The organism is Bradyrhizobium sp. AZCC 1721 (assembly GCF_036924715.1).
Taxonomy (GTDB): Bacteria; Pseudomonadota; Alphaproteobacteria; order Rhizobiales; family Xanthobacteraceae; genus Bradyrhizobium.
On the sequence record NZ_JAZHSB010000001.1, the window covers coordinates 3,093,108 to 3,315,760 of the forward strand.

The 222,653-nt window shown below is 62.2% G+C and carries 211 protein-coding genes and 15 pseudogenes (1 of these 226 only partly in view); 130 read left to right on the forward strand and 96 right to left on the reverse strand.

Annotated elements, in window-relative coordinates:
• A protein-coding gene (locus V1273_RS14575; protein WP_334382578.1) for an IlvD/Edd family dehydratase crosses the window boundary here: on the reverse strand, window positions 1-1,564 show its 5' portion. It extends 257 nt beyond the left edge of the window; only the first 1,564 of its 1,821 coding nucleotides appear in the window; it begins with the start codon at window positions 1,562-1,564; its stop codon lies off the left edge, out of view.
• Between the two features lie 159 nt (window positions 1,565-1,723).
• Window positions 1,724-2,782 carry a LacI family DNA-binding transcriptional regulator gene (locus V1273_RS14580; protein WP_334368300.1) on the reverse strand — a complete coding sequence of 353 codons (1,059 nt, stop codon included), beginning with the start codon at window positions 2,780-2,782 and terminating at the stop codon, window positions 1,724-1,726.
• 193 nt (window positions 2,783-2,975) lie between these two features.
• Here V1273_RS14580 and V1273_RS14585 point away from each other — a divergent pair, with 193 nt between their 5' ends.
• From V1273_RS14585 to V1273_RS14650, 14 genes are all read left to right on the forward strand, one after another.
• A complete protein-coding gene (locus tag V1273_RS14585) occupies window positions 2,976-4,043 on the forward strand; it encodes an ABC transporter ATP-binding protein (protein ID WP_334368301.1) in 1,068 nt (355 codons plus the stop codon).
• Window positions 4,044-4,098: 55 nt separating this feature from the next.
• Window positions 4,099-5,418: an ABC transporter substrate-binding protein gene (locus tag V1273_RS14590; RefSeq protein ID WP_334410038.1), complete on the forward strand. Its 1,320-nt coding sequence runs from the start codon at window positions 4,099-4,101 to the stop codon at window positions 5,416-5,418.
• A gap of 122 nt (window positions 5,419-5,540) precedes the next feature.
• On the forward strand, window positions 5,541-6,500 hold the full coding sequence (locus V1273_RS14595; RefSeq protein WP_334368303.1) for a carbohydrate ABC transporter permease: 960 nt from the start codon (window positions 5,541-5,543) through the stop codon (window positions 6,498-6,500).
• Window positions 6,493-7,428, forward strand: coding sequence for a carbohydrate ABC transporter permease (locus V1273_RS14600; protein WP_213249784.1), 936 nt, complete (start codon window positions 6,493-6,495; stop codon window positions 7,426-7,428). Before V1273_RS14595 ends, V1273_RS14600 begins: the two co-directional genes overlap by 8 nt.
• A gap of 188 nt (window positions 7,429-7,616) precedes the next feature.
• Complete coding sequence (gene denD, locus V1273_RS14605) at window positions 7,617-8,600, forward strand: D-erythronate dehydrogenase (RefSeq protein WP_334410039.1); 984 nt, start codon at window positions 7,617-7,619, stop codon at window positions 8,598-8,600.
• Between the two features lie 33 nt (window positions 8,601-8,633).
• Window positions 8,634-9,587 (forward strand): sugar kinase, encoded by a 954-nt coding sequence (locus V1273_RS14610; RefSeq protein WP_334410040.1) that lies wholly within the window; start codon window positions 8,634-8,636, stop codon window positions 9,585-9,587.
• Window positions 9,584-10,234 (forward strand): bifunctional 4-hydroxy-2-oxoglutarate aldolase/2-dehydro-3-deoxy-phosphogluconate aldolase, encoded by a 651-nt coding sequence (gene eda / locus V1273_RS14615; RefSeq protein WP_334410041.1) that lies wholly within the window; start codon window positions 9,584-9,586, stop codon window positions 10,232-10,234. Before V1273_RS14610 ends, eda begins: the two co-directional genes overlap by 4 nt.
• Window positions 10,235-10,290: 56 nt before the next feature.
• On the forward strand, window positions 10,291-11,460 hold the full coding sequence (locus V1273_RS14620) for an acetyl-CoA acetyltransferase (protein ID WP_334368307.1): 1,170 nt from the start codon (window positions 10,291-10,293) through the stop codon (window positions 11,458-11,460).
• A gap of 160 nt (window positions 11,461-11,620) precedes the next feature.
• Entirely contained in the window at window positions 11,621-11,821 is a 201-nt protein-coding gene (locus V1273_RS14625; RefSeq protein ID WP_065745194.1) for a hypothetical protein, read from the forward strand.
• A gap of 261 nt (window positions 11,822-12,082) precedes the next feature.
• Window positions 12,083-13,285, forward strand: coding sequence for a CaiB/BaiF CoA transferase family protein (locus V1273_RS14630; RefSeq protein ID WP_334382570.1), 1,203 nt, complete (start codon window positions 12,083-12,085; stop codon window positions 13,283-13,285).
• Between the two features lie 9 nt (window positions 13,286-13,294).
• Window positions 13,295-14,461 (forward strand): acyl-CoA dehydrogenase family protein, encoded by a 1,167-nt coding sequence (locus tag V1273_RS14635; RefSeq protein ID WP_334382569.1) that lies wholly within the window; start codon window positions 13,295-13,297, stop codon window positions 14,459-14,461.
• Between the two features lie 172 nt (window positions 14,462-14,633).
• Window positions 14,634-15,770 (forward strand): thiolase family protein, encoded by a 1,137-nt coding sequence (locus V1273_RS14640; protein WP_334410042.1) that lies wholly within the window; start codon window positions 14,634-14,636, stop codon window positions 15,768-15,770.
• On the forward strand, window positions 15,767-16,126 hold the full coding sequence (locus V1273_RS14645; protein ID WP_334382567.1) for a Zn-ribbon domain-containing OB-fold protein: 360 nt from the start codon (window positions 15,767-15,769) through the stop codon (window positions 16,124-16,126). The genes V1273_RS14640 and V1273_RS14645 overlap by 4 nt, the downstream gene beginning before the upstream one ends.
• Before the next feature lie 524 nt (window positions 16,127-16,650).
• A complete protein-coding gene (locus tag V1273_RS14650; protein WP_213285960.1) occupies window positions 16,651-17,178 on the forward strand; it encodes a carboxymuconolactone decarboxylase family protein in 528 nt (175 codons plus the stop codon).
• A gap of 29 nt (window positions 17,179-17,207) precedes the next feature.
• On the opposite strand, the gene V1273_RS14655 is transcribed toward V1273_RS14650, so the two are convergent.
• Complete coding sequence (locus V1273_RS14655; protein WP_334410043.1) at window positions 17,208-18,464, reverse strand: Hsp70 family protein; 1,257 nt, start codon at window positions 18,462-18,464, stop codon at window positions 17,208-17,210.
• 225 nt (window positions 18,465-18,689) lie between these two features.
• Here V1273_RS14655 and V1273_RS14660 point away from each other — a divergent pair, with 225 nt between their 5' ends.
• On the forward strand, window positions 18,690-21,023 hold the full coding sequence (locus V1273_RS14660; protein WP_334410044.1) for a Tex family protein: 2,334 nt from the start codon (window positions 18,690-18,692) through the stop codon (window positions 21,021-21,023).
• A 163-nt stretch (window positions 21,024-21,186) separates the two neighbouring features.
• Here V1273_RS14660 and glsA read toward each other — a convergent pair whose 3' ends face one another.
• The 4 genes from glsA to V1273_RS14680 form a co-directional block, all read right to left on the reverse strand.
• Window positions 21,187-23,046, reverse strand: coding sequence for a glutaminase A (glsA, locus tag V1273_RS14665; protein WP_334410045.1), 1,860 nt, complete (start codon window positions 23,044-23,046; stop codon window positions 21,187-21,189).
• A 22-nt stretch (window positions 23,047-23,068) separates the two neighbouring features.
• Window positions 23,069-25,132 carry a TRAP transporter permease gene (locus tag V1273_RS14670; protein WP_334410046.1) on the reverse strand — a complete coding sequence of 688 codons (2,064 nt, stop codon included), beginning with the start codon at window positions 25,130-25,132 and terminating at the stop codon, window positions 23,069-23,071.
• Window positions 25,133-25,182: 50 nt separating this feature from the next.
• On the reverse strand, window positions 25,183-26,346 hold the full coding sequence (locus V1273_RS14675) for a TAXI family TRAP transporter solute-binding subunit (protein WP_334368316.1): 1,164 nt from the start codon (window positions 26,344-26,346) through the stop codon (window positions 25,183-25,185).
• Window positions 26,347-26,507: 161 nt separating this feature from the next.
• On the reverse strand, window positions 26,508-26,729 hold the full coding sequence (locus V1273_RS14680; protein ID WP_057846297.1) for an acetyl-CoA carboxylase biotin carboxyl carrier protein subunit: 222 nt from the start codon (window positions 26,727-26,729) through the stop codon (window positions 26,508-26,510).
• Window positions 26,730-26,869: 140 nt separating this feature from the next.
• On the opposite strand from V1273_RS14680, the gene V1273_RS14685 reads away from it, so the two are divergent.
• On the forward strand, window positions 26,870-27,847 hold the full coding sequence (locus V1273_RS14685; RefSeq protein ID WP_334410047.1) for an IclR family transcriptional regulator: 978 nt from the start codon (window positions 26,870-26,872) through the stop codon (window positions 27,845-27,847).
• Window positions 27,777-29,336 (forward strand): acyl-CoA carboxylase subunit beta, encoded by a 1,560-nt coding sequence (locus V1273_RS14690; RefSeq protein WP_334410048.1) that lies wholly within the window; start codon window positions 27,777-27,779, stop codon window positions 29,334-29,336. The genes V1273_RS14685 and V1273_RS14690 overlap by 71 nt, the downstream gene beginning before the upstream one ends.
• 116 nt (window positions 29,337-29,452) lie before the next feature.
• On the opposite strand, the pseudogene V1273_RS14695 reads toward V1273_RS14690, so the two are convergent.
• From V1273_RS14695 to V1273_RS14710, 4 genes and pseudogenes are all read right to left on the reverse strand, one after another.
• Window positions 29,453-30,734, reverse strand: a pseudogene (locus tag V1273_RS14695) (MFS transporter).
• 252 nt (window positions 30,735-30,986) lie between these two features.
• Complete coding sequence (locus V1273_RS14700) at window positions 30,987-31,172, reverse strand: hypothetical protein (RefSeq protein ID WP_334368320.1); 186 nt, start codon at window positions 31,170-31,172, stop codon at window positions 30,987-30,989.
• A complete protein-coding gene (locus tag V1273_RS14705) occupies window positions 31,169-32,860 on the reverse strand; it encodes an FAD-dependent monooxygenase (RefSeq protein ID WP_334410049.1) in 1,692 nt (563 codons plus the stop codon). The genes V1273_RS14700 and V1273_RS14705 overlap by 4 nt, the downstream gene beginning before the upstream one ends.
• 12 nt (window positions 32,861-32,872) lie before the next feature.
• Complete coding sequence (locus V1273_RS14710) at window positions 32,873-33,643, reverse strand: enoyl-CoA hydratase (RefSeq protein WP_334410050.1); 771 nt, start codon at window positions 33,641-33,643, stop codon at window positions 32,873-32,875.
• Between the two features lie 135 nt (window positions 33,644-33,778).
• Here V1273_RS14710 and V1273_RS14715 point away from each other — a divergent pair, with 135 nt between their 5' ends.
• Together V1273_RS14715 and V1273_RS14720 are read left to right on the forward strand one after the other, a co-directional pair.
• Complete coding sequence (locus V1273_RS14715) at window positions 33,779-34,315, forward strand: PaaI family thioesterase (protein WP_334410051.1); 537 nt, start codon at window positions 33,779-33,781, stop codon at window positions 34,313-34,315.
• A gap of 62 nt (window positions 34,316-34,377) precedes the next feature.
• Window positions 34,378-34,992: a TetR/AcrR family transcriptional regulator gene (locus V1273_RS14720; protein ID WP_334410052.1), complete on the forward strand. Its 615-nt coding sequence runs from the start codon at window positions 34,378-34,380 to the stop codon at window positions 34,990-34,992.
• A gap of 153 nt (window positions 34,993-35,145) precedes the next feature.
• Here the strand turns inward: V1273_RS14720 and V1273_RS14725 are convergent, their stop codons facing one another.
• Entirely contained in the window at window positions 35,146-36,060 is a 915-nt protein-coding gene (locus tag V1273_RS14725) for a LysR family transcriptional regulator (RefSeq protein ID WP_334410053.1), read from the reverse strand.
• A gap of 103 nt (window positions 36,061-36,163) precedes the next feature.
• Here V1273_RS14725 and V1273_RS14730 point away from each other — a divergent pair, with 103 nt between their 5' ends.
• The 8 genes from V1273_RS14730 (at window position 36,164) to V1273_RS14765 (ending at window position 45,647) form a co-directional block, all read left to right on the forward strand.
• Complete coding sequence (locus tag V1273_RS14730; protein WP_334410054.1) at window positions 36,164-37,660, forward strand: CoA-acylating methylmalonate-semialdehyde dehydrogenase; 1,497 nt, start codon at window positions 36,164-36,166, stop codon at window positions 37,658-37,660.
• A gap of 155 nt (window positions 37,661-37,815) precedes the next feature.
• The gene (locus V1273_RS14735) at window positions 37,816-38,961 is read left to right on the forward strand and encodes an isobutyryl-CoA dehydrogenase (protein ID WP_334410056.1); all 1,146 of its coding nucleotides are present in this window, start codon (window positions 37,816-37,818) and stop codon (window positions 38,959-38,961) included.
• Window positions 38,958-40,031: an enoyl-CoA hydratase/isomerase family protein gene (locus V1273_RS14740; protein ID WP_334410057.1), complete on the forward strand. Its 1,074-nt coding sequence runs from the start codon at window positions 38,958-38,960 to the stop codon at window positions 40,029-40,031. The genes V1273_RS14735 and V1273_RS14740 overlap by 4 nt, the downstream gene beginning before the upstream one ends.
• 32 nt (window positions 40,032-40,063) lie before the next feature.
• Complete coding sequence (gene mmsB / locus V1273_RS14745) at window positions 40,064-40,951, forward strand: 3-hydroxyisobutyrate dehydrogenase (protein WP_334368331.1); 888 nt, start codon at window positions 40,064-40,066, stop codon at window positions 40,949-40,951.
• 10 nt (window positions 40,952-40,961) lie between these two features.
• Window positions 40,962-42,692, forward strand: a complete 1,731-nt coding sequence (locus V1273_RS14750) for an AMP-binding protein (RefSeq protein WP_334410058.1) — start codon at window positions 40,962-40,964, stop codon at window positions 42,690-42,692.
• Window positions 42,693-42,695: 3 nt separating this feature from the next.
• The gene (locus V1273_RS14755; RefSeq protein WP_028346616.1) at window positions 42,696-43,175 is read left to right on the forward strand and encodes a MaoC family dehydratase; all 480 of its coding nucleotides are present in this window, start codon (window positions 42,696-42,698) and stop codon (window positions 43,173-43,175) included.
• Between the two features lie 172 nt (window positions 43,176-43,347).
• Window positions 43,348-44,265: an SDR family NAD(P)-dependent oxidoreductase gene (locus V1273_RS14760; RefSeq protein ID WP_334410059.1), complete on the forward strand. Its 918-nt coding sequence runs from the start codon at window positions 43,348-43,350 to the stop codon at window positions 44,263-44,265.
• Between the two features lie 146 nt (window positions 44,266-44,411).
• Window positions 44,412-45,647: a TIGR03862 family flavoprotein gene (locus V1273_RS14765; protein WP_334412214.1), complete on the forward strand. Its 1,236-nt coding sequence runs from the start codon at window positions 44,412-44,414 to the stop codon at window positions 45,645-45,647.
• A gap of 109 nt (window positions 45,648-45,756) precedes the next feature.
• Here V1273_RS14765 and V1273_RS14770 read toward each other — a convergent pair whose 3' ends face one another.
• From V1273_RS14770 to V1273_RS14780, 3 genes are all read right to left on the reverse strand, one after another.
• Window positions 45,757-46,839 carry a D-TA family PLP-dependent enzyme gene (locus tag V1273_RS14770; RefSeq protein ID WP_334382548.1) on the reverse strand — a complete coding sequence of 361 codons (1,083 nt, stop codon included), beginning with the start codon at window positions 46,837-46,839 and terminating at the stop codon, window positions 45,757-45,759.
• Window positions 46,840-46,969: 130 nt separating this feature from the next.
• The gene (locus V1273_RS14775) at window positions 46,970-48,784 is read right to left on the reverse strand and encodes an ABC-F family ATP-binding cassette domain-containing protein (RefSeq protein WP_334410061.1); all 1,815 of its coding nucleotides are present in this window, start codon (window positions 48,782-48,784) and stop codon (window positions 46,970-46,972) included.
• A gap of 3 nt (window positions 48,785-48,787) precedes the next feature.
• On the reverse strand, window positions 48,788-49,282 hold the full coding sequence (locus tag V1273_RS14780) for a YaiI/YqxD family protein (RefSeq protein ID WP_334410062.1): 495 nt from the start codon (window positions 49,280-49,282) through the stop codon (window positions 48,788-48,790).
• A gap of 151 nt (window positions 49,283-49,433) precedes the next feature.
• On the opposite strand from V1273_RS14780, the gene V1273_RS14785 reads away from it, so the two are divergent.
• On the forward strand, window positions 49,434-50,228 hold the full coding sequence (locus V1273_RS14785) for a hypothetical protein (protein WP_334410063.1): 795 nt from the start codon (window positions 49,434-49,436) through the stop codon (window positions 50,226-50,228).
• 145 nt (window positions 50,229-50,373) lie between these two features.
• Here V1273_RS14785 and V1273_RS14790 read toward each other — a convergent pair whose 3' ends face one another.
• The gene (locus V1273_RS14790) at window positions 50,374-52,749 is read right to left on the reverse strand and encodes a xanthine dehydrogenase family protein molybdopterin-binding subunit (protein ID WP_334410064.1); all 2,376 of its coding nucleotides are present in this window, start codon (window positions 52,747-52,749) and stop codon (window positions 50,374-50,376) included.
• A gap of 220 nt (window positions 52,750-52,969) precedes the next feature.
• Here V1273_RS14790 and V1273_RS14795 point away from each other — a divergent pair, with 220 nt between their 5' ends.
• Window positions 52,970-54,013 carry a Ppx/GppA phosphatase family protein gene (locus V1273_RS14795; protein ID WP_334410065.1) on the forward strand — a complete coding sequence of 348 codons (1,044 nt, stop codon included), beginning with the start codon at window positions 52,970-52,972 and terminating at the stop codon, window positions 54,011-54,013.
• Between the two features lie 86 nt (window positions 54,014-54,099).
• Here the strand turns inward: V1273_RS14795 and V1273_RS14800 are convergent, their stop codons facing one another.
• Window positions 54,100-54,729: a phasin family protein gene (locus V1273_RS14800; protein WP_334368341.1), complete on the reverse strand. Its 630-nt coding sequence runs from the start codon at window positions 54,727-54,729 to the stop codon at window positions 54,100-54,102.
• A gap of 529 nt (window positions 54,730-55,258) precedes the next feature.
• Here V1273_RS14800 and V1273_RS14805 point away from each other — a divergent pair.
• Both V1273_RS14805 and V1273_RS14810 read left to right on the forward strand, forming a co-directional pair.
• The gene (locus V1273_RS14805; RefSeq protein WP_057846319.1) at window positions 55,259-55,942 is read left to right on the forward strand and encodes an RlmE family RNA methyltransferase; all 684 of its coding nucleotides are present in this window, start codon (window positions 55,259-55,261) and stop codon (window positions 55,940-55,942) included.
• Window positions 55,943-56,167: 225 nt separating this feature from the next.
• On the forward strand, window positions 56,168-56,998 hold the full coding sequence (locus V1273_RS14810; protein ID WP_334369259.1) for a Crp/Fnr family transcriptional regulator: 831 nt from the start codon (window positions 56,168-56,170) through the stop codon (window positions 56,996-56,998).
• 120 nt (window positions 56,999-57,118) lie between these two features.
• On the opposite strand, the gene V1273_RS14815 is transcribed toward V1273_RS14810, so the two are convergent.
• Window positions 57,119-58,597, reverse strand: a complete 1,479-nt coding sequence (locus V1273_RS14815; protein WP_334410066.1) for a DHA2 family efflux MFS transporter permease subunit — start codon at window positions 58,595-58,597, stop codon at window positions 57,119-57,121.
• 137 nt (window positions 58,598-58,734) lie between these two features.
• Here V1273_RS14815 and V1273_RS14820 point away from each other — a divergent pair, with 137 nt between their 5' ends.
• The 4 genes and pseudogenes from V1273_RS14820 (at window position 58,735) to V1273_RS14835 (ending at window position 62,344) form a co-directional block, all read left to right on the forward strand.
• Entirely contained in the window at window positions 58,735-58,983 is a 249-nt protein-coding gene (locus tag V1273_RS14820; protein ID WP_028346604.1) for a hypothetical protein, read from the forward strand.
• Between the two features lie 222 nt (window positions 58,984-59,205).
• The gene (gene guaB / locus V1273_RS14825; RefSeq protein WP_334410068.1) at window positions 59,206-60,696 is read left to right on the forward strand and encodes an IMP dehydrogenase; all 1,491 of its coding nucleotides are present in this window, start codon (window positions 59,206-59,208) and stop codon (window positions 60,694-60,696) included.
• Window positions 60,697-60,937: 241 nt separating this feature from the next.
• Window positions 60,938-61,961: pseudogene (locus tag V1273_RS14830) on the forward strand (NADP-dependent oxidoreductase).
• Between the two features lie 116 nt (window positions 61,962-62,077).
• Window positions 62,078-62,344 (forward strand): hypothetical protein, encoded by a 267-nt coding sequence (locus tag V1273_RS14835; protein WP_334368345.1) that lies wholly within the window; start codon window positions 62,078-62,080, stop codon window positions 62,342-62,344.
• A gap of 3 nt (window positions 62,345-62,347) precedes the next feature.
• On the opposite strand, the gene V1273_RS14840 is transcribed toward V1273_RS14835, so the two are convergent.
• The 3 genes from V1273_RS14840 to V1273_RS14850 all read right to left on the reverse strand — a co-directional run bounded on the left by V1273_RS14840 (window position 62,348) and on the right by V1273_RS14850 (window position 65,039).
• Entirely contained in the window at window positions 62,348-63,181 is an 834-nt protein-coding gene (locus tag V1273_RS14840) for a metallophosphoesterase family protein (protein ID WP_334410069.1), read from the reverse strand.
• A 76-nt stretch (window positions 63,182-63,257) separates the two neighbouring features.
• On the reverse strand, window positions 63,258-64,226 hold the full coding sequence (locus V1273_RS14845) for a dienelactone hydrolase family protein (protein ID WP_334410071.1): 969 nt from the start codon (window positions 64,224-64,226) through the stop codon (window positions 63,258-63,260).
• A gap of 120 nt (window positions 64,227-64,346) precedes the next feature.
• Window positions 64,347-65,039: an acriflavin resistance protein gene (locus V1273_RS14850; protein ID WP_334410072.1), complete on the reverse strand. Its 693-nt coding sequence runs from the start codon at window positions 65,037-65,039 to the stop codon at window positions 64,347-64,349.
• Between the two features lie 176 nt (window positions 65,040-65,215).
• Between V1273_RS14850 and V1273_RS14855 the strand changes: the two genes are divergently transcribed.
• Together V1273_RS14855 and V1273_RS14860 are read left to right on the forward strand one after the other, a co-directional pair.
• On the forward strand, window positions 65,216-65,638 hold the full coding sequence (locus tag V1273_RS14855) for an MAPEG family protein (RefSeq protein WP_334410073.1): 423 nt from the start codon (window positions 65,216-65,218) through the stop codon (window positions 65,636-65,638).
• 10 nt (window positions 65,639-65,648) lie between these two features.
• On the forward strand, window positions 65,649-66,947 hold the full coding sequence (locus V1273_RS14860) for an RsmB/NOP family class I SAM-dependent RNA methyltransferase (protein ID WP_334410074.1): 1,299 nt from the start codon (window positions 65,649-65,651) through the stop codon (window positions 66,945-66,947).
• 108 nt (window positions 66,948-67,055) lie between these two features.
• Here the strand turns inward: V1273_RS14860 and V1273_RS14865 are convergent, their stop codons facing one another.
• Complete coding sequence (locus V1273_RS14865; protein WP_334375926.1) at window positions 67,056-67,388, reverse strand: DHCW motif cupin fold protein; 333 nt, start codon at window positions 67,386-67,388, stop codon at window positions 67,056-67,058.
• A 299-nt stretch (window positions 67,389-67,687) separates the two neighbouring features.
• Between V1273_RS14865 and guaA the strand changes: the two genes are divergently transcribed.
• From guaA to V1273_RS14885, 4 genes are all read left to right on the forward strand, one after another.
• Window positions 67,688-69,283: a glutamine-hydrolyzing GMP synthase gene (gene guaA / locus V1273_RS14870; protein ID WP_334410075.1), complete on the forward strand. Its 1,596-nt coding sequence runs from the start codon at window positions 67,688-67,690 to the stop codon at window positions 69,281-69,283.
• A gap of 123 nt (window positions 69,284-69,406) precedes the next feature.
• Entirely contained in the window at window positions 69,407-70,198 is a 792-nt protein-coding gene (locus V1273_RS14875; protein WP_334410076.1) for a hypothetical protein, read from the forward strand.
• Between the two features lie 190 nt (window positions 70,199-70,388).
• Window positions 70,389-72,323 carry a DUF6602 domain-containing protein gene (locus V1273_RS14880; protein WP_334410078.1) on the forward strand — a complete coding sequence of 645 codons (1,935 nt, stop codon included), beginning with the start codon at window positions 70,389-70,391 and terminating at the stop codon, window positions 72,321-72,323.
• Between the two features lie 149 nt (window positions 72,324-72,472).
• The gene (locus tag V1273_RS14885; RefSeq protein WP_334410079.1) at window positions 72,473-73,732 is read left to right on the forward strand and encodes a serine hydrolase domain-containing protein; all 1,260 of its coding nucleotides are present in this window, start codon (window positions 72,473-72,475) and stop codon (window positions 73,730-73,732) included.
• Window positions 73,733-73,891: 159 nt separating this feature from the next.
• On the opposite strand, the gene V1273_RS14890 is transcribed toward V1273_RS14885, so the two are convergent.
• A complete protein-coding gene (locus tag V1273_RS14890; protein ID WP_334410080.1) occupies window positions 73,892-74,350 on the reverse strand; it encodes a DUF3237 domain-containing protein in 459 nt (152 codons plus the stop codon).
• A gap of 261 nt (window positions 74,351-74,611) precedes the next feature.
• On the opposite strand from V1273_RS14890, the gene V1273_RS14895 reads away from it, so the two are divergent.
• Complete coding sequence (locus V1273_RS14895; RefSeq protein WP_334410081.1) at window positions 74,612-75,082, forward strand: hypothetical protein; 471 nt, start codon at window positions 74,612-74,614, stop codon at window positions 75,080-75,082.
• A 186-nt stretch (window positions 75,083-75,268) separates the two neighbouring features.
• Complete coding sequence (locus tag V1273_RS14900; RefSeq protein ID WP_334410083.1) at window positions 75,269-75,904, forward strand: class I SAM-dependent methyltransferase; 636 nt, start codon at window positions 75,269-75,271, stop codon at window positions 75,902-75,904.
• Window positions 75,905-75,964: 60 nt separating this feature from the next.
• Here V1273_RS14900 and V1273_RS14905 read toward each other — a convergent pair whose 3' ends face one another.
• The gene (locus V1273_RS14905; RefSeq protein WP_334410084.1) at window positions 75,965-76,855 is read right to left on the reverse strand and encodes an AraC family transcriptional regulator; all 891 of its coding nucleotides are present in this window, start codon (window positions 76,853-76,855) and stop codon (window positions 75,965-75,967) included.
• 139 nt (window positions 76,856-76,994) lie between these two features.
• Here V1273_RS14905 and V1273_RS14910 point away from each other — a divergent pair, with 139 nt between their 5' ends.
• Window positions 76,995-77,750 carry an SDR family oxidoreductase gene (locus tag V1273_RS14910; RefSeq protein ID WP_334368362.1) on the forward strand — a complete coding sequence of 252 codons (756 nt, stop codon included), beginning with the start codon at window positions 76,995-76,997 and terminating at the stop codon, window positions 77,748-77,750.
• 153 nt (window positions 77,751-77,903) lie between these two features.
• Here V1273_RS14910 and V1273_RS14915 read toward each other — a convergent pair whose 3' ends face one another.
• The 4 genes from V1273_RS14915 to V1273_RS14930 all read right to left on the reverse strand — a co-directional run bounded on the left by V1273_RS14915 (window position 77,904) and on the right by V1273_RS14930 (window position 80,476).
• Window positions 77,904-78,308 carry a PIN domain-containing protein gene (locus V1273_RS14915; protein WP_334368363.1) on the reverse strand — a complete coding sequence of 135 codons (405 nt, stop codon included), beginning with the start codon at window positions 78,306-78,308 and terminating at the stop codon, window positions 77,904-77,906.
• A complete protein-coding gene (locus V1273_RS14920; RefSeq protein WP_334410085.1) occupies window positions 78,298-78,528 on the reverse strand; it encodes an AbrB/MazE/SpoVT family DNA-binding domain-containing protein in 231 nt (76 codons plus the stop codon). Before V1273_RS14920 ends, V1273_RS14915 begins: the two co-directional genes overlap by 11 nt.
• A gap of 198 nt (window positions 78,529-78,726) precedes the next feature.
• Window positions 78,727-79,899, reverse strand: coding sequence for a trans-sulfuration enzyme family protein (locus V1273_RS14925; RefSeq protein ID WP_334410086.1), 1,173 nt, complete (start codon window positions 79,897-79,899; stop codon window positions 78,727-78,729).
• Window positions 79,900-80,125: 226 nt separating this feature from the next.
• A complete protein-coding gene (locus tag V1273_RS14930) occupies window positions 80,126-80,476 on the reverse strand; it encodes a hypothetical protein (RefSeq protein ID WP_334368365.1) in 351 nt (116 codons plus the stop codon).
• A 195-nt stretch (window positions 80,477-80,671) separates the two neighbouring features.
• Between V1273_RS14930 and V1273_RS14935 the strand changes: the two are divergent.
• Together V1273_RS14935 and V1273_RS14940 are read left to right on the forward strand one after the other, a co-directional pair.
• Window positions 80,672-81,146 (forward strand): annotated as a pseudogene (locus V1273_RS14935) (VOC family protein).
• Between the two features lie 226 nt (window positions 81,147-81,372).
• Window positions 81,373-84,678, forward strand: a complete 3,306-nt coding sequence (locus tag V1273_RS14940) for a DEAD/DEAH box helicase (protein ID WP_334368366.1) — start codon at window positions 81,373-81,375, stop codon at window positions 84,676-84,678.
• Between the two features lie 21 nt (window positions 84,679-84,699).
• Here V1273_RS14940 and V1273_RS14945 read toward each other — a convergent pair whose 3' ends face one another.
• The 3 genes from V1273_RS14945 to V1273_RS14955 all read right to left on the reverse strand — a co-directional run bounded on the left by V1273_RS14945 (window position 84,700) and on the right by V1273_RS14955 (window position 86,143).
• On the reverse strand, window positions 84,700-85,092 hold the full coding sequence (locus V1273_RS14945) for a VOC family protein (RefSeq protein ID WP_334382528.1): 393 nt from the start codon (window positions 85,090-85,092) through the stop codon (window positions 84,700-84,702).
• Between the two features lie 137 nt (window positions 85,093-85,229).
• Window positions 85,230-85,706, reverse strand: coding sequence for an RES family NAD+ phosphorylase (locus V1273_RS14950; protein ID WP_334410087.1), 477 nt, complete (start codon window positions 85,704-85,706; stop codon window positions 85,230-85,232).
• Between the two features lie 2 nt (window positions 85,707-85,708).
• A complete protein-coding gene (locus tag V1273_RS14955; protein ID WP_334368369.1) occupies window positions 85,709-86,143 on the reverse strand; it encodes an antitoxin Xre/MbcA/ParS toxin-binding domain-containing protein in 435 nt (144 codons plus the stop codon).
• A gap of 323 nt (window positions 86,144-86,466) precedes the next feature.
• Here V1273_RS14955 and V1273_RS14960 point away from each other — a divergent pair, with 323 nt between their 5' ends.
• Window positions 86,467-87,678 carry an MFS transporter gene (locus tag V1273_RS14960; RefSeq protein ID WP_334410089.1) on the forward strand — a complete coding sequence of 404 codons (1,212 nt, stop codon included), beginning with the start codon at window positions 86,467-86,469 and terminating at the stop codon, window positions 87,676-87,678.
• 45 nt (window positions 87,679-87,723) lie between these two features.
• Here the strand turns inward: V1273_RS14960 and V1273_RS14965 are convergent, their stop codons facing one another.
• From V1273_RS14965 to V1273_RS14975, 3 genes are read right to left on the reverse strand one after another with little or no spacing between them, the layout of a single operon-like run.
• Window positions 87,724-88,221, reverse strand: coding sequence for a peptide deformylase (locus V1273_RS14965; protein WP_334410090.1), 498 nt, complete (start codon window positions 88,219-88,221; stop codon window positions 87,724-87,726).
• A 45-nt stretch (window positions 88,222-88,266) separates the two neighbouring features.
• Complete coding sequence (locus tag V1273_RS14970) at window positions 88,267-88,968, reverse strand: class I SAM-dependent methyltransferase (RefSeq protein ID WP_334382524.1); 702 nt, start codon at window positions 88,966-88,968, stop codon at window positions 88,267-88,269.
• Window positions 88,958-89,422 (reverse strand): Rrf2 family transcriptional regulator, encoded by a 465-nt coding sequence (locus V1273_RS14975; protein ID WP_334368373.1) that lies wholly within the window; start codon window positions 89,420-89,422, stop codon window positions 88,958-88,960. The genes V1273_RS14970 and V1273_RS14975 overlap by 11 nt, the downstream gene beginning before the upstream one ends.
• A gap of 167 nt (window positions 89,423-89,589) precedes the next feature.
• Here V1273_RS14975 and V1273_RS14980 point away from each other — a divergent pair, with 167 nt between their 5' ends.
• Window positions 89,590-90,048, forward strand: coding sequence for a RidA family protein (locus tag V1273_RS14980; RefSeq protein WP_334382523.1), 459 nt, complete (start codon window positions 89,590-89,592; stop codon window positions 90,046-90,048).
• Window positions 90,049-90,056: 8 nt separating this feature from the next.
• Window positions 90,057-90,953, forward strand: a complete 897-nt coding sequence (locus V1273_RS14985; RefSeq protein ID WP_334410091.1) for an alpha/beta fold hydrolase — start codon at window positions 90,057-90,059, stop codon at window positions 90,951-90,953.
• Window positions 90,954-91,070: 117 nt separating this feature from the next.
• Here the strand turns inward: V1273_RS14985 and V1273_RS14990 are convergent, their stop codons facing one another.
• Both V1273_RS14990 and V1273_RS14995 read right to left on the reverse strand, forming a co-directional pair.
• Entirely contained in the window at window positions 91,071-91,568 is a 498-nt protein-coding gene (locus V1273_RS14990; protein ID WP_334382521.1) for a cupin domain-containing protein, read from the reverse strand.
• An 81-nt stretch (window positions 91,569-91,649) separates the two neighbouring features.
• Window positions 91,650-92,336: a VOC family protein gene (locus V1273_RS14995; protein ID WP_334382520.1), complete on the reverse strand. Its 687-nt coding sequence runs from the start codon at window positions 92,334-92,336 to the stop codon at window positions 91,650-91,652.
• A 184-nt stretch (window positions 92,337-92,520) separates the two neighbouring features.
• Between V1273_RS14995 and V1273_RS15000 the strand changes: the two genes are divergently transcribed.
• Genes V1273_RS15000 through V1273_RS15010 form a run of 3 tightly spaced genes read left to right on the forward strand, consistent with a single transcriptional unit; the run spans window position 92,521 to window position 94,803 of the window.
• On the forward strand, window positions 92,521-93,045 hold the full coding sequence (locus tag V1273_RS15000) for a MarR family winged helix-turn-helix transcriptional regulator (protein ID WP_334410092.1): 525 nt from the start codon (window positions 92,521-92,523) through the stop codon (window positions 93,043-93,045).
• Window positions 93,046-93,100: 55 nt separating this feature from the next.
• Entirely contained in the window at window positions 93,101-94,078 is a 978-nt protein-coding gene (locus V1273_RS15005; protein WP_334410093.1) for an SDR family oxidoreductase, read from the forward strand.
• A 32-nt stretch (window positions 94,079-94,110) separates the two neighbouring features.
• The gene (locus V1273_RS15010) at window positions 94,111-94,803 is read left to right on the forward strand and encodes a GNAT family N-acetyltransferase (protein WP_334410094.1); all 693 of its coding nucleotides are present in this window, start codon (window positions 94,111-94,113) and stop codon (window positions 94,801-94,803) included.
• Window positions 94,804-94,838: 35 nt separating this feature from the next.
• Here V1273_RS15010 and V1273_RS15015 read toward each other — a convergent pair whose 3' ends face one another.
• Window positions 94,839-95,294 carry an SRPBCC family protein gene (locus V1273_RS15015; RefSeq protein ID WP_334368381.1) on the reverse strand — a complete coding sequence of 152 codons (456 nt, stop codon included), beginning with the start codon at window positions 95,292-95,294 and terminating at the stop codon, window positions 94,839-94,841.
• Between the two features lie 117 nt (window positions 95,295-95,411).
• Here V1273_RS15015 and V1273_RS15020 point away from each other — a divergent pair, with 117 nt between their 5' ends.
• The 4 genes from V1273_RS15020 (at window position 95,412) to V1273_RS15035 (ending at window position 98,290) form a co-directional block, all read left to right on the forward strand.
• On the forward strand, window positions 95,412-96,500 hold the full coding sequence (locus V1273_RS15020) for an adenylate/guanylate cyclase domain-containing protein (RefSeq protein WP_334410095.1): 1,089 nt from the start codon (window positions 95,412-95,414) through the stop codon (window positions 96,498-96,500).
• 71 nt (window positions 96,501-96,571) lie between these two features.
• Window positions 96,572-96,949, forward strand: coding sequence for an ArsR/SmtB family transcription factor (locus tag V1273_RS15025; protein ID WP_334368383.1), 378 nt, complete (start codon window positions 96,572-96,574; stop codon window positions 96,947-96,949).
• 4 nt (window positions 96,950-96,953) lie between these two features.
• On the forward strand, window positions 96,954-97,487 hold the full coding sequence (locus tag V1273_RS15030) for an SRPBCC family protein (protein WP_334368384.1): 534 nt from the start codon (window positions 96,954-96,956) through the stop codon (window positions 97,485-97,487).
• Between the two features lie 53 nt (window positions 97,488-97,540).
• Complete coding sequence (locus tag V1273_RS15035) at window positions 97,541-98,290, forward strand: DUF899 domain-containing protein (protein ID WP_334410096.1); 750 nt, start codon at window positions 97,541-97,543, stop codon at window positions 98,288-98,290.
• Between the two features lie 10 nt (window positions 98,291-98,300).
• Here the strand turns inward: V1273_RS15035 and V1273_RS34035 are convergent, their stop codons facing one another.
• From V1273_RS34035 to V1273_RS15055, 4 genes and pseudogenes are all read right to left on the reverse strand, one after another.
• Entirely contained in the window at window positions 98,301-98,612 is a 312-nt protein-coding gene (locus V1273_RS34035) for a hypothetical protein (protein WP_442894091.1), read from the reverse strand.
• Window positions 98,596-99,212: pseudogene (locus V1273_RS15045) on the reverse strand (IS5 family transposase). Before V1273_RS15045 ends, V1273_RS34035 begins: the two are co-directional and overlap by 17 nt.
• A 186-nt stretch (window positions 99,213-99,398) precedes the next feature.
• Window positions 99,399-100,250, reverse strand: a complete 852-nt coding sequence (locus V1273_RS15050; protein WP_334382514.1) for a dienelactone hydrolase family protein — start codon at window positions 100,248-100,250, stop codon at window positions 99,399-99,401.
• Between the two features lie 277 nt (window positions 100,251-100,527).
• Complete coding sequence (locus V1273_RS15055; RefSeq protein WP_334410098.1) at window positions 100,528-101,616, reverse strand: hypothetical protein; 1,089 nt, start codon at window positions 101,614-101,616, stop codon at window positions 100,528-100,530.
• A gap of 136 nt (window positions 101,617-101,752) precedes the next feature.
• Here V1273_RS15055 and pdxR point away from each other — a divergent pair, with 136 nt between their 5' ends.
• The 4 genes from pdxR (at window position 101,753) to V1273_RS15075 (ending at window position 105,614) form a co-directional block, all read left to right on the forward strand.
• Window positions 101,753-103,249, forward strand: coding sequence for a MocR-like pyridoxine biosynthesis transcription factor PdxR (pdxR, locus tag V1273_RS15060; protein ID WP_334410099.1), 1,497 nt, complete (start codon window positions 101,753-101,755; stop codon window positions 103,247-103,249).
• A 558-nt stretch (window positions 103,250-103,807) separates the two neighbouring features.
• Window positions 103,808-104,500 (forward strand): hypothetical protein, encoded by a 693-nt coding sequence (locus V1273_RS15065; protein WP_334382511.1) that lies wholly within the window; start codon window positions 103,808-103,810, stop codon window positions 104,498-104,500.
• Between the two features lie 155 nt (window positions 104,501-104,655).
• On the forward strand, window positions 104,656-105,054 hold the full coding sequence (locus V1273_RS15070) for a thioesterase family protein (RefSeq protein ID WP_334382510.1): 399 nt from the start codon (window positions 104,656-104,658) through the stop codon (window positions 105,052-105,054).
• Between the two features lie 122 nt (window positions 105,055-105,176).
• Window positions 105,177-105,614: a hypothetical protein gene (locus V1273_RS15075; protein ID WP_334368392.1), complete on the forward strand. Its 438-nt coding sequence runs from the start codon at window positions 105,177-105,179 to the stop codon at window positions 105,612-105,614.
• Between the two features lie 178 nt (window positions 105,615-105,792).
• On the opposite strand, the gene V1273_RS15080 is transcribed toward V1273_RS15075, so the two are convergent.
• Window positions 105,793-106,359 carry a putative glycolipid-binding domain-containing protein gene (locus tag V1273_RS15080; protein ID WP_334368393.1) on the reverse strand — a complete coding sequence of 189 codons (567 nt, stop codon included), beginning with the start codon at window positions 106,357-106,359 and terminating at the stop codon, window positions 105,793-105,795.
• 36 nt (window positions 106,360-106,395) lie between these two features.
• Between V1273_RS15080 and V1273_RS15085 the strand changes: the two genes are divergently transcribed.
• From V1273_RS15085 to V1273_RS34040, 4 genes and pseudogenes are all read left to right on the forward strand, one after another.
• Window positions 106,396-106,707 (forward strand): hypothetical protein, encoded by a 312-nt coding sequence (locus tag V1273_RS15085; protein ID WP_334368394.1) that lies wholly within the window; start codon window positions 106,396-106,398, stop codon window positions 106,705-106,707.
• Window positions 106,708-107,196: 489 nt separating this feature from the next.
• Entirely contained in the window at window positions 107,197-107,547 is a 351-nt protein-coding gene (locus tag V1273_RS15090) for a Lin0512 family protein (RefSeq protein ID WP_334368395.1), read from the forward strand.
• Window positions 107,548-107,616: 69 nt separating this feature from the next.
• Window positions 107,617-109,338, forward strand: a complete 1,722-nt coding sequence (gene ilvD, locus V1273_RS15095) for a dihydroxy-acid dehydratase (RefSeq protein ID WP_334368396.1) — start codon at window positions 107,617-107,619, stop codon at window positions 109,336-109,338.
• Window positions 109,339-109,415: 77 nt separating this feature from the next.
• A pseudogene (locus tag V1273_RS34040) lies at window positions 109,416-109,868 on the forward strand (2'-5' RNA ligase family protein); the annotation flags it as partial.
• A 132-nt stretch (window positions 109,869-110,000) separates the two neighbouring features.
• On the opposite strand, the gene V1273_RS15100 reads toward V1273_RS34040, so the two are convergent.
• From V1273_RS15100 to V1273_RS15110, 3 genes are all read right to left on the reverse strand, one after another.
• On the reverse strand, window positions 110,001-110,636 hold the full coding sequence (locus V1273_RS15100) for an HAD hydrolase-like protein (protein WP_334410100.1): 636 nt from the start codon (window positions 110,634-110,636) through the stop codon (window positions 110,001-110,003).
• A gap of 74 nt (window positions 110,637-110,710) precedes the next feature.
• On the reverse strand, window positions 110,711-110,905 hold the full coding sequence (locus tag V1273_RS15105) for a hypothetical protein (RefSeq protein WP_334410101.1): 195 nt from the start codon (window positions 110,903-110,905) through the stop codon (window positions 110,711-110,713).
• Between the two features lie 16 nt (window positions 110,906-110,921).
• Window positions 110,922-111,230 (reverse strand): hypothetical protein, encoded by a 309-nt coding sequence (locus V1273_RS15110; protein ID WP_334382504.1) that lies wholly within the window; start codon window positions 111,228-111,230, stop codon window positions 110,922-110,924.
• On the opposite strand from V1273_RS15110, the gene V1273_RS15115 reads away from it, so the two are divergent.
• From V1273_RS15115 to V1273_RS15125, 3 genes are all read left to right on the forward strand, one after another.
• Window positions 111,216-112,775 (forward strand): hypothetical protein, encoded by a 1,560-nt coding sequence (locus tag V1273_RS15115; RefSeq protein ID WP_334382503.1) that lies wholly within the window; start codon window positions 111,216-111,218, stop codon window positions 112,773-112,775. The genes V1273_RS15110 and V1273_RS15115 overlap by 15 nt on opposite strands.
• Before the next feature lie 294 nt (window positions 112,776-113,069).
• On the forward strand, window positions 113,070-113,465 hold the full coding sequence (locus V1273_RS15120; RefSeq protein ID WP_334410103.1) for a hypothetical protein: 396 nt from the start codon (window positions 113,070-113,072) through the stop codon (window positions 113,463-113,465).
• Between the two features lie 4 nt (window positions 113,466-113,469).
• A complete protein-coding gene (locus V1273_RS15125) occupies window positions 113,470-114,546 on the forward strand; it encodes a hypothetical protein (RefSeq protein WP_334410104.1) in 1,077 nt (358 codons plus the stop codon).
• Window positions 114,547-114,578: 32 nt separating this feature from the next.
• Here the strand turns inward: V1273_RS15125 and V1273_RS15130 are convergent, their stop codons facing one another.
• Window positions 114,579-115,451, reverse strand: a complete 873-nt coding sequence (locus tag V1273_RS15130; protein ID WP_334410105.1) for an SDR family oxidoreductase — start codon at window positions 115,449-115,451, stop codon at window positions 114,579-114,581.
• A gap of 78 nt (window positions 115,452-115,529) precedes the next feature.
• Here V1273_RS15130 and V1273_RS15135 point away from each other — a divergent pair, with 78 nt between their 5' ends.
• Entirely contained in the window at window positions 115,530-116,234 is a 705-nt protein-coding gene (locus tag V1273_RS15135; protein WP_334382500.1) for a glutathione S-transferase family protein, read from the forward strand.
• Here V1273_RS15135 and V1273_RS15140 read toward each other — a convergent pair.
• Together V1273_RS15140 and V1273_RS15145 are read right to left on the reverse strand one after the other, a co-directional pair.
• The gene (locus V1273_RS15140; protein WP_334382499.1) at window positions 116,231-116,788 is read right to left on the reverse strand and encodes a disulfide bond formation protein B; all 558 of its coding nucleotides are present in this window, start codon (window positions 116,786-116,788) and stop codon (window positions 116,231-116,233) included. The genes V1273_RS15135 and V1273_RS15140 overlap by 4 nt on opposite strands.
• Before the next feature lie 7 nt (window positions 116,789-116,795).
• Complete coding sequence (locus V1273_RS15145; protein ID WP_198027979.1) at window positions 116,796-116,954, reverse strand: DUF5993 family protein; 159 nt, start codon at window positions 116,952-116,954, stop codon at window positions 116,796-116,798.
• A gap of 110 nt (window positions 116,955-117,064) precedes the next feature.
• Between V1273_RS15145 and V1273_RS15150 the strand changes: the two genes are divergently transcribed.
• Window positions 117,065-117,436 (forward strand): ArsC family reductase, encoded by a 372-nt coding sequence (locus tag V1273_RS15150; RefSeq protein WP_334382498.1) that lies wholly within the window; start codon window positions 117,065-117,067, stop codon window positions 117,434-117,436.
• Here the strand turns inward: V1273_RS15150 and V1273_RS15155 are convergent.
• Entirely contained in the window at window positions 117,433-118,035 is a 603-nt protein-coding gene (locus tag V1273_RS15155) for a PAS domain-containing protein (protein ID WP_334368408.1), read from the reverse strand. The two genes, V1273_RS15150 and V1273_RS15155, sit on opposite strands and share 4 nt — an antisense overlap.
• A 372-nt stretch (window positions 118,036-118,407) precedes the next feature.
• Between V1273_RS15155 and V1273_RS15160 the strand changes: the two genes are divergently transcribed.
• The 7 genes from V1273_RS15160 (at window position 118,408) to V1273_RS15190 (ending at window position 124,917) form a co-directional block, all read left to right on the forward strand.
• On the forward strand, window positions 118,408-119,163 hold the full coding sequence (locus tag V1273_RS15160; protein WP_334368409.1) for an ABC transporter ATP-binding protein: 756 nt from the start codon (window positions 118,408-118,410) through the stop codon (window positions 119,161-119,163).
• Window positions 119,156-119,899: an ABC transporter ATP-binding protein gene (locus tag V1273_RS15165; protein WP_334368411.1), complete on the forward strand. Its 744-nt coding sequence runs from the start codon at window positions 119,156-119,158 to the stop codon at window positions 119,897-119,899. Before V1273_RS15160 ends, V1273_RS15165 begins: the two co-directional genes overlap by 8 nt.
• Window positions 119,900-119,936: 37 nt before the next feature.
• Window positions 119,937-121,154, forward strand: coding sequence for an ABC transporter substrate-binding protein (locus V1273_RS15170; protein ID WP_334368412.1), 1,218 nt, complete (start codon window positions 119,937-119,939; stop codon window positions 121,152-121,154).
• 87 nt (window positions 121,155-121,241) lie between these two features.
• A complete protein-coding gene (locus tag V1273_RS15175) occupies window positions 121,242-122,129 on the forward strand; it encodes a branched-chain amino acid ABC transporter permease (protein WP_334368413.1) in 888 nt (295 codons plus the stop codon).
• Between the two features lies 1 nt (window position 122,130).
• Window positions 122,131-123,099, forward strand: coding sequence for a branched-chain amino acid ABC transporter permease (locus V1273_RS15180; protein ID WP_334368414.1), 969 nt, complete (start codon window positions 122,131-122,133; stop codon window positions 123,097-123,099).
• Between the two features lie 153 nt (window positions 123,100-123,252).
• Entirely contained in the window at window positions 123,253-123,897 is a 645-nt protein-coding gene (locus tag V1273_RS15185) for a DUF47 domain-containing protein (RefSeq protein WP_334368415.1), read from the forward strand.
• A gap of 15 nt (window positions 123,898-123,912) precedes the next feature.
• Complete coding sequence (locus tag V1273_RS15190; RefSeq protein WP_334368416.1) at window positions 123,913-124,917, forward strand: inorganic phosphate transporter; 1,005 nt, start codon at window positions 123,913-123,915, stop codon at window positions 124,915-124,917.
• Here the strand turns inward: V1273_RS15190 and sugE are convergent.
• The gene (gene sugE, locus V1273_RS15195; protein ID WP_028346535.1) at window positions 124,909-125,232 is read right to left on the reverse strand and encodes a quaternary ammonium compound efflux SMR transporter SugE; all 324 of its coding nucleotides are present in this window, start codon (window positions 125,230-125,232) and stop codon (window positions 124,909-124,911) included. The two genes, V1273_RS15190 and sugE, sit on opposite strands and share 9 nt — an antisense overlap.
• Window positions 125,233-125,387: 155 nt before the next feature.
• Between sugE and V1273_RS15200 the strand changes: the two genes are divergently transcribed.
• The 8 genes from V1273_RS15200 (at window position 125,388) to V1273_RS15235 (ending at window position 132,383) form a co-directional block, all read left to right on the forward strand.
• Window positions 125,388-127,007: a peptide chain release factor 3 gene (locus tag V1273_RS15200; RefSeq protein ID WP_334368417.1), complete on the forward strand. Its 1,620-nt coding sequence runs from the start codon at window positions 125,388-125,390 to the stop codon at window positions 127,005-127,007.
• 261 nt (window positions 127,008-127,268) lie between these two features.
• Window positions 127,269-127,793, forward strand: a complete 525-nt coding sequence (locus tag V1273_RS15205; protein WP_334410106.1) for an enoyl-CoA hydratase-related protein — start codon at window positions 127,269-127,271, stop codon at window positions 127,791-127,793.
• On the forward strand, window positions 127,675-127,992 hold the full coding sequence (locus V1273_RS15210; protein ID WP_334410107.1) for a hypothetical protein: 318 nt from the start codon (window positions 127,675-127,677) through the stop codon (window positions 127,990-127,992). The genes V1273_RS15205 and V1273_RS15210 overlap by 119 nt, the downstream gene beginning before the upstream one ends.
• A 59-nt stretch (window positions 127,993-128,051) precedes the next feature.
• The gene (locus V1273_RS15215; RefSeq protein WP_334410109.1) at window positions 128,052-128,609 is read left to right on the forward strand and encodes a TetR/AcrR family transcriptional regulator; all 558 of its coding nucleotides are present in this window, start codon (window positions 128,052-128,054) and stop codon (window positions 128,607-128,609) included.
• A gap of 72 nt (window positions 128,610-128,681) precedes the next feature.
• Complete coding sequence (locus tag V1273_RS15220) at window positions 128,682-129,284, forward strand: hypothetical protein (RefSeq protein ID WP_334368420.1); 603 nt, start codon at window positions 128,682-128,684, stop codon at window positions 129,282-129,284.
• 84 nt (window positions 129,285-129,368) lie between these two features.
• The gene (locus V1273_RS15225; protein ID WP_334368421.1) at window positions 129,369-129,953 is read left to right on the forward strand and encodes an NnrU family protein; all 585 of its coding nucleotides are present in this window, start codon (window positions 129,369-129,371) and stop codon (window positions 129,951-129,953) included.
• Between the two features lies 1 nt (window position 129,954).
• Window positions 129,955-130,776, forward strand: coding sequence for a 3-methyl-2-oxobutanoate hydroxymethyltransferase (panB, locus tag V1273_RS15230; RefSeq protein WP_334410110.1), 822 nt, complete (start codon window positions 129,955-129,957; stop codon window positions 130,774-130,776).
• An 11-nt stretch (window positions 130,777-130,787) separates the two neighbouring features.
• The gene (locus V1273_RS15235; protein WP_334368423.1) at window positions 130,788-132,383 is read left to right on the forward strand and encodes a class I adenylate-forming enzyme family protein; all 1,596 of its coding nucleotides are present in this window, start codon (window positions 130,788-130,790) and stop codon (window positions 132,381-132,383) included.
• Here V1273_RS15235 and V1273_RS15240 read toward each other — a convergent pair.
• Window positions 132,380-133,240, reverse strand: coding sequence for a hypothetical protein (locus V1273_RS15240; RefSeq protein ID WP_334368424.1), 861 nt, complete (start codon window positions 133,238-133,240; stop codon window positions 132,380-132,382). The two genes, V1273_RS15235 and V1273_RS15240, sit on opposite strands and share 4 nt — an antisense overlap.
• A gap of 239 nt (window positions 133,241-133,479) precedes the next feature.
• Between V1273_RS15240 and V1273_RS15245 the strand changes: the two genes are divergently transcribed.
• The 6 genes from V1273_RS15245 (at window position 133,480) to V1273_RS15270 (ending at window position 138,959) form a co-directional block, all read left to right on the forward strand.
• The gene (locus V1273_RS15245) at window positions 133,480-134,133 is read left to right on the forward strand and encodes a tetratricopeptide repeat protein (protein ID WP_334410111.1); all 654 of its coding nucleotides are present in this window, start codon (window positions 133,480-133,482) and stop codon (window positions 134,131-134,133) included.
• A 29-nt stretch (window positions 134,134-134,162) separates the two neighbouring features.
• Entirely contained in the window at window positions 134,163-134,684 is a 522-nt protein-coding gene (locus V1273_RS15250; RefSeq protein WP_334410112.1) for a hypothetical protein, read from the forward strand.
• A 55-nt stretch (window positions 134,685-134,739) separates the two neighbouring features.
• The gene (der, locus tag V1273_RS15255; protein ID WP_065745089.1) at window positions 134,740-136,122 is read left to right on the forward strand and encodes a ribosome biogenesis GTPase Der; all 1,383 of its coding nucleotides are present in this window, start codon (window positions 134,740-134,742) and stop codon (window positions 136,120-136,122) included.
• 135 nt (window positions 136,123-136,257) lie between these two features.
• A complete protein-coding gene (locus tag V1273_RS15260; protein ID WP_334410113.1) occupies window positions 136,258-137,256 on the forward strand; it encodes a hypothetical protein in 999 nt (332 codons plus the stop codon).
• Window positions 137,257-137,272: 16 nt separating this feature from the next.
• Window positions 137,273-137,629, forward strand: a complete 357-nt coding sequence (locus tag V1273_RS15265; protein ID WP_334410115.1) for a hypothetical protein — start codon at window positions 137,273-137,275, stop codon at window positions 137,627-137,629.
• Between the two features lie 106 nt (window positions 137,630-137,735).
• Window positions 137,736-138,959 (forward strand): TCR/Tet family MFS transporter, encoded by a 1,224-nt coding sequence (locus tag V1273_RS15270; protein WP_334410116.1) that lies wholly within the window; start codon window positions 137,736-137,738, stop codon window positions 138,957-138,959.
• An 82-nt stretch (window positions 138,960-139,041) separates the two neighbouring features.
• Here V1273_RS15270 and V1273_RS15275 read toward each other — a convergent pair whose 3' ends face one another.
• From V1273_RS15275 to radA, 5 genes are all read right to left on the reverse strand, one after another.
• A complete protein-coding gene (locus V1273_RS15275) occupies window positions 139,042-140,268 on the reverse strand; it encodes an ABC transporter substrate-binding protein (RefSeq protein WP_334410117.1) in 1,227 nt (408 codons plus the stop codon).
• A 394-nt stretch (window positions 140,269-140,662) separates the two neighbouring features.
• The gene (locus V1273_RS15280) at window positions 140,663-141,403 is read right to left on the reverse strand and encodes an SDR family NAD(P)-dependent oxidoreductase (protein WP_334410118.1); all 741 of its coding nucleotides are present in this window, start codon (window positions 141,401-141,403) and stop codon (window positions 140,663-140,665) included.
• Window positions 141,404-141,560: 157 nt separating this feature from the next.
• The gene (gene purF, locus V1273_RS15285; RefSeq protein ID WP_334369261.1) at window positions 141,561-143,066 is read right to left on the reverse strand and encodes an amidophosphoribosyltransferase; all 1,506 of its coding nucleotides are present in this window, start codon (window positions 143,064-143,066) and stop codon (window positions 141,561-141,563) included.
• Between the two features lie 31 nt (window positions 143,067-143,097).
• Entirely contained in the window at window positions 143,098-143,727 is a 630-nt protein-coding gene (locus V1273_RS15290; protein WP_028346521.1) for a CvpA family protein, read from the reverse strand.
• A 165-nt stretch (window positions 143,728-143,892) separates the two neighbouring features.
• On the reverse strand, window positions 143,893-145,356 hold the full coding sequence (radA, locus tag V1273_RS15295; protein WP_065729777.1) for a DNA repair protein RadA: 1,464 nt from the start codon (window positions 145,354-145,356) through the stop codon (window positions 143,893-143,895).
• A 209-nt stretch (window positions 145,357-145,565) separates the two neighbouring features.
• Between radA and V1273_RS15300 the strand changes: the two genes are divergently transcribed.
• Window positions 145,566-146,318, forward strand: a complete 753-nt coding sequence (locus tag V1273_RS15300; RefSeq protein ID WP_334382488.1) for a DUF5131 family protein — start codon at window positions 145,566-145,568, stop codon at window positions 146,316-146,318.
• A 2-nt stretch (window positions 146,319-146,320) separates the two neighbouring features.
• On the opposite strand, the gene V1273_RS15305 is transcribed toward V1273_RS15300, so the two are convergent.
• From V1273_RS15305 to V1273_RS15325, 5 genes are all read right to left on the reverse strand, one after another.
• Window positions 146,321-147,148: a three-Cys-motif partner protein TcmP gene (locus V1273_RS15305; RefSeq protein ID WP_334382487.1), complete on the reverse strand. Its 828-nt coding sequence runs from the start codon at window positions 147,146-147,148 to the stop codon at window positions 146,321-146,323.
• A gap of 332 nt (window positions 147,149-147,480) precedes the next feature.
• Complete coding sequence (locus V1273_RS15310) at window positions 147,481-148,875, reverse strand: adenylate/guanylate cyclase domain-containing protein (protein ID WP_334412215.1); 1,395 nt, start codon at window positions 148,873-148,875, stop codon at window positions 147,481-147,483.
• Window positions 148,876-149,106: 231 nt separating this feature from the next.
• On the reverse strand, window positions 149,107-149,991 hold the full coding sequence (locus V1273_RS15315; protein ID WP_334382486.1) for a prohibitin family protein: 885 nt from the start codon (window positions 149,989-149,991) through the stop codon (window positions 149,107-149,109).
• 132 nt (window positions 149,992-150,123) lie between these two features.
• The gene (locus V1273_RS15320) at window positions 150,124-150,846 is read right to left on the reverse strand and encodes a sulfite exporter TauE/SafE family protein (RefSeq protein ID WP_334410119.1); all 723 of its coding nucleotides are present in this window, start codon (window positions 150,844-150,846) and stop codon (window positions 150,124-150,126) included.
• 145 nt (window positions 150,847-150,991) lie between these two features.
• Entirely contained in the window at window positions 150,992-151,720 is a 729-nt protein-coding gene (locus V1273_RS15325) for an adenylate/guanylate cyclase domain-containing protein (protein ID WP_334369263.1), read from the reverse strand.
• A 156-nt stretch (window positions 151,721-151,876) separates the two neighbouring features.
• Between V1273_RS15325 and V1273_RS15330 the strand changes: the two genes are divergently transcribed.
• Complete coding sequence (locus tag V1273_RS15330; protein WP_334368438.1) at window positions 151,877-152,326, forward strand: cupin domain-containing protein; 450 nt, start codon at window positions 151,877-151,879, stop codon at window positions 152,324-152,326.
• Window positions 152,327-152,378: 52 nt separating this feature from the next.
• On the opposite strand, the gene V1273_RS15335 is transcribed toward V1273_RS15330, so the two are convergent.
• Window positions 152,379-153,146 (reverse strand): exodeoxyribonuclease III, encoded by a 768-nt coding sequence (locus V1273_RS15335; RefSeq protein ID WP_334410120.1) that lies wholly within the window; start codon window positions 153,144-153,146, stop codon window positions 152,379-152,381.
• 48 nt (window positions 153,147-153,194) lie between these two features.
• On the opposite strand from V1273_RS15335, the gene V1273_RS15340 reads away from it, so the two are divergent.
• Window positions 153,195-153,413 (forward strand): cysteine rich repeat-containing protein, encoded by a 219-nt coding sequence (locus V1273_RS15340; protein WP_334368440.1) that lies wholly within the window; start codon window positions 153,195-153,197, stop codon window positions 153,411-153,413.
• 36 nt (window positions 153,414-153,449) lie between these two features.
• Here V1273_RS15340 and alr read toward each other — a convergent pair whose 3' ends face one another.
• Both alr and V1273_RS15350 read right to left on the reverse strand, forming a co-directional pair.
• Window positions 153,450-154,670 (reverse strand): alanine racemase, encoded by a 1,221-nt coding sequence (gene alr / locus V1273_RS15345; protein WP_334410122.1) that lies wholly within the window; start codon window positions 154,668-154,670, stop codon window positions 153,450-153,452.
• Between the two features lie 48 nt (window positions 154,671-154,718).
• Window positions 154,719-156,219, reverse strand: a pseudogene (locus tag V1273_RS15350) (replicative DNA helicase).
• 577 nt (window positions 156,220-156,796) lie between these two features.
• Between V1273_RS15350 and V1273_RS15355 the strand changes: the two are divergent.
• Entirely contained in the window at window positions 156,797-157,003 is a 207-nt protein-coding gene (locus V1273_RS15355; protein ID WP_334410123.1) for a transcriptional regulator, read from the forward strand.
• Window positions 157,004-157,021: 18 nt separating this feature from the next.
• On the opposite strand, the gene V1273_RS15360 is transcribed toward V1273_RS15355, so the two are convergent.
• Complete coding sequence (locus tag V1273_RS15360) at window positions 157,022-158,272, reverse strand: cyclopropane-fatty-acyl-phospholipid synthase family protein (RefSeq protein ID WP_334410124.1); 1,251 nt, start codon at window positions 158,270-158,272, stop codon at window positions 157,022-157,024.
• 256 nt (window positions 158,273-158,528) lie between these two features.
• Here V1273_RS15360 and V1273_RS15365 point away from each other — a divergent pair, with 256 nt between their 5' ends.
• From V1273_RS15365 to V1273_RS15375, 3 genes are all read left to right on the forward strand, one after another.
• Window positions 158,529-159,623, forward strand: a complete 1,095-nt coding sequence (locus V1273_RS15365) for a hypothetical protein (RefSeq protein WP_334410125.1) — start codon at window positions 158,529-158,531, stop codon at window positions 159,621-159,623.
• Window positions 159,624-159,718: 95 nt separating this feature from the next.
• Window positions 159,719-160,324, forward strand: a complete 606-nt coding sequence (locus V1273_RS15370) for a TetR/AcrR family transcriptional regulator (protein WP_334410126.1) — start codon at window positions 159,719-159,721, stop codon at window positions 160,322-160,324.
• A complete protein-coding gene (locus V1273_RS15375; RefSeq protein WP_334368448.1) occupies window positions 160,321-160,785 on the forward strand; it encodes a PaaI family thioesterase in 465 nt (154 codons plus the stop codon). Before V1273_RS15370 ends, V1273_RS15375 begins: the two co-directional genes overlap by 4 nt.
• 46 nt (window positions 160,786-160,831) lie before the next feature.
• On the opposite strand, the gene rplI is transcribed toward V1273_RS15375, so the two are convergent.
• The 6 genes from rplI to rpsF form a co-directional block, all read right to left on the reverse strand.
• Window positions 160,832-161,431: a 50S ribosomal protein L9 gene (gene rplI / locus V1273_RS15380; RefSeq protein WP_334410127.1), complete on the reverse strand. Its 600-nt coding sequence runs from the start codon at window positions 161,429-161,431 to the stop codon at window positions 160,832-160,834.
• Window positions 161,432-161,481: 50 nt separating this feature from the next.
• Window positions 161,482-162,453, reverse strand: coding sequence for a hypothetical protein (locus tag V1273_RS15385; protein WP_334410128.1), 972 nt, complete (start codon window positions 162,451-162,453; stop codon window positions 161,482-161,484).
• 354 nt (window positions 162,454-162,807) lie between these two features.
• Window positions 162,808-164,694, reverse strand: coding sequence for a TRAP transporter permease (locus tag V1273_RS15390; RefSeq protein ID WP_334410129.1), 1,887 nt, complete (start codon window positions 164,692-164,694; stop codon window positions 162,808-162,810).
• 10 nt (window positions 164,695-164,704) lie between these two features.
• A complete protein-coding gene (locus tag V1273_RS15395) occupies window positions 164,705-165,691 on the reverse strand; it encodes a TAXI family TRAP transporter solute-binding subunit (protein ID WP_334368452.1) in 987 nt (328 codons plus the stop codon).
• A gap of 427 nt (window positions 165,692-166,118) precedes the next feature.
• Window positions 166,119-166,358: a 30S ribosomal protein S18 gene (gene rpsR, locus V1273_RS15400; RefSeq protein ID WP_002711478.1), complete on the reverse strand. Its 240-nt coding sequence runs from the start codon at window positions 166,356-166,358 to the stop codon at window positions 166,119-166,121.
• A 5-nt stretch (window positions 166,359-166,363) separates the two neighbouring features.
• On the reverse strand, window positions 166,364-166,834 hold the full coding sequence (gene rpsF / locus V1273_RS15405) for a 30S ribosomal protein S6 (protein ID WP_028346501.1): 471 nt from the start codon (window positions 166,832-166,834) through the stop codon (window positions 166,364-166,366).
• Between the two features lie 339 nt (window positions 166,835-167,173).
• On the opposite strand from rpsF, the gene V1273_RS15410 reads away from it, so the two are divergent.
• The 10 genes and pseudogenes from V1273_RS15410 (at window position 167,174) to gmk (ending at window position 176,396) form a co-directional block, all read left to right on the forward strand.
• On the forward strand, window positions 167,174-167,881 hold the full coding sequence (locus V1273_RS15410) for a TetR/AcrR family transcriptional regulator C-terminal domain-containing protein (RefSeq protein WP_334410130.1): 708 nt from the start codon (window positions 167,174-167,176) through the stop codon (window positions 167,879-167,881).
• Window positions 167,878-168,904, forward strand: a pseudogene (locus V1273_RS15415) (fatty acid desaturase family protein). The gene V1273_RS15410 and the pseudogene V1273_RS15415 overlap by 4 nt, the downstream one beginning before the upstream one ends.
• Window positions 168,905-168,957: 53 nt before the next feature.
• Complete coding sequence (locus V1273_RS15420; protein ID WP_334410131.1) at window positions 168,958-169,584, forward strand: LysE family translocator; 627 nt, start codon at window positions 168,958-168,960, stop codon at window positions 169,582-169,584.
• 111 nt (window positions 169,585-169,695) lie between these two features.
• Window positions 169,696-170,649, forward strand: coding sequence for an ACP S-malonyltransferase (fabD, locus tag V1273_RS15425; RefSeq protein WP_334382472.1), 954 nt, complete (start codon window positions 169,696-169,698; stop codon window positions 170,647-170,649).
• A gap of 22 nt (window positions 170,650-170,671) precedes the next feature.
• Window positions 170,672-171,409 carry a 3-oxoacyl-[acyl-carrier-protein] reductase gene (gene fabG / locus V1273_RS15430; RefSeq protein ID WP_334382471.1) on the forward strand — a complete coding sequence of 246 codons (738 nt, stop codon included), beginning with the start codon at window positions 170,672-170,674 and terminating at the stop codon, window positions 171,407-171,409.
• A 303-nt stretch (window positions 171,410-171,712) separates the two neighbouring features.
• Window positions 171,713-171,952 (forward strand): acyl carrier protein, encoded by a 240-nt coding sequence (locus tag V1273_RS15435; RefSeq protein WP_008969609.1) that lies wholly within the window; start codon window positions 171,713-171,715, stop codon window positions 171,950-171,952.
• Between the two features lie 96 nt (window positions 171,953-172,048).
• Window positions 172,049-173,314: a beta-ketoacyl-ACP synthase II gene (gene fabF / locus V1273_RS15440; protein WP_334368460.1), complete on the forward strand. Its 1,266-nt coding sequence runs from the start codon at window positions 172,049-172,051 to the stop codon at window positions 173,312-173,314.
• 126 nt (window positions 173,315-173,440) lie between these two features.
• On the forward strand, window positions 173,441-174,724 hold the full coding sequence (mltG, locus tag V1273_RS15445) for an endolytic transglycosylase MltG (RefSeq protein WP_334368461.1): 1,284 nt from the start codon (window positions 173,441-173,443) through the stop codon (window positions 174,722-174,724).
• A gap of 127 nt (window positions 174,725-174,851) precedes the next feature.
• On the forward strand, window positions 174,852-175,739 hold the full coding sequence (locus V1273_RS15450) for a YicC/YloC family endoribonuclease (RefSeq protein ID WP_334410132.1): 888 nt from the start codon (window positions 174,852-174,854) through the stop codon (window positions 175,737-175,739).
• Window positions 175,740-175,742: 3 nt separating this feature from the next.
• Window positions 175,743-176,396 (forward strand): guanylate kinase, encoded by a 654-nt coding sequence (gene gmk / locus V1273_RS15455; protein ID WP_334410133.1) that lies wholly within the window; start codon window positions 175,743-175,745, stop codon window positions 176,394-176,396.
• Window positions 176,397-176,409: 13 nt separating this feature from the next.
• On the opposite strand, the gene V1273_RS15460 is transcribed toward gmk, so the two are convergent.
• The 3 genes from V1273_RS15460 to V1273_RS15470 all read right to left on the reverse strand — a co-directional run bounded on the left by V1273_RS15460 (window position 176,410) and on the right by V1273_RS15470 (window position 180,817).
• Window positions 176,410-177,540, reverse strand: a complete 1,131-nt coding sequence (locus tag V1273_RS15460; RefSeq protein WP_334410135.1) for a hypothetical protein — start codon at window positions 177,538-177,540, stop codon at window positions 176,410-176,412.
• 1,000 nt (window positions 177,541-178,540) lie between these two features.
• On the reverse strand, window positions 178,541-178,894 hold the full coding sequence (locus tag V1273_RS15465; protein ID WP_334368465.1) for a hypothetical protein: 354 nt from the start codon (window positions 178,892-178,894) through the stop codon (window positions 178,541-178,543).
• Window positions 178,895-179,071: 177 nt separating this feature from the next.
• Window positions 179,072-180,817: an adenylate/guanylate cyclase domain-containing protein gene (locus tag V1273_RS15470; protein WP_334368466.1), complete on the reverse strand. Its 1,746-nt coding sequence runs from the start codon at window positions 180,815-180,817 to the stop codon at window positions 179,072-179,074.
• A gap of 266 nt (window positions 180,818-181,083) precedes the next feature.
• On the opposite strand from V1273_RS15470, the gene V1273_RS15475 reads away from it, so the two are divergent.
• Window positions 181,084-182,064 carry a Bug family tripartite tricarboxylate transporter substrate binding protein gene (locus V1273_RS15475; RefSeq protein WP_442894092.1) on the forward strand — a complete coding sequence of 327 codons (981 nt, stop codon included), beginning with the start codon at window positions 181,084-181,086 and terminating at the stop codon, window positions 182,062-182,064.
• A gap of 135 nt (window positions 182,065-182,199) precedes the next feature.
• Here V1273_RS15475 and V1273_RS15480 read toward each other — a convergent pair whose 3' ends face one another.
• From V1273_RS15480 to V1273_RS15495, 4 genes and pseudogenes are all read right to left on the reverse strand, one after another.
• Window positions 182,200-184,071 carry an adenylate/guanylate cyclase domain-containing protein gene (locus V1273_RS15480; RefSeq protein ID WP_334410137.1) on the reverse strand — a complete coding sequence of 624 codons (1,872 nt, stop codon included), beginning with the start codon at window positions 184,069-184,071 and terminating at the stop codon, window positions 182,200-182,202.
• Window positions 184,072-184,220: 149 nt separating this feature from the next.
• Window positions 184,221-184,735, reverse strand: a pseudogene (locus V1273_RS15485) (transposase); the annotation flags it as partial.
• 274 nt (window positions 184,736-185,009) lie between these two features.
• Window positions 185,010-185,363: pseudogene (locus tag V1273_RS15490) on the reverse strand (hypothetical protein).
• Window positions 185,364-185,925: 562 nt separating this feature from the next.
• Window positions 185,926-186,465: an RBBP9/YdeN family alpha/beta hydrolase gene (locus tag V1273_RS15495; RefSeq protein ID WP_334410138.1), complete on the reverse strand. Its 540-nt coding sequence runs from the start codon at window positions 186,463-186,465 to the stop codon at window positions 185,926-185,928.
• A 108-nt stretch (window positions 186,466-186,573) separates the two neighbouring features.
• Here V1273_RS15495 and V1273_RS15500 point away from each other — a divergent pair, with 108 nt between their 5' ends.
• On the forward strand, window positions 186,574-187,050 hold the full coding sequence (locus tag V1273_RS15500) for an Lrp/AsnC family transcriptional regulator (RefSeq protein WP_334368472.1): 477 nt from the start codon (window positions 186,574-186,576) through the stop codon (window positions 187,048-187,050).
• A 294-nt stretch (window positions 187,051-187,344) separates the two neighbouring features.
• On the opposite strand, the gene V1273_RS15505 is transcribed toward V1273_RS15500, so the two are convergent.
• Window positions 187,345-187,926, reverse strand: a complete 582-nt coding sequence (locus tag V1273_RS15505; RefSeq protein ID WP_334410139.1) for a hypothetical protein — start codon at window positions 187,924-187,926, stop codon at window positions 187,345-187,347.
• Between the two features lie 484 nt (window positions 187,927-188,410).
• Between V1273_RS15505 and V1273_RS15510 the strand changes: the two genes are divergently transcribed.
• The 3 genes and pseudogenes from V1273_RS15510 to V1273_RS15520 all read left to right on the forward strand — a co-directional run bounded on the left by V1273_RS15510 (window position 188,411) and on the right by V1273_RS15520 (window position 191,014).
• Window positions 188,411-189,103 (forward strand): response regulator transcription factor, encoded by a 693-nt coding sequence (locus tag V1273_RS15510; RefSeq protein WP_028346485.1) that lies wholly within the window; start codon window positions 188,411-188,413, stop codon window positions 189,101-189,103.
• A gap of 430 nt (window positions 189,104-189,533) precedes the next feature.
• A pseudogene (locus V1273_RS15515) lies at window positions 189,534-190,481 on the forward strand (ATP-binding protein); the annotation flags it as partial.
• A 179-nt stretch (window positions 190,482-190,660) separates the two neighbouring features.
• Window positions 190,661-191,014: a hypothetical protein gene (locus tag V1273_RS15520; protein WP_334368475.1), complete on the forward strand. Its 354-nt coding sequence runs from the start codon at window positions 190,661-190,663 to the stop codon at window positions 191,012-191,014.
• Between the two features lie 219 nt (window positions 191,015-191,233).
• Here V1273_RS15520 and V1273_RS15525 read toward each other — a convergent pair whose 3' ends face one another.
• A complete protein-coding gene (locus V1273_RS15525; RefSeq protein ID WP_334368476.1) occupies window positions 191,234-191,455 on the reverse strand; it encodes a hypothetical protein in 222 nt (73 codons plus the stop codon).
• A gap of 723 nt (window positions 191,456-192,178) precedes the next feature.
• On the opposite strand from V1273_RS15525, the gene V1273_RS15530 reads away from it, so the two are divergent.
• Window positions 192,179-193,207 carry a fatty acid desaturase gene (locus tag V1273_RS15530; RefSeq protein ID WP_334369264.1) on the forward strand — a complete coding sequence of 343 codons (1,029 nt, stop codon included), beginning with the start codon at window positions 192,179-192,181 and terminating at the stop codon, window positions 193,205-193,207.
• 3 nt (window positions 193,208-193,210) lie between these two features.
• Here the strand turns inward: V1273_RS15530 and V1273_RS15535 are convergent, their stop codons facing one another.
• Window positions 193,211-193,630, reverse strand: coding sequence for a LysR substrate-binding domain-containing protein (locus tag V1273_RS15535; protein WP_334410140.1), 420 nt, complete (start codon window positions 193,628-193,630; stop codon window positions 193,211-193,213).
• 12 nt (window positions 193,631-193,642) lie between these two features.
• Between V1273_RS15535 and V1273_RS15540 the strand changes: the two are divergent.
• Window positions 193,643-193,786, forward strand: a pseudogene (locus V1273_RS15540) (carboxymuconolactone decarboxylase family protein); the annotation flags it as partial.
• A 176-nt stretch (window positions 193,787-193,962) separates the two neighbouring features.
• Window positions 193,963-194,175, forward strand: a complete 213-nt coding sequence (locus V1273_RS15545; RefSeq protein ID WP_065729736.1) for a hypothetical protein — start codon at window positions 193,963-193,965, stop codon at window positions 194,173-194,175.
• 12 nt (window positions 194,176-194,187) lie between these two features.
• On the opposite strand, the gene V1273_RS15550 is transcribed toward V1273_RS15545, so the two are convergent.
• The 7 genes from V1273_RS15550 to lptF form a co-directional block, all read right to left on the reverse strand.
• Window positions 194,188-195,246, reverse strand: a complete 1,059-nt coding sequence (locus V1273_RS15550) for an alcohol dehydrogenase (RefSeq protein WP_334410141.1) — start codon at window positions 195,244-195,246, stop codon at window positions 194,188-194,190.
• 34 nt (window positions 195,247-195,280) lie between these two features.
• Window positions 195,281-196,138 (reverse strand): 16S rRNA (adenine(1518)-N(6)/adenine(1519)-N(6))-dimethyltransferase RsmA, encoded by an 858-nt coding sequence (gene rsmA / locus V1273_RS15555; protein WP_334410142.1) that lies wholly within the window; start codon window positions 196,136-196,138, stop codon window positions 195,281-195,283.
• The gene (gene pdxA / locus V1273_RS15560) at window positions 196,135-197,139 is read right to left on the reverse strand and encodes a 4-hydroxythreonine-4-phosphate dehydrogenase PdxA (RefSeq protein ID WP_334410143.1); all 1,005 of its coding nucleotides are present in this window, start codon (window positions 197,137-197,139) and stop codon (window positions 196,135-196,137) included. The genes rsmA and pdxA overlap by 4 nt, the downstream gene beginning before the upstream one ends.
• A 3-nt stretch (window positions 197,140-197,142) precedes the next feature.
• On the reverse strand, window positions 197,143-198,084 hold the full coding sequence (locus V1273_RS15565) for a SurA N-terminal domain-containing protein (protein WP_334368482.1): 942 nt from the start codon (window positions 198,082-198,084) through the stop codon (window positions 197,143-197,145).
• Between the two features lie 72 nt (window positions 198,085-198,156).
• Window positions 198,157-200,553, reverse strand: coding sequence for an LPS-assembly protein LptD (locus V1273_RS15570; protein WP_334412216.1), 2,397 nt, complete (start codon window positions 200,551-200,553; stop codon window positions 198,157-198,159).
• Between the two features lie 98 nt (window positions 200,554-200,651).
• The gene (gene lptG / locus V1273_RS15575) at window positions 200,652-201,749 is read right to left on the reverse strand and encodes an LPS export ABC transporter permease LptG (protein ID WP_334368483.1); all 1,098 of its coding nucleotides are present in this window, start codon (window positions 201,747-201,749) and stop codon (window positions 200,652-200,654) included.
• Window positions 201,746-202,915: an LPS export ABC transporter permease LptF gene (gene lptF / locus V1273_RS15580; RefSeq protein WP_334382454.1), complete on the reverse strand. Its 1,170-nt coding sequence runs from the start codon at window positions 202,913-202,915 to the stop codon at window positions 201,746-201,748. The genes lptG and lptF overlap by 4 nt, the downstream gene beginning before the upstream one ends.
• Before the next feature lie 349 nt (window positions 202,916-203,264).
• Between lptF and V1273_RS15585 the strand changes: the two genes are divergently transcribed.
• From V1273_RS15585 to V1273_RS15595, 3 genes are all read left to right on the forward strand, one after another.
• The gene (locus V1273_RS15585; RefSeq protein WP_334410144.1) at window positions 203,265-204,767 is read left to right on the forward strand and encodes a leucyl aminopeptidase; all 1,503 of its coding nucleotides are present in this window, start codon (window positions 203,265-203,267) and stop codon (window positions 204,765-204,767) included.
• A gap of 14 nt (window positions 204,768-204,781) precedes the next feature.
• Entirely contained in the window at window positions 204,782-205,234 is a 453-nt protein-coding gene (locus tag V1273_RS15590; RefSeq protein ID WP_334382452.1) for a DNA polymerase III subunit chi, read from the forward strand.
• Window positions 205,235-205,357: 123 nt separating this feature from the next.
• Window positions 205,358-205,897 carry a hypothetical protein gene (locus V1273_RS15595; RefSeq protein WP_334410145.1) on the forward strand — a complete coding sequence of 180 codons (540 nt, stop codon included), beginning with the start codon at window positions 205,358-205,360 and terminating at the stop codon, window positions 205,895-205,897.
• A 186-nt stretch (window positions 205,898-206,083) separates the two neighbouring features.
• Here the strand turns inward: V1273_RS15595 and V1273_RS15600 are convergent, their stop codons facing one another.
• The 4 genes and pseudogenes from V1273_RS15600 to V1273_RS15615 all read right to left on the reverse strand — a co-directional run bounded on the left by V1273_RS15600 (window position 206,084) and on the right by V1273_RS15615 (window position 209,372).
• Window positions 206,084-206,695 carry a hypothetical protein gene (locus tag V1273_RS15600; RefSeq protein WP_334410146.1) on the reverse strand — a complete coding sequence of 204 codons (612 nt, stop codon included), beginning with the start codon at window positions 206,693-206,695 and terminating at the stop codon, window positions 206,084-206,086.
• Between the two features lie 82 nt (window positions 206,696-206,777).
• A pseudogene (locus V1273_RS15605) lies at window positions 206,778-208,641 on the reverse strand (ABC-F family ATP-binding cassette domain-containing protein).
• 69 nt (window positions 208,642-208,710) lie between these two features.
• On the reverse strand, window positions 208,711-208,884 hold the full coding sequence (locus tag V1273_RS15610; RefSeq protein WP_334368488.1) for a hypothetical protein: 174 nt from the start codon (window positions 208,882-208,884) through the stop codon (window positions 208,711-208,713).
• A gap of 212 nt (window positions 208,885-209,096) precedes the next feature.
• Window positions 209,097-209,372 carry a sulfur globule protein precursor gene (locus V1273_RS15615; protein ID WP_334368489.1) on the reverse strand — a complete coding sequence of 92 codons (276 nt, stop codon included), beginning with the start codon at window positions 209,370-209,372 and terminating at the stop codon, window positions 209,097-209,099.
• Between the two features lie 328 nt (window positions 209,373-209,700).
• Between V1273_RS15615 and ndk the strand changes: the two genes are divergently transcribed.
• From ndk to V1273_RS15645, 6 genes are all read left to right on the forward strand, one after another.
• Window positions 209,701-210,123, forward strand: a complete 423-nt coding sequence (ndk, locus tag V1273_RS15620; RefSeq protein ID WP_334410147.1) for a nucleoside-diphosphate kinase — start codon at window positions 209,701-209,703, stop codon at window positions 210,121-210,123.
• A 63-nt stretch (window positions 210,124-210,186) separates the two neighbouring features.
• Window positions 210,187-211,023, forward strand: coding sequence for a TerC family protein (locus tag V1273_RS15625; protein ID WP_334410148.1), 837 nt, complete (start codon window positions 210,187-210,189; stop codon window positions 211,021-211,023).
• 272 nt (window positions 211,024-211,295) lie between these two features.
• Window positions 211,296-213,644: a xanthine dehydrogenase family protein molybdopterin-binding subunit gene (locus V1273_RS15630; protein ID WP_334410149.1), complete on the forward strand. Its 2,349-nt coding sequence runs from the start codon at window positions 211,296-211,298 to the stop codon at window positions 213,642-213,644.
• 116 nt (window positions 213,645-213,760) lie between these two features.
• Window positions 213,761-214,075, forward strand: a complete 315-nt coding sequence (locus V1273_RS15635) for an ArsR/SmtB family transcription factor (RefSeq protein WP_028346460.1) — start codon at window positions 213,761-213,763, stop codon at window positions 214,073-214,075.
• A 2-nt stretch (window positions 214,076-214,077) separates the two neighbouring features.
• Window positions 214,078-214,542, forward strand: coding sequence for an SRPBCC family protein (locus V1273_RS15640; RefSeq protein ID WP_334410150.1), 465 nt, complete (start codon window positions 214,078-214,080; stop codon window positions 214,540-214,542).
• Between the two features lie 35 nt (window positions 214,543-214,577).
• On the forward strand, window positions 214,578-214,994 hold the full coding sequence (locus V1273_RS15645; protein WP_334368497.1) for a GFA family protein: 417 nt from the start codon (window positions 214,578-214,580) through the stop codon (window positions 214,992-214,994).
• Between the two features lie 41 nt (window positions 214,995-215,035).
• Here the strand turns inward: V1273_RS15645 and V1273_RS15650 are convergent, their stop codons facing one another.
• Window positions 215,036-215,992, reverse strand: coding sequence for a LysR family transcriptional regulator (locus tag V1273_RS15650; RefSeq protein WP_334410152.1), 957 nt, complete (start codon window positions 215,990-215,992; stop codon window positions 215,036-215,038).
• A 123-nt stretch (window positions 215,993-216,115) separates the two neighbouring features.
• Between V1273_RS15650 and V1273_RS15655 the strand changes: the two genes are divergently transcribed.
• The 3 genes from V1273_RS15655 (at window position 216,116) to V1273_RS15665 (ending at window position 219,360) form a co-directional block, all read left to right on the forward strand.
• Window positions 216,116-217,072 carry a hydroxymethylglutaryl-CoA lyase gene (locus tag V1273_RS15655; RefSeq protein ID WP_334410153.1) on the forward strand — a complete coding sequence of 319 codons (957 nt, stop codon included), beginning with the start codon at window positions 216,116-216,118 and terminating at the stop codon, window positions 217,070-217,072.
• Window positions 217,069-218,286: a CaiB/BaiF CoA transferase family protein gene (locus V1273_RS15660; RefSeq protein ID WP_334410154.1), complete on the forward strand. Its 1,218-nt coding sequence runs from the start codon at window positions 217,069-217,071 to the stop codon at window positions 218,284-218,286. Before V1273_RS15655 ends, V1273_RS15660 begins: the two co-directional genes overlap by 4 nt.
• 81 nt (window positions 218,287-218,367) lie before the next feature.
• Window positions 218,368-219,360: a Bug family tripartite tricarboxylate transporter substrate binding protein gene (locus V1273_RS15665; protein WP_334410155.1), complete on the forward strand. Its 993-nt coding sequence runs from the start codon at window positions 218,368-218,370 to the stop codon at window positions 219,358-219,360.
• Between the two features lie 189 nt (window positions 219,361-219,549).
• Here the strand turns inward: V1273_RS15665 and V1273_RS15670 are convergent, their stop codons facing one another.
• Both V1273_RS15670 and V1273_RS34045 read right to left on the reverse strand, forming a co-directional pair.
• Window positions 219,550-220,260, reverse strand: a complete 711-nt coding sequence (locus tag V1273_RS15670; protein ID WP_442894093.1) for a hypothetical protein — start codon at window positions 220,258-220,260, stop codon at window positions 219,550-219,552.
• A 16-nt stretch (window positions 220,261-220,276) separates the two neighbouring features.
• Window positions 220,277-220,597, reverse strand: a pseudogene (locus V1273_RS34045) (hypothetical protein); the annotation flags it as partial.
• Window positions 220,598-221,229: 632 nt separating this feature from the next.
• Here V1273_RS34045 and V1273_RS15675 point away from each other — a divergent pair.
• Both V1273_RS15675 and V1273_RS15680 read left to right on the forward strand, forming a co-directional pair.
• Entirely contained in the window at window positions 221,230-221,640 is a 411-nt protein-coding gene (locus tag V1273_RS15675) for a DUF1127 domain-containing protein (protein WP_334368505.1), read from the forward strand.
• Window positions 221,641-221,853: 213 nt separating this feature from the next.
• Window positions 221,854-221,952: pseudogene (locus V1273_RS15680) on the forward strand (IS5/IS1182 family transposase); the annotation flags it as partial.
• On the opposite strand, the gene V1273_RS15685 reads toward V1273_RS15680, so the two are convergent.
• Entirely contained in the window at window positions 221,953-222,423 is a 471-nt protein-coding gene (locus tag V1273_RS15685; RefSeq protein WP_334412320.1) for a hypothetical protein, read from the reverse strand. It lies immediately after the preceding pseudogene.
• A gap of 86 nt (window positions 222,424-222,509) precedes the next feature.
• On the opposite strand from V1273_RS15685, the pseudogene V1273_RS34050 reads away from it, so the two are divergent.
• A pseudogene (locus tag V1273_RS34050) lies at window positions 222,510-222,611 on the forward strand (DUF6894 family protein); the annotation flags it as partial.
• Window positions 222,612-222,653: the final 42 nt, after the last annotated feature.

Genomic DNA, 222,653 nt, shown 5'->3' on the forward strand with positions numbered 1-222,653 from the left:
TCGCCAGGCCGCCGTCGGCGGCGGCCTCGGGCGATGCGTTGAGGATCGAGGGCGAACCCGAGGTGCCGGACTGCCTTCCGTCGCCGATGCAGGGCAGGGAAAGAATGCCGCGTTTGATCAGCGCCGCCGGCGGCTGCATGTTGACGACCTCGGCGCCGCCGGGATAGCCGATCGGCCCGGCGCCGCGGATGAACAGGACGCAGTGCTCGTCTATATCGAGTGAGGGGTCGTCGATCCGGTGGTGATAGTCTTCCGGGCCTTCGAACACGATGGCGCGGCCCTCGAACGCATTCGGGTCTTTCGGATTGATCAAATAGCGGTCGCGGAATTCCTTTGAAATCACGCTGGTCTTCATGATTGCGGAATCGAACAGGTTGCCGCGCAGCACCAGGAAGCCTGCATCCTTCACCAGCGGCTTGTCGTAGCTCCAGATCACGTCGCCGTCGGGCTTTGGCGCCTCGCGGCAGTTGTCGCCGATGGTGCGGCCGTTGACCGTGACGGCGTCTTCGTGGATGCGCTTGTGCGCCATCAATTCGCGCACCACCGCCGGCACGCCGCCGGCGCGATGGTATTCCTCGCCGAGATAGAAGCCGGCCGGCTGCATGTTCACCAAGAGCGGGATGTCATGGCCGTGCTTCTGCCAGTCGTCGATCGAGAGCTCGACACCGATATGCCGCGCCAGCGCGTTGATATGGATCGGCGCGTTGGTCGAGCCGCCGATCGCCGAATTCACCGCGATGCAGTTCTCGAACGCCTTGCGGGTCAGGATGTCGGAGGGCTTGAGATCCTCCCAGACCATTTCGACGATCCGTTTGCCCGTCTCGTAGGCGATCTGGCCGCGCTCGCGATGCGGCGCCGGGATCGCCGCGCAGCCCGGCAGCGACATGCCAAGCGCTTCCGCCAGCGAGTTCATGGTCGAGGCGGTGCCCATGGTGTTGCAATGGCCGACCGAGGGGGTCGAGGAGGCCACGAGCTCGATGAACCCGTTGTAGTCGATCTCGCCCGCGGCAAGCATCTCGCGGGCTTTCCAAACGATGGTGCCTGAACCGGTGCGCTCGCCGTTGTGCCAGCCGTTCAGCATCGGGCCGCCCGAGAGCACGATCGCGGGTAGATTGACGGTCGCCGCCGCCATCAGGCAGGCCGGCGTGGTCTTGTCGCAGCCGGTGGTCAGCACCACGCCGTCAAGCGGATAGCCGAACAGGATTTCGACCAGGCCGAGATAGGCCAGGTTGCGGTCGAGCGCCGCCGTCGGCCGCTTGCCGGTCTCCTGGATCGGATGCGTCGGGAATTCCATGGCGATGCCGCCGGCGGCCCGAATGCCCTCGCGTACGCGATGCGCCAGTTCGAGATGGTGGCGGTTGCACGGGGAGAGGTCGTTGCCGGTCTGGGCGATGCCGATGATCGGCTTGCCGGATTGCAATTCCTCCCGGGTCAGGCCGTAATTGAGGTAGCGCTCAAGATAGAGCGCCGTCATTCCCGGATTATGCGGATTATCGAACCACTCGAGGGAACGTAGTCTTCGGCTCTTGCCATTGGTGGCAGTCTTGTTGTCGTTCTTTTTCATTGGTTCCTCCCGCACTGCAAGCTCATGGGCGGCTAAAATCACGGCGGCGATTGCACCATGCTGAAAATTTCATCCGCTGCAACGCGCTTCGCCCGTGTCCTACTGGGCAACCGATCTTAGTTCGGGCCAAAAGATAGCGCTACCATTTTCTATCCGCGCTCAATCTATGCCCACAGACCCGGCCATCACGGTGCTTTGTCGCATTGAGCTTTCACGGACCACCAACTGAAAGCCGAGGTCGAGCACCGGCGTCTGGGGGCGACGGCCTTCGATCGCGTCGATCACCATGGTGACGGCGTGCCGGCCCATTTCATAGCGATTGGTTCGCACGCTGGTGAGCGAGGGGACCGCGGCGGCGGTGAATTCCAGGTCGTTGAAGCCGACAATGGCCAGGTCACGGGGAATCGATATCTGCCGACGCTGGCATTCGAAGAGAACGCCGAGCGCGAGGTCGTCATTGACGCAGAAGACCGCGTCGATATCGGGCGTCTGGGCAAGGAGGTCGGCGAACAGTGTTCCGCCAAGCGTGACGGTTGTGGGTACGGAAGTGGTGACGATGAGGTTCGGGTCGAACAGCGAGGCCGCTTTCATGGCATCACGATACCCTTCGAACCGCCGCTGCACGCGGGGGTCCATTCGCGCACCGAGAAATCCGATGCGGCGGCGTCCCTGCTCGAGGATGTGCGAAATCGCCGCAGAAGCTGCATCGTAGTGCGAAAAGCCGACCATCATGTCGACAGGACTGTCGCCGATCTCCATGATCTGCGTGACCGGGCAATTCATCGACTCCAGGATCGTGCGCGATTCCGCGGTTTGGTTGATGCCGGTGACGATCAATCCCGCAGGCTTCTGCGCCCGAAACAGGCGCAGCAGCTTTTCCTCCTGCAGGATGCTGTAGCGCGTGTTGGCAAGTTGAATGGTGTAGCGGCTACCTTCGGAGGAATCGTAGATGCCGCGCAACACATCGGCGAACACGTTGTTGGTGAGAGAAGGAATGACGACGCCGATGACTTCGGTACGGTGCGAAGCGAGGGCGCGCGCAGCGAGATTGGGTACGTAACCCAGTTCCTTCACGGCGCTGTCGACGCGTTCCCGCTTGCTAAGCGACAGCGCTTCGGGGTTCCTGAAAAAACGTGATGCCGTGATTGGACTGACGCCAGCGAGCTTTGCGACCTCGGTGAGGCGGATTTTGCCAGACTTTGTCTGTTTTCGTCCCATCTTGCGCTCATATCACAACAAATTAGACGTTTGAACAATTATTGACAGCGCTACCATCGGATTGCTAAAAGCCGCCAAACTGCGGATGATAATGACCGTTGAATTCGACTTCCGGCATTAGAGTCGAAAAGACAGCATGGCGTCGTCGCCCGTCTGTGGCGCCACAAAACAGAAAATGAGGGGAGAGAGTTCGATGTCGTCGGTACAGATTCGCGACGTGCGCAAGTCGTTCGGAAACTTTGAAGTTTTGCACGGCGTGTCGATTCCGATCGAGGATGGTGAGTTCGTCGTGCTCGTCGGCCCCTCCGGCTGTGGCAAGTCGACCTTGCTGCGGATGCTCGCAGGCCTCGAAAACATCACCTCCGGCACGATTTCGATCGGCGATCGCGTGGTCAACAATGTCCAGCCCAAAGAGCGCGACATTGCCATGGTGTTCCAGAACTACGCGCTCTATCCGCACATGACGGTCGCTGACAATATGGGCTTTTCGCTCAAGCTGCGCGGCGCCAAGCCCGAGGAAATCTCGACTGGCGTCAAGCGCGCCGCGGAAATCCTGGCGCTGACCCCGCTGCTCGATCGCTATCCCCGGCAATTGTCGGGCGGCCAGCGCCAGCGCGTCGCCATGGGCCGCGCCATCGTGCGCGATCCGCAAGTGTTCCTGTTCGATGAGCCCTTGTCCAACCTCGACGCCAAGCTGCGCGTGGCGATGCGCACCGAGATCAAGGAACTGCACCAGCGGCTCAAGACCACGACGGTCTACGTTACCCACGACCAGATCGAGGCCATGACCATGGCCGACAAGATCGTGGTGATGCATGACGGTATCGTCGAGCAGATGGGCACCCCGCTCGAACTCTACGACACCCCGGCCAACCAGTTCGTCGCGGGCTTCATCGGCTCGCCGGCAATGAATTTCCTTAAAGGCAAGGTGAAGTCGAACGGCGTCGCCGGTTTCGAAGGCCCGAACGGCGTCAAGCTGCCGCTGACGACGGCGCCCGCCAATTCGGACGGCCAGCCGGCGGTTTACGGCGTGCGGCCCGAGCATTTCACCATCGCCGATGATGGCGCCGAAGCCGAGATCGTCGTGGTCGAGCCGACCGGTTCGGAAACCCAGGTCTTCGCCAAGCTCGGCGGAGAGCAGGTGGTCGCCGTGTTCCGCGAGCGGCATCAATTCAGTCCGGGCGACAAGGTCCGGCTCAAGCCGGATCCGGCGCTCGTGCATCTATTCGACGAGGCGACCGGCAAGCGACTGAATGGCTGAGCATTAACCAAATGGGCTGAGCAATAACGAAAAATATTCAAAGGGAGGATGGACTATGAATGACTTTACTCGCCGCTCGCTGCTTCAAGGCGGCACCGCGCTGGCAGCCGCGGGCGCGCTGACCGGACCCGCACTGCTCGATTTCGCCAAGGCCTGGGCGCAGGCTTCGCCCTGGAAGGCGGAGCAGGGCGCCAAGCTCACGGTGATGCGCTGGAAGCGCTTCGTGCCGGCGGAGGACGAGGCCTTCAACGCCATGGTGGCCGCGTTCAAAGCCGCGACCGGCACCGAAATGAACGTGTTCTCGGAGTCGTTCGAGGACGTGCAGCCGAAGGCATCCGTTGCCGCCAACACCGGCTCGGGCCTCGACCTCGCCTGGGGTCTGCACACGCTGCCGCAATTGTTCCCAACCAAGGTCCTGAAGCTGAACGATGTTGCCGATTACCTCGGCAAGAAATATGGCGGCTGGACCGATGCGGCGCAGAAGACCTGCATGCTCGGTAATGACTGGCTTGGCATTCCTGTCGCCACTGTTGGCGGCTACATGACCTACCGCAAGTCGGCGACTGACAAGGCCGGCTTCAAGGAATTCCCCAAGGATTTCCCGAGCTTCCTCGAGATGTGCAAGGCGCTGAAGGCGAACAACATGCCGGCCGGCTTTGCGCTTGGGCACGCCTCCGGCGACGCCAACGCCTGGCTGCACTGGATCCTCTGGGGCCATAACGCCTGGACTGTCGACAAGAGCGACAAGGTGAGCATCAATTCGCCAGAAACGGTCAAGGCTCTGGAGTACTGCAAGGCGCTGTCGGACACGTTCATCCCGGGGGTTGCGTCGTGGAACGACTCCTCGAACAACAAGGCGTTCCTGGCTGGCGAACTCTATGTCACCTCCAATGGCATCTCGATCTACGTCGCGGCCAAGGACGATGCTAGCAAGAAGGATCTCGCCGAAGACACCTACCATGCCCTGTGGCCGGTGGGTCCGATTGGCAAGCCGACCGAGTTGCAGCTCGCGGTTCCGATCCTGGCGTTCAACTTCACCAAATATCCGAATGCGGCGAAGGCGTTCGTAGCCTTCATGCTGGAGAAGGAAAACTTCGAGAAGTGGCTCTCCGGAGCGCGCGGCTATCTGACCCACACGCTGAACGCCTATGACTCGGCGCCGGTCTGGACCGCGGATCCGAAGAACGCGGTGTTTGCTCAGGCCAGCAAGCGCGCGCTGCCGGCCTCCGGCATCGGTACGCCCGGCGAGAAGGCGGCAACCGCGATTGCCGATTTCATCGTGGTCGACATGTTCGCCAACTACTGCACCGGCGCCAAGGATGCCAAGACGGCGATCGCGGAAGCCGAACGGCAATTGAAGCGCATCTATCGCTGACAAAACCGGAGCGGGCGGCGAACGTCGCCGTCCGCTCTGTCAATACAGGCGTGATCCGGAAAGGTGAGGACGGCTTTCCGGCAAGTCACGCGCAGCAAGAAGCCGTAATCGGGACATCAGGCATGGCTGACATCGCAATCGCGCCACGACGCGCCAAGACGGAGATCCGCGAGGCCAGTGCGTGGGACCAGCTCAAGCACAACCGTAACTGGCTGGGCTTCTGGTTCATGGTGCCCGCGCTGGCCTTCCTGATCTTCTTTCTGGCCTATCCGCTTGGCCTTGGTATCTGGCTCTCATTCACGGATACACGTATTGGCCGGGTAGGGCAGTTTGTCGGGACCGAGAACTACGAATGGCTGTGGGATGACGCGATCTTCTGGCTTTCGGTATTCAACACGCTTCTCTACACGTTTATCGCGAGCGCCATCAAATTCGGAATAGGGCTCTATCTGGCCCTGCTGTTGAACGAGAACATGCCGTTCAAGGCGATGCTGCGCGCGTTGGTGCTGATTCCCTTCATCGTGCCGACAGTACTATCGGCGCTGGCATTCTGGTGGATCTTCGATTCTCAATTCTCGATCATCTCGTGGTCGTTGAAGCAGATGGGCCTGATCACCCAGAACATCAATTTCCTCGGCGACACGACCTGGGCCCGCATTTGCGTAATCTTCGCCAATATCTGGCGCGGCGTGCCGTTCGTCGCGATCACGCTGCTCGCGGGCCTGCAGACCGTGCAGCCGTCGCTCTATGAGGCCGCGACGCTCGATGGCGCGTCGCGCTGGCAGATGTTCCGCTTCATCACCTATCCGCTGTTGACGCCGATCATCGCCGTCGTGATGACGTTCTCGGTGCTGTTCACCTTCACCGACTTCCAGTTGATCTGGGCGATGACGCGGGGCGGCCCGGTCAATGCCACGCATCTGATGGCGACCCTGTCGTACCAGCGCGCGATCATCGCGGGTCAGTTGGGCGAGGGCGCGGCGATCTCGAGCGCGATGATCCCGTTCCTCCTCGCCGCCATCATGGTGTCTTGGTTCGGCCTGCAGCGCCGCAAGTGGCAGCAAGGGGAAAACAATGACTGATCTCCCCACCTCACGGATCGATCTCAAGGCCGTCCTGCATGGCTCGGCGCCAACGATCGCGAAGGACGATCACAGCGAAGGCATGAGCTATCTGCAGTCGGTGCCGCGCCGGCTGGTGACGCTCTATCTGCCGTTGTCGATCATCGTCATCGTGCTGCTGTTCCCGTTCTACTGGATGGGGCTGACGGCGATCAAACCGGACGAGCAGTTGCTCGATCTCGACAAGTACAACCCGTTCTGGACCTGGAATCCGACCTTCAAGCACTTTTACAAGCTCCTGTTCGAAAGCCACTATCCGATGTGGCTCTGGAACACGATGTATGTCGCGGTCTGCGCCACCATCCTGTCGATCATCGCGAGCGTGCTCGCGGCCTATGCCATCGTCCGGCTACGCTACAAGGGCGCCAATATGGTCGGCGGCCTGATCTTCCTGGCCTATCTGGTGCCGCCGTCGATCCTGTTCATTCCGCTGGCCACCGTCGTATTCCAGTACGGCCTGTTCGACTCGCCGATGGCGTTGATCCTGACCTATCCGACCATCCTGATCCCGTTCTCGACCTGGCTGCTGATGGGCTACTTCAAGACCATCCCGTTCGAGCTGGAGGAATGCGCGCTGATCGATGGTGCCAGCCGTTGGCAGATCCTGATCAAGATCGTGCTGCCGCTGGCGATTCCCGGGCTGATCTCGGCGTTCATCTTCTGCTTCACGCTGTGCTGGAACGAGTTCATCTATGCGCTGACGTTCCTGCAATCGACCTCCAACAAGACGGTGCCGGTCGCAATCGTCAACGAATTCGTCGATGGCGACATCTATCGCTGGGGCTCGCTGATGGCGGGTGCGCTGGCGGGCTCCTTGCCGCTCGTCATCCTTTATGCCTTCTTCGTCGAGCACTATGTGTCGGCCATGACGGGAGCCGTGAAAGAGTGAGCGCGTAAGGTCCGCATCAAGAAATAGCAAAACTATCGCTGTCGTCCCTGCGAAAGCAGGGACCCATAACAACCAGCGGCAATTGTTGAGACGAAGCCGTCAACCATGCCATCTTGATTGCATCGGCCGCGGCGTAGGGGTCCCGGCTCAAGACCGGGACGACCAGGTATGAAGAGGGAGTAGGGGTCTTGCACATTTTGATTCTCGGCGCCGCCGGCATGGTGGGCCGCAAGCTGACCGAACGGTTGCTGCGCGACGGTCGCCTCGGCAAGCACGACATCACCCGAATGACGCTGCAGGACGTGGTGGCGCCCACCAAGCCCAACGCGTCGATCCCGATTCAAGTCGCGGCTTCCGATTTTGCCGATCCCGGCGCGGCGGAGCCGCTGATCGCCCACCGACCAGACGTGATCTTTCATCTCGCCGCGATCGTTTCCGGCGAGGCCGAGGCCGAATTCGACAAGGGCTACCGGATCAATCTCGACGGCACGCGATACCTGATCGATGCCATCCGCCACGCCGGCGGCGGCTACAAGCCGCGGCTGGTGTTCACGTCCTCGATCGCAGTGTTCGGCGCGCCTTTCCCGGAAAAGATCGGCGACGAATTCTTCCATACCCCGCTGACGAGCTACGGCACGCAGAAGTCGATCTGCGAACTCTTGATCAACGATTACACCCGCAAGGGCCTGCTCGACGGCATCTCGATCCGCCTGCCGACGATCTGCGTGCGGCCGGGCAAACCGAACAAGGCGGCCTCCGGCTTCTTCTCCAACATCATTCGCGAGCCGCTCGCCGGCGAGGAGGCCGTGTTGCCGGTCTCCGAAGACGTGCGGCACTGGCACGCCTCGCCGAAATCGGCGGTGGGCTTTCTGGTCCACGCCGGCACCATGGATCTCGACGCGATGGGGCCGCGGCGTAACCTCAGCATGCCCGGCATGTCGGTGACGGTCGGCGAACAGATCGCAGCACTCGATCGCGTCGCCGGCAAGAACGTCACCGCGCGCATCAAGCGCGTGCCCGATCCGACCATCATCAGTATCGTCTCTGGTTGGCCGCGGGACTTTTCCACCGACCGCGCATTGAAGCTCGGCTTCACCACCGCGGAAAAGACGTTCGACGACATTATCCGGATCCATATCGAGGATGAGCTCGGCGGCGAGTTCGCGGCCTGAGTTGATTGCACGCCAGTTCACGCGAATGCGGTCATGAGCAAGGTAGCCTGCATCGGCGAGTGTATGGTCGAGCTGAAACAGGCCGAAGGGGCTGAGGCTGGCCTGTATTCGCGCGGCTACGGCGGCGATACGCTCAATACCGCCGTCTATCTCGCGCGCCTCGGCGCCGGCGCCGACTACATCACCGCGCTCGGCGACGATAGCCTTAGCGATGAGATGATAGCAGGCTGGGCCGCGGAGGGGGTCGGGACGGAGCGCGTGGTTCGGCTGCCCGGCAAACTGCCGGGTCTCTACATGATCGAGACCGACGACAAGGGCGAACGCCGGTTCTTTCACTGGCGCGACAGCGCCGCCGCGCGCAGCCTGATGGATTTGCCGGAGACGCCGGATATCCTTGATGCGCTCGCTGGCTATGACGTGATCTATCTCTCGGCGATCACGCTGTCGCTATATGGTGCGGAGGGGCGGACGCGGCTGTTTGCGGCTCTCAACCGCGCGCGCGACAATGGGGCGCGTTTCGCTTTCGATACCAATTTCCGCGCCCGCGGCTGGCCCGATCTCGACGTCGCCCGCGCCGTTTTTCAGGAGGCCTTTGCCACAGCCGATATCGTGCTGGCCTCCACGGAGGATTTGCTGCCGCTCTATCCGGGGGTGACCAACGAAGCCTTGCTGGCGCGGATTCCGGGCGCCGAGGTGGTATTGAAGCTTTCGGAGCCGGCGAGCATCGTGCGTCTGGAAGGCGTGCCTTATCCGATCAAGGCCAAGCCGGTGGAGGCGCCCGTCGTCGATACCACAGCGGCCGGCGACAGCTTCGCTGCGGCGTATGTGGCCGCGCGCCTTGTGGGCACGGATCCGCTTGAAGCTGCACGGGCCGGGCATCGTCTGGCCGGCGTTGTGGTATGTCATCCCGGCGCGATCATTCCGCGTGCGGAGATGCCGTCCGGCCTCATCCCGAACCATGTTCATTCTCGCAAGGCATCTCCATGACCGCAGCCGCACGGCAGGAACAACTCGCCACGATCTTCAAGTCCGCGATCGTGATCCCGGTGCTCACCATCGAGCGGTTCGAGGACGCGGTGCCGCTGGCGCGCGCGCTGGTTGCGGGCGGGGTACGTGTGCTGGAAGTCACCTTGCGGACGCCGGTCGCCGCAGACGCCGCCAAGGCCATGATCGCCGAGGTGCCGGACGCCATCGTCGGTATCGGCACGATCCTGAACGCCGACGACTTGGCGCGGGCGCGCGCGCTCGGGGCCAAATTCGGTATCAGCCCGGGCGCGACGCCGGAGCTGTTGAAAGCCGCCGCCGCGAGCGACCTGCCATTTGCCCCGGGGATCGCGACCGCTTCCGAGCTGATGCGGGCGCTGGCGGCCGGCTTCGACATCGTTAAATTCTTCCCAGCGGAACAGTCCGGCGGTATCAAGGCACTTCGGGCGCTGGCCGGGCCGTTTCCGAATATCCGGGTCTGCCCGACCGGCGGCATCGGAGAGGCCAATGCCGCAACCTGGCTGGCTGAGCCGAATGTGGTGGCGGTGGGCGGTTCCTGGCTTTGTCCGGTGGCGGACATCCGGTCCGGGAACTGGGCCGGCATAACCGCCATGTGCGCGCGGACCATGAAAACGCTGAAACCGGCGTGAAGTCTGTTCCCCGATAGGCTACATAAAGCCTTGAGAACGAAATAGGGAGAACGACCATGACAGCCAGCATCGTCGGATGGGCGCACACGCCATTCGGCAAGTTCGACGCGGAAACCGTCGAGAGCCTCGTGGTCAAGGTTGCGACCGATGCGCTTGCCGACGCCGGCATAGCGGCCGAAGACGTCGACGAGATCGTGCTCGGGCATTTCAACGCGGGCTTCTCACCGCAGGATTTTACCGCCTCGCTGGTGCTGCAAGCCGACCCGAAACTGCGCTTCAAGCCGGCTACACGGGTCGAAAATGCCTGCGCCACCGGCTCGGCGGCGGTGCACCAGGGTATCCGGGCGATCGCCTCGGGCGCCGCGAGGATCGTGCTGGTGGTCGGTGTCGAGCAGATGACGCGGACGCCGTCGGCCGATATCGGACGCTACCTCCTGAAGGCGTCCTATCTGCCCGAGGATGGCGACACCGTCGGCGGCTTTGCCGGCGTGTTCGGCAAGATCGCGCAAAGCTATTTCCAGAAGTATGGCGACCAGTCGGACGCACTGGCGATGATCGCGGCCAAGAACCACAAGAACGGCGTCGCCAACCCCTATGCGCAGATGCGCAAGGATTTTGGCTTCGAGTTCTGCCGCGCCGAGAGCGAGAAGAACCCCTATGTCGCCGGTCCCCTGAAGCGCACCGACTGCTCGCTGGTGTCGGACGGCGCGGCAGCGTTGGTGCTGACGGATTCCGAAACCGCCAAGACGATGGGCAAGGCGGTGAATTTCCGTGCCACCGCGCACGCGCAGGATTTTCTGCCGATGTCCAAACGCGACATCCTGCAGTTCGAAGGTTGCACGGTGGCCTGGCAGCGCGCGCTGGCGCAGGCCGGCGTTCAACTCTCGGATCTCTCTTTTGTCGAAACCCACGACTGCTTCACCGTCGCCGAACTGATCGAATATGAAGCGATGGGCCTGACGCCGCGCGGGCAGGGCGCCCGCGCGATTTTGGAGGGCTGGACCCAGAAAGACGGCAAGCTGCCGGTCAATCCCTCCGGCGGCCTGAAAGCCAAGGGCCACCCGATCGGCGCCACCGGTGTCTCCATGCACGTGATGAGCGCGATGCAGCTCGTCGGCCAGGCGCCCGAAGGCATGCAGCTCAATAATCCAAAACTTGCCGGCATCTTCAATATGGGCGGCGCGGCGGTGGCGAACTACGTCTCCGTGCTGGAGCCCGCGAAGTAGCCGCGAACGTGCTATCGTAGGGTGGGCAAAGGCGTGCTTGCGCCGTGCCCACCATGAGTGCCGAGAGGTGAGACTGGTGGGCACGCGGAGCCTGTCATCGGGCGCGCATTCGCGCGACCCGGTGGCTTTGCCCACCCAACAGTTTTCCGGAGCGTGCATTATGAGCAACGAAAGTTCGATGTCAGAGGCAGAACTGAACAACCGGATCAGGATTCTGGAAGACAACATCCGCCAGTTGATCGAACAGGCTGCCGCGGCCTCCGGCGAACGGAACGAAGCGCGCATCGCCGACCGGCTCAGTCAGCAGAATGAAGAGCTGGAACGGCTGACCCGGGAACGCGACGCCAGGTCGAAAAAGTAACCTCCAACCAGCACTACTTTCGTCGTCCCTGCGGACGCAGGGACCCATAACCACAGTGGGAGGCTGGAGGCACCCCTGTTACGGCGAAAGTAACTAAAGCTTTCCGCAATCACCGCCTACACGGCGTATGGGTCCCTGCGTTCGCAGGGACGACATCCATTGTTGGTGTCCCGTGCATACGTCCATACGCCGGGCGCGCTTGATCTTCCCAATCCGCTGCCGTTACTTGGCCGGAACGACAATTCGGGAGCAGGCTGATCCATGGGACCATTGGATGGCATCAAGGTCATCGACATGACGACCGTGCTGATGGGGCCCTATGCCACCCAGATGCTCGGCGATTACGGCGCCGACGTCATCAAGGTGGAATCGCTCGACGGCGACGTGACGCGGCAGATCGGGCCGACCCGTCATCCCGGCATGGGGCCAGTATTCCTCAACACCAACCGCAGCAAGCGCTCGATCTGCCTCGATTTGAAGAAGCCCGCCGGGCGTGACGCCGTGCTGCGGCTGATCAAATCCGCCGACGTGCTGGTCTACAATGTGCGCCCGCAGGCGATGGCGCGGCTGAACCTCGGCTACGACGTGGTCGCGAAAATCAATCCGCGCCTGATCTACGCCGGCGTGTTCGGCTTCGGCCAGGATGGGCCCTATGCAGCAAAACCCGCCTATGACGACCTGATCCAGGGCGCGACTGCACTGCCGGCGCTGATGGCGCAAACGGCAGACGGTGTGCCGCGCTATGTGCCCAATGCGCTGGTCGACCGTATCGTCGGGCTCACCGCGGTGGGCGCGATTTGCGCCAGTCTCGTCGATCGTAACCGGACCGGGCGCGGCCAGCGCGTCGATATTCCGATGTTCGAAACCATGGCCGGTTTCGTGATGGGCGACCACATGGGCGGGCTCACCTATGAGCCGCCGCTCGACAAGGGCGGCTATGCCCGGCACCTGTCGCCGGATCGCCGGCCTTACAAGACCTCCGACGGCTATATCTGCGTCATCGTCTACAACGACAAGCAGTGGCAGAACTTCTTCGATGCCACCGGGCGCGACGACCTTCGCGTCCATCCGAAATTTGCGACCTTCGCCGGCCGCGCCGCCAATATCGACGCTGTCTATGCCGAGCTGGCGCGGATCCTCGAGACCAAAACCACCGCCGAATGGTCGGCTATCCTGGAGAAGGCCGACGTGCCGGTCATGCCGATGCATGATCTCGAGAGCCTGCTCGGCGATCCCCACATCGTCGCGACCGATTTCTTCCCGGTCGTCGATCATCCAACCGAGGGTCGCATCCGCAACATGAGGCCATCGGCACGATTTTCCGAAACGCCGGTTGAGACGAAACGGCTGGCGCCGCGCCTCAGCGAGCACAGCGCGGAAATCCTCAGCGAAGCGGGTTTCTCGGCGGACGAAATTGCCGCTTTGGTGCGCGAGGGTGTCACCAAGGCCGTGCCAAACACATAGGACGGACACATGGATTTCGCGCTATCCGCCAACCAGGAATCGATCCGCGACGCGGTCGGCAAAATCTGTTCGCGCTTCGACGATGCCTATTGGCTGAAGAAGGACAAGGAAGGCGGCTACCCCGCCGACTTCCACCGCGCGCTGGCGGATGCCGGCTGGCTCGGCATCTGTATCCCTGAGGAATATGGCGGGTCGGGGTTAGGCATCACTGACGCTGCAATCATGATGCGGACGATTGCGGAATCCGGGGCCGGCATGTCGGGTGCGTCCGCCGTGCACATGAACGTGTTCGGGCTCAATCCCGTCGTCGTGTTCGGCACTAAGGAGCAATGTACGCGCATGCTGCCGCCGATCATCGACGGCCGCGACAAGTCCTGCTTCGCGGTGACCGAGCCCAACACCGGGCTCAACACCACGCAGTTGAAAACCCGTGCGGTGCGCAAGGGCGACAAGTATGTCGTCAACGGCCAGAAGGTCTGGATTTCAACGGCACAAGTCGCCAACAAGATCCTGCTGCTGGCGCGCACCACGCCGCTGGAAGAGGTGAAGAACCCGACCCACGGTTTAAGCCTGTTCTATACGGATTTCGACAAGCAGCGCGTCACCGTGCACGAGATCGAAAAGATGGGCCGCAAGCCTGTCGATTCCAACGAACTGTTCTTCGAGAATTTTGAAATTCCGGTCGATGACCGCCTCGGCGAGGAAGGCCGTGGCTTCGAATATATCCTGCACGGCATGAACCCCGAGCGCATCCTGATCGCGGCGGAAGCGGTGGGCCTGGGGCAGGTCGCGCTGTCGCGGGCCGCGGCCTATGCGAAGAACCGTATCGTGTTCAATCGTCCGATCGGCATGAACCAGGGCATCCAGCACCCCTTAGCGAAGAACTGGATGGAACTGGAGGCCGCGTGGCTGATGGTGCTCTCGGCCGGCTGGCAATACGACCAGGGCATGCAGTGCGGTCCGGCCGCCAACGCCGCGAAATATCTCGCCGCCGAAGCCGGCTTCCACGCCTGCGAGCAGGCGGTGATGACGCACGGCGGTTTCGGTTACGCCAAGGAATATCACGTCGAGCGCTATTTGCGGGAATCCCTGATCCCGCGCATCGCGCCGATCAGCCCGCAGCTCATTCTCAGTTTTATTGCCGAGAAGGTGCTGGGGCTGCCGAAGTCGTATTGAGGACGACATCATGCCGTCATTGCGAGGAGCTCGCGACAAAATTGCAGAGCAATTTTGCGCCGAAGCGACGAAGCAATCCATCTATCCCCGCACGGAGAAGTGGATTGCTTCGCTTCGCTCGCAATGACGATCTATGCATGCCGAGCGCGTTGCGTTCGAGCGGGGTGACAGGATGAGCTTCATCACCGGCGTCGGACTGACGTCCTATGGCAAGCACGAAGGCTCGTCCTCGCTCGATCTCATGAGCCAGGCGGCCGAGCTTGCCATTGCCGACGCCGGGCTGAAGCGATCCGAGCTCGACGGCATTCTTTGTGGCTACTCGACAGTGTCGCCGCATATCATGCTCGCAACCGTGTTCGCCGAGCATTTTGGAATCCAGCCATCCTACGCACATGCCGTGCAGGTCGGCGGCGCCACCGGCCTCGCCATGACCATGCTGGCGCACCATCTGGTCGATGCTGGTGTCGCAAGGCACATGCTTGTGGTCGGCGGCGAAAACCGTCTCACCGGCCAGAGCCGCGATGCCTCGATCCAGGCGCTGGCGCAGGTCGGCCACCCCGATTACGAGGTGCCGCTGGGGCCGACCATCCCGGCCTATTACGGCCTCGTCGCCTCGCGCTACATGCACGAATACGGCGTCACCGAGGAAGATCTCGCCGAGTTCGCGGTTCTGATGCGCGCCCACGCCCTGACCCATCCCGGTGCCCAGTTCCACGAACAAATCACCGTGGCCGACGTAATGGCCTCAAAGCCGGTGGCGATGCCGCTGAAGTTGCTGGATTGCTGCCCGGTGTCGGATGGCGGCGCGGCGTTCGTCGTCAGCCGCGAGCGCACCGGCTCGACCGGCATTCGCGTGCGTGGCTGCGCGCAGGCGCATACCCATCAGCACGTCACGGCCATGCCCGCTCTAAGCGAACTCGGTGCCGAAATCGCTGTCGCCAAGGCCAAGGCCGCGTCCGGTCTCGCGATCTCGGACGTGCGTTACGCCGCGGTCTACGACAGCTTCACCATCACGCTGGCGATGCTGCTGGAGGATCTCGGCCTTGCCCGGCGCGGCGAGGCGGCCGCGCGGGTGCGGGCAGGGCATTTTGGCCGCAACGGCGCCATGCCGCTCAATACCCATGGCGGTCTCTTGAGCTACGGCCATTGCGGCGTCGGTGGCGCGATGGCCCATCTCGTCGAGACGCATCTGCAGATGACCGGGCGTGCCGGCCCCCGGCAGGTTCGCGATGCCTCGATCGCGCTGTTGCATGGCGATGGCGGCGTGCTGTCGTCACACGTCAGCATGTTCCTGGAGCGGGTGCGATGAGCGAAAAACTCGCCGACTGGACCAAGGGCGCCGAGGCCATCGTCTATCAATCCTGCGGCGCTTGCGGGAAGGCGCAGTATTTTCACCGCAGCTTCTGCGCCGCCTGTGGCGCACCTGATCCGGTCGAGAAGCGCGCCAGCGGGAGAGCGATGGTCTATGCGACGTCGCTGGTCTGCCGCGCCGCGACGCCGGAAACCCGCGCCCACGTTCCCTACAATATCGTGCTGGTCGATGCGGCCGAGGGCTTTCGCATGATGGCCCATGGCGCCAATGATCTTGCGATCGGCGACAAAGTTACGGCGAGCTATCGGCTGTTTGCGGGAAGGTTGGTCCCGTATTTCGAGAAAACGAGGTGACTGTCAGGCGCAATGCTCACGCAACGAAGCAACCCAGAATTACGCGGAACGGGTGAAAAATCTGAGTGCTTCGACGCGTCAACATTCAGTGCCAGTAGAACACAACGCTGGCGATGACGAGCATCGCTGTTACCGCCAGCATCTGCGCAAGCGCTTCCGAGGCCGCCTTCCTGGTGGCTTCCTTCATGCCTAACTCCCTAGACTTGGGCATGAGTCATCCTTGCCCGTGAAGGCCTGATGAGCTCAGTCTGGTTTTACTCGGAACACCCCGCGACGAGTATTCGCTCTTTTGAGTCCCCACTCAGCGAATATCGACAGTCCCGAGAATCGACCAGCATTGAGGCGGCAATTTGGCTCGCTCGCAGCCGGTTTGTGCACGAGAAAGGGAGTTTTTTGGAGCGTGTTTGACGGCTTGAGCGTAGGCCCCACCTGCGACAGCAACGTTTCGACGGTTGATCGGCTCCCTGCTGCAGTGCATGATCTCTCTGTCAGCAAATCAGAAAATCCAAAGCCCAAGGTGACGAATGGCCCGCATCGAATATAGCGATCCTGCCAAGCACAACGATCGCACCCGCGAACTGCTCGGCAAAAACCGCAATGCGAACATCTTCCGGATGATGGCGCACTCGCCGAGCTACCTCGAACAATACTGCCGGCTGGGCGGGGCCATCAGGCACAAGGGCGAACTGGACCCGATCGTGCGCGAGCTCGCCATCACCCGCACCGGCATCCTGTGCGAGGCGCCTTACGAGATCGTCGCCCATAAGCGAATTGGGAAGAACGTCGGCGTGACCGACGAGCAGAACGAGGCGCTGGAAAACTGGGAAGCGGCGACCTGCTTCAACGACGTGCAGCGCGCCGCGCTCGCCTTCACCGACGAGATCGTTAGGCGTCACAAGCCGACGGACGCAACTTTCAACGCGATTGCCGCCAAGCTGACGCCGGCCGCATTGGTCGAACTGCAGCTTTCGGTCGGCTTCTACATCATGACGTCGAAGTTTCTGGAAACCTTTGCCATCGACATGCAGCCGGTGACGGAAGTGGTGGGGTGAGCAGCGGCTGGGTCCGCGAACCGCTGATCTCAATTCGCAGGGCCGTATCGCCGTAGCGCCTCCAGCGTCAGTCCTTTGCCGACGGCGCCAAAGATGTCTCCTTCGACGACGCGGGCCGACGGCACGGCTTGGGTGATCGCCTTGTGGACATGGGCGAGTTTTACCGAGCCGCCGGTCAGGAACACGGAGTCGATGTCTTCAGCGGCCAGTCCCGCCTGAACGAAGCAGTTCCTGATGCGCGCCGCGATGCGGTCGGCCAACTGCCTGGTATGGCTGACGAGATCGGAGCGGCCGATGTTGGCACTGAGCCCGGGGACAACCCACTCCAGCGGAATGTCCGCCCGCCGCTTCTCGGACAGGGCGATCTTGGCATCCTCGATTTCCATTGCAAGCGTATGGCCGCGCTGCTCGTAGACCACGCGGATCAGCCGGTCGAGAAGTTCCGGCTCGGCCGCCTGCTGCCGTACCTGGCGGATATCGGCCATCACGCGCGGCTCATACATGCGGTTGATGTTCGACCAGGTGGCGAGGTCGTGAAAATAACTCGAGGGCACGTCGAGCCCGGCGCGCTTCATGGCGCTGCGGAATCCGAACAGCGGCATCACCACGCCGAGACTGAGCTGACGGTCGAAATCGGTGCCACCGATGCGGACGCCATCATTGGCGAGAATATCGGCTGTACGATCAGCCTTGCCGTGGCGTTCGGGACCCAGCCGCACGATCGAAAAGTCCGATGTGCCGCCGCCGATATCGGCGATCAATGCCAGTTCCTCGGAAGTGATTTGCCGCTCATAGTCCAGCGCCGCCGCGATCGGTTCGAATTGAAACGTGACCTCCTCGAAACCGATCCCCTGCGCAATCGATCGCAGGGTTTGTTCCGCTTTGCGATCGGCGTCTGGCGCATTATCGACGAAATGCACGGGACGGCCATGGACGACATGGCGCAGTTGGCGGCCCGTAGCCTGTTCCGCGCGACGTTTGACCGCGCCGAGGTAATAAGCAATCACATCGCGAAAGCTGACCCGCGCTCGGCCTAGCCGGGTGGTTTCCTCGATCAGCGAGGTGCCGAGCACGGATTTGAGGCTGCGCATCAGGCGGCCGGCCGTGCCTTCGACATAGGCTTCCATGGCCCTGCGGCCGATCAGAACGCCGCCATCCGCCTCATAGAAGATCGCGCTGGGAATCGTGCTGTGCGCCGCTTCCAGCGCCATCAGAACCGGCGCCCGGCCTTCCATGGTGCCGAGCGTCGTGTTCGACGTTCCGAAATCAAGACCGCAGATCGACATGGGAGCTCCGGGAGGGAGCGCCCGTTTACACATTACCAGGCCATCAATCCACCCCTATCTCGGCATGTTTTCCCTTGCGAATCCCGCGTGCCGTTGTTGATCGATGGGCCGATCCACAGATCAATTTCTTTCGTGCGGCGGGTTGAAAAATCGATCCGAGATGGTCCATAAGCGGCGTCCCCGCGGCCGGTCCTCCCGCCGCAATCGGCTTTGGAAAGAGGTCGCGTGGCAAATATCAATCGACAGATTGCGCAAGAGCTTGGTGTTCGCGAGGAGCAGATCGCGGCGACGGTCGAACTGCTGGACGGCGGCGCCACGGTGCCGTTCGTGGCGCGCTACCGCAAGGAAATCACCGGCGGGCTCGATGACGCGCAGTTGCGCACGCTGGAGGAGCGCCTGACTTACTTGCGCGAGCTCGAAGCGCGTCGGGTGGCGATCCTTGATTCGATCCGCGAGCAGGGCAAGCTCGATGCCGCGCTGGAAGCACAGATTATGGCGGCCGACACCAAGGGCCGCCTGGAAGATATCTACCTGCCCTTCAAGCCGAAGCGCCGCACCAAGGCCGAGATTGCCAAGGAAGCCGGACTCGAGCCGCTGTCCGAGCTGTTGCTGACCCAGCCGCAGAACGACCCAACGGTTGTAGCGGCGGGCTTCGTCGACGCCGAAAAGCAGGTGGCGGACGTCGCAGCCGCCCTCGAAGGCGCCCGCGCCATTCTGGTGGAGCGATTCGCCGAAGACGCCGACCTGATCGGACGGCTGCGCGAGGAGATGTGGACCAGCGCGCTGATGATCTCCACCGTGCGCAAGGGCAAGAAGCTCGAAGGCGAGAAGTTCAAGGACTATTTCGATTTCAACCAGTCGCTGCACAAGCTGCCTTCGCACCGCATCCTTGCGCTGTTCCGCGGCGAGAAGGAAGAGATTCTGGAGCTGCAGATGCAGCCCGAGGCGAATGTGCCCGAGGCCGGCGTCCCCAGCGCCTATGAACTGAAGATCATGCAGCGCTTTGGCATCACCGATCAGAAGCGCCCGGGCGACCGCTGGCTGGTGGAGACCGCGCGCTGGGCGTGGCGCACCAAGATCCAGGTGCATCTCAATATCGACTTGCGGATGCGGCTATGGACTGCGGCCGAAACCGAGGGCGTGCGCGTGTTCGCCTCGAATTTGCGCGACCTGCTGCTGGCGGCACCCGCCGGTGCCCGCGTTACGATGGGGCTGGATCCCGGCTACCGCTCCGGCGTCAAGACCGCCATCGTCGATGCGACGGGGAAGGTGGTGGCGACCACGACGATCTATCCGCACGAGCCGCAGCGGCAATGGGATGCGGCACTGGCGACGCTCGGAAAACTCGCGGTCGCGCACCGCGTCGAGCTGATCGCGATCGGCAACGGCACCGCCTCGCGCGAGACAGACAAGTTGGCGACCGAGCTCGTCAAGCTGCTGCCGGATCTCAAGATGTCGAAGATCGTGGTGTCGGAGGCCGGCGCATCGGTCTACTCCGCCTCGGCCTTTGCATCGGAAGAGCTGCCGGAGCTCGACGTCACCTTGCGCGGCGCGGTGTCGATCGCGCGGCGCCTGCAGGACCCGCTCGCCGAACTCGTCAAGATCGACCCGAAGGCAATTGGCGTCGGCCAGTATCAGCACGACCTCGGCGAGGCCAAGCTGGCGCGTTCGCTCGATGCCGTGGTCGAAGACTGCGTCAACGCCGTCGGCGTCGATGCCAATACCGCTTCCGCGCCGCTGCTGGCGCGGGTGTCGGGCATCGGTGCGGGGCTCGCGCAAAGCATCGTGCAGCATCGCGACGCCAACGGGCCGTTCAAGTCGCGCAAGGAGCTCAAGGAAGTGCCGCGGCTCGGACCCAAGGCGTTCGAGCAATGCGCCGGCTTCCTGCGCATCAACAATGGCGAAGACCCGCTGGATTCCTCCGGCGTGCATCCCGAAGCCTATCCAGTCGTGCGCCGGATTCTCGCCGCGACCAAGAGCGACATCAAGGCGCTGATCGGCAATGCCGATGTCGTGCGACAGTTGAAGCCGCAGGCCTTTGTCGACGAAACCTTCGGCCTGCCGACGGTCACTGACATCCTGCGCGAATTGGAAAAGCCCGGCCGCGACCCGCGCCCGGCATTCAAGGCCGCGGTGTTCAAGGAGGGTGTCGAGGAGATCAAGGATCTCAAGCGCGGCATGATCCTGGAAGGCACGGTGACGAACGTTGCGGCGTTCGGCGCCTTCGTCGACATCGGCGTCCACCAGGACGGGTTGGTGCACATCTCGGCGATGTCGAAAAATTTCATCAAGGACCCGCGCGAGGTGGTGAAGCCGGGCGACATCGTCAAGGTCAAGGTGCTGGAAGTCGAGGTTGCCCGCAAGCGCATCGCGCTGACGTTGCGGCTCGACGACGAAATCGGCGACAAGGGCCCCAAGCTGTCGGACAGCAAGATGCGCGAGTATTCCAAGGCGTCGATGACGTCGTCGTCGCCGCGCAAGCCGCAGGAGCAGGGCGGCGCGCTCGCCGAAGCGCTGCGCCGCGCCGCCGAAAAGAACGGGCGGGGCAAAGCGGGGTAGGCACCGTGGCTTCATCCTTCGAGACGCATCGCGTCGCGATGCTCCTCAGGATGAGGTCTGGCAGTGTCGTATCCGGGATACGAATCTAAGACCCTCATGGTGAGGAGCCCGGCAGCGCCGGGCGTCTCGAACCATGCGGCCGTGACCGTGCCCCAAATCTAGTCTACCCCGACGTCAGCAGGTCCAGCTTGGCGTTGGCGAGGATCAGGCGATCGGCCAGCAATTGCGCAAGGTTGCGCATGATGCGCTCGCCGGCGCGCGGATGCTGTTTCCGGAAGCGCTCGAAATCGCTGAGTGAAACTTCATACGCGGTCGCAGCCATGTCGGCCAGCACGTCGGCGGAACGCTGCGGCTCCAGCAGCGCCATTTCGCCAAAGGGCATGCCTGTCGTCAATGTCGCCAGCCTCACGCCGTCGGGCAGGGTGACGTGGACTGCGCCGCTCCGCAAGAAGAACAGCGATGCGGCGAGATCGCCGGCGGAGATGATCTTCTCGCCGGTTTGACAGGTCCGGATTGACGTGCGCGAGGCGAGATCGGTCAATTCCTCCTCCGTCAGCCCCGCCAGCAGCGATTGCTCGGAGAGTTCGGTCGCCTCGAAGAAGTCGATGGCGCCGCCGTAGCGATAGACGAGCTGGTCTTCCGCCCATTCGATGGCGGCGTCGAGCAGGTAATAGTTGCGGATATTGGTGAGACCTTCGGTCCATTCCGCAATCGCTTTCCAGTCCGGCGACGAGCGCCTGATGCCGGACAGAACCACCGTGACGTGGTGCGCGGCGAGCTCGCGGAATTCCTCGGCGAGCAGGCGGGCGCCGGCGCGGGTCATGGCGGTGACGCGGCGCAGGTCGAAAATGACCAATTGCGGGCGGGGCCTGGCCGCAAGCTGGCGCGAGACGTAGTCGACGTTGGAAAACGACAGCGTCCCGACCAGCTCGATGACACGGACATCCTGGTGGTGCGCGGCGAGGATGTTCTGCTCCTGCGCGCGCCGCACGCGCCGCGAGGGGCTGTTGCCGATGTCGTAATCGGCGATGATGCTGGTCCGCGCGTCGTCGCTGCGATTAAGCATGTGCAGATCGTAATGCGACGACAGCGCCTCGCAGACCTTGATGCCGCGCACGCTGTTGCCGTGCTTGTCGAGTTTTGGCGAATAGCTGCCAAGCCCGAGCCGCGCCGGGAGCGCCGCGAGGATGCCGCCGCCAACTCCGCTCTTGGCGGGGATGCCGATCCGGTAGATCCACTCTCCCGCATAATCGTACATGCCGGAGCTCGTCATCACCGAAAGCGTACGCGAGATGGCATATGGCGTCATCACCTGCTCGCCGGTCACCGGATTGATGCCGCGGTTGGCCAGCGTCGCTGCCATCACCGCGATATCACGCGCCGTCACCAGGATGGCGCATTGCCGGAAATAGACCTCCAGCACGGCGGCCACGTTCTCCTTGATCACCGCGTTGGTGCGCAGGAGGTAGCCGATCGCCCGGTTGCGGTCGCCGGTCGCGCTTTCGGAAGCATAGACGGCATCGTCGACGTCGAGCTCGCGCCCGGCAAACCGGCCCAACGCCTGTCTGATGTATTCGAATGCCGCATCGCCCTTGGCCTCGTGGATCAGACCGGAGCAGGAGATCGCGCCGGCGTTTACCATCGGGTTGAAGGGATGGTTCTCGGCGTTGAGGCGGATCGAGTTGAAGGGATCGCCCGACGGCTCGACGCCGATGACGCTCTCGACCCGTGCCGCCCCCAAGGTGTCGAGCGCCAGCGCGAACACGAAGGGCTTTGACATCGACTGAATGGTGAAGGGGACCTGCGTGTCGCCGACTTCGTAGACAGGGCCGTCGAGGGTGGCGAGGCTGATGCCAAAATGGGCAGGGTCCGCCTTGCCGAGCTCAGGGATGTAGTCGGCGACCGCGCCACTAGTTTCGTCAGCGAATTCGGCGTGGCACGCGCGCAGGAACCGCAGCAAGGGCGGCTTCGAGCTGGTCCAGGTCGCGGGGCCTGCCGTGAACGGAAGAGGCAATGGTTTCATCGCCTCTTCTTGTGCAACGCAATCAGGGTGCGCGCAACTGGTCCGACACCAGAGTCTGGCGCCGTATCAGCACGAGCGCGATCAGAACGGTCGGGATCAGGATCGCCACTCCAAGAGAGGTGATCTGCCATTGTGAGAGCGGCATGATCCCACCGCCCGGCGTCGCCACCACGAAGCCACCAATTACGAACAACATCCGCAGCGGCCATTCCAACGCGCCGGCGGCTCTGAGATCGCCGACAAAGACCTGATAGCCCTGAATGCCGCCGCAGATGAACAGCGTGCCGAAGCCCGCCAGCGCCATCAGTCCGAGCCCTTCGAGATACGGGCTTGGTCCCTGCAGCACCAGTGCCGGGTTCAACACGAAGAAGAACGGGATGAAATAGATGATGCTGCCGACCCACATCGATTCCCACCCCGTCTTCATTGCTGGCGAGCCGGCGATGCCGGCCGCGGCAAAGGAGGCGATGGCGACCGGCGGCGTGATCGAGGACAGCATACCCCAATAGAAGATGAACATGTGCACGGCCATGCGGTTGAGGCCGAGTTTTTCCAGCGCAGGCGCCACCAGGATGGCGAGGAAGATGTAGCAGGCCGTCGTCGTCAGCCCGAGTCCGAGCACGAGGCTGGTGAAGGCGCACATCACGAGCAGCAGGAGCGCGTTGTCGCCGGCGATCCGCAACAGGTCGTTGGCGAGGCTCGAGACCACGCCGGTCATCGAGAACGCGCCGATCAAGAGCCCGCATCCGGCAAGGATGCCGACCAGCTCGACGAATGTGCGGCCGTTGACCTCGAGGAACTTGCTGATCGTCGCAAGCGTCCAGCGGGTTTCCTTGGAGAAGAGCTGGTTCAGCACCAAAAGAAGCGCAGTGGCGTAGAACGGTGCGTGGCTCTCACGCTTGAAGTAGAGCAGCATCACGATCAGCAGCGCGATGACGAAAACGTAGTACCAGCCGTCCTTGATCGTGTCCCATACCTTCGGCAGCTCGGCGCGCGGAATGCCCTTCAACCCGTGGCGGGCGGCATAGGAATCGACCTGCATGAAGAGGCCGATGTAGTAGAGGGTCGCCGGAATGATCGCAGCAAGCGCGACGTCCGCGTAGCTGACGTTGAGGAACTGCGCGATGACGAACGCGGTCGCGCCCATCACCGGCGGTGCCAGCACGGCGCCGGTCGAGGCGCAGGCCTCGATCGCAGCGGCATAGGAGGCGCGGAAGCCGCTCTTCTTCATGACGGGAATGGTCATGGTGCCGGCGGTCAGCACGTTGGAGATGATCGAGCCCGACATCATGCCGAGCAGGCCGCTAGCAAAGATGCAGACCTTGGCGGCGCCGCCGCGGAAGGTGCCACACATCGCAAACGACAGGTTGATGAAGAATTTCCCGGCGCCCGTCATCATCAGGGCCGTGCCGAACACCAGAAAGCCGATCACGGTATCTGCGAAGGCCTGAATCGGGATGCCGAGCAGGCTTTCGCCCGAAAGCACGTGATACGCCGTCGCTTGTTCGAGCGTCGATTGGGTGCCGCGAAACGGCCCCAGCCACGTCGCATCGGCGAACAGGGGGTACACCGTAAACGGCAGCACGCTCAGCAGCAGGCTCCAGCCGCCGGTGCGCCGCAACGCCTCCATCAGCACGACCCACATGATGACGCCGGCGACGATCACGTAGGTAGGCGCGCCGCCGAATTCCCAACCGGCTTCTGCCGCCTTGCGGACGCTGCGCATCAGGAGGATTGCGCAGGCGAAACTGGCGACAAACAGCAGGATGTCATACCATGGAATTCGATCGAGCGGCGCGCTCCCGGTCCCCGGAAAGATCAGGAACGTGAACGGCAGCATCAGCGCGATCAGGAGATAGAAATACTCGGTGTTGAGCTGGGTGTAGCCGAGGAAGAAGCGCAGGGAGAATTGCTGGTTGATGCACAGCAGGATGGTTACCGCGGTTGCAACCACCAGCGTCCAGCGCCACGCCCCGCGCAATGTCCGCACCCGCGTGAGTTCGGCTTCCTGCATGTTGGCATGCGGGTCGTCGAACTCAATTCGTTTTGCAGACGCGGCTACGCTATCACTCGCAGCAGGTGACATCATTCCCCCTAGACGGTATTCGCCTTAGACCCCAGGCGAGTAAGGCAGCGCTATTCAAAGCCGTTGGGCATGTTCGCCTTTGCCAGCGCCGCGGCGCGCGCCTTCATCCAGCCTTCGAGAAACGCCTTGTCATCCGATGGCGGGCTGGACTTGCCGTAGTCCGTCCATGCGGCGGCCAGCACTTGCTGGCGCTTCAGCAATTCCTTGTTGTAGGCTTCCTGCGCGTCGGTCCATTGACCGGCTTCCTTCAGCGCCCTGGCGGCGCCCGGATGCACCGGAACCACCCAGTTCTTGGTCTGGCGGTCGGCCGCAAGACCGGCCGCGCCCGGCGCGGAATCCTTATAGGCGTCGTAACCCGTGATCATCGCCTTGGTGATGGCATAGACCTCGTCGGCGGGCAGCGTCCCGTATGCCATGAAAATCGGGTAGGGATAGTTGCCGAGCTCGATCGGCTTGTCCTTGGAGATGCCGGCGCCGCAGGTCGCGACGTGCGGGAAGAAGAACGAGCCGACCTTTTTCACGCGCTCCCAGCCGGCCTTGTCGTTATGAGGCAAGGGCGGCCAGATGATGCCGCGCGGTGATGTCTCGAGTTCCTTCGCCGGGCCGGTGATGGTGGTGGCGAAAGCAGCGTCGACGTCGTTGTTGATCATGCCCTTCCACATCGCGCCGTAGCTCGAGAACTCGACGACCTTGACGTCGCTTTGCTTGAGGTCGCCGAAAGCCAGGATGGCGAGCGCGTTCTGATTCAGCGCCGGCGAACCCACCACAAAGCCCACGCGCTTGCCCTTGAGCTGCTTGATCTCGGTCACACCGGAATCCTTGGCGACGCCGAGTGTGGCGGCGTTGCAATCGACCGTGGACAGCACGAGCTGCAGGGGCTGGGGGCCCCATTCCTTGGTACCGAACTCGAACACGCCTTCCTGGGCGAAATAGGTGCCGGAACCCATCGCGGACATGGCCGCGCGCTTGGCGCGCAGCGGCGCCAGTCGCGCCACGTCATTGCCGGCGGGCAGCACGCGAACATCGGTGCCGTATTTGTCCTTCATCATCTTGCCGACGCCGACGGCGATGTTGAAGCCCGCGGTGCCGGTGTCATAGGCGGTGACCACCATGGTCGGCGGCAGTTTGACGTCTTCCGCATGAGCCGCCGGCAAGGTCAGCCATGAGATGCCTGCAAGGGCGAGTGGCGCGAGCGCCTTCAAGCGGTAGATCATAATTTTCCCCTCAGATTGTTTCGCTATGCGAAAATTCTCTCGTTAGCGTCGATCATGTCATCGGCGGCTGGCGATGGCAACGTCACGTGCGTACACGTCAATACCAGAGCTGGACAGATTGTCGCGGAACTCGTTCCAAAAAAGTTTATGCCGTGATCCGGTTAAGCTTCGATGATCGCGACAACCTGTCCTTCGGCGATAACGTCGTCGAGTTTGACCAGGATGGCTTTGATCTTTCCGGCCGTCGTCGACGTGACCGGAATTTCCATCTTCATGGCTTCGACGAAAGCGATCTCGTCGCCGTCGCCGACATTGCCACCAGTTGCGACGGGAAGCGCGCACACGCGTCCGGCGACTTCGGTGACAATCTTGATCTCTGGCATTTCCGCTCTCCCGGGACCGTCTGACGGACAGGCTGTCCTCGTGAACGGCTTTTTGTTGTGGCCGCAGATTGCCTGAGGTAGTTTGTTCTGCAAGTGGAATTTTGTTCCGCAGGGCGGAATTAGGCCATGGAGCCATAACAATGGGAAGACGCTCGGAAAGGCTTAGCAAACAGGGAATGCTCGCCAGCGATCTGGCGGGCGAGGGTGACGTGATCCAGGTGGTGTCGCGGGCGTTCGACGTCTTGCGCTGCTTCGAGGGTCATGAAGCGAGACTAGGCAATCTGGAAATTTCCAGCCGCTGTGGTCTGCCGCGGTCGACGGTATCGCGGCTCACTCACACGCTGACGCGGATGGGCCAACTCGTCTATCTACCGCGCGACCAGAAATACCGCATCGGTCCAAGCGCGGTGGCGATGAGCACCTCGATGATGAGGGGGTTGCAGCTTCGCAATCTGATCAGGCTGCGTCTGCAGGACGTCGCCGATCAATTGCCAGGCACCGTCGGCTTCGTGATTCCCGATCGCTATCACCTCGTCTATCTCGAATTCGCGCGCGCGGCGAACGCGCTCGGCCTGCACGAAGGCACCGGCAGCCGCATCTCGATGACGAGCACCGCGGCCGGCTTTGCCTACACCGCAGCGCTCGACACCGACGTCGGCGATGCCCTGATCGCCGAAATGGAGCGCGAGATCCCGGAAAATGCGGCGCAGTTGAAGCCGCGCATCGAAGACAACCGCCGCCACCTGCGCGAACAGGGCTATGTCGTGGGCTGCGGCACCTGGAGCCCGCATATCAACGGGTGCGCGGTGCCGGTGTGGTCGCCGCAATATCAAACCTTTGTCGTCGTGACGATCGGCCTTCTCGCCGCGATGTTCGACGAGGAGCGGTTGCACCGGGAAGTGGCGCCGCAGATGCTCGAACTCGGCGTCGCGATCGGCGGCCTGCTGGAAGGCGCCGAGGGCGACATCTTCGCCAACCGGATCGAAAGAAAGCCGCTTCCGGTGCCGGCCCATAATAACAACAAGATCATCAAGACGGAGGATACGAATGAACTGGAAGCCGGAGCTCGACGAGCTCGCTCGGCGCGAAGCGTTCGCGCGCGAGATGGGAGGCGTTGACAAGGTCAAGCGCCAGCATGACCAGGGCCGGCTCACGGTTCGTGAGCGCATCGACAAACTGATCGACAAGAATTCCTTCCATGAGATCGGCGCGATTTCCGGCATCGCCGAATACGACGAAAACAGCGAACTCAAGCACCTGACGCCGGCAAACTGCGTGTTCGGCCGCGGCAGGGTCGACGGCCGCACCGTGGTTGTCGTCGGCGACGATTTCACCGTGCGCGGCGGCTCGGCCGACGCCTCGATCTCGGCCAAGCCGCTGATGGCCGAGGAGATGGCGCACGATTTCCGCCTGCCGATTATCCGCGTCATCGAAGGCTCGGGCGGCGGCGGCTCGGTGAAGACGATCGAGACGCGTGGCGCTGCGAATCTGCCCGGCGGGGTCGGCGGCACGCGCTGGTATTGGTTCACGACGGCGAACATGGCGCGGGTGCCCGTGGTCGCGCTCGGGCTCGGTTCGGTCGCAGGCCTTGGCGCGGCGCGGCTTGCCGCTAGCCACTATTCCGTCATGACCCGAAATTCCGCGATGTTCGTCGCAGGCCCGCCGGTCGTAAAACGCCTCGGCCAGGACCTGACGAAGCAGGAGCTTGGCGGCGCCGAGATCCAGACCCGCGCCGGCGGCGTCGATGATGCCGTCGATACCGAGGAAGAGGCGTTCGAACGCGCCAGGCGTTTTCTGTCCTATCTGCCGTCCTCGGTATACGACCTGCCGCCGACCACGGCCTGCAGCGACGATCCCGAACGCGCGGAAGAATCGCTGTTGAACGCGGTGCCGCGCAATCGCCGCCAGGTCTACAAGATGCGCCCGATCATCGACGCCGTTGTCGACAAGGGCTCGTTCTTCGAAGTGAACGCCAATTTCGGTCGCCCGATCGTCACGGGCCTTGCCCGGTTCGAGGGCCGCGCGGTGCTACTGCTCGCCAGCGATCCTTTCCACTATGGCGGGTCGTGGACGGCGGAAGCCTGCCAGAAGGTGGTTCGCTGGGTCGATTTCGCCGAGACTTTCCATCTGCCGGTGGTTTACCTAATGGATTGCCCGGGCTTCATGATCGGGCTCGAGGCCGAGAAGTCGGCGACCATCCGCCACGGCGTGCGGGCGATGGCGGCGGTCAACCAGTCGACCGTGCCTTGGTGCACCATCATCGTGCGCAACGCGTTCGGCGTCGCCGGCGTCGTGCACCAGCCGGCCAACCGCTATTCGATGCGCTATGCCTGGCCGTCGGCCTATTGGGGCTCGTTGCCGCTCGAAGGCGGCATCGAGGCCGCCTACCGCGCCGATATCGACGGGTCGGATGATCCGGCCGCGAAATTGAAAGAGATCGAGGATCGCCTCAACAAGCTGCGCTCGCCGTTCCGCTCTGCCGAGAAATTCTGGGTCGAGGAGGTGATCGACCCGCGCAAGACGCGTTCGCTGCTGTGCGAGTTCGCGCGATTGGCAGAGCCGATTCGCAACGTGGGCCCGCCAACGAATATGTCGACGCGGCCGTGATGGGATGTCATTCGGGGGCGATGCGCAGCATCGAACTATGGTGCGCAATTGCGCACCTGAGAATCTCGAGATTCTGGGTCTGGTGCTAACGCACCATCCCGGAATGACGTGTTCTCTCACGCCACCGCCGCCTTCGGCCGCGAGATCGCGAGCACAATCAGCGCCGCCACCACGCAGAGCGCGCCGGCAACGAAGAACGCCGGCAGGTAGGTCTGCAGCACCGTCCGCGACAGGCCCGCACCGAAGGCGGCTACGCCGGCTCCGAGTTGATGACCGGCAAAAATCCAGCCAAACACCAAATTGGCGCGTTCGGGGCCGAACCGCTGGGTGGTGAGCCGCACCGTCGGCGGCACGGTTGCAATCCAGTCGAGCCCGTAGAACATCGCAAACAGCGAAAGGCCGTAGAGCGTAAAATCGGAGAACGGCAGGAACAGCAGCGACAGGCCGCGCAGTCCGTAATACCAGAACAACAGCCAGCGATTGTCGTAGCGGTCCGACAACCAGCCGGAGGCGATGGTGCCGACGAAATCGAATATGCCCATCGCAGCCAGCAGACTCGCCGCCTGCACCTGCGGGATGCCGAAATCGAGGCACATCGGAATCAGGTGAACCTGGACCAGACCGTTGGTAGAGGCGCCGCAGATGAAGAAGGTGGCGAACAGGATCCAGAACACCCCCCGACTTCGAGGCATCGCGCAGCGTGCCGAGCGCCGCCGCCATGATCGGGATGTTGTTTGGGGGAGGGGCCGGCAGCGGCTCGGTGCCTTCGTCGCCGAATGGCCTTAAGCCCACATCGCTCGGCCGGTCACGCATGATCATCAGCACGGCGAAGGCCGCGACGCCGAGCGTCACGCACACCAGGCCCAGCGCGATCCGCCAACCATACGTATCGGTCAGGCTCGCCAGCAGCGGCAGGAAGGCGAGCTGTCCGGTGGCGACGCTCGCGGTGAGAATGCCGACGACGAGACCGCGCCGCGCCACGAACCAGCGTGCAGCAATCGTGGCGCCCAGCACCAGCGCCGTCATGCCGGTGCCGAGTCCGATCATCACGCCCCACAGCAGCATGAGCTGCCAGACCTGTGTCATCGCCAGCGACGCCGCCAGGCCGGAGACGACGATCAGCAGCGCCAGCAGCGTCACGTTGCGCAGCCCGTAGCGGTTCATGAGCGCTGCGGCAAAGGGCGCCATCAGCCCGAACAGGATGAAGCGGATCGACAGCGCGGAAGAAATCTCCGCCGTCGTCCAGCCAAATTCCTTCTGCAACGGCACGATGAAGACGCCGGGCGCGCCGACCGTGCCGGCGGAGATCAGGCCGGTGAGGAAGGTCACGGCGACCATCACCCAGCCGTAATGGATATTGCGGCGGGCCAGGGCGGCTGAAAGCCAGTTCGAGATCATTGGTCCTCGGGGAATTCCAGTGGGAAGGTCTGCTTAGGTCGGCTTGACGCATTCTGACGTGACGGCATTCTGACTTGAATGTCGTACTTCCCTCATTTCAGGACATGATGACGCCAGGGCGATCCACGCAAGCCGCGATTGAATTATAGGCATAATATTATACGCGGCAGAAATCGCAACCAGGCAATCCAATCAAAAATCTCACCATTCGCATGAGAGAAATTGATCGATCGCAGGCCGCGAACCGGCCGGCTATTCCAGTCCGTCGAGGGCGGCCTCGATGGCCTTTTTGAAGGCCGCGATGTCGCCGAGTTCGTGGCCGAGCACGAGCGCAAGCCGGGTCAGGAATAGCGCTTCACGCTCGGGCCCGGCCTGGTCGATCGCTAGCGCCAGCGTCTCATAAGCGGTCTCGAAGTCCTCGAACGGCATGGCGCTCATGGCGTCTCGCTTCCCAGGCAAAGGCTTGCGGTTTTCAGGATCTCGTCGGGAGCCGCGGCCTTCCATCGCCCGGCAATGTGCAGGTCGGGCCGCAGCAGATAGAGCGTGCCAGGACTAGCGGCGAACAGACGGGCGATTTCGGCGTCCTGGTCCGCAATGGCCTTCGTTTCAGAGGCCGAGCCGCGCGACGTAACCAGCACGGCAGCGAAGCGCTTATCGATCCGGCCGAGTTGCGCCAACAGCGCCGCCTGTTCGGCAACCGGCGGCCCCTCGCAGAACAGGATCGCGGTCATGCCGTTGCCGGCGCGGTCCAGCAGGTAGCTGCCGTCGGCCAGTCTCGCGTTCGGCGCGGCGCTGCCGCAACGAGGGCCGCCGGCAAATTCGGTGTCGCGCTCGGCGTAAAGCGTCAGCGGGCTGTCCGAATAGGTGTAGGGCTGCATCTGGCGCGGATTGGCGAGCCCGCGGGGAAATTCGTGCTTCAAACTGAGCGACAAGGCCGCCTCGCGCGCCAGCCGCCAGCCGCGCGTCGGCGGCGTCATGAAACGCGTGCTCTTGGTGGCATTGGCGAAGACGTCGAGCGTGGCGCCGCGCCGCTCCGGCGAAAAGCTGTCGAGCAGCCGCTCATCCGCCTCGCCATGGAGCACGAGCGCCAGCTTCCAGCCGATGTTCTCGGCATCCGCCAGACCATTGTTCAGCCCGCGCACGCCGAAGATCGGCACAATATGAGCGGCATCGCCGATAAAGAAGACGCGGCCGTGCTTGTAATCGTCAAGGCACAAGGTGTTGGCGGAGTAGACGCTCCACCATTCCAGATCCCATGCATTTGTGTGGCCGATATCCGCAAGGATCGCACCGACCCGGGCGCGGAGGTTTTCCTCCTTGAGCGCTTCCTGTTCGTTCTCGCCTTCACGGAGCTGGTAATCTACGCGCCAGATATCGTCCGGCTGCTTGTGGATCAGCACCGTCCCGCCGGGATTGCCGCTTGGTTCGAAAAAAGCCCGGCGCTCGGTCGGAAAATCGTGGTCCATGCGGATGTCCGCGATCACGTAGCGGCCTTCGTAATTGTCGCCCTTCAATCGCAAGCCAAGCATCGACCGGATTGGCGAGCGCGCCCCGTCGGCGGCCAGCACATAGTCGGCATCGAGCCGATAGTCGCCCGCCGGCGATGAAATCCGAACCGAGACACCGTCATTGTGCCGCTCGATGGCCGACAGTTCGCTCTGCCAGCGCATGTCGACCAGATCGCAGGCCGCAACCGCATCATGCAGGAATTTCTCGATGTACTGCTGCTGCAGATTGTACATCGGTAGATATTTTTCGCCCGGCGGTTGCGGCATCTCCAGCCGAAAAATCTGCTCGCCGCGATAGTAGCTGCGACCGAACCGCCAGCCGAGCGCCTTTTCGACGAACGGCCCGACCGCGCCGATCCGCTCCAGGATATGCATGCTCGGCCGCGCAACGCAGATGGCGCGGCTGCCGTCATTAAAAGTGTCCTTGCGGTCGATCAGCACGCTCTTGATCCCGTAGCGCCCCAGCACCAGCGCCGCGGTCATGCCGATCGGGCCGGCGCCAACGATCAGCACCGGATGCCGCGTCGCCTCGCCGTCAAGTTCGGGAACGCGCCGCGCCGCAAAGCGGGGATAGCCGAAATAGAGCGATTCCAGCGGTCCCTTGCCGGCAGGCCTCATGCGTCCCTCCGTCTATTTCTTGCGGTCGAGAAATCCCTGCATCAGCCGCTGCGGCTCTCCGGTCAGGAACGATTGTCCGAATACGCCGACACTTAAGTTGACGGATTCGGTCAACGGCAGTTCCTCCCATTGCCGCAGCAACTCCTTCTGCGAACGCAGCGCTCCGGGCCCGCATTCGAGCAGCGCCTTCACCGTATGCTCGACCGCGGCATCGAGCCCGCCCTCCTTGGCGACCACATCGACCAGGCCCCAGGCGAGCGCGGTGGGCGCGTCGATATTTTCCGCCGTCATGACCAGCCAGCGGGCGCGGCCCCAGCCGATCAGCCGCGGCAGCAGCGCAGCGTGGATCACCGAGGGGATGCCGACGCGCACTTCCGGCATGCCGAATTTGGCATCGTGGGCCGCAATCCGGAAATCGCAGGCGGCGGCGACTTCCAACCCGCCACCGAGGCACCAGCCGGGAAGCCGCGCGATCACCGGCACCGGAAAGTGGCGCACTGCCTCGCAGAGGTCGCGCAACCGGGTGATGAAGGCTTCAGCGGATTTCTGGTCGAGCTTCGCCATCTCCTTGATATCGGCGCCGCCGATCATGCTCTTCTCGCTCTGGCCGGCGAGGATGACCGCGCGAATGGTGTTGTCGCCGGCGAGCCGCTCGAACCCTTCGCGCACGCCGTCGGTGACGGCGGAGGAGAGGATGTTGAGAGGGCCCGCATTGCAGATCGCGAGGCGAACGACGCCTCTATCGTCGCGGTCGATGCCGCAATGAGGATTGAGCATTTCCATTCTGCTTTTCCGGGCTTGTTCTGGTCGTTGCCATCACTTCCGGGACATTGCGCCGGCTTGTCAAGGGCGGGCGAGGGGCATTGCGCGACCGCTCGCACCGATATAGAATTATGATCGTCATCTAAAGGAGCCGCCATGACTATGACCGAGACTGTCGATCTGTTTTCGTTCGATATGCGCAGGCATCGGGTGGTGGAATGGCAGGCGCCGGGGCCGATTGCCCGGGCGGCATCCGGAATGTCCGGGCTCGAGACCATGTGCGCGATCCGCGACGGCATCCTGCCACCGCCGCCGATGGCGCGGCTGATCGGTTTCGAGATGCGCCTCGCCGAGCCCGGCCGGATCGTGATGGAACTGGATCCGGATGAAAGCCTCGAAAACACCATCGGACTGCTCCACGGCGCGACGGCCGCGGCGCTCCTGGATACTGCCATGGGTTGTGCCATAACCACCATGCAGCCGGCGGGGCAGACCTCCGTCACGCTGGACCTCAAGCTGACCTATCTGCGGCCATTGTCGGTGCGGTCGGGCGCGATCTCGGCGGAAGGCAAAGTGATAAAGGTCGGCCGCCAGACCAGCTATGCCGAAGGCTTCGTCCGCGACCGTGCGGGCAATCTTGCAGTGCACGCGACCGGAACGTTCACGATGATCGGCGTTGAAAAGGCGAATTAGATGCAGCTTTTCCTGCTCATAACTGTTATTATATGACCAGGGACATTTAATGGGATGCGTTGATGCGTTATTCGAAAGAGCACAAGCAGGAGACCCACGTACGGATCGTGAAAAAAGCCTCGGTGCGGCTTCGCGAAAAGGGTGCGCATGGCATCGGCGTCGCCGACTTGATGAAGGAAGCGGGCCTGACCCACGGCGGCTTCTACGCGCATTTCGATTCCCGCGAGGCGCTCGTCATCGAGGCTTTTGCCTATGCGATGGACCGCTCGGTTGAGCATTGGCGAAAAATCGCCGCTGAAACGCCGCCGGAGAAGCGGTTGTCGACGATCATCGATTCCTACGTCTCGACGGTTCATCGCGACGATCCCGGCCGCGGTTGCGCCGTTACGACGTTAGGTGCCGAGATCGTCCGGGAAAGCGCGAAGACGCGCAAGGCCTTTGCCGCCAAGCTGGAGCAGTTGATCGATATGATCGCCGACCAGATTCCCGACGTGCCGCGCAAGACGGCCCGCAGGCAGGCGATGGGCACGCTGGCGACGATGATGGGTACGCTGGTGATGTCGCGCGTTGCCGGCAGCGGCGAACTGTCCGACGAAATTCTCGTCGCCGGCCGCGAGGCGGCGCTGACGCGCGCCGAGGCGAAGCCGGCCGCGAAGAAGACGCGGAAGGTGAATTAGGCGGCGGCCTCTCCACGTCGTCCCTGCGCACGTAGGGACCCATACCCCGCGGCCCTTGGAAGCGGCACAAGGGGAGACGGCTTTTGTCGTCATTCACATCGGTGGTTATGGGTCCCTGCGTTCGCAGGGACGACGACGGTTGGTGCCAGGCCGTCACCGCCCGCCAAACAGCACGCGCTCGCTTTCCACTGTCTCGTGGATGTAATCGGCCACCGCCCTGATCCGCGCCAGGTCCTTGCTGTCGGCGTGCATCAGCATCCAGAACGTGCGCGAGATCCTGACCTCGTCGGGCAGCACTGCGCGCAGTTCGGCATGCGCCTTCGCCATGAAATGCGGCAGCACCGCAATACCAAAGCCGGCAATGGTGGCGTTGAGCTGCGCGATCAGATTGGCGCTGCGAAACTTGGCCGAGATCTTCGGCGAAACCTGGGGCAGGTAATCCAGCTCGGGCGTGAACAGCAGTTCCTCGATGTAGCCGACGAAGCGATGCCCTGGCAGGTCGCCGCGGGAAGTGATTTTCGGTGCCCGGTCGAGATAGGCCGGCGCGGCATAGAGCCCGAGGCTGTAGTCAAGCAGCTTGCGCCCGACGATCCGGCCCTCCTTGGGCATGGAGAGGCTGATCGCGATGTCGGCCTCGCGCTTCGACAGGCTGAACAGCCGCGCGGTGGCGACGAGCTGCAGGTCGAGATCGGGATACCTCTCGGTGAATTTCAGAAGCCGCGCCGCCAGGAAATGGCTGCCGAACCCGTCGGGGGCGCCGATCCGGACCGTGCCGGTGAGCTGGGCGCGCGATCCGCCGACCGCCTCCTGGTTGGCGACGATGGTGGATTCCATCGCTTCGGCACTGTCGGCCACGCGCTGGCCGGCTTCGGTCAGGAGGTAGCCGGTCTTGCGGCGGTTGAACAGTTTTGCGGAGAGATGCCGTTCCAGCCGGTCGACACGGCGAATGACGGTGGCATGATCGACCGATAGCTGCTTGGCGGCAGCGGAAACCGAGCCGCCGCGCACGATCGCCAGCACGAAACGGAAGTCATCCCAGTCGATCGTCTTGGTGCCTTGATCCAGCATTTCCGCACATCTATGGTGCAATATATCGGACTTGTATCCAAAGAAATGCAGGTCAAAAAGGGGCTCGAAAGCGATCCCAGACGGGACCTTAGGGAGATCATTCATGCGCTCAATCGGACACTTTATCGGCGGCAAAGAGGTCAAGGGAACTTCCGGCCGGACGGCCGACGTGTTTGAGCCGATGACCGGCGACGTCCAGGCCAAGGTGGCGCTGGCCTCAAGAGCGGAAGTCCGCGCGGCTGTCGAGAACGCCGCGCTTGCCCAGCCCGAATGGGCCAACACCAATCCGCAGCGCCGCGCACGGGTGATGATGAAGTTCGTCGAACTGGTACAGCGCGACTATGACAAGCTAGCTGAATTGCTGGCGCGCGAGCACGGCAAGACCGTTCCCGACGCCAAGGGCGACATCCAGCGCGGCCTCGAAGTCGCGGAATTCGCCTGCGGCATTCCGCATTTGATGAAGGGCGAATACACCGAAGGCGCCGGCCCCGGCATCGACATCTACTCCCTGCGCCAGCCGCTGGGCGTCGTCGCCGGCATCACGCCGTTCAATTTCCCGGCGATGATCCCGATGTGGAAGTTCGCGCCCGCGATCGCCTGCGGCAACGCCTTTATCCTGAAGCCTTCGGAGCGCGATCCCGGCGTGCCGATGCGGCTGGCCGAATTGATGATGGAGGCGGGGCTGCCGCCTGGCATCCTCAACGTCGTCAACGGCGACAAGGAAGCCGTCGACGCCATTCTCGACGACCCCGATATCAAGGCGATCGGCTTCGTCGGCTCGACGCCGATCGCGCAATACATCTATGAGCGCGCCGCCCAGACTGGCAAGCGCTGCCAGTGTTTTGGCGGCGCCAAGAACCACGCCATCGTGATGCCCGATGCCGACATGGATCAGACGGTCGACGCGCTGATCGGGGCCGGTTACGGCTCGGCCGGCGAGCGCTGCATGGCGGTCTCCGTCGCTGTTCCCGTCGGCAAGACCACCGCCGATCGCCTGATGGAAAAGCTGATCCCGCGCGTGGAGTCGCTCAAGATTGGCACCTCGGTCGATCCGTCCGCCGATTACGGCCCGCTGGTGACGCGCGAGGCGGTCGAGAAGGTGAAGAACTACATCGATATCGGCATCAAGGAAGGCGCCACGCTCGCCGTCGACGGCCGCGGCTTCAAGATGCAGGGCTATGAAAAGGGCTTTTATCTCGGCGGCTCGCTGTTCGACAACGTCACCAAGGATATGCGGATCTACAAGGAAGAGATCTTTGGCCCGGTGCTCTCGGTGGTGCGCGCCCATGACTACAAGGAAGCCCTCGCACTGCCGTCCGAACATGATTACGGCAACGGCGTTGCGATCTTCACCCGCGATGGTGACGCGGCGCGTGACTTTGCGGCACGCGTCAATGTCGGCATGGTCGGCATCAACGTGCCGATCCCGGTGCCGATCGCCTACTACACCTTCGGCGGCTGGAAGAAGTCCGGCTTCGGCGATCTCAACCAGCACGGTCCGGACTCGGTCCGCTTCTACACCAAGACCAAGACGGTGACCTCGCGCTGGCCGTCCGGCGTCAAGGAAGGCGCGGAGTTCTCGATTCCGTTGATGAAGTAGTCTTGTGCTCGGGCGCCGTCATTGCCTGCGACAAACGCGAAGCGTTTGCGCAAGGGAGCGCAGCGACGAAGCAATCCATTCTGTGTTTGCGGCGGGATGGATTGCTTCGCTGCGCTCGCAATGACGATGGGTGAGTTTCAAGGATAACCGGCAAGATGCAATTTGCTCTCAACGAGGATCAGGCCGCGGTTCGCGACATGGCGCGGGCGTTTGCGGCCGAGAAAATCGCGCCGCATGCGCTGCGCTGGGACGAAGAGAAGCATTTTCCTGTTGACGTGATGCGCGAGGCCGCAGGCCTCGGCATGGGCGGCATCTACATCAAGGACGATGTCGGTGGCTCCGCGATGACCCGCTTCGACGCGGCGCTGATCTTCGAGGCGCTGGCGACCGGCTGCCCGACGGTGTCGGCCTTCATCTCGATCCACAACATGGCGTCCTGGATGATCGATGCCTATGGCAATGACAGCCAGCGGCAAAAGTGGTTGCCAAAGCTCTGCACCATGGAGCTGCTGGCAAGCTATTGCCTGACGGAACCGGGCTCCGGCTCGGACGCTGCGGCGCTGCGCACCCGCGCGGTGCGCGACGGCGATCATTACGTGCTCAACGGCCAGAAACAGTTCATCTCCGGCGCCGGTGGCGGCGATCTCTACGTCGTGATGGTACGGACCGGCGGCGACGGGCCGGGCGGCATCTCCACGCTGATCATTCCGGCTGATACGCCCGGCGTCTCGTTCGGCGCCAACGAGCGCAAGATGGGCTGGAACGCGCAGCCCACGCGCGCGGTGATGTTTGAGAACGCCCGCGTGCCGGTCGAGAACCGGCTGGGCGAGGAGGGCATCGGCTTCAAGATCGCGATGGCCGGGCTCGACGGCGGCCGCCTCAATATCGCGGCGTGCTCGCTCGGCGGCGCGCAGAGCGCGCTCGACAAGTCGCTGGCCTACATGAAGGAGCGGAAAGCCTTCGGCAAACGGCTCGATGAATTCCAGGCGCTGCAGTTCCGCCTCGCCGACATGGCGACCGAGCTGGAAGCGGCGCGGACCTTTGTCTGGCGCGCGGCCGCCGCGCTCGACCGCAAGGATCCCGACGCCACCATGCTGTGCGCGATGGCAAAACGTTTTGGCACCGACGTCGGCTTCGAGGTCGCCAACCAGGCGCTGCAACTGCATGGCGGCTACGGCTACTTGAGCGAATACGGCATCGAAAAAATCGTGCGCGACCTGCGCGTGCACCAGATCCTGGAAGGCACCAACGAAATCATGCGGCTGATCGTGTCGCGCAAGCTGATCGAGGGCGCGCGATGACGGATGCGGCCATTGCAGACGGCGACCTGGTCGCGCGCAAGGAAGGTTCGGCCGGCATTCTCCGATTGAACCGGCCGAAGGCGATCAATGCTGTGACGTTGGAGATGTTCCACGACATCGACAAGGCGCTCGATGCCTTCGAGGCGGATCCTGATATTGCGGTGATCGTTCTGGAAGGTGCCGGCGAGCGCGGGCTGTGCGCCGGCGGCGACATCCGCGCGCTCTGGGAAAGCTCCAAGGTCAAGGGCGATCTCGGCAAGATCCTGTGGCGGGATGAATACATCCTCAATGCCCGCATCAAGAAGTTCCCGAAGCCCTATGTCGCCTTCATGGATGGCATCGTGATGGGCGGCGGCGTCGGGCTGTCGGCGCATTCGAGCCATCGCGTCGTCACCGAGAAGACGAAACTCGCGATGCCCGAGGTCGGCCTCGGCTTCTTCCCTGACGTCGGCGGCACCTGGCTGTTGTCGCATTCGCCGGGCGAGATCGGCACCTATTTTGGATTGACCGGGCAGACCATGAACGGTCCGGATGCCATCCATGCAAGATTTGCCGATGCGGTGGTGCCGTCGGCAAAACTGCCGGCCTTGCGTGAGGCATTGACGAAGGTGGCGTTGGGCACGACGGCGGCTGACATTAGGAAGCTGATCGACGGCTTCTCGACTGGAGAAACGGCCGGGCCGGTCGCCGCGCAGCAGGTGAAGATCGATGCGTTGTTCTCCCACGACCGCATGGAAGACATCATCGCGGCGCTGCAGCGTGATGGCTCGGACTTCGCGCAGGCGACGCTGAGGACGCTGAACGAAAAGTCGCCGCGCGGCATGGTGGTGACGCTCAAGCTGCTGCGGCTGGCGCGCAGCGCGCGCTCGCTGGAGGAATGCCTAGTGCGGGAATATCGCGCCGCGCTGGAAGTGTTCGCGAGCGACGATTTCCGCGAGGGCGTGCGCGCCGCCGTCATCGACAAGGACCGCAATCCGAAATGGTCGCCGCCGAGAATCGAGGAGGTGACGCCGGAAATGGTCGCGCCTTATTTCGCCGAGATCGGCGCTGACGAACTCAGATTTCCTTGATCAGAACAAGAAAGCTTAGCGGAGGATTCGAGATGGCAAATATCGCATTCATTGGCCTCGGCAATATGGGCGGCCCGATGGCGGCCAATCTGGTCAAGGCGGGCCACAAGGTAACCGCGTTCGATCTGGTCGAAGCCTCGCGCGATCAGGCCAAGGCCGACGGCGCCGTGATCGCCGAGAGTTCGGTTGCTTCCGTCAAGGGCGCCGATGTCGTTATCTCCATGCTGCCGGCGGGCAAACATGTGCTGTCGGTCTGGAACGAAGTGGTCCCTGTCATGACCAAGGGCACGCTGATTATCGATTGCTCGACCATCGACGTCGAAAGCGCCAAGCAGGCGCATGCGCTGGCGGCGAAGCACGGCATGCTCTCGGTCGATGCGCCGGTCTCAGGCGGAACCGGCGGCGCCAAGGGCGCGACGCTGACTTTCATGTGTGGCGGCGAGGAAAAGGCGTTTGCTGCGGCGAAACCGGTGTTGGAGAACATGGGCAAGAAGATCGTCCATTGCGGCATCGGCGGTGCAGGGCAGGCGGCCAAGATCTGCAACAACATGATCTTGGGGATTTCCATGATCGGCGTCGGCGAAGCCTTTGCGCTCGCCGAAAAGTTGGGCCTGTCGCATCAGGCGCTGTTCGATGTCGCCTCGACCTCATCGGGGCAATGCTGGGCGCTGACGTCCTATTGCCCCGTGCCCGGCCCGGTGCCGACTTCGCCCGCTAACAACGATTATAAGCCGGGATTCGCGTCGGCCCTGATGGTGAAGGATCTGACACTGGCGCAGGATGCGGCCAAGGCTGCGGGCGCGGCGACGCCGCTCGGCAAGCACGCGCAGGAGATCTACAAGGCTTTTGATGCCGCCGGCCATGGCGGGGTGGATTTTTCCGGTATTATCCAGCACGTTCGGAGCCTCGCTGCGAAATAACGGAGACCTAATGACGACCTTCCAGGAAGCGCGCGCCTTTCTGCTCAAGCACCGCACCGATTACGATGTGGCGTTGAAGGGATTTCGCTGGCCGGACCCCGTTCCATTCAACTGGGCGCTCGACTGGTTCGACGCGGAGCTCGCGCGCAATCCTGACAGCCGGGATCGCCCGGCGCTCTGGATCGTCGATCCCGGCGACAAGGAAACAAAGCTCACGTTCGCCGCGCTGTCGCGCCGCTCCAATCAGGTCGCAAACTTCCTGCGGGCGCAGGGGCTGAAACGCGGCGATCACTTGTTGTTGCTGCTCGGCAATGTCGTGCCGCTGTGGGAGACCATGCTGGCGGCGATGAAGCTCGGTGTCGTCGTTATCCCCGCCACCACGCTGCTCACCCCGGACGAACTGCGCGATCGGCTCGAGCGTGGCAGGGCGCGGGCGGTGGTTGCCTCGCAGGATCAGGTCGCGAAATTTGCGGGCCTTGGCGGCGACGGACTGGTGCGCGTCGTGGTAGGCGCGACATCGAAGCACGATGGTTGGCTGCCCTTTGAACAGGCTGCCAGCGCCTCGGACGACTTTACACCTGACGGCCCGACCAATGTCGACGATCCGATGCTGCTTTATTTCACCTCGGGCACGACGGCAAAGCCCAAGCTGGTGCGGCACAGCCAGCGCAGCTATCCGGTCGGCCACCTCTCGACGATGTTCTGGCTCGGCCTGCAGCCGGGCGACGTGCACTTGAACATTTCCTCGCCAGGCTGGGCCAAGCATGCCTGGAGTTGCTTCTTCGCGCCGTGGAATGCGGGAGCCACCGTGTTCGTGGTCAACCAGCCGCGCTTCGACGCCAAGGCCCTGCTCACCACGATCGGCCGCTGCGGCGTCACTACGCTCTGCGCGCCGCCGACGGTGTGGCGGCTGTTCATTCAGGAGAAGCTCGCGGATTTCAAGGTAAGCCTGCGCGAGGTCTGCGGCGCCGGCGAGCCGCTCAATCCCGAAGTGATCGACCAGGTGAAGGCGGCGTGGGGGCTGACGATCCGCGACGGCTATGGCCAGACCGAGACTGCGGCGCTCGCCGGCAACTCGCCGGGCCAGAAGGTGAAGGTCGGCTCGATGGGCCGTCCGTTGCCGGGCTACCGCGTGCGGATCACCGACAATGACGGCCAGGTCACCAAAGAGGGTGAGGTGACGCTGGTGCTCGGCGCCGACCGTCCCGCAGGCCTGATGCAGGGCTATCAGGGCGAGGACGGCAAATTGAGCGGGGCGGACGGCGATCTCTACCGCTCGGGCGACGTGGTGTTTGCCGACGACGAGGACTATCTCACCTTCGTCGGCCGCTCCGACGACGTCTTCAAATCATCCGACTACCGCATCAGCCCGTTCGAGCTGGAGAGCGTGCTGCTGGAACATGAATGGGTAGCTGAAGCTGCGGTTGTCCCAAGTCCCGATCCGATCCGGCTCGCGATCCCGAAGGCCTATGTGCTGCTGGTTTCGGGCGTGGAACGGACGCCGGCGACCGCCTTGTCGATCTTTAGGCATCTGCACACCCGGCTCGCGCCGTTCAAGCGTATTCGCAAGATCGAACTGGTAAAGGAGCTGCCGAAGACGATTTCCGGAAAAATCCGTCGCGTGCAGTTGCGCCGGCTCGAGCATGATAATAACCGCAGCGATGCGTTGCGCGGCGCCGAGTTCCGCGAAGAAGAATTCCCGGAGCTGCAGAAAGTGCGGACCGCCGGGTTGGAGAGCTAGCGAATGAATGAAGTCTGGAAGAAGCCGCCGGTCTCGTTTGAGGCCTATCAGGCCATGGTCGGCAAGGAGATCGGCGTGTCGTCGTGGCACTTGATCGACCAGAGCCGGATCAACCTCTATGCCGACGTGATCGAGGACCATCAGTTCATTCATGTCGACCCGGAACGGGCAAAGAAGGAAACCGCGTTCGGCAATACCATCGCGCATGGCTTTCTCACCATGTCCTTGATGAGCATCATGTCGTATGAGGTGATGCCGGTCATCGAAGGCACGGCAATGGGCGTGAACTACGGTTTCGACAAGCTGCGCTTCCTTTCGCCGGTCCGCGCCGGCTCGCGGGTCCGCGGCCGCTTCACGCTTGTTGAAGCCAAGCTGCGCAAGCCGAAGGAATTACAGTCGCGCACTAACGTTACCGTCGAGATCGAGGGCGAGGACAAGCCGGCGTTGGTCGCCGATTGGATCGGGCTGATCTATTTCAACTAGGTTTTGCCCGTCATGGCCGGGCAAAACCGCGAAGCGCGTCTTCAAACCAGTTGACCCGGCAATCCATCGCTGATCAAAAACCCTTCAATTTGATGGATGCCCGGGTCACCCCCGATCAAGTCGGGGGCAGGCCCCCGGGCATGACGGGCAGGAACAATCGGGATCAATACTCATGGCAATCAGGTTTGACGGACGCGTCGCAATCGTCACGGGCGCGGGCAATGGTCTGGGGCGGGCGCATGCGCTGGGGCTGGCGAGCCGCGGCGCCAAGGTGGTGGTCAACGATTTCGGCGGCGCGCGGGACGGCACCGGCGGCTCGCTATCGCCGGCCGAATCCGTGGTCGAGGAAATCCGCAAAGCCGGCGGCACGGCGATGGCCGACGGCGCCGACGTCTCGAAGTTCGGACAAGTCACCGCGATGGTCGAGCGGGCTACCAAGGAGTGGGGCAGTGTCGATCTGCTGTGTGCCAATGCCGGCATTCTCCGCGACAAGTCGTTTGGAAAAATGGACGTCGCCGACTTTGCCAAGGTGCTCGACGTCCACCTCGTCGGCACGTTTTACTGCTGCAAGGCGGTGTGGGATGGCATGCGCGAGCGCAACTACGGCCGGATCGTGCTGACCACCTCGTCGTCGGGCCTGTTCGGCAATTTCGGCCAGGCCAATTACGGCGCGGCGAAAGCCGGCATGGTCGGCCTGATGAACGTGCTGGCCGAGGAGGGCCGCAAGAACAACATTCGCGTCAACACGATCTCGCCGACCGCGGCCACCCGAATGACGGAAGAACTGCTGCCGCCGCAGGCGCTGGCGCTGATGAAACCCGAAGCGATCACGCCCGCGGTGGAATATCTGCTCAGTGAGGATGCGCCGACCCGCACCATCATGGGCGCGGGCGCGGGTTCGTTTGCGGTGATCAAGATCGTCGAGACCGAAGGCGTCAACCTAGCCCAGTCCGACTGGACGCCTGACGCCATCGCGGCGCATTTCGCCGAGATCGACGATGTGTCGAAGGCGAAGGCGCTGCAGGGCGCATTCGAGCAGACGCAGAAGTACGTCGCCCAGGCCGCGGCGAGGGCAGGGATTAAGCTGTAGCTCACCGTCCCTCCGCCGTCATGGCCAGGCTTGACCCGGCCATCCACGTCTTTGTTGCCGCATCAAGGTCAAGACGTGGATGCCCGGGACAGGCCCCGGGCATGACGATTGTTATTGTGGCAGCCAATCTGGCCTACACTCTCGCTATGTCTTCGCACTCCAAAAGCGCCGCCGTCATCGGCGCCGGCCCCACCGGGCTAATGGCCGCCGAAGTGCTGGCGCAAGGCGGCGCCAGCATCACCGTCTATGACGCGATGCCGTCGGCGGGGCGCAAATTCCTGATGGCGGGGCGCGGAGGGCTCAACCTTACGCACAGCGAGCCGTTGCCGCAGTTCCTCGCCCGCTACCGCGAGGCGATGCCGCACCTGAAAATCGCCATCGAAGCGTTTCCGCCGCAGGCGTTGTGCGACTGGAGCGAGGCATTGGGGCAGGAAACATTTATCGGCTCCAGCGGCCGGGTCTTTCCAAAGGCCTTCAAGGCGTCGCCGTTGCTGAGGGCCTGGCTGCGGCGACTGGACTCGATGGGCGCAAGACTGGCGCTGCGTCACCGCTGGACCGGCTGGGATGAGCAGGGCCGCCTGCGCTTCGAAACGCCTGGTGGACCGCTCGCCGTCGAGTCTTGCGCAACCGTGCTGGCGCTCGGGGGCGCGAGCTGGCCGCGGCTTGGTTCCGATGGCACGTGGACGGAAACGCTCGCTGCAGAGGGCGTGAAGATATCGCCGCTGCGGCCGGCCAATTCCGGCTTCACCGTCGCCTGGTCGGGCATTTTCCGCGACCGCTTTGAAGGCCAGCCGCTCAAGGGTGTGGCGCTGACCTTTGGAGCGCACACTCAGCGTGGCGAGGCTATCGTCACCCGCACCGGCATCGAGGGCGGCGCGATCTATGCGCTTTCGGCTGAGCTGCGCGAGGCCATTATGATTTCAGGGCAGGCGACCCTGCACATCGCGCTTCGGCCTGATCTTGAGCAAACAGAGCTGATCGCGCGGCTGTCGGAACCAAGGGGCAAGCAATCCCTGTCCAACTTCCTGCGCAAGGCCGTGGGTTTGTCGCCGGTTGCGATCGGCTTGCTGCAGGAAGCCGCCAAGGCATCCGGCGCTTCGCTGGCGTCGATGTCGCCGGCCGATCTAGCTCACCTCATCAATGCCGTCCCGATCGAACTCAACGGCATCGCGCCAATCGCGCGCGCGATCTCGACGGCGGGCGGAATAGTGTTCGACGAACTCGATGCTGATTTCATGATCCGCCGTTTGCCCGGCGTGTTCGTGGCCGGCGAAATGCTCGATTGGGAAGCCCCGACCGGCGGCTATCTCTTGCAGGCGTCGTTCGCGACGGGGGTGGCGGCAGGGAGAGGGGCGTTGACGTGGCTGGAGCGCAAAATCTAACCCCGTCATTGCGAGCGAAGCGAAGCAATCCATCTCGCCGCAAGCGGAGGAATGGATTGCTTCGTCGCTTTGCTCCTCGCAATGACGGCTGTGGCGTCGACGGCACTCCCTACCGCAACTTCCCCCTTGCCGCAACAGGCAGCGTGCCGATGATCTCGTCGCCGCGCACCATCACCACCTCGTCCATCATGTTGACGACGACGCAGACATGATTGGGTACGATCCGGACGACGTCGCCGACATTCGGCCGCGTGTTGCTGCGGGCCAGGTCGAGGAAGCCGTGCTCTTCCGCGAAGCGCGCGATCTTCGCCTCGGGGTGCTCAAGGATCAACCCGTAGCCGTCGAGACCGCCGCCGGGATCCGATGTCAGCGTCTTCGAGCCGGCGTCCAGAATGCCGCGGTCCGGTCCGGCGCGGCTCACGACTGTGGAATAGATGTTCAGCGCGCAATCGTCCCATTCGGCGACGCCAGCCGCGACCTGCATGCGGTCGTTGTAGATATAGGTGCCGGGCCGATGCTCGGTCGCGCCCTTCAGCTTGCCGAGATTTTTCAGATTGGGCGAGCCGCCGGTCGAAACCATCGTCGCATCGAGCCCATGCGCGCGGACGCCCGCCAGGGCCTCATCGAAAAACTTTTGTGCTTCCACCCAGCCGGTCTCGGTCGGGTACAGCATGAAGCCCGCAAATTGCAGGCCCTTCGAGCCCGCAATCTCGCGCGCCAGCGCAATAGCTTCCGCCGGCGTTTCGACGCCGGCGCGCTTGCGCCCCGTATCGCACTCGACCACGACTGACAGCGGTCGGCCCGAAGCTGCGGCGGCCTGCGGCAGGCCGGCGATCACGGTCGAATTGTCGGCAGCGACCGTCATGTTGGCCTTGGCCTGCAGCGCCGCGAGCCGGGCCATCTTCTCCTCGCCGATCAGATTGTAGCTGATCAGGATGTCGTCGATGCCTGCATCCGCCATCACTTCGGCCTCGCCGAGCTTCTGGCAGGTGATGCCCTTGGCGCCGGCCGAGACCTGCATCTGCGCGAGCAGCGGGCTCTTGTGGGTCTTGATATGCGGCCGGTTGGCGACGCCGGCGGTATCGCAGGCGACCTGGATGCGGGCGATATTGCGCTCGACGCGGTCCATGTCGATGACCGCACAGGGCGTGCCGTATTCGCGGGCGATTTTTGCGGCGAGGGGCGTTGTCATGCGGTCGATTCCAATTCGTTGTTGCCGTCATTGCGAGCGAAGCGAAGCAATCCATTTCTCCGCACACGAGGAAGGATGGATTGCTTCGTCGCTTCGCTCCTCGCAATGACGGAAGGATACCATGCGGCTTCTACGCTTGCTCAATCTCTTCCCGCAAAACTTCCAGCTCCAGCCACCGGTCTTCGGCGGCGGCCAGTTCTTCCTGCGCTTTTGCAATCGCCGATGACGCCGCATCGAATTTCCTGCGATCCTTGGCGTAGAGGTCGGGATCGTCAAGCAGCTTCTGCTGCTTTGCGATCTCGGCCTGCAATTTCGCGATCGTTTTCGGCAGCGTTTCCAGCGCGTGCTTTTCGTTGAAGTTCAGCCGGCGTTTGGGGGCGGCGGAAGGGGCGGTAGCTCTGGTCTCCTTCTTTTCCTCAATCGGCGCCGGTCCATTGACAGATTCCCGCGACAAATCCTCGCCGCGCTGCGCCAGCATGTCGGTGTAGCCGCCGGCATACTCGATCCAGCGGCCATTGCCTTCCGGCACGATCACCGACGTCACCACGCGATCGAGGAAGTCGCGGTCGTGGCTGATCAGGATCACCGTGCCCTCGTAATCGCCAAGCATCTCCTCGAGCACGTCGAGCGTTTCGAGATCGAGGTCGTTGGTCGGCTCGTCCAGTACCAAGAGGTTCGACGGCTTTGCCAGCGCTCGCGCCAACATCAGCCGGCCGCGCTCGCCGCCGGAAAGCACCTCCAGCGGCGTGCGCATTTGTTCTTGCGCGAAGAGAAAGTCCTTCATGTAGCTGACCACGTGTTTCGGCTTGCCGCCGACCATGACATGGTCGCCGCGGCCGCCGGTCAGCGCTTCCGCCAGCGTCGATTTCGGATCGAGGCTTTCGCGGTGCTGGTCCAGCGTCGCCATTTCGAGATTGGCGCCGAGTCGGATCGTGCCGCTATCGGGGGGATCGTTGCCGATCAAAAGATGAACGAGCGTGGTTTTGCCGGCGCCGTTCGGGCCGACGATGCCGATGCGGTCACCGCGCTGGACCCGAATTGAGAAGCCGTCGACGATCTTGCGGTCGCCATAGGCCTTGGCGATGTTCTTCGCCTCGATGACCAGCCGGCCAGATTTTTCAGCTTCGGCGGCCGCGAGGTTGGCATTGCCGGCAGTACCGCGATAATTGCGCCGCTGGTCGCGCAGCGCGTGCAGGTTACCGAGCCGCTTGACGTTGCGCTTGCGGCGGCCGGAGACGCCATAGCGCAGCCAGTGTTCCTCGTTGACGATCTTGCGGTCGAGCTTGTGCTGCTCGCGCTCTTCTTCCGCCAGCACCTCGTCGCGCCAGGCTTCGAATGCGGAGAAGCCGCGGTCGATCTGCCGGATCTGGCCGCGGTCGAGCCAGGCGGTCGAGCGCGACAGGTTGGAAAGGAACCGGCGATCGTGACTGATGAGGACAAGCGCGCAGCGGCGGCTTTCCAGTTCGCGTTCGAGCCATTCGATGGTGGGAAGGTCGAGATGGTTGGTCGGCTCGTCCAGCAGCAGGATATCGGGCGAGGGCGCCAGCACCCGCGCCAGCGCGGCGCGGCGGGCTTCGCCGCCCGAGATATGCGCGGGGTCTTCGTCGCCGGAGAGCCCGAGCTGCTCGACGAGATAGCGTGCCTGGTAGTGATCGTCGCCGGGGCCGAGGCCGGCCTCGACATAGGCCAGCGTGGTCTTGTGGTCGCCGAAATCAGGCTCCTGCGGCAGATAGCGGATGGTGGCGCCGGGCTGCACGAAGCGGCTGCCGCCGTCGGGCTCGACCAGTCCGGCGGCGATTTTCAGCAGCGTCGATTTGCCGGAGCCGTTGCGTCCGATCAGGCAGACGCGCTCGCCCGACGACACCGACAATTCCACGCCCGACAACAGCGGCGTGCCGCCAAACGTCAGCCTTATATCTTTCAACTGGATCAGCGGCGGCGCCATCGTTCAACCCTGGTTCGGCGCAGGCTGCTGCGCCTGCTGGCGCTGGATGCGGCGGATGGTCTGGTCGAGCGCCGACAGAAACGTCGAGCGGTCGCGCGGTGCAAAGGACCTTGGACCGCTGGTCACTTCGCCGGATGAGCGCAGGTCGGTCATCAGATTGCGCACCGCAAGCGTCATCCCGATCGATGCTTCCGTGAACGGCTTGCCGTTCGGCGCGATCACTTCGGCACCGGCCTTCACGCAACGGCTAGCGAGCGGGATATCCGATGTGATGACGATGTCGCCGCGGCCGGCGCGCTCCGCGATCCAGTCGTCGGCGGCGTCCATGCCGGAACCGGCGGCAATGCGCTCGATCAGCGGATCCTGCGGCACGCGGATGAAATTTCCCGCAACGACGCTGACCGGCAGGCCGTGGCGGATCGCGACGCGATAGATCTCGTCCTTCACCGGGCAGGCGTCGGCATCGACATAGATGCGGGTTTGGTTCACGTCAGGCATATCAGTTCGACAGCGGTTCTTTTGCCCGCGCGTGGTAACCTATTCGATGCCGGAATGCGAGGAAAACGGGGGCCGGGAACACGCTTGCGTCGGCACATTCTTTGCGTACCATAACCGGCGGAAAAACAACCAAAAACAACAGGAAACCGGCATGCCCATCGAGCCGTATCGCGTCCAGGCCTACAACACCGCCAAACAATCCGAAAACAAGATGCATGATGACACCGTGGCGAAGCGGTTCGGATTTTCGGGTGGGCTGGTCCCCGGCGTCGACGTGATGGCCTACATGATGCACCAACCGGTGACGAAATGGGGCCGCGCATTTCTGGAACGCGGATTGATCGAGGCGCGTTTCGTCAAGCCGGTTTATGACGGCGAACTCGCGGAGCTGACGGCGGAAGAAAGCGACGGCGTGCTGTCGATCGAGGTGCAGAGCCGCGGCGCGCTTTGTGCCACCGGCACGGCGTCGTTGCCGGTCTCCGCGCCGGCTGTTTCGATCGCAGACTACAGGGAAGTCGCGGCGGTCGCGGAGCGCAAGCCGGTCAACGCGTCTTCCTATGAAGTCGGCAAATGGCTCGGCGCCACTCCGCGCGACTGGGCAGGCGAAGCGGCCGCGGGATATCTCGCCGACATCAGGGAAACCGATACGATCTACGCCAGGGAGGGCCTGGGTCATCCCGGCCTGCTGCAGCGGGTGATGAATCGCGTGCTGGTCGACAATGCCATCCTGGGGCCGTGGATTCATGTCGGCAGCCGCATGCAGCTTTTGTCGGCCGCGAGAGCCGGCGATGTCATCACCGCGCGTGCGAAGGTGGTCGGCAATTACGACAAGAAGGGCCATCGCTTCGTCGAGCTCGACGCGCTGGTCGTCGGCAACGGCAACACGCCGCTGGCGCATTGCCACCACATCGCGATCTACCAGCCGCGCGAGCAGGCGGCGGCGTAGGGCAGCGCGGTCTCACCTGTCATTCCCCGCGTAGGAATCCAGTACGCCGCGGCTTCTCGCCTCTACAACGAGCGTCTCTGGAATACTGGGCGGATTCGCCCGGTCAAGCCGGGCGATGACAGGGGTGTATGCGGTAGCTCTTGAGCTACGCCGCCTGCTTCGCCTTCGCATCCTGAATCGCCCGCCACACCCGTTCCGGCGTCAAGGGCATGTCGATATGCGTGATGCCGTAATCCGACAGCGCGTCGACCACCGCGTTGACGACGCAGACGAGGCTGCCGGCGCAGCCGGCTTCGCCGCAACCCTTGGTGCCCAGCGGATTGGATTTTGCCGGCGAGGGGTGGTCGCCGATCTCCATCGGCGGAATGTCCTCGGCCCGCGGCAGCGCGTAATCCATGAACGAGCCGGTGATCGGCTGGCCGCTTGCATCGTAGCTGACCTGCTCCATCAGCGCCTGCCCGATGCCCTGCGCGACGCCGCCATGCAACTGGCCGGCGACGATCATCGGATTGACCACGGTGCCGAAATCGTTGACCGCAAAATAGCGCACGATTTGCACGACGCCGGTCTCGGGATCGATTTCCACTTCCGCGACATGGCAGCCGTTGGGGAAGGTGGACGGCGTATCCTTGGTGGCATGGTCGACGTCGAGCGACAGCGGCACGCCTTCGGGCATCTTGCCCTCGCGCAGGCGCTTCGCCAAATCCATGATGCCGATCGAGCGGTCGGTGCCGGCGATGGTGAAGCGGCCATTGGCGAATTCGATGTCGCCTTCGGATGCCTCCATCAGATGCGCGGCCGCCTGCTTGCCCTTTGCAATCACGAGCGCGGAGGCTTCCACGATCGCCTGGCCGGTCGCCGTGATCGAGCGCGAGCCGCCGGTGCCGTTGCCGAAGCGGACGAGATCGCTGTCGTTCTGCTCGATGGTGATCTTCTCGAAGGGGACGCCGAGCTGCGCAGACAGCACTTGGGCGAACGGCGCGGCGTGACCCTGGCCGTAATCGAGCGTGCCGGTGGTCAGCTTCACCGACCCGTCAGGCTCAAAGGTGATCTTGCCGAGTTCGCCGCTCGGCGGCGCGGTGACTTCCAGATACGACCCAACGGCGATGCCGCGCAGCTTGCCGCTCTTCCGGCTCTCCTTCTTGCGCTTGGTAAAATTGGCGTGGTCGGAAATCTCCAGTGCCTTGTTGAAGACGCCGGCGAAGTCGCCGCTGTCATAGGTGACGCCCGAAGCTGCTGCGAACGGCAGTTGCGTCGGTTTGATGAAGTTGCGCTTGCGCAGCGTCAGCCGGTTGATGCCCATCTCGTCGGCGGCGCGGTCGATCAGCCGCTCCATGTAGTAGTTCGCCTCGGGCCGGCCGGCGCCGCGATAGGCGCCCATCAAGGTGGTGTTGGTCAACACCGTCTTGATGTCGACGCCGAGCAGCGGGGTGCGGTAGACGCTGGCGAGGTTCTTGCCGGTGTTGAGCGACAGCGGCCCCGGCGCGACGCCCGTGATATAGGCGCCGAGATTGCCGTAACCGGAAAGCCGCACCGCCAGAAACTTGCCGTCGGCATCGAGCGCCAGTTCGGCGTGGATGAGCTGCGCGCGGCCGTGGCTGTCGGAGAGGAAGCTGGTCGAGCGTTCGTCGGTCCATTTTACCGGACGGCCCAGCGCCTTCGCCGCATGCAGGATGCAGGTATATTCGGGATAGCTGACGTTCTTCATGCCGAAGGAGCCGCCGACATTGGCGGTCAGGATGCGCACCTTGTCGTTGGGCACGTTGAGGATTTTTGCCAGCATCACCTTGTTGCCGGAAACGCCCTGCGTCGGCACCTGCAGCGTGAAGCGTTCGGCGGCCTTGTCGTAGGCGGCCAGCGCGACGCGCGGCTCCATCGACACCACGGCAACGCGGGTGTTGACGATGTCGAGCCTGGTTACATGGGCGGCGGCAGCGAACGCGGCGTCGATCTTGGCGGCATCGCCATAGTGATAATCCAGCGCGACGTTGTTCGGGATGTGATCGTAAAGCTGCGGCGCGCCGGGCTTTGCGGCTTCCGCCGCATCGGTCACGGCGGGCAGCGGCTCGATGTCGAGCTCTATGGCCTCCGCCGCATCGCGCGCCTGCGCCAGCGTTTCCGCGACCACGAAAGCGACGGGGTCGCCGACAAAACGCACCTTGTCGGTCGGCAGCGCCGGGCGGTTGGTCTGCAACAGCGGCGAACCGTCGCGGCTCTTCAACGGCAGGCCGCAGGTGAAGGGGCCGTAGCCGGCGGTCTCGAGATCCTTGCCGGTCCAGACGCCGAGCACGCCCGGCATCGCCTTGGCGGCGGCCGTGCCGATCCCCCTGATGATTCCGTGGGCATGGCTGGAGCGCACCATCCAGCAATAGGCCTGGCCGGGCAGGGTGAAATCGTCGGTGTATTTGCCCCGGCCGCGCACCAGCGTGTCGTCTTCCTTGCGGCGCACCGGCTGCCCCACACCGTATTTTTGCAGTGCGATAGCGTTGTCCAGGGAGGAGGCCGACGTGTGATCTTGCATCGAAAACACCTGAAATTCTTGGGATTCTCTTGGATTTCTTGCTGGATTCTTGGTTCCGCGGGTTCCCGCTCAGATAACGTACCGTGTAATCCCGGACAACGCCTGATTGGGCATAGTCCTATGTGATGGGTTGTTGCGTAGCCCCTTGGCGCTGCTAAAGTTTCCGTGAACGGTGATTTTCTTCGGCGGCCCAGACGCGGCCTGCGGAAAGACAGTTTTGATGAACCACGATACGCGGCTGCGCGAAGCCCTTGAGGCCTGCGCCAGCCCGGCAGGGGCGGTTGCGGCGGCCACGGCAAACGGTGTCTATGCCGCACTCGACCTTGGCACCAACAATTGCCGCCTTTTGATCGCCCACCCGGCCGGCGACGGTTTTCGCGTGGTGGATTCGTTTTCACGGATCATCCGGCTTGGCGAGGGCATTTCCGCCACCGGTTCCATCAGCGAGGCGGCGATCGAGCGCGCCATCGCGGCGCTCAGCATCTGCAGCGACAAGATCCGCTACCGCAAGGCCAAGCGCCTGCGGTTGATCGCAACCGAAGCCTGCCGAGCCGCCGCCAATGCCGACAGCTTTCGTGCCCGGGTCGCGAGCGAGACTGGCATCCGCCTCGAGGTGATCGATCGCGAGACCGAAGCAACCCTGGCCGTGATCGGCTGCTCGCCGCTGCTCGACGCCAAAGGGCGGGGCGCGATCCTGTTCGACATTGGCGGCGGGTCGACCGAGCTGGTGCGGATCGAGCGCGATCCGGAAGAGCAGAACGCGGTGCCGCGCATCAAAGCGTGGATGTCGGTCCCGCTCGGCGTCGTCACGCTGGCGGAGCATTTCGGCGGACGTGACGTCACGGCGGAATCCTATGCAAGGATGGTGCGCGAAGTCGCGCACTATGTGGCGCCGTTTGCGGTCGAGCACGGCAACGATCTGCGCGACATGCATATGCTGGGCACCTCAGGCACCGTGACGACGCTTGCCGGCATCCATCTCAACCTGCCGCGCTACGACCGCCGGCGCATCGATGGCATCTGGATGAACGGTCCCGACGTTACGGCGGTGATCCAGCGGTTGCTCGGTATGAGTTATCAGGAACGGGCCAACAATAATTGCATCAGCGTCGAGCGCGCCGATCTGGTGCTGGCCGGCTGCGCCATTCTCGACGCGATCCGCGACGCCTTCCCATTGCCTCGGCTCCGCGTCGCCGACCGGGGCCTGCGCGAGGGCATGCTGGTGGAGATGATGCGCGAGGACGGCGCGCTGCGGCCGTGCTGATGTGTGGGTCCCGGGCTATGCCCGCAAACTGGAAGAGCGGCTGAAAGCGGCCGCTCTTCCCTCAAGGCTGAGCAATAGGGCCCGCACTAGGCTGCGCGCCGTACCTCTTCCATATTCTGCTTAATCTGCTTTCCGGCATCGTCGGCCAATTTGAGCGACATATCGGCTATCCGCCGGCTGCTCTCCAGAACAGATCCCACGGTCTCACGTACCAGGTCCGTCTGAACGGCTGCAACCTCCTGAGGAGTTCGGCAGGCCCACAATTCATTCATGCGGTCCATGTTCGTCTCGACTTGATGCCGAACCAACTGCAGGTATTCCTGCGAAATGCCGCCCATCACTTTGGCAGCAGTCGTGCCGGTAGATAGGATGGTTTGCGCGTTGCGGGCCGATCGTTCGGCTGCCTGTTGCACTCCGTCTCCCGACAGACCGAGCGATCGACCAAGTTGCTCCGTGGACCGCCCCATCAGGGTCGTCGCCATATCCAGGCCGAAGCGCCAAGTGTTCTGTAACGTCTCGGCGTTTTGCTGGAATAGGGTAGCACCTGCCCGGACCACTTCCTCTCCGGCTTCAGCCGCAGCATGTCCGATCCGCGTCGTCTGCTCGGCTGCAGCTTGTCCAAAGCGGCTGGTCTGTTCGGCAGTCTTCTCGCCGGCGCGGCGGGCGGCGTCTTCCATGCCTTGGGTAGACTTTTCCTCTTGGCGTGGGTTGGCCATCTTAGTTCTCCGCTGATTGCAGGTTGATGACTCCCCCAGCTCCGACCCGAGCAACGCAATCGCTGTGCGACCGTTCCAAGCCTTCCGATCTTTTCCGCACACCTCGCTTACTTCGCAACGACTGCTTAGGAACGTCGGCAAACATGTCGCGGTTATGCCGCAGACTGGCTCTTCACCCGCCGCAATTCGGATCGCTAGGCACGGCACAAGGCTCAGCGAATGTCCACTGCCCCGAAGCTATCTTAGGGGGTCGTCCTTGTTCTGGTGATTGGGAATATAGTGTCTCGGTCACGGCCGAACGGAGGTACCCACCGATCGGCAGTTTCATCGACCGCGATGGCGTGCGGCTGCATTACCTCGAACGGGATGACCCGGCAGCTCGGTGCGTCGCGCTGTTCCATGGCAACGGGGGCCGGCGCTAGGATGGTGGGTCCGGCGGCCCATCATCCTCGCTTCAATGCGCATCCACTTCCGTGCTACTGATTCCAGGCTCCGGGTCCGGACTGGCATTTTCAAGACAAGTATCGATATGGCGAAAGACACCACCGGACGGCTGCACGTCACGGTCAAAAGCGCGGGCAAGCGCAAGCTGTCGTCAAAGCTCTGGCTGGAGCGGCAGCTCAACGATCCCTATGTGGCAAAGGCCAAGCGGGAGGGCTATCGCTCGCGGGCGGCCTATAAGCTGATCGAAATCGACGACAAATATCGGTTTCTCAAGCCCGGCAATGCCGTGGTCGATCTCGGCGCGGCCCCCGGCGGCTGGAGCCAGATCGCGGCCAAGCGTGTCGGCGCGATCAATGGCAAGGGCAAAGTGGTGGCGATCGATCTGCTGGAAATGCCGGAAATTCCCGGCGTCGATTTCGCGCAGCTCGACTTTCTGGCGGAGGACGCACCCGAAAAGCTGATCGCAATGATGGGCGGGCGCGCCGATGTTGTGATGTCCGACATGGCGGCCAACACCACCGGCCACCGCAAGACCGACCAGCTCCGCATCATCGGCCTCGTCGAGACGGCCGCGGCCTTTGCCGCTGAGGTGCTCAATCCCGGCGGGACGTTCCTGGCAAAAGTCTTTCAAAGCGGCGCCGATGCCGAACTCGTCGGCCAATTGAAGCGCGACTTTTCCAGCGTGCGTCACGTCAAGCCGGCCTCGAGCCGGCAGGACTCCTCGGAGCGCTACGTGCTGGCGATGGGCTTTCGAGGGCACCGCAACTAGCGCAACCTGCGCGGCGCGGGGACTGGACGGCGTCTCCGACGGTTGCAGTCCTGGGCCGGATCACGCGTCGAATCCCTGGAACTTTCTCCCGTAGCGGCGTATTTCAATACTCAGTATTTGTATTCAGTACTCAGGCGCGGTCTGTTTATCGCATGCAGCCCGAAACGCCACCGGGAATTTTGTGCAAGCGAGCCGCGCCTCCGTCTGGGAAGGAGTATTCCCGTGATGGAGCAGAGGGCCAGAGTCGGTAATCGATTGTTAGCTGCGTTGCCGCCGGCAGACCTCGATTTGCTTGTGCGTCATTTCCGACTGGTTACCCTCGAACGTGACGCCGTACTGGTGCGGTCGGGCGATCCAATAGAACGGATTCATTTCCCGCTTAGCGGCCTGATCGCTTTTGTGATGGATATGCCGAGCGGACAAACCGTTGCGACCGCCGTCGTTGGCAATGAAGGAGCCGTGGGCGTCCTGACGACGCTGGGGCCTTCCCGCTCTCCGATGACGGCGGTGGTGCGGGTGGCGGGGACCGCGCTGCAGATTTCGCCGGCACAGTTTCAGGCGGCGCTTGAACGCAGCAGCGCCTTGAGGGGAACGGTTCAAATCCACACCAGGGCGTTAATGGTCCAATTCCAACACGTCGCAGCCTGCAATGCGCTGCACTCGGTGACGGCCCGCCTGGCAAGATGGTTGCTGCAACTCCACGATCGTGCCGACGGCGACATCCTGCCGCTGACGCAACAGACGCTTTCGGAACTGCTCGGTGTGCGCCGCCCGACGGTGACGCATGTCGTATGCAAGCTGCGCGACTCGGGTGGAATCCGATCCAATCGGCGCAGCTCGATTGAGATTGACAGGAAGCGGCTCGAAGCGGCGACATGCGAGTGCTACCAGCTCATGCGCCGTAGAATCGATCGCATCTTCCTGACGGAAGACATGAAAGCGCCGCCGCTTGGCGCCGAAGCTTCCCTGTCTGTCAACGCGGACGAAGTGCGGCAGCGCACTCCGACGCGGGGAGTGACCGGCCCGACGGCCAAGGGGTCATTGAGGGGGCATTGAGAGGTCATTGAGAGGTCGTTGACCGGATTGCCGGGACTCAGCGGCTCGACGGGCGCAGGATGTTCGGCGCGGCACGGAGACGGGAAAATCCGGCATTTGGGTGTGAAAATGCGCCGCGAGTTACCCCAGTCGCTGATCCCGAGCGTCCTCGGTGCCTTCGCTGGCGGCCTTCCTAGTCGCTGCCTTTTCCGCACCCTTGCGGCTGGAGATCTCGACGACCTTGCGCCCTGAAATCTCGTGGCCGGCGTCGTCAGGCATCTGCCGGAAGAAGTAGGCCGACGCCGCCGAGATGATCGCAACCACGAGGAACGCGGGCGGGAATACGCCGGCATTCAGCTCTGTGACATGCTGGTACAGCATGGTCGATTCGACCGAGAACGCGCCCACGGCGACGCCTGCCGATATCGCCAATTGCTGGTTGACGCTGACGAGCGTGGTGGCTCGGCTCATCTGCGCCGGCTCGACCTCGGCATAGGCGACGGTGTTGATCGCAGTGAACTGCAGCGAGCGGAAGAAGCCGCCGACCACCAGGATGATGAAGATCAGCAACAGCGGCGTCGTCACCGTGAACAATGCGCAGGCCGCGAGAAAGACTGCGCTGATGACGGCGTTGACCGTCATCATGTAGCGGAAGCCGAAGGCGCGAATGATGCGCGCCGCCAGCGTCTTCATCCCCATGGCGCCGACGGCCGAGGCAAACGTCACCAGGCCGGACTGGAACGGCGTCAGCCCAAAACCCTCCTGCATCAACAGCGGCAGCAGGAACGGCAGCGCGCCGATGCCGAGCCGGAACAGGAAGCCGCCGATAATGCTGGCGCGCATGGTGGACAGCCGCAGCAGCGAGAAATCGAGCACCGGCGAGCCGGTTCGTTTCGCGTGCATGACATAGAGAGTCATCGAGATGGTGCCGATCGCGACCAGGCCGGCGATAATCGGCCAGGGCAACAAATTGAGACCTGCGACCGAGAGACCGAAGGCGATGCCGGCTAGCCCAATCCCGGCCAGCACCAGCCCATAGAGATCGAAGCGCTCGGGATCCTCGCTCTTGATCGGGTCGATGTACTTCATCGCCATGAAGATGCCGAGCAGCCCGATCGGAATGTTGATCAGAAATATCCAGTGCCAGGAGAAGTAGGTGGTAATGAAGCCGCCGAGCGGGGGGCCGATCACCGGCCCGACCAGCGCCGGCACCGTTACCCACGTCATCGCATTGACGAGCGCGCTCTTGTCGATCGAGCGCAACAGCACCAGCCGCCCGACCGGCGTCATCATAGCCCCGCCCATGCCCTGCAGAATGCGGGCAATGACGAAATGGGTGATGTTCTGCGACAGCGCGCACCCGATCGACCCGATCATGAACACCCCGATGGCGATCGAGAACACCATGCGCGCACCGAAGCGATCGGCGGTCCAGCCGCTGGCCGGAATGAACACGGCGAGCGAGAGCAAATAGGACGTGATCGCCAGCTTCAGCGTCAGCGGGCTGGTGCCGATGTCAGCCGCGATCGCCGGCAGCGAGGTCGCAATCACCGTCGAGTCCATGTTCTCCATGAACAGCGCGGTGGCGACGATCAGCGGGATCAGGCGTTGCTTATCCATCGGGATCGGGGACTGGAGAGAGAGGCAGGCGAGGGCGCTGTATCATCCCGCCGTCACACAAGCCATTGCGAAACCGGGCAAACCACCTAAATCCTGCGTGACGCTGGTATGCACCGCGCCAGCCGCTGGAGGTCATGATGATCTACGTTCTCGCCGCGCTGTTGCCGCCGCTCGGGCTGCTCCTGAACGGGCAGCCGTTTTCGGCGATCTTCAACCTGGTCCTGATCGTGTTTTGCCTGGTTTTCGGGCTGATCTTCCACGTCCTGCTCTTGGTGCCGTCGGCGCATGCGCTGATCGCGGTTCACATGAAGCGGGAGGATCGCCGGCACCGCGAGGTGGTGGAGGCGATCCGCCAGCACGGGCCGCCGCCGGGCTATCGGCCGTAAGGCCTTCCCGTAAGCTCTTGCCCTAAGCCCTTGGGATTGCGGCGTTTCCCGAAAAGTCTGTGCATAGCCGTCAAACGCTTTGATTCGGCGTGCTGCCATGCTATCGACCACCGTCAACCCCACCGATGGGCTTCGATTCGACGGCGATGCCGGTAGCATCGGCGAAGGCGGCGTTCATCCATAGAACTGATCGCGGCGGCGAGCCGCCGAAAGGAGTTGGCAATGGCGCAGGGACTTCAGGGTATCCGTGAAGCCTTCACGTTCGACGATGTGCTTCTGAAGCCCGGTCTCTCGGATATCTTGCCCTCGGAGGCTGATATCCGCTCCTACGTGACCCGCGCGATTCCGCTGAACATTCCGATTATCGCGTCGGCGATGGATACGGTCACCGAAGCGCGCATGGCGATCGCGATGGCGCAATCCGGCGGCGTCGGCGTCATCCACCGCAACTTCGATCCGGAGGGGCAGGCCGCGCAGGTGCGGCAGGTCAAGAAGTATGAATCCGGAATGGTGGTCAATCCGCTGACCATCGGTCCCGATGCGATGCTGTCGGACGCGCTGGCGCTGATGAAGGACCATGGCTTTTCCGGCATTCCCGTCGTCACCGGCGCCGGCAAGAATTCGCCCGGCAAGCTGATCGGCATTCTCACCAACCGCGACGTCCGCTTTGCGACCAATCCCAAACAAAAAGTCTCGGAGCTGATGACGCACGAGAACCTCGTCACGGTTCGCGAGGATGTCAGCCAGGACGAAGCGAAGCGGATGCTGCACACGCACCGCATCGAGAAATTGCTCGTTGTCGACGACCAGTACCGCTGCGTCGGGCTGATCACCGTCAAGGACATGGAAAAGGCGGTTGCGCATCCGCTCGCCTGCAAGGACGAGCATGGCCGCCTGCGTGTGGCTGCCGCGACCACGGTCGGCGAGGGTGGCTTTGAGCGCACCGAGCGGCTGATCGATGCCGGCGTCGACCTGATCGTGGTCGATACCGCACACGGCCATTCTTCGCGGGTGCTCGACGCGGTCAATCGCATCAAGCGGCTTTCCAACGCGGTGCAGGTGATTGCCGGCAACATCGCAACGAAAGAGGGCGCGCAGGCGCTGATCGACGCGGGCGCTGACGCGATCAAGGTCGGCATCGGCCCGGGCTCGATCTGCACGACGCGCATCGTCGCCGGCGTCGGCGTGCCGCAGCTCACCGCGATCATGGATGCGGTGGAAGCGGCGAAGAAGGCCAACGTTTCAGTGATTGCCGATGGCGGCATCAAATATTCCGGCGATCTGGCCAAAGCGCTCGCCGCCGGCGCCGACATCGCCATGGTCGGCTCGCTGCTCGCCGGCACCGACGAGACGCCCGGCGAAGTGTTTCTGTGGCAGGGCCGCTCCTACAAGGCCTATCGCGGCATGGGTTCGGTCGGCGCGATGGCGCGCGGCTCGGCCGACCGCTATTTCCAGCAGGACATCAAGGACACGCTGAAACTGGTGCCCGAGGGCATCGAGGGCCAGGTGCCCTACAAGGGCCCGGTCGCCAATGTCATGCACCAGCTCGCCGGCGGCCTGCGCGCCGCGATGGGCTATGTCGGCGCACGCAATCTCGCCGAATTCCACGAAAAGGCGCAGTTCGTCCGCATCACCGGCGCGGGCCTGCGCGAAAGCCACGTCCACGACGTGACGATCACGCGGGAGAGCCCGAATTATCCGGGCGGGGCGTAGTTCTCCTCCGTCATTCCGGGATGGTCCGAAGGACCAGACCCGGAGTCTCGAGATTCTCAGGTGCGCAATTGCGCACCATAGTTCGCTTCGCGCCCCGGAATGACGGCGTTTGGAACGGGAGCGCCACTCTCCACCGTCATTGCGAGCGCAGCGAAGCAATCCATTTCACAGCTTGCGGAGCTGTGGATTGCTTCGCTACGCTCGCAATGACGAACAACAATAACATTTGGAGGAAACCGTCATGTCCCAAGCCAAACGCATCGTTCTCGCCTCGCGCCCCGTCGGCGAACCAAAGCCCTCCGACTTCCGCCTTGAGGATTGCCCCATCCCCACGCCGGGCGCTGGCGAGGTGCTCCTTCGCACCATCTGGCTGTCGCTCGATCCCTACATGCGCGGGCGCATGAGTGACGGGCCGTCCTATGCCCAGCCGGTGCCGATCGGCGGCGTGATGGAAGCAGGCACCGTCAGCGAAGTGATCGCCTCGAACAATCCCGGCTTCGCCAAGGGCGACATCGTGCTCTCGCGCGCCGGCTGGCAGACGCATGCGGTCTCCGACGGCAAGGGTCTTGCAAAAATCGATCCGAAAATCGCGCCGATCTCGACCGCGGTCGGCGTGCTCGGCATGCCCGGCATGACGGCGTATACGGGCCTGCTCGACATCGGCAAGCCGCAGGCAGGCGAAACCGTCGTCGTCGCCGGCCGCTTCCGGCGCGGTCGGCTCGGCGGTCGGCCAGATCGCGAAGATCAAGGGCGCCCGCGCGGTCGGCATTGCCGGCGGCAAGGACAAATGCGCTTACGTCAAGAATGAACTCGGCTTCGACGATTGCCTCGATCACCGCGACCCTGATCTCGCGGCCAAGCTGAAGGATGCTTGCCCAAAAGGCATCGACGTCTATTTCGAAAATGTCGGCGGCGCGGTGTTCGAAGCGGTGTTCCCGCTGCTCAATGCGTTTGCGCGCATTCCGGTCTGCGGCCTGATCGCACATTACAACGACACGCAGGCGGTGGCGCCGAAATGGGCGCCGTCCCTGATGCGCGCGGTATTGACCAAGCGCCTGACCATCCGCGGTTTCATCGTCAGCGATTTCGCCGCGCGCCACGGCGACTTCCTGCGCGACATGTCGGGGTGGGTGCGCGAGGGCAAAGTCAAGCACAAGGAGTTCGTCACCGAAGGGCTCGAGAGCGCGCCGACTGCGTTCATGGGCCTTCTGAAGGGCGCCAATTTCGGTAAGCAGTTGGTGCGCGTCGGGCCGGACAAGATTTGAAGCCGGCGCGCCTGAGTTCTGGGAACCCTCAGGAACAAGCTCACGCCTACTTGAGGCGGGCGGCGGAACGTCCCTTCGCAACTGTCGTTGGCCCTGACATCTGATGGAGAAGCCAAATGACGAACTTCAAGAAACTATCGCTCGGCCTGGTTGCCGCCACGATGCTGGCCACTCCTGCGATGGCTCAAGTGGTCTATCAGGAGCCCGGCGTGACAGGCTATAGCTATCCGAACTCAGCCTACGTCACAGGAGGCTATGGCGTCAGGACCACCACGCCCCCGGGGTACTACTACGGTAACCGGTTTCACCCGGCCCCACGCGTGGGCGCATTTGCGTCACAGCCCTGGACCGATGGCTCCTACTACATTGAGCGGGAGTACTGAGGTCTAGGGGTTCCTGCCGATCAGTGAATCCAGATCGACATCGGTTTGCTCCGGCGCCTTGATGTGCCGGACTTCAAGGGCGTCGGGCTGGAAGCGATACTCTACCAGCCCGACTTCCTTGATGCCGATGACCGGCTGAATTCGTTCGGGAAGAATGAAGCCTGTCGACGGCGCCCAGACGTGGCGCGTGTGACGATAGGTGAAGTCGCGACGCTGATGGACGTGCCCTGAGGCGACCAGCCGCAGATCGACCTTCGAAAACATTTCGATCAAGCTTCTGCGCCGCGGTTGCGGCACATAGCGGATAGCCGTGTCGAGAGTCTCGGGGTCGTCAGGTGCGTTCAAAAACAGCGGCTTGTGCAGGAACAGCGCGATCGGCTTGCCGTTCACACGCCCGAGTTCTGAAGCCAGCCAGCCGAACTGCTCCGCCTCGCTCTCGATCCCGGTATTCATGATCAGCGAGTTCAATCCGATGAAGCACCAGCCGGCCGCATCGAAGCGCCAGCGGTCTTCGCCGATCACGGAAAGATAGTTCTGCCGTTCGTTTTCTGTCGCCAGATCCTTCGGCGCAGGGGCGACTTCCGTCGGGTTGTCGCCGACGTCGTGATTGCCCGGCAAATGCCGGCACGGCACCGGCAGCAAGTCATGCAATTCGCTGGCAAATTGGAGATCGTCTCGGCTGGTTGGCGCATCGAAGGCCAAATCGCCGGTGTTGACGACGAGGTCCGGCCGGGTCGCATCGATGTGCTCGCTGACGCGGTGAAAATTGTCGGTGAGTTTTTGCAGACGGCGGGCGAGGTGGGTATCGGAAATTTGCGTCAGGCGAAATTCGGACATGCAGTATTCCTTTTAGCCCGATCCTAGCCGGACCTGACGTCGGAAGGATGACGATTTTTCGGGATGGCAACGATGCTCACCCCAACGTCCTTCGCCAGAACGCGAGCATATCCGCCTTGAACAGTTCGGCGTCTCCGTCGCGGCTTCCGATCTTCGCGCCCTTGTGGCCATAGCCGGCCTTCAGCGCATAGATCATCAGGTCGCGGTCGGTGAGCTTGCTCTCCGCGACGCCCTGAAGCGGATGGATGAAGGCGCCGTCATTGGCGATATAGGCCGTCGGCGCGGCGGGGGAGACGGATGCTTCAGCGACGTTCTCGATCCCGGTGCCGCGGTCAAAACTGTGCTGCGCGCCGCCGATCAGCCGCATCGTCGCCTTGCCGCCGGAGAGGCGGATGGCCTGGCAATGGCCCTGCACCTGCATCGGCGAGCACCATTCATCGGCATCGCCCATGATGACGCGGATTTCGGTTTCGTCGACGGACGGATCGAGGAACTGATGACCGCTCCAGGGATAGGCGGCGAGCACGCTTCGAAAACCGGCGCCGGCGCCGACCACCGCGTCGGCAAAGCGACGCGTCGCTGCCGTCAGCACGGCCGAGCCGCCGCGGCTGTGGCCCTGCGCGCCGATCCGGGATGCGTCGATCTCCGGATGGGCTGACAGCACCATCCAGGCCGCCAGCACGTCATAGGCGCTGGCGGCAAAGGAGAATTGGGTCTGGTTGGCGACCGTCGAGGTCACGTTGCGCGCGCCGAAACTGTCGAGGACAAACGCTGCAAAGCCGTCGCCGACCACCGTTTCGGCGTGCGCCAGGTGCGAGGGCGCAACGCCGAGGCTGCCCGGCACCACCATCACCAGCGGAAGTTTTCCGTTACGTTTGCGCGTATCCGAGGCCGGCAGGAACAGCTTGCCGTCGACCACAAGTCTGGGCAGCTCGGCTGCATTGCTGATGACGTGGAAGTAATTGACCGGATTGGCGGTGAGAATATCGATATTCTGTCCCTTGGCGCCGCCAGCGAAGACAATTTCCTGATCGCGAAATCGCAAAGTTGCACTCCTCCCGCGGCCGCTCTTTTTTGGCGACCGTCAGGGATACAGTAGAGCGCTGGTTGTTGACGTCAAAGTAAATGTGCCCAGCGGTCCGCCATCTGCATATCTCAACGGGCGTCACAGCACGCGGTAGCGGATCGCGAAGGCGTCGTGAATCTCTGATGTCACCGTGTCGCCATTGGCGGGGACGATGCCGTCGGCCAGATGCCACGGCCCGAACTGCTCCGAATGCGAGGGGCTTGCCGGCAGCCGCAGGCGGAACGTGCTTTGGGCCCGGCCGGGCAGATTTAGCACCATCATGCGCTCGGTGGTGCGGTAATCCAGCGTCACGGTCCCGCGCAGGATGCTGCGGCCGTCGGGCGCGGAGGCCAGCGCGCCCTCGACCTTCGCCAGTTTCTGGTTCCGGTCAGTGAGCAGCTCGATCTGGATGTCTGCGGCGGTCGTCAACGTCGCCTTCGGCAGGCGGATTTCAAATTCCACCGCGGGCTTTGCCGGATTGAGGCCGAGATAGGCCTGCGCCGCGTGCCTGATGTCCGAGATCGCGAAGGCGAGCAAGACCAGCCCCGCGCAAGCGGCAAGCCCGTGTTTGAGCAGATCGTGGCGGCTGCGGTGGCCGCTGTGGAAATAGACGGAGAGCATGATCGCGACCGCCAGCGCCGCGGCGATACCGGCCAAGGCCGACATGACGATGCCAAGGCCGCCGTCGGGGCCGTCGCTGAATCCGACGGCCCGGAGCAGGGAGGTCACGGAATCGCCGGGCAACTCGGCGGCGCGGCCGGCGCCGGTCAGGATTGGGGAGGTGATGTTCATCGCCTGCTCGCGGATTGCTTCAAGGTCGGTTCGAGACCAGAACCATCGGAATTCTCGATAGTTGGTCGTCTGGGCTCTCTTTGTGGTTCAAGCGAGCCCGGTTAAGTGGATTTGTCAGGTGAGCGGCGTCTCGTTATTGCTTTAAGGACCTCAGGCAGGCTTCGGGGGAGATTCTCATGTCGGTTCAAATGGTTTTGCTGCCGGTCTTCGTTCTGATCGGGCTCACATTCTTCCTGATGCTCTGGATGGTGACGGCCCGCACCAAGGCGGTGAAGGCCCGCGAAACCAGCCTGAAGGACATCGCGGCAGGCCAGCCGAAATATCCGGCCCGCGTCGCCCAGATCGGCAATTGCTTCTCAAATCAGTTCGAAGTACCCCTGCTGTTCTACCTCCTGATCGCGCTGGCGCTGCCGCTGCGCCGGGCCGATCTCTTCATCGTGCTGATGTCCTGGGTGTTCGTGGTGACACGATTTGCCCATGCCGGCATTTTCGTCACCTCGAACAACATCCAGCAGCGCAGCCTGGCGTGGTTTGCCGGCGCGCTGGTGCTGCTCGTGATGTGGATCTATTTCGCGCTGAAGCTTCTGCTTCTGATCTAGAAAGCCCTGAATGACCCCCGCTGCCCGCCTTTCCGCCGCCATCGAACTGATCGACACCATCGACGCGCAGCGCGTTCCCGCGGCAAAGGCGCTGAAGGAGTGGGGCACCGCGCATCGCTATGCCGGCTCGGGCGATCGCGCGGCGATTTCGGGCCTGATCTGGGACGTGTTGCGGCAGCGGGCATCGAGCGCCTGGCTGATGGACGCCGACACGCCGCGGGCGCGCGTGCTCGGCATGCTGAAGCTCGAGCGCAAGCTCGATGTGGAGGCGATATCGGCTCTCTGCGACGGCGGGCGCTTTGCGCCGGAACCACTGACCGAGGCCGAACGATCAGCGCTCACGTCGCGGACCCTCGACGACGCGCCGCCGCACATCGCCGGCGACTATCCGGAATGGCTGGATGCGCATCTGGCCGCCGTGTTCGGCGACGACCGCGTGGCGGAGGCAACCGCAATGGCGAGCCGCGCGCCGCTCGATCTGCGCGTCAATACGCTCAAAGCCAAGCGCGAAAAAGTGCTGGCCTCGCTCGGCCATCTCGGAGCTACGCCGACGCCGTGGTCGCCGATCGGCCTCCGCATCGAACTCGGCGCCGACGCCCGCAATCCCGGCATTCATGCCGAAGAGGATTTCATCAAGGGCGCGATCGAGGTGCAGGACGAGGGCTCGCAGCTTGCGGCGCTGTTCACCGCTGCCAAGCCCGGCGAGCAGGTGATCGATCTCTGCGCCGGCGCCGGCGGCAAGACGCTGGCGCTGGCCGCGATGATGCAAGGCAAGGGGCGATTGATCGCAACCGACCGCGACAAGCGCCAGCTCGCCCCGATCTACGAGCGCCTCTCACGCGCCGGCGTTCACAACGCCGAGATTCGCGCGCCGAAGGGCGACACTGATCCATTGGCCGACATCAAGGCATCCGCCGATCTCGTGCTGATCGACGCGCCCTGCACCGGCACCGGAACCTGGCGCCGCAATCCCGACGCCAAATGGCGGATGCGCCCCGGCGCGCTGGAGGTTCGCTTGAAGGACCAGGCCGAAGTGCTTGATCGCGCAAGCCGCCTGGTCAAGCCCGGCGGCCGGATCGCCTATGTCACCTGCTCGGTGCTGCCAAGCGAAAACGGCGAACAAGTCCGCGCCTTCGTGGCACGTCATCCCGAGTTTTCGATTCAGCCACCGAACGAGACAGCGAGCGTGCTGTGGGACAGAGCGGAAGATTTTGAGAAGGCTGCGCTACGATCGCCGGAGGGATGGCTGATGACGCCGCGAAGGATAGGCACGGATGGATTTTTCGTCTCGGTGCTGAAGAAGGCGTGACGCTCTTTCCGCGTCATTGCGAGCGAAAGCTAAGCAATCCATAGCGCGGCGTAAAGAAGGATGGATTGCTTCGTCGCTTCGCTCCTCGCAATGACGGGGGAGAGATCTTCAATCCACAATGAACAGCTTCGCGCCCGTCTTCGTCGACGAGCGATGAGCGGCGTCGCCGAAATCCGACACTTGGTAGCTCATGCCCGCGCGAAGCTTGAACGTCCGCCCGTCGCGCAGTTCGGTATCGAGCTCGCCTTCCAGCACGTAGAGCACGTGCCCGCGGTCGCACCAGTGATCGGCGAAATAGCCCGGTGAATACTCGACCATCCGCACGCGGAGATCACCGATGTTGAGCGTGCGCCACAGCGCTTCGCCTGAAACGCCCGGATGCGTGGTCGCGGCGACCTGACTCCAGTCAGTGACGGTGAAGGGCAGGGTGGGAATTTTCATGGGGGAAGTCCTGCGATCGTTCATAAGAGGCCCCGTCATTCCGGGGCGATGCGAAGCATCGAACTATGGTGCGCAATTGCGCATCTGAGAATCTCGAGGTTCCACAATGTGCAATTGTACATTGGGGTTCGCGCTTTGCGCGCCCCGGAACGATAGCGCGTCAATACGGACTCCCGGCAACCGACGCAGATTAGGTCAATAATACTTACCTAATATCGATTTGTCCATGCCCGAGAAAGAATGTGGGTCAGCCCGTTGCCGCGGTTGCGAGGCCGCGCCCCGTCGCGTAATTCCTGTCCATGACAGCAGCACAGAAAGCCCGCGAGTCGACGCCCTCGGTGGCCTCGGCGCATGACAAGATTCTGATTGTCGACTTCGGCAGTCAGGTGACGCAACTGATCGCCCGCCGGGTGCGCGAGGAGGGCGTCTATTCCGAAATCGTGCCGTTCCAGAAGGCCGAATTAGCCTTCAAGGAGATGAAGCCGAAGGCTGTGATCCTCTCCGGCGGGCCGGAGTCAGTGCACGAAAAAGGCTCGCCGCGCGCGCCGCAACTGATCTTCGATTCCGGCGTCCCCGTGCTCGGCATCTGCTACGGCCAGATGACGCTCGCCGCCCAGCTCGGCGGCGAGGTCGAGGGCGGCCACCACCGCGAATTCGGCCGCGCCGATGTCGAGGTGAAGACGGCGAGCAGATTGTTCGACGACACCTGGTCGATGGGCGAACGCCATCCGGTGTGGATGAGCCATGGCGACCGCATTACCAAAATGCCGCCGGGCTTTACGGTGGCCGCCGTCTCGCCGAACGCGCCGTTCGCGGTGATCCAGGACGAGAAGCGCAAATATTACGGCCTGATGTTCCACCCTGAAGTGGTGCATACGCCTGATGGCGCCAAGCTGCTGCGCAATTTCGTCCGCAAGGTCGCAGGATTCACCGGCGACTGGACCATGCGCGCCTTCCGCGAGGAAGCGATCGAGAAAATCCGCGCCCAGGTCGGCAAGGGCAGGGTGATCTGCGGCCTGTCCGGCGGGGTCGATTCCGCGGTCGCCGCGGTGCTGATCCACGAGGCGATCGGCGACCAGCTCACCTGCGTGTTCGTTGACCACGGCCTGCTGCGGCTGAACGAAGCCGAAACGGTCGTCGACCTGTTCCGCCATCACTACAATATCCCGCTGGTGCACGTTGATGCTTCAAAGCTTTTCCTCGGCGAGCTCAAAGGCGTCGGTGATCCCGAGGCGAAGCGCAAGACGATCGGCCGCCTGTTCATCGACGTGTTCGAGCAGGAAGCCAAGAAAATCGGCGGCGCCGAATTTCTGGCGCAGGGCACGCTCTATCCCGACGTGATCGAAAGCGTCTCCTTCACCGGCGGCCCTTCGGTGACCATCAAGTCGCACCACAATGTCGGCGGCTTGCCTGATCGCATGAACATGAAGCTGGTCGAGCCGTTGCGCGAACTGTTCAAGGACGAAGTCCGCGTCTTGGGCCGTGAACTCGGCCTGCCCGAAATCTTCGTCGGCCGGCATCCATTCCCGGGCCCCGGCCTCGCGATCCGCTGTCCCGGCGACATCACGAAAGAAAAGCTCGACATCCTCCGCAACGCCGACGCCGTCTACATCGACCAGATCCGCAAAGCCGGCCTCTACGACAAGATCTGGCAAGCCTTTGCCGTGCTGTTGCCGGTGAAAACGGTCGGTGTGATGGGCGATGGCCGCACCTACGAATATGTCGTGGGCTTACGCGCGGTGACCTCCACCGACGGCATGACCGCGGACTTCTATCCCTTCGACATGAGCTTCCTCGGCGCCACCGCGACGCGGATCATCAACGAGGTGAAGGGGGTGAATAGGGTGGTGTATGACGTGACGAGCAAGCCGCCGGGGACGATTGAGTGGGAGTGAGGATTGATAGTCGGTCGCGGTGGCGAGCTTCTGTTAATACTACTTCGCTCAAAGATTCATCGAGCGCCAAGCTAATGCGGACTTATGTAGATCAGCTTGGTCATGGTGGAACGGGAGAAGTTGATGCAGGCCGCGCGTGCGATCGAAATCCTAGAGCGGCAACGGCAAGCAGCACAAGGGCTTCGTGGAAAACGGCGCGCAAGTCCTGAATTTCATAAATGGCGGCGCGATACCGAGATCGCCATCGAGCGAGCATTTATGCCTGGCAGCCGCAACATCAATGACTTCAAAAGCATCCGCTACACTTTAAGCGCTTTCTCGTCAGGTACGGAAGACTACGTATTCCAGCAAGCGTATGAGCGCGGCCTTGCCCGAGCTGACGCGATCCTCGCTTCGATGATTGATGAAATTCGTGACTATGCGCCGGATGATGTTGAAGGCGATGCCGGCGCGCCTGATCAACTGAACTTGATTGAGCGATTGTGCCTGCGCTTTCACGCCGCGGCGCGTACACTCCAGCATCGTTACGACAAACGCCCAACTCTTGAGATTAACGACGAATACGACGTGCAGGACCTACTGCACGCATTCCTCCGGCTACACTTCGACGATATTCGGCCTGAGGAGTGGACGCCGAGCTACGCGGGGCGCTCATCGCGCGTCGATTTCCTGCTCAAGGCGGAGCGGATCGTCGTCGAGGTAAAGAAGACGCGTGCATCAATGAAGGCCGGTGAACTCGGTGAGCAACTTATCATCGACCGAGCGCGCTACGAGCAGCACCCCGACTGCGATACGCTCGTGTGCTTTGTCTATGATCCAGAAGGGCGTGTCGGAAATCCGACGGGTATTGAACGTGATCTCGAGAATCACCCCGGTGGGATTAAGGTACGAGTAATCGTTGCGCCGAAGTCATGAGCTAGGGCCGTAGGGTGGATTAGCGAAGCGTAATCCGCCATGTTGTTGAGTGAGTTCGGCCGGTTACGCTATCGCTAATCCGCGCTGATACCTTGTGTTGCCAAGAATCTCCTCTCACGCATAGCTTGCATCTCGGGTTGTTACACTAATAATTGTTCTGATCGAAATCCTATCTAACGGATGCATGTTAGTGAGCGATATTTCCGACGAGATCTATCAAGCCGCTAGAGCGGTACTGGAAGCCGATCCGAAGAATGCCCGAGCTAGATTGAAGGAGACGCTGCAGCGTTTCATCCGTTCCAATTTTGCGGTTTGCTCTGGATCGATTGTAGATGAATCGGGCAATCGGAGTTCCTGCTTTTCAATCATCGTATGTCGGGTTGATAGTACCTTTCAACCAGGCGACCAAAAAGATGTTCCTGCCGATCGAGTGGCCGCTGTTGTCGAGTTCGTAGAAGAAATCGATTTGACTACGTTCCAGCAAGCCTATGCGCGAATCTCAAAGGTAAAACAGCTGGCAAAGACGCCTGTTCTTCGGGGCGAAACACGGACGAACATTACTCTTGGCATCGTCTTCGCTCTGCGAACAAGAATTTCGCTCGATTCCTTGGCTGACGAGCTGTTTCGACTCAATGCGGCAACGCCGCATCGTGCTTGGATCGATATGCTGGTGGTTGCCCCTCATGGAGTTCTAAATTATGCGGTACAGTTTCCTGGAGAATTACTGAGCGGGGACTTTCTGCCGCCGGCCGAGGGTGCCTTCAGACCACCAGCGCCACCTGCGATTTACGTCACCATCGTAATGCGGCCAACAGGTCCTTTGGCGATAAATAAGCTAGTCGCATTCTTGGTTGGGCATCTTGTTTTCTTTGCGCCTGACGTCGCCAATACGCTGCCCAATGGGCAAGATATATTGGTTGGCCAACCATCTGACGCGATTACCACTCGCGGATTTCAGCCAAATGTTCGTGGTGAATTCGTCCCTGTCCCGGAAGACGGATACAGCGGACAGTTCATACCGAGAAATCCGATTTTGCTCGAAGACGCGCGCGGCGAAGTTCTAGTCGCGATTAATTTCTTCAAATGGCAAGAGGGAGGCGTTATTCTCTCTACTGGGAAACTTCCCCTTGAGGGACTCTTGTTCTTTCTGCCAAACGTGAAGCCCGAATTTTTGAGGGTGATGAGGAGGCCGACCCATCAGATATCGCCGGTTCTGCCGATTTCAGAGATTGAATTCCGCCGATGGCTGGCAAACATCCAGCGACAATCCGATCTAAAAATTAGCAACCGAGCAGACGGCATTGTGATGCAGAAGTATATGGATGAGGGGACAAGCACTCCATTTATTGCTCGATGCACGCTCGGATTGCTCCGCGTTCGCGCGAATATCTTCAAAGAGGAATCTGCCCGCCTCGCTTTCGATCGCATATTTCAAAGCTCTCTGGCGTCTATTATGGCGGCCCGAACCGCGCGTAATGATCTTTCGAGGCATTGGATCAATCATCAAGAAGGAATCGCGTCGGGAGAGTTAGCCAAAATAGAGGGGCGCAACATTCGTGTGCTGGAAAATATCAACAAGGACCTCTCCACAAAATTCGAAACGTTTCTGAATGCAGGTGCGCGATCAATCAAGACAGGGGTCCAGAGCCTTTGCTCGAATCTCGGAATAGATATCGGATTCCTTTTCAAAAAGACTAATGCGTTTCATACGGGAGTTGAGCGCTTGAAGGCGGTTGATCCTCATCTCGCGGAGTACCTCGTCCATAGTCGGGCATGGACTGAGCGCCTTATCCTGCTTAGAAACAACCTCGAACATGAGGTTTGGGAATTTCCCCGAGTGACATATGCGCTTGAGAGCGGCAGGGTCGCCGCGAAGGAACCAAGCCTATCTGGCGAAGCTATAACGGTCACAGTCGCGACGCTCTTTGATCGCATTGCGTGTTTCTTCGAAGAAATGATCGCTCACGGTCTGCAGCGAAATTTGCCGGCAGGCATATCTATAACCGAGATACCTTTGCAGCAACGAACACGCGAAGCACCAGAGAGGTTTCGCATTACAGTGACGAAGGGCGGGGAACTCCCCTGGAAGATTACCTACCACCAAGAGCATTTTGAAGATGTCTGACTACGAATCGACTACTAGCTAATCGCTAAGCCACGTGACGTGCCTCTCCGCGACCGCTCGCAGTGGCGGTCACCCCAGCGCAAACGTGGGATGTGCGGTGCGTGACCGCATGGTACGACGTCGGGATCACCTCTCTGGAGTGATCCTCGATGTCCACCGCGACCGCCCCAAGCCAACAGCCCCAAACCGCCGCCCAGACCGATCCGCAAACGCTCGGCTGGATGCAGGGCTTCCCCCCGCCGCCGGATAAAGCCATCACCTTCCAGAACGGATCGTTCCGCAGTTTCCCCGAATTGCGCTGGGCCTGGAGCAACATCCGCCAACTGGTGCCGACCGTGAACGTCTGGCGCGGCGCGGGGCCCGCGTCCGTGTTGCCGCGCGAGGAGCATGATATCGGCGCGTCCGCTTCGGTCACGATGGACGGGCGGCCGATGACGTTTGCGCGCATGCTTGAGGAAACCTATGCCGATGGCGTCGCCGTGCTGCACCGGGGCAGGTTGATCTACGAGCGCTATTTCGGTGCGCTGAAGCCGCACAAGCCGCATATCGCGATGTCGGTCACAAAATCGTTCACCGGCACGCTCGCCGGCATTCTGGTCGTGGAGGGCAAGATCGATCCGCAAGCGCCGATCACGGACTATGTGCCGGAGCTCAAGGCCAGCGCGTTCGGCGATGCGCGCGTGCACGAGGCGATGGATATGACCACGGGCCTCGAATACACCGAGGTCTATACCGACAAGAATTCCGGCGTGTTCGGGCTCAGGCGGGCGAACGGCATGGCGCCGATCGAGCCGGGCTACGAGGGCGCGACCAATATTTTCGATTTCCTGTGTGCGCAGCGCAAGCAGGGCGAGCACGGCAAGGCCTTCGCCTACAAGACCGTCAATTCAGACGTGCTGGCCTGGATCTGCCGGCGGGCGAGCGGCATGACGTTGTCCGATCTGCTCTCGGAGCGGATCTGGATTCCGATGGGTGCGGAAGAGGACGCGCATTATCACGTCGACCGCATCGGCACCGAAAGCGGCGGCGGCGGGCTTTCGACGACACTGCGCGATCTGGCCCGCTTCGGCGAGACGATCCGCAATCACGGTCGCTTCAACGGCCGCCAGATCGTGCCGTCTCAAGTCGTCGAAGACATCGCGCGCGGCGGCGATCCCGAAAAGTTCAAGCCGGCCGGCTACACCACATTGCCCGGCGCGTCGTACCGGAACCAGTGGTGGGTGACACATAACGCGCACGGTGCCTTCATGGCGCGCGGCGTTCACGGGCAGGGCATCTATATCGATCCGAAAGCCGAGATGGTGATCGCCCGCTATGCCTCACACCCGGCCGCCGGCAACGCCGCCAACGACCCGGTGACGCTGCCGGCTTACATGGCGCTGGCGAAGGATTTGATGGCGGGAGGCTGACGCCGTTGGCGCTCACGTCGATCCGCGCGTGGATCGCGCTCTGCGGTGCCTTCAATCGCTTCATTGACATCCTGCAATGCGATATCGAGCAGGACGCTGCCGGAAGCTCGTAAGCGCGGCCCGATGGCAGGCTCCGGCGTAATCTGGCGCATTCAGCAATCACGTGACGCGGTAAATGCGGTACTCGATCTGGTTTTTTCCGGTGAGACGGCCCTCGGCCAAAAATACATGCTGGTTGAGCCAGGCATAATTCGGTGCGCCGGTATCGAAGCGCATCGCCATCCGCATGTAGTGATCTTCAAAGCGCGTGGCGGTGGCCGCTTCAGCGGCGTTGGTGAATGCGTCATTCATCTGCACGAGGCCGGTGTAGTGCAGCAGAATAACCGCGTCATCGTCCGTGATGAATTGCACGCGGACATCGGGCCGGCCAAAGCCATCCGCGCCCGGCCGGTACCAGTCACCGCCCGGCATCGCGATCCGCGCATTGATACGCGGACCTTCCAGCGTGCCCTCGCTCATCTCCCAGTAGATGTGCTCGCCAAGGGGCGAGCCTTGCGTCGCCGGCATCGGACCGCGCACGCGCAGACGATAGGTCATCTCGAATTCAAGACCAGCCATTGGATCGGCCTTTTCAGCAACATCGGTCAACGGCGGCGCCGGCGCGCCGTTCCCGGTGAAGGACTGCCTGGCTGGCCGGGATCACCAAGGATTTTTTGGTTCCAGACATGCTCGCGATCAAGACGCGCTTCATGCACTTCCTGGCACTACGCCCGATCGGCAGGGATCCATCTTTCGACATCGGCTTTCCGGCCCTATCTGCTCCTCGTCGCGGAGGGGAGTACGCTAGACATCACGGTGACAGCCGAAAAGGAGCAACGCATGAGCGCGACAGCACTGGCCGTGCAGGGTCACCGGCTGATTCAGATCGGCGTGGCCCTGTTCCTCTTCACGAGCTTCCAGGGATTTGCGGTGCCGTATTTCGCCGCACCCAATCTCGGCCGTTCGGTTCACACGCTCAGCGGATTTACCGGAGTGTTGCTTGTGGCCGTGGGTCTGGTCTGGCCGAAGCTGAAACTCACATCGGTGCCGTCACGGCTGGCATTCTGGTTTCTCATCTATTCCGCGCTTGCAACGATCGCCGGTTTCGTGATCGCGGCTCTTTCGGGAGCCGGCGGTTCGATCATTCCGATCGCGGCGGCCGGCGCTCGTGGGAGCGACGCTCAGGAGATGCTGATCCAACTCGTCATGTACCCAGCCGCCCCGACGGGAATCATATCCTTTGCGCTGATCCTCTGGGGTCTTCGCGGCAGCGGGGTTCATGAGAACTCAGTAGCTCGCAGGGTGGATTAGCCCAACGGGTCCGCGCAAAGCGCGGCCCGATGACAGGCTCCGGCGTAATCCACCGCATTGTCACATCGTGACGAACGCGTGAACGGCGGGTTACGCTTTCGCGAACCCACCCCGCCGACCTGCGCCGCCGTTAGCATTTCCATTTCCTGCACATATGCTAGAAGCCGCAGCGCAGGGGGAGCCGCCATGTTTCGTGTTGCAAATGATGCTCGGTTCTGGGATCGCGCTGCGCGCAAATATGCCGCCGACCCGATCGCCGATATGGCGGGCTATGAGCGCACGCTGGAGCGGACGCGACATTATCTCAAGGGGGACGAAGCGGCATTCGAGTTCGGATGCGGAACGGGAACGACGGCGCTAAAGCTCGCGCCATCGGTCGGGCGCATTGTGGCGACCGACTTATCGGGCGAAATGATCGCGATCGCGCGCGAGAAGGCGAAGGCCGAGGGCTGCAGCAACGCCACGTTCGAAGTGGTGCGGCCCGAGGCGGCGCCGTGGCCGGACGGGACTTTCGATATCGCTTTCGGCTTCAACGTTCTGCATCTGGTGGCTGAGCGCGAAGCGGCGCTCCGAAGCGTCCATCGGCTGCTGCGGCCCGGCGGGATCTTCATTTCCAAGACGCCGTGCCTGAAGGAAATGAATCCGCTATTGCGCATTGCGCTGCCCCTGATGCAACTCGTCGGCAAGGCGCCCTATGTGGCGTTCCTGTCCGCGGAGGACCTGGAGCGCGAAATTTCGGCAGCGGGATTTGAAATCATCGAGCGCGCCCGCCATGCCTCGCGTGGCAAGGACGGGCGGCCGTTCGTTGTGGCAAGGAAGTAATTGTCGATAGCCACACGGTGTGCTCATCGTGACGAACTGGTGAACAGTGCGCAGGGTGAATCAGGCGGCCTGGACATTCCCTCTCGCTGCCTTGGTCTCCCGGCCCGGCGGCAAGCCGAACAGGCGGCCGTATTCCCGGGTGAACTGCGACACGCTCTCGTAGCCGACCGCAAAGGCCGCGCTGCTCGCGGCCATCCCTTCAGATAACATCAGGCGTCGCGCCTCGATCAGGCGCAATTGTTTCTGGAACTGCAGCGGCGAAAGCGACGTCACGGCCCGAAAATGCTGATGGAAGGACGACGGGCTCATCCCGGAAACGGCCGCCAGTTGCTCGACCCGTAGTGGCTGGGCGAACTTGGCCCGAAGCATTGCGACCGCGCGCGCCACTCGCTGCACGTGACCGTCCGGCCAGCCAAGACGCCGGATCGCCTCTCCGTGGCGGCCGGTCAGAAGCCAGTAATGCATCTCACGTATCAACTGTGCGCGCAGCACTGGAACGGACGCCGGGCGCTCAATCAGGCGCATCAGCCGAAGGGCCGCGTCGGTGACCTCGGCATCGGTCGGCTCCCAGCGCACGGGCGCGCCGTCGGCGGTCGGCACGGCTTTCATCTCCACGGCGAGATCTGCGATCACCGCCGGGTCGAGGTCCAACACGAGCGCGAAGTAGGGCGAGGCGATGCTCGCCCGCTTGACCTGGCTCACCGTTGGAACGTCAGCTGTGACCAGCAAAGAGTCACCCGCGCTGAACGTGAAGGCCCGATTGCCCATCGTCACGTGCTTGGTTCCCTGCAGCACGAGACAGACGAGCGGTCGGGAGATCGCGTAGTCGAGGCCGCTGGGTGCAGTCGCACGAATGGCCGTCAGACCGGCAATGGGAGTCCGGGCAATCCCGGCCGGATCGGCATTGGCCTGTGCATAGCGGCGAACAGCCTTGAGGAGAGTGTCGGTCATGCGGCCATCCTATCGCGCCCGGATTGACGCGTAAATTCGATCTGGAGGATTAGGCAAGGATCGTCGAGGTTCCGGCAACTAAGGCTGGCTCGCGTGCGCCATATCGGCGTGGTCACGCATGCAAAAAGGAGTCTGACCAATGACCAAGATCGTCCTCATTACCGGTGCAAGCCGCGGGCTCGGCCGGAACACGGCGCTCAACATCGCCCGCAAGGGCAGCGATGTCATCATCACCTATCAAAGCCGGCAGCAAGACGCCGAAGCCGTTGTCGCCGAGATCGCGGCGATCGGCCGCAAGGCGATTGCCCTGCAGCTCGACGTCAGCGATGTCTCTACTTTCGCCTCGTTCGCCGATCGGCTGCGGACGATGCTTCGGAAAACCTGGCAGCGCGACAGATTCGATCACCTCGTGAACAATGCCGGCCATGGCGACATGGCGTCGATCGCCGAGACGACCGAGACGCAGTTCGACAGACTGGTCAACGTTCACTTCAAGGGCGTGTTCTTTCTCACCCAGGCGCTGCTGCCGCTGATCGCCGATGGCGGCCGGATCGTGAATCTTTCCACCGGCCTGACCCGCGTGTCCTTCCCCGGCTTCTCTGCCTATGCGGCGGCGAAAGGTGCGGTGGAAGTGCTCAGCGTTTACATGGCGAAGGAGCTCGGCAGCCGCGGCATTGCGGTCAACACGGTGGCACCGGGCGCGATCGAAACCGACTTCCTCGGCGGCGCCGTCCGCGATACGCCGGATCTCAACAAGACCTTCGCGGGCATGACCAGCCTCGGCCGTGTCGGCCAGCCCGATGACATCGGCCCGATGATCGCGAGCCTGCTCCGCGAGGACAATCGTTGGATCAACGCCCAGCGGATCGAAGTCTCCGGCGGCCAGGTCATCTGACCGATACGCCTGAGCGCGTTGACGCTAATGTTGGTGCGGTGCGCGCAAGCGCCCCCGACCGGACCTCCGACGTCGGTTGGATTAGAAAAGCGTACGTGATGACAGATGGTGGGCGCGGCGCGATAGCGCCTTTGCCCACCCTGCGGCTGCTAGCTAAGCACCCCGAAATGGATTGATGATGCGCAGGCCTTCGTCCAGCGCCATCCCGTCCTGCAAGTCCTCGGACCAGAGTGTATCGCAACCGGCGTGAACCGCCGAAGCGGCTATCATCGCGTCATAAATGGAAAGGCCGTATCGCTCGGCGAGGCGGAGTCCGGTTTCGTAGGTCTCGACGGTGAGGGGATGGACAGTCAGCAGGCCGCGCAACATATTCAGGAACGCGTGCGTCTCGTCCCACGACATGCGCATCTTGCGGCGCGCAACGTTGGTAAGTTCGTTGAGAACCTGCACGCTGATCGAGCCGCCATCGGCAATCGTGGCCTCCGCCCGATCGGCCTTGGCGGCATCGCCGGATGCGAGGTAGACGAGGACATTGGTGTCGAAAAAACTAACGGGCATTCGCCTCGTCTCTGTCGAACTTGAAATCGGCAGGGAGACGGCCGCGGAAGGCGCGAAGGCGTTTCAACAGCTCGTCGCGGCCTGGCTTGCGCGCCACACCGAACTGTCGTTCGGCAGTCACGTGGATCTCGATTTCATCGCCTTCCCTGAGCCCAAGCGCTTCAACCACGACGGCGGGAAGGCGAACCGCGAGACTATTTCCCCATTTGGCGACCTGCATGCGATCTCTCTGTCTGCTGGATATACATCATACAATATGTATATCCAATGATGACGAAGGTCAAGGAGGCAGCTCGAAAGACGGAATCGCCGAGCCTGTCATCGGGCCTCCTTTCGCGCGATCTGTTGCCCTCGCAATGATGAAGTTGGATTAACTAGGGAATAGCCTTCGCTATTACGCCACGAGCTTCTCCGTGGTTCACAGCGGATCCGCTGACAATCTCTGCAAGAGCCTTTCGACGTCTGCATGGAGGTCCTGTTCCGCCTCTAGCCCGATGCTGAAGCGCAAAACCAAATCGTCGTGGGGCCAGGGCGTGACGCTGCGATGCTGTATGACGGGCATCGGTGCCACAAGGCTGCGCGTTCCTCCCCAGGAAGCTCCGATCGAGAATATACGCAGCGTATCGAGAGCTTGAGGCACGCGGGCTGCCATACCTCGCCGAAAGATCACGCTGAACACACCGCTCGCGCCTCGGAAGTCGCGCTTCCAGAGGGTGTGGCCCGGCGATTGCGGCAGCGGCGGGAAGAGCACCGCCTCGACCAACGGCTGTGAGGCGAGCCACGAGGCAATGTCAGTCGCCACCCGGGAGCTGTAGGATAGCCTGACGGCCAGCGTTTCCATGCCTCGAAGCACGAGGGAGGCGTCGTCGGGCGAGGCGCCTATGCCATAGCGGCCAAGGGTTGAACGCATCGTCTCGACGAATTTCTCGTCGCGCACCGTGATAGACCCCATGAAGACGTCGGAATGGCCGGCGACGTATTTTGTGAGCGCTTCGGTGACGATGTCCGCGCCAAGATCGAGCGGCTTCAGGTTGAGCGGTGTTGCCCAGGTATTGTCGCATCCGACCAGCGCGCCCGCCGCATGGCTCAGTTCGGCAAGGCGCGGTAAGTCCGTTACCTCCATAGTCGTAGACCCCGGCTGCTCGCACCAGACCATCTTCGCACCGCCGCGGAGCTTGCCGGCAAGGTCCTCCGGCGACGTCGGATCGAAGAAGATGGTGTCAATGCCAAACTTTCGGAGGTCGCGATCAGCAAAGTCGCGCGTGGCAGGGTACACGTTGTCGGCCATAAGCAGGCGGTCTCCGGCCGACAACAATGCGAGCAATGCGAAGGCGTTTGACGCTTGCCCGGAGGGGGTGAGGAAGGTGCGGACACCGTTCTCGAGAGCCGTCAATTTCTGCTCGAGTTCTCGCGTCGTCGGGGTGCCATACAGGCCATAGCTATAGCCGTCTGGCGCCCGCTTGCCGCGATTCCGGTACGCTTCGGCGGAGTCGAAGACGATGGTGGAGGCGCGATACGTCGGCACGGCGAGACTCGCAAAGCCGTGCGTACTGACCTTCATGGACTGGACTACGAGGGTCTGGTCATTCATGGGAATTTCTCCGTAATGGCGAGGCATGCGACGAGGCGCACGGCAGGAGCAGGCCCGGGCATGTAGGCATAAGAGCGTTCTCCAGCGAAAGCCTGAACCAGAATCTAAAGCCCGGCTCTGATTCGATCAGAACCGGGCTCTGGTCTCATTGGTACGCACAACATTTGCGCGCCGCCGTCAGCCCGAGGCTGCATTGCGGAGCAGCGTCCACACAGATGCTCTCAAACTATTGCCGAGGCGTGGTGAACTGCGGACATCGATGGACGTAATCCCAGGGAATATCGTACACGCACGTGAAGCGGATATCGTCCGATGTTTTGAGTGGCGGAGTCTCCACGATGACCGGTCGGTCGACCTCATTCGACAGACCATAGACAACGCCGCCGGCCGGCCAGAAACCGCTTACGCCCCGGTGATGATGGTGATGGTGCCCCGATTTGGGGAATGCCGGGAAAGCCGGACGCGACGGCGCAACGCCTGCGCCGCGCGCCACGCCCGGATCGGCAAATGCCTCGCCCGCGGCAAGGACAAGCGCGACTGCACTGAGAGACGCGATAAACGTCGTTCTATAGGTCATGGCACTCACCCATCGTAGGTTACTGAGCAGCATTGCCAAAACGCTAAGCTGAGCCTTTCGTGCCCGCAAAGCCATAATTAATTATTGGTTAAGGCGTAAGCTTAATGGGGGGAGGCTCGCTTCGCCGGTGGCGTGAATGCCCGGGCGCTACCCTCGAAGCCAGTCGACGGCGTGAGTTATTGATAGGAGATTGCGATGGCCGAGCTCGTAACATGCCTGTGGTTCGATCAGGGCAGAGCGCGAGAGGCGGCGGAGTTTTACGCCGCTACGTTTCCCGATAGCCGTGTCGGCGCAGGCCATGCATACGCCAAGCCGGGCGTGGGGCAGGGCGACGAACTGACGGTCGAGTTCACCGTGCTCGGCCGGCGCTTCCTGGGGCTCAACGGCGGACCCAACTACACGCCGAACGAGGCGGTGAGCTTCATGGTCCAGACCGATAGCCAGCAGGATACCGACCGCTATTGGAATGCCATCATCGCCAATGGCGGGCGAGGAAAGGCCTTGCGGTTGGTGCAAGGACCGTTGGGGTTTTTCCTGGCAGATCGCGCCCAAGCGGTTGCTCGAGCTTTTCAACGGATCCGATCGCGATGCCGCCAGGCGTGCGATGGACAGTATGATGACGATGAAGAAGATCGACATCGCGGAGATCGAACGGGCGGCGGCGGGGTGATAGCTGCAAGAAATCGCGAGCACTTTCAAATTCCGGACGGCGGCCCGGCAAATCGGCCGACTGGTGGTTCTTCTGGTGGGATTGACAAGTAAACCAAGGGGTGTGAACCGGGCCGTGTATGACGTTGAACCGCCGGGGACGATCGAGTGCGACTAGGGCTATGAGCTTGCTCACGTCGGATCATCCTCTTATGTAGCCAATCGCTTATGTCGTGGAATTTCATTGCGTGCTTTCGAATCTGCTTAAGCGCAAGGACTTGTATGACTACTTCAGCCGTTCGGCTTTTGAGAAGGCGCACGTCTATCAAGCGCAAGGCCGCGTCAAGGGACTGGAGGTCAGCGAAGACCTGACGCACCTTCGTGCCAAGGTGCGAGGGAGCGGATCGAACGAATATCGCGTCGATATTCAACTTGAATTCAGTGACGATCGGCTCACTGACCTCGACGGCGAATGTAGCTGTCCGATGTCCTTCAATTGCAAGCATGTGGCAGCAACCCTGCTCGAAGCCACCAGCGGTAAGCCGTCATCGGTCGGTTCGACGGCGACCGAGCAAGCTGCGGCAACCCTGCCGCCCGTGCTGGGCTATGAAGTCGTTAGCTGGCTTGAGAATATCGGAAACGCGGTGCGCGGCGACGATTATCCCGCTGAACTGAACCAGCGGCTGCTTTATCGTCTGCATCCCGCCCACGAGGGCGTACAGACCCCACTTCTGGCCGTATCGCTGCTCTCGGTCAGGGTGCTGAAAGGCGGCGATTTCGGCGGCAACTACTCCCAACCCAGCGTGTCCGATTTTGCATCCGAGCGGGCACCGAAATATTACCGCGACAGCGACATCGATATTTTAAGTCAAATTTCGGCTACGTCCCGAGGAGTTTACTACAGCCAACGGCCGCTTTCGGGCGAGCTATTGCAGCGGATCGTCGCGACGGGTCGTGCCTATTGGCTCGACCATAAGCGACAGCCGCTGCGATGGGGAGACAAGCGCGAGGGTCGGATCGAATGGCGCCAGGCCAGCAAGCGCGGTATTGCTCCCTGCCTTCTCGTGCCGGGAACGATTGCGCTCAATGCCGAGCCGCCGGTCTATGTGGATGAGTCCGCCGGGACCATCGGACCGGTAGAGCTGAGCTTGCCGCCTCGGCTTGCCCGCCAGCTCTTGTCGGCGCCGGAGATTCCGCGCGCCCAGGTTATGGAAGTGTCGCGGCGTCTCGGCCAGCGTCTGCCGGAACGTCATCACGGCCTGTTGCCGGCGACGCCGGCGGCCGCGATGCAGATCGACGAGCAACCGGTCCCGGTATTGCGGCTGCAACAGGGTCGGATGAGCGAGGTCTCCTTCTACTACCGCGAGGCGCGAGCAAACAGTGGCCAGGTCGCGGTCGCTCATCTCGGCTTCCGCTACGGCCCGATCGAGATCGATCTATCGGAACGGGCGAGCCGGGTGGAAGCATTTCACGCCGGACAGGTCTACGCGATCAAGCGCCGTCAGCCGAAGGAGAAAGAGGCCCGCAGACGCCTGACCGATCTCGGGTTCGTCGAGGCGAGGGCGAAGTTTCCCTTTCTCGATTCCCGCCATGGCCGTGACCTGACACTCGACGAGCCCTATGACTGGCTCGACTTTCTCAACCTCGAGGCGGCTGAGCTGCGAGCGCAGGGTTTCGAGATCCATATCGATGACGACTTTCCCCATCGGCTGGCGGCATCGGGCGACTTCGATGCGGAGCTGAATTCCAGCGGTATCGACTGGTTCGAACTGGCGCTCGGAATCGAAATCGACGGCGAGCGTCGCGACCTTGCGCCGATGGTAGCTGCGCTGGTTTCTGCGCCTGACTTCACCGCCGATCGGATCAAGCAACTCGCCGAGAGCGGCGATCATTTCTATCTGCCGCTTGCCGACGGCCGCCATGTTTCATTGGCCGCCGATCGCTTTCTTCCGCTGATATTGGCGCTGCATGGTCTGAACCTGAGCGGGATTTCCCCAGACGGTTCGGGAAAGCTGAAGCTGTCACGGGCAGACGTGGCGCCGCTGCTCGGGGTTGAGAACGACAAATTCGTCTTCCGGGGCGCTGACAATCTTCGTCGTCTCGCCGGTCTGGTTCAAGCCCATGGCTTGAGCGATCCGCGCCTGCCGGAAAGCTTTCGCGCCGGACTTCGGCCCTATCAGGCGCAAGGCGTGGCCTGGCTCGATCTGCTCCGCGAAAGCGATCTAGGCGGCGTGCTGGCCGACGATATGGGGCTCGGCAAGACCGTGCAGATCCTGGCCCTTCTTGCGCTGGAAAAGGCGCGCGGGGCTCTCACACAACCGGCTCTGATCGTCGCACCGACCAGCCTGATGACCAACTGGTTCAACGAAGCGCAGAAATTCGCGCCTGACCTGAAAGTCCTGGTGCTGCATGGTCCCGATCGCAAGCACAGCTTTGCGGCCATTCCCGAGCATGATGTGGTGCTGACCACCTATCCGCTGATCGCGCGCGACCGGGAGGTCCTGTTGTCTCGCGATTGGCACATGGCGGTGCTGGACGAAGCGCAAACGATCAAGAATCCCGACGCTGCGACCACCCGATGGCTGCGCGACGTCAAGGCGCGGCACCGCTTCTGTCTGACGGGGACGCCGATGGAAAATCATCTTGGCGAACTCTGGTCGATCATGAGTTTCGCCAACCCCGGTTTTCTCGGCGACAAGGCCGGCTTTTCCCGTCAGTGGCGGACCCCGATCGAGAAGCGCGCCGACAAGGTCCGTGCGGCCGCGCTGGCCCGGCGGGTCAGGCCGTTTCTGCTGCGCCGGACCAAGGCGGAGGTGGCGGCGGAGCTGCCTGCCAAGAGCGAAATCGTCGAGCGGATCGTCCTGGAGGGGAGCCAGCGCGATCTCTACGATGCGATCCGCCTGTCGATGTCAGAAAAGGTTCGCAAGGCAATCCAGCAGCGCGGCCTGGCCAAAAGCCACATCGTCGTGCTCGAAGCGTTGCTGAGAATGCGGCAGGTCTGTTGCGATCCCTCGCTGCTGAAGCTCGACGACAGTGTCGCGCGGCCGTCGGCCAAGCTCGACCGATTGATGGAAATGGTGCTGGAGCTGCTGAGCGAGGGCCGGAAGATCATCGTCTTCTCGCAATTTACCTCCATGCTCGACCTGGTTCGAAAACGCCTGGACGCGGAACGCGTGCGCTATGGCGTGTTGACTGGAGAGACCAAGGACCGCAAGCACGCGATCGACGGTTTTCAGAACGGGACGAACGACGTTTTCCTGGTCAGCCTTAGGGCCGGCGGCGTCGGCCTCAACCTGACGGCGGCGGATACCGTGATCATCTTTGACCCCTGGTGGAATCCCGCCGTCGAGGAACAGGCGATCGATCGTGCCCACCGCATGGGGCAGGATAAGGCGGTTTTCGTCTACCGGCTGGTGGCTGCCGGCACCGTCGAAGAGAAAATGGAAGAGCTCAAGGAACGGAAGCGTGCCTTGGCCGATAGCCTGTTCGATTGCGACGGACGGATCGCATCAGCGCTCACGGAAGAGGACGTGCGGGCATTGTTCGAGGATTGAGCACGTGGGCGGAAGGCGCCGTCAGGGATTCCAGCCGCCGCTGCCGTACTCGCGGGTAATAACTTCAAGAAGATGCCCGTTCTTCTCCTGGAAGTAGATGCCACGCCCACCGTCGTGGTGGTTGATCTTGCCCGGTTGCGTCCGTCCAGGGTCGGCCCAGTAGGGAAGCTGCCGTTCCCGGACTCGGCCGAGGATCTCGTCAAACTCGCTTTCGCTGGTCAGAAATGCATAGTGCTGCGGAGTAACGTCGCCGTCGACATCCATGTAGTCGAGATTGGCGCCGTTTTCGGTGGTGACCATATAAAACGGTCCCCACTTTCGCGGGGCGGGGAGACCGAGCATCTCGGCCAGGAAGGTTGCCGACGCCTTGCTATCGTGGGTCGAAAGAATCGTATGATTGAAGTGGATGGCCATGGCGATCTCCCAGGCTGGAACAGCTTCATCGTTCTGCGGCGTGGAGCTGGTTAACTGGGGCGCAGGTTGTATCGTTCCATTGACGAAACCGATGGCAAGCAGGGTGAATAGCGCAGGGTATTCGCCGATCGGACTAGCTACCTCCCATAAAGCCGCACATCCCACCACACCGGCTCGGGTAGGGTGTGCGTGATGTTCTTGGCATCGGGATGAGCCGGGTTGATCAGAAAGTTGCGCTCCAGCCGCGCCGGGATTGAGGGGACGATCAGGAGCGCCGAACGCTTCTCCTCGTACCATTTCTGGCAGAAGCTCTTGCAGATCGTTTCGTTGCGTGAATCCCAGCCGGGATGCGCCGCAGCTTGGAAAACTTCATACGACACGCCGTTTGGTATCGTGATCTCGATGAAGTGCTGGTTGGCGGGCATCACCAGATTGGCGTGCACCAGCTTCTCGAGCATGGCGGTGGAATAGTGCTCGGATGCGTAGATCATCGGGCTGGTACGCGTATTCCACCGGCCCGGGTAGAGGCGCGATCCCTCGGCATCGTACACGGGGTAGGCGCCGTCCGGATCCCCGATGCGATAGCATGTCAGGACACGATCGCTCTTCGGCACGCCTAGACGCCGCCGCTATAGGCTGTACGCCCGAGCAGGTTGACGACGGCGTCCGCCCCGGGGCCGGTTGCCAAGGCCAGTTCGAGCGGGGTCTTGTCTTCAAGCATAGGGTGTGGCCGGTTGAGAAAATCGCGCACCTTGGCCTCGTCGCGAAACACTTCGAGGCCGAAGGCGAACACTTTTGCGACACGCGCGAGCCGGTCGCTCTCTTCGGTCGTCAGATGCTGCTTTTCCTTGCGCCGCCGTTCCAGCGTCGGCTTCGGCACCACGCGATAGGTGAAGTGACGGACGTCCTGCGGGGACACGCGGCCGGCGAATTTATCCAACGCCGATACCGGCAGGCCCTTCTCCACGGAACGGGCGAGGGTAAGCGTCGTCTCTGTGTTCTTCGGCTTGACGCCGAGCAGACCGGCCAGGATCGCGGTTTGATGGCTCACGGGAACCTCTAAATCAGGTGAGACAAAAATATACCTCAGATGAGACATAGTCAAGGGCGATATCATTCGTCGTGATCCTGGGATTGACGGCGACTCGAACTCGCGGACGTCTTCTTCGACGTTGCGAGATGCTCATCGCTGAGAAGCTTGGGCTCGATAAGTCCTTGCACTGGGACCGGTGGCTCCACAGGCTGGTTGGCGTCGTCTACCCGCAGAACGAACCTACCTCGCTCGCAAAAAAGTGAGCTGCGGCAGCCTTCGGCCTGTCGGCTCCGGCCCATTCCGTTCGTCTTCCAGCCGAAGAGGCTGTCAGGAGATCAGGAATGACCAATTCTCGCTATCGCTGGGTGATCGTCGCTGCCGGGGGCCTGCTTGGCTGTGTCGCGATCGGGGGCATGTTTTCGCTGCCGGTGTTTTTGCAGCCGATCGCGCGGGATACCGGCTGGTCGGTGACGGGCGTATCCAGCGCGATGACGATCGGCTTCCTCGCGATGGCCTTCACCAGCATGATCTGGGGCAACTTGTCCGACCGGCTGGGGCCACTGCCGGTGGTGCTGACCGGTTCGGTCGTGCTCGCGGCAAGCCTGGGACTGGCGAGCCTTGCGACCTCACTGGTCGTGTTTCAATTCGTCTTCGGGCTGATGGTCGGCGGCGCCACGGCTGCGATCTTCGCGCCGATGATGGCTTGCGTGACCGGCTGGTTCGATACCCATCGCAGCCTTGCGGTCTCGCTGGTCTCGGCAGGCATGGGGATGGCGCCGATGACCATGTCGCCGCTCGCCGCCTGGCTGGTCTCGAATCATGACTGGCGCACCTCGATGCAGATCGTGGCGCTCGTCGTCGCCGCGATCATGATCCCGGTTTCGTTGCTGGTGCGCCGCGCGCCGGCGCTTGAGAGCGGGGCGTCCGCGCCATCGAGCGCGCCGGCGGAACCGGAGATGACGCTGGCGCAGGCGCTGCGCTCGCCGCAATTCATCATCCTGCTGCTGACGAATTTCTTCTGCTGCGCCACCCATTCGGGCCCGATCATCCATACCGTGAGCTACGCCATCAGTTGCGGCATCCCGATGATCGCCGCCGTCACCATCTACAGCATCGAGGGCCTGGCGGGGATGGGCGGCCGTATCGCCTTCGGCCTGCTCGGCGATCGTTTTGGCGCCAAGCGCGTGCTCGTCTTTGGCTTGCTGGCGCAGGCGTTCGGCGCACTCGGTTATGTCTTCGTGCGCGATCTCGCCGCGTTCTATGCGGTTGCCGCGCTGTTCGGCTTCCTCTATGCCGGCACCATGCCGCTCTATGCCGTGCTTGTGCGCGAAAACTTTCCGTTGCGGATGATGGGCACCGTGATCGGCGGCACCGCGATGGCCGGCAGCCTCGGCATGGCGACGGGACCCTTGGCCGGCGGTTTGATCTACGACACGTTTGCCAGCTACGCTTGGCTCTATATCGGCTCGTGGATCATGGGGCTCGGCGCATTCCTGATCATGATGACGTTCAGGCCGATGATGGTGGCACGCGCTGCGCCGGTGCCAGCGTAAAGGCAGGGCAGGGCGGAATAGCAGAGCATTCCGCCCAATCTATCTTCAGCCCCGCGAGAGCTTCTCGAAACGCTTGATCAACCGCTCGCGCTTCAGGCGGGATAGTCGCTGAATCCAGAACAGGCCATTGAGCTGATCGATCTCATGCTGGTGGCAGACGGCGCGCAGCCCCTCGGATTCCTCGGTGTGTTCATTGCCGTCGACGTCGTGATAGCTGATCCGAACGCGCGCATGACGCCGCACTTCGTCATTAACCCCCGGCATCGAGACGCTGCCTTCCTGATGCATGATCATTTCAGGCGAGGCCCAGATGATCTCGGGATTGATATAGGTGCGCGCGCCATTGATGGGGTCGAGGTCGAGCACCACGACCCGCAGGGAGACGCCGACATGCGGCGCGGTGATGCCGATGCCGGGCGCGACATGCATCGTCTCGAGCAGGTCTCTGGCCAGGTCGCGCAGCGCGTCGTCGAACACGGTCACCGGCTGCGCCGGGAGCGCAAGCCGGGGGTCGGGATATCTGACAATCGGACGGATGGTCATGATTTGTTGCTGGACGGCTGAATCAGGATGCCTGACTACCACGCTTCACGCATACGCAATCCAGCCGCGCCAGGTAAAGGCGGCGTAGAACAACTCCACATCCCGGAATCCGGCCTCACGCAGAATTTGTGCGTCCTGCTCCGGACTGAGCACGGGCAAGCGCGCCTCGACCGCCGCACGCGCCGTGTTGGCCTGGTTCGGATCGGCGCCGGAGGCGATCGCATAGGCGGCATAGCGCGATAGCCATCGCGCGCGCTCGCTGTCCTGTTGCGGAAAACTGGAATGGGCGGCCACGAACGGCGCTCCGGGCCTCAGGCGGCGGTGGATTTCCCAGGCCGTCCGCCGCCGTTCGTCGACATCCAGGAAATGCAGCGTGAGCAGACAGGTGGCGGCATCGAACGGCCCATCTGGCGCATCGTCGATATAACCCTCTTGCAACTGCACGCGCGCATTGAATGGCCCCAGCGTCTGCTCGGCCAGCTTCAGCATTTCGGAGGCCGGATCGACGCCAACGAACCTCCAGCGCGGTTCTGCCGCCGCCAACGCCGTCAACTCCAGGCCGCCACCCGCGCCGAGCACCAGCACCCGTGCGTCTTGCTCAGCCTGTTCCGCCAGCAGGATGCGGGTCATGCGGTGAAGGTCCGCAAAGCCGGGCACGAAGCGCGGCGGTCCATCCGCATAGCGCGCGACCGCGTCGGGATCGGAGAAGTGGGCCAACAAGGCGTTGGCGGCCGCGTCATGATGCATGGGCGATCTCCAGACGATGACGGTTGCGCCGGTCGCCCAGGCGCTTCTGAAAATCGGCGCTCAACATTGCAAGCGTCACATCCTTAAGACGTGAGAGCAACAGCGCCTCCGCCTCGTCGAACGCCCGGTCGAGCGCAGCATTCACGGCCTGTTCGACAAGACAGCCCGGGGCTTCTGTTCTGTTTCCCATGGCGAACAGCGAAGGTTGGCCGAGCGCCTGATAGACATCCCGCAGCGATACTGTCGCGAGGTCGCGGGCGAGGGTCCACCCGCCGCCATGGCCTTTCTCCGATCGCACATAGCCCTGATCGCGCAGTCCGGACATGATCCGCCGGATCACCACGGGATTGGTGTCCATGGCCCGTGCGAGCACGTCGGAAGTCACCGGCTCCTTCCGCTCGGCCATGTGCAGCAGCACGTGGAGCACGCCTGAAAGTCTACTGTCTCGTTTCATGTAACTATTGATATTGCATGATACGTGGCAGGTCAAGCCGCCTCTGTCATCCCGCTTCGCGCAGCGAGAACGTGGACCCATATACGCAGTCTTGAGGCGAACCATTTTCGTAGTGTCGGGTTCTAGATCGGACCGATCGGGGCGGGGCTCGTCTGCAGGAGACAGCGATGCAGCTCGTCACGCACAAGAAGATGAAGGGCGGCCGGCTGATGCCCTGGGGAAAGGGCACGGTCGTCACCGGCGCAAAGGGCTATGTCTTTCTGGCCGGTAACACAGCCACCACTGAAAATTATGATCCCGAGAACGCCAAGGGCGGTGCGGCCGGTGACGCCGCAACACAGTGGCGCTTGATTCTCGCTAACATCAAAGCGGATCTGGAAGAGCTCGGCAGTTCGCTCGATCACCTCGTCAGGATCACCCAGTACGTCAAGGGACCGTTTCCGGACGGTGGCGTCCTCAGCTCTCCCAATTTTCGCCTCGACGTGATGGACGAATTCTTCGCCGAGCATTGCCCGAAGCATTGCAGCTATAATAACCCGCCGCCATCAGAGGTGATCGGGGTCGCAGCGCTGGCGCATCCCGACCTCGTCGTCGAGATCGTCGCCGTCGCCGCACTGCCGGGCTGAGCGTTGCGATGTTCGAGGGCTTTACGTCGGTCGAAATCGACACCGGTGCAGCGCGGCTCTTCGCGCGCCGGGCAGGCTCCGGGCCGTCGATTCTCCTGTTGCACGGCTTTCCCGAGACCCACCTGATGTGGCGGGACATCGCGCCACACCTGGCTGCGACACACACCGTCGTCTGCGCCGATCTGCGGGGCTATGGGCAAAGCGGATGCCCCGAAAGCACGCCCGACCACGCGGCCTACTCGAAGCGGGCGCTCGCGGCGGACATGCTGGCGCTGATGGATCGGCTCGGCTATTCGCGCTTTTCGGTCATCGGTCATGACAGGGGAGGTCGGGTCGCGCAGCGCTTGGCGCTGGATGCGCCTGACAAGGTCGATGCGCTGGCCGTGCTCGATATCATTCCGGTGTCCGAGGCGTGGGATCGGGCCGATGATCGGTTGGCGCTTGGGTTCTGGCCATGGGCGCTGCTGGCGCAGCCATCGCCGCTTCCAGAAACCATCCTCACCCGTTGCGGCGATGTCATCGTCGCAGACGCCGCGGCGAACTGGGGCTCCGCGAACGCAATTCCCAAGGACGTGCAGCAGGAATATGCCGCAATGCTGCGGGATGCCGCGCACGCGCACGCCATTTGCGAGGAATATCGCGCGGCCGCCTCGATCGATCGTGATCACGACCGGCTGGACCAGGAGGCGGGACGGAAAATCACCTGTCCCACGCTCGCCCTGTGGAGTGCGGCAGGCGCGCTCGCGACGTGGTACGAAAGCGAGGGAGGGCCGCTGGCAATCTGGCGGCGCTGGTCTGCGGCTGTGAAAGGACAGCCGGTCGACGGCGGTCATTTCTTTCCGGAAGAAAGACCGAAGGAGACGGCCGAGGCGCTGTCTATGTTCCTACGCAAGCCAAAAGGCTGAGGGCCGCCAACGATGTCAATTTGGATGGCTTACAGCGTGATCAGCAAGACGGCAGGGAGACGATCGGAGTGGAGCAGGGCGAGGCTGTGCGTCCGGCAGCCCCGGCCGATCACTGTCTCAATGGGCAGCCCTGTCGGCGTGCTGCTCCACGAACGTCGCCAGCGGTTGGCCGGGCTCGACGAGATAGGTCGACAGCATCCGCCCGGTCTCCGGACCGAGGTCGCGCGCATTGTGCGGCGTCCGCGGCGGAATGAGGAAGCCATCGCCGGCGCGCAGGATGACGGTGGGGCGCCCCTGCACCTTCATCTCGACATTGCCGGCGACGATGTAGCCGACCTCCTCGCCGGGATGAACGTGCCATCCGGATTCGACGCCTGCAGGAATCTCCGTCTCTACCTGCACGATCTCGCGGCCTGGGATCGATGACGGCGCGCGCTGGATGATACGCCGGACAAGCTTGCCGGCCAGATCATCGCGTCGCTCGGATGAAGTTGCGGTTCGATCACCCGCGGCGCTCTGTGTGGTCTGAGCCGATGCCGTTCCGGCCGAAAGCGTCACGGCCAGCGCGAGCGCAGGAAGCGAAATGAATGAGAGGCCTTTGGATAGCAAACGCATGGTGAATCTCCTTGTTGGGTTGGCGTCCTCACCGGCGGCGAACGCGTTGAGCAAGCCACCGCCGATGACAGCTTCGCCTGCTCATGCCGCCTGCTGCTGGCCGCTCTGTTCGCGGACGATGTATTCGGCGTACCAGTCCGGCCAGTTCTCATCGTGCTGGCCGCCGTTGCGCTTCTCGTATTCGCCATGGGCAGCCGCCGCACGGCGCAGTGCGCTCGCGAGATCAGCCGACGAATTGAAGGCCGTCGCATTAGCGTCGACGCGCCCGGGCAATCGCGCGGTGACTTCCTGCAGCAGCCAGCCATTGCCGTCGGGATCGCTGAACGAGGCATAGGAGCGATAGCTGCCGCGTTCCGGATCCGGGCCGCTCAGCCGGACCCGCCCGAACAGATAGGGCTCGTCCGAGCCGACATGCACGTTGCCGCCGGCGTGAAACGCTTCACTGACCGCAACACCTCGGCCGAGCAACTCGTTGCGAGCGGCCTCGATGTCCGAAACGATCAGATAGAGGCCCTGCGCGGAGCCGGGCGCGGCAGGGGTGACGTTCTTGCCGAAAATGACCGAGGCGTTGGAGCCGGGCGGCGTGAACTGGATTACGCGATAATCGTCAGGGCCGGCGAAATCGGCGTCGAGCCGCCAGCCGAGGTTTGCATAAAACTGCTTGGCTCGTTCAACGTCGGAAACCGGGATGACGATGACTTCGAGCTTCAGGTCGACCGCCGAAGCGGCCTTGGAAGTGGTGCTGGTGCGTTCCTTGAGATCTGACATGGTTCTCTCCTCGATGTTGTGGTGGCGGGAATATTCCGGCGCGCACCGTGGTTGTAGCGTGTACGAAAAGATCGTATGCGATATAAAACGTTTCGGGCCCGCTATGTCAACCCTTCCGATTTAATCGGATACGATATATATGGATGCGAGACTTCACATGTTCGTGTCGGAAAGGACGACCTCCATGAAACTGAGCGACGGGCCCCGGACCGGCTCCAGGGACAATTCGAGAGACAATTCAAAGGCCAGCCAGAAACCGAGGCCGGCCGCAGGCGAGCGGCGGCTTGGCGATTTCCTGTGTTTTGCGATCTATTCGGCCAACCTTGCCTTCGGGCGGGCCTACAAAAAGGGCCTCGATGAACTCGGCCTGACCTACCCGCAATGGATTGCGATCGTGGCGTTGTGGGAGCAGGACGGCCAGACCGTGAGCGAGCTTGGAGAAAAGATGTTCCTGGAGTCCAACACGCTGACGCCGATCCTGAAAAAGCTGGAGCAGATGGGCTATCTGCGCCGCCAGCGTGATCCCGCGGACGAGCGGCAGGTGCGCATCAGCCTGACCGAGGCTGGCGGCCGGCTGCGCGAGAAGGGCATACACATGAATCTCGTGGCCTCTACCGGACTGAAGCCCGACGAGTTCGCGCGGCTGCAGGAAAACGTCGTCACGCTCCGCGACAATCTGATCGAGGCGACGGCAGAGAAAGCGGAATGATGCGCGCAGGCGCCTCGATGCAATCGGACCGCAGCGGCGCGTAAGGTGAGGGAAGATGAGCATGGTCTCACATGAAGGCGCGCTCGCCGGACGTGTCGCCGTGGTGGCGGGCGCGACGCGCGGCGCCGGCCGCGGCATTGCCGCCGCGCTGGGAGAGGCGGGTGCGACGGTGATCTGCACGGGGCGCAGCAGCGCTCGCGCCGGTGCTCCAACGCGATCCGATTATGACCGGTCGGAGACGATCGAGGAGACGGCCGAGCTCGTGACCGGCCTCGGCGGCAAAGGCGTCGCCATCGCCGTTGATCATCTCGAACCTTTGCAGGTCGCGGAACTGGCCGAGCGTATCCGCGCCGAGCATGGCCACATCGACGTGCTGGTGAACGACATCTGGGGCGCCGAACGGCTGAAGGGCGGGCCCGCCGAATGGAATACGCCGATCTGGAAGCTCGACCTGCAAAAGGGATTGCGGATTCTGCGGCTCGGCATCGAGACGCATCTGGTGACATCGCATTATCTGCTGCCGCTGCTGATCGCGAAAGCAGGCGGCCTGCTCGTCGAAGTCACCGACGGCACCGCCGATTACAATGCGCAGCATTACCGGATCTCGGTGTTCTACGATCTCGTCAAGCAGAGCGTGAACCGTCTCGCCTACTCGCAAGGACACGAACTCGCACCGCACGGGGCCACGGCGGTTGCGATCACACCTGGATGGCTGCGCTCCGAGATGATGCTGGAGAATTTCGGCGTCACCGAAACGACCTGGCGCGAGGCGCTGGCGGAGCGGGGAGGCGGCAGGCACCAGGCGCCGCCCGATTTCGCGCTGTCGGAATCGCCGCGTTATGTCGGCCGCGCTGTGGCTGCGCTCGCAGCCGATCCCGATCGCGGCAGGTGGAATCAGAGATCGGTCAGCTCCGGCGAACTCGCCCGCCACTATGGCTTTACGGATGTAGACGGCTCACAGCCCGACATTTGGCGCTACACTGCTGAAGTCAGCGAAGGTGGCAAGATCGCAGACCTCGACGATTACCGGTAGCGCAATGCAATTGAGCGAATGAAGGCAGCCCGATGTCCGTTCGACCTGACCATCCCCTCGACTATCCGATCTGGACGGCGCTCACGACCACGCAGCAGGCATTGGCCGATGGCGATGCCCGCGCGCGGCGCTATCCGACCGAGATCACGCCCTTCGCAGCGATGGCGGACATGTCGCCTGAAAGCTTTGCAGCGCTCGCCGGGCTGATGTCGCCGCAGGACATCGCCGTGCTGTTCACGCCGGATCCCGTGAACCCGCCCGCCGAATTCAAGATCGCGCTGGCGGACACCGGTGAACAGATGATTGGAACGCCGGTTGAAACACCAGCCAATGGCGTCGATATCGTCACGCTCGGTGTCGACGACGTTCCCGCGATGATCGAACTCACCGAGCTCACCAAGCCGGGCCCGTTCAGCGCGCGAACCCATGAGCTCGGCACCTTTCTCGGCATCCGCGTCGACGGCCAGCTTGTCGCGATGGCCGGCGAGCGGATGAAGCCCGCTCAATATACCGAGATCACCGCCGTCTGCGTGCATCCGTCGCATCGCGGCCGCGGCTACGGACAGATGCTGCTATCCGCCATCTCGCGCCAGATTGTGTCTCGCGGCGAAATTCCGCTCCTGCACGTCTTCACCAACAATCATTCGGCCATCGCGCTCTACCGGCGGCAGGGGATGGAAATCCGGCGCCGTCTCCACGTGACGGTGTTGAAGAAACAGGACTGATCGTCCAGCGATGCACGCCTTGACCGACGCCATCCTTACGCGTTGCGTGTGCCACTCGGTCCGCGGTCCGGTCCAGGGTCCTGGCCGGCGGCTACCTTGGTCAGCCTGTCGAGATAATGCGCCCAACCCTTGGAATGGGCGTCGCGGGTTGCCTCGCTGGGCAGGCCGCTATGGGTCATGCGCAACAGCGTGCCGCCGTCCCGTTCGATCAGATCGATCTCGATCAGGCTCGATCCCGGCGGCACTTCCTCATTGCCTTCCCAGCCAAAGCTGTAGGCGAGGCGGTGAACCGGCACGACCTCGCGGAACGCGCCGCGTGCCGTGGAGCTGCCGACGCCTTTCAGGAGGTACATGCCGCCCGGATGCATCTCCGTCACTGCCTCGCTGCCCATCCATTGCACGATCTTCTCGGGGTCCGTCAGGAAGGCGAACACGCTGGCGCGGGGTGCGGCGATGTGGGTCTCGCGCTGGAGCACAAACGATTCAGTCATCGAAAACCTCGTGGGTCGTTGGCAGGACGCGCTGATACAACCAGCGGGTGCCTAAGGCGAGTGCCTAAGTTAAGCGCCGTGGGTGACAATGCAACATCGCTGCCGCATGATCGATCCATGCAACTGAGTTCGACGCTGACATGGCTGGTCGATGCAGCCAGCGCTTCGCCGGGCGCCGACCCGTTCCTGGCCGAACTCGGCACCCGCCTGATCGGGGACGGCGTGCCGCTCGCCGGCGGAGCGCTGACGCTCGCCGTGCCGCATCCGATCGTCGCCCGCCGGACCTGGCTATGGCGCGCCGAGAATGGGGCGGTGATCGAAGCCGTGGGGTTCGCTCCGGCGGGATTCGGAGCGGCGGGGAATTTGTCCGGCGACGCCGGCCGGAGCTGGTTGGTCGGGCTCGCAGGCGGAGCGGTGCATGAAGATAATGTGAGCCCGGGATCGGACGGGCCGATTCTTGGCTGGATCGGACCGCGGCCGTTCACGCAACCGGAGTCTGATCGCCTGCGCGATGCCGCCCGCTTCGCTGCAGCGCCGCTCGCCGCGCTTTCGGCGCGCGCGACCGTGACCGCTGCGCTCGAAGCCTATCTCGGCAAGCGGAGCGCGGCGCGCGTGCTGACGGGGCCGCTGCGGCGCGAGGTCGGTGAGACGATCCGGGCCGCGCTGCTGTTTGCCGACTTACGCAGCTTCACGGCACTGTCCGAGGCCGAGCCTCCCGCGGCGGTGATTGCCGCGCTCGGCACCTGGTTCGATTGCATTGCCGGTGCTGTCCATGCCTTCGGCGGCGAGGTGTTGAAATTCATCGGCGACGGCGTGCTGGCGATCTTTCCGGTCACCGGTCCATCTCCCCGCGATGCCTGCAACGCGGCGCTCCGGGCCGTCGCTTCCGCGCAGGCCGGAATGGCGCATCTCGGCGACGCACGGAGAGAGCAGGGGCTGCCGCCGCTGTCGTTCGGCGTGGCATTGCATCTCGGTGAAATTCTGTGGGGCAACGTCGGTGCGGCCGACCGGCTGGATTTCACGGCGATCGGTCCCGCGGTCAATCTGGTGAGCCGGCTGGAAGGGCTTTGTCGGCCGCTCGGCCGAACGGTGCTGATATCAAGCGCACTCGCCGCCGAAACCACCACAAAACTGATCCCGCTGGGAACGCACGCGCTGCGCGGCATTGCGGCTCCCTGCGCCGTGTACACCGTGCCGGACGGCTAGGCCCAAATCTCATCACGAAAACGTTAAACCGATTGGTTGACAATTAGCGTCGCGCGACTATGTTAAACCACATGGTTGAACGTAGTGCCCATCTCGACGCCGTTTTTCACGCCCTCGCGGATCCAACGCGGCGGGCGATGCTTGGTCGTCTGGCGGAACGGGAACTGACGATCGGGGAACTGGCGACGCCGTTTCACATGAGCTTCGCCGGCGCCTCGAAACACGTGCGGGTGCTGGAGAGCGCTGGTCTCGTCAAACGCACGATCCGCGGTCGTTCCCATCTCTGCCGCCTCGAGGCGGCGCGGCTCGCGGAAGCCGATGCATGGCTGAAGCGTTACGAGCGTTTCTGGACCGCAAAGCTCGACAGGCTGGAAGCTCTGCTGCGCGAAGAGGACCGGGCGAAAGCAAAATCCAAATCAAAATCCAAATCAAAATCGGTGACGGAGTAGAGCGATGAATTCAACGACAAAGCCCGACGCGTACGGCAGCCTGCCCGAGCCCACGACGCTGAAAATCCAGCGGCTGCTGCCCGGCCCGATCGAGCGCATCTGGGCCTATCTCACCGACAGCGAGTTGCGCCGCAAATGGATGGCGGCCGGCGATATGGGGACAAAGGTCGGCGCGCCCTTCGAACTTGTCTGGCGAAACGACGAATTGACGGATCCGCCCGGCAAGGCCCCGGCCGGCTTCGGCGGCGAGCATCGCATGCAGAGCCGGATTACCGAATTCGATCCACCCCGAAAATTGTCGATCACCTGGAACAGTACCGGTGACGTCACGTTCGAACTGGAGCCCAAAGGCAAGGGCGTGCTGCTCACGGTCACCCATCGGCGCTTCCCCGACCGCGCCACGCTGCTCAAGCATATGGCCGGTTGGCACATGCATCTCGATGTTCTGGTCGCCCGTGCGAGCGGAGAGGAGCCGGCGCCGTTCTGGGATGGCTGGAGCGGCCTCATGAAGGAATACGACGCGCGTCTGCCGGCCTGACGCTGCAAGTCGAAGCTCAAGTGACAAACGTCCCAACAAACAGGAGGTTAGCCATGCAGATTCACACCGTTTCGGCACAGGAATGGGAAGCGGCCCGCCAGCAATTGCTCGTGAAGGAAAAGGCCACGACCCGCGCCCGTGACGCGCTCGCCGCCGAACGCCGGCGAATGCCGTGGTTGGCCGTGGAGAAGGAGTACAGGTTCGAGGGGCCCAACGGCCAGGCGAGCTTGCGCGACTTGTTCGAGGGCCGTCATCAGTTGATCCTCTACCGCGCCTTCTTCGAGCCCGGCGTGTTCGGCTGGCCCGACCATGCCTGCCGCGGCTGTTCGATGGTGGCCGACCAGGTCGCCCATGTTGCCCATCTCAACGCCCGCGATACCACGCTCGTGTTTGCCTCGCGCGCGCCGCAGCCGGACATCGCGCGCCTGAAGAAGCGAATGGGATGGGAGTTGATCCCCTGGTACACCATCACCGACAGCTTCGACACCGACTTCGACGTCGGCGAATGGCACGGCACCAACGTGTTCTTCCGCGACGGCAACAAGATCTACCGCACCTACTTCATCAACAACCGCGGCGACGAGCAGATGGGAGGCACCTGGAATTACCTCGACATCACGCCGCTCGGCCGCCAGGAGGTCTGGGAGGATTCGCCCGAAGGATATCCTCAGACTCCGACCTACAAATGGTGGAATTGGCACGACAGCTACATCGAAGGCGCAGCGCCCGACAAGAGGTGGGTCGAGGTGTCGGACGCCGGAGAGGCCGCGTTCCGCAAGCAGAGCGCAGGCACAAAGGGATGAGCGAGGCCTCTCACAGCAACGCGCCCTGCGCGGCGAGCTGTGATGACGAAGGCGCCGCGGTCGCGCTTGCGATAGTTAGATGGCAATCGCTTGCGGCCGCGCCGACCTTCGCAATCATGGCGCTGCTTACCGCCGTGGTTGGCGGTGGCCCGCTGGATCCGCTTTGCTCGGCTGCAAACGCATTGCCGGTAGGCGGCATGGTGCCGATGTACTTGCTGATGAGCGCCTTCCATTCGGCGCCCTGGCTGAAGCTGATTTCGCGCCGATGAAGCCGGCAGCGCGACGTCGTCGTCGGGTGTGCGAAATTAGGGCGTGGACTCATTACGCGCAGCTAGCCATAGCCGGATGGATGCGAGCTGGACGAAGGCAAGATAGTTGACGGCAAGCTTATCGTAGCGTGTAGCAACCCGACGACATTGCTTGATCCGATTGAAGAACCGTTCGACTTTGTTGCGGGCGCGGTAGAGATAAGGGCTGAAGCAGATTGTCATGAGCCTCACCAGGTGTCAGTGCCAGCCGTACAGGCAGGCCATTACCATCGACGAGCGCATGGATCTTGCTGGTCAATCCGCCCCGTGACCGACCCATCGACTGTCTCCGGTTTCGGGTGATGCACGCTGCATGCTGATGCACGCGGACAATGGAGGTGTCGAGCATCTGGACGGCGGCATCATGGGCGGCCTGCCAGGGCGTTCATAATTCGGGTCCACACGCCCGCTCGTCGCCAGCGAACGAAGCGGTTGTAGCAGGTCGTGTACGGACCAAAATTGTCCGGCAAATCGCGCCATGGCGCTCCAGAGCGCAAGACCCAGAAGATGCCATTGAGGACACGACGATCATTCACCCGCGGCACGCCGCGCGGCTTGTTCGGTAGCATCGGCTTGATTGCAGCCCACTGTTTGTCGGTGAGTTCGTAACGCATGATTCGCCCCCACGATAAGGGGCTTGAATCACGGCATGACAGTCCGGCTCAATGTGGCCCGCCAAGGAGCGAGTCGGACGCTATGCACCCGAAAGCGGACCTATTATGCTCACCCGAGCTTTGTCGTTCTTGACCCAAACCGGACGCTGCTCCATACGAATGCCGGCGCGCTCGCTTCACGGTAACTCAACGGGAAAATTGAGCAGCGAGGAAACCCCGCATCTCCTGGACTGACTGGGCGGCCGCAGAGGGATCATATTTGAGCCAGTGCCCGAAATATTCCCTGCCGTTGGCGAAGGCCGGAAAATCAAAAGCGTGATAGGCGCCGGGGTAGACGACCAGTTTAACGGGCGCTCCTCTGTCGGCCCGCCGCTTCATCCAAAGTTCGCAGTCTCTCGCTGGCGTCCAGTCATCGAGTTCGCCAATCAGGATCAATGTAGGAACGATGAGTTCCTCTGAAGCAACGCCGCAAAACGGGTAATAGGCCACGGTGGCCTTGAACTTTAGACCCCGAGGGACGTCAAAGATTTCCGCCTGATGGTTCGACGCCAACTGCAGAGCGACCACTCCACCCTGCGAATATCCAACGACCGCGATACGTTGAGAATCGACGAAGGGAAGATTGGAAAGATAGGATAGAGCGCCTAAAGCATCACCTTGGCGGGCAAACAACAGGCCCGGCGTCGCTTGGGAGCAGGTGTTCTTGATGCCACGGGTCGAAAAGCTATCCAACACAAGGGACACATAGCCCCGAGCGTTGTACTTTCGGGCGTCTTCCGAAAGTTCATCGCATCCGTGGAGATATACAATGGCGGCAAATGGGCCATCGCCCTCAGGTTTCGACAGGTAACCTTCAATCGTTTCGGACGCAGCTTTCGGCCTTTCGCCGCGCTCGCGCGCTAAGCGCTTCTGCAGTTCGCCGAGGTGAACGGGAGCACTTTCGAGCCTGATCAATTCTCCTGCAAAGGTGATGGCGTTGGTGCAAAGGCATGCAAGGAATACTGTTAGACCGAAACATGCTTTGGCTCGTGGACCCATTTTCCTTCCTCCGTCTTCGTAAACGGGGTCATCGTAGCAGGGGCATGTCCGCCCATCCACAGCGCAAGTCTAAGAACTGCACGTGCACCTATGGCCCTTAGCCGAAGATCGCATTGGTCGTCTTCATGTCGGGGTAGACCGGACATTGCTCAGCGCGACCTTCAGCGCCGGCTTTTGACCCATTGCGGACTTCACCCCCGACCTGACTGGCGGGAGCGGGGCCTCGGGCAAGACAATGACACCTGATGCCCAGGCATATTGCGCGCGATCTGAGATCTCACGGTGTTATCCATGGACTAACGTGCAGCCCGCACATCGACAAGATTATCGTCGCGGCAACGGCGGCGCCGACCCCGATGATTGGCCAGGCAACCGAGCTGGCCGTTGTGATCGAAACGCCATGGGACAGGAGCGCACCTCTTAAGCCGCAGGCCAGATGAATGAATAGCGCCCAAACCGCCAGCGAGTAGTGCGGGATGAGCCTCACATTCCAGGCATCGTGCAGCAGACCGGTCGGCGCGCCGGACGCAAAGAGAAAATCGGTGTCGACCTTCATCACCATGCGTCCCAAGACGAAGACGGCAATTATATGTGACACGATGTACAGAGCCAGATACATGCCGGCTGTCGTTTGCAGAGTTGCGAATAGGTCCGCCTTGACACGCATGCGCACCCCCCACAGGGCAAGTCCGCTCGCGATCTGAAAGATGAACAGGGTGACGAGCAATGGCTGGACAGTGTCTGTGCGGTAGACATGCCGCAATGTCTGCAACACCATCTTGTGCACATCGATGTTCCATATCGCCGTTAGATGGTTGGCGATGTGTGGTGCCAGGAAGATCGCCAGAATGATAACGGCGGATATTCCATGAGCCGTCCGAAGCGCCGGCGATAGCACACGGTGAGATTCGCGCTCTGCTGCTTCGTTCGCCTGGCTGCGGGTGAAGATCAGAATTGCCGCAGCGATCCATATTATCGCCCACAAGACATAATCACCGTTGGTGACGCCGGCGATGTAAAAGGCAACACCGATGAGCGTGAACAGTGGCGGACTGGCGACGGCCAGGTGAGCCGTGATGCGTCCGACACGCGACAGCGATCGATCGGCACTCCAACCGAGCTGATAGGCGATGACGAACCCAACAACGGGAACGCCATAGCAGAGGATCAGGGAACCGCCGACAGTGACCGCACCCAACAGCCATTCGCCCGGTTCGTGAGCACTGCCAACGAGACCGAAGCTCCGATTCAACGCCAACAGCGCCACCGGGTAAGAGAGTGCGGCGACAGCAGGTATGGTGCACACGTATGGGCGCCACCGCCCCTGAAGCGGCGCAATGACATGATCGTGGGCGCTGAGAACCATCGGACCTCCTCGATTCTCGCCGGTGCAAGGGAACTCGGTCGAGGGCTGCCTTCTTGAATACGAAATGCGCACAAGTGGATTTCGTCCGTGGACCATTTTTGAGTTTTTTCATGGTCCATTTTGACCTGGAGGCATCATGTCGAAGCGGTCGCGCTCACAAGATGTCGCACTCGGGGCGTGCCCACACGGCCAAGCCACATTTCGTTGGCTTACCGAACAACTCGGTGCGGCCATGCTGGATGGAAGGTTGACTGCCGGCACGCCATTACCGTCCTCGCGCGACCTTGCGCGCCAATACGGTATCGCGCGCGGAACGGTGGTTAGGGCCTTCAGGCAGCTACAGGCCGAAGGCTTCATCTCAAGCAAGGTCGGCGCCGGCACCTTTGTCTCGGCGAGAGTGCCCGATCAACGGAGCTTCGAAGCGCACAAGCCGGTGATCGCAGAAACCGGAAAGCCGAAACTCGGCTTCTCTGCGCGCGGTCAAACGATGACTACCACGTGCTTTCCGCTGAAACCGATTGCAAGAGTCGGTGTTGCTTTCCGTGCTTATCAACCCGATCTCGAGGCGTTCCCGCTCGCCCTCTGGTCGCGGATTGCAGCTCGCCGGCAACGCCTCGCCCGCAAGGAGCTGCTCGGGGTTGGAGATCCTCTCGGTTATCGGCCGCTCCGAGAAGCGGTGGCCGCCTATCTCGGTTCGGCACGCGGTGTCGTCTGCGATGCCGATCAGGTCGTTATCGTTTCAAGCGTTCAGCAGGCGCTCGACTTGGCATCACGCTTATTGCTCAACACCAATGACCCGGTGTGGATCGAGGATCCCGGATTTCCCGGGGCGCGCCTCGTCCTCGAAGCGGCGGAGTTGAAGCCCGTTCCAGTTCCAGTTGATTCTCGTGGGATAGATGTCGCAGCCGGCCAGCGCCTGTGTTCCGCTGCGCGGATGGCGTATGTCACGCCGGCGCATCAAGTACCTCTCGGCAGTCGCCTCTCTCTGGAACGCCGGTTGACTCTGCTGGAATGGGCGCATCGACAAGGATCCTGGATTTTCGAGGACGATTACGACGGCGAATTCCGTTACGACGGCAGCCCATTCGCTGCACTCAAAAGCTTGGACAGGTATGGGGTCGTTCTCTACTCGGGATCTTTCAGTAAGATGCTCTTTCCCGCATTGCGCTTGGCTTACTTGGTGGTCCCACCGGCGCTCGTCGACGGCTTCGCGGCTGCCCGATCGATTGTGGACCGTTTTCCCCCGACTTTCGGACAAGCCGTGCTGTGTGATTTTATCGTTGAAGGCCACTTTGCAAGGCACCTCCGGTCTATGCGCGAGCTTTATGGCTCTCGCCTGATGGCGCTGCGAGAAGGCGTCCGCCGGCTTTCCGGAATCCTTAAGCTCGCACCCGAATCCGCAGGATTGGAGATTGTTGCGTGGTTGCCCTCGGAGATCGATGATCGGGCTGCTGTCAATGCTGCTGCGGAGCGCAGCGTCGAGGTGCGGGCGCTTTCAAGCTACATTGTCAAGCGATCCGCCCCGAACGGGCTCGTTCTTGGCTTTGCGGCTGTCGACGTCACCCGCATCGACGTGGGGCTAGGTCAACTTGCCGAAGCCTTGGGTAAGGTCGCGAAGCGTCAGCTGGCCTGAACGAATTGCCCAAGCTCTTAGCGCGGGTCATGGGACAACTAGGGCCGCTCTTGGCCCTTAGGCGAAGTGGCGGCACGTTGCATTGAGGCCCGCTCATGTATGTGTAGCGGACTCGATTTGCTCACGGTGAGTTGCCCAGCTGACCGATGATTCATTCCAATCCGAAGCGCGGCTAGAGCGGGGTCTTCCTTGCATCATTCGATCTGCTTGCGAACCTTTGGTTGTAGGTCTAGCGTTACGGGCCGTGAGGCGGATCTTTACGCTGGGTGATGTGCCCTCTCGTGCGATCGCGTGTCGCAGAAAGAAGGTGATCATGCAGCAAGCGGGGGAGCCGGTTTCGACGGCTGGCGTTCGAGCGCCGATGACGCCCATGCGCGATTTAGCGCGCCACTTCTGATCGCAACAACTTCGGTGCGCCTGATTTTGTAGCGCAGGTTGCGTATCCGTTCACGGTCACTGATTAGCTAACGGTCCAGAACGAACGCGCCGAATTGCGTTTTGGCGAGTCGGTTGTCGGCCGCACAAGGACTAAGTCGTAAGAGAGCAAGGGAGGGACCAATGAAACACCGACTCCTGGGGTTGTTGTTCGCATGCGCCTTGACCGCTCCCAGCTGGGCGGAAGAGGCGGATAAACCCATAATAGTGCCGGTGACGAAGGCACCTTTCCACTTGTTCACGTTCCAGGACGACCACATGTCACTTGAAAGTGTGACGTTACCTCCGGGCTTTTCGACAGGTTACCATTCGCACGATCAGGATCTGGTTTTCGTCATCACGGCCGGCGCAAAGATAAAGAATCAAGTTCTCGGCAAAGAGCCGGTCGAAATAGAACTCAAGTTAGGGGCTGTCGGTTTTTCTTCCTACACAAAGACCCCAGGCGTGCATCAAGTCATCAATCTTGAAAGGGACCGTGCGATGCGGCTTCTTGCGGTTGGGATCGTCTATCCTGAACCGGGGCGTTACACTGTCTCGACACGACCTGCAAAATACGAAGTGGCGCTGGATAACAATCGTGCTCGGGCTTGGCGGCTCAAGCTAAGTCCAGGTGAAAACGCTCCCACAATTCAGCAAACGGCTCCAGGCGCAAGGATCGTCGTTACTGGTGGTACGGTGACAGAAAAAAGACCCGGGAAGCCGGATCAGCCACTGGTGCTGAATAATCATGACTTCATGGTGATACCTGTCGAAGAGCGCGGCATTGAAAACAATGGAAATAGCGCAGTCGAGCTGGTGGAGATCGAGCTCAAATAACACTCTAGCTTGCTTGCGGGCTGCTCTAAGCCGACAATGGTCGTTTCAGGGAAGTCGGCTTGTGGCCCGACTCTGATCTAGCCAGATGTCCGCGTTTGTGCTGCTGTTGGGGGCGAAGCGGTCGACGCGTCCATATAGAGTTCTAGGACGAATGAATGCGGCAGATTCCGTTGGGAGCCAGAGGAACGTCGACGTTGCGGGTGCAACCCGAACATCTTGCCGACCGATTCAAGGACGCCATATTGCCGCAAGTGCTTGCGACACCCGTGATGATCTTGATCATGGAAAACGCCGCGCTCAATGCCATAAGACCGTTTTTGGATCCAGGTGAAAGCGCGGTCGGTACTGCAGTAGATGTACAACACTTCGCCGCCACGCCTGTAGGCCACGAGGTGTGCGCGACGGCCGAGGTAATCAATGTCGAGGGGAAGCGAGTTGACTTCAAGGTGTCGGCAAGCGATGGCATAGAGGAGATCGGCAGCGGAACCCACCAGCGAATCGTGATCGATCTTCGTCCGTTCAACGAGCGCCTTGCCAAAAAGAAGAGCTACTAACGAAACGGTCGGCCTGACATTGCGGCCAGCTCTTGATACGCGTGCCGGACCTGCTCGTGAGGAAGCGGTACGCCTTGCGATCGGAAAGGGACAAATCGGGTGCGACAGAATGCGAGACTAGCGTGACTTCTCAGTGGCAGTATCAGGTTAGGTTCGATGTAAACGATTCCGCTACGGCGGAATCGGTACGCCGAAAACTCCGTGTTCCGGCACTGGCGCCGCTGTTCGATATCATCGCCGAGCATCGCGCTGCGCTGAAATGCCAGTTCGACGCCTTTGCGGAGTATGTCGTCGCAGCAGAAGAGCACGGCGTCGAAAATTATCCGCTCTACCAGTGGACGAAGGCGACGATCGAGAATCCGGCGAAGAAGGAAAAGTATTTGAGATCATTTACAGTCTACGTGGACGACCGGGAGGTCTATGCCGAGGAGATTGCTGACGCGCTGGAGGCGGACTTGCAACCGCTCGCCACTAGCGGGCTCATCACGCGAATATCCAAGTACGATACCAATCCCGCCAACAATCCTCAGCCGCCGCAGCGCCCCCGCGAGCGGAGCTAGTCCATCCGCGAGAGCGAGCTGAATGCCCGTTCCTGGCCCTTCTGCGACATCGGGCTATGTCCGCTATTCCGCCGCTGTTGAGGGTTGAGCGGAGATCAGTCAGTCGCTTAATGAGTACACGCCCTAGTCAGCTCGGCATGGGTGGCTTTTTGGTCAGCGATTTATCGCGACGCCTTCGTCAGATAGGTGTCACGCGTTCGAAAAGGTGCTGATAGCGAAGCACTAGACCCCGATTATCCACCTCGAGCTCCGCCTCAAAGCCTGCCGAGACTCCGAGATCCACGTAACGCACCCGATCCGGACCGAGACGGTCGTATCGTTGACGGGAGCGCTGTATCGTCATGGCCGCACCGTCCACGAAACAGGTATCGAGTGTGCGACTCTGTCGGGCTCCGGCGGGTGTCCGGCGGATAGGGAAGGTGTTGCAGAAGGGGGTGACCGAAAGGTCGGGCTCTTCCGCACCGTCGAGATCGGGACGTTGTTGGCCGTTAACGCACCACCCGCCATCGGTCCGATCAAGGGTGAGGTGAGTGTGGCCGCCCGGGCCCCATCGGTCTACGTCCAGCGATTGAGTTCGCCAGTCAGGCGTCAGTCTCCATCGGTGGTCGAGGCGAAAGCCGCCGTCCTCCACGCAGATCACGGTCGATTCTGCCAAGACCGCGTCAGCGGAAATATGGAGCATCAATCGCTCCAGCCCGGTGACGTCCGTTCGGCGCCAGAATAGAATTTCGGAGTCGCCTTGCAAGATTGATCCTCGAATGGACCCAGACTGAAAACGATTTTGGCCGATATCGGTTCCTGCACGAATTATGCTGACATCCGATGGGGCAAATCACTTCTGATTTTCAGAAATCAGGTCAAGCCCTGGAATCAAAAATATTCCGCTTCGCGCCAGACCCAAATCACCGGTAAAACTCCGGCCATCCCGTCCCGAAGAAGAGGGGCGTTGGCCATCGTCACGAACGTTGGGACGGGTTGCGGTGGACGCGGCAGCGTCGGGCGCGTGGATGTGGTCGCAGGGCGGCTTTGCCGTGAGCGAACACAGCGCGCAGGACGTACGGCGCTTAAACGCTTCCGCCAGTACTTCGGCTGACAAGCACTTGGCCGGTCGAAGTCTCTGGCAGAGGAAGCTGCGTACGGCAAAACCGTGTGGTCCTGGCACCCGTGGCTGGTGTTAAGCCGGCGGAGGTTCTTCGAAACCCGACCGGGTTCGATGAATCGCTAATCTGTCGGCGATGGAGGCAAAAGGAATTCGTCTCCAGGGAGAGCGCGGCATAAGCCCTAAACCCATCGCGCAGGGAATGCCGGGATGCTCCGGCTGTACCTGTATGCTCGTGTGCGCATTTCTTAAGTGCATTTGCACACGAGACCGCGGGTGCAGCAAGCACCCGGCATTCCCTGCGCCCTCTCATTTCGGGGCGCCGAGATTTCCCGCAATATCTCGGGCGAAATCGCGCCGCGAGATGCATGCGCATGTCCGTCGCGCATTTCTGCGCCGCCGCTTGACGCCGTGGCCGTAAGCGAGGATTGAGAGAGGGCTTCGCCGAAAACGACCACGCGATAAACGACAAGAGGAAACCCGATGGCACGCGTTCGCTGTATTACCGAAATGGGCATGGGCGTCGACGTTCACGGACGCGATGCGACCAAAGCCGCCAACCGCGCCGTCTCGGACGCTATCCGCCACTCCAGCCTCGGCTTTTTCCGGATGCTGGGAAAGACCGCCAACGATATGTTCGTGGAGGTTACCGTCGCGGTTCCAGACCCGAGCGGGGTCGATACTGCAGCCGTTGCAAAGGAACTGCCTTACGGCACGGTGAACGTGACGGCGGTAAAGGGCGGGCTGGAAATTCCTGCCGAGAGCGGAAGCGACTCCATCATCATTGCCAACGCTGCTGTGATTGTCAGTTTTGACGACGGCAAGACGGGCTAATTCGTTTTCAGTGTCAATCAAGCCGGACGCCAACGTCCGTGCAGTCAATCAGAAGACCTGGAGCGCCCGATGACAACGCAAGACAGCAGCACCTATTGGAAGCGATCGCGGGTCGAGTTGCGTGCTGCCGGATTCGATCCGGACCGCGCCGCGGAGACCAGTGCGGTGGTGACCATTGCCAGCGCCTGGACCAACGCCCATCGCTGCAACAACCGTGTTCGCGCCATCACCGATCTCCTGGTGGAAATCCTTGCCGAGCGCGGCGGGCAGGGGCTGGTCGTCGGCGCGCCGGCAGTATCGGACGCGTTGACGCAGGGCACGCCGACGGCGGGCTATAGCCTCGCATCGCGCGATGTCGTTGCCGACTGTTTTGAGATCGGTCATTACGCGCACCATGGCGATGCGATGATCGTGATCTCCGGCTGCGACAAGACGGGAGCTGCCGCGCTGATGCCGCTGGCGCGGACGAATGCTTTCGGCCTTGTGCTCTATCCCGGCACCAGCACGCCGGGCCGCGTTTCGTTCGGCGCATGGGCGAGCAAAGGCAACAATCTGACGATCATGGATTACGCCGAGGCGCGCGCCGCCAATGAGTCCGGCCGCCTCTCCGGCGAGGAACTGCTGGAAGTCGAGCGCAACGTGATGCCGGGCAGCGGCACCTGTGGCGCGATGTTTACGGCCAACACCATGAGCACGATCGCGGAATCGATCGGCATGATGCTGCCGCGCGGCGCCTCGCATCCCGCTGACTATGATGCCGGCAGCGATATTCACGCCGATGTCCGCGCGCAGGCCCGCGCCTCGGTCGACGCGCTGTACCGGCTGATGCAGGCGGGCATCCGGCCACGCGACATCATGACCGCGCGCGCCTTCGAAAATGCGATCACGACCGTCTATGCGATGGGCGGCTCGACCAACATGTACCTGCATCTGCTCGCGGTCGCGCGCGAGGCCCAGGTGCCGATCACGATCGAGCGCATCCAGCAAGTCGGCGAGCGCGTCCCGCTGCTCGCCAATTTGCAGCCGCACGGCCCGTTCGCGATGAGCAGCCTGCATGCGATCGGCGGCGTTCCAGTCGTCATGAAGGAGCTGCTTAGCGCGGGCCTTTTGCACGGCGACGTCATGACGGTGACCGGCAAGACGCTGGCAGAAAATCTCGCCGATGTTCCGACGCTGGAGCAGATGCCGCCGCAGGGGATCGTTTTTCCGGTGTCGAAACCGATCGCGCCGGCGAACAATCACATCAGCGTCCTGAAGGGCAATCTCGCACCGGAGAGCTGCCTGCTCAAATTATCGGGCAAGACCCTCGAGAAGGGGCAATTTCGCGGCACCGCGCGCGTATTCGAGTCCGAGGCCGATACGATGGCCGCGATCCGCGCCGGCGAGATCGTGCCGGGCAACGTCATCGTCGTGCGCAATGTCGGCCCGGTGGGCGGGCCCGGTATGCCGGAAATGGTAATGCTGACCATTCAGTTGCAGGGACAGGGTCTCGGTGAGGATGTCGCGCTGATCACCGACGGCCGTTTTTCCGGCGTCTCGCACGGCATCCTGATCGGCCACGTCTCGCCGGAAGCCGCGCGGGGCGGCCCGATCGCTGCGGTGCGCGACGGTGACACCATTGTCATCGACCCAGGCGCCCGCACCGTGAATCTCGAAGTGTCAGCGGAAGAGATCGCCCGCCGCATGGCCGACTGGCGCGTCCCGGCCTCGTTGGCCGCGGTGCGACCGGGATCGGTGCACGACAAGTACATACGCCTGGTGTCGTCGGCGCATTACGGGTGTGTGTTATGAGGCTGCGGGAACTTGCCTGAACCAGTTGTACTGGGGCCTTGCCACAATCTTATGTTCATGATTTGTTCTGCGTTATCATGGACGGTTTTGCAAGCTCTAGTAGTGGCCAAATATTCCTCGCGGCTCTTCCCGACGCGGGCACAGCAGCGCGAATTCACCGGCTGGCGGGCGTGCTCAAGCGCGCCCATTGCTTCAACGGCAAGCTCATCGCGCCAGACCGGCTGCACATTTCGCTATTTTCGCTGGGTGGGTTGCCGGACCGCCAGCTTTGCGCCGCCTGCGAGGCGGCCACGGAATTGCGGACCGAACCGTTCGAGGTCTCGTTCGATCGCACGGCAAGTTTCGGCGGGGGGCCGGGCAATCGTCCGTTTGTCCTGATTGGCGAGAAGGGATTGTGCCGGTTGCAGTCGTTTCGGCAAATGCTTGGTGTCGCGATGGCGCGCAGAGGATTGAGGCGGCTCGCCAATACGAATTTCACGCCGCATGTAACGTTGCTATATGACGCGCGCAGCGTGGATGAGTATCCGATCGAACCGGTTGTCTGGACTGTGACGGGAGTTGGTGCTCGTGCACAGCCAGAGGGGCCATCGGCATGTCGCGCGATGGCGCCTGTGCGGATGATGGCCATCGGCCGCGAAAAACAGTGGAAGCTCCGAGCGGCGTTATTTCGCCGCCGCAAGCCTCTGGGTCATCTCCTCGATCGAGTTGAAGAAATGCGTCGGCCCCGCCGCTTGCAGGGCGGCGGGGATGGCATAGCCCCACGCCACCGCGCCCGAATCCATGCCGGCCGCCTTGGCGGCTTCGATGTCGCGGATCTCGTCGCCGATGCAGATCGTTTCCGCGGACCTTGCTTCCAGCCGTCGCGCGACCCGTCGAAACTTCCAGTGCTTTCCGAACACTGCGGCGCCACAGTCAAAGCGGCTGATCAGGGCGGTGGCGGGACCGAGCACCTGCCGGACGGATGCCTCGCTGTCGGAACTGACGACCGCGGTCTTGACACCAATGCGCTGAAGGTCGGCGAGCATCTCCGGGATGCCGGCAAACAGCGACGTCTCGTTCGCCGCCGTAAGCTTGCGCTTTCGCAGGTCGTTCACAATGGCCGGAAGCTGCCACGTCGACACGCCCAGCCTCGCCATGATTTCCCGCGCGGACAGCCCGCGCATTCCTTCCAGCTCCTCCGGGGTGACCGGCTTGAGATTGAAACGCGCGATCACGTCCTGAAAGGAGGCACGAAACCAGTCGATCGTATCGGCAAGCGTGCCGTCAAAGTCGAAGATGGCGAGGCGATAGCGTGTCATTGCAAGGCTCTCGTTGGAAATAGCTTCCGCGTTCAACGCTGAATACGCCAGGTTCGCGGCTTTCCCGTATAGCTTTACCGGCGCAACTCCAGCTCAGTGCAACCACGGTGCAGCGCATGGTGATTGGATCTGCCAATGAAGTTGTATTGCAAAAGTAAGAAATCAGTCGTTGCATCAATATGGCGAGAGTGCGATGATAGGGCATTGCGCGAGGCCGCTTTGCGATCGGCCTTTAATTGATATTTGATTTCATATGCGGTGATAATCATGGAGTCCGTGTATCCATCACCTTCCGCGCGCAAGCTGCGCGTATATGCCTTCGATCCGCAAGCGGCGAATACGTTGGGCTCGGTCGGATATGCCTACGCAACCATCGCACTGCCGTGGGAAGAAGCCTGGGAAGACAAGCTTGAGATCGGTCCGGTCAACGAGTATCTCGAAGTCATTGATATCGATCCGGCAAGCGGCCAGTTCTACCAGCCGGTCGATCTCAACGACCCTCATCTTCTGGCGCAGGATGGGCTGACGCCATCCGAAGGCAATCCGCAATTCCATCAGCAGATGGTTTTTGCGGTGGCGATGAAGGTCATTCATCTTTTCGAGCGAGCGCTCGGGCGCAAGGTGATCTGGTCGCCGCGCTGGAACAACAAGCCGGGAAAGCAGGGAAGATACGAGGCGGTGAAAAAGCTGCGTATCTATCCGCACGCCCTTCGGGAAGCGAACGCATATTACAGCAGGGAAAAGCGGGCTCTGTTGTTTGGATATTTTCGAAGCTCCAACGCTTCGGCCGGCGCCACTTGGATATTCACCGCGTTGTCGCACGATATTATCGCGCATGAAACCACGCATGCCGTGCTCGACGGCCTGCATCGTAGGTACGCGGAAGCGACCAGCCTGGACAGTCTCGCTTTTCACGAAGCCTTCGCCGACATTGTGGCACTGTTCTCCCACTTTACGCTCACCGAAGCGGTCTATGCGCATATACAGGAAGGTGGAGCACTGGACCGCATGACGCTTCTCAGCGGCCTCGCACAGCAGTTTGCCGCGGGCACTTCGGGGCATCCATCGCTCCGACAATATGTCGGCTCCGAACCTGATCCGGACCACCTCGCGCAAACCACTGAATGCCACGAGCGCGGCGCTATTCTGGTCGCCGCGGTGTTTGACGCCTTCCTCACAATCTTCGGAAAGCGCACCGAAGATCTGCTCCGGATCGGCGGGATCAAACGGGGCGAGAACAAGCGGCTCGACGCCGATCTCACCGCGCGTCTGACGAGGGAGGCCGCCAAGACCGCAGATCATGTGCTTCGCATGTGCATGCGCGCGCTTGATTACATGCCACCTGTCGATGTGAGATTTGGCGAGTTCCTTCGCGGCATAGTCACCGCCGACAACGATCTGGTGCCGGTAGATACCTATAATTATCGCATCGCCTTCGCAGAGGCGTTCCGCCGCCGTGGCATTATGGTCGAAGATTGTCTCTCCATGTCGCCGGAAAATCTGTTGTGGGAAAGTCCGGAGCAGATGCTGGGAAAGAATCCCCTGGATATCGCCGACATCGAGGCAATCGGGCTTGACCTCCGTTCCTATTATGGGCGGGACAAGATCATCGAAATTTCCGAGAAGAATCGTTTCAAGATATGGGATTGGCTGGTTGAGCCTGATCCCCGCAAGCCCTCGGTGGATCGTGACTGGGAAAAGGCACTGGGCGTCTACTTCATGCAGCCAGAGCGCCTGCGCCTGAACAGTATCGACTGGGGACAGGGCCCGAAGGTCGAAGTCCACAGCGTGCGCGCCACGCGCCGAAGTGGTCCCGATGGGCAGGATGTGCGCCAGCTTGTCGTCGAGGTGACGCAGCGACGACGCGGCTATCTTGATCCGGACGAACAGAAGAAGGCGGATAGGGGGCCGCCGCGAAAAAAGGCGGACTTCATCTTCCGGGGCGGCGCGACGTTGATCATCGATCTCAGGGACAACCGTCTGCGTTACGTGATCCGCAAGCGCATTGATGACGAGGAGCGGCTCTGCGAGCAGCGCGAACTGTTGGCGCGGCCCGATGGTTTTGGCTTCACTTATCTGTCCGATGAATCCGGAAGCGGTCGTCGCGAACCGTTTGCGATGGTTCATCGTGGCCAATAGGGGGCGTCAGTGGCAAGGAGAGCAAAAGCCGCGAAGCGGAAATCAGTCGGCACCGCGAAGAAGAATGCGAGGGTAGGACGCAGTACCAGGTCTGCGGCTGGTGCCGCCGGCGCCAGCAGAAAACGGGGAGCCAGCAAGACGGCCAAGACTGCGAAGTCCGTCACGAAGAAAGCCGGGGGCAAGAAAAAGGTGTCTGACCCGCCTACAAACCGCACGCCGCGACCTCCAAGTCCCGGGCCAGGGAATACCTCCTCATCGGCCAACGGTACGGTTTCGATCCGAATGTATCGCGGGATGCTCGGCGACTTCTTTTTTGTAAAGCACGTCGTTGGGGCAGACACCTTCAAGATGTTGATCGATTGTGGTGTGCTCCAGTGCATCGGCACTAAAGCCAGCAAGCCGACAACCTCGCTTGGCAAGGAGCGGATTATTGCCGGCGCTGCCGATTTCATGAAGGATTGCGGCGGTGCACTCGACCTGGTGGTCGCGACCCACGAGCACTACGACCATCTCTCGGGTTTCATTCTGGCTAACGATACGTTCAGGTCGCTCAAAATCGCTAAGGTCTGGATGGCGTGGACGGAGGATCGCACTGACGAGGTCGCGAACGGCTACCGGAAACAAGAAGAACAAGGCGCTGTCTGCGCTAGCGGCACTGGCGCGAAGCCCAGCACTTGCCGCGACCAGTGATGAAATGAAGACGGTCACCAACCTGCTGCAATTCTATGGCGGGCTCGACAGCGTTGGGGACGGCGCGATGGGCGTGGCGGCGAAAAAGCGTGACGATCTCGCCGGCAATGCAAGCTGCGAGGCGGTGCTGGAATGGTTGAGGGACAGAGCCGGGCCCGGCAACGTCGTCTTTCTGAAGCCGGGCGATGTCGTGCGTTGGGGAGTGCACGATGCGTTCCGCGCCTATGTGCTTGGGCCGCCGCGTGACGATGCAAAGAAGTTGCGTCAGCTTGATCCGTCCGCGGGTGTGGCACGGGAGGTTTATCTCGCACGGGGCGAAGATGTTGAAACGGTGGTTGGGCTGGCTGTGGTCCACGGCGATAACGGCGGCCGGGTGCGCCTCGAGGATCAGCCCTTCGTGCCGCTGCACTGGTGTCCGTACGGAGCCAACGGCAAAAAGTTAAAGGCGAGGGCGCCGAAGCAGAAGCCCAACATTCGAATCGCCGGAATCTATGCGAAAGGCGATGCGAAGTACCGTCGCATCGACGATGATTGGCTGGGTAGCGTCGAAAGCCTGGCGCTGAAGATCGATGGTGACGTGAACAACACTTCGCTCGCGCTGGGACTCGAACTGGACAAGCGCGTGCTGCTTTTCCCAGGCGACGCGCAAGTCGGTAACTGGCTTTCCTGGGGTGATCAAACCTACCCGGCAAATGATACGGCGAGCGGACCCAGGCTTAAGATAGAGGATATCCTGGCGCGCACGATTCTCTACAAGGTCGGGCATCACGCGAGCCACAACGCTACACTGCGCGAACGCGGTCTGGAGCTGATGACGGATCCGCGGCTGTGCGCAATGATCCCTGTGGTGGAGGAGACCGCGCACGAACAGGTAACCAAGAACTCGCCTCATGGCTGGTCCATGCCTTACGGTGATCTCTACAAGCGGCTCAACGAGTTGACCGACGGTAGGATTCTTCGCGGCGACGGTGAGACTGCCGCTGAGAAGAACAAGTTCGGGGCTTCAATTTTCCATCTTAGCTACGGAACCAATTTCAAACCGAATGATCCGCTCTGGGTGGAACTTGCTCTTGATTTGTAGCGACGGCCCGGCATCAGTCCGTACGGAGAGGTTTATCCATCTTCGCCGCCGAAATACGCCGGCTTGCCGGAGGTCCAGGTTTCGCCCCAGAGCTGACCGCCGCCGTCCACGGTCAGCGTTTCGCCGGTGACGAATTGGGCCGAAGGACCAGCGAGAAAGACAGTGGCTTCGGCGATGTCCCAGGGCGAGCCTGCGCGCATCATCGGGTTCGAGCGCGGGTAGGTGGCGCGGGCCTCCGGCGAATACACGTTCCAGCCTTCGGTTTCGATCGCGCCCGGCGCCACGCAATTGACCCGGATGTTCAGCGGCGCCCATTCGACTGCGACGGCGCGCGACAGCCCGATGACGCCGCTCCGTGCAGCAATCGTGTGTGCGATGCCGTAGAGCCCATGCGTCGTCACAACCACGATGTTGACGATGCTGCCGGGATGCTTGTGGTCGCGCCAGCGTTGCGCGGCGGCCTGCATCATGTACCAGGTGCCGTTCAGATTGGTGTTGATGACGGCGTTCCAGCCCTTCACCGAAAAATCGATCGCGGCTTGGGGAAATTGCCCTCCGGCGCTGTTGATGAGGCAGTCGAGGCGGCCTTGCGCGACCCAGATCGTGTCGAACAGGGCGCTGACCGCGTCGGGCTCCCTGATGTCGGCGACATGCGCGGATGCTTTGAGGCCTCGGCCCGTCAATTGGGTGACGAGCGCGTCGAGCTTGCCGCCGTCGCGCCCGACCACGGCGACATGCGCGCCCAGCCGCGCAAGCAGCCAGGCGATCGCCCGCCCGATGCCGCCGGCGCCGCCCGTTACGACGGCGACTTGATCCTTCAGTGCATCGGCCGCGAACAGGGTCGGGCGAGCCGCAAGCTCCTCATCAGTCAGGCCGAGCTTCGCCGGAGACGGTTGATCGGTCATGAACGGCGCGAACCCTTGTTATATGCGGCATCGGCCGTACATTAGCCACGCAACGACAACCATGCAAAACGAGTTTTGATGTCCGATCTTTCCGCCTTCCGGATCACCAAACGCTGGCCCGCCAAACATCCCGACCGCCTTCAGCTCTATTCGCTGCCGACTCCAAACGGCGTGAAGGTTTCGATCATGCTCGAAGAGATTGGCTTGCCCTACGAGGTGCATCTGGTCGACTTCAACAAGGACGACCAGAAGACGCCGGAATTCCTGTCGCTGAATCCGAACGGCAAGATACCGGCCATCCTCGATCCGGATGGTCCCGGCGGCAGACCGCTGCCGCTGTTCGAGTCCGGCGCGATCCTGCAATATCTCGCCGAGAAGACCGGCAAGCTTCTGCCGGCCGATCCGGCGCGGCGATACCAGACCATCCAGTGGCTGCACTTCCAGATGGGCGGCATCGGCCCGATGTTTGGCCAAGTCGGATTCTTCCATAAGTTCGCCGGCAAGGAATATGAGGACAGGCGGCCGCTCGAGCGTTACGTCGCCGAGTCGAGACGCCTCCTTGAGGTAGTGGAGACGCATCTCGCCGGACGGCAATGGATCATGGACGACGAGTACACCATCGCCGACATTTCCATGCTCGGCTGGATGCGCAACCTGATCGGCTTCTACGGTGCGCGCGATCTCGTTGCGTTCGATACGCTGAAGCAGGTGCCGGCATGGCTGCAACGCGGGCTCGCCCGGCCGGCGGTGCAGCGCGGGCTCGACATACCCAAGCGGCCTTAAGCGGCGTGCTTGAGCAGTTCGTACACCACCGGGTTATCGGCGCAGGCGCCGAAGCCGCATTCGAGCAGCGTGGTCACCACATTGGCCGCCGTGAGTGCGATCACGAGCCATACCGCGGTTTGCCCGAAGGCGCCGCCGGTGGCCGGCAGCACGGCGCGGTCTTCCTCGAACTGGCGGTCGAACAGCAGGATCGCCGCAAGCAGGACGATGGCCGTAATGAAGCCGATCAGCGCCCAAGTATAATAGTGATAGCCGAGCAACGCCGAACCGTAGCCGGCGTCGCCGGGCATGATATGCAGCAGCACCTGCCGGGTCGACGCGACGGCGCCTGCCACCGCCGCCAGCAGCGACATCGCATAATGGCTGGGACGGGGGCCGAAGCGGATATTGAGGATCGGGCCGACGGCGAGAGCCGCGAACAGGATGCGCTGCAGCAGGCAGAGCGGGCAGGGCAGCTCATGAAGAATGAACTGCGCCGCATAGGCCGCCGCAAGCACCAGCGCCACCGCGTAGAGGCTGAGTGCATTCAACGTAATGGCACGCGTCTGGGTCATGCGTCCCTCAGAACGACAATTTCAGCGTATCGGTCGCGTGGTGCAGATAGGTGGCGATGCACGCGATCAGCACGGCTCCGAACAGGCCAAGCGCGAGCGGACGCCGACCGCGCCAGGCGATCAGCATCACGATGACTATGGCCAGAAACAATACGGTGAATTCCATCGGCTGGTCCCGGCGCGGAATGATGCTTCAGTCTATGATAGATTCGCCGATCTGCTTAATTCTAATCCGGTCCGGCGGGACCAATAACGACATTCCGGAATGCAACGACAATGCCCATCACCATCTACGGCATCAAGAACTGCGATACGATGAAGAAGGCGCGCGCCTGGCTCGACGATCACGGCGTGGCCTACGACTTTCACGATTACAAGCTTGCCGGCATCGGCAAGGACAAGCTCAAGCAATGGTCCGACAATGTTGGCTGGGAAATACTGCTCAACCGCGCCGGCACGACGTTCAAGAAGTTGCCCGACAGCGACAAGGAAGGCCTCAACGAGCGCAAGGCGTTGGCGCTGATGCTGGCGCAGCCCTCGATGATCAAGCGGCCGGTGCTCGATCTCGGCGGCAAATTGCTGGTCGGGTTCAAGCCGGATATCTATGCGAGCGAGGTCGCGTCGAAGCCGCGCGGGGGGAAGGCCTAATCGAATTCGAGTTCATCGCCGGATGGAATGCGGCCTGGCGCGCGATGGAAGAGATCGCGGTCGATGATGGCGCGAAGCTTCGGCACCGGCAGTTGGTCGTTTCCGCGCATCAGATTCTTGATCTCGAAGCCGCCATCCTCGCTGATGGTTTTCAGCGAAGCGATGACATGGGTGACGCTGCCGTCATCCGAGAACGGCAGCAACAGCCGCTCATAGGCGACGATTCGCCCGTAGATGTCGTCGATATTGGCGATGGTATAGGCAGGAAGACGGCGCGCGATGCATTCATGATAGACGGGCATCACGATCGGAGCGAGCCTTGCGCCGAGATACTCGTCGAGATAGCGGCCCTTGCCGGTATTCCCATAAGCCGTCGACATCCGCGTGCCGTCGCTCTGGATGGTCAGGCGCGGCGGCTGGGTGCTGGTATCGACGGTGTAGAGTACCAGGTCGGGAAGTTCGTCCTCGATCCGCGCCGGCTGGTATTCCGCCATGCGCGGTATCGATTGGTCGCGGGCGTAAAGCCGCAGCCAGGTGTTCAGCAGGTCGCGCTGCTTGATGGATTTGATGACCGACGGTCCGGCGCTTTCAAATTTCAAGGCGGCAATTCCTGCGCGATCCAAATCGCGAGATGATGCGCCCCGAGGGGAAATATTGTGTGAAAGCGCGCCCGATTGCAGCAAAACACCGTTAACGATGGCTTGCCGGCGCGAGGTTGCGGTTGAGCGTGGCTCGTGGCCCGGCCGAGCGGCGCCGGCGCGCTATTCGACTTATGGCGCATCCGGAACCGCAAGCGCACGGTCGGGCGTGGCAGCATTCCGCCTTGCCTAATCCATCGCGTTGACGGCATATTCCGGCCGGAGGCGGCGGGCTCGGGACGGTTTCCAGGACGTCCAGGAGAGCCTGCCCGAACAGGAAAAAACTGGCCGCGCGCGGGCGAACTCGCGGAGACGGCTGAGGGGGAAATTTGTTTGGCTGATGAGTTCATTCTCGAAACCCACGGATTGACCAAGGAATTCGCGGGTTTCTTCGCCGTTCGCGATGTCGCCCTCAAGGTACGGCGCGGCAGCATTCACGCGTTGATCGGGCCGAATGGCGCCGGCAAGACGACGTGCTTCAACTTGTTGACCAAGTTTCTGAGGCCGTCTGCAGGGCAGATCCTGTACAAGGGGCAGGACATCACCGCGATGGCGCCGGCCGATGTGGCCCGCCTCGGGCTAGTGCGTTCGTTCCAGATTTCGGCGGTGTTTCCGCACCTGACGGCGCTGGAAAACGTTCGTGTCGCGCTACAGCGCCAGCATGGAAGCTCGTTCGATTTCTGGCGCTCCAAGCGCGTGCTCGACCGATTCAACGGCCGCGCCCTCGACTTGCTGAACGACGTGGGCTTGAGCGAGTTCGCCAATACACCGGCGGTCGAGATGCCCTATGGACGCAAGCGCGCGCTGGAGATTGCGACGACGCTGGCGCTCGACCCGGAAATGATGCTGCTCGATGAGCCTATGGCGGGCATGGGTCATGAAGACATCGACAAGATCGCAGCCCTAATCAAGCGTATCTCGGCGAGGCACACCATCCTGATGGTCGAACATAATCTCTCCGTGGTCGCCGACCTGTCCGATATCATCACTGTGCTGACGCGCGGTCAGGTGCTGGCGCAAGGCGATTATGCCGAATTGTCCAAGGACGAGCGCGTCAAGGAAGCCTATCTGGGGGCCGGTCATGCCTGAGTTGAAAATGGCCGAAGCCACCGCCAAACCGGCGGGCGCGGAGATTCTTTCCGTTTCCGACCTGCAGGCCTGGTACGGCGAATCGCATATCCTTCACGGCATCAACTTCAATGTGAAGGCGGGCGAGGTGGTCACGCTGCTCGGCCGCAACGGCGCCGGCAAGACCACGACGCTGAAGTCGGTGATGGGAATTATCGGCAAGCGTACCGGGTCGATCCGTTTTAACGGTCAGGACATCACGCGCGCCTCGTCCGATAGGATCGCGCGCCTAGGCATCGCATTCTGTCCCGAGGAGCGGGGCATTTTCGCAAGCCTCGACGTGCGCGAAAACCTGCTGCTGCCGCCGATCGTGCGCAGTGGCGGGCTGTCGCTCGACCAGATCTTCGAATTGTTTCCGAACCTGAAAGAGCGCCTCAACAGCCAGGGCACCAAGCTTTCGGGCGGCGAGCAGCAAATGCTAGCGATCGCAAGAATCCTGCGCACCGGCGCACGGTTTCTGATGCTGGACGAGCCGACCGAAGGTTTGGCGCCCGTCATCATCCAGCAGATCGGTCACACCATCGCTCGGCTGAAGTCGGAAGGCTTTACCATCCTGCTCGTCGAACAGAATTTCCGCTTCGCCTCCACGGTGGCCGACCGCTACTACATCGTCGAGCACGGTAAGGTCATTGACGGTTTTGCGAATTCGGAGTTGTCGGCCAATATGGACAAGCTCCACACCTATCTCGGCGTTTAATCGGTACTTTGCTGCACTCTGGAATAATGGAGATACTATGAAACATCGGATTTCAGCGCTCTTCCTCGGCACCGCTCTGGCACTTGCCGCAGGCAGCGCCGTGGCGCAAGACAAGACGGTCAAGATCGGCGTGCTCACCGACAATTCCGGACTTTACTCTGACCTTGGCGGCGCCGGCTCGACGGTCGCCGCCCAGATGGCGGTCGAGGATTCCGGCCTTGCGGCCAAGGGCTGGAAGATCGACATCGTCTCCGCCGACCACCAGAACAAGCCCGACATCGGCACCACCGTCGCCCGTCAATGGATCGACGTCGACAAGGTCGATATCTTCGTGGATGTGCTGAACTCCGGCGTGGCGCTGGCGGTCAACAATCTGGTGAAGGAAAAGAACGCCATCATGATCAATACCGGCGCGGCGACGTCGGATCTCACCAATACGCAGTGTTCGCCGAACACGATTCACTGGGTCTACGACACCTACATGCTCGCCAACTCTACCGGCCAGGCGCTGGTGAAGGCCGGTGGCGATACCTGGTACTTCCTGACTGCGGATTACGCGTTCGGCCACGCGCTGGAACGCGACACTTCCGCGGTCGTCGTCAAGTCGGGCGGCAAGGTTATCGGCACCGTCAGGCACCCCCTGAATTCGTCGGACTTCTCCTCGTTCCTGCTGCAGGCACAGGCGTCCAAGGCCAAGATCATCGGCATGGCAAACGCCGGCGGCGACACCACCAATACCATCAAGCAGGCTGCAGAGTTCGGCATCGTCTCGGGCGGGCAGAAGCTCGCGGGACTGCTGCTGTTCATCAACGACGTCCACTCCCTCGGCCTCAAGGTGGCTCAGGGCCTGAACTTCACGGAAACCTTCTACTGGGATCTGAACGACGGCACCCGCGCGTTTTCGAAGCGTTTCTCCGAGCGGATGAAGAACAAGGCGATGCCGTCGATGGTGCAGGCCGGGGTGTATTCGGGCCTGATCCACTATTTCAAGACGATCGATGCAATGGGCGGCAATCCGCACGATGGCGTCAAGGTGGTGGCGAAAATGAAGGAAACGCCCACCGATGATCCGCTGTTCGGCAAGGGCACGATCCGCCCCGACGGCCGCAAGCTTCATCCGGCCTACCTGTTCGAGGTCAAGAAACCCTCCGAATCCAAGGGGCCGTGGGACTATTACAAGCTGATCGGCACCACTCCCGGCGAGCAGGCCTTCCGGCCGCTTTCGGAAAGCGCCTGTCCGCTGGTAAAGAAGTAACAACGATGGCCCGTCGGCGTCATGCCGGCGGGCCTTCTCTCGCGGCCCAAGCTAACCCGCATCATAACGAGATTGAGTGCGAAACCGATGCAAGCTCTCTACGCCCAGCTTTTGGTGGGATTGATCAACGGATCATTCTACGCGCTGCTCAGTCTCGGGCTCGCCGTGATCTTCGGCATGCTCAACATCATCAATTTCGCCCATGGCGCGCTCTACATGATGGGCGCGTTCTGCGCATATTTTCTGCTGCATCTCACGGGGATTGGATACTGGTGGGCCCTGATCATCGCGCCGATTGTCGTCGGCATCTTCGGCATGATCCTCGAACGGACCATGCTGCAATGGCTGGCCGGTCTCGACCACCTCTACGGGCTGTTGTTGACGTTCGGCATCGCGCTGATCGTGCAGGGCGTGTTCCAGAATTACTTCGGCTCGTCCGGCCTGCCGTACGCGATTCCTGATTATCCGGAGGTCGGCGGGTTCCGCGGATTACAGGGCGGCATGAATCTCGGATTCATGTTCCTGCCGATCTACCGCGGCTGGGTCGTCGTCTTCTCGCTCGTGGTGTGCCTTGCGACCTGGTTCCTGATCGAGAAGACCCGGCTCGGCGCCAATCTGCGTGCGGCGACTGAAAACCCAACCCTGGTACGCGCATTCGGCATCAACGTGCCGCGGATGATCACGCTGACCTACGGCCTCGGCGTCGGCTTGGCGGCGCTGGCCGGCGTATTGTCCGCGCCGATCAACCAGGTCCGGCCATTGATGGGCGCGGACCTGATCATCGTCGTGTTCGCGGTGGTGGTGATTGGCGGTATGGGATCGATCATGGGATCGATCATCACCGGATTTGCGCTCGGCGTAATCGAGGGACTGACCAAGTATTTTTATCCCGAAGCTTCCAACACCGTGGTGTTCGTCCTGATGGTGCTGGTGTTGCTGCTGAAGCCAACGGGACTGACTGGACGGGCTGCCTGACATGAGCACATTGACTGACGACACACTGCCGATAACGCCGCAAGCGATGCGCGACGAAATGATCGTGTTCGCCGGGATGGCGGTGCTGCTGGGGCTCGTACCCCTGACGGGCATCTATCCGTTCTTCGTGATGCAGGCGCTGTGCTTCGCGCTGCTTGCTTGCGCTTTCAACCTCCTGATCGGCTATGGCGGCCTGCTGTCGTTCGGCCACGCCATGTTTCTGGGGACCGCGGGCTACTGCTCGGCGCATGCGCTCAAGGTCTGGGGTGTAACGCCGGAAGTCGGAATTCTGGTCGGTGTCGCCGGCGCCGCCGCGCTTTCCGTCGTCACCGGCTTCATCTCGATCCGTCGCCAGGGCATCTACTTTTCGATGATCACGCTGGCGCTCTCGCAGCTCCTGTATTTCATCTATCTGCAGGCACCGTTCACGCATGGCGAGGACGGCATCCAGGGTATTCCGCAGGGCTATCTGTTTGGAATATTCAATCTCGCCAAGCCCACGGTGCTTTACTACGTGGTGCTTGCCGGATTCCTCGGCGGCTTCCTCCTGATCTACCGCACCATCAACTCGCCGTTCGGCGAGGTCTTGAAAGCCATTCGCGAAAACGAGCCGCGCGCGATCTCGCTGGGCTACAAGACTGACCAGTACAAGCTGCTCGCTTTCATCCTCTCCGGAACGATTGCGGGCTTTGCGGGTTCGCTGAAGGTGTTCGTGGCGCAGAACGCCTCCCTCACCGACGTGCACTGGACGATGTCGGGTGAAATCGTGCTGATGACGCTGGTCGGCGGCCTCGGCACGGTGTTCGGTCCGGTCGTTGGGGCCTTCGTTATCATTGCCATGCAGCAATATCTGGCCGGCTTCGGCCAATGGGTGACGGTGATCCAGGGCGTCATCTTCGTGGCCTGCGTGTTGACGTTCCGCCGAGGCATCATCGGCGAGATCGCGCATTATTTCCGCCGATCCCTCTAAAAACGGCGGTTTGGGCGCAGTTTTTCGGCTCCACAAAGTGGTGGATGACCCGGTTCCTGGGGCCGGACGTCGCGCGCTTTTCCCTCGAATGATCTATGACAGTTTTGTGACAGCGCGCTCCGCGGCTGTTTCTGAACGACGGAAAAAATACCCATGCTGCGCTGGTTTCGTGCCTTTTTGCCCAAAGAGGAGCGGTTTTTTGACCTATTTGCCCGCCACGCCCAGACGGTCGTGCAGGGCGCGCTGGCGTTGCAGGACATGATGCGCGGCGGCGACGAGACGCCGGTATTCTGCCAGCGAGTCAATCAGTTCGAACACGACGCCGACGGAATCACCCGCGAGGTCCTGACCGCGGTCCGCCGCACCTTCATTACCCCGTTCGACCGCGGCGACATCAAGAATCTGATCACGTCGATGGACGACGCGATCGACCAGATGCAGCAGACCGCGAAGGCGGTGGTGCTGTTCGAGGTCCGAACGTTCGAGCCTCCGATGCGCGAAATAGCCACGCTGTTGGTCGAGTGCGCCAATCTCGTCAGCCGCGCGATCCCGCTGATGCAGTCGATCGGCAACAACGTCGCGATGCTGACCGCCATCACCGAGGAAATCGGAAAGCTGGAGGGCCGTATCGACGATCTTCACGACATCGGCTTGAAGGAACTGTTTCTCAAGCACCGCAACGGCAATTCGATGGACTTCGTCGTCGGCGCCGAGATCTACAAGCATCTCGAAAAAGTATCCGATCGCTTCGACGACGTCGCCAACGAGATCAACTCGATCGTGATCGAACAGGTATAGGGCAGGGCCAATTCAGTGGACGCCACGCTTGGCCTACCGATTCTGATCTTCCTGATCGCGGTCGCACTGCTGTTCGATTTCCTCAACGGCCTGCACGACGCCGCCAATTCGATCGCGACGATCGTGTCGACTCGCGTGCTGCGCCCGCATTATGCGGTGTTCTGGGCGGCTTTCTTCAATTTCATCGCCTTTCTCGTCTTCGGGCTGCATGTCGCCAACACGATCGGCAAGGGGATCATCGAGCCCGACGTCGTCGATGCGGCTGTGATCTTCGCTGCGCTGGTCGGGGCCATTGTCTGGAACCTGATTACCTGGGGGCTCGGCATTCCATCCTCGAGTTCGCACGCGTTGATCGGCGGATTGGTCGGCGCAGGCGTGGCCAAGGCCGGGATTTCCGCGGCGGTCTGGAGCGGCCTGTCAAAAACGCTGCTGGCGATCGTGTTGTCGCCGCTGGTCGGGTTTCTGCTAGCGCTGGTGCTGGTTGCGATCGTGTCCTGGCTGTCGGTGCGCTCGACGCCGTTTGCGGTGGACCGCGCCTTCCGCATCCTGCAATTCGTCTCGGCATCGCTCTATTCGCTCGGCCATGGCGGCAACGACGCGCAAAAGACCATGGGCATCATCGCGGTGCTTTTGTATTCGCAAGGCCACCTCGGGGCGGATTTTGCCATCCCGTTCTGGGTCGTGATTTCCTGCCAGGCGGCGATGGGGCTCGGCACGTTGATGGGGGGCTGGCGGATCGTCCGCACCATGGGATTGCGGATCACGAAATTGACGCCGATGCAGGGCTTTTGCGCCGAAACCGGTGGAGCTGCGACCCTGTTCATGGCGACCTATCTCGGGGTTCCCGTATCCACGACCCACACCATTACTGGCTCCATCGTCGGCGTCGGCGCGGCGCGGCGGGTCTCGGCGGTGCGCTGGAACGTCGCGAGTTCGATCGTGTATGCCTGGGTGATCACCATTCCGGCGTCGGCGATTATCGCGGCGCTGACCTATTGGGCCGTGCTGTTGCTACGCTGATCCGGTGACGAGTTTAAGCCCGACGATGCCGGCCACGATCAGTCCGATGCAGGCGAGGCGGGCGGCGGTCGCGGGTTCGCCGAACAGCGCGATGCCCAGGATGGCCGTTCCGACCGCGCCGATGCCGGTCCATACCGCGTAGGCGGTTCCGATCGGAAGCGCTTTCAAGGCAAGGCCGAGCAGGACGATGCTCCCTGCCATGCAGGCGAGCGTCAGGACGGATGGAACAAGTCGCGTGAAACCCTCGGTATATTTGAGGCCGATCGCCCAACCCACTTCCATGAGACCGGCGACGAACAACACGATCCAGGCCATGACAACCCTCCGAACCAGGCAGGGTCGTCCCCGCGGATGAGCTGCAAAATTGGAAGGCCGTCCTTCCGCTGCCGATATGGGACTGGCCAGGAGCCCTCGCAACCACCAAATGAGGCTTGATCAGCGCGGTTTTCCCTGCCAAACGCTCGAGCCTCATGTCCGACATTGCCGTTACAGCCGAATCGCCGTCCCGCTCGCCGCTATCAGCTGAAGTCGCGCGGCGGCGCACATTTGCGATCATCTCCCATCCGGACGCCGGCAAAACCACGCTGACCGAGAAGCTCCTGCTGTTCGGCGGCGCCATCAATCTGGCAGGGCAGGTCAAGGCCAAGGGCGAGCGGCGCAATACCCGTTCCGACTGGATGAAGATCGAGCGCGAGCGCGGCATCTCGGTCGTGACCTCGGTGATGACCTTCGAATTCCAGGACCTCGTCTTCAACCTCTTGGACACGCCCGGCCACGAAGACTTCTCGGAAGACACCTACCGGACGCTGACCGCGGTCGATTCCGCCGTCATGGTGATCGACGCCGCCAAGGGCATCGAGGCGCGGACGCGAAAGCTGTTCGAGGTGTGTCGGCTGCGCGACATTCCGATCATCACCTTCATCAACAAGATGGACCGCGAGAGCCGCGACACGTTCGAACTGCTGGACGAGATCGAAAAGACGCTGGCGCTCGACACCACCCCGATGACCTGGCCGGTCGGTCGCGGCCGCGACTTCCTCGGCACCTACGACGTCGTCAACGGCGGCGTGCGCCTGCTCGAAGGCGGCGGCGCCAAGACCGGCGCGACCGAGCAGATCGATATCGCCGATCTTGCCGGCCGCAACCCCAATCTCGACGTCGCCGAGATCAAGGACGAACTCGCGCTGGTGTCGGAAGCCTGCAAGCCGTTCGAGCTGGACGCGTTTCGCGAGGGCCATCTGACGCCGGTCTATTTCGGCAGCGCGCTGCGCAATTTCGGCGTCGGCGACTTGCTGGAAGGTCTTGGCAAGTTTGCGCCGGCGCCGCGGGCGCAGGACAGCAATTTGCGCAAGGTCGAAGCAGCCGAGCCGCGCATGAGCGCCTTCGTGTTCAAGATCCAGGCCAATATGGATCCGAACCACCGCGACCGCATCGCGTTCGCACGGCTGTGCTCCGGCAAGCTCAGCCGCGGCATGAAAGCGAAGCTGGTGCGGACCGGCAAAAACATGTCGCTGTCGTCGCCGCAGTTCTTCTTCGCGCAGGATCGCTCGGTGGCCGATGAGGCGTTTGCCGGCGACGTCGTCGGCATTCCGAACCACGGTACCTTGCGGATCGGCGATACGCTGACGGAAGGCGAGGACATCACCTTCGTCGGCGTTCCGAGTTTTGCGCCGGAAATCGTCCGCCGCGTGCGGTTGACGGATGCAATGAAGGCCAAGAAGCTGAAAGAGGCGCTGCAGCAGATGTCGGAAGAGGGCGTGGTGCAGGTGTTCCGGCCCCGCGACGGCGCACCGGCGCTGGTCGGCGTCGTCGGTCCGCTGCAGCTCGACGTGCTGAAGGCACGGCTCGACGCGGAATATTCGCTGCCGGTGGAATTCGAAGTCTCGGAATTCCAGCTCGCGCGCTGGGTCTCGTCCGACGACCGCAAGAAGTTAGAGGCCTTCATCGCGGCCAACGGCTCGGGCATCGCCGACGACGTCGACGGCGATCCCGTGTTCATGGCCAAGAACGAGTTTTACCTGGGCTATACCAGGGAGCGCGCCGAAGGGATCACGTTCTCCAACGTCAAGGACGTGAAGAAGAAGGCGTAAGCGGCCACCCTTCCTGCACCAATCTCCGCTGTCGTCCTCCGCGAAAGCGGGGGACCCAGTACGCCGCGGCTTATCCGTAAATAACTGACGTCTCTTGAATACTGGATCGTCCGGTCGAGCCGGACGATGACAGTTGGGCTGGTTGCTTGCTCACTCATGCATCCAGTGGATGCCTGCATGCAGCCTTGATAAGCCTCTTGTGCCGCTGCCTCGCCTCCGGAAGTATCCACTGGATGCTTTTTTGGAAAAGGGAGACCGCCCATGACTGATCTCGCAACCTATTCCCGTTCCGGCCCGTTCGGCACCGTCGTGATCGACGATGGCAAGGCCAATGTGATGTCGCTTGCCATGCTCAACGCCCTGCATGTGGCCTTCGATCAGGCGGAAAAGGACAAGACGGTGGTGATCCTGAAGGCCCGCGGCAAGCATTTTTCAGGAGGATTCGACCTCAACGTCTTCGCCAAAGGCAGCGCCCAGGACCAATATCTGATGGTGAAAGCGGGCGCGGAACTGGCCTTGCGCATCCTCTCGTTCCCGACGCCGGTGGTGGCGGCATGCCAGGGTAATGCCTATCCGATGGGGGCTTTCCTGATCATGTCCAGCGACCACCGGATTGCCGCCGGGCGACTACCGGATCGGCATGAACGAGGTCGCGATCGGGCTCACCGTGCCGCGTTTTGCAATCGAAATCGCACGGCAGCGGCTGACGCCAGCCTATTTCAGCAGGGCAGTGATGACCGGGGAGATGTTCGGCCCCATGGAGGCCGTCACCGCCGGCTTCTTTGACCGCGTCGTCCCGGCGGATGCGCTGGAGCGCAGCGCCGAGGAGACCGCACAGGCGCTCGCCACGCTCAACATGGCCGCCCATGCCGCCACCAAGGCGCGGGCGCGCGGGGCGGTGATCAAGATGATCCGCGCCATGATCGACGAGGACATTACGCCGCAGTACGGCGAGGACCGCGTTGCCAAACAGGCATCGGCCTGACGGAAAGCTTCGGCCGCCTGGCAGTGGCGTCGCGTCTCATGCCTTTGTATGAAGGGAGCATGACCGCAAAGCCGCGCCGGGCGACCTATCGCCATGGCAATCTGAAATCCGAAGCGCTGAAGGCCGCCACCCGTTTGGTGGCCGCGGCCGGCCATGAGCAATTGAGCCTGCGCGAGGTCGCGGAGGCCGTCGGCGTCGCGCATCGATCGCTGTACAATCATTTCGCTGACCGCGAAGCGCTGCTCGACGCGGTTGCGGCCGAGGCCTACACGAGGCTCGCCGCCATCCTCGTCAAGGCAGAGACGCCACAGGACTACACCGCGAAATATGTCCGCTTCGCGCTTGCCAACCGCGGGCTGTACGCCCTGATGACGAGCCGCCCGCACGCCACCATGAAGCACAATCCGCCGCTGCAGGCCGCGGTTCACAAGGTCATCGCCCAGGCCGTGCGGGTATTCTGCCAGGATATCGGGAGCCCGGCCGAGCGTCGCCGCGCGGTGATGAAGGTCTACATTACGCTCTATGGTGGCATCTCGCTCTATACCGCCGGCGTCCTCGATCAGCCCAGCGAGAAAGCCCTGATTGCGGAACTGTCCGCGATGAACGCAGGGATGTGAACACCGTCCGCCTTGATACGGGACGAAGCGCGCATCAGCTTAGTCGGGTCGCCTCTTAGGACTTAGGGCCGCATGTTCCGGTGCATCATCGTCTGCCTGATCACCACATTCGTCGGGATGAGCGCCGCCGACGCCCAGTCGCGGCGCCAGATCGACGCCACGCCATTTTCGCACGCGCCCTGCAGCGTGCTCGACGGCCAGCCGTGCACGCCGTCATTTTGCAGCGTGTTCAACGAAGGTCCCTGTATTCCCGAGATCGATTATCCGTACGGCCAGAATCTGCAACTCACGATCGAAAGCGTGCCTCCACAGGATCAGGCCGCGAAATACCGGAAGCCGGATCATGATCTCGATACGATCGGCGACCTCTTTGCGGCGTTGCGCTCCTGTTGGTCGCCGCCACCTTCCGACATCGCGCGTCAGGGCATGCAGATGTCGGTTCGGTTCAGCTTCAAGCGCTCGGGTGAGATCATCGCTACGCCCCGCGTGACCTATGCCACGGCAGGCGTTCCGGCCGACACCCGCGCTACCTATCTCAACGCGATCAATGCGTCGCTGGCGGCCTGTACGCCGCTGAAGTTTACCGGCGGGCTTGGCGGCGCGCTTGCCGGGCGGCCGATCGCGATCCGCTACGTCGACAACCGCGATCTAGGCAAGCAGGCGGAGAAGCCGTAACGGCCGCGTGGCACATTGCGCACCAAGCCCTTAAGATGATACCCGGATAATCCGGAAAACCAGCCGCGCAACGGGAGGCACGTCATGGGACTGCTGGTGTTGATCCTGGGCCTGATCCTGTTCTTCGGCGTCCACACGCTTACCACGCAACGCAAGCTGCGCGCGCAGGTGATCTCCGCGACGGGCGAGAGCGGCTACAAGATCGGCTATGCGCTGGCTTCGATCGCTGGTCTGGCGCTGATCATCTGGGGCTTTGCGCTTTATCGCCGAACGGGCTGGATCGACCTCTGGAACCCGCCAGTGGCGCTCAAGCACATCACGACGGCGCTGATGCTGCCCGCGGTTATCATGGTTGTCGCGTCCTACATCCGCGGCCGGATCTATACGACGCTGAAACATCCGATGTTGACGGGCATCAAGCTGTGGGCGGCGGCGCATCTGCTCGCCAATGGCGATCTCGGCTCGATCCTCCTGTTCGGCTCGTTTCTCGCGTGGGCGGTGTATGATCGCATTTCGCTGAAATATCGTTCCGACGCCGGCGCCCCGCCGATTCCCGTCGGCGGTCCCGGCAACGATTTGATCGCGATCGCGGTCGGTCTCGTCGCCTATCTGGCGCTCGCCTTCGCGTTCCATCCTGTCGTGATCGGCGTTCCCGTCATTGGAGCCTAACATGTCCGTGCAATCTGCCATCAAGCGCAAAACGGCGCCGGATATCCGTGCGCGCAAGAACGGCGAGCCGATCGTGATGCTGACGTCCTACCACGCGCATACCGCCGCGCTGGTGGATCGGCACTGCGACGTCATTCTGGTCGGCGATTCCCTCGGCAACGTCATGCACGGTTTCGAGACCACGGTGCCGGTGACGCTCGACATGATGATCCTGCAGGGCCATGCGGTGATGCGCGGCTCGAAGCATGCCCTCGTCGTGGTGGACATGCCGTTCGGCTCCTATGAGGCCTCCAAGGAGCAGGCGTTTCATTCCGCGGTGCGGATATTGAAGGAGACCCATTGCGGCGCGGTGAAGCTCGAAGGCGGCGTGCGCATGGCGGAAACGGTAGCGTTCCTGTCCGAGCGCGGCGTGCCGGTCATGGGCCACATCGGACTGACGCCGCAATCGATCAACACGCTCGGCTCGTTTCGCGCGCAGGGCCGCGACGAGGGCAGTTGGGATCCGATCCTGAACGACGCCCAGGCGATCTCGGACGCCGGTGCGTTTTCGGTCGTGGTCGAAGCGGTCGCCGAGCCGCTGGCGCGCAAGATCACGGAAACCATCGCCATTCCGACCATCGGCATCGGCGCCAGCGCGGCCTGCGACGGCCAGGTACTGGTGCTCGAGGACATGCTGGGCCTGTCGCCGCGGACGCCGAAATTCGTGCGCCGCTATGGCGATCTCGGCCCCGCGATCGAAGCGGCGATCCAGGGCTACGCCAGCGACGTGCGCTCGCGCGCTTTCCCGGGACTCGAGCACGTCTACGAGATGAAGAAGAGCTGACGGGGCGCGCGATGGATTGGTCGCAGCACTCCATTCCGGCGATGCGGCTCGAGCCGCGCTTTGGCGATCGGATGGTCCCGGTCTTTTGCGACCGGCCCAAGAGCATTCCGGCGATGGTGGCCGAAGCGGTTGCGACCAACCCGGACGGCGAGGCGCTGGTCTGCGGCGCCACGCGAATGACATGGCGCGAGGTCGCACAGCAATCGGCGCAAATCGCAGCAGGATTTCAAAGACTCGGCCTGCAGCGCGGCGACCGCGTCGCGCTGCTGCTCGGCAACAGAATCGAATTCGTGCTGACGATGCTGGGCGCGGCCCATGCCGGTCTGGTGACGGTGCTGCTTTCGATCCGCCAGCAAAAGCCCGAGATCGCCTATGTGCTCACCGATTGCGGCGCAAAGCTCCTGATCCACGAGGCGGCCTTGGCCGATCGTGTGCCCGATGCGAGCGATATTCCCGATGTGATGCGCCGGATTGTTGTCGACGACGACCCGCGAGTTTCGCGCTTTTCCGAACTGGCTGACAACGCGCCGCTGGCCGCACCAATCGAGGTCGGCGAAGAGGACACTGCCATGATCCTCTATACGTCGGGCACCACGGGGCGGCCAAAGGGCGCGATGCTCGCCCATTGCACCATCATTCATTCGGCCATGGTGTTCGTATCATGCATGAAGCTTACCGAAGCGGACCGCTCGATCGCCGCCGTGCCGCTCGGGCACGTCACGGGCGTGGTCGCCAACGTCATGACCATGGTCCGTTGCGCAGGCGCGCTGATCATCATGGCGGAGTTCAAGGCGGCGGAATATTTGAAGCTCGCCGCGCGCGAGCGGGTCACCTACACCGTGATGGTGCCGGCGATGTACAATCTCTGCCTGCTGCAGCCGGATTTCGACAGCTACGATCTGTCGAACTGGCGGATCGGCGGCTTTGGCGGTGCGCCGATGCCGATCGCCACCATTGAGAAACTCGATGCCAAGATTCCCGGCCTGAAGCTGATGAATTGCTACGGCGCGACTGAGACCACGTCGCCCTCGACCATGATGCCGGGCGAATTGACCGCCAGCCACATCGACAGCGTCGGCTTGCCCTGTCCCGGCGCGCAGATCGTCGTGATGGATGCCGGGGGCCGCGAACTGCCGCGCGGCGAGATCGGCGAAATCTGGATTCACGGTGGGTCCGTCATCAAGGGCTACTGGAACAATCCGAAGGCGACGGCGGAGAGTTTTACGGCCGGCTTCTGGCATTCCGGCGATCTCGGCTCGATCGACGAAGAGAATTTCGTGCGCGTGTTCGATCGTCAGAAGGACATGATCAATCGCGGCGGGCTCAAGATCTATTCCGCCGAGGTCGAGTCGGTGCTTTCAGGCCATCCCGACGTGGTCGAGAGCGCAATCATCGCAAAACCGTGCCCGGTGCTAGGCGAGCGCGTGCATGCCGTCGTCGTGACGCGGAATGCCGTCAGCGGCGAAGCGCTGCGCGCCTGGTGCGCCGAGCGGCTGTCGGACTACAAGGTGCCGGAAACCATGGATCTGCGGACGGACCCGTTGCCGCGCAATGCCAACGGCAAGGTGATGAAGCGGCAGCTCCGCGACGCTTTCACGGCGGCTTAGAGCTTCGGCGCGCTGCCTTTGGGCATCGCGCTCTCGCTTGGCCCGGCGGCGAGCGCGGCACTGTCGATCGCGGCGGCGCTGACGAGCTGCTTGACGTCCAGCAGGGTGAATTGGGCGATACCGACGCGGTCGGCCAGCGTGCCCGGAACGAGCTGAACACTCAACACGCCGTCGCAGTTCGCGCCCTTCGCCTCGGTGAGCATGGCGCCCGGTTCCTTGGCTTTGGTCTGGGCGCGCTTGACGACCGCCACGCAACTGCCGCGCACGGTGTCGCCGTTGAGCTTGACGGCGGCCCTAGGGTCGAGCGGCTTGTCGATCGCTTCGAGCGCAGTCGCTTCCTTGTACTTGCCGCCGACCGACATGATCGAGCCCTTGCGATAGATGTAGTACAGATGCTGGTCGCCGACGATGGTCGGCACGCCGTATTTGCCCATGATCTCCTTGATCATGTCCGCCTTCGACGGCTGCTGGTCCGGTGCGAAGGTCAGGTTGCGGGCGACGAAATAGGCGCGGTTGGCGCTCGCGGGCGAGGAGAAGCTGGTCGAGAGCATCTCGCCGTTCTGTTTCGAACCGGCAGGAAGGCTGAAATTCAAGGCGGAGACATAGCTGGCGCCGCCGAACTTCTGCTGCTGGATGTCGGTCTTGGTGTCGGTCCGGCCCTTGAACAGCGAATCAAAAATGGCGCGGGCGGATTCGGCGTTCGATTCGGTCGAGATACCCAAAATGTCGGGGCGCAGCTTGCCCGAGAATGCCGTCTCGGGCGCCTTCGGCTTGAAGTCCTCGGCCAGTGACGCTGCGGCCGCCAGGGGTACCAGGCCGAAGGCAAGCAGCATCGAAACCAGCGCGTGGCGAGGCATGAAACACCTGAAAAAGTACGGATCGACAATGGAAGCGGCCGGGATTACGCCAAACTTTGAACCGCGATGTCAACATTGCCGGCCGATTTCGGAGGCGGTTGGGAGCCGCTGTTAACGCTTTGATCCGCCTCGCTTTGCCTTGCCACCGCCATATCGATAGGCTACGCCCCGGCCATGCGGGATCGGGCGTGCGATACTGCCGCCGAAGCTGCGGTTCCCCGGGGATGGGATATCTTTAAGTGTCTGAATTATTTGATGAAGTAGACGAGGAGGTCCGTCGCGAGCAGCTCAAAAGGCTGTGGGACCGGTATTCGCTTCTGATCATCGCCGGCCTGATTTTGATCATCGCCGCCGTCGGCGGCTGGCGTGGCTACCAGTATCTGGAGTCCAAGAAGGCGGCCGAGGCAGGGGCGGCGTTCGACAAGGCGGTCGAGCTTTCGGAAGCCAACAAGCACGCCGAGGCCGAAGTCGCGTTCGCCGATCTCGTTGCGAAGGCGCCGTTCGGCTACCGCGTGCTGGCACGGTTGCGCATGGCGGCGGAAGTCGCCAACCGCGATCCGCAGGCCGCGGCAAAGCTGTTCGACGAGATTGCCGCTGACCGCAGCGTCGGTGTCGCCGAGCAGGATCTCGCGCGGATTCGCGCGGCCCAGTTGCTGTTGGAAAGCACCAGCTATCCCAACATGAAAGACCGCCTCGAAGCCGCTGCCGCGCCGGGCGCCACGTTCCGCCATACCGCGCGCGAATTGCTGGCGCTATCGGCTTGGCGCGCCAATGATGCCGGAGCGACGCGGCAATGGCTGGATATGATCGCCAATGACGGTGAGACGCCGCCGAGCCTGCGCTCGCGTGCCGAAGCGCTACAGGCCTTGCTGCCGCCGGTCGCCAAGAGCTGACGGAGAACGAGTTGAGTGGGAAACCGACCATGCGCCGCCCGCAACGTTTGATCGCAGCCGCCATTCTCGTCGCGCTTTCCGGCGCGCTGGCAGGCTGCGGCGGTGGCGGTTTGGGCAATTTCGATCCCACCGACATGCTCGACTTCCTCGACACCAAGAAGAAATTGCCCGGTGAGCGCAAGCCGGTGTTTCCCGAAGGTGTGCCGGGCCTTGAGCAGGGCGTGCCGAAGGATCTCTATAGGGGCGCCAACCAACAGGTTGATGACCCGAATGCGCAGGCTGCCGCTGCGGCTCCTCCGCCGGAAGAGCCGAAATCGAAGCGTGGCGCGAAATCCAAGGGCAAGCAGGCTGCCGCACCCGCCGCTGCGGACCCCGACGTCGCGCCCGAGGAAGAGGGCAGCACCGCCGCTGCGCCGCCGGCGCCCAAGCCGGCCAAGATCGTGCGCAAGCGCACCACGGCTCCACCGCCCGATCAATCGGCCGCGCCCGCGCAATCCTCACAACAATCGGCTTTCCCGGCTCCGATGCCGAGCGGTAGTTTCTCGCGCTAATTTGTTGTTTTCGTTCGATTGACACGCCCTTCAGAAACGGGCGTTTGGATCATTTATGTCCTTTACGATCGCCATCATCGGCCGACCCAACGTCGGCAAGTCGACGCTGTTCAACCGGCTGGTCGGGCAGAAGCTCGCGCTGGTGGACGACGAGCCCGGCGTCACCCGCGATCGCCGCGAGGGAAGCGCGCGTCTCGGCGATCTCGAATTCACCGTGATCGATACCGCCGGCCTCGACGAGGGCGCCAAGGGCTCGCTCACGGCACGAATGCAGGAGCAGACCGAAGCCGCGATCGGCCTGGCCGATGCGCTGATGTTCGTGATCGACGCCCGTGCGGGCCTGACGCCGAACGATCGCGCCTTTGCCGATTTCGCGCGCCGCGCCAACAAGCCGGTGGTGCTGGTCGCCAACAAGAGCGAGGGCAAGCACGGCGAAATCGGCGCGATGGAATCCTACGCGCTGGGGCTCGGCGATCCCGTGCAGATTTCGGCCGAGCATGGCGAGGGCTTGAGCGATCTCTACGACGCGCTCGCCGCACTGATGCCGGAGCCGGCTGAAGAGCGGGAAGAGTTCGACGACGACGATATCGTATCGGACGAGGATCTCGCCCAGCGTCCGATCCGCGTCGCCATCGTCGGCCGTCCCAATGCCGGCAAGTCGACGCTGATCAATCATCTGCTCGGCGAGGAGCGGCTGTTGACCAGCGCCGAGGCCGGCACCACGCGCGATTCCATTTCGGTGGAGATCACCTGGCAGGGACGCGATTTCCGCGTATTCGATACTGCGGGCTTAAGGCGGCGCTCGCGGATCGAGGAGAAGCTGGAAAAATTGTCGGTGGCGGACGCGCTGCGCGCCGTGCGCTTTGCCGAAGTCGTCGTGATGATGATGGATGCGCAGAACCGGTTCGAGGAACAGGATTTGCGCATCGCCGATCTGATCGAGCGCGAGGGGCGGGCGATCGTGCTCGCGGTCAACAAATGGGATTTGATGGAGCGCAAGCCGCATCTGATTTCGGCGCTACGCAGCGATGCCGATCACTGGTTGCCGCAGGTGAAAGGTGTCCCCATCGTCGCCGTGTCCGGCTTGCTGGGCGAGGGCATCGATCGCCTGATGACCGCAATCCAGGATGCCTACGCAGTCTGGAACAAGCGCGTGCCTACGGCCGCGCTCAATCGCTGGTTCGAGCAGGCAGTCGATGCCAACCCGCCGCCCGCAGTGTCAGGTCGCCGGCTGAAGCTGAACTACATCACGCAGACCAAGGGGCGCCCGCCGAGCTTCGTGCTGTTCTGCTCGCGCGCGGACGCCGTGCCGCAATCCTACTTGCGCTATCTCACCAACAGCCTGCGCGAGGCTTTTGACCTGCCGGGCACGCCGATCCGCATCACGCTGCGCGAAAAGGCCAATCCGTTCGCGCATAAGCGCAAGCGGCCCTCATAAGCGGCACGTAGTTGGACGCCGCCTAGCTTCTCCCGGGTTACCCAAAAGACACAGTTGCACAATCTTGGCCACGGCTTCTAGACAGCGCAGCGCAACGGTGCAATCCTGAGTTTTTAAAACTAGAAAAACAACTGATTGCGTTTCAAGCATACTGTGGGGCGCATTGTGAAAAGATATTTGATCGTTGCGGCGTTGACCGCGTCTTTCTTTGTATCCGGCTGCGCGATTCACCCGCTACCGGAGGACGTCACGGGTGTTCCAACCTATCACATTGTCAGGCAAATCCGCTGTGAGGCGCGGGCCGCGGTGATTAGCTCAGCAATTGATGGATTGAGGAACTACACGCCGGACCCTGATGTCCAGCGGATTGCTCTTGAGTATCAAGACGGCACGCGACCCATCTCTGGCTTCTCGTACAAGGATTTCCGCAACCCGTACATTCGTTCGGTGGTCCGGCTCTTCTACGATACCGGCGTTGCCTACAACTTCAATCTTGAAATGACTGAGAACAACGATCTCGGGACCGAGATCAACCTCTTAAAGCCCTTTACCGACTCTACTCTCACCGTTGGAGTTTCAGCCGGTTTCAATCGTCAGCGGGTAAATACCCGGGCGTTTACTGTCACAGACACGTTTGGTGGCCTAATCCGAAACGTCGGGAACGACTACTGCAACAAGAAATTCATGGTGACTGAAAACTATGTCTATCCGATTGCTGGAAGGGTCGGCATCGAGAACATGGTTCACGACTTCATCAACATGACCTTGTTTGCAAATCTTCAAGGCAATACGTCGAGCGGCGAGGGGCCTCCAACGTTGGTCGACGCTCTTGAGTTCACCACGACTGTTTCGGGTTCGGCGACACCAAAGGTCACGTTTGCGCCGCTCGGGACCGGCCTCAGCGTTACGGATGCCAGTATCACTGGCAAACTTAGCCGGATAGATTTGCATAAGGTCACAATCGGTCTGGCGATCGACAAGGGAAGTTTGCCGCAGGTGGCGTCGCTGCGCGCGACACTATTTACACCCTTGCTGACGGCATCCGGCGGACGCGCAGAACAGAAAGCAGCCGAAGCAGTCAATCAGGTACTCACCAGTAAATTGTTTACTCGCACAATTGTCGTTCCTCGGTAGTGCAGGGAGAATTGCAATGGCCAAGAAAGCGAAGAAAGCGAAGGTAAAACCGACTTACATGAAGGGAAAAAAGCCGATGAAAATCGGCCTGCACGACGTGATCCGAGCGTTGAAGGTGATCGATGACCATGGTCATATGGACAAATTCACAAAAGCCGCGAAAAAGAAGAAGGCAATGATGCTGATTGAGCCGGCGACGGTCAATTTCGTCAAAGATTTCATTGTCAAGAACGATATGCATGCGCATCCGGTCGGCAAGCATATTGCAAACCCTCGCGTCGCTCCACGCGCAGCAGTGGCGGCGCGAAAGCTAGCCGCGGCGCCGGTTGTTCAGGCGAAGGACCCCTTTGAGTGCGATTTCTCGAAACATTGAACCGGCGCGCTGTGGATCGAAATTGCGGTTGGCAGTGAAATAAGGGTGTTGCGGCATCACTACGGACGCTAACAAGGCGTGTCGTTTAGGCGCGCCGGAGGCTATTTTGTCCGACAACACCAAGGCTGATATTCCGCGCAGTGGCGCGGCGGCTTTTATCTTCGTCACCATCCTGCTCGACATGCTCGCGCTCGGCCTGATCCTGCCGATCCTGCCCAAGATCGTGGAGAGTTTTGTCGACAACGACACCGCGACGGCGGCGCGGATCTTCGGCCTGTTCGGCACCGCCTGGGCGCTGATGCAGTTCCTGTTCTCGCCGATCCTTGGCGCGCTCTCGGACCGGTTCGGCCGCCGGCCGGTGGTGCTGCTATCGAATTTCGGGCTGGCGCTGGATTACGTGTTGATGGCGCTGGCGCCGTCGCTGACCTGGCTGTTTATCGGGCGGGTGATCTCAGGCATCACCTCGGCCAGCATTTCCACGGCCTTTGCCTATATCGCCGATGTGACGCCGCCGGAACGGCGTGCCGCGGTGTTCGGCAAGATTGGCGCGGCGTTCGGCGCCGGATTCATTCTCGGCCCCGCCATCGGCGGCCTGCTCGGCGGCATGGATCCGCGTCTGCCGTTCTGGGTCGCGGCGGGCCTGAGCTTTGCGAACGCGCTATATGGCTGGCTGATCCTCCCCGAGTCGCTGCCGCGGGATCGGCGCGCGCCGTTCCACTGGAAGAGCGCCAGTCCGCTCGGCGCATTGCATCTGTTGCGCTCGAACCGGATTCTCGCTGGCCTGTCGCTGGCGAATTTCTTTGGCCAGGTCGCGCATGTGGTGCTGCCTTCCACCTTCGTGCTCTACGCCACCTATCGGTATGGCTGGGACACGACAACGGTGGGGCTCACGCTGGCTCTGGTTGGCGTGTGCGCCATGGTGGTGCAGGGTGCGGGCGTCGGGCCGATCGTCACGCGTCTTGGCGAGCGCAGCGCGCTGCTGCTCGGGCTCGCTAGCGGCGGGCTGGGATTCTTCATCTATGGCGCGGCGCCGACCGGGCTGTTGTTCTGGACCGGCATTCCCGTTATGGCGCTGTGGGGCGTGGCAGGCGCGGCGATCCAGGCCCTGACGACGCAGCTCGTTGCGCCGGATCAGCAGGGCCAGTTGCAGGGCGCGACCAACAGCGTCAACAGCATCGCCCAGATGGCGGGACCGTTCCTGTTCACGCTGACCTTTGCCTATTTCATCAGCGACCAGGCGCCGGTGAAATTGCCGGGCGCGCCGTTCCTGCTGGCGGCAGCACTGTTGGGGCTCGCGCTGTTGATTGCGTGGCGCACGCTGAAAAAGTAGGGTGGGTTAGCCGAAGGCGTAACCCACCGCTCGCTTGCGTGAAAAGAGGTGGGTTACGCTTCGCTAACCCACCCTACAATTCTTACTTCTTTACCAGCGGGCACTCGCTGGCTTCGAGCGGCTTGGCGGCGTCTTCCGCCGAGATCGTGGCGATCTGCTTGTAGTAATCCCACGGCCCCTTCGACTCTTCCGGCTTCTTCACCTCGAACAGATAGGCCGGAATGAGACGGCGGCCGTCGGCGCGCAGCGGGCCCTTGCCGAACAGTGGATCATCGGTCGGCAATTCCTTCATCTTGGCGACGACCTTGGCGCCGTCATGCGGATTGCCGCCCATCGCGTCGAGCGTCTTGAGATAGTGCAGCACCACTGCATAAACCCCGGCCACCGTCATCGAGGGCATCGTGCCTTTCGATGATACTTTCTGGAAGCGCTTGGACCATTCGCGCGTCTTGTCGTTCAGGTCCCAGTAAAACGATTCCGTGAACGTCAGACCTTGCGCGGTCTTCAAGCCCAACGAGTGAACGTCGTTAATGAAGAGCAGGAGCGCCGCAAGCTTCTGACCGCCCGCAACGATACCGAATTCGGAAGCCTGCTTGATCGCATTGGTGGTGTCGCCGCCAGCGTTGGCAAGGCCAACCACCTTTGCCTTCGAGGACTGCGCCTGCAACAGGAACGACGAGAAGTCCGACGTATTCAGCGGATGCCTGACTCCGCCCAGCACCTTGCCGCCGCTGGCGGTGACGACCGCCGAGGTGTCGCGTTCCAGCGCATGTCCGAACGCGTAGTCTGCGGTCAGGAAGAACCAGCTATCGCCACCGGCTTTGGTCAGCGCCTTGCCGGTTCCGTTGGCCAGCATGTAGGTGTCGTAGGTAAAGGAAATCGTGTTCGGCGTGCAGGCCTTGCCGGTGAGATCGGCTGTGGCAGCGCCCGAATTGAGCAGGACGACGTTCTTGTCCTTGACGAGGTTGCTCACCGCGAGCGCGACGCCGGAGTTCGGTGTGTCGGCGATGACGTCGACCTTGTCGTTGTCGATCCACTGCCTGGCGATGTTGACGCCGACGTCGGGCTTGTTCTGGTGATCGCCACTGACCAGATCGATCTTCCAACCCTTGGCGGCGAGGCCGGAATCGTCAATCGCCATCTTCGCTGCAGCCACCGAATTGGGGCCGCCAATGTCGGCATAGAGGCTCGACATGTCATTCAGCACGCCGATCTTGACGGTCTTGTCCTGGGCCAGTGCTGGCGTCGCCAGGGCGAGTGCGGCAAGCGCCACGGAAGCGGCGAAGCGCCGCGCAATTCCAGTCGTCATGGTATTCCTCCAGAAATGTTGTTCGCCGGCTCTCTTTTCGGAACCTGCCAGCGGCTTTTGCGATAGTCCTTCTCAGAACCGCGGGCAAGGCACCTATCGTAGCGCGTCCGGCGTCAACTCGGGCCAGATCGCGATGTCTCACACCGCACCGTTGCCCCGGGCATTCTTTCCGTAAAACCATTCCTTAACGAAGGTTCCATCTTTTCTGAACAACTGGATGCGGTCGTTCATGCGATCGCAGACAAAGAGCAACCCGTCATTGGCGAGTTTCACGCAATGCACGGGGGAGGGCGAATTCATGTCTCAACAAGCGGCGAAATGGATAGCTTTCCGCATTCGCCAAAGCTTCGGCGGACAAGCCGCTGCGCTTACAATGAGAGAGCTCGTAAGATGCTCAAGCCGGCGGATGAAAACTCATCAGTGTGCGGGTCTTGTAGTCATAGAGCTTGCCGGTCTCGGTCCATTCCGGCGCACACATCGGCACGATGAATTCAGCCGCCTGTTCCGGCGTATCCAGCGTCATCGGGTCTTCGCCGGGGAAGACGCTGGCGCGCATGCGGGTGCGGATAGGGCCGGGGCTGAACAGGTTGACGCGCAGTTTCGTGCTTGCGGTCTCGTTGGCCCATGAGCGCACCAGCGTGTCCAGCGCCGCCTTCGAGGCCGCGTAGGGTCCCTGATAGGCGTTGGCCTTGCTGGCGGCGCCCGAAGTGACGAAGACGGCGCGGCCGGCGTCCGAGACCTTGAGCAGCGGATCCATGCAGCGGATGAGTTGGAAGTTAGCAGTCACGTTTATTGCGAACACGTCGTTCCAGGGCTTCAGCTCGATATGTCCGAGCGGCGAGGAGGGGCCGGCGACCCCGGCATTGCCGACGAGAATGTCGAGCTTTCCGTGGCGTTCATGCAGCGCCGCGCCGAGCCGCGCGATGCCGTCGAAATCGGTGAGGTTGAGCGGCACCAGCGTGGCGCTGCCGCCGTCTTTGCGGATCTCGTCATCGAGTTCCTCAAGGCCGCCTTGTGTGCGTGCGACGGCAATGATGTACGCGCCGGCCTTTGCCAGCGCGAGCGCCGCGGCATAGCCGATGCCGCGTGAGGCGCCGGTGACGAGCGCAATGCGGGAGGCGAGGGGTTTGGTCATTGAACTAGCTCGATCATCGTCGTCCCTGCGAAAGCAGGGACCCATACGCCGCGGCGCTCATGAGGTGAGGAGGTGTCAATAACTAATGGCATCCGGAAAAACGAAGGCCTGTGGTTATGGGTCCCTGCTTTCGCAGGGACGACACCGTTGGGTGTTCTCAGCTCGCCTCTGCCAAGAGCGAGAGCTGGCGCGGCTGCGGTTCGACCTGGGTCTGGTCGGTGAGGTGCGTCGGATAGGCACCCGTGAAGCAATGGTCGGAGAATTTGGGATTGGCGGGGTCGCGCCCCGGTTCGCCCATGGCGCGGTACAGGCCGTCGATCGACAGGAACGCCAGCGAATCCGCGCCGATGATGTCGCGCATCTCTTCCAGCGTATGGGTGGCCGCGAGAAGCCCGCCGCGGTCCGGCAGGTCGATGCCGTAATAGTCGGGATAGAGGATCGGCGGCGAAGCGAGCCGGAAATGCACCTCGCGCGCACCGGCGTCGCGCATCATGCGCACGATCTTCTTCGACGTGGTGCCGCGCACCAGTGAATCGTCGATCAGGATGATCCGCTTGCCTTCGATCGCGGCGCGATTGGCCGAATGCTTCATGCGCACGCCGAGCTCGCGCACGCTCTGCGTCGGCTGGATGAAGGTGCGGCCGACATAGTGGTTGCGGATGATGCCGAGTTCGAACGGCACGCCGGAATGCTGGCTGTAGCCGACCGCCGCCGGCACGCCGGAATCCGGCACCGGCACGACGACGTCGACCTCGACATGGCTTTCGCGGGCGAGTTGCGCGCCGAAGGCTTTTCGGACCTCATAGACCGAACGGCCGCCGACGATCGAATCCGGCCGTGAGAAGTAGATGTATTCGAAAATGCAGGGCCGCGGCGGTTTCGGCGGAAACGGCTTGTGGCTGTGGGCGCCCTCTTCGTCGAACACGACGATTTCGCCGGGCTCGACATCGCGCACATATTTCGCGCCGATCATGTCAAGCGCGCAGGTCTCCGAAGTCAGGATCGGACAGCCGTCGAGATCACCAAGCACCAGCGGACGGATACCGAGCGGATCGCGTGCGCCGACCAGCTTCTTGTTGGTCAGCGATACCAGCGAATAGGCGCCTTCGATGGCGCGCAGCGCCTCAATAAAGCGGTCGATGAAGCGGCTGCGTTTGGACTGCGCGACCAGGTGCAGGATCACTTCGGTGTCCGTGGTCGACTGCATCATGGCGCCGTTCTTCACCAGTTCGCGGCGCAGCGTCAGCCCGTTGGTGAGATTGCCATTATGGCCGACCGCAAAACCGCCGGCATTGAGCTCGGCGAACAGCGGCTGCACGTTGCGCAGGATGGTCGCGCCGGTCGTGGAATAGCGGACATGGCCGACCGCTACGATGCCGGGCAGGCGCTCGATCACCTCGCGGCGGGAGAAGGTATCGCCGACGAGGCCAAGGCGGCGTTCGGAATGGAAACGGCTACCGTCGAAGGAGACAATGCCGGCGGCTTCCTGGCCGCGATGCTGGAGGGCGTGTAGTCCGAGCGCCGTGATGGCAGCGGCTTCGGGGTGGCCGAAGATGCCGAACACGCCGCATTCCTCACGTAGCGTGTCGCCTTCGAGATCGTCCTGCAACTCGATGCCAGGATTTAGATCGAGTTGCCCGGCGGGATCGGAAGGGTTTTGCATCGCGTCCATCGCCTCTCTATTTTGGCCAGAATTAGCGGCCCGCGGGTTTTTCGATCAGCTTTTTAAGGCTGTCGCGGGCAGGTTTGCTGTAGCCATCGCCGGATGCAGGGGCTGCCTGGTCGGCGTCAGTTTGATCGTCTTCCGGTTTATTCTTCTTGAATCTCTTTAAAATGGTGTTCTCGGGGTCATCAGGCAAGAGCGACATTAACCACTGCCCGGTTCCATCCAGCACTGTTCGAGACTTCGCGTTGGTGATCCAGTCCGGCCGCTGCTTGTCCGGGACCAGCCAGCTAAAGAACAGGAAGGCGACCACCACGATCAGCAGCCCGCGGCCGAGCCCGAACAGGAAGCCGAGGGTGCGATCCAGCGCGCCAATCCGGGAATCCAGGATCATGTCCGAAATCCGCACCGTGATCACGGAAACGACGATCAGGGTGCCGATGAAGGTGCCGGCCACCACCGCTACGGCTGCCACCGTATCATTGTTGAAATAGGCTTTGGCGGTCGGCAGCAGCTTCGAGAAGGCATACAGCGTCACCAGCGCCGCCGCGCCCCAGGCCGCGATCGACAGGATTTCGCGCATGAAGCCGCGCACCATGGCGAGCAGCCCCGAAATCAGCATCACTCCGAGCAGGACGAGATCGAGTATCGTTATCGGCATCGGCTGGTCAGGTCCGCTCGTAAGTCCTTTAGGCAGCGAATCGGCGGCTCAGGGTCACCCCAAGTGAGGGGCAGACGGCGTATCCCGCAAGGCCGGAAATCGTGCCATCCCGCCCGCCTTTCGCGCGCGTTGTATAGCGGCGAGGGGCGGGCGCGTCACGCCGCTTTAGCTGTTTTCACGACGGAATCGCGCTGGTGTGGCATTTTTCTCTGCCGCACCCTCGCGACTGGTGTCGCGGTTGCCTCTCGGGCTGCCGCGCGCCGCGATTTCAGCCACCAGGCTGGTTAGTCCGCCGATGCTGTTCAGCGCAAGCCCGCCATCGCCGCCGACCTCGCCGCGCGCCGATTCGGGCAGAACAGCGCGGCCAAAGCCCAGTTTCGCGGCCTCCTTCAATCGGGCGGAGGTCTGCGCCACCGGCCGGACCGCGCCCGAGAGCGAAATCTCGCCGAAATAGACCGCATCCGTCGGTAACGGCGCATTTACCAACGAGGACACCAGGGCGGCGGCCGCCGCGAGGTCGGCCGCGGGCTCCTGGATTCGCAGGCCCCCCGCCACGTTCAGATAAACGTCGTAGCCGGACAGTTTGACCCCGCAATGGGCCTCGAGCACCGCCAGCACCATCGACAGCCGGCTCGGATCCCAACCCACTACGGCCCGCCGGGGGGTGCCGAGCGTGGTCGGCGCCACCAATGCCTGCAATTCCACCAGCACGGGGCGGGTGCCTTCGATCCCGGCGAAAACCGCGGTTCCCGGGCTGCCCAGATCGCGCTCCGAGAGGAACAATTCCGAGGGGTTGGAGACCTCGCGAAGGCCGAGCCCCGTCATCTCGAACACGCCGATTTCATCGGTCGGGCCAAAACGATTCTTCATCGCGCGCAAAATGCGGAAATGCTGCGAGCCTTCGCCCTCGAACGACAGTACCGCGTCGACCATGTGCTCGACCACGCGGGGGCCCGCGATTTGGCCGTCCTTGGTGACGTGTCCGACCAAGATGATCGCAGCACCGGTTTTCTTGGCGAAACGAATGAGCGCCTGTGCCGAGGCGCGGACCTGCGTCACCGTTCCCGGCGCCGACTCCACCGTGTCTGTCCACATGGTCTGGATCGAATCGATCACGATCAGGCGCGGCACCGCGCCTTCCGACAGCGTCGAGACGATGTCCTCGACCGAGGTTTCGGCGGCGAGCTGCACCGGCGCGTCGGCCAAGCCCAGCCGCTCGGCGCGCAGCCGCACCTGCGCCACGGCCTCTTCGCCCGATATATAGACCGCGCGGTGGCCTGCGCGGGCCAGCATGCTGGTAGCCTGCGTGAGCAGCGTTGACTTTCCGATGCCGGGATCGCCGCCGACCAACAGCACCGAGCCGCGGACAAAACCGCCGCCGGTGACACGATCGAGCTCGGTCATCCCGGAAGGCAGGCGAGGGGCGTCATTGCTTTTTCCTGTCAGCGATTCCAGCGCAAACGTCCGGCCCTTGCGCCGGGAGCGGACCGAGACCGGCATCGAGGTCGCGCCGGTGGTGTCTTCCTCGGCAAGCGTGTTCCACTCGCCGCAGGAATCGCACTTGCCCTGCCAGCGGTTATACGCCGCGCCGCAGTTCTGGCAGACGAAGGAGAGGGTGGATTTGGCCATAGAGGGGTGAGTCGCTGTCCTGGTCGAGTGGGCGATGCGTAATAGCATGTCTAAGGTCGTGCGGGGCATGATACTATGCTGCAACACGCTCGTGTCGAACGCGGAATGGAGCTTTTGGCGAAGACGCAACGGCCGCGAGTGCACATTAAGTTCGAGTAACTAAATCTAACCACTTTCTTGAGATTCTATAATTTTCTTGAGAGAGCTCTATGGCCGAAACATCAATCGAATGGACTGATGCGACTTGGAATCCTGTGGCTGGCTGCACCGTGCTTACTGCAGGGTGCACGAATTGCTACGCCATGCGGATGGCGGCAAGGCTTGAGTCGATGGGCACTGAGAAGTACCGCGGCCTCACCCGGAAAAGCGGGGGACGTGCGGTCTGGACTGGGAAAATTCGTCTGGATCACGCATCTCTCCACACACCAAAAACGTGGTCGAAGCCGCGCAAGGTGTTCGTCAACTCAATGTCCGACCTCTTTCATGATGATGTTCCGGTTGAATTCATTGCTCGGGTCTGGGGCGTGATGAAGAAGACACCTCGACACACGTATCAAATTCTCACGAAGCGCCCTGAGCGAATGGCCGAGGTTCTAGCTCAACGAACATTTGAAATCCTCCCGAACGTCTGGCTCGGCACTAGCATCGAGGATAGTCGCGTTCTGAATAGGTTGGACGCCATTCGACGGGTGCCTGCTGCAATCAGATTTGTTTCCTTTGAGCCGTTGATCGGGTCCGTGGCCGAAGGCGATCTGGCAGGTATTCATTGGGCGATCGTCGGTGGAGAGAGCGGCCCGCGCGCTCGCGAAATGAAGCCTGAGTGGGTCGACGAAATCGAGACGATGTGTCGGTCCTCAAGAACAGCCTTCTTCTTCAAGCAGTGGGGTGGAAAAAACAAGAAGGCGGCTGGGCGCATACTAAACGGCAAAACCTACGATGAGATGCCCGACCTGAGGCTGTGATTTCATCGGTATTTTTTGAATATGGCGTCGATGATTTTTTGCGCAACGGGCTTCTGCGAGGCAAAGAACAAGTAGTACACAACAGCATTGGTGCTGTTCTTCATAGGTAGAGGCTCGGGGACGAACTGGAAGCCGGCCACTTTGCGCAGCCTTTCGCGAAAGGCGCCTACAATTGCGTCATTGCCCTGCTTTACGAGGTCTGGTGCGCCGAACAAGTTGCCTTGCGGGTGTTCGGCGTAGGCTGCTCCTCTCCAAGACTCATCACCCCAAAAGCTGTTCATACGGTCGATACCTTCCTTCGGAACGGCGGTGGGATTGCGCCAAATTGCGTTCCTGTTCATATCCATCACCGGAAAATTCAGGAACATGTCAATGGCGCGGGACTGACCTGCCATCTCGATCGCGCGCCATTCAAGGTGAAGACCATAAGGATCGAAGAGGCAGAGCGCTCGCTTATAGTCCTTGTACTTGATTGTGGGCAAAAGCGTTTGGGTGAGATATTTCGAGGCGTCACCCGTTTCTATATGGATGTCACTGCGGCCGGCACATAGCGTTCTGAGATGCGCCGTCTTCTGAGCGTCCATATCAATAAAGAAGAAGCCGTCGAAAGGCGGTGTCATTTTCAGCGCACGGGCTGGACTGCCGTCGATCTGCCCACCACTGCGCTTCGAGATGTGGACGCCGGCACCACTGAACGCGTCGACATAGAATTTTTTCAGGCCTCGTTGGTTGGCAAATGCTCCCGTATAGGCTGAGCCGTATTTTTCGATGATCTCGAGCTTCAACTCGGACCAGATGCCAACCTCATCAAATTTAAATGGTGCAGGCACTGGCGCTAATCATGTGTAATGTTTCGCCGGGCAGCTTGTTGCACGGGAGGACCGACCGCCCTCTAACCCACCGCAAGTTAGCTCTAACTTTGCTGTTATTCCGCGATAAGCAGCTTTAGCCGGTAGGGTGGCGTACCTCACGGCTTTCTCGGTCATCCGATCCGTGAATGATTCAACCTGCCATCCGGCCAAAGCCGGTGCGCCCAGACAGCAGAATATAGCTAGAGCCGCTCTAAGCCCCAAAGCCCCCTCCCAACGATTGCTATCTCAGTCTGACCAACGCATTTAGCAATTTCAAGTGTTTTCAACTATTGATTGTTTATCTCGTAGCATCACGAAGTGACGTTCGCGCATGTCCAGATGCCGACCGGTTGCTCGAGACCACGAATAATCTGCGCGGGCCGCTCGACAAGCGACGCGAAGTCGGCGCTCGAATGGTTCGATTCCGAGCGGGCCTGCCGCACCAGCGCGTCGCTGACGACGATGGCGCATCCGAATTCGCGGGTCAGCGCCTCCAGCCGGCTCGCTGCATTCACGGTGGTGCCGATCACAGCGAATTCAAGCCGATTGAGGCCGATATCTCCCAGCACGACCTGACCATAGTGCAATCCGACACTGACCTGGATCGGCGGCTCGTTGCGGCCCTGCCGTTCTCTGTTCAACTCGGCAATCGAGGCGATCATACCCCTCGCGCAACGCAAGGCGTTCAGCGCGTCGGAATCGCTGGCGAATGGCGTGCCAAACGTCGCCATCAGGCCGTCGCCGAGGTACTTGTCGAGCGTTCCGCCGTGCTGGAACACTTCTCTTTCCATTCGCTCATGGAATTGCCGCAGCGTGTCGATGACCTCTTTCGGGTCTCGTCCATCGGAATAGGCGGTGAATCCCACGATATCGGCAAACAATACCGCGACGTCTTGTGTGCGAACCCGCGTCAGCGGCTCATCATTGCCGGAGAGTTCATTGACGACATTGGGTGAAAAATAACGCGCCAGGTTGGCACGCTCGCGTTCGATCCCGGCATGGCTGATCAGGAGCGCATTCGAACGGCGCACCGCTAGCGCCAGGATCGCGGCCACGATGATGAACACCGTCACTTCCTGGAAACGGGCGCCGAAGCCGATCGACGAAGGATCGATGATCTCGAACAAGCGAACATCGGCACCGACCGCCTCCCTGACGCGCTGCGACAGCGCGGCATGGGTTTCGGGCTGCAGATAGGCCCAACCGACGGCAATGGTCCACAGGGCAGCGGTCCATCCGCCCATCGCGACAACCGTTCGCCACGAATAGGCGAGGGTGGCCGTGGCAAGGAAAATGAAGAAATAGATGAAACTGTCAAACCGGAATTGCATTCCGATTGGCCAGTGCTCGGTGCTCCAGGGATTGGGCATGACGCTGAGGAAGGTCAGCAACGCAAGATCGCAAATGATCAGGAAAACCTCGATCGGCGAACGTCCGACCTTGCCGACTTTGAGCTGGGCCCAGCCGATCAGGGCAAAGAAGCCCAGCATCAAGACGTAGTAGATCACGTCCCAATTCGGGTTGATGATCGGCAGGGTAACGGCAGTGATGGCCAGCGCGACCCAGCGTGCCCGGACGGCGAGCAGCAGGCCTTCACGCTTGCTCTCGACAAGGGCGGCTTCCGCAAATCTTAGGGTGTCTTGTCGGGATTCGGTTCGTCCGGTTCGCTGGTCGCCGACATCGGCGAGATCAGCCGTTTCCGTCATCACACTCAAGACACATTCTCCCATGTCGAGAATCAGTTCGCGCAAGGTGCACGCTAATCACCGACCAAATTGCCACGCCTGAAGGCCAACGGCTACTTGCGGAGCGCACTGCTCCGTTGGGGATTGTAGCAGAAAGAGACTGGCCGGAAGCGCGTTTCTGCGCTTCGGAAATCCAGACGGCGACGCGCGATACGTGCTCTGCACGGCGTCGCCCTCCTGAATTTGCGATTGTTATTTCACCGAAACGAACGGCACCGACGATCCCGGCACCATCGTCGTCGGCAGCACGCCGTTCCAGCGTTCGGCCTGCACCAGCGTGACCAGGTTTGGATTGGTGCCGAGCGCCTTGGCGCGGGCTTCGATGGCAGCAGCTTCGGCCTCGCCGGTGATCCTGATATTGGTGGCGCGGGCTTCGCCGTTCAGCCGCAGCGCGTCGGCTGCGGCCTGCGCCTCGGCGCGGACGGCGTTTGCCTTGGCGGTCGCCTGGGTGACGGTAATCTGCGCCTGCACCTTTTCGCGCTCGGCGTTCTGTTGCAGCTTCTGCACCTCGACCTCGGCCAGCATGCGCTGCTCGATCGAATGCAGATAGTTGGCGCTGAACTCGATGTTTTCGAGCTGGACGCTTTCGATCGTGATCATCGGATCGTCCTTCAGCGAAGCGGTGATGGCGTCCTTGATCGCGGAGTTCAGCGGCCCGCGCTCCTGGATCGCTTTCACGGCGGTGTAGCGACCGAACACGATTTTGACCTGCTGATTGACGGCCGGGCTGACCACTTGTTTGACTGCGGTGTCGAGCCCGCCAAACTTGGCGTAGAGATCGGCCACCTTGTCAGGTGAGGCTCGCAAGGTGACGCTGATCTTGAGGTCGGCCGGCTGCTGGTCGTAGGAATACGAATTCATCTTGTCCCAGGTATAGGTGAAGGTCTTGACGCTTACCTTTTCAACGCTGTCGATCAACGGAACCTTGAAGCCAAGGCCCGGCTGCGCGGTGCCGATGACCGCGCCATAGCGCAGCTTCACGCCGCGCTCGGTTTGATCGACGGTGTACCAGCTTCCTGCGGCGATGATGACGACGACAATGACGGCGACGATGGCGCCGATGATTCCCCTAGGCATTTCAGTCTCTCCAGACGTGGGTGATGCGATTCCATGCCCGGCACTGATCTGTGGTTACTTGCCGAATGGATGTGACACGCGTCACTTGGTCGGCCGCTGATGGGGAATGGTTCAGGCGGTGCGGCCGAATGCTTACGAAAATGCCGTCCACAGCAGGGTGAGACCGGCGGCCAGCATGATGCCGTCCATCAACAGCCGAAAGACGTCGGGCTGAAGACGCAGCACGATGCCTTTGGCGATGAAGGCACCGAACATGAGGGAAGAACCCGCAATCAGGCCCTTCAGCGCGATATCCGGCGTCAGCGCGCCGAAGCGCTCGAAGGTGACCGACTTGCTCAGATAGAGCCCGAGCGAGCTTGCGGCCTCGGTGGCGAGGAAGGCACCCTTGGTAAGTCCGTAAAACAGAAACAGCGGCACGCTGAGCGGTCCGGTCGAAACTACGATGCCGGTGAGAAAGCCGATAACGGCGCCGCCGACCGCCAGATGCCAGAGGCGTGCCTTTAGCTGATGACGGGCCAGCCAGTGCCGAACCGGCACCATCGCGATGAGAAACAGGCCGATCGCGATGTCAACGGCATGCGAGGGCAGGGCGAGCAATGTCCGCGCGCCGAGGGCTGCGGCCGGAATACCCGTAACCGAATAGGCGATGCAGGCGCGCCAGTCGACTTCGCGCCACCAGGCGAGAATGCGCGAGAAGTTCGCCATCACGGCGGCGACCGCCATGATCGGCACGGCTTCCTTCGGCCCGTATTGATAGACCAATACGGGCATCAGCATGATCGACGATCCCGTGCCGACGATGCCCGAGATGGTGCCGGCGACAAGGCCGACAATGAGGACGAAGAGGAAACTCAAGCTGCAGCCTTTCGCGATTCCCTGATACCGACATCATGGTGCCGGCAGCCTCGGGTTACGAGGCCTAAATATCACTCGGAAGGGAGCCGATCGTGCCGAGGGGAAGCTGCTATGCGATGACAGCAGAGCCGCCAGCTCACTCACGCTAGGCGACGTAAAGCTCGATCGGGGCGTCAAATCCTTTGAGCTGGAAGGGCTTTGATTGGCTGTCTTTCATATCCGGCTGGACGCGCTCGAAGACGGCCTTTGTCACGAGTATCTGGTCGGCTTCGGCGACCGACTGGGCCCGGGAGGCGGTGTTGACGACGGTACCGATCGCCGTCAGGTCGCGATGCGAGTGACCGAACTCGCCAAAGCTGAGTTCGCCGGAATGGATGCCGATGCCGATCCCCAGTTCGTCCGCGGTGAGGCCATGCGCTTCGACAAGAGTTTCACGCCGCTCGCGCCAGTTCGTCTGAATTTGCCGCGCCGACAGCACGGCGTTTTTGGCATGCTCCTCCCGCTGCAGGGGAAAGTTGAAGACGGCCATGACGGCGTCGCCGATCGTCTTGTTGAGGAGCCCGTCATGCTCCCAGATCGCGTTGGCGCATTCATCGTAGAATGCATCGAGCAGACTTGACACAGCATCCGGCGATTGCGACTGCGACAGGCTAGTGTAGCCGCGCAGGTCGGCAAACATGATGGTCGCGTCGATGGTGATCTTGCGGGCCCGCATCACCTTCGTGAACATAAGCTCGCAGATGGTGCAGGTATTGGGATTCATCCGGCTCGGACGAATGCCGAACGCGCGAAATGGCGCGGAGATCACGCCGCGAAGCGGCACCGGAACATGCATCTGCTCCCAGCAGCCCTTGCAGATTCTTGCCTGTTGCAGAGCCGCCATTTTTCATCCGTACATTGCGTTCGGCTGGCCGGTCGATCCTACAGTTGGCCGCAGGTGGGGGCAAGGACGCCGCAACGCACCTGCCGGCTGGCGGCGAGAGGCAAAGCTGCTAGGATCGCGTCAAAACAAGCAGAACGGAGGATCGCCATGGACGCTGCGACGCCGGCAAATGCGCAGACTGCAGACACGCATTCCCATCTGGTTCGACCCGACAGCATGGAATGGCAGAAGACCCGCTTTCCCGGCTGCGAGGCCAAGACGCTGCTGTTCGATCGCAAGACCGGCTTGATGACCGCGCTGATGCGGTTCGCGCCCGGCGCGGTGCTCCCTGACCACGAACACGTCAACATCGAGCAGACCTACGTGCTCGAAGGCTCGCTCGTCGACAAGGAAGGTCCGGCGCAGGGCATCGAATGCAAGGCCGGCGAGTTCATCTGGCGCGAAGAGGGCAGTCGCCACGTCGCGTGGTGTCCGCAAGGCGGGCTGATGCTCGCAATCTTCCAGGTGCCGAACAAGTTCTTCGAGGCCGATGGTCGTGTGATCGACGCCGCGGGCGAGGATTGGGACGAGGCTTGGGGCCACACCCGGAAGAGCTGAACAGTCGCCATCCTGCCGCGCAGGAAATTCGGCCGGTGGGGCTTGCGAGGAGCTACTTCAACACGATCCACGCCGGTGCATGGTCGCTGGCGCCTTCCTCGCCGCGAACCGTGCGATCGACGCCGGCCTTGAGCAGGCGCGGCGCTATCGACGGGCTCAGCAGCAGATGATCTAGCCGCAGCCCGGCATCGCGTGGCCAGCGGTTGCGCTTGTAGTCCCAGAACGTGAACATCGGTTTAGACGGATGAAGCGTCCGGATCGCATCGGTCCAGCCTTGATCCACCAGCGCCTTGAACGCGGCGCGGCTCTTCGGCTGGATCAGCGCGTCCTTGTCCCAGGACTTCGTCGGATAGATATCGAACTCGGTCGGCGCGACGTTGTAATCGCCGGCCAGTACCACGGGGATGTCCTGCTTGAGCAGCTTGCCGGCGTGGGACCGCAGTCGCTTGAACCAGTCGAGCTTGTAATCGAATTTCGGTCCCGGCTGTGGATTGCCGTTCGGGAGATAGATGCTGGTGACGAGGATGCCGCTAATTGCGGCTTCGATATAGCGGGCCTCGACACCCCCATCGCCGGGGAGCGCGGTCCGGGTCAATACCGGCTCGGCATTCCGCGCCAGGATGGCGACGCCGTTCCAAGTTTTTTGTCCGCGCCACACCGCGCCGTAGCCGGCTTTCTCGATTGCCAGAATCGGGAACTCGGCGTCGGTCGATTTCAATTCCTGCAAGGCAACGACGTCGGGCTTCGCCGCGCGCAGCCAGCGCAACAGGCTCGGCAGGCGGCGGTTGACATTATTAATGTTGAAGGTCGCGATCTTCATGTAGAGCTGGCTGGCATCACTGTGCTTCGCCCGACACTTGGAGAATCCATGTCGAAACTACGCTTCGCCTTTCTCGTGCTCGCCATCGGATACTCCGGATCCGCAGTCGCTCAAGCCACCGACCAGCGCGGCGCCTGCAAGGCCGACTATGACAAATATTGCGCCGGCACGCTGCCCGGCGGCGGCCGTGTCGTCGCATGTCTGAACAAGCAACATCACCAACTCAGCGACGCCTGCAAGCAAGTGTTGGCCAGCCGGAAGAAATAGTAGGACCGGGCAACGCTCCAGCGTCGGATTTCGCCGTTATTGCTGTGATGGAGGCGGAGCAGGGGGGTCTGCAGTGGCATTGCCACCCTTGTAAACCCGCGCATAGCGCTTGCCGAGGCTGGTCAGCACTTCGTAGCCGATGGTGCCGAAATGATGGGCAAGTTCATCGGCCGTGATGCCTTCGCCGATCAGCGTCACCCAATGGCCGCGCCGCACTGCATTCTTGTCGAGATCAGTCACGTCGACCGCTGTCAGGTCCATCGAAATCCGTCCCGCGATCGGGCAGCGCTTGCCGGCGACTATCACCTCGGCACCTCGGGTGCCGTCATTGGCGCTGGCCGCGCGGAAATACCCGTCGGCATAGCCCGCGGAAACGACCGCTATTCTGGTTGGACGCCGCGCCGTCCAGGTGCCGCCATAGCCGACGGTATCGCCGCGCTCGACGTTGCGGATCTGCACGATGCGCGCCTTCAATTCGACGACCGGCTGCATCGGGTTGTCGGATTCCGGCGTCGGGTTGATGCCATAGAGGGCGCAGCCCGGCCGCACCAGATCGAACTGGAACTGGGCGCCCAGGAAGATGCCGGACGAATTTGCCAGCGAGGCCGGGACGCCGGAGAACAGGCTCGCGATCTCGCGGAAGGCCGCGAGCTGCCTGGCGTTGGCGGGATTGTTGAGCATTTCCGCGGAGGCGAGATGGCTCATCACGAGCGTGATACCGTGATCACCGGCATTGATGCGTGGGATGATGCCCTGCGCCTCGGTAACGGTGAGGCCGAGCCGGTTCATGCCAGTGTCGATGTGAATGGCGGCTCCGCCGGACCAGCCGGAACGGCGACAGAACACGTCCCATTCGGCGAGTTCGTTGAGGTCGCCGATGACGGGCTTGCAGTCAAACTTGGCGTAGGCGTCGCCGGTGTTCTGGAAGAAGCCGCCAAGCACGTAGATCGCGGCCGCAGGCGCCGCGGCGCGAACCACGCGAGCCTCGTCGAGGGTGGCGACGAAGAACGTCTTGCAGCCGGCGCCCGCAAGGGCACGCGCGACCTGTTCGGCGCCGCAGCCATAGCCGTCAGCCTTGACCACGGCGGCGCATTCGGCCGGCACCGCCGTCTTCTCGAGCTTGCGCCAGTTGGCGATAATGGCGTCGAGATCGACCGTCAGCACGCCGGTTGCGGTCGCGAGCGCGGCAGCCTTGTTTGCCTCGGGCGACAGCAGGGTGCCTTGCGGGATGGACTTGGGATCAGGGGCCACGTTCATGCCACAGTTCTACGCGGCGGAACGCTGCGGTTCAACCGTGGCCGCGCCTCAATAACCGCCGGTCGGCAGGTTGCCGTCCTGCGCCAGATCGCTGAACCGGGTGAACTGGCCTTCGAACTGCACTTCCACCGTTCCAGTGGGGCCGTGGCGCTGCTTGCCGATGATGATTTCGGCCTTGCCGTGCACCAGAGACATATCGAGCTGCCATTTTTCGTATTCGGGGGTTGCCGATCCGCGGCTCCTTGTTGGCGAGGTAATACTCCTCGCGGTACACGAAGATCACGACGTCGGCGTCCTGCTCGATCGAACCGGATTCACGCAAGTCGGCCAGTTGCGGGCGCTTGTCGTCGCGGTTTTCCACCTGACGCGAGAGCTGCGACAAGGCGATGATCGGAACGTTAAGTTCCTTGGCGAGCGCCTTGAGGCCCGTGGTGATTTCAGTCACTTCCTGCACGCGATTGTCCGAGCGCTTGCCCGAGCCCTGCAGCAACTGGATGTAATCGATCACGATCAGGTCGAGGCCCCTCTGCCGCTTCAGCCGGCGCGCACGCGCCGTGAGTTGCGAGATCGACAGGCCGCCGGTTTCGTCGACATAGAGCGGCAGCGACTGCAGTTCGATCGAATGATCGCGGATCTTCTCGAAGTCGGCCTCGGTGATGCCGCCGCGTCGGATCATGCTGGAGGCAATGCTGGTCTGTTCGGCCAGAATACGGGTGGCGAGCTGTTCGCCGGACATTTCGCAGGAGAAGAAGCCGACGATGCCGCCATTGACGGTCTTCATCGTGCCATCGGCCTGCACCTCGGCGCGGTGCGCTTTGGCGATGTTGTAGGCGATGTTGGTGGCGAGCGACGTCTTGCCCATGCCGGGGCGGCCGGCGACGATGATCAAGTCGGACGCCTGCAGCCCGCCCATCTTGCTGTCGAGGTCGCGCAAGCCGGTCGCGATGCCCGACAGACTTCCGTCACGCTGGAAGGCTTTGGCCGCCATGTCGACGGCGGTCGTCAGCGCCTGCGAAAAGCGCTGGAAGCCGCCGTCATAACGGCCGGATTCGGCGAGCTCATAGAGCTGGCGCTCGGCGTCCTCGATCTGCGCGCGCGGGGCAAAATCCACCGGCGCATCGAAGGCGACGTTGACCATGTCCTCGCCGATCCGGATCAGGTCGCGGCGCAGCGACATGTCGTAGACCGTGCGGCCATAGTCCTGCGCGTTGATGATCGTGGTGGCCTCGGCCGCGAGGCGCGCGAGGTACTGACCAACCGTCATGCCTCCGATATCGGTATCGGCCGGCAGGAAGGTCTTCAACGTCACGGGCGTTGCGACCTTGCCCATCCGGATCAGGCTGCCGGCGGTCTCGAAAATGGTCTGGTGGATCGGCTCGAAGAAGTGCTTCGGTTCCAGGAAGTCGGAAACCCGGTAGAACGCGTCATTGTTGACCAGAATGGCGCCCAGCAAACTCTGTTCCGCCTCGATATTGTGCGGCGCGCTCCGGTAGGCTGGAGCTCCCGCGTCCGGGGCGAGCTTGAGGACATTCGAATCAGTCAGAGCCATAGTTTGTAATGTTCTTTAGGTTTTTGGTTTTTGTCAGATCGCTTGCGGAAGCGGGGCAGCGATAAAGCGCCACGTGCAGGCGATCCGAAAGTCCGAGTAGGCCTTATGCCCGATTCACACAATGCCATGTGTGAATCCTGAGCTGGCCCCTTGACGGATTTGGACCAAAAAGCAGCCCGCCGTCCGGCGGTACCGGAGTGGCTTTTGTGAAAAAGCCAGACAAGAACTTAGGGGAATCTGAACCTTGCCGCGACTTGGGCCGACATATCCGAAGGAAGAAGGCGTTTCGAGCCCTGATCTTAAGCGTTGATCAAACCAGCATCAGATAGACGAACGCGAACAGGGCGGCAGCTACGCCGATTGCGATCAAAGCGTAGTCGATCCTGATGTCGGAATCGAACGGGGCTGGGTAGGTCTGCCGCTTCATGGGCGGAGATGTACGACGGACCGCCGAGCGGCTCTGTGAAGTAGATCACATCGGATGTGATTTTCTTCGCTCAGGATGGATTGGTTACCAAATCGGGAACGGGCCGGCGATTTTCGAGTTGCCAGTTGCACCGACCAAAAGGAACAGGCGATGGGTCAGCAACTCCAGGGATGGCGATCGGCAAGCGCCCAGCGTTTGTGGCTGTCGATGCTGATCGACGCCATGGAGGAGATTTCGCGCCCCCAACGGCGTGACGAGCCCTGTGATGCCCAGGTGCTTGCCGCGTTGCGAGCCCAGCTCGCCCAACCGGCATTGGCCAACCTGCCTTACGCCTCGGCCTATAGCCTGAGAAACTGACTCCGCCGCCTTTGCGGCCTATTCGCCGGCCAACTGCAGCCGCGGCTGCTTTCCAATTTCGATTCCGCGCAGCCTTGCTTCTTCCCGGGCGATGTAATCGCGCGTCATCGGCACAATTCCTTGCCGCCTGGTGAGCTGGATCTGGAAATTCATCAGATTCTGCTTCCGGAACGACATTTCCGACGCCGCCAGATAAAATTCCCACATCCGGGCGAAACGCTCATCATAGAGACGCACCGCCTCTTCGCGCCGCGCCATGAAGCGCTCCCGCCAGGCCTTCAGCGTTTCCGCATAATGCAGCCGCAGGATTTCCATGTCGCAGACCAGAAGGCCGGCTTTCTCGATCGCGGGGATGACCTCTGACAGGGCGGGGATATAGCCGCCCGGGAAGATGTATTTCGTGATCCATGGGCTCGTCACATCGGGTCCCGTGGAGCGGCCGATCGAGTGCAGCACCATGATGCCGTCATCGTTCAGAAGTTCGGCGCAGCGCCGGAAGTAGGTTTCATAGAAGTCGATGCCGACATGCTCGAACATCCCGACGGACACGATCCGGTCGAACGGGCCGGCAATATCGCGGTAGTCGCTCAGCAGGAATTTTGCCGACCCCGTCAGGCTCTTCTCGGTGGCTCGGGCATTCGAAGCCTGCAATTGTTCCGACGACAGCGTGATTCCGGTGACATTGGCGTCCGTCATTTCGGCCAGATAGAGGCCAAGGCCACCCCAGCCCGAGCCGATGTCGAGCACGCGGTCGCCCGGCCTAACGAGAAGCTTGGCAGCAAGGTGACGCTTTTTGGCGAGCTGGGCGTCGTCGAGCGTCATATCCGGCGCCTCGAAATACGCGCAGCTATATTGCCGGTCGGCGTCGAGGAAGAGGGAATAGAGCCGACCGTCCAGATCATAGTGGTGGACTACATTGTTTTTCGCCCGGCCCCGCCAATTGAACTGTCTCGCGTGCCTGCTGAAGTAGCGCAGCCACCATTGCAGCTTGGCCCAGCGCGGCAGCATTTCGGGCTGGCCAAGCAGGATTTCCAGCGTGTCGGCGATCGAGCCGTCCTCGACCACGAACGAGCCGTCCATGTAGGCTTCGCCAAGCGCCAGTTCGGGATTGAGGAGAATCCGAAGTTGCGTCCGCTCACTCAGGAACCGCACTGACACCGGGCGGCCGGTTCCATCTCCGCAGGTAAATCTCGCCCCACTCGCGGATGTGAAATTCATCGTGCCGCGGCGAATGAATTGACCCAGGAAATAACGCAACAAACGATCCATCGACGCACCAATGGAACGACCAGCCCGTTACACCAATGCACTTGGGAACAGAGAGTTCCATATGCACGGGAACATCGTAAGTATGATGATGCCGCAGCGCTACTGCGTTGGCGTCAAAGCGGATATTCTTAAATGTCACAGTCACGCAGATGCGTAGTAAGCCCGCTTCCATTCGCGTCATAATCGGCTAAAAGGTGACCCGCCGCTGGCCCGTGATGTGCGACCGGCAGCGATTCCACGTCTGGAGATGCAGGGAATGTTGAGCCGAGCGCTCAGTTTAGCGACGGTGACGCTCCTGATCGGCTGCCTCACAGCAGGTGCGGTGCGGGCGCAAAACCTCGATGCCGGCAAGAGCCCCTCACAGATATTCTCCGGTACTTGCAGTGCCTGCCACAAGAGCCCGCGCGGCCTGTTGAAGAACGTGTCGGCTTCGTCCTTGCCGGGCTTTCTGCGTCAGCACTATACGACCGGTACCGACATGGCCTCGGTGCTTTCGTCCTACCTGATATCCAATGGGGCCGCAGATCCCAGGTATCAGGCTAAGGATCAGCCCAAGCAGAAAGACGCCAAGCAGGACGGAAGGTCGGATCAGCCCGACCGATTCGGCCGCCGGCAGCCGTCCTCCGCACCGGCCCAGGAGACTTCCCGGCCGGGTGCCGACGAAGCGCCGCCGCAAGGCGAGGGCGCCCGTCGAGGCCGAGACGGGAGGCGGCTTGCACGACCGCACGCGGCGCCCGAGGCTGCTAAGCCCGCAGATGATGGGCAGGCCGCTACCGACAGCAAATCGGGCGTCAGGCAGAAGCAGGGCAGGCGTGGCAAGCCCGCGCCCGCTGCCGAAGAACCGCAGAAACCCGAGCAGGCCGCCCGCGGAGAGGCCGCAAAGGAAGATGCGTCTCGGGATGCCGCCAAATCCGAAACTGCGAAGCCCGGAACTGCCGAGCAACCTGATTCTGCCAAGCCTGATTCTGCCAAGACCGATTCTGGCGGGCCGGATCCTGCCAAGCCTGATACCGACAGGACCGACTCCGCCAAAGGTGAGGCCGACAAGCCGGCCACCACGGAAGCCGCGAAGCCGGCCGGCGAGTCAGAAAAGCCGGCCAGCGAGGGCGGGTCCGAGACCCCCAAGGTCAGTGCTCCCAAGGACAGCGCCGATAGCGAGCCGACCGCACCCCGGCCCGACCCGGTGACGCCTGTCCCGCCAGCTCCGCCCGCCGCGACTGCCCCTGAGCCAGCCGCGAGCCCCCAGGCGGCGGCACCCGCGACGTCTCCGCCGGTGACAGCTACTGCGGCTCCCGCAGCAACGCCGCCGGCCGGGTCCGTCGGTCCCCCCGCGCCACCCATCTCACGATAGGATGCAGATTTCCAAATGCTTGGCCGGTGACGCGCTTGATCGTTTCTAGAGCTTCACTCTAGAGTAACGATCTAATGGACCGAAAGGCGGCGCAGGTGGCTACGGCACGGGACGATCTGCTGGCGGCGGGGTTGGCGGTGTTCGACCGCGACGGTTTCGAGGGCGCCACGGTGGCCGCCATTAGAACTCGCGCGCGAGCGTCCAACGGCAGCTTCTTCCATTTCTTCGGATCGAAGAAGGAACTGGCCGGCACGCTGTTCCTGGAAATCCTCGCCCGTTATCACGCTGCCATCGTAGCGGCGGTCGATGAATCCTGCGGCGCGCGGGAAGGCGTGGCGCGGTTGATTCGCGCGCATCTGGACTGGGTCATCAATTCCCGGCGCGAGGCGCGCTATCTCTTCGAGATTTCCCGCAGTGAATGGACCGAGGAGATCCGCGGCGCGCAGCGCGCGCAAAATTCGCGGCTTGCGGAAGCCGTCGAACGATGGCGCGCGCCGCTGGTTGAGCGCGGCGAATTGCTGCCGATGACTTCGTCGGTTTTCTTCAGCCAGATCATCGGACCGGCGCAGATTTTTTGCCGCGCATGGCTGTCGGGCCGCGACCGCACCGATCCGCGAGAACAGGCCGAAATCCTGATCGCCTGTGCCATCCGCGCAGTGGTCGCGCCCGATGTAACCGTTAAAGCGGGAGAAGCCGTATGAGTGCGAATGACGATCCCGACTTCGCGCCGATCGCGACCCGTATCCGCGACAATGTCGGCCGCCAAGGCTTCATGACCCATATCGGCGCGGAACTATCCGAGCTGACCCGCGGCACATGTACGCTTGCGGTCGACCGCCGGCCGGAACTGTTGCAGCAACACGGCTTGTTTCACGGCGGCGTCACGGCCTTTCTCGTCGACAACGCCACCACGATCGCGGCCGCGACATCGCGCGGGCAACCGGCGCTGACGGCGGAATACAAATTGAATCTGCTGTCGCCGGCGATCGGTGAGCGATTGATCTGCCGGGCGCGCGTGATCAAGCCCGGACGTCAGGTCGCCGTGGTTGCGGCCGACGTGTTTTGCGTAACCGATGGCGTCGAGAAGCATACCGCAACTGCGCTGGCCTCGATCGCAATGCTTGACCACAAGACGGCCGCTAGAATCCCAAGCCCGGCCTGATTGGGGCCGGGCTTGAAGGTCGTCAAAGCGTTTGGAGCGAAGCGCCTTACTTCTCGGTCGCAGCCGGCGCCGGCGTGACTTCCTCGTGCTGGGCGTCCGGATCGAAGAACTCGCCGGCGGCGGCGATTGCCTCGGCGGCGGCGTCCTGGTCTTCCTGACGGGTCGAGATGTCCTCGCCGCGGTTGATGCGCTCGGCTTCATCGGCGCTGCGCGCGACGGTGACGCTGACGCTGACTTCGACTTCCGGATGCACGGCGATGTTGATCTCGTGCTTGCCGATGGTCTTGATCGGCGCGTCGAGCAGGACCTGGCTGCGGTTGATGGTGACGCCGTCGGCCTCGAAGGAGGCGATGATGTCGCGAATGCTGACCGATCCGAACAACTGGCCGGATTCCGACGCCTGGCGCAGCACGATCACGTTGCGACCGCCGATCTTCTCCGCGACCTTGGTCGCTTCGCCCTTGGCCTTGAGGTTGTTGGCCTCGAGTTCGGCCTTCATGCCGTCGAACTTGGCACGATTGTCGGCGGTGGCGCGCAACGCCTTGCCGCGCTTGAGCAGAAAGTTGCGGGCAAATCCGTCCTTGACGCGGACGACTTCGCCCATCTGACCGAGCTTGACGACACGTTCCAGCAAGATGACTTCCATTTTCGTTCTCCTATTATGTGTTCGGTATGACGTTAGTGGATGGTTGGATTTCAGGCTGCTGGCAAAGGCGGCGGCTTTCCGCGCAGATAGCGTTGGCGCAATCCGAAAATTGCGTCCGTAAGGCCGAGGGCGATCATCAGAACGAGCGTCCATGGCAACAGCATCAGGATCCCGTAAGTGCAACTCAGCAAAAACGCGCGGCTCTTCAACGCCAGCGTTAGCGTGTGAACGGCGGCAAGGCCGACGAGCGCGTAAGCCATGAAGAGCGCGGCTGTCATGATCTGCGCCGCTATCGAAAACGCTCCGCCAGCGAAACAAAATGCCAATGTCCCGCAGAGTGCTACGAGTGTCATCGGCGGCAACGCGGTGCTCTTCAAGTCTGGCCAGGGGCGACGCAGCCGGCCCGACATCGCTGAAATCTTCGCGGCAAGCCAGAGGTTGAGCGTAAGCGTTGCCACGACGAGCATTGCCGACAAGCCGCGAAAGATCGTTACAAGCGCGCCAGCCAACCGCTCGATGTCATCAGACGATAGCCCTTCACGGTCAGAAAGAACCTTCGTCAGCCCGCTTCGCAGGGCCGCAGCGATGGCATCGGTATCCTTGCCGAAGACCAGCCACGACGCGATGGAAGACAGGATGGCAAAGACGGCGATCCAAAGCAGGATCCGTCCGGTCGGATACCACTCGAGATTCTCTGCCGTGGGGTGCGTGCCGTTGTCCGCTTCGACAGCAGCCGTTGACCGTCCCAGCAACGCGAGATGGCCAAGCCACCAGGCCGGCAGCGCCACCGCAACCGCAAAAGCGAGGCAGAAGCGCAGACCGAAAATTGCACCGAAGCCGGAAGCTGCCGCGATACCGCCGATGGTTGCGCTGAGCGGTCCCCAACTGAGCGCCGTCACCATCAGCGGTAGCGGCGCCAGCAAAGAGAGCAGCAGCGAAACCGGCGCGCCCGAGACGACCGAGACGAACATCAGCGCCGACGCGCAGCCGGCCGCAAGACCAATGAGGATAATCGCGATCATAAGCTGTCCCGCCCCTTTCGAGCGGTTAGATAGAGGTCAGCAAAAATGCCGCCTTTACCAACTAGTTAGAGATCCGAGGGCTTATCGGTACCGTGGTACCGAGCGCAGTCAGGCCCTCAAAACGTTCACGGCCCCGCCGGGACCGTGATGATTGGCGGCCTTTTAGATCATGAGGCTGACCCGATCAAGGGTGTTTGGCGGAAGCTGCCCAGCAGGAGTTCCCGGCGTTTCATGCCGTAGGGCGTGATGTGACGGCCCGCCTGGCTTAGGCGTAGATGCGCAAAACACCGAAAGCCACGGTGCCAACGAGAAGGGCGGCAGCGATAAGCGTCAGTGCGGCGAGCTGTGTGCGGGTCACGTGGTGGTTTCCGGCGCTATCGTTGGTCGTGTCGTCCGTACCTTCTGCACCAACAGGCCGATGACAAGCAGGCCCAAGCCGATGACATCGGTGATGGCATTGGGGTCGATCAGCAGCATTGCGGCCACAAAGAAAAGCCCCCGCTCGAACCAGTTGGCGACGCGCAGGAAGTAGCCCTCGAGACTGGCTGCGAGCGTAATGACGCCAATCGTGCCGGTCAGCACCGCACGAAGGATTTCGGGCCACGGTCCCTCGAACAGCAGTGCCGGGTTGTAGATGAAGAAAAACGGCACGATGAAGCCGGCGGCGGCAAACTTCATCGCCTGCACGCCCGAGGCCCACAGGCCGGCCCCGCCGATTGACGCCGCAGCATACACGGCCAGCGCCACGGGTGGCGTCACGGCCGACAGGCAGGAGAAGTAGAACGCGAACATGTGCGCCGCCATGGGCTCCACACCGAGCTTCATGATCGCGGGCACGAGCAGCGCTGCCTGCATGATGTAGGCGGGGGTAGTCGGCATGCCCATGCCGAGAATGACGCCGGCGACCATCGTGATGAGCAGTGCAGGCAGCAATGAGCCGTAGGTGAAGTCGATGAGGAAGGCCGTGAACCGCAGCGCCAGCCCGGTTTGCAGTACGATTCCGATCACGATACCGGCGGACGCACAGGCCATCGCCACCGGCACGGTTTGCACCGCCCCGTCGCGCAAGCCCTCAAGGCACGCGCGCCAACCCAACGCCGTGGAAGGACGAAGCCACGAGATGGCGACCAGCGCTAAAGTGGCCATGATCGCGCCATAGGTCGGCGTGAAGCCGAATAGAAGCAGCGCCAGAAGCACGATGACCGGCAGGAACAGGTGCCCCTGGCGCAGCATGATGTGACCCAGGACGGGCAGTTCTTCGCGCGGCAAGCCCTTGAGTCCCGAGCGCACGGCGTTGAAGTGGACTGCAGCGAACAGCGCCCCATAGTAGAAGAGCGCAGGTATCGCCGCCGCGATCATCACCTGCGTGTAGCTGACGCCCTGAAACTCGGCCATGACGAACGCCGCCGCGCCCATGATCGGCGGCATGATCTGCCCGCCCGTGGAGGCAACCGCCTCGATGGCGGCTGCCGCTTCCGGCTTGAAGCCGGTCTTCTTCATCATCGGAATCGTTAACCAACCGTCGACCATGACATTGGCGACCGCGGAGCCGGAGATGGTACCGAACAGGCTGGAGGAGACGATCGAAACTTTGCCGGGGCCACCGCGCGCGCCGCCGGCGATCGCGTTTGCGAAGTTCATGAAGAACTGACCTGCCCCGGATTTCTCGAGGAACGTACCGAAGATGATGAAAAGAATGACGTAGGTCGCGGCCACCGTCATTGGCACCCCGAAAATTCCCTCCGTGGTGAAATAGGTCTGGTCGATGGTGATCTCGAGACTGAGACCTCTGTGATAGAGCCAGCCGTACAGCCAGGGGCCCGCGAACCCGTAGAGCAGGAACACAATTGCCACGATCGGCAGCGACGCGCCGATTGTGCGTCGTGTCGCCTCCAGAACCAGCAGGGTGGCGGTAATTCCAACCGCCATGTCCATTCGGGTGAGGGACTCGGCGGTGGGAAAACGGTTCACGATGTAGTCGTAGTTCGCGAACATGTAGCCAATGCACGCGAGCGAAAGACCTGCCAAAGCGAGATCCTCCCACGGCACGCGACCCAGTGTTGCGTTCTTGCTGCGAGGCCACAGCAAGAACGACAGCACCAGGCTGAAGGCCAGCGTTATGTAGAGCAGGGCCTGCTGATCGGGAGCGTATACCGTCAGTCGCGCGTAAACGTGGTACACGGACATTGCGACCGCAACCACTCCGACGACCAGGCCCGCGTAGCCGGAGAGTTTGCGCACGGCACGCCCTCTACTGCTTGAGCAATCCAGCTTCGCGGTAGTATTTCTCCGCGCCGGGGTGATACGGCATGCCCAGGCTCTCAGCCATGTCGGACGCCTTCACGCCCTTCATTTCGCTGGTGACGTTACCGAACTCGTCCCGCCCTTCGACAATGGCCTTGGTGATCTTGTAGATCACCTCGGGAGACGTCTTGGAGGACGCAATGAGCACGGTGGGCGACTGGAAGGTTTGAACGGCCTCGGTCACGCCCTGGTCCTTGTAGGTGCCGGCCTTGATGGTGTAGCGCACAAAGCCCGCATTGAGTTTGCGCAGTGCGGCGAATTCCTCGTCGGTGACCGGAAGCACCCGCAGCGGCATCGCCGAGCCAAGGTCCAGGACGAAAGATGCCGGCACCACGGTGAACCATCCGGCCGCCATCGCCTGCCGGTTCTTCACTGCCTCTGCATTGGAAGACACCGGGCCGTAGCTCTTCGCGCCCAAGTCGTTCAGCGTCATGCCGTTCACCTTGAGCAGGTACTCCCAGCCGGCCGCCAGGCTGGTGTTGCCGCGTGCCGGCAGCGCCACCGGCTGTCCCTTCAGATCCTTGACGCTCTTGATGTCGCTGTTCGCGGGCACCACCAACTGCCAGACGTTGGGATAGAAATTGGCAACGAAAAGGGCCTTGTCGGTGGCCTTGCCGGCGAACTGACCTTCGCCCTTCTGCGCATCGGCCATGACGGTCGTCATCGACCAGCCGATATCGGCCTTGTCGTTGCGGATCTTCTCCATGTTGACGAGGGCGGCACCCGGCTCAACCTGCACGTTCAGCTCGGGATATCGCTTGTTCACGACCTGCGACGCTGCTGCCGCCATCGGCGTCCAACTGCCGCCGGTCGGGCCGGCGCTGAAGATGACATCGGTTTTCTGGGCATGGGCTGCGCCTGCTGCAGCGGCGGTCAGTGCTGAAATAACGGCCAGACGTACAATTCGCCGTAGACCACGGATGTGGGCGGACATCGTTTGCACTCCCTTTGGCGGTTGCGCTCGTTGGCGCCGCTTATTGGGGCTCGTGTCCGCACGTGATCGGCGGCAACTTCGACGCCCGTAGCATCCGGGAATTGGGCATCCGTCCTGCTGTCGGGCAGCGTACGTGCCCGCCGCAGCGATTGTCAACGAGGTGTGCTCCCTTCATGTGCAGGGGCCGCGGCGGTTAGGTAGCAAGGTGCGGGCGAGGATTTATCAGGGGGAGGGCGCACCAGTTACGTACTAGAACTAAAGACGTACCGGAAAGCCGTACACGATGCGAGCAGGCGGCATCGGATGCATTGAAATGAGAGAAAAAATTTGCGGGTTCGATCTGCGGCCAGAGGTTGTTTCGACCAACCATCGGCGACCGGAGCCTGAAGAATAAGACCGGCGGCGCGGACGCCGCCGGTCGAAGGCATTAGCGAATGACGTAGGGCAGCAGGCCGAGGAAACGCGAGCGCTTGATGGCGCGCGCGAGTTCACGCTGCTTCTTGGCGGAGACGGCGGTGATGCGGCTCGGCACGATCTTGCCGCGCTCGGAGACGTAACGCATCAACAGCTTGGAATCCTTGTAGTCGATCTTCGGCGCATTCGGACCCGTGAACGGGCAGGTCTTGCGGCGACGGAAAAACGGACGGCGTGCACCAGCTTCAGCCATGATTCTTACTCCTCTACCGCTGCTGCTTCGTCTTCACGCGGACGGCGCGGGCCACGGTCGCCGCGGAAGCCACCGCCTTCACGATCGCCACGGAAGCCGCCTTCGCGGTCGCCGCGGAAACCGCCGCCGCGATCGTCGCGCTCGCGGTCACGATCGGCCTTGCGCATCATCGCCGAGGGACCTTCCTCGTGCTCTTCGACGCGGACAGTGAGATAGCGGATGACGTCTTCAGAGATCCGCTCCTGCCGCTCGATCTCGGTGACCGCAGCAGACGGCGCATCGATGTTCATCAGCACGAAATGTGCTTTGCGATTCTTGTTCATGCGATAGGTGAGGGAGCGTACGCCCCAGTTCTCGGTCTTGGTGACCTTGCCGCCGAGCCCTTCGACGATGCCCGTCATCTGGGTGGTCAGCTCTTCGACCTGCTGGGTGCTCGCATCCTGGCGCGCGAGAAAAACATGCTCGTAAAGAGGCATGGGTGTCCTTTCCTAGTGTTGGCGCGGTCCCCGGCGGCAAGCCCTTCGAGGCCTTCGGAAAGGACTCGGGGATAAGCTCAGAAGGCGGAAGCACGGGACGACGGGCCGACTGGCCCTGCCACATCAATAACGCCTGCAAAGGTGAGATTGCTGAGACCGTCCGTTCAGCTCCCGGCCGGGATCCACGGATGCGCGGTTTATAAGGATTTTCAGCGTGCTGGCAAGGCTTCTTGAGCAGGCTTGAAAGCGTCCTGGCGTCAGCACGGGAGGCGGTGGGCCCAATGAATGGTTGATTTATTTGTTTGTATAGCATACAAATAACGGATCGGAGGGCAAGCGATGGCTCCAAAGTCCGTCCAGACAGCGCCAAAAACGCCCAGCGATCCCAAGCACGCTGCCCGCGCCACGCGCACGGCCGGGCGCCAGATGCGCTCGCGGCTGCTCGACGGCGCCAGCCGGCTGTTCAAGGAGCGGGGCCTCGCCGGAACGTCGATCTCGGACATCGCGGCGGCGGCCGACGCCTTTCCGAGCCAGATCACCTACTACTTCCGCACCAAGGAAGCTCTGTTCGTCGAAGCTGCCTGCCGCGACATGCTGTACGTGGCGCGTGCGGCGGAGGAGGCGGCGCTGCAGGCCCACACGCCGCGCGACTACACGCGCGCGCTGGTCGAGACCGTCACGGCGACGGATTCGGTCGCCTTCTTTACCGAAGCCCTGACGCTCACCCGCCGCCGCCAGGATCTCGCGCCGCTGGTGGAACGCACCATCGAGCGGCTGCACGGCGAGGGGATGCGCGCCTATGCCGGTCAGATCGAGCGGCACGGCTGGAAAAGCCTGCGCGATCCCGACGCCAGCTCACGGCGATTCTGGGCGATCGCCATCGGCGTGATGGTGGAGGGCTACGCCATGGGCCGTTCGGCCGAGGAATTGTGCAGCGAGATGCTGCGCGTGCTGGGCGATCAGGCCACGACAACATCCGCGGCCGACAGCGCCAGGCTGCGCCTGGTTGGCGACAACGATGAACCCGATGGGGAGACGTCAGCATGACCGCGCTTCGCATGCGTGCCCGCGACTTTCTGACCGAAGATCAACTGGTCGCCGTGCGCCAGCGCGTGACGTGGAAGGGTGCAGCCCTGATCGCACATGCATGGGCGCTGATATTGGGTTCGATTGCGCTGGTGGCATGGTGGCCCAATCCGCTGACCTTTCTGCTCGCGGTCGGCATCATCGGCTCGCGCCAGCTCGGGCTTGCGATCCTGATGCATGACGGGGCGCATGGATGCCTGTCGGCAGATGAGAAAATCAACCTGACGCTCAGCCAGTGGTTCTGCGCCTATCCGATCTTCGCCGAGACCCGCGCCTATCGGCGCTACCATCTGCAGCATCATGCGCGCACCCAGCAGGACGACGATCCCGATCTGATTTTGTCGGCGCCGTTCCCGATCACCAGGATGAGCTACCGCCGCAAATTCTTCCGCGATATCACTGGGCAGACCGGCTATCAGCAGCGCAAGGCGCAATTGTTGAATGCGCTTGGCCCAAAGGAATGGCCGCTTGCGCGCGCGCGCCGCGCATTTCTGGGAAAAGCTCGGCCCGCAATTTGCAGTCAACGCGGTGTTGTTTGCTGGCCTCACCGCCGCCGGCATATGGTGGGCCTATCCGCTATTGTGGCTGTTGCCGCTGCTCACCTGGCAGATGGTCATCACCCGCATTCGCAACATCGCCGAACACGCCGTCGTTCCCGATTCGAGCGATCCCTTGCGCAACACCCGCACCACGCGCGCGAGCTTTCTCGAGCGGTTGTTCATTGCACCATATTACGTCAACTACCATCTCGAGCATCATCTGTTGTTCTACGTGCCCTGCTACAACCTGCCGCGCGTGCACCGCATCCTCTCTGAAAGCCGATATGCGGACCGGATGGAGGTACAGCCGAGCTATGCCGCCGTGCTGCGGATTGCGACCGCCAAGCCCGACCACGAGGACCGGCCCGGCAAGCTTGTAAGCAGCGCGCGCCGCGCGCGGGCCGGCGCCGACGTCGGTGGCGACCAGGCGGCGGGCGGCTTCTAGTGCGGTGATCGACGGTGGTGTAACTTCCATCGGCGACCAAGCGGAGCCAGCGAATGATCGATCCGACCACATTGATTACGTATGTCGCGGTCGTGCTTGGCTTTGTGTTCATTCCGGGCCCCGCGACGCTTCTCACGGTTGCACGGGCAACGACTTCAGGCACCCCGGTTGGCATCGCCACGGGCGCCGGAATCGCGGCCGGCGACATGATTCACACCTTTATGGCGATCGTCGGTATCTCGGCGATCATTGCCGCTTCGGCCATGCTGTTCAGCATCATCAAGTACCTCGGCGCGGCCTATCTGGTTTACCTCGGCATCCGTGCCGTCCTCGAAAGGACACCAGCAAATCTTGCGGCCGGCGCACTGCCGATTTCAGCAGGAAAGGCATTTCGGCAAGCGATTTTGGCCGAAGTGCTAAACCCGAAGACGGCGCTTTTCTTCCTCGCGTTTCTCCCCCAGTTCGTACGGCCCGAGAATGGTTCGGTCATACTCCAGCTCACGATTCTGGGGATCATCTTTGTTTTATTGGGGTTCGTCAGTACGGCGGTTTTTGCAGTAGGCGCCGGAGGTGTCGGGACCTTCCTGCGCCGCAATCCTGCGGTTCTGAAATGGCAGGGGAAGGCAATCGGCAGTCTCTACTGCGCTCTGGGTATCCGGCTGGCGCTACAGGAACGCTGATCCGCTCCGGCCCATTGATGACCCGGCAGCGGCCCGGCGATACCGCACCGCGGCTTGACATCCCGGCCCGCGTCAGTGTCTTACGGCCCCAATCTTACGAGGGAGCACCGGATGACGGCTGCATTTACATTTCCGGGGCAGGGTTCCCAGGCGGTCGGCATGGGCAAGGCCCTGGCGGAGGCCTTTCCGGCCGCGCGGGCTGTGTTCGACGAGGTTGATTCGGCGCTCGGCGAAAAGCTGACCGCGATCATCTGGGATGGCCCGGCCGAAACCCTCCAGCTCACTGAAAATGCCCAGCCGGCCCTGATGGCGGTTTCGATTGCCACGCTGCGCGTGCTGGAGGCCGACGCGGGCTTTTCCGTCGGACGGGATGCGGCTTTTGTCGCCGGCCATTCGCTTGGCGAATATTCCGCGCTGGCCGCTGCCGGCAGCCTTAGCATCAGCGATACCGCCCGCCTGCTGCGCACCCGTGGTCTTGCAATGCAAAAGGCGGTACCGGTCGGCGCCGGCGCGATGGCGGCACTGCTTGGGCTCGACTATGAGGCGGCGGTGGCCGTCGCCAACGAAGCTGCCCAGGGGCAGGTCTGTCAGGCCGCCAACGACAATGGCGGCGGGCAGGTGGTGGTGTCCGGCGACAAGGCGGCTGTCGACCGCGCCGTGGAAATCGCCAAAGCCAAAGGCGCCAAGCGTGCAATGCTGCTGCCGGTGTCCGCGCCATTCCATTGCAAGCTGATGCAGCCCGCCGCCGATGCGATGGCGGAGGCGCTTGCAGGTGTAACGATCAAGACGCCGGCCTCGCCGCTGGTGGCGAACGTGCTGGCCGCGCCGATCACCGATCCCGACGAGATTCGCCGCCACCTGATCGAGCAGGTCACTGGCACCGTGCGCTGGCGCGAGTCGGTGGCCTATATGGCAGCGCATGGCGTCACGCGGTTCTTCGAAATCGGTGCCGGCAGGGTGCTGAGCGGGCTGGTCAAGCGGATCGCCGACGGCGCGGTCGGCGTGGCGATCGGGGGACCCAACGATATTGCCGCCGCGAAGGACGCATTGGCGGCGTCGGCCTAAAAGCTCCCGAAAGGAGACACTGATGTTCGATTTAACTGGCAGGACGGCGCTGGTGACCGGCGCGACCGGCGGCATCGGCGGTGCGATCGCGCAGGCGTTGCATGGTCAAGGCGCGACGGTGGCGATCTCCGGAACGCGTCGCGAGGTGCTGGATTCGTTTGCCGGCAGGCTTGGCGAACGCGTCCACGTGCTGCCGTGCAACCTTTCCGACAGCGCGGAGGTCGAGGCGCTGGTGCCGGCGGCGGAGGCCGCGATGGGGCAGGTCGATATCCTGATCGCCAATGCGGGCATCACGCGCGACAATCTGTTTGTCCAGTTGCGTGACGAGGATTGGGACGACGTCATCAACGTCAACCTGACTGCGACCTTCCGTCTTGCCCGCGCCGCAACCAAACTGATGATGCGCAAGCGCTTCGGCCGGATCATAGCGATCACCTCGATCGTCGGCGTGACCGGCAACCCCGGCCAGGCCAACTACACCGCGTCGAAGGCCGGAATCATCGGCCTGATCAAGACGCTGGGTGCGGAATACGCCAAGCGCAACGTGACCGCCAATTGCATCGCGCCGGGATTTATCAAGACGCCGATGACCGACGCGCTAAACGACAAGCAGCGCGAGACCATCCTGACGAAGGTTCCTGCGGCGCGGCTAGGGACGCCGGAGGACATCGCGGCGGCAGCCGTCTATCTCGCCTCCAACGAGGCGGCCTACGTCACTGGCCAGACGATTCACGTCAACGGCGGAATGGCCATGATTTGAGCGAGTTATTGCCCCGATCTCTGCGGCCAAAGGCCGTTGTCCGGGGCGGGTGAGGCTTGTAGTCAAGGCTTGGGAAGTATGGTAACCGAACCCCCGACGGATGGGCAAACAAGGCCATTGCAGGATTTTGAAACCCTGTATATTGGCGTGGCGACGCCTGCCGTTCGCCGGGGCTTTGTCGGCTACCACCGGGCCGAATCAAGACTATGCGCGATAGCGAAGGAAGTTTAACGACCACGATAGCTCGTAGCGTCTCTGTAGCGTCTTGGGGTCGGGTCCAATAGAACAAGCACGAGGTTAAAGATGAGTGAGATTGGCGAGCGGGTTAAGAAGATTGTGGTCGAACACCTCGGTGTTGAACCCGATAAGGTTGTCGACAACGCAAGTTTTATCGACGACCTCGGCGCCGACAGCCTCGACACCGTCGAGCTTGTGATGGCATTTGAAGAAGAGTTCGGCTGTGAAATCCCCGATGACGCCGCTGAGACGATTTTGACCGTCGGCGACGCGACGAAGTTTCTCGAGAAGAACGCTAAGAGCTGACGTCCCGGGCGGGTAGAGACAGAGCCGGACGGGCCGTCATCAAACGGTCCCCCGGTTTCTTGTTTTGGGCCATTGGTTTCGGGCTGGAGTTTTGACATGAGGCGGGTTGTCGTCACGGGGCTGGGCATGGTTACGCCGCTCGGCTGCGGCGTTGACACAACGTGGGCGCGTATCATCAACGGTCAGAGCGGCGCCAAGAAGATCGACACGTTCGAAGTCGCCGATCTCGCCAGCCAGATCGCCTGCGTGATTCCGCGTGGCGACGGCTCAGATGGTACTTTCAATCCCGACCAGTGGATGGAGCCGAAGGAACAACGCAAGGTCGACGACTTCATCATCTTTGCGATGGCTGCGGCACGCCAGGCGCTCGACGACGCCAACTGGCATCCGGCGACCGAAGAAGACAAATGCGCCAGCGGCACCCTGATCGGTTCGGGGATCGGCGGCCTGTCCGGCATCGCCGAGACGTCGCTGCTGTTAAAGGAACGCGGGCCGCGCAGGGTTTCGCCGTTCTTCATTCCGGGGCGGCTGATCAATCTCGCTTCCGGTTATGTATCGATCGAGCATGGCCTCAAGGGCCCCAACCATTCCGTGGTCACGGCCTGTTCGACCGGCGCGCATGCGATCGGCGATGGTGCCCGCCTCATTGCGCTCGGCGACGCCGACGTGATGGTCGCGGGCGGCACGGAATCGCCGATCTGCCGGCTGGGGATGGCCGGATTCTGCGCGGCGCGCGCGCTCTCGACCGGCTTCAACGACGCGCCGCAAAGGGCCTCGCGGCCCTACGACAAGGACCGCGACGGATTCGTGATGGGCGAAGGCGCCGGCGTCGTGGTGCTCGAGGAATATGAGCACGCGAAAAAGCGCGGTGCGCGAATCTATTGCGAAGTGATCGGCTATGGCCTGTCGGGCGACGCCTATCACATCACCTCGCCGTCGCCGGATGGCGATGGCGGTTTCCGCAGCATGAGCGCGGCGATCAAACGCGCCGGCATCACGGTATCGGATATCGACTACATCAACGCCCACGGAACTTCGACGCAGATCGGCGACGAGATCGAACTCGGCGCGGTGGAGCGGCTGCTCGGCAACGCCGCCTCCAAGGTGTCGATGTCATCGACCAAGTCGTCGACCGGGCACCTGCTCGGCGCTGCCGGTGCAATCGAGGCCATTTTCAGTATCCTTGCGATTCGCGATAACATTGCTCCACCCACCATCAATTTGGAAAATCCGTCGGTGCAAACGGCGATCGATCTGGTGCCGCAGACCGCGCGCAAGCGCGAGATTAACGTCGCGCTGTCGAATTCCTTCGGTTTCGGGGGGACCAACGCCTCCGTGATCATTCGGCGCGTGGCCGACTAGCAAGTGTTTGGAACGACTCCACCGTTTTGCCGTATTCGGCGATGACTTCTACATGCGGGCGTATGCTATCGGCTGGGCAACGGATTGCCGAGTCGCGATTGAACCGACAGGATTCAGGTTGCATCGATGAGTGAGAGGCCGCCCATTTCACCACGAAGCCCGCGCGCTGCGTTGGAGCCCGAGCAGGTGCCGCCGCCGCCGAAGCGGTCGGATCGCGCCCGCAATCCATTCGTGGTGGTCGGCAATGCCATCTTCACCATCCTGATCATTCTGATGATCGGGGTGGGGGCGGTGTACTATTACGGCAGACAAATCCTGGAAACGCCCGGTCCGCTGAAGGAAGACAAGATCGTCAACATTCCCTCGCGTGCCGGAAAGCGCGACATCGCCGACGCGCTGCTGCGCGAAGGCGTGATCAACGTCAATCCCTGGGTATTCATCGGCGGCGTGTTTGCGCTGAAGGCGAGCTCCGACCTCAAGCCCGGCGAATATTCCTTCCAGAAGAGCGCCAGCCTGCGCGACGTCATCGCCACCATCGTCGAAGGCAAGGTGGTGCAGCATGCCGTCACGATTCCGGAAGGTCTGACCTCCGAACAAATCGTGACGCGACTCCTCGACAACGACATCTTCGCCGGCTCGGTTCGGGAAATACCCCGCGAAGGCACGTTGCTGCCCGAAACCTACAAGTTTCCGCGCGGCACCACGCGCGAGCAGGTGATCCAGCGCATGCAGCAGACCCAGAAGCGGGTGCTCACGGAAATCTGGGAGCGCCGCAACCCGGACGTTCCGGTCAGGTCGCTGGATCAGCTCATCACGCTGGCCTCGATCATCGAGAAGGAAACCGGCCGGGCCGACGAGCGCAGCCGCGTGGCGGCGGTATTCGCCAATCGCCTGCGGCAAAGGATCAAGCTGCAGTCGGATCCGACGATCATCTATGGCCTGGTCGGCGGTAAGGGAACGCTGGGCCGGCCGATCAAGCGCTCCGAAATTACGCAGCCGTCGCCCTACAACACCTATGTGATCGACGGTTTGCCGCCCGGGCCGATCGCCAATCCGGGCCGCGCCTCGCTCGAAGCGGCCGCCAACCCGGCACGCACGCGCGACCTGTTCTTCGTGGCTGATGGAACGGGTGGGCACGCCTTTACCGAGACCTACGACCAGCACCAGAAGAACGTTGCCAAGCTGCGGTCGCTGGAAAAGCAGATTCAGAACGACACCGTCGAACCATCGGAGGACGCGCCGCCGCCGACGGCGGCCGGAGCACCGGCCGATACCAATCCAACCGCGACGACGCCGCGGCCGGCAGCGCCGGCTAAAAAGCCGCCCGCCCGTCCTCCGGCACCTGCAACCCCGCCGGCCCGCCAGGGCGCCGCGCAATCGACCACGACGCCGCCGGTGGTTCAGCGCTGACGCCGGCGGGTCGCGAAGGCGTTCCACGCCGCAGCCGGAACGCAATTCCACTTTGGGTGAAATAGGCTTATGGTCCCGCCGTTCATTTCGAGTCTCGAAATCCCTGTCTTTTGGAGAGTGTTACGCGATGGCGCTATCGAGCATGACCGGTTTTGCCCGGAGCCACGGCGCCAGCGGCCCCTACACGTTCGAATGGGAACTGAAGTCCGTCAACGCCAAAGGCTTTGACCTGCGCCTGCGCCTGCCGCCCGGTTGGGACGAACTCGAGGCCTTTGCCAAGAAACGCGCCGGCGAGGTGCTGTCGCGGGGCACGGTGTACGTCAATCTCAACGTCAAGCGCGCCAACGCGGTCTCGACCGTGCGCATCAATGAAGACGTGCTCGCCTCGATCGTAAAGGTCGCAGGCGTGCTCGCCGGCAAGATCGACGCGGTGGCGCCCAGCATCGACGGACTGCTCGGCATTAAGGGCGTCATCGAGGTGGTCGAACCCGAAAGCGATGAGGCGGAGGACAAGGCGGCAAAGGATGCGGCGGCAGCCGCCTTCGAGCAGGCACTCGGCCATCTCGTCGAGATGCGCCGCCGCGAGGGCGTGACGCTCGGGCAAATCCTGATCCAGCGCATGGATGAAATCGAAAGGTTGGCGAAAAAGGCCGAGGCCGCGCCTGGCCGCAAGCCGGAGGCGATCAGGGCCCGCCTGGCCGAGCAGGTGGCGGCGCTGCTGGAGACTTCCGAACGCTTCGATCCTGACCGGCTCAATCAGGAAGCGATCCTGATTGCGACCAAGGCCGACATTCGCGAAGAGCTCGACCGCATCGCCTCGCACGTCGCGCAGGCCCGCGAGATGATCGGCAAGGGCGGACCGGTCGGGCGGCGGCTCGATTTCCTCGCCCAGGAATTCAACCGCGAGGTCAACACCTGCTGCTCCAAATCGAACGATCTGGAATTGACCCAGACCGGGCTCGAGATGAAAAACGTGGTCGAGCAATTCCGCGAGCAGGTCCAGAATCTGGAGTGACCGATGACGGCTGGTGGTTTCGACGGAGTTGAACGGCGCGGGCTGATGTTCGTGCTCTCCTCGCCCTCGGGCGCGGGCAAGACCACGCTGTCGCGCATGTTGATCGCCGAGACACCTGCGCTGCAAATGTCAGTATCGGCGACCACGAGGCCGAAGCGGCCCGGTGAGGTCAACGGCAAGGATTACTTCTTTGTCGATCATGCACGATTTGAGACGATGGTCGCCAACGGCGAACTGCTGGAGTGGGCAACCGTATTTGACAACCGCTACGGCACGCCGCGCGCGCCGGTCGAAGCGGCATTATCCTCCGGGCAGGACGTGCTGTTTGATATCGACTGGCAGGGCACTCAACAACTGCGCGACCGGTCGCCGAAGGATGTGGTCAGTGTTTTCATTCTTCCGCCGTCGGTATCGGCATTGGAACAACGCCTGCACACGCGCGCGCAAGATTCGGAAGAGGTCATCCGCGCCCGTATGCGAAAGGCCGGCGACGAGATGAGTCATTTCGATGCCTACGATTACATTGTGGTCAACGACAATATCGGCATAGCCTTCGAAGCCGTAAAATCAATCTTGCGCGCGGAACAGTTGAAGCGAGAGCGGCAAGTAGGCCTCTCAGATTTCGTTCTCGGCTTGCGGCGCCAGTTGGAAAAATGACTGCCGCGTAGGCTTACGTCTGTGCGCTGCGGGCGAGCCGGGCCAGCATTTCCGTAACCTGCTGATCGCGCTCTCGCTCCTGAGGGACGCGTGCTCGTTCCTGCGGTGCCCGCACCACTCGCTCCTGCGGTGCCCGCACTCGCTCCTGGGGTACGCGCACTCGTTCTTGCGGTACGCGTACACGTTCCTGGGGTACGCGGGCGCGCTCTTGCGGCACGCGGGGCCGCTCCTTCGGCACGCGGGTATGCTGTACAGCGCCGGTGCGCCGCAGGCGGGCGTCTTCATCGTGGAACACCGGCGGCGCGGGACGCTTGGTGCGCGCGGCATCCCACATCGCGCGCCGCTTGCGGCGTATGGCGCGGCGCGCCCGCATGCGCCCGATCCTGACAATCGCGCTTACCGTGAGGCCGGCGAGCGCCAGCGCTGCCGCCATCACCAGCAGCAACTTCTGCAGCGAGGCGGTCGGCTTTGCCGATTCTGGCGTGACAGGCGCAACCTGTTCTGCTGCGGGCTGCTGCACTTCCTCCACCTGCGCTGGCTGGTCTGCGGGCGCGTTGGCGGCAGCGAATTGTTGATCGGTCGGGGTGGTCGAGGAACTTGCGTCGGGAGTGCCGTTCCAGCGCATGTTCGCCAACGGCGCCGGTGCGAGCACGTTCGGCATGGCAGCGCTTGGTCCGTTCTGGGCGGCGGGCGCGGAAGTTGCGCCAGTCGTTCGCGGCTCGGCTTTGACTAGCGAACTTGCCGCTGCACGGTTTTGCTGGGCAACCCATTCGGCACGCGCGTCGTCGAACGATTTGCGCGAGCTCGCTTGCACCGGTGCCGGTTCAGCGGCTGGCGGCGATGCCGCCGGGGCTGATGCGGGCGGCGCGGCGCGTGCAAATTTGTCGTCGGCCTTGTCGTTCTCCTCGCGGAGATACCAGCATTGACGTTTGGTGACGCGGTCGATGCGATAGTACCAATGGCTGCCCGACGGCGTCGCACCCTTCGGCGTGGACAGGCAACTGTCGGCTGCGGCGGCCTGCGCCACTGGAGCGGCCTGCGCTTCCGACACCTGGGCCCGGAGATCCGTCATGGTGGCGAGGCTCGCTCCCGCCACAACACCGGCAAAGAGAGCCGGGACGAATTTCACGGAACACTTCGACATCTACATCCCCGGCAACGCTACGCTACTCGACGCTTGATGCGCCCAATCTGGTCAGAGACTTGGGTCGCAATGAGCCGCAATTTCGGAGCAGATGGGGTATAATTGCGGCTCGCGCGCCGCCTCATATGTGGCGGGCTAAGCTCATGAAAAATATGTGGAAAACAGCGGCCTTTCTGTGGTTTGGAAGGGCTGTTGTTTAGAAGCGATCCAACGTTCTGAACATTCGTCCGATCGCACGAATGAACCGGAGCCGCTGCGGCGCGAGGGTGGGGCAGGTGATGCCGGTGCTTGGATACGCATCGTTGTTTTCGACAGATGTAGCTGACGCAGGACAAAGCATGGCGATCTCGCGGCGCGCAGCGCCCGAAGTTATACGATCTGCGATGCCCTCTTAAGATAGAGGGCGCAGGGAAAGCCGGGTGCCCATGACACCCGCAGTCGTGCGCAAGAATGCACACGGTGGACCGCAGGTGCGCCGGAACACCCGGCCTTCCCTGCGCAGTGGTTTTAACGCTTATGCCGCGATCTCCCCGGAGCCGAATTCCTCTGGCCTCCGTCGCCGATGGATTGGCGATTGATCGAAGGCCCGGTTGGGCCCGACAATCTCCATCGGCTTGACACCAGCAACGGGTGCCAGGACCACGCGGTTTTGCCGTCCGCAGCTTCCTCGGGCCGAAGCGCTTCAACCAGCCCGTATGCTGCCGGAAGAAGTTTTGGCCGAGGCGTTTAAGCGCCGGTCGTCTGCGTGCCGTTCAATCGCTCACGAGGCAAAGCCCGCCCTGCAATCACGCGCGCGCCTGACGCTGCTGCGTCCACCGCATTCCATGCCCAACGTCCGTGACGTTCGCGATACGTCCCTCTTGGCGGGCCGGAACGGGCGAAGTTGTACGGCTGATTTGGGTGCGGCGAGAAGCGGAATATTTTTGATTCCCGGGCTTGACATGATTTCGGAAAATCAGAAGTGATTTGCCTGTCGCGCCGGTTGGTCGCAGCTAGCTGATTAGCCGCAATTCCAGATCGGCCCGATCGGCGTGCGCGTCCAGCAAGGACCGAAGCTGCCGCCATTGTAGCGACCGCCGTAAAAGCCGGGCCGACCGAAATAGTGCCAGTCGCCATCGTACCCGTAATAACGCGGGACAGGATCGATATACCAGGGGCGCAGGTTGGAACGCGCCATGCGCGAAATCGAATTTTTCCGGGTGTAAGCTGGAAGGCTGTTGTTCGGCGGCTGTTGATAGCCCGGCAGGAAGCCGTAGCCGTGCCAGCGTGGCGCCGGCCGTTTATGAGGTGGCGCAGCCGCCGCGACGACGGGCAGCAGCGATAGGATGATAGCGATCGAAACGAGGCGCAACATAAGCACACCATAGACGGCCAGTTCGGGCGTGTACTCATTAAGCGACTAACTGATGTCCGCTCAACCCTCAACAGCGGCGGAATAGCGGACATAGCCCGATGTCGCAGAAGTGCCATAACCGGACTCATGCGCCGCAGCAGAGTGCCGCCATTCGATCACCTCGTGGGCATTGGAGAGCTACTCGGGCAACCCCGCTTTCCGAAGACCCTCGATCTGCAGCTTCGCGTTGGATTGCCCACCACGGGCGATGAACGCGGATATTGTAAACGCGGGATCAAGCTCAAGCACGCGCGCCGCCGCCTCACGGGCCTCCGCATCACGTCCGAGGTGGGCGAAAGCGGACGCGAGACAGCGGTAAGCCGCCGAATAGGAGGGGTTGTGGCGCTGGGCTTTCTTCGCTGCGACGACGGCCTCGTCAAAGCGACGAAGCTCAATGAAGGCATTTCCCATTCCAACAAACGGCAGGTGTGACTGCGGGTCTACCGGGCTCATGCGCATGGCACGTTCAAAGCTCCTGACCGCTTCCTCCGGCAGCCCCGCAACTCTATGGACTTGGCCTCTGCAGGTCCATGCACGAAATGAATTTGGGTTGAGCGCGACCGCCCGGTCCGCCAATTCGACACTACTTTCACTATCGCCAACCATGTACGCCGAGATTATGCCAGCCCATGCCAACGTGTCTGGATCACCATCGTCGAGGCTCAAGGCCAAGCGAACAAGCCGAACTGCTTCCTTGCGCTCGAATTGAGGATCGACAGCATAGCCCCAAACGACGTTGTTCATGTGACACATAGCTGCCAGAGCCGCAACGACGCCAAACCGAGGGTCTAGCTCCAAAGCGCGATGAGCCAGCCTTGTCGCCTCGGCCACCCCTTCGCTGGTCGTCAAATAATACTGCTGCATGGCTCGAAGAAACAAATCATAGGCGGTGAGGTTCTCTGGTCGGCGCCGCGTCGCCATACCAATCTCTGTTTGAAGCAGCTTGGGCTGAATGGCTGAGACAACAGCGACAGTCACTTCGTCCTGGAGAGCGAAAACGTCCGTCATGTCACGCTCGAACCTGTCCGCCCAAATGTGCGCGCCCGTCACCGCATCAATCAACTGCCCTGTGATGCGAACTTTCCCTGACGCCTTGCGCACAGAGCCCTCAAGGACGTAGCGCACACCGAGCCTGCGCCCGACTTCCTTGATATCGACGGCCTTGCCTTTGAAGGTGAAGCTCGAATTGCGGGCGATCACGAACAGCCATTTGAACCGCGAGAGCGCTGTGATTATTTCGTCAACCATGCCATCCGCGAAATACTCCTGCTCAGGATCGCCGCTCATGTTCTCGAACGGCAGCACGGCGACGGAGGGCTTGTCCGGGAGTGGTGGGGCCGCACTCAGCCTATCGATCCGCGCGCTATACCCTCCTGCGCGTACCGCGTAAGCACGGATCAGCTTAGAGATGTTCTTGAGCTGCTGTTCGCCCCGGTCCTCGAGGCCAACGTCCAGCTTACCCTCGACCTCAGTGTACACCTTCTCGGAAATCAGGATGCCGCCCGGATCGGCGACCCCTTCCAGCCGGACCGCGATGTTGATCCCGTCGCCAAATAGATCGTCGTCAGCCCCGACGATGACCTCTCCGAGATTGACCCCGATGCGCAGCTTAAGGGAGCTTCGGCCTGACGCGATGCTTTCCTGTATCTCCACCGCGCATCGCACCGCAGCCGACGGACTCGCGAACTCGGCCAACGCGCCGTCACCCGTGGTCTTGATCAGCCGCCCGTCGTGGCGGGAGAGGCCAGGCTCAATTACTTCGCGCTTCAGCCGCTCGAACTCGGCGTAAGTGGCTTCCTCAGCGCGTTGCATCAACGCGGAGTAGCCGACCACGTCGGCAGCCAAGATCGCCGCTAATCGCCTTTGAACCCGCTGCTCGGTCACGGCACCCTCGAAACGACCAGACTAACCACGCCGGAGGGGCGGAAAGCAGCTTAGCACTTTGTTGCGCATCTGTGAGCGGTAATCGCGGGAGGGCCTTGTTGCCCCAAACGGCATTTGCTGTGCCCGTGGCACGGCGGCAATAAGCGTGCGGCAAATTCGGGAAGTCCGAGTTGGGCCAAAGGCGACATCGCCCTTCCACGATCTCAGGAATAGGAATAGGCTATTCGCGCCCGTTCGCATCGGATTACCGCCGCGGAGGGACTGCAATGAAACTTCCCCACCGAAGGCAGTTTCTGCATTTGGCTGCGGCCACTGCCGCGCTACCGGCGCTCTCGACGATCGCGCGAGCGCAAGCCTATCCGACGCGGCCGGTGCGCATCATCGTCGGCTTTCCCGCTGGCGGCTCCGGGGACTTTCACGCTCGTCTAATGGGTCAGTGGTTATCGGAGCGGCTCGGCCAGCAATTCGTCGTCGACAACCGGCCGGGTGCCGGCGGCAATATTGGCACGGAGGCAGTCGTCCGTGCACCGGCCGACGGCTATACGCTCCTGCTGGCCTTAACGCCGAACGCAATCAACGCAACGCTCTACGACAGGCTTAACTTCAACTTCATCCGGGACATTGCACCGGTTGCCGGGATCGTGCATGGGCCCCAAGTCATGGTGATGCATCCTGCTCATCCCACCAGAACCGTTCCGGACTTCATCGCCTACGCCAAGGCCAATCCCGGCAAGATCAACATGGCGTCGGGCGGCGTCGGGACGCCGGGCCATCTGGCCGGCGAGCTGTTCAAGATCATGACTGGCGTCAACTTAATTCACGTGCCCTATCGCGGCGAAGGACCTGCCCTTACCGACGCGATTAGTGGGCAGTTCGAGCTAATGTTCGTCAGCGGGAGCCCATCACTTGAGTTCATCCGGGCTGGTAAACTGCGAGCCCTTGCGGTGACCACCGCAACGCGGTCGCCGGCGCTGCCGGACGTGCCGACCATTGCCGAAACGGTCCCCGGATATGAGGTGACCGTGTGGGCGGGGATGGGTGCGCCGAAGGGCACACCGTCCGAGATCATTCACAAGCTCAACGATCATATCAATGCCGGACTAGCAAGCCCCGGTATCAAGGCGCGATACGCCGATCTGGGCCTTACGCCTCTTGTTTTCTCGCCATCTGACTTCGGAAAATTCGTCGCTGACGACACGCAAAGGTGGGCGAAGGTGATCCGCGCGGCCAACATCAAGCTGAAGTAATTTCGACCCGCCGATGTTTCATACTGCCGATACGCAAACGCCGATCGCTCGATGACCGGTTAGGGTCAAAGCTGTCCGCTTTGGCGGTCTGGCGATCACTTCCGAGCTGGCGCTATAAGCGAACCATTTCGGAGCTCATTCGCATGTCGTAAAGCGGCCAACAAAGGAAGTCCCGCTTATTCGATCATCGTCCCAACGGGCGAGCATCTTTCTGCGATGGTCATTCGGGCAGCCCGGCTCGCCGCAATCCTTCCTCGTATCGCGAGAGGTCTTCGGCAAGCCGAATAGGGGGAGCACGTCTTTGAGATTGGAAATACGCAGCGTGGGATTGAGTTGCCGCAGCCGAGCCATTGCCTTGTGTGCTTGCTCCGGCCGTCCGGCCATCGCATTGCTTGCGGCAGCGATGCGTAATCCAGATTGATGGTCCGGATCGTCCTGCAATACCATTGCCGCCCACGATGCCGCTTCGTCATAGCGGCCCAGTAAGAAATGGGCAATCGCGGTCCCGGCCCGCATTCCGCTCACCCGCGGATCAAGTGGGCTCAGGCGCATCGCACGCGCGAAGCGCTCGATCGCCGCTTCCGGCTCGCCGAGCCAGTTTTTCGCCCAGCCGCCGCAAAGCCATGCCATGGCCAAATTGGAATTGAGCATCAGCGCGCGATCGATCAAGGCGGCGCCTGCCTCGACATCGCGAACAACATTCACTAACGCCCACCCACTGTCGGCGAGCGCAGTCGCGTCATCCTTGCCCAACTCAATCGCCCGCTGGGCCAGCCTTTTTACTTCGGCAATCTCGTTCCCTGTGACTGTAATCCAGCCATTGATCTTGGCAAAGACGTAGCAAGAGGCGGCGCGACCGTAGGCGGAGGCAAAATCCGGGTCGAGCTCGATCGCGCTGTTGAACAGGCGCAATGCCTCGTCGTTCGCTTGCCGGCTGGCAAACTGATAAAGCCTGGCCAAACCGCGTAAATAGAGGGCATAGGCGTCGAGACTCTCGGTCGGCTTGCGCTTGGCACGCTCGATCTCGGCTTTTTCCACCACCGGCGCGATCGCCCCGACAACGCTCTCGGTGACCTGGTCCTGCAGACCGAAGATGTCGCCGATCCCGCCATCAAACCGGTCTGCCCAAAGATGCGCCCCGGTGGCGGTATCGACGAGCTGTCCCGTGATGCGTACCCGGTTGGCCGCTTTGCGAACGCTGCCTTCCAGCACGTAGCGCACCCCAAGCTCGCGTCCCACCTGCTTCACGTCGACGGCGCGCCCCTTGTAGGTGAAGCTCGAGTTGCGGGCGATGACGAACAGCGCCTTGAAATGGGACAGCGCCGTGATGATGTCATCGACCATTCCATCGGCAAAGTAGTCCTGTTCTGGATCGCCGCTCATGTTGGCGAATGGCAGCACAGCGACAGAGGGCTTATCGGGGAGCGTAAGGGCGGCCTCATCAACACGCAGGCGGTTCGGCACGGCTGGCACGGCGCGACCGTATGGGACGCGCCAGACCCGCATCGGTTCGGCGATATTCTTCAAGGATTGCGAACCCAAATCCTCAAACGTTACATCTACCTTGCCCCGAATTTGCCGACGCGCGTCGTCCGAGATGCTGATACCGCCCGGCTCTGCAATCCCTTCGAGACGCACTGCAATATTGACCCCGTCACCAAAGATATCGTTCTCTTCGATAATGATATCACCGACGTGAATGCCGATGCGGAGCTCGATCCGCTTGTCCTGCGGCACGTCGATATTTTGTTCGACCATGCCGCGTTGAATTTCGTCGGCACATCGGACCGCGTCGACCACGCTGGCGAACTCGGCGATAGCGCCGTCCCCGGTATTCTTGACGACACGACCGTGATGCTGCGCGATTTTGGGATCGAAAAGCGTCCTTCTAAGCGCTTTCAGTCGCGCCAGCGTGCCTTCTTCGTCTATCCCTATTAAGCGGCAAGAGCCTGCGACATCCGCCGCCAGAATAGCTGCCAGTCGTCGCTCTACGTACTCGCTGCTCAAGATGCACCCCCAAGGTTGGGGGAAATTGAATGTTCATATAGCACAATTGTGGGCCCATGTCCGGCTATGCGCACGTCGGAAAATGGGTCTTGGCCGTGTAAAAACACCCTTCCCAGGGAAGTTTGTGAGAAGTCTGGACCGGTTCGGTCTCAGGCGACGATCGCAGCCATCAGCGGCTTGGTCCAGACGATGTTCATGACCCGTGTTAGATTATAGGCAAGGACCGCGAGAGCCATCTCGGCTGCTACTTTTGGAAGCGTTTTGGTGAGGAAGTGTGTCGCTCCCATGCGGGCCTTCATCGTGCCGAACGGATGCTCGACCGTCTCGCGACGCACGCGCATGGCATGCGGGTTTGCATCAAGGCGCCGCTGCACAGCTTCGAGCAGATGCACATGCTCCCATCGTGGAATCCGCCGCTCCGGTCCTGTCGTGCATTGCGACTTAAGAGAACAATCTTGACAAGCTGTGGCCCAATAGCGCCGTAGCCGCTTGCCGTCCTCCTCGCTCGTAAAGCGATATGGCAGTTGCTCCCCGGCTGGACAGCGATAGGCGTCCTCCTTGGCAAATAGACAAAGTCCTGCTTGCCGAAGCGGCCATCTGACTTGGCACCCGACGTCTGCGGCTTGAGCAAAGTTACTGTGATGCCGGCCTCGTGACACGCGAGGAATTACGGTGACAGTGCACTCAATACGCGTCGAGAACCAACGTTAAGTGCACTGTCATCGAGATAAGTGCACTGTCACCGTAATCTCACCGCATTCCATGCCCAACGTCCGTGACGTTCGCGATACGCCCCTCTTGGCGGGCCGGAACGGGCGAAGTTGTACGGCTGATTTGGGTGCGGCGAGAAGCGGAATATTTTTGATTCCCGGGCTTGACACGATTTCGGAAAATCAGAAGTGATTTGCCTGTCGCGCCGGTTGGTCGCAGCTAGCTTATCAGCCGCAATTCCAGATCGGCCCGATCGGCGTGCGCGTCCAGCAAGGGCCGAAGCTGCCGCCATTGTAGCGACCGCCGTAAAAGCCGGGCCGACCGAAATAGTGCCAGTCGCCATCGTACCCGAAATAACGCGGGACAGGATCGATATACCAAGGGCGCCGGTTGGAACGCGCCATGCGCGAAATTGAATCTTTCCGAGTGTAAGCTGGAAGGCTGTTGTTCGGCGGCTGTTGATAGCCCGGCAGGAAGCCGTAGCCGTGCTAGCGTGGCGCCGGCCGTTTATGAGGTGGCGCAGCCGCCGCGACGACGGGCAGCAGCGATAGGATGATAGCGATCGAAACGAGGCGCAACATAAGCACACCATAGACGGCCAGCTAGTGAGAGGCGATTCAAAATCTGCGAACAGTGCGGAATTACGGTGACGGCACCGCAGTCCAGCAGTAGCTAGCGCTGTACGGCGGCTCCGCTTTGCGCCGAGCGCTTCCCTAGCGTATATCCAAACCGGGCCTTAAGGCGTCCTTGGACTTCATCACGGCAAGCGTTTGGTCGAGTGTGTCTTGGTCGGCCTTAGCATTGTGTTCCATCCTCCAACCGTGGAAGATGTAGGTTGGTGTGCGATCTTCGTAGCCGTGATGGACGCCACGGTAAACTACCACGCGCACGTTCTTGTCGCTCAAAGCTTCGCAAACCTTGGAATCATTGGCGCAGCACGTGGTGATGCGTTGCTGAGCCGGGGCCCACCTGCCGGGTGCTGGGTCCCGGCTCTGCGAAGCAGCGTTTCACGTTGCTTCGCGTCCGGGACATGAAAAAAGACTCAACAGACCCGGCCAGCATCAGGCGTTAAGTGCACTGTCACCGCAATCCCGGATTCTGCTTTAATGGGCTGAAAGCCGGAAGCAGACCACGCTCCGTCCGTCAACTCGCGACTCCGGCCGAAAATGCTGCCAGGAACGCCTTTCCCTGCGGCCAATCCTCAAGCCCACTTGCCTCGTTGATATGGCCAAGCTCTCCTACTTCGACGATGCCGCTGCCCCACTGGCCCGCTCTCTCGCGGGCATACTCGATAGTGCCATATGGATCGTTCGTGCTCGCGATGATGAGCGAGGGAAACCTAAATTTGCTCGATGGCGGATTGGCGAAAGAGGCGGCTTCGACGGGGAAGGCCTGCGCTTCTGGATTCGGAACGGCAACAAGAAATGCGCCCGCGACTGGCGCTGTAGAAACCTGCTGCCAGTGTGCAACCAATAGGCAGGCCAGGCTGTGAGCGACGAGGAGCGGCGGTTTTGAAGCTGAGCCGACGGCGCGATCCAGCGCATCGAGCCAGTCCTTGAGGTCAGGCCGATCCCAGTCGATGGGCTGGAAGCGCCGGCAGCGCGGGTTGCTCTTTTCCCATCGGGTTTGCCAATGCAATTCACCCGATGCGCCAATTCCCGGCAGGATAACGATGTCGGTCATGTCAGCTCCGTTGTTCTTGCAACGGGGCGAAACTGACGTCTTCCGCTACGGTCTGGAATGGGCAATCATCGGAAAAGATGTCCTCTTGCCGATGGATTCAAGGTCTTCATGTCATTTCGAGAAAGTTTTGCCCCAGCACTGGACCCGACCGATGTTGCGATCATCGAAGCCATGCAGGAGGATGGGCGCATAGCGATTTCCGAGCTTGGCCGCAGAATAGGGCTCTCGCAGCCCGCGACCTCTGAACGGGTTAAGCGGCTGGAGGAGCGCGGAATCATCACCGGCTATACTGCGAAGATCAATCCGGCCGCGCTGGGCTTGCGGATGATGGCCATCATCCGACTGCGCACGACCCACGAACATATCCAGTCCTGCCAGAAGCAGTTTGCCAAAATGCCTCACGTCATGGAGGTGCTGCGGCTGACAGGCGAGGATTGCTTCATTCTCAAGGTCTTCGTGCCGTCCCCGCAAGAGCTTGAAACGATCGTGGATACGATCGCCCGGCACGGTGCAGTCACGACCTCGCTGGTCTTGCGCAGCGAGCCGCCAAAGCCGATCGGGCGCGCGTTGATCCAGCGAGGGTAGGGCGTGTGCTCATAAATTACGGCGACAGCAAGCGTAGCCCGAATTACGGTGACAGTGCACTCAATACGCGTCGAGGACCAACGTTAGGTGCACTGTCATCGAGATAAGTGCATTGGACTGCACCCCGGAAGGAGACTCGATAATGTCCGTGACAGTGCGGTTGCCATGATGCGTTATCGCGCTTTGTTTTGCGCGAACGCGGTTTCGAACTCAAGGGGGCGATTGGTATCTGAGCGCCGAGTGCAGCCGGTCCTTGTTCTAGACCGCCGCGCCACGGTGAAACTAACTTCGCTGTCAGAAACTGTCGCATTTGTCATTGGTCATCGCGGGATCATTTGCATCGCTTGATCGTCTTCCTCCTGCGACGGCATTCGTCGCTATGGTCCAATCACGGGAGGAGAATCGCAAATGAACAGCAGGCTCCTTAATGGCCTCATCGCGGCTGCGCTTGGTACGACGCTGGCGCTTGCGTCGCCGGCGCTCGCGCAGCGTGGCGGCGGCGGTATGGGTGGTGGCGGCGGACACGCCGCTGGCGGTATGGGTGGCGGCAGTGGTGGCGGTCACGCCGCCGGTGCTGTCGGGGGTGGCGGTGGTGGCGGTGGTATCGGAGGCGGCGGCATGCGCGCCGGCGGTGGCGGTGGTTTCGGCGGTGGCATGCACGCCGGAGGCTTCGGCGGCGGGATGCGTGCCGGCGCCGTGGGCGGCGGTCCGCGCGTTGGCGGCACGAACATCGGCGGCGGCGCGCGCTTTTCCGGCGCAGGACCCCGTTTCAGCGGCAGCCGTTTCGCAGGGTCGTCCTTTGCGCATGCCGGAGCCTCGCCGCGGTTCGCATTCCACGGCGGCCGATTCCATCGCGGCTTCCATCACCGCCATCATCATCGCTTCCACCGCTTTGCGTTCATCGGCACGCCCGCAGTTTACGCCGCTTACGACGACTGCTGGCGCAGGGTTTGGACGCCGCGTGGATTCCGGGTGGTCAATGTCTGCGGCGACTACGGTTACTACTAGAGCATGATCCGGACCCGCGGGGCTGCGTTAGCGCAAAGTGGGTACCGGTTTTCCCTCGCGACAAACGCGGAACGCGTTAGCGCGGAGATCATGCTCCAAACAAAAGGATCGAGCGTGATGGGTTCGGAGTGGACGCGCGGCCTTCGGTCACCTCTCCGGCCCGGAACGTCGTGATGGTCGCAACCCGAGGACGGCAATCCGGACGCCGGATCGGCCGTCGGCCTCACGCTTATTTGCGCCTCCGCAGGCAACCCTCGGACGACGCGTGGGTTGGTTCGGCCATGGAGTCGCGCAACGACTTTCCGATTTTCTTGGGTTCGGCTTTTGAGCAGTCGTTCGGAGACGAAACGCCATGACGGGAGGTCACCGCCGTATTCTGGTCGTTGAAGATGACCCGGAAACCGCCGGCCAGCTTGTGGATTCGCTCACGACCAGCGGCTACCAGGTGGATCTGGCCGCCACCGGCCATGAGGCGTTGCGTCGCAGCGCCGCCAGCGACTATGCCGTGATCACCATCGACCGCATGCTTCCGGATATCGACGGCATCGCAGTGATGCGGCAACTGCGCGACGATGGCAACGCCGCGCCTGTCCTGATCATCAGCGCGCTCGGTGAGGTCGACGATCGGGTGCGCGGCTTGCGCGCCGGCGGCGACGACTATCTGGTGAAGCCATTTTCGTTCGTCGAACTACTGGCGCGGGTCGAGGCGCTGGGGCGCCGCAGCGACACCATCGTGAAGGAGACCATTTTGCGGGTGGGCGATCTCGTGATCGACCTGGTGTCTCGCACCGCCAGTCGGCGCGGCAAAGACATCTTGCTGTTGCCGCGGGAATTTCAGTTGCTGGAGTATCTGGTGCGCAACGAAGGCCGCGTCGTATCACGCGCCATGCTGCTGCAGCAAGTCTGGGATCTTCATTTCGATCCCTCAACCAACATCATCGACGTCTATGTCGGGCGCGTTCGCCGCAAGGTCGACGGTCAGCAGGCTTATCCACTGATCCATACGGTGCGCGGCATCGGGTATTGTCTCCGTGCTCCTGGCTAAGACCTTCACCTCGTCGACGTTCAAGCAGGCGCTGCTCGGGATCGGGATTTTTGGCGTGATAGCGTCGGCGATTTTTGCCTACGTCTATCTCGCCACCTCCTCCTATGTGCGCAGCCAGTCGGACCGCGCCATCATGGTCGAGCTTGTCAGCCTGCGCGGAGCTTACGAGCGCTCCGGGCGCGATGGGCTGATCGCCCTGATCCGGCAACGCGTTGCCGACCAGACTTTTGCCGACAATATCTATCTCCTGGTCGATCCCGCATCGGCCGCGCTGGCCGGCAATCTCAAGACCTGGCCACCGGCGGTCACGGCGGCTGGGGGATGGGCCGAGTTTCGTGGAGTGGAGCCACCGCCCGGCGCAGACGGCCGGCCATTGCTGCGGGCGGCGGTCGAAACCTTTCCGAACGGCGATCGTCTGCTGGTCGGAAAGGATATCAGCGACCTCAACGGCTTTACCGATCACATCAAGACGGCGGTGGCCTTGAGCATTGCCTTGATGTTCATGATAGGCAGCGTTGCTAGCATCCTGGTGACGCGGCGGACGGTAGGGCGGATCGAGTCGATCAACGCCACCAGCCGTGCCGTCATGCTCAGCGGTCCCGACAAGCGTATCCCGCTGCGCGGCACCCATGACGAATGGGATCGCGTGGCGGAGAACCTCAATCTGATGCTGGACCGTATCGAAACCTTGATGGGCGAGATCAAGCAGGTGAGCGACAATGTCGCGCACGATTTGCGGACGCCGCTGACGCGCATGCGCGGACGGCTGGAGAAGGCCTGGCACGGGCCGCGCATCGGCGACGACGATCAGACGCTGATCGGCGACGCCATCGCCGACCTCGATGCTGTCTTGCGGATCTTTGCATCCATCACGCGGATCGCGCAGATCGAGACCCAGGCGCGAAAGGACGCGTTCCACCGCGTGGACCTGGCGGAGATCGCCGGCGAGGTGGTCGAGCTGTACGATGCCGCGGCCGAGCAGGACGGCACCCGTCTCACCATTGCCGGCGATCGCGAGGTGCTGGTGACCGGCGATCGCGATCTGATCTTCGATGCCATTGCCAATCTCGTGGACAATGCGATCAAGCACGGCCGTGCCGGAGGGCAGGTCGTGGTTGTGCACGAAACCATTGACGGTCAGCCGGCCGTCTCGGTCGCCGACGACGGCCCGGGAATTCCCGCCGATCAGCATGAGCATGTGTTCAAGCGCTTCTACCGGCTCGAACACAACCGCTACGCGCAGGGCAACGGTCTCGGATTGAGCCTGGTCGCCGCCGTTGCCCGTCTCCACGGCGCACGGATCGAACTGCTCGACAACGCGCCAGGGCTCAAGCTCCGACTCTGCTTTCCGACCGCAGGTTCGCGGAACGAGGCTTGATGGAGCCGTCCGACGCGGCGCCGGCGGCGTGCACATAGCTTGAGGTTTTGCGTAAGCCAACGACAGTGGAGTCCCGCGTCACGTGAGCGTTACGCCCAGTGTGAACCAGTTCATACACGCTAAAGTTTAGCCGATGTAGGAGAAGATCTCCCGCGATATTTCTAGTCATGGAGGGTTTGATGAAGCAGCCTTCTCTCTCGCTTCCGGCATTACTGTTCGGCATCATTCTCTACGCGCCCCAAGCTTACGCCCAGGCGAAATGCACTCAAGGTTATGTTTGGAGGGAGGCCACCCGCGGCGACTACGTGTGCGTCACGCCTCAAACCCGCAGGCAGGCCTGGAACGACAATGCGCAGCAGGACGCTCGGCGGGCAGGGCGTGGACCGTACGGATACGAGACTTGCAAGCAAGGTTACGTATGGCGCGAAGCAACGACGGACGACAAGGTCTGCGTCACGCCGGCGACGCGCGACCAGGCGCGCTACGACAATTCAAGGACGCGGCAGCGCGTCCACGCGCAGCGCATTGATTAATTACCTGTCAGCCTTTCCCGCATATCGCATGCGCTCACGCGGGCTACTTGCTGACAGCATCCAAGAAACGCAAGAAGGGCTCCAGCGGCGCTGAGGCCCTTCTTTTGCGGGAACGGTGCCGCAGGGGAGGTGCGACATCGCACCAATTCCTCACCTACCGATCGGTCCAGCGTCCCAGCCGGACCCCGATCTGATCGTCGCTAACCGTCGATTGCGTGCTTAGTCGCAGATGCGCTCGCGGATCCTGACGCGTTCACCAAAGCGGTTGGTGCGTTCGCGGATCACGATCCGGCAGTCATCTCTGTAATCACGGTAATAGGGACGATCATAGCCGGGACCAACATAAACGCCGCCCGGACCGACGCCGAACTCGATAGCGTTGGCCGTAGCGATGGTTCCGACCGTAAGCAGTGTCGCAATCGCCAAGACAGATAGCCTCATAGTTACCTCCTCTTGTCGATCAAAACCAAAGGCTTCGGAAGCCATTCGTTCCGCTCGGCGGAGATTTTGATAGCGCGCTCATCCTGGGTTCCGCCAAGGAACAATTGCAGCCATCTCGTCACTACGGTGGCAGTGCACGCAATTGACGTTGCGGATTCACAAGGCTTCGCTAGCAAGTTAAATCCGCTGCGACCTCGCAATTCTGGCTTCAGAATTCGAATTACGGTGATAGTGCATTTAGCTCGGGAAGAGCATTTAGCTCATCGGGAAGAGAGCGTTGAGTACACCGTAATTCCACTGTCCCAATTCCTCATTCTGAAGGAAGCCAGTGTTGCTGGCGGTTGGCTACTTGGCCCCAGCATGGTGACGCGCCGAGTGTGAGCCAATGGCCAAGGCGGGAAGTCGGCTCATTGGCGCGAAGTGGATTTCGCAGCCGTCAGCCGGGTCCGGAAATAACCCATGGGACACGGGTAACGGTGCTGCAGTCCTTGACGTTCTCTCAATTTGTGTCCATATGCGGATTAATCGACACTTGGCCGAACGACTGGGCCGCTTTGCCTTGCTGCTGACAGGCACGCACGTTTCAGACCCTTCCCCAAAAATCGATCAACGGACGCAGGAGCCGATCCATCGGTGCCTCGATCTTACGTGCACTGTCAGAAGGGGATATCTGTGCATAAGAGAACTGTGCAGGGGTCTGATGGGCCAAAAGACTTTGGCTCCATTCCGACTCCCATTGGCAGCGATGACGTCCTCAACGCACGGCGGTGGAAGCCCATTTTGGGCAACTACAGCACCCCAACTCGGCTGCGGAGCCTGACCGAGTTGGCGATCACGGCTTTGCCGCTCGTCATGCTGTGGACCGCGGCCTGGTTCACGTTCTCCCTTGGCTATGCCTGGGCTTCATTGCTTATCGCGTTTCCGGCCGCTGGCTTTCTCTTGCGCCTGTTCATGATCCAACACGACTGCGGTCATGGCACCTTTTTTGCCGGCCGCCTGGCGAATGACTGGGTCGGCCGCGTCATTGGCGTGCTCACGCTCACGCCTTACGACTATTGGCGCCGCACACATGCGATTCATCATGCCACCACCGGCAACATCGATCGCCGCGGCATCGGCGACGTCGATACGCTGACCGTGCGCGAATACCGGGCCCTTTCCTGGTGGGGTCGTCTGAAGTACCGTCTTTATCGCCACCCGATGATCATGTTCGGGCTCGGACCGGCCTATCTGTTTCTTTTGCAACAGAGGATTCCGGTCGGCCTCATGCGCAATGGTTGGCAGCCTTGGGCCAGTACAATGGCAACCAATCTCGCGATTGCCGTCATCGTCGCTGCGCTCACATGGTTTATCGGGATCAAGGCGTTCCTGCTCGTGCATCTTCCGATTACGCTGCTGGCCGCCACGGCCGGCGTATGGCTGTTCTACGTGCAGCATCAGTTTGAGCACACGTCGTGGGAGCGCGACGAGAGCTGGAACCTGCATCAAGCCGCTCTGTACGGCAGCTCACATTACGAACTGCCGGCGCTGCTGCGCTGGTTCACAGCCAACATCGGTATTCACCACGTGCATCACCTCTCCAGTCGGATTCCCTATTACCGGCTGCCGCACGTGCTGCGTGACCACCCGGAGCTGCGCGATGTCGGCCACATAACGCTCCTGGAGAGCTTTCGGTGTGTGCGACTTGTATTGTGGGACGAGGCGCAGCGCCGCTTGGTGTCGTTCCGGGAAATCAGAGCCCGGGACTTTTAGGCATTACGGTGACCGTGGAGGCCCAGCTCGCCCGCGCGGCGCGGCGCGTTTCAGCAGATCGGCGATGTGTGCCTTGAGGCGTGGCAGCGCGAAGTCCAGGAAGGCGCGCAACTTGACCGGCATGAACCGATTGGGCGGATAGACGAGGCTGACGGGTATCGGCGGCGGCTCGAAATCCTGCAGCAGCAGCGCAAGCTCTCCGGTTTTGACTGATTCTGCCACTTGATAGGAGAACACCGTTGCGATGCCCATGCCGCAACGCGCGGCATCGCACGTCGATTCAAGATGGTTCAGCACCAGCCGCGACCGCACCGGCACGACGTAATCGGTCTGGTCTTTCTTGAACGTCCATTCGGCTGGTGACTGCAACGGCACGAAACTGATGCAGTCGTGCTTGGAGAGATCGTCAAGGGATCTCGGCATCCCGCGCGATTTCCGGATCAAGCATATCAGGCCGCCCGCGCCGTGTTCGAGGAGCGAGAACTCGTGGACCTCACGATCGCGATCGGCCTGATGAACGCCTACAACCGCATGGCAATCAGCTTTCGCAACACGCCGCAGGCGGCGCTCAGGAAGTAGGCATTAGGCATACCATGGCCGTGATCGTCCCGGGAAGTTTGCAAGGAGACGGCACGTCGCCTCTCGGCGAGGTGCCATGCTCTATTCCCGCTTTTTCCCGAAAGTGCTATCATTCAATGATCGTTGTACTCGCAAGGGATGTCGGTTGGCTTTGTTCACCCCGGGGAGGTGACGTCGTGGCTAAATTGGATGACCGCACGATTGCAAACATGGAAGTTGCGCTGGAAAAAGCCTGCCGCCGTTTTCCCAACGGCGGCGATCATGAAAGCCGCAAGTACGTCGCCCGAAAGCTGATGCAGAGTGCAGAGGAGGGAAATACCACCTTGGGCGGACTGGACGTTGTCGCGCACCGGGCGGTTCAGGAACTGTCGAAGCCAAAGTCGGCATAACGGTCGCATGCCTCAGTTCTTCAGCACGATACGTCCGACGACCTTGCCGGCGCGCAGCTCGTCGATCCATTTCTGGACGTCGGCCATCGGCTCTTCCTTCATCGGCGTCGGCTTGATCTTGCCGGCGCGGGCGAGTGCCATCAATTCCTTGGCCTCGGCGAGGGTGCCGACCATGAAACCTTCGATGGTCATGCGCTTGTAGACCCACTGCACCATCGGCAGGCTGAAATTGCCGCCCATCAAGCCGGACACCACGATCTTGCCGCCGCGCGCGACCGTCGCAACGGCGAACGCCATCGATTTCTCATTGCCTGCAAAATCGACGACGCCGTCGAAGCCGCCTTCGGTTTCTTTCAGGATGCGCCTTATGACCTCGGGCTCGGCCGGATCGTAGGCAACCGCTGCGCCGTTCTGCAGCGCGGTCTCGCGCGCGGCAGGAGATAGGTCAGCGACCGTGATGTTCTGCTTGAACATCGCCTGCGCGAATGAAAGGCCCATCATGCCGACGCCGCCGAGGCCGATCAGCAAGAGGTTGCGCTGCCGCGGACGGTCGACCAGCCGCTTCAGCGCGCCATAGGCGGTGACGCCCGAGCACATCAGCGTCGCCGCCTGGTTGACCGGCAGCGGATCGTAATCCAGCAGATATTTGGCGTCAGGCACCAGCACGTGAGTGGCAAAGCCGCCATCGATGGAGACGCCGAGGAAGCGCTGCTTGACGCAGAGGTTTTCGTCGCCATTGGCGCAGTCGCGGCATTGGCCGCAGCCGATCCAGGGGAATACCGCCTGCTTCTTTCCGATCAGGTCTTTCGACACATCGGGACCGACTTCATCGACGACGCCGGCAATCTCGTGCCCGAGCGTGAACGGCAGCGTCATGCCGCGCGTGGTGTCGAGCCGTTTGCCGCCGCCAAGATCGGCATAACCGTCCTGGATGTGCAGGTCGGAATGGCAGAGCCCGCAGCGCTCGATGCGGACGAGGACTTCGCTGCCTTTCGGCTTCGGCGTGTCGACGATGGTTTCGCACAACGGCGCATCGAACTTGACCAGCGACTGGCGACGCATCAGCGCCATGGCATCATCTCCTCGAGCAGTTTCTTCAGGGCGTTTATGTTTTTATGCTTCGTATATCGGTCAATTCGCGGGCCATGGCAACAAAGCCGGAGATTGGAATGGTTTCGGCGCGCCTGGTCGAGTCGATATGCGCGGCTTCAGCCAGTCGGGCCGGGTCGACCGAGAGCGATTTGAGGCTCTGCCGCAGCATTTTGCGGCGCTGGCCGAAGGCCGCGGCCGCCACCTGTTCGAGAGCCCGGCGGTCACACGGCTCGGGTGCCTCACGCGGCACCAGCCGCACCACCGAGGAGGTCACTTTCGGTTGCGGCACGAACGCGGCGGGGGAAATGTCGAACAGGATTTTGGTCTCCGAGCGCCAGTTGGCGAGCACCGCGAGCCGGCCGTAGGCCTCGTCATTCTCTCTTGCGACGATCCGCTCGGCGACCTCGCGCTGAAACATCAGCACCATCATGTCGTACCAGGGCGGCCATGGCTCGATCGAGAGCCAGTCCACCAGAAGCGCGGTTGCGATGTTGTAGGGCAGGTTGGCGACGATTTTTGCCCGCTCGCCGCCCAGCATCGGACGGGGATCGAAGCGCTGCGCGTCGGTGTGAACGATCTCAAGCCGGCCAGGATAGCGCTTGGCGATGTAATCGAGCGGAGCCAGCGCGCGCTCGTCGCGCTCCACCGCGATGACGCGTTTGGCGCCGAGCGCCAGCAGCGCGCGCGTCAGGCCGCCTGGGCCGGGGCCGACCTCGATAATGGTGGCGCCTTCGAGCGGGCCGGCGGCGCGTGCAATCCGCGCGGTGAGGTTGAGGTCGAGCAGAAAATTCTGGCCGAGCGATTTGCGGGCCGACAGGGAATGTTCGCGGATGACCTCGCGCAGCGGCGGCAGATCGTCGATCGCGCTCATGCAGGTTTGGTTGCCGCCATGCGCGCGGCGAGCCGCAGCGCCGCGGCGAGACTCGACGGATTGGCCTTGCCGGTGCCGGCAATGTCGAAGGCGGTGCCGTGGTCCGGCGAGGTGCGGATGAACGGCAATCCGAGCGTGACGTTGACGGCGTCGTCGAACGCAATCGTCTTGATCGGGATCAGCGCCTGGTCGTGATACATGCAGATCGCGCAGTCATAGGTCTTGCGCGCCGCGGCGTGGAACATGGTGTCCGCCGGCAGCGGGCCCCGGGCATCGATGCCTTCCTTGCGCAGGATTTCGACCGCGGGTGCTACGATGTCGATGTCTTCGTTGCCGAGCGAGCCGTCTTCGCCGGCATGCGGATTGAGGCCCGATATCGCAAGCCGCGGCTGGGCAAGGCCGAAATGAGCTTTCAGATCCGCAACCGCAATCCGGGCCGTCGTGACGATCAGCTCGGCCGAGAGCTGGTCCAGCGCCTCGCGCAGCGAAAGATGGATGGTCACGGGAACGACGGCGAGCGCCGGCGACCACAGCATCATCACCGGCTGCGGCACGCGTCCGCCATCGGCGGCAAGCTCGGCGAGATACTCGGTGTGGCCGGGATGGCGGAACCCGGCTCGGTAGAGCACGCTCTTGGCGATCGGGTTGGTGACGACGGCGCCGGCGCGTCCGGCCCTGACATGGTCGACCGCATGGCGAATCGAGGCAAGCGCCGCGCTTGCGCTGGTCTGGTCTGGCTGTCCGGGGCGCGCGGTTGCGATTTCGCCGGTTGCGACCACCGGCAGGGCTCGCGCAAATGCCGCGCTCGTGTCCTCGGGCACGGCGTCGACGAGGTCGATCGACAATCCCAGGATTTTCGCCCGCTCGGCGAAGAACGCGCGATCGCCGAGCAGATAGAATGGCGGGAGATCCAGCTCACCGCGCCGCCGCCACGCTTCAAGGGCGATGTCGGGGCCGATGCCCGCAGGTTCGCCCGATGTCAGCGCGAGGGGCTTTGCCATGCATCAACGATATTCGATCATCGCGGCTTTGCGGATGTCGGCCAGGTAAGCCTTCGACTTTGCCTCGTACTTCTGCGTGTACATCTTTTCCCGGATTTCCCGCTTCTTCGGCGTATCGATCTTGGTCGGCTTGCGGTCGCACAACGCTACCATCTCCACGCCCTGTTTGGTGATTTCGGGCGGGGTCAGGCGACCGACCGGCGTCTTGTCCAGAAGCTCGCGAAGCGGGCCGGGTATGTCGGCCGAAGTCTTGGTGACGATGCCGCGGATCGCGGCATTCTGCATCGACTTGAAGTAGGAGTTGGCCTGCTCGCAGCTCTGCACGCGCTCGCGCAAGGACTCCGCCTCCTTGCGCCGCAAGTCGATCGCGCTTTGCGCCGAACCGCGCGGCACGATCAGCACGATCGGCTGCAGCCTGTATTCGAACGCGTCGGCCTGGGTCGCTTCGCCGCTTTGCTGGGCGGCGTCGGCAACGTCCTTCTCGCCGACCTGGAGGCTCTCCTTGAAACGGCCGCGCACCAGGCTGCCCCAGACCATCTCGGCCTTGAGGCGGGCTTTGAGCGTTTCCGGCCGGACCCCCTGGCTCTCCAGGGACTTGGTGAGCTGTTCGGGCGAGATACGCATCCGCTGGCTCATCCCGGCAAAGGCCTGGTCGATATCGCTCGCCGAAGGGTCGACGCCGAACCGCTTGGCTTCCTTGATCTTCACCTTTTCGTCGATCAGTTCCTCGATCACCTCCTTGCGCGGCATCTGCTTTCGCGTGGTCAGGAAGTTGAGCTTGGTGCGCTGCTCTATATCGAGAGTGGTGATGGGCTCACCGTTCACCATCACCGCCACGGACTGCGCTTGCAGCGGTGAAGCGCCGCCGGCCAGAACGGCAAGCGCAACGGCGCCGCCGGCGATCAGGGACCAAAATCGGCGAGGAAGGAGCGTAATGGTCGTCATGGTCATATCAGTCGTATCAACCAATTCGTACCGCGCGGCGCTGGGTATTCTCCGGCAAGGTCGGGCCTCACGCTACTGAAGGCCGCTGGTGCCGGACGACGAGGACGAATTCGCAATGGTCCGTAGGCCGATCTGCACCATGAAAGCGTGATTGAGCACCGGCGGCGTCGTCCCGGCGGAGTAGGTATAGGACGTGACGTAGTTAGCGGCCAGCACGAAGCAATCGTCCACATAGCCGGCGCCGATGATGTACTGGTTCAGCTTGTTGGCTTCAAGATCCCAGCGAGCGGCTCCCGAAACGACCCAGTTCGACGCCACCTTGATGGATGCGCTGCCGAGCAGGCCTTCGCGCCGGGTCAGGTAGCCGAGTTCCGGCTGGGCGGCATAGTTGCCGTACATCATGCTGACCGACCAGCGGTCGAACGAGGCACGTCCTTCGGCTTCGAAGCGATTGACGTTCATCGTCGCTTCATCCATGCGCGAGCGCACGCTGAACGTATAGGTCCGGTTCGGCGAATAGTTGACGCGGGCGACGTAGTCGGAGCGGGTGTTCTGCAAGCCGGATTCGAGGCCGGTATTGGTCGGGTCCGCCACCGCAAACGAGTTCAGGCCGAACAACTGGTAGGATTGGCCGAACAGCACATTGACGCTGCCGCCGCGATCGAACTGCGTGGTCGCCTGCACGCCGACATTGGCGCGGCCGCCGCCCTCGACGCGGTCGTAGCCGGAGAACTTGTCGATCGCGAACAGGTTGCTGGCGTCGAACACCATGCTCTGCGCGTCTTCGTTCGGCAGCCGGCCGGCGAAGGTCTCGTTCGGACGCGCGATGATCTGCGCAATCGGCTCGATCGTGGTGGTGCCCCAGGGCTGAACGTTGATGAAGGGGTAGCGATATTCGAGGCCGACCGTCGGCATCAGGCGGACCGCCTGCGTGTCGCCGACGGGCAGGAAGTTCGAAACGCCCGGCTGGTTCGAGATCGAGGCGTCGATGGCATCGGCGCGCATGATCGCAAACGGCGTCCAGATCTGACCGATCGGATCGGTGTACGAGCGCCGCCACTGCGCTTCGGCCGTCAGCCGCGTGTAGGTGCCGGGCATGCCGCGCAGCAGGCACTGCGAGGGAATCCGGGCCAGCGGATCGGCCGATGCGGTAAGGCACAAGCCGTTGGTGTTGGCCAGCGTCGTGATCGGGTCAAACGCCGCGGTCGTGCGCGACAGGCTGGTGAAGTTCGTCTTGTAGCTAACCTCACCGCCAAGGATCGGGTGGTTGATCACGTTGGAATAGTCGATGACCGGATGGATCACCGGCACCTTGTCCTGGTTGCCGGAGAAGGAGAGGTAATGGATCGTGCGCGCATCGAAGAAGCTGCGATTGCCGACACCGGTCAGATAGAGCTGCGAAATCGCTTCTGTCGGCAGGGTCAGGAACGAGCCCAGCGGATCCCTGTATTGGGCCAGCCGGTAATCCGAGAAGAAGAAGTAGTCCGATAGCAGGACGCCGTCCCAACCCCAGACCCATTTGTCGTTGATGGCGAACTGGCCCTTGGTGTCGACGCCGCCGCGGAAGTCGCGATCTCCGGGCTGACCGGCGAACGCGCCGGGATCGAGCTGATTGATGCCGTAGCCGCGGATCTGGTACGAGCCGTTGATCAGCCGCTGGCGGAATTCACCCTGGAACAGCACGCCTTGCCGCGTCGTGAAGCGCGGATTGAACGTCGCGTCATAGTCCGGCGCAATCGCCCAGTAGAACGGGGTCTCCACCGCGTAGCCATAGGTCGAGTTTGAGCTGTAGGCGGGCATCAGGAAGCCCGTCTTGCGCTTGACGGTCGGATCGGGCGTCGAAAAATACGGCAGATACGCCATCGGCACGCCGAAGAATTCGAGCTGCGCGTTCTCGAAGTACAGCATCTTGTCGGTCTGGTCGTGGATGATGCGCGCACCCTTGACCTGCCATAGCGGCGGCTTCTTCGGATTGTCCTTGCACGGCGCGCAGGCGGTATAGACGCCGTTTTCGAACACCGTGTAATTGCCGGCAGAACGGTCGGCGCGCGTCGCCGCCATGCGTGTATCGTCAGCCGTATCGACGCGCAGCGAATCGACGAAACCGTCACGGTAGTCGTCGCTCAGATCCATGATGTTGGCGTAGGTGACTTTGCCTTCCGCATCCGTCAGGCGGATGTTGCCTTCTGCATGCAGCCGCTTGGTCTTCTGGTCGTAGATGACCTTGTCGGCCTCCACGCTGGTGCCGTTGTAGAACATCTGCACGTTGCCGACCGCCGACACGCGCTGGTTGTTGTAGTCGTAATCCACCTCGACGGCTTGCACGAGCATCTTGCCGTCGTTGTTGACAGGGCGCGGCGGCGGCTTGGGTGGACGCGGATTGTAAGTGAAGGTTTGCGCCGCGGCGGGAGCCGTCAGGGCAAACTCGATCGTGCCGCCGAAAACCAGTCCGGCGAGCAAGGCAAACATAGGTACGCCAACGGCGGCCAAGCGGGCTCGATAGCGGCGCACGGTGGTGCGCCGCCTGAACGCAGGCGACCTCAACTGGCGGGCGGCGACAACGGCCACTACCCGTCCTCCTGGTACAGCAAGGCTAAGAAGCCGGTGAGGCCGCCCACACAGACAGGCAACCACGCCGCAGCGATGGGATGCATCAACTCAGCCTTGCTCAAATCCTCAGTAACTTTCGATAGAACGTAGAGCAGAAACCCTGCGCCCACGCCACTTAAAACCATCTTTTGCACGCCGCCCATCCGGAAGAAGCGAAGGCTGACGGAAGCCGCCAACATCACCATTGCAGCCAGCAAAAATGGCTGTGCGATGAGCTTATGGTACTGCAGACGGTAGCCTGCAGTCGCGAAGCCGGAGCTTTCGGAAGAGCGGATATAGCCGGGCAGTTGCCAAAAAGACACGGTTTCGGGGGTGGAGAAACTGTTGCGAACCTGGGCCGGTGTCAGGGTGGTTGAGAGGTAATAGCTCTCCTGATCAACCGGAGGTTTATCCAGGGAGTATCGGCGTACCGATTTGAAGGCCCAGCGGCCCTCTTCGAGGGAGGCTTCGCGCGCTTCGATTCGTTCCTTGAACTGGAGATCGGTATCGAATCGGAACACGGTCAGCCCCGTCAGCCGGACACCCTGCTGCTCGCTGCGGGCCGCATTGATGATCGACTGGCCGTCGTTGTTGATCTGGTTGAGCCAGAAGCCGGATGCATCCTGAATGCCGCCGCCGGGCGCCGAGCCGAACAGTTCGGCCTCCATCCGCTTGGACAGTTCGCGCAGGTTCGCCGACATCGGGTTGTAGGCAACCGTCGCCAGGGTGCCGAGAATGATCGAGCTTGCCAGCGCCGGCGAAATGAACTGCCAGGCGGATACGCCGGCCGCACGCGCCACCACCAGCTCCAACCGCCGCGACAGCGCGAGATAGCAGGTCATCGCGCCGATCAGGACGCAGAACGGCATCAGCTTTTCGAGCAGTTGCGGCACCCGGTACAACGACGTCTGCGCCACCGTGATCGCCGATGCCGATACCAGCCCGGAGGTCTTGCGGACCATTTCGATGTAATCGACCAGCACGAGCAGCACGAAAATGCTCGCGAACACGCCCACCGCAGAGATCAGGAAGCGGCCGGCAAAATATCGCCCGAGCGTGTTGGTCATCATGCTCATGCGGTGGCGGGCCGTCCAAAGAGCCGAGCGAGGCGTGCGTTCGACCTGTTGATGGCCTCCATCAGCGCGGCCGGCGGCTCCACCACGATGCCGCCGATGATCATCCACAGCCCGACGCCGATCGCGCCGAACAGCATCGAATACTGCACGAGAGCCATGCTTGGCGTCTTCACCGTCATTACCGAGCAGGCGAATCCCGCCATGCGCAGGCCAAACACCGCCACGATGGAGCCGCCGATCGAAAAATTGCGGCTCTGGCGCGTGGTGCGCGGCGTGCCGAGGAACGCAAAGGTCAGCACTGCGAAGGCGAAGGGATAGACCGGCGCCAGGAAACGGTCATGCAGCTCGGCGTGAAACTGTCCGGACAATTGCTTGAAAACCGGATCGTTCTCCGAGGGCGAGATCAGCTCCCAGAGATAGCGTTCGCGAATCCCAAGTGCGACGTCGCGGCCGCGATTAGAGAATTTCGACATGTCGAAAGCGTAACGAACGAACGCCACAAAGGCCGGATCGCGCTTTCCCGTCTCGAAACGTTCGAGATTGCCGTCTTCGAGCACCAGATAGGAGCCGTTCTCGTTCTTCAGCACCGTGCCGTGGTCGGCGATGATGGTGACACGCTCCTTGGGATCACGGCGGTCGTCGACGAAAATGCCGGCGAGCACGCCGCCCGGCTGGCGCTCGCGGATCCGAATCGTCAGGTTCTGGTCGAGCTGGGCGAAGCGGCCGGGCTGCAGGATATTCGTCAGCACGTCGGCCGTGATTTCGGCATCCCATTGCTTGATCCGGCGCATGCCGTCGGGCGCGAGGTAGGAGCCGATGAAGGCAACCATCGCCGCCACCACGCAGGTGGCATAGAAAAATGGGCGGAACAGCCGGAAAGGCGAGAAGCCGGCGGCGTTCATCACGATGATTTCAGAATCGGTGGCGAGCTTGTTCAGCGTGTGGGAGATCGCGATCATCAACGCGATCGGAGCGATGATCAAAACCAGCGCCGGGATCACCAGGCTGGTGATGCCGAGAAAGGTGATGATGGTCTGGCCCTGGCTGGTCATCAGGTCGATGCCGCGCAACGCCTGCGTAATCCAGATCACGCCGGTGAGGCTGACCAGGACCAGCGCAAACGACGCGAGCGTCGTGCGGAAAATGTACCTGTCGATCGACCCCATCGTTACCGCACGATCCCACCCTTGCACGCCCAAAGGGCAGCCTCCGACCAATCCCTGTTTGAGGGTTCCCCATTGGTCGGGCCGCCAGTCGTCAGCCGTCTACATTCTCACTACCATCCCTTTGATCCGTCAACAAAATGGCCGGGCCGTGGCGTCCCCTCGATACGGCTAAGAATTCATCTCATGTGGCGTTCCAGCCACTGTGGCGCTTGGCAGTGGCGCGGCAGACAGGCCATAGTGCCGAAAACATCAGGTCCTGAACGATTTGGGCCGTCACCGAAGAGAACATTCCATAATGCGGACCGATTCCGGCCGCGCAAGGCAGCCCTGAATTTTGGAGGATTTACCTATGTCCGACGCCGTCAAGGTCGGCTTTGTCGCTTTTTCCGCGCCCCCCCGCGCGGTTCTCGTGGTGTTTTGCGATGAGGCATTGAAGTTCGGCGAGGCGACCCGGAAGGCGCTGGGGAAGGCAGCCGATACGGTCAAGCGGGCGGCGGCGGCCAATCAGTTCAAGGGCAAGAGCGGATCGACGCTCGACATTCCGGCGCCGGATGGAATCAAGGCAGAGCGCCTGATCGTCGTTGGTGTCGGCAAGGCCGCCGATATCAAGGAGAAGGATTTTCTCAAGTTCGGCGGGGTGACGGCGGGCAAGCTCAACTCCGCCAGCACAGCGGTCACCGTGATCGCCGAACTGCCTGAGGGCGCGATGCAGCCCGATTCGGTCGCCGCGATCGCGTCGGGCATCCGGCTGCGCGCGTATAAGTTCGACCGTTACAAAACCAAGAAGAAGGACGGCGAGAATGGCGCGCTGCGCGCCGACGTTTCGATTGCCGTTGACGATGTCGCTGCCGCGCGAAAGGCGCTTGCGCCCGCGTCCCATGTCGTCGACGGCGTGATCATTGCGCGCGAACTCGTCAACGAGCCGCCGAACGTACTCTACCCCGTGGAATTCGCGCGCCGCGCGAGCCAGCTCAAGAAGCTTGGTGTCGATGTCGAGGTGCTCGACGTCAAGGCGATGAAGAAGCTCGGCATGGGCGCCTTGCTCGGCGTCGCACAGGGCTCGACCCAGCCCGGCCGCACCGTGATCATGCGCTGGAACGGCGGCAAGAAGGGCGATCAGCCCGTTGCTTTCGTCGGCAAGGGCGTCTGCTTCGATACCGGCGGCATCTCTATCAAGGGCGCCGCCAGCATGGAGGACATGAAGGGCGACATGGGAGGCGCGGCCTGCGTGGTCGGGCTGATGCATGCGCTCGCGGCGCGCAAAGCGAAGGTCAACGCGGTCGGCGCCATCGGCCTGGTCGAGAACATGCCCGACGGCAACGCCCAGCGTCCCGGCGATATCGTCACCTCGATGTCGGGGCAGACCATCGAAATCATCAACACTGATGCCGAAGGCCGACTCGTGCTGGCCGACGTGCTCTGGCACGTGGCGAAGAAGTTCAAACCCAAATTCATGGTCGATCTCGCAACGCTCACCGGCGCGATCATGGTCGCGCTCGGAACCGAGTATTCCGGCATGTTCTCCAACAATGACGAGTTGGCGGAACGGCTGAGCAAGATCGGAAATGAAACCGGCGAGCGCGTCTGGCGCATGCCGCTCGGTCCTGAATACGACAAGCTGATCGATTCGCAGTTTGCCGACATGAAGAATACCGGCGGACGCCACGGCGGCTCGATCACCGCCGCACAGTTCCTGCAGCGATTCGTCGACAACACGCCGTGGGCGCATCTCGACGTTGCGGGAACCGCGATGGGCGCGCCGAAAACCGACATCAACCACAGTTGGGGATCCGGCTACGGCGTGCGCCTGCTGGACCGGCTGATCGCGGAATATTACGAAGCCACGAAATAGTTCGGTTGCAGGCGATGACGGAAGTCCTGTTCTACCATTTGCAGGCCATGTCGCTCGAAAGCGTATTGCCGCCGCTGTTGGAAAAATCGCTCGAGCGCGGCTGGCGCGTGGTCGTGCAATCGACTTCGCCGGAGCGCACCGAGGCGCTCGATGCGCATTTGTGGACCTACAGCGACGATTCGTTCCTGCCGCATGCCACATGGCGCGCCGGCGATGCCCAGGATCAGCCCATCATTCTCTCGATCGAGGAGAGCAATCCGAATGGGGCCAATGTCAGGTTCCTGATCGACAACGCGGCGTTGCCGGCCGACTGCGATAAATACGAGCGGGTGGTGCTGATCTTCAACGGTGACGATGCCGACGCGCTGACGGCCGCGCGCGGGGCCTGGGCCGATTGCAAGACGCGGGGATTCGAGGTGACCTACTGGCAGGCCGACGAGCGGGGCCGGTGGCAGCGGCGGCAATAGCGATCCACAGGAATTAATGATAATCAGCGGTTTCTGCGCCGGACCTTGCGGGCAGCCATGGTCGTGCCGCAAAGTGATGGTCGGACAAATGGTTACAGTAAGGGTGGGGGCCTGGGGTTTAGCGTGCGACGCGGAACAATCGATCGAAAGCCACTGCTGACGTTGTTGCTGCTCGGGCCTGCGCTGGCGGGCTGCGCGGGTGGGGCGGACCTGCTGTCGAAGGATGCGGACTGGTTTCAGCGCTCCGGACGCGTGTTCATTCGCAACGTCTCGATCGAGACGCCGCCGCTCACCCCGACCAAAGCGGTCACGCCGGATGAACTCGTCAGTGCCGACGGCGCTTGTCCCGGCATGGCGGGGCCAGGCACCGACGCCAATGCGCTGGCGAATGGCGCTGCAGGTAACCCGCCTCCATCGACGACGGGAACGGTGGCGCTCGGCCATACCGAATGCGACGTCGTGCGCGGCATCGGTGCCCCCGACAATGTCAGCCTTTCCAATAACCCGCGCGGCGACCGCGTGGCGGTCGTCAACTATTCGCGCGGCCAGCGGGCCGGCATCTACACCTTCACGGCCGGACGTCTGACGTCGATCGAGCGTGCACCGGAGGCAGTGGCGCCGGCCAAGGGCGCAAAGCCGAAGAAGAAGCCGGCGGCGACGTAGGCTCTGCGCGCCTCGCGCGCCTCGCGTTAACTTACTTCCGCTTTCGGCGGCATAGCGGACGGGCCGGACTTGCCATTGGTTCGCCTCGATCGCGAATGACCCCAAGGCGGACATGGCGCAGTTGTGCGTGGAGATAGGATATCCGCTTCTTCTCTGCCCTGCTGATTGCGCCGTGAACTCCTAATCTCAATCAGATCGTACCCCAGCATCTCTGGCGCGGCGATATGCTGGCTCCGGATCGCCGGGGCGCCTCGTCGCAAGCGCCGATAATCGCTCGAGAGCCCTCTCGCGAATGAGCGCTGAGGCAGATTGCGACAGCAACTTCTCGACTGCCTCGGATGTTCCAATATCGTGCAGCGCCCAGATGCACTTGCCTGCCAAGGCCTCGCTGTCGTTGTAAGCGAGATAGTCATGCTTGCGCAGTGCCGACCGGTACAGACAGTCGACAGTGGACGGCACCCGGATATCTTGGAGCGCTTCGGCGATATCTTCATGACTGTGGTGCCAATCTTCCTCCATCAGTCTGCAAAGGAGAGGAGCCCATTTTCGCGAGAGACCAAAACGGAATCCAAGGACCAATGCACATTCCACGCTCTCCGCCGATCTTTCTGAGAAAGCCTGCTCGAGCTCGATACGAACGATGTCGGGCGTGGTTCGCGGATTGACGCCGAACTGCGCGATGAATGAGTCCTCCGAGAGGGCTCCTTGCACCAGAGCGAAAATAAGTCGACTCTTCGCGTTGTCCATCTCCGGTTCCACTTCATCGCGCACGATGCCCGGCAGGCCAAAATCCGTCACCCAGGGGCGTCACGGCCTTGAGACGCGCCGCTAACCTACACTATCGCCGCACTCTAAACCCAGGGCGGGCGATGGCCATCGTCTAGCCCGCCGCTTGGTCAAATTCCGAACTGGCTTCCAGCCAATCTTCCTCGGCCCGCCGCAGCGCGCTTTCGGCACCGGCGCGCGCCTTGCTGAGCTGGGCGGCCTGCTTGGGATCGCGGCGTGAACAGATCCGGCAAGGCAAGCGCAGTGTCGATCTTGGCGATGATGCCGCTGATGCGCTCGATTTCGGCCTCGGCTTCGACGATCCGCTGCTTCAGCGGTGATCGCCTTTCGCTCCTGGCGCGCTCGGGCTTCACGCTTTCCTTGACACGCTCGCTGCTGCGCTCGCGCTTATCCCCGATCGACAACACCATTCGCCTGTAATCGTCGAGGTCGCCGTCGTAGGTCGTTACCGTCTTGTCGGCGACGACCCACAATTGATCGGCGCAGGCTTCGATCAAATAGCGGTCGTGCGAGACCATGATGACGGCGCCGGGGAAATCGTTGATCGCCTCCGCCAGTGCCGCGCGGCTGTCGATGTCGAGGTGGTTGGTCGGCTCGTCGAGGATGATCATGTTCGGGCCGAAGAAAGTGGCGAGCCCGAGCAGCAGCCGCGCTTTCTCGCCGCCCGACAGGCTCTTGACCAGGGTATCGCCGGCTTTGCCGGAAAATCCGATCGCGCCGGTGCGCCCGCGCACCTTGGTTTCCGGCGCATCGGGCATCAGCCTGCGGACGTGATCGTAGGGCGAGGCATCGAGATTGAGCTCGTCGACCTGATGCTGCGCGAAATAGCCCACCGAGAGCTTTTCCGCCCGTGTGATCCGGCCGGAGAAGGGTTGGAGCTTGCCTGCCAAAAGCTTGACCAGCGTCGACTTGCCGTTGCCGTTGGAGCCGAGCAGGGCGATACGGTCGTCGGTGTCGACGCGCAGCGTGACGCGGTTGAGCACCGGCTTTTTCGGGTCGTAGCCGACCGAGACGTCGTCGACGGCGATGATCGGCGGCGACAGCATCTTCTCCGGCGTCGGGAACGTGATTTCACGCACATCCTGGGTCACCAGCGCGGTAACCGGCTTCATTCGTTCCAGCATCTTGACGCGGGATTGCGCCTGTCGGGCTTTCGAGGCTTTTGCCTTGAAGCGATCGACGAAGGCCTGCAGCCGCTTGCGCTCGTCGGCCTGGCGCTTGGCGTGCTTGGCGTCCAGCATCTCGCGCATGGCGCGCTGTTCTTCGAAGGAGGAATAGGTCCCCTTGTAGAGGGTCAGCTTGCCGCGATCGAGGTGCAGGATCTGGTCGACCGAGGTGTCGAGCAGGTCACGGTCGTGGCTGATGACGATGACGGTGCGTGGATAGTTCGCAAGATGGTCTTCCAGCCACAGCGTGCCTTCGAGGTCGAGATAGTTGGTCGGCTCGTCCAGCAGCAGCAAATCCGGCGCCGAAAACAGCGTTGCCGCCAGCGCCACCCGCATGCGCCAGCCCCCGGAGAATTCCGAGCACGGCCGCGCCTGGTCCGCGGCGGAAAATCCGAGGCCGCTCAGGATTGCCGCGGCGCGCGCCGGCGCGGAGTGCGCGTCGATGTCGACCAGCCGGGTCTGGATTTCGGCGATGCGATGCGGATCGGTGGCGGTTTCGGCCTCACGGAGCAGCGCATCACGCTCCAGATCGGCCTTCAGTACGACATTGATGAGACTCTCCGGGCCGTCCGGCGCCTCCTGCGCCAGGCTGCCGACGCGCCAGCGCGGCGGTAGCGTAATGCCGCCGGATTCCGTCGGCAGGTCACCCCGGATCGCGTGAAACAGCGTCGATTTGCCGACGCCGTTGCGGCCGACGAAGCCGACGCGAGCACCCGGCACGATCTGCACCGTGCTGTCGTCGATCAGGAGCCGCCCGGCAATCCGGATCGAAATGTCTGTGATGGAAAGCATGCGGCGTTGTCACCGGAGCCGGTGCCAAACGCAACTCATTTATCGGTAAAATCAGCTACCCAGCGGTCCTCAATGCAACTCGTTGTCGCGGCGGCGCAACTCGTCGACGAGTTCTCGTAGACGCGGTGGCAGTTCAGTTTCGGGGCGCAAATTTTGCTGAAGCCGTTCGCCGATGGCGTCGCAGATCGATACGCAGGTCTTGTGATCGAGTTGTTCGAAATCTCTGATGATTCGGCCATCCATCGGCGGTGTCTCTTCTTCGCGAGTTCCACCTCGCGGGTTCGCAAGGCTTGAGTGAAACAATGATGAAGGATCAAGTCACAACCGCGAAATTTGTTTCCCGTGCAGAGCCCCATGCGTTCGCGTGCAAGTGGTCGAATCGCGCTGTTCGCTTCCGCACAAAAAAAGCCCCGGCGGGCGGCCGGGGCGTCAGTCAGGGAGAAGCTCAAATCAGCTCAGTAGCAGCGGTTCACCAGCCGCCAGCGCGGGCCCCAGGGGGTCGGAACCAGACGCCGCACGTAACAGCCGCCATAGCCACCGAAATAGGCCGGGCCGCCGATGACGACGCGCGGGCCCCAGCCCCAGCCGTGATGGCGATGATGCCAGCCGTGATGGTGATGATGATGGTGCCAGCCGTGACGCCAGCCGTGGGCCGAAGCCGATGTCGGCGCCAGCGCAGCCGCGCCCAGCGAAGCCGCGGCCACTGCAACGAGCGAGAGTTTACGTAACATGATCGTCTCCTCAAGGTTCAGGCGCGAAAATGCGCGCCATCGGTGAGATCGCCTCCCGTGACGCCCCGGGCCTCGCGGATGCGCACCCGGTGTCCGATCGTCGGAAAGTTTACGGCTGCGAAGCTGAATGGCGGCGTGACGCAGGTTACAGAGTGGGTTCACCTCCCTGAAATTGCGGTAATCTTTGCCCCTGCGGGGTGACGTGCCGCACGAAAAGGCGCCCAAAATGGGGGGCAGGCGCGTCACAGGGTCGCTTGCCGTCGCGAGGTGGCGCCGATATAAGCCCCCGCAACTCTCCAAATCAGCGTGTTTTGCAAGGACGTAAACAATGGCGATTGAACGCACTTTCTCGATCATCAAGCCGGACGCGACCGCGCGCAATCTGACCGGCGCCGTCAACGCGTTGATCGAGAAGGCCGGCCTGCGGATCGTCGCCCAGAAGCGCATTCGCATGACCCGCGAACAGGCGGAAACTTTCTATGCCGTTCACAAGGCGCGTCCATTCTTCGGCGAGCTGGTCGACTTCATGACCTCCGGCCCGGTCGTCGTGCAGGTGCTGGAAGGCGAGGGCGCTATCGCCAAATACCGCGACGTCATGGGGGCCACCGATCCGTCGAAGGCGGCGGAAGGTACGATCCGCAAGGTCCACGCGAAGTCGATCGGCGAGAACTCGGTGCATGGTTCGGACGCGCCGGACACCGCCGCGATCGAGATCGCGCAGTTCTTTTCCGGTAACGAAATCGTCGGCTAATCGATTGGAAGAGCGGCCGCAATAGCCGCGCGCAACGGCTGAAGAGGCCTGGGGGGAAACGCTGTGAACTGGCTCTTGCAAATCTTCGATCCTGCGACGATCTCGGCATTCTTCACCCAGTTCCAGGCCGAGATGCAGCAACCCGCCTTCTGGGTCGCGCTCGGCAAGATCATGTGGATCAACATCCTGCTGTCGGGCGACAACGCGCTCGTCATCGCGATGGCCTGCCGCGGCCTGCCGCCGCGCCAGCGGTTCTGGGGCATGATCCTCGGCGCCGGCGTTGCCGTGCTGCTGCGCATCATCTTCACCGGCATCGTCGTGACGCTGATGGCGCTGCCGTACCTCAAGCTGGTCGGCGGACTGGCACTGCTCTTCATCGCGGCAAAGCTCCTGGTGCCGGAACACGAGGACGAGAGCGACACGGAAGCGGCTGCGCATCTGTGGGCAGCGGTGCAGATCGTTGCGATCGCCGACATCGTCATGAGCCTCGACAACGTCATCGCGGTCGCCGCGGCCGCCAATGGCAGCATCCCGCTGCTCGTCATCGGCCTTGCCATCAGCGTTCCCTTGATCGTCGCGGGTGCTGCGCTGATCATGGCGTTGCTGACGCGTCTTCCCGCGCTGGTGTGGGCCGGTGCAGGCTTGCTGGGCTGGGTCGCGGGTGAGGTGATGGCGACCGACCCGGCGCTGCAACCGTCTCTGCACGCATTCTTCAACGGTCCGGTCGGTGTCGGCCTCGATGGAATGCTCAAATCGCTCGGCATGGCGCCGCACTTCGCCAATGGCGGTCATGGCGGAGAGGTGATCCTTGGACTCATCGGCATCGCCGTGGTGCTGCTGGCAGGAGCGGTCTGGCGCAAGCGCAAGCTGCAGGGCGCGGAGCACTCGGCGACGGCGTAGGCAAGGGCCTTGCGATCTCGCGGCATGGATGGCGAGGTCGGCACGGTCATTGTATCAGATGAGAACGGAAGGCTGCCGGGTGCACGGTGCGCCCGCAGCCCGTAACCAGGCGGTCGCCATTGCGGTCGCGCCGGAACGCCCGGCATTCCCTGCGCAATGGTCCTGACGGACCGCCTTGATTTCATTGATAATTTTGAATCTGGCCCGATGCCGGGCGGGATGACGAGGGCTTCCGATTGCCTTTGCCGCCGCCTAATTCCATACAGCTTCACATGACCGAACCGTTATTGGGGCGCAGCCTCGATCGCCTTGAAGACGTGCGCTTCGTGCAGGGACGCGGGCGCTACGTCGCCGATCTCGCGTCGCCAGACGCGCTTCATGGCGTCGTCGTTCGCTCGCCGCACGCGCATGCACGCATCACCGCGATCGGCACCGAGGCGGCGCGCAGGACGCCCGGCGTCGTGGCTGTGCTCACAGGTGCCGAATTGGCATCCGACGATATCGGCCCGTTGCCGTGCGCGGTGACCAGCATCCCGATGACCACGCCGCTCGTGGTGCCGCCCTATCACGCGCTGGCGCGCGGCGTGGTGCGCCATGTCGGCGAGCCGGTCGCGTTTGTGGTTGCGGAAACCGTCGAAGCCGCGCGCGATGCTGCCGAGGCCGTCGTTGTCGACTATGAGCCGCTGCCGCCGGTGGTCGCGATCGCAGCGGCGATTCTGCCGGATGCCCCGTCGATCTGGCCGGAGGCTGTGGGCAACATCGCGTTCCAGTTCAACCGCGGCGAGATCGGTCCGGTGGAAGCGGCGATCCGCGGTGCCGCCCACGTCGTGGAATGCGAGTTGGTCAACAACCGCGTCGTCGCCGCGCCGTTGGAGACACGCGGTGCGATAGGGCGGTTCGATGCCGCGAGCGGCCGGCTGCACCTGACCGCCTCGGCCGCCGGCGCGCATGCGATCCGCGACCTGCTCGCCGACCGAGTCTTTCGCATCGGCAGAGAAAAACTTCGCGTCAACATTCCCGACGTCGGCGGCGGCTTCGGGATGAAGAACGTGCTCTATCCGGAGTGGGTGCTGGTGCTGTGGGCGGCGCGCCGCCTCGGCCGTCCCGTCACGTGGATCGGCGATCGCGGCGAGGATTTTACCGGCTCCGCGCATGGCCGCGACAGCATCGTTCGGGCCCGCCTGGCGCTCGATCGCGATGGCCGCTTCCTGGCGCTCGACACCAGGGTGTTCGCCAATCTCGGCGCCTATGTCTCGACGGTGGCGCCGGCCGTGCCGACCATGGCGATGGCAAGCGCGATGGGCGGCGTGTACGACATTCCGCTGATCGCATTCGAGACCAAGGGCGTGTTCACCAATACGACGCCGATCGATGCCTATCGCGGCGCCGGCAAGCCGGAGGCAAATTATCTGATCGAGCGCTGCATTGATATCGCGGCCCATCAGCTCGGGATGGATGCGCTGAAACTGCGGCGCAAGAACATCATGCGTCGCTTCCCTTACAGCAGCGCGATGGGACTTTCGGTCGAGCAGGGCAGCTTTGCCCACGCGATCGATCACGCCGCCACTGCCGCGGAGGGTTTTAAGGCGCGCCAGAGAAGATCACGCAAGCTGGGCCGGCTGCGCGGCCTCGGGCTTGCCTGCTTTCTCGAGACCGCGCGCGGCCAACCCAACGAAGTGGCGGAAGTGCAGTTCGGTGAGGGCGGCCTGATCGACCTGAAGGTCGGCACGCATTCCAACGGCCAGGGCCACGAGACCACCTACGCCCGGATCGCAGCCGACGCGCTCGGCCTTCCGCTGGAGCGCTTCCGGTTTCGGCAGGGCGATACGGACGATCTGGATAGTGGCGGCGGCCATGGCGGAGCGCGCTCTATGCACCAGGGCGGCACCGCGCTGTTGATGGCGGCGGAAGGCTTGATCGAGAATGCGCGGCGGCTTGCCGCGCGCCTGCTGCAGGCCGGCGTGGATGCGGTTCAGTATGAAGCAGGCATGTTGCGTGTGGCCGCGACCGGGCAGGAGATCAGCCTCGATGAGGTGGCGCGAGCTTCCTATCAGCTTGCCGGTGACGATGTCGCGCCCGGCCTGGCGCACAGGTCGACCCATCTGTGCGACCGCTACACGTTTCCCAACGGCTGCCATGTCGCGGAGGTCGAGATCGACCCCGAGACCGGCGAGGTGAGGCTCGATCGCTACGTCATCTTTGATGATTACGGCCGCCTGCTCGATCCCCGCCAGACGCTGGGGCAGGTGCATGGCGGCGTGGCGCAAGGCATCGGGCAGGCGTTGTTCGAGCACGCGCTGTTCGATGCGGAGACAGGACAGATTCTGTCGGGCTCGCTGATGGATTATGCGCTGCCGCGCGCAGGCGATCTTCCCGCGTTCGAGGGCGATCTCACGCTTGATTTTCCAAGCCGTGCCAACCGGCTCGGCGTCAAGGGAAGCGGTCAGGCCGGCGCCATTGCAGCACCTGCCACGATCATGAACGCCGTGATGAGCGCACTGGCACCGCTCGGCGTACGCCATCTCGACATGCCCGCGACGCCTTCGCGCATCTGGCGCGCGATCCAGGCGGCAGAAGCACGATCGCGTCAGCGCGCTGACACCGCGTCCGCCGATCAATAGTCCTGATCGTCCGTCCCTAATCACAGCAAGGTGACGAATGACTTGCTGGACGGGCTTGGGTGTTGCTTGAAATGCAGGTATTTACCTGCATATTATGTTCTTCATAGAGTGAGACCATGCAGGCCGACAAGGTTTTCAAAGCGCTGGGCGACCCGACACGCAGAAAGCTGCTTGATCTTCTCTGTGAGAAGAACGGGCAGACGCTTGGGCAGCTTTGCGAAAACTTGGACATGGCCCGGCAATCCGCCACGCAGCACCTCGAAATCCTGGAGGCGGCCAATCTGGTGAGCACGGTCAGGCGCGGCCGGGAGAAGCTGCACTTCATCAACCCGGTGCCGCTTCATGAGGTCTACGAGCGGTGGGTGCGGAAATTCGAACGACAGCGGCTCAGCCTGCTGCACGATCTGAAGAAAGAACTCGAAGGAGAATGACGATGACCAAAGAGACGACCAGCTTTGTCTACGTGACCTATGTTCGCTCGACGCCGGAGAAGGTGTTCGAGGCCATCACAAAGCCGGAGATCGCAAGGCGATACTGGGGCCACGAAAACGTCTCTGACTGGAATCCCGGATCGAAATGGGAGCACGTCCGCGCCAATGATCAACGGAGCGTCGAACTGGTCGGCAAGGTCGTCGAGGTCTCGCCACCAACCCGTCTTGTCATCACCTGGGCGAATGCGTCGCAGGCCTCCGATCCTTCCGCCTACAGCCGGGTGACGTTCGAGACCGAGGAATACGAGGACATGGTCCGGCTGACGGTCACACATGACGAACTCGTAGCCGGCAGCGGGATGGCGAACGGCATCAAGAAAGGTTGGCCGGTCGTGCTCGCCAGCCTGAAATCCTTGCTGGAAACCGGCCACGGCCTCGACGTCTTCGCCAAGCCGAAATCGGCCTGATCTCTTGCCGGTCAATCAGAAGCAGGAGAATGACCATGACCAAGCCCTTTATCGGCGGGTGTGCCTGCGGCGCGATCCGTTTTGAGACGAGCAGCGAACCTCTCGTCGAGAGCCACTGCCAATGCCGCGATTGCCAGAAACGAAGCGGCACGGGGCATGGATCCTACCTCGTCTTTCCCCGGCGAGCCGATGTGGCAATTACCGGCGAAGCGAAAGAATGGCGGGTGGCGGACGACAACGGGAATGAAAAGGTCCACGCCTTCTGCCCGACCTGTGGAACGCCGGTCTATCTGACATTCGTCGCCAACCCGGAACCGATAGCGGTCCACGCGACCAGCCTGGACGACCCAAGCCGGTTCAATCCACAACTGATCACGTACGGCATCCGCGGCCATGCGTGGGACACGATGGATCCTTCGTTGCAGAAATTCGAGCGGATGCCGCCCGGATAATTTCGCGAGGGGAAGCACTCGTGTTGCAGAGTGTCCTGAACCTAGTTCGCGGCGCGCTTGCTCCGTCGGCCGTTTCCCTTCGCCGGCCATCGCCCTGCGCTGACCGCTGAGCGGACCACCTCGACCATTGTCTTGCGTACCTCGAGAAAGGCTTTTGTTTGCGGACGGTCCGCGAGCGAAACCAAAGCGCACGAGCGCGTCAGCGGCGGATCGATGATGCGGCGTGCGTGATATTTCTCCGCCGCCAAGTCGGCGAGAACGGTTGCGCGGGAGAGGATCGCGCATCCTAAACCAGCCTCGAGCGCCATTCGCAATGCCGACAACGAATCGACTTCGAGCGTTTCGCTCGGCGTGATCTGATTGCGCAGAACCTGGGTCTGGATGATGGCCCGCGAAGCCGGCATCGGCGTCAGTCCAACCACGCTTCGTTGCGGGATGGCGGAGAAGGCGATCGGACTGGAAGATTTGCCGATCAGACCCGGATGCCCGACGAGATAGAGATCTTCGTCCTGCAGCCATTCGACGTCCAGGCGGGCATCCCGGGGCGGATTATAGGCGAGCGCGAGATCGACTGTCCCTGAGAAGACGCGCTCGATCAGCGCCGGCGACAGCGCCTCGACGACCGTCAGGTGTACGCCTGGGAAATTTGTTCGCACCGCCTTCATGACGTCGAGCGCGACCATGGAGATTGCGGTATGGCTGAGGCCGAGACAAACCGGACCGGTCGCGGCCTCATTGAAAGTTCGCACATCCTCTTCTGCCTTGCAGAGCGCCGACAGCACGGCGCTGGCGTGCTCGTAAAGCCGCCGGCCGGCCGCGGTCAGCGCGATCCCGCGCGGCCTGCGCTCCAGCAGCTTGACGCCCAGATCGGTTTCGAGTGCGGCGACGTGATGGCTCAGTGCCGACTGGGCGACGTTGAGCGCCTCCGCGGCCCGCGACAGCACGCCGGCGTCGGCGATGGCGATGAAATAGCGAAGCTGCCGCAATCCGAGCGCCATAGAACCGCTCCCTGCCATCGAATTATTAGAACATAATGATCTTCATATTATATTTGTCAGATACCGAGGCGCACGGCAAGCTCGCCCGCAATCGACAAGGACGACCCGGAGGAGCGCCGGCGCATGGACCTGCCTGATAGCGTCGTCATCAGCGAGGAGGGGCCCCGCGAAGGCTTTCAGATCGAGCCGGGCCCAATCGCGACTGCCGACAAAATCGCGCTGATCGACGCGCTCTCCGCGTGCGGGCTTCGCCGGATCCAGATCGCCTCCTTGGTCAATCCCAAGCACGTCCCGGGTTGGGTCGACGCCGAGGCCGTGATCGAAGGGTTCACCGCGCGGGAAGGCGTCGAATACTCCGCCCTGTGGTTCAACGAGAGCGGGCTGCAGCGCGCGCTCGCGTTCAAGCAGAAGCTCACCCTTGCCGGGTTTATCTCGCTGAGCGCATCCGAGCCGTTCGCGATCAGGAATCTCAACCGCGACCGCGCCGGACAGATCGAAGCCATGCGCAGGTACGTGCGTGTGCATCGGGAAGCCGGCGTGCCGATCTCCAAGATCATCGTCATGGCCGCGTTCGGCTGCAACTTTGCAGGTGACATATCGTCGGCAGAGGTCGTCGCGACAGTTTCGGACGCGCTCGCCATCGCGCGCGAAGCGGACATCGAGGTGCGCGACGTTGCGTTGGCGGATTCCATGGGCTGGGCCACGCCGAAGCGGGTCGCGGCCGCCGTCGGCGCCGTTCGCGACCGCTGGGACGATTTGCGGATCGCGCTTCACCTCCACGATACGCGCGGGCAGGGCATCGCCTGCGCCTATGAGGGACTGCGGCTCGGAGTCACGGCTTTCGATGCGGCGGTGGCGGGACTCGGCGGCTGTCCGTTTGCCGGCCAACCCGGCGCGCCGGGTAACATCGCCACCGAAGAGCTCGCATTGTTGTGCGAGGAGATGGGCATCTCCACCGGCCTGAATATCGAGGCGCTGATCGAGGCCGGGCGTCTTGCCGAGCGGATCGTCGGACACCGGCTGCCGAGCGCGGCGCTGCGATCGGGAACGCTTGCCGCCTTCAGGAGACCGGCTGCATGACGACTTCATCCAGACCGCTTGCAGGGCTGAAGGTGCTCGACTTCGGTCACACCATCATGGGGCCTTGCGCGGGTGTCCTGTTTGCCGATCTCGGCGCCGACGTCGTGAAGATCGAACCGTCCGACGGCGATCCGACTCGGCGGTTGCCGGGTTTCGCCGCCGGCTTTTTCGCGACCTACAACCGCAACAAGCGCTCGATCGCGATCGACCTGAAGCGGCCCGAGGGACAGGCGATCGTTCATCGGCTGGTGAAGGACGCCGACGTCGTGCTGGAGAACTTTGGCCCGGGAACGATCGAGCGGCTGAAGTGCAGTTGGGAGGATCTGCGCCGGATCAACCCGCGTCTTGTGTACCTCTCGATGAAAGGCTTTCTGAAGGGACCGTATGAGAACCGTGGCGCGCTCGACGAGGTGGTGCAGATGCAGTCCGGGCTTGCCTACATGACCGGCCCGCCCGGTCGGCCGCTTCGCGCGGGCGCGCCGGTCATCGACATTCTCGGCGGCGTCTTCGGTGTCGTAGCCGCGCTGGCCGCGCTGCGCGAGCGCGACGTCACCGGCGTGGGGCAGAAGGTCGCGAGTTCGCTGTTTGAAAGCGCAACCTTCATGCTCGGCGCGGTCGTCGTCGGCAGCGCGGTTACCGGCGGGCCGATGCCACCGATGCCGGCACGGAAAAACGCCTGGGGCGTCTATGACGTTTTCACCGCTTCCGGCGGCGGCCAGGTCTTCATCGGCTGCACGTCGGACGGGCACTGGCAACGCTTCTGCGACGTGTTCGGCTTCGATGACTGGCGCGAAGATCCGAGGCTCGTCGGCAACGCCAATCGTTGCGAGGCGCGCGAGTGGATGCTCCCCGAACTGGAGCGGCGGATCACGAAACTGCCGCTGCACGAAATCCTCGAAAAATGCGAGGCGGCGCGGGTCGCCTATTCGCGCGTCGGGCGGCCCGACGAATTATCGACCGATCCGCATCTGCTTGCCAATGGCGGCCTGCTCGCAACCGCCGTGTCGGCTTTCGGCGGCGGACCGCTGGTCGGAATTCCGGCGCTGCCGGTGGAATTCGGCGAGGCCCGCGAACGGCCGGGCCTCGCGCGCCAGCCGCCGCGGGTCGGCGAGCACGCCGATGAAATTTTGCAAGCTGCCGGATATTCGGCGCACGAAATAGCCGATCTGCGTGCGGCCGGCGTGCTTGGCGCGGCTGCGAGCATGCCTGCATAGAATTGAACAACAAGAAGCGAATAACGAAAAAGAGCGGCCCAACCGCCTTCATAACGCCAATGGTCAGGGAGGAGGCGGAACATGATTTCCGACACACTGTTTCGAGCGAAGGCATTCATTCTCGGCGCGGCGGTCGTCGCGGCGCTGGTTGCGATCGTGTCGAGCGCCACGGCGCAGCCATACCCGTCGCGGGCGATCACCATCCTGGTCGGCTATTCCGCGGGCGGACAGGCCGACGCGCTGACCCGGACCATCGGCAAGCAACTCGGCGAGAACCTCAAAGTATCCGTCGTCATCGAGAACAAGACGGGCGCCAACGGCATGATCGCGGCGCAGGCGGCGGCGCGCGCCGAGCCTGACGGATACACGATCCTGATGGTGACGGACGCGATGGTCACCATCGATCCGCACCTCGCCACCAGCAACCATTTCGACCTTTCGACCGCGATGGAGCCGGTCGTCAACGTCGCGTGGTCGCCGCTCTTGCTTGCCGCGGCCAACAATGTGCCGGCGAATTCGGTCGCCGAGTTGGTCGCTTTGGGCAAGCAGAAAACGCAGAATCTGAGTTTCGGCAGCTCCGGCAGCTCGACGCCGCACCGCCTCGCCGGCGAGATGCTGCAGAAATATGGCGGCTTCACCATGACCCACATTCCCTACAAGGGAACGGCGGCGTCGGTGAATGATCTCCTGGGCGGCCAGATCCCGCTGCTGTTTGGCGCACCCACGGCTGTGGAGCCGCTGGCTGCGGCCGGCAAGATCAAGCTGCTCGGCGTCACGTCGGAGAAGCGCTACGCAATGCTGCCCAACGTTCCGGCCATCAGCGAAACCTTCGAGGGGTTCAAGATCATCAGCTATATCGGCTTCATGCTGCCGAAGAAGACCCCAGCGCCTGTCATCGCGACCTTGAACAAGGAAGTGAATGCGGTGCTTGCCACTGGCACGATGCGCGCATGGCTGGACAAGCAGGGCATGGTCGCCGTCGGCGGCACGCCTGATGATTTCAAGCGCCAGATCGGGATTGACTATCAAGCGCGGGGTGAACTTGTCCGCGCGCTCGGCATCACCAGTGAGTGAGCGCGGGAGTGCCGCAGCGCGTGGAGCTGTGAGGAGAACGGCGACGGCTTCCTGCGCTGATCGGGCCGTGGCTAGGGCGTGTACTCATTTAAGCGACGCTCAACCCTCAACAACGGCGGAATAGCGGACATAGCCCGATTTCGCAGAGGGGCAAAATCCAGACATAGGCTCGGCTTGGCCCCCATCCGACTAATTCAATGTGAATAGACCAAGCGCGGCGCGAACATCGCGCAAAGTGGCATCAGTTATCTCCCGCGCTCGCGAAGTGCCAAGCTTAACGACTTGCAGCAGATAGCCGGGATCACGAGCGAGTGCGCGGCGACGGCTTCGGATTGGCGCGAGAAGTGCCTGCAGCACGTCATCCAGACGTTTCTTCACAATGCTGTCGCCCAAACCGCCTCGGACATAGCGTGCCTTCAAATCCTCAACTGCAACGTGATCTTCGTCGAACGCATCCAGGTACTTGAAAACCACGTTGCCTTCGACGCGACCTGGGTCGGACGCCTTTATATGGTTTGGGTCAGTGAACATACGCCGGACAGCCTTACGTATTTCATCGGCCGTGGCTGATAGCTGAATAGCGTTGCCCTGCGATTTGCTCATTTTGGCTTTGCCGTCGATGCCGGGAAGGCGTCCGATGCGAGGAATAAGTGCGCGGGCTTCGGGCAACACGTCAACACCAGCTTGGCGATTGATGCGGCGAACGATCTCATTGGTTTGCTCGATCAATGGAGCTTGGTCTTCCCCAACCGGAACAATCGTCGCTTTGAAACCGGTGATGTCGGCGGCCTGGGCGACGGGATAGCAGAGAAAGCCTGCTGGAAATGTCTCTGCCAAATCCTCGCGCCTGGATTTCGTCCTTGATGGTTGGGTTGCGCTCAAGCCGGGCCACCGTGACATAGTTCATGTAGAGCAGGGTCAAATCGGCAAGTGCCGGGAGATGCGATTGAAGACAGATCGTGGTCAGGTTCGGGTCGATCCCGGCAGCCAGGTAGTCTGTCGCGATCTCAAGGACATTGTCCCGCAGCCGACCAGGATTGTGCGCGTTGTCCGTGAGTGCCTGGGCATCCGCCAGCAGCAGGTACTGCTGGTGCGTCGTCTGTAGGGTGACGCGGTTCTTCAACGAACCGACGTAGTGCCCCAGGTGCAACGGGCCGGTGGTTCTGTCGCCGGTCAAGATAACAGGGAGGGTGGCTGACGAGTGTTGCATCGCGGTTCTCCAGATAAGAACCGCCATTCAATCGGACTGTTGATGCAGCAACCTCGCAAGCCGATGAACGGCGGCGACGGTTGGGTGAATGACAAAGCCGTGCCGCTCCTAAGTGGAGCGCCACCACAAGTTCGCGAACGTGATCACGACGACAGTCATGCGGCCGATAGTGACGAAACTTCAGAGGAAAGCAAGCCGGCTTGATGTCTCAAATGGGTCAAAGGCGGCGGTGGAAGGGAGCAAGGATCGATGCCCGGTTTGCCGCTGACAATCGGTCACAAGGGCTTAAGCGCGGTTCGGCCGTGGGCCAGAAGCGGGCTTGGTACATAGCCAACTTCTTGCATTCGATAAGTATCAAACAACCAGACGATCTCAGAGCCAAGGCAGACTTCGCGTCAGGTCAGGAGAGCTCGCCTCCAGGATGCGAGGAGCACTGGCACACCCCTTGATTTTGCGCGATCTCCGTGGTAGCTACGCTTCATGATCAAAACGTCGTGCGCATCGTGGACCCGCAAACACATGACCCGCTCTCGCTGGGCCGTGGAAGGAGTCGTGCGCTAGGAATTCGACGACGCGATCTCTTCACCAGGCCCCGCCGGCATCGGACGGGGCCTTTTGTTTGGCCACGCTCCCTGCCGGCATAACAGCAGGAGCATCCGATGTCACCCCAACAGACGAACCTCACATCCGAGACCGGGCGCGATGCCTCAGGGCTCCGCCTCGACCTCGCCATCGCTTTGGTGAAAGACGCCTCGGGCAATGCTTTGGCCGAGGCGTGCCCCGATGCTTCCATCGCAGCGCTGAGAGACGCTTTCTCGGAAAAGGAAGCGGCTGGACCACCAGTCGCATCGACGCGGAGCGTCTTGAGTTTGCTCCAGGGATATTGGCGTGCGTTTCGAAAACGACGCCAACGCGAGAGGTTGCTAGTCAGTTTGCACGACCTGAGCGACAGAGAGCTGATGGATATCGGCCTGACACCCAGTGACATCGACTACATCGTCGCTGGCCGAGCTATTGAAAGGCTCAGAGATGGCACGACGTATCTAGGGCTGTCTCGTGGTGTGATGTAACTGATGGTAAGTCACCGCCAGTTCTGCACGTTTAGGCAGGCCGTCAGGCGGATCAGCGAAGTGTGATCCGCCACTTTTCTACAATCGTCGTGACATGGCGGATTGCGCTAACGCCGATCCGCCATCGAGCTGCGATCCGGCCCGCTCCTTGGCGGGCCACATTGCGCCGGACTGTCTTGCCGTGATTCAAGCCCGCTATCGTGGGGGCGAATCATGCGTTACGAACTCACCGACAAGGAGTGGGCTGCAATCACGCCGATGCTACCGAACAAGCCACGCGGCGTGCCACGGGTGAATGATCGTCGTGTTCTCCTAGTACAGCCGCATCGGCAGCGGCAACTGGACGTCCTGATAGCGGCCCTCGTAGCGATCGACAAAATCCTGCAGGAAAAACGGAATGTCGCGTAGCTGGAGGTCGCAGCGTCGCCGCAGCTCGTGCGCGACTTCCACCGAAGCGTCACGACACCACCCCTCAGCGACGTTGAAAGCAACCACCCGGATCGGATTGGTATACTGGCCGGTGAGCAGGTCCATTACAACCGGCTCAAATCCCGGGCTCTCGGAACTGACTTCTGCCCAGACCCGGCCGTGTTCCAGGGATTCATGCTCGACCATATAGACGTCGTGCTCATCACCATGTGGCACGATCGACGGACCCGAGCCGGCGTTACGCATCAACAACTCCCGGACTGCAGAACGGGGAATCAAGCTGGCTTTTTTCGATTCGTTCCATATCGGGTAGAGAGGCGGACGGCCGCACAGCGCGCTGCTGTTCTTGCTCAATCGCAAGCATGCGCCGCGCACCGGCGACTGCGTTCCGGCGCAGGAACATTTAGCAGGGGCGTGACTTCACTCGTGACTTCACTAACGTGTATCACGACAGGGCTGAACTCGATAAAGAAAACGCGGAACTGCCCGATCGGCAGGCCGCCTGGCGGGAGGCGACCGTGACGGCGGGGCAGATCATCCAGGATCATCTCGATGGGAGGCTATGTCCGGGCAAGGACTGGCGG

What these genes read in the sequence shown, in the direction of transcription:
- V1273_RS14580 (WP_334368300.1), bottom strand. Translation starts at nt 2,782, where the DNA reads ATGGGACGAAAACAGACAAAGTCTGGCAAAATCCGCCTCACCGAGGTC.
- V1273_RS14585 (WP_334368301.1), top strand. Translation starts at nt 2,976, where the DNA reads ATGTCGTCGGTACAGATTCGCGACGTGCGCAAGTCGTTCGGAAACTTT.
- V1273_RS14590 (WP_334410038.1), top strand. Translation starts at nt 4,099, where the DNA reads ATGAATGACTTTACTCGCCGCTCGCTGCTTCAAGGCGGCACCGCGCTG.
- V1273_RS14595 (WP_334368303.1), top strand. Translation starts at nt 5,541, where the DNA reads ATGGCTGACATCGCAATCGCGCCACGACGCGCCAAGACGGAGATCCGC.
- V1273_RS14600 (WP_213249784.1), top strand. Translation starts at nt 6,493, where the DNA reads ATGACTGATCTCCCCACCTCACGGATCGATCTCAAGGCCGTCCTGCAT.
- V1273_RS14610 (WP_334410040.1), top strand. Translation starts at nt 8,634, where the DNA reads ATGAGCAAGGTAGCCTGCATCGGCGAGTGTATGGTCGAGCTGAAACAG.
- eda (WP_334410041.1), top strand. Translation starts at nt 9,584, where the DNA reads ATGACCGCAGCCGCACGGCAGGAACAACTCGCCACGATCTTCAAGTCC.
- V1273_RS14620 (WP_334368307.1), top strand. Translation starts at nt 10,291, where the DNA reads ATGACAGCCAGCATCGTCGGATGGGCGCACACGCCATTCGGCAAGTTC.
- V1273_RS14625 (WP_065745194.1), top strand. Translation starts at nt 11,621, where the DNA reads ATGAGCAACGAAAGTTCGATGTCAGAGGCAGAACTGAACAACCGGATC.
- V1273_RS14630 (WP_334382570.1), top strand. Translation starts at nt 12,083, where the DNA reads ATGGGACCATTGGATGGCATCAAGGTCATCGACATGACGACCGTGCTG.
- V1273_RS14635 (WP_334382569.1), top strand. Translation starts at nt 13,295, where the DNA reads ATGGATTTCGCGCTATCCGCCAACCAGGAATCGATCCGCGACGCGGTC.
- V1273_RS14640 (WP_334410042.1), top strand. Translation starts at nt 14,634, where the DNA reads ATGAGCTTCATCACCGGCGTCGGACTGACGTCCTATGGCAAGCACGAA.
- V1273_RS14645 (WP_334382567.1), top strand. Translation starts at nt 15,767, where the DNA reads ATGAGCGAAAAACTCGCCGACTGGACCAAGGGCGCCGAGGCCATCGTC.
- V1273_RS14650 (WP_213285960.1), top strand. Translation starts at nt 16,651, where the DNA reads ATGGCCCGCATCGAATATAGCGATCCTGCCAAGCACAACGATCGCACC.
- V1273_RS14655 (WP_334410043.1), bottom strand. Translation starts at nt 18,464, where the DNA reads ATGTCGATCTGCGGTCTTGATTTCGGAACGTCGAACACGACGCTCGGC.
- glsA (WP_334410045.1), bottom strand. Translation starts at nt 23,046, where the DNA reads ATGAAACCATTGCCTCTTCCGTTCACGGCAGGCCCCGCGACCTGGACC.
- V1273_RS14670 (WP_334410046.1), bottom strand. Translation starts at nt 25,132, where the DNA reads ATGTCACCTGCTGCGAGTGATAGCGTAGCCGCGTCTGCAAAACGAATT.
- V1273_RS14675 (WP_334368316.1), bottom strand. Translation starts at nt 26,346, where the DNA reads ATGATCTACCGCTTGAAGGCGCTCGCGCCACTCGCCCTTGCAGGCATC.
- V1273_RS14680 (WP_057846297.1), bottom strand. Translation starts at nt 26,729, where the DNA reads ATGCCAGAGATCAAGATTGTCACCGAAGTCGCCGGACGCGTGTGCGCG.
- V1273_RS14685 (WP_334410047.1), top strand. Translation starts at nt 26,870, where the DNA reads ATGGGAAGACGCTCGGAAAGGCTTAGCAAACAGGGAATGCTCGCCAGC.
- V1273_RS14690 (WP_334410048.1), top strand. Translation starts at nt 27,777, where the DNA reads ATGAACTGGAAGCCGGAGCTCGACGAGCTCGCTCGGCGCGAAGCGTTC.
- V1273_RS14700 (WP_334368320.1), bottom strand. Translation starts at nt 31,172, where the DNA reads ATGAGCGCCATGCCGTTCGAGGACTTCGAGACCGCTTATGAGACGCTG.
- V1273_RS14705 (WP_334410049.1), bottom strand. Translation starts at nt 32,860, where the DNA reads ATGAGGCCTGCCGGCAAGGGACCGCTGGAATCGCTCTATTTCGGCTAT.
- V1273_RS14710 (WP_334410050.1), bottom strand. Translation starts at nt 33,643, where the DNA reads ATGGAAATGCTCAATCCTCATTGCGGCATCGACCGCGACGATAGAGGC.
- V1273_RS14715 (WP_334410051.1), top strand. Translation starts at nt 33,779, where the DNA reads ATGACTATGACCGAGACTGTCGATCTGTTTTCGTTCGATATGCGCAGG.
- V1273_RS14720 (WP_334410052.1), top strand. Translation starts at nt 34,378, where the DNA reads ATGCGTTATTCGAAAGAGCACAAGCAGGAGACCCACGTACGGATCGTG.
- V1273_RS14725 (WP_334410053.1), bottom strand. Translation starts at nt 36,060, where the DNA reads ATGCTGGATCAAGGCACCAAGACGATCGACTGGGATGACTTCCGTTTC.
- V1273_RS14730 (WP_334410054.1), top strand. Translation starts at nt 36,164, where the DNA reads ATGCGCTCAATCGGACACTTTATCGGCGGCAAAGAGGTCAAGGGAACT.
- V1273_RS14735 (WP_334410056.1), top strand. Translation starts at nt 37,816, where the DNA reads ATGCAATTTGCTCTCAACGAGGATCAGGCCGCGGTTCGCGACATGGCG.
- V1273_RS14740 (WP_334410057.1), top strand. Translation starts at nt 38,958, where the DNA reads ATGACGGATGCGGCCATTGCAGACGGCGACCTGGTCGCGCGCAAGGAA.
- mmsB (WP_334368331.1), top strand. Translation starts at nt 40,064, where the DNA reads ATGGCAAATATCGCATTCATTGGCCTCGGCAATATGGGCGGCCCGATG.
- V1273_RS14750 (WP_334410058.1), top strand. Translation starts at nt 40,962, where the DNA reads ATGACGACCTTCCAGGAAGCGCGCGCCTTTCTGCTCAAGCACCGCACC.
- V1273_RS14755 (WP_028346616.1), top strand. Translation starts at nt 42,696, where the DNA reads ATGAATGAAGTCTGGAAGAAGCCGCCGGTCTCGTTTGAGGCCTATCAG.
- V1273_RS14760 (WP_334410059.1), top strand. Translation starts at nt 43,348, where the DNA reads ATGGCAATCAGGTTTGACGGACGCGTCGCAATCGTCACGGGCGCGGGC.
- V1273_RS14765 (WP_334412214.1), top strand. Translation starts at nt 44,412, where the DNA reads ATGTCTTCGCACTCCAAAAGCGCCGCCGTCATCGGCGCCGGCCCCACC.
- V1273_RS14770 (WP_334382548.1), bottom strand. Translation starts at nt 46,839, where the DNA reads ATGACAACGCCCCTCGCCGCAAAAATCGCCCGCGAATACGGCACGCCC.
- V1273_RS14775 (WP_334410061.1), bottom strand. Translation starts at nt 48,784, where the DNA reads ATGGCGCCGCCGCTGATCCAGTTGAAAGATATAAGGCTGACGTTTGGC.
- V1273_RS14780 (WP_334410062.1), bottom strand. Translation starts at nt 49,282, where the DNA reads ATGCCTGACGTGAACCAAACCCGCATCTATGTCGATGCCGACGCCTGC.
- V1273_RS14785 (WP_334410063.1), top strand. Translation starts at nt 49,434, where the DNA reads ATGCCCATCGAGCCGTATCGCGTCCAGGCCTACAACACCGCCAAACAA.
- V1273_RS14790 (WP_334410064.1), bottom strand. Translation starts at nt 52,749, where the DNA reads ATGCAAGATCACACGTCGGCCTCCTCCCTGGACAACGCTATCGCACTG.
- V1273_RS14795 (WP_334410065.1), top strand. Translation starts at nt 52,970, where the DNA reads ATGAACCACGATACGCGGCTGCGCGAAGCCCTTGAGGCCTGCGCCAGC.
- V1273_RS14800 (WP_334368341.1), bottom strand. Translation starts at nt 54,729, where the DNA reads ATGGCCAACCCACGCCAAGAGGAAAAGTCTACCCAAGGCATGGAAGAC.
- V1273_RS14805 (WP_057846319.1), top strand. Translation starts at nt 55,259, where the DNA reads ATGGCGAAAGACACCACCGGACGGCTGCACGTCACGGTCAAAAGCGCG.
- V1273_RS14810 (WP_334369259.1), top strand. Translation starts at nt 56,168, where the DNA reads ATGGAGCAGAGGGCCAGAGTCGGTAATCGATTGTTAGCTGCGTTGCCG.
- V1273_RS14815 (WP_334410066.1), bottom strand. Translation starts at nt 58,597, where the DNA reads ATGGATAAGCAACGCCTGATCCCGCTGATCGTCGCCACCGCGCTGTTC.
- V1273_RS14820 (WP_028346604.1), top strand. Translation starts at nt 58,735, where the DNA reads ATGATCTACGTTCTCGCCGCGCTGTTGCCGCCGCTCGGGCTGCTCCTG.
- guaB (WP_334410068.1), top strand. Translation starts at nt 59,206, where the DNA reads ATGGCGCAGGGACTTCAGGGTATCCGTGAAGCCTTCACGTTCGACGAT.
- V1273_RS14835 (WP_334368345.1), top strand. Translation starts at nt 62,078, where the DNA reads ATGACGAACTTCAAGAAACTATCGCTCGGCCTGGTTGCCGCCACGATG.
- V1273_RS14840 (WP_334410069.1), bottom strand. Translation starts at nt 63,181, where the DNA reads ATGTCCGAATTTCGCCTGACGCAAATTTCCGATACCCACCTCGCCCGC.
- V1273_RS14850 (WP_334410072.1), bottom strand. Translation starts at nt 65,039, where the DNA reads ATGAACATCACCTCCCCAATCCTGACCGGCGCCGGCCGCGCCGCCGAG.
- V1273_RS14855 (WP_334410073.1), top strand. Translation starts at nt 65,216, where the DNA reads ATGTCGGTTCAAATGGTTTTGCTGCCGGTCTTCGTTCTGATCGGGCTC.
- V1273_RS14860 (WP_334410074.1), top strand. Translation starts at nt 65,649, where the DNA reads ATGACCCCCGCTGCCCGCCTTTCCGCCGCCATCGAACTGATCGACACC.
- V1273_RS14865 (WP_334375926.1), bottom strand. Translation starts at nt 67,388, where the DNA reads ATGAAAATTCCCACCCTGCCCTTCACCGTCACTGACTGGAGTCAGGTC.
- guaA (WP_334410075.1), top strand. Translation starts at nt 67,688, where the DNA reads ATGACAGCAGCACAGAAAGCCCGCGAGTCGACGCCCTCGGTGGCCTCG.
- V1273_RS14875 (WP_334410076.1), top strand. Translation starts at nt 69,407, where the DNA reads ATGCAGGCCGCGCGTGCGATCGAAATCCTAGAGCGGCAACGGCAAGCA.
- V1273_RS14885 (WP_334410079.1), top strand. Translation starts at nt 72,473, where the DNA reads ATGTCCACCGCGACCGCCCCAAGCCAACAGCCCCAAACCGCCGCCCAG.
- V1273_RS14890 (WP_334410080.1), bottom strand. Translation starts at nt 74,350, where the DNA reads ATGGCTGGTCTTGAATTCGAGATGACCTATCGTCTGCGCGTGCGCGGT.
- V1273_RS14895 (WP_334410081.1), top strand. Translation starts at nt 74,612, where the DNA reads ATGAGCGCGACAGCACTGGCCGTGCAGGGTCACCGGCTGATTCAGATC.
- V1273_RS14900 (WP_334410083.1), top strand. Translation starts at nt 75,269, where the DNA reads ATGTTTCGTGTTGCAAATGATGCTCGGTTCTGGGATCGCGCTGCGCGC.
- V1273_RS14905 (WP_334410084.1), bottom strand. Translation starts at nt 76,855, where the DNA reads ATGACCGACACTCTCCTCAAGGCTGTTCGCCGCTATGCACAGGCCAAT.
- V1273_RS14910 (WP_334368362.1), top strand. Translation starts at nt 76,995, where the DNA reads ATGACCAAGATCGTCCTCATTACCGGTGCAAGCCGCGGGCTCGGCCGG.
- V1273_RS14915 (WP_334368363.1), bottom strand. Translation starts at nt 78,308, where the DNA reads ATGCCCGTTAGTTTTTTCGACACCAATGTCCTCGTCTACCTCGCATCC.
- V1273_RS14920 (WP_334410085.1), bottom strand. Translation starts at nt 78,528, where the DNA reads ATGCAGGTCGCCAAATGGGGAAATAGTCTCGCGGTTCGCCTTCCCGCC.
- V1273_RS14925 (WP_334410086.1), bottom strand. Translation starts at nt 79,899, where the DNA reads ATGAATGACCAGACCCTCGTAGTCCAGTCCATGAAGGTCAGTACGCAC.
- V1273_RS14930 (WP_334368365.1), bottom strand. Translation starts at nt 80,476, where the DNA reads ATGACCTATAGAACGACGTTTATCGCGTCTCTCAGTGCAGTCGCGCTT.
- V1273_RS14945 (WP_334382528.1), bottom strand. Translation starts at nt 85,092, where the DNA reads ATGGCCATCCACTTCAATCATACGATTCTTTCGACCCACGATAGCAAG.
- V1273_RS14960 (WP_334410089.1), top strand. Translation starts at nt 86,467, where the DNA reads ATGACCAATTCTCGCTATCGCTGGGTGATCGTCGCTGCCGGGGGCCTG.
- V1273_RS14965 (WP_334410090.1), bottom strand. Translation starts at nt 88,221, where the DNA reads ATGACCATCCGTCCGATTGTCAGATATCCCGACCCCCGGCTTGCGCTC.
- V1273_RS14970 (WP_334382524.1), bottom strand. Translation starts at nt 88,968, where the DNA reads ATGCATCATGACGCGGCCGCCAACGCCTTGTTGGCCCACTTCTCCGAT.
- V1273_RS14975 (WP_334368373.1), bottom strand. Translation starts at nt 89,422, where the DNA reads ATGAAACGAGACAGTAGACTTTCAGGCGTGCTCCACGTGCTGCTGCAC.
- V1273_RS14980 (WP_334382523.1), top strand. Translation starts at nt 89,590, where the DNA reads ATGCAGCTCGTCACGCACAAGAAGATGAAGGGCGGCCGGCTGATGCCC.
- V1273_RS14985 (WP_334410091.1), top strand. Translation starts at nt 90,057, where the DNA reads ATGTTCGAGGGCTTTACGTCGGTCGAAATCGACACCGGTGCAGCGCGG.
- V1273_RS14990 (WP_334382521.1), bottom strand. Translation starts at nt 91,568, where the DNA reads ATGCGTTTGCTATCCAAAGGCCTCTCATTCATTTCGCTTCCTGCGCTC.
- V1273_RS14995 (WP_334382520.1), bottom strand. Translation starts at nt 92,336, where the DNA reads ATGTCAGATCTCAAGGAACGCACCAGCACCACTTCCAAGGCCGCTTCG.
- V1273_RS15000 (WP_334410092.1), top strand. Translation starts at nt 92,521, where the DNA reads ATGAAACTGAGCGACGGGCCCCGGACCGGCTCCAGGGACAATTCGAGA.
- V1273_RS15005 (WP_334410093.1), top strand. Translation starts at nt 93,101, where the DNA reads ATGAGCATGGTCTCACATGAAGGCGCGCTCGCCGGACGTGTCGCCGTG.
- V1273_RS15010 (WP_334410094.1), top strand. Translation starts at nt 94,111, where the DNA reads ATGTCCGTTCGACCTGACCATCCCCTCGACTATCCGATCTGGACGGCG.
- V1273_RS15015 (WP_334368381.1), bottom strand. Translation starts at nt 95,294, where the DNA reads ATGACTGAATCGTTTGTGCTCCAGCGCGAGACCCACATCGCCGCACCC.
- V1273_RS15020 (WP_334410095.1), top strand. Translation starts at nt 95,412, where the DNA reads ATGCAACTGAGTTCGACGCTGACATGGCTGGTCGATGCAGCCAGCGCT.
- V1273_RS15025 (WP_334368383.1), top strand. Translation starts at nt 96,572, where the DNA reads ATGGTTGAACGTAGTGCCCATCTCGACGCCGTTTTTCACGCCCTCGCG.
- V1273_RS15030 (WP_334368384.1), top strand. Translation starts at nt 96,954, where the DNA reads ATGAATTCAACGACAAAGCCCGACGCGTACGGCAGCCTGCCCGAGCCC.
- V1273_RS15035 (WP_334410096.1), top strand. Translation starts at nt 97,541, where the DNA reads ATGCAGATTCACACCGTTTCGGCACAGGAATGGGAAGCGGCCCGCCAG.
- V1273_RS34035 (WP_442894091.1), bottom strand. Translation starts at nt 98,612, where the DNA reads ATGAGTCCACGCCCTAATTTCGCACACCCGACGACGACGTCGCGCTGC.
- V1273_RS15050 (WP_334382514.1), bottom strand. Translation starts at nt 100,250, where the DNA reads ATGGGTCCACGAGCCAAAGCATGTTTCGGTCTAACAGTATTCCTTGCA.
- V1273_RS15055 (WP_334410098.1), bottom strand. Translation starts at nt 101,616, where the DNA reads ATGGTTCTCAGCGCCCACGATCATGTCATTGCGCCGCTTCAGGGGCGG.
- pdxR (WP_334410099.1), top strand. Translation starts at nt 101,753, where the DNA reads ATGTCGAAGCGGTCGCGCTCACAAGATGTCGCACTCGGGGCGTGCCCA.
- V1273_RS15065 (WP_334382511.1), top strand. Translation starts at nt 103,808, where the DNA reads ATGAAACACCGACTCCTGGGGTTGTTGTTCGCATGCGCCTTGACCGCT.
- V1273_RS15070 (WP_334382510.1), top strand. Translation starts at nt 104,656, where the DNA reads ATGCGGCAGATTCCGTTGGGAGCCAGAGGAACGTCGACGTTGCGGGTG.
- V1273_RS15090 (WP_334368395.1), top strand. Translation starts at nt 107,197, where the DNA reads ATGGCACGCGTTCGCTGTATTACCGAAATGGGCATGGGCGTCGACGTT.
- ilvD (WP_334368396.1), top strand. Translation starts at nt 107,617, where the DNA reads ATGACAACGCAAGACAGCAGCACCTATTGGAAGCGATCGCGGGTCGAG.
- V1273_RS15100 (WP_334410100.1), bottom strand. Translation starts at nt 110,636, where the DNA reads ATGACACGCTATCGCCTCGCCATCTTCGACTTTGACGGCACGCTTGCC.
- V1273_RS15105 (WP_334410101.1), bottom strand. Translation starts at nt 110,905, where the DNA reads ATGATTATCACCGCATATGAAATCAAATATCAATTAAAGGCCGATCGC.
- V1273_RS15115 (WP_334382503.1), top strand. Translation starts at nt 111,216, where the DNA reads ATGAAGGTCATTCATCTTTTCGAGCGAGCGCTCGGGCGCAAGGTGATC.
- V1273_RS15110 (WP_334382504.1), bottom strand. Translation starts at nt 111,230, where the DNA reads ATGAATGACCTTCATCGCCACCGCAAAAACCATCTGCTGATGGAATTG.
- V1273_RS15120 (WP_334410103.1), top strand. Translation starts at nt 113,070, where the DNA reads ATGCTCGGCGACTTCTTTTTTGTAAAGCACGTCGTTGGGGCAGACACC.
- V1273_RS15125 (WP_334410104.1), top strand. Translation starts at nt 113,470, where the DNA reads ATGAAGACGGTCACCAACCTGCTGCAATTCTATGGCGGGCTCGACAGC.
- V1273_RS15130 (WP_334410105.1), bottom strand. Translation starts at nt 115,451, where the DNA reads ATGACCGATCAACCGTCTCCGGCGAAGCTCGGCCTGACTGATGAGGAG.
- V1273_RS15135 (WP_334382500.1), top strand. Translation starts at nt 115,530, where the DNA reads ATGTCCGATCTTTCCGCCTTCCGGATCACCAAACGCTGGCCCGCCAAA.
- V1273_RS15140 (WP_334382499.1), bottom strand. Translation starts at nt 116,788, where the DNA reads ATGACCCAGACGCGTGCCATTACGTTGAATGCACTCAGCCTCTACGCG.
- V1273_RS15145 (WP_198027979.1), bottom strand. Translation starts at nt 116,954, where the DNA reads ATGGAATTCACCGTATTGTTTCTGGCCATAGTCATCGTGATGCTGATC.
- V1273_RS15150 (WP_334382498.1), top strand. Translation starts at nt 117,065, where the DNA reads ATGCCCATCACCATCTACGGCATCAAGAACTGCGATACGATGAAGAAG.
- V1273_RS15165 (WP_334368411.1), top strand. Translation starts at nt 119,156, where the DNA reads ATGCCTGAGTTGAAAATGGCCGAAGCCACCGCCAAACCGGCGGGCGCG.
- V1273_RS15170 (WP_334368412.1), top strand. Translation starts at nt 119,937, where the DNA reads ATGAAACATCGGATTTCAGCGCTCTTCCTCGGCACCGCTCTGGCACTT.
- V1273_RS15175 (WP_334368413.1), top strand. Translation starts at nt 121,242, where the DNA reads ATGCAAGCTCTCTACGCCCAGCTTTTGGTGGGATTGATCAACGGATCA.
- V1273_RS15180 (WP_334368414.1), top strand. Translation starts at nt 122,131, where the DNA reads ATGAGCACATTGACTGACGACACACTGCCGATAACGCCGCAAGCGATG.
- V1273_RS15185 (WP_334368415.1), top strand. Translation starts at nt 123,253, where the DNA reads ATGCTGCGCTGGTTTCGTGCCTTTTTGCCCAAAGAGGAGCGGTTTTTT.
- sugE (WP_028346535.1), bottom strand. Translation starts at nt 125,232, where the DNA reads ATGGCCTGGATCGTGTTGTTCGTCGCCGGTCTCATGGAAGTGGGTTGG.
- V1273_RS15200 (WP_334368417.1), top strand. Translation starts at nt 125,388, where the DNA reads ATGTCCGACATTGCCGTTACAGCCGAATCGCCGTCCCGCTCGCCGCTA.
- V1273_RS15205 (WP_334410106.1), top strand. Translation starts at nt 127,269, where the DNA reads ATGACTGATCTCGCAACCTATTCCCGTTCCGGCCCGTTCGGCACCGTC.
- V1273_RS15215 (WP_334410109.1), top strand. Translation starts at nt 128,052, where the DNA reads ATGACCGCAAAGCCGCGCCGGGCGACCTATCGCCATGGCAATCTGAAA.
- V1273_RS15220 (WP_334368420.1), top strand. Translation starts at nt 128,682, where the DNA reads ATGTTCCGGTGCATCATCGTCTGCCTGATCACCACATTCGTCGGGATG.
- V1273_RS15225 (WP_334368421.1), top strand. Translation starts at nt 129,369, where the DNA reads ATGGGACTGCTGGTGTTGATCCTGGGCCTGATCCTGTTCTTCGGCGTC.
- panB (WP_334410110.1), top strand. Translation starts at nt 129,955, where the DNA reads ATGTCCGTGCAATCTGCCATCAAGCGCAAAACGGCGCCGGATATCCGT.
- V1273_RS15235 (WP_334368423.1), top strand. Translation starts at nt 130,788, where the DNA reads ATGGATTGGTCGCAGCACTCCATTCCGGCGATGCGGCTCGAGCCGCGC.
- V1273_RS15240 (WP_334368424.1), bottom strand. Translation starts at nt 133,240, where the DNA reads ATGCCTCGCCACGCGCTGGTTTCGATGCTGCTTGCCTTCGGCCTGGTA.
- V1273_RS15250 (WP_334410112.1), top strand. Translation starts at nt 134,163, where the DNA reads ATGCGCCGCCCGCAACGTTTGATCGCAGCCGCCATTCTCGTCGCGCTT.
- der (WP_065745089.1), top strand. Translation starts at nt 134,740, where the DNA reads ATGTCCTTTACGATCGCCATCATCGGCCGACCCAACGTCGGCAAGTCG.
- V1273_RS15265 (WP_334410115.1), top strand. Translation starts at nt 137,273, where the DNA reads ATGGCCAAGAAAGCGAAGAAAGCGAAGGTAAAACCGACTTACATGAAG.
- V1273_RS15275 (WP_334410117.1), bottom strand. Translation starts at nt 140,268, where the DNA reads ATGACGACTGGAATTGCGCGGCGCTTCGCCGCTTCCGTGGCGCTTGCC.
- V1273_RS15280 (WP_334410118.1), bottom strand. Translation starts at nt 141,403, where the DNA reads ATGACCAAACCCCTCGCCTCCCGCATTGCGCTCGTCACCGGCGCCTCA.
- purF (WP_334369261.1), bottom strand. Translation starts at nt 143,066, where the DNA reads ATGCAAAACCCTTCCGATCCCGCCGGGCAACTCGATCTAAATCCTGGC.
- V1273_RS15290 (WP_028346521.1), bottom strand. Translation starts at nt 143,727, where the DNA reads ATGCCGATAACGATACTCGATCTCGTCCTGCTCGGAGTGATGCTGATT.
- radA (WP_065729777.1), bottom strand. Translation starts at nt 145,356, where the DNA reads ATGGCCAAATCCACCCTCTCCTTCGTCTGCCAGAACTGCGGCGCGGCG.
- V1273_RS15300 (WP_334382488.1), top strand. Translation starts at nt 145,566, where the DNA reads ATGGCCGAAACATCAATCGAATGGACTGATGCGACTTGGAATCCTGTG.
- V1273_RS15310 (WP_334412215.1), bottom strand. Translation starts at nt 148,875, where the DNA reads ATGACGGAAACGGCTGATCTCGCCGATGTCGGCGACCAGCGAACCGGA.
- V1273_RS15315 (WP_334382486.1), bottom strand. Translation starts at nt 149,991, where the DNA reads ATGCCTAGGGGAATCATCGGCGCCATCGTCGCCGTCATTGTCGTCGTC.
- V1273_RS15330 (WP_334368438.1), top strand. Translation starts at nt 151,877, where the DNA reads ATGGACGCTGCGACGCCGGCAAATGCGCAGACTGCAGACACGCATTCC.
- V1273_RS15335 (WP_334410120.1), bottom strand. Translation starts at nt 153,146, where the DNA reads ATGAAGATCGCGACCTTCAACATTAATAATGTCAACCGCCGCCTGCCG.
- V1273_RS15340 (WP_334368440.1), top strand. Translation starts at nt 153,195, where the DNA reads ATGTCGAAACTACGCTTCGCCTTTCTCGTGCTCGCCATCGGATACTCC.
- alr (WP_334410122.1), bottom strand. Translation starts at nt 154,670, where the DNA reads ATGAACGTGGCCCCTGATCCCAAGTCCATCCCGCAAGGCACCCTGCTG.
- V1273_RS15355 (WP_334410123.1), top strand. Translation starts at nt 156,797, where the DNA reads ATGGGTCAGCAACTCCAGGGATGGCGATCGGCAAGCGCCCAGCGTTTG.
- V1273_RS15360 (WP_334410124.1), bottom strand. Translation starts at nt 158,272, where the DNA reads ATGGATCGTTTGTTGCGTTATTTCCTGGGTCAATTCATTCGCCGCGGC.
- V1273_RS15365 (WP_334410125.1), top strand. Translation starts at nt 158,529, where the DNA reads ATGTTGAGCCGAGCGCTCAGTTTAGCGACGGTGACGCTCCTGATCGGC.
- V1273_RS15375 (WP_334368448.1), top strand. Translation starts at nt 160,321, where the DNA reads ATGAGTGCGAATGACGATCCCGACTTCGCGCCGATCGCGACCCGTATC.
- rplI (WP_334410127.1), bottom strand. Translation starts at nt 161,431, where the DNA reads ATGGAAGTCATCTTGCTGGAACGTGTCGTCAAGCTCGGTCAGATGGGC.
- V1273_RS15385 (WP_334410128.1), bottom strand. Translation starts at nt 162,453, where the DNA reads ATGATCGCGATTATCCTCATTGGTCTTGCGGCCGGCTGCGCGTCGGCG.
- V1273_RS15395 (WP_334368452.1), bottom strand. Translation starts at nt 165,691, where the DNA reads ATGTCCGCCCACATCCGTGGTCTACGGCGAATTGTACGTCTGGCCGTT.
- rpsR (WP_002711478.1), bottom strand. Translation starts at nt 166,358, where the DNA reads ATGGCTGAAGCTGGTGCACGCCGTCCGTTTTTCCGTCGCCGCAAGACC.
- rpsF (WP_028346501.1), bottom strand. Translation starts at nt 166,834, where the DNA reads ATGCCTCTTTACGAGCATGTTTTTCTCGCGCGCCAGGATGCGAGCACC.
- V1273_RS15410 (WP_334410130.1), top strand. Translation starts at nt 167,174, where the DNA reads ATGGCTCCAAAGTCCGTCCAGACAGCGCCAAAAACGCCCAGCGATCCC.
- V1273_RS15420 (WP_334410131.1), top strand. Translation starts at nt 168,958, where the DNA reads ATGATCGATCCGACCACATTGATTACGTATGTCGCGGTCGTGCTTGGC.
- fabD (WP_334382472.1), top strand. Translation starts at nt 169,696, where the DNA reads ATGACGGCTGCATTTACATTTCCGGGGCAGGGTTCCCAGGCGGTCGGC.
- fabG (WP_334382471.1), top strand. Translation starts at nt 170,672, where the DNA reads ATGTTCGATTTAACTGGCAGGACGGCGCTGGTGACCGGCGCGACCGGC.
- V1273_RS15435 (WP_008969609.1), top strand. Translation starts at nt 171,713, where the DNA reads ATGAGTGAGATTGGCGAGCGGGTTAAGAAGATTGTGGTCGAACACCTC.
- fabF (WP_334368460.1), top strand. Translation starts at nt 172,049, where the DNA reads ATGAGGCGGGTTGTCGTCACGGGGCTGGGCATGGTTACGCCGCTCGGC.
- mltG (WP_334368461.1), top strand. Translation starts at nt 173,441, where the DNA reads ATGAGTGAGAGGCCGCCCATTTCACCACGAAGCCCGCGCGCTGCGTTG.
- V1273_RS15450 (WP_334410132.1), top strand. Translation starts at nt 174,852, where the DNA reads ATGGCGCTATCGAGCATGACCGGTTTTGCCCGGAGCCACGGCGCCAGC.
- gmk (WP_334410133.1), top strand. Translation starts at nt 175,743, where the DNA reads ATGACGGCTGGTGGTTTCGACGGAGTTGAACGGCGCGGGCTGATGTTC.
- V1273_RS15460 (WP_334410135.1), bottom strand. Translation starts at nt 177,540, where the DNA reads ATGTCGAAGTGTTCCGTGAAATTCGTCCCGGCTCTCTTTGCCGGTGTT.
- V1273_RS15465 (WP_334368465.1), bottom strand. Translation starts at nt 178,894, where the DNA reads ATGTTGCGCCTCGTTTCGATCGCTATCATCCTATCGCTGCTGCCCGTC.
- V1273_RS15475 (WP_442894092.1), top strand. Translation starts at nt 181,084, where the DNA reads ATGAAACTTCCCCACCGAAGGCAGTTTCTGCATTTGGCTGCGGCCACT.
- V1273_RS15495 (WP_334410138.1), bottom strand. Translation starts at nt 186,465, where the DNA reads ATGACCGACATCGTTATCCTGCCGGGAATTGGCGCATCGGGTGAATTG.
- V1273_RS15500 (WP_334368472.1), top strand. Translation starts at nt 186,574, where the DNA reads ATGTCATTTCGAGAAAGTTTTGCCCCAGCACTGGACCCGACCGATGTT.
- V1273_RS15505 (WP_334410139.1), bottom strand. Translation starts at nt 187,926, where the DNA reads ATGATGGCGGTGATGGAAGCCGCGATGGAATCGGCCGCCGTGGAATGC.
- V1273_RS15510 (WP_028346485.1), top strand. Translation starts at nt 188,411, where the DNA reads ATGACGGGAGGTCACCGCCGTATTCTGGTCGTTGAAGATGACCCGGAA.
- V1273_RS15520 (WP_334368475.1), top strand. Translation starts at nt 190,661, where the DNA reads ATGAAGCAGCCTTCTCTCTCGCTTCCGGCATTACTGTTCGGCATCATT.
- V1273_RS15525 (WP_334368476.1), bottom strand. Translation starts at nt 191,455, where the DNA reads ATGAGGCTATCTGTCTTGGCGATTGCGACACTGCTTACGGTCGGAACC.
- V1273_RS15535 (WP_334410140.1), bottom strand. Translation starts at nt 193,630, where the DNA reads ATGCCGAGATCCCTTGACGATCTCTCCAAGCACGACTGCATCAGTTTC.
- V1273_RS15550 (WP_334410141.1), bottom strand. Translation starts at nt 195,246, where the DNA reads ATGGCGCTGATGCGTCGCCAGTCGCTGGTCAAGTTCGATGCGCCGTTG.
- rsmA (WP_334410142.1), bottom strand. Translation starts at nt 196,138, where the DNA reads ATGAGCGCGATCGACGATCTGCCGCCGCTGCGCGAGGTCATCCGCGAA.
- pdxA (WP_334410143.1), bottom strand. Translation starts at nt 197,139, where the DNA reads ATGGCAAAGCCCCTCGCGCTGACATCGGGCGAACCTGCGGGCATCGGC.
- V1273_RS15565 (WP_334368482.1), bottom strand. Translation starts at nt 198,084, where the DNA reads ATGACGACCATTACGCTCCTTCCTCGCCGATTTTGGTCCCTGATCGCC.
- V1273_RS15570 (WP_334412216.1), bottom strand. Translation starts at nt 200,553, where the DNA reads ATGTTTGCCTTGCTCGCCGGACTGGTTTTCGGCGGCACGATCGAGTTT.
- lptG (WP_334368483.1), bottom strand. Translation starts at nt 201,749, where the DNA reads ATGAGCATGATGACCAACACGCTCGGGCGATATTTTGCCGGCCGCTTC.
- lptF (WP_334382454.1), bottom strand. Translation starts at nt 202,915, where the DNA reads ATGGGGTCGATCGACAGGTACATTTTCCGCACGACGCTCGCGTCGTTT.
- V1273_RS15585 (WP_334410144.1), top strand. Translation starts at nt 203,265, where the DNA reads ATGTCCGACGCCGTCAAGGTCGGCTTTGTCGCTTTTTCCGCGCCCCCC.
- V1273_RS15590 (WP_334382452.1), top strand. Translation starts at nt 204,782, where the DNA reads ATGACGGAAGTCCTGTTCTACCATTTGCAGGCCATGTCGCTCGAAAGC.
- V1273_RS15610 (WP_334368488.1), bottom strand. Translation starts at nt 208,884, where the DNA reads ATGGATGGCCGAATCATCAGAGATTTCGAACAACTCGATCACAAGACC.
- V1273_RS15615 (WP_334368489.1), bottom strand. Translation starts at nt 209,372, where the DNA reads ATGTTACGTAAACTCTCGCTCGTTGCAGTGGCCGCGGCTTCGCTGGGC.
- ndk (WP_334410147.1), top strand. Translation starts at nt 209,701, where the DNA reads ATGGCGATTGAACGCACTTTCTCGATCATCAAGCCGGACGCGACCGCG.
- V1273_RS15630 (WP_334410149.1), top strand. Translation starts at nt 211,296, where the DNA reads ATGACCGAACCGTTATTGGGGCGCAGCCTCGATCGCCTTGAAGACGTG.
- V1273_RS15635 (WP_028346460.1), top strand. Translation starts at nt 213,761, where the DNA reads ATGCAGGCCGACAAGGTTTTCAAAGCGCTGGGCGACCCGACACGCAGA.
- V1273_RS15640 (WP_334410150.1), top strand. Translation starts at nt 214,078, where the DNA reads ATGACCAAAGAGACGACCAGCTTTGTCTACGTGACCTATGTTCGCTCG.
- V1273_RS15645 (WP_334368497.1), top strand. Translation starts at nt 214,578, where the DNA reads ATGACCAAGCCCTTTATCGGCGGGTGTGCCTGCGGCGCGATCCGTTTT.
- V1273_RS15650 (WP_334410152.1), bottom strand. Translation starts at nt 215,992, where the DNA reads ATGGCGCTCGGATTGCGGCAGCTTCGCTATTTCATCGCCATCGCCGAC.
- V1273_RS15655 (WP_334410153.1), top strand. Translation starts at nt 216,116, where the DNA reads ATGGACCTGCCTGATAGCGTCGTCATCAGCGAGGAGGGGCCCCGCGAA.
- V1273_RS15660 (WP_334410154.1), top strand. Translation starts at nt 217,069, where the DNA reads ATGACGACTTCATCCAGACCGCTTGCAGGGCTGAAGGTGCTCGACTTC.
- V1273_RS15665 (WP_334410155.1), top strand. Translation starts at nt 218,368, where the DNA reads ATGATTTCCGACACACTGTTTCGAGCGAAGGCATTCATTCTCGGCGCG.
- V1273_RS15670 (WP_442894093.1), bottom strand. Translation starts at nt 220,260, where the DNA reads ATGTCACGGTGGCCCGGCTTGAGCGCAACCCAACCATCAAGGACGAAA.
- V1273_RS15675 (WP_334368505.1), top strand. Translation starts at nt 221,230, where the DNA reads ATGTCACCCCAACAGACGAACCTCACATCCGAGACCGGGCGCGATGCC.